Origin of the sequence: Aquimarina sediminis, assembly GCF_002895435.1 — a bacterium.
GTDB classification, from domain to species: domain Bacteria; phylum Bacteroidota; class Bacteroidia; order Flavobacteriales; family Flavobacteriaceae; genus Aquimarina; species Aquimarina sediminis.
The window spans coordinates 519,042-749,727 of record NZ_POYJ01000001.1; the positions used below are offsets into that span (position 1 = coordinate 519,042).

Sequence of the window (230,686 nt, forward strand, 5' to 3'; positions counted from 1 at the left end):
CTTTCGTTTTAAATAACTATTTATTTTTTTTCTTTCTATTTCGGCATTTCATTTTGCTTATAAAAGAGCATAAGAATTCCTTCCCTATATAATAGCAGTCCTATTATCTATAAGGATATTTTGTTAGTAAAAAGAGAAGGTTTAAAAAATCCGAGATGGATTTCAGATTTAGCTTAATTGCAAAATGATATAATCATGCACATTTTCAGAGAAATTCATTTTTTGATATGGGTATATTAAAATGTAAAACTCTGATATTTCAGCATTGTAATTTGTAAGAAGTGTTCTTCTTTTTATAAATAAGAACACTTCTTATCGTGTATTGAGCTAGAATCACCATAAAAATCTCTTAGCAACTACTTTTATGGATAAATCTAATATAGCTACCAACACTTTGTCATTACAATATTTATACTGCTACTTCTATTCCCAATTCTGAAAGTACGTAATCAAAAATTGTTTGTAAAGTGTTAAAATGCCTGGCTTCAATTGTATCGGCATTTACTTCAAATCCTTCTATATTATCTTCCAGAAATGTTAGAAAAAACATCGAAGAAAGAGAATCAATTCCTAAATCGTTTTTGAGATGTGAATCTAAATGTATTTGTTCTTTGTTTAAATTGGCTATACTATCTACCAATCCATCTTTTATGAGTTCTAAAATCTTATTATTCATCGCTTTTTTTTTTAGTTTAATACAGGTTCTTTTTCAAAATTTACTACAACTTGTCTATCAATGATATCCTCTGAAGTGTCTTTTTTTCTAATTAAATGTACTTCATCTTGATAGACCAGTACCTCTACGGGAAATCCATGACTATGGAATAGACCTGGAGATGAACTGGGTCCATAAGCTCCTGAATCTGTTATAACTAAAAGATCCCCTTCACTAGTTTTTTTCAAATCTATATTTCTTCCAATAATATCATCTGGGCTACATAGAGGTCCTGCCACCTGATAAGTTTCAGTTTCTTCATAGATTGATGTAATATTTTCCATTGGAAAATTTCTCTTTACCACTCTACCAGAGCCCGCTGAGGCAGAATGACAATTTGTTCCTCCATCTGTCACAACAAACGTTTTACCATGGTTAATTTTAATATTATTAACTTCTACAGTAAAATACCCCGCAGTTCCAATAATAAATCTTCCTGATTCCATGATAATTCTAGTATTAGGATACTTTTTATTGAATGAACCAAACAAAGGAGTCATTAGGTTTTTAAATTCAACGATATCCAATTCTACCTGATTAGGAAAATATGGGATTCCCATTCCTCCTCCTACATCGACCATAGAGAAATTTGTGTTGTATTTTTTACTAATGTGGTCGTATAAGTTTAATATATATCTGGTATTTTCAAATACTGATTGTGCATCCAAGATATTTGTACCATTATATACGTGTATTCCTTTTATATTGATATTAGACATGCTTAAATAGTTCCCAAAATTTTCCACTGCATGTTTTTCATCAATACCAAATTGAGTAGGTCTTCCGCCCATTTTCCAAGGAGAACCTTTTGCAGAAAAATCTGGATTTATTCGAATAGCAACATCTGCTACTACTCCTGCTTCTTTGGCAAATTCTGAGATTCTTTTTAATTCTGTCTCTGATTCTACAACTATAGCAAATAATCCAAGAGAAATGGCTTTTTTAAGTTCATAATCTTTTTTTGATGGGCCTAAAAAAACAATATCCTGAGGAAGAGTACCTGCTCGTAAAGCAATTTCCAATTCGGTAATAGAACAGACTTCTGTACAAGCCCCTTTGGATCTTAATAGTTTTACCAAAGAGACATTTGGGTTCACTTTTAAGGCATAAAAAACGTCTACACAGTCGGGTAAAGCATTTACTAATCGTTGATAATTTGATACTAATTTTTCTCCATCATAAATATACGATGGTGTACCGTGTTTTTTTACTGCAGCAATAATTTTTGTTTTGTGTGTTTGCATAATAGCTTTAAGTTATTGTTTATTATTTTTCTTTTCTTTTCTTTTTCTACCAGATATGCAGTTATATCGGACTATTTTAAATAAGTATTATAAATATGTGCTGATTATTTCTCTTCTATAAATGGTATAATATTTACTGTAGGGGTTATTGTTACCAAACAAAATTCAGAGAATAGCATGATGTATCTCTAGCATTTTTTTGATATCCTACTTCTATTGATTATTACTTTGAATATCTGGGTGCGTTGAAGGAGAAGCTACAAGTTTTTGGGAGACTAAGTACTACTATTATTTATCCGAATTAAACATATCATACTGTATTAGCCAATTCCCATTTTCTTTTTTCCATAGAATAATATATGATCCTTCAAAAATGTGTTCTTTTTTAGAGTTTACATACCCCAACATATGACATCTCTGAAAGGCTACATCCATCTCTCCATAAAACTCTAATTCGTCCTGGTAGAACTCCACTCTATCCACCCCTTTTACACTTTCTGTAAATTCTTTTTCAATATCTGTTCTTCCAAGTCTAGGCTTAACACCAGGTTTCATAAATACAGAACCTTTTACCGTATACTCTTCTGATATTCCTTTGGGGTCTTTATTCTTCCATTTGGTCTCAAATCGTCTATCTGCAATGTCTATCAATTTTGCTTCTTTTACCAAGTCTGCCTTACTAATACTGTTGGTACCAAAATAGCTAACAACAGAGCTTTTGTAGTCTATGCTAATTTTTTTGGATTTAGAAGAATCGGTAAATGAGATTACGATTAATGCCCCGATAGCCAAAGTGGCTACAAAAATCGATTTGTTAAAGTTTACTTTTTTCATGATTGTGTGTAATTAAAAATTATTAAATATCTAATTGATTTGATTACCGAAATTAGAGCAACCAAAAAAATCGACTTATAAAAAATCTAACACAAAATCTCATTTATATTACTTAAGACTGAGCCCTTTTTATGGTTTTATATCAAAACAATTGAGTGTTATTTGCAATAAATCTCTTACTTCTATAACAATATTTTAACATATCTATCAGTTTATTGATGAAACTCAACAAAAACTCACAAAATAATGAGAACAATTAGCTTAGAATTGTTTAATATTCTTATAAACAATGGAATGTATAAGTATTGCACTTATAACCAAAATGAATTTATAACACATAAAGAAAATCTATTTAATAACATGTACTTTATTGTTAATGGTATTGTAAAGGTTAGTTGTACACATCAGAATGGGCAAGAGCTTATTCTTGTAGTACTAAATCAAAATCAAATATTTGGAGGGATTGGTGTTCTACAGAACTCGAGTTCTAACTATAGTTTTGAATCTGTAGATGAAAAAACTACTATACAAACATTTAGCATGAACAGTATTTATGAAAACATAAAAAAGAATCAAGATCTGGAAAAAGATTTGTTTCAAATCTGGAGAGAAAAACATAATATACTTGAAGAAAGAATTAGAATACTGAACATTAAATCTACCGCATCTAGGTTAATAGAAGTTCTAGTAGAGTTTAAAGAAAAATTTGGGTATCTATGCCCAAAAACTGATAATATAATAATTAATTCTCCTTTGGATCAAGGGGAACTTGCCAATTATATCAGAACATCTAGAGTAAGTGTTAATAACATTATACAAAAACTAAAATGCGAATCTTTAATAGATTATCAGAATCAAAAAATAGTTCTAAAAAAGGATTTCTTTAACTATTACGGTTCTTATCAGGTTTAATAGTCACAATAGCAAAAATTTGGCTTCTAACTATTATTCAATTTTTCATTGTACAATGATTTGATAATTCCGTCAGACAGTCCAATTTTTGGTACAAAAATTTCTCTAGCATTACTCCATTTCATGGCAGATAAATATATCCGTACGGCTGGAAGGATAACATCTGCCCTATCTTGATTTAAGTTAAGTTGCCAAATTCTTTCTTCATAAGTAAGAGACTTAAGTAGTTTATAATAAGAACTTAAATACAAGAACGATAATGATTTGCCATTATTTTTACCACTATTCTTAAAAATATTGTTGATATTCCCTCCTGATCCAATTAGCGCTATTCGGTTATAATTTTTGGTCTTTTCTTTTATCCAAAACTCTACATCTTTCCATATTTCATCAGAAACCAAGTCATTAAGTAGTCTTACCGTTCCTAGTTTAAATGATCTTGAAGCAATTGTGTTACCATTATGGTATAATGTAAATTCTGTACTCCCTCCACCTACATCAACGTATAAATAGGTAGCATCTGTATTAACCAACTCGTGTAAGTCTGTCATAGCTATGATGGCTGCTTCATCTTTTCCATCTATAATATCTATTTGTATCCCTGTTTTTTCTTTTATTAGATTAACCAGTTCTTCTCCATTCTCTGCTTCTCTCATAGCCGACGTTGCACAAGCTTTATATCTAACCACGTTATGTGTTTTTATAAGAAGCTGATATGCTTGCATAGCATCAATCATCCTAGTAATATTTTCAGGAGAAACTTTTTTGGTCTTAAAAACGTCTGCTCCTAAACGTATAGGAACACGAACAAGGCTAGTTTTTTTAAATCGTGTAGATTTTCCTTTTTCTTCATGAACACTACATATTAATAATCGTACCGCATTGGAGCCTATATCAATGGCTCCGTATTTTTCTATAGTTAACAAAATAATTAATTTCCTAGTTTTTTTAAATAATAGTTATACGTTTCTAACTGTGATCTTACTACAACCTTATCATTTCTAATATATGCATTATCCTGATCTTTAGAAAGTCTTCTGGCCTTTACATTATCGTTCCAGCAAATATCAAAAGTTTCCATTAATTCTAATTTTATATCATCATCATAAATTGGGCAAGATATTTCAACTCTTCTGTCCAGATTGCGTGTCATCCAATCCGCAGACGATATATAAACTTTTGGATTACCTGCATTCATAAATATATAAAGTCTTGGGTGCTCCAGAAATTTGTCAATTACACTTATAGCTCTAATATTTTCACTCATCCCGGGTATACCAGGTATCAAACAACAAATTCCACGTATGATCAAGTCTATTTTTACTCCTGCTCTACTGGCCTCATAAAATTTATCTATCATATCATAATCACTTAAGCTATTAAGTTTTAACTTAATTCCAGCAGGTTTACCTTCTTTAACATTATTAATTTCTTTATCAATTAATTTTACTAAAGAAGACCTAGTGTAGTGAGGAGAGATTAGCAAATGTTTATATCGATTAATTTTATAATTTATTTCGAAGAATTTAAATACTTTATTAGTTTCTTTTAGTATTGCTTCGTTGGTTGTAAATAATGTATAATCGGTATAAATTTTTGCAGTAGATTCGTTAAAATTCCCGGTACTTATAAAGCCATATCTTTTAAGCTTACCTTTTTCTTCTCTTTCAATCACACAGGCTTTGCAATGTACTTTTAATCCTTTAATACCAAAAATTAGATTCACTCCTTCTCTTTGCATCTGCTCTGCATAACGAATGTTGGCCGCCTCATCAAAGCGAGCTTGCAATTCAATCTGTACTGTAACTTTTTTACCATTTTTGGCGGCATTTATAAGAGAACTGGCAATGTGCGAGATACTAGCTAATCGATAAATTGTTATTTTAATGCTTTTTACCTTAGGATCGATTGCAGACTCCCTTAAAAATTTTACCATATAAGAGAATGTGTGATAAGGAGTATATTGCAGAAAATCTTTTTTAGCAATTTTATCAAGTAAACTCCCTTGAAGGATTAACCCAGGAATTGCCAGAGGTTTAATAGGTTGATACACCAATGTAGTATCTCCTAAATCAGGAAAATTCATATAATCTCTACGGTTATGATATCTACCACCTGGGATAATACTATCTGTATTATCAACTCCCATTTTTTCCATTAAAAATGCTAAGGTATCTTTTCCTATAGTTTTGTCGTAGACAAACCGTACAGGTTCACCGTCTCTTCGCGATTTTACACTACTGGAAATTTTTTGAATAAAACTTTTACTAAGGTCATTATCAAAATCCAATTGCGCATCTCTAGTAATCTTAATCATATGAGCCGATGCTCTAACATAATCAAAAATACTAAAATTAATATGCATACAATATCTGATCAAATCATCGAGAATAATAATAAAACGTTTTCCATCTTTTTCTGGAAGTACTACAAACCGATCAGTATTCTTTGGGATTTCGATTAATGCGTATATTTTTTCTTTTGTGGTTTGATGTAAAATTTTAGAAATTCTTCCTTCTTTGGGTATTTTTTCTTTGAGAACAAGTTTTACGGCTAGGTACGCCACACTATCCTTTAAATGAGGGAATTTATCAAGGTCATTCAATATATACGTTACCAAAGCAGGACTTACCTTACTTACAAAATAATTACGAATAAAAGCATCTTGATCAGGTGTTACCTGATTTTCGTTGATAATAAAAATATTATGTAGTTCAAGCTCTTTACTGATTTTTTCAATAGTCTCAAGACTTGTTGCTTGCTGCTTTATTACTATACTAGTGATTTTATCTAATAATTCATTTGCAGTCACTCCTTTGAGTACATTCCTACCATCTTTACCTGCAAGATCAATTCTTTTTATTGTTGCATACCTTACTTTAAAAAACTCATCGAGATTATTAGAAAATATTCCAATAAAACGTAGTCTTTCTAATAATGGAACTGTACTATCAGCGGCCTCTTGAAGTACTCGTGCATTAAATTGCAACCAGCTTAATTCTCTATTAATATATTGGTTTTTAATACTCTCGGACATTATCTTAAAGATTTAGGAAAGATAGTGAATAAGGTTTTTCCTACAGTAATATTCTGCCAATCATTAACATCAAACTGTATAGCAACTACACCCGATGTTGGTAGATTATCAATAGTTTCACTTCCAAAAAGGTTGGCGATTGATGTAAAAGCATGGTTATGTCCGAATATCATTAAAGTGTTAATCTTGTTATTACATTTTTTTATTACATCAATGACCATCCTTCCTTCAAAATCATAAAGTTCTGATTCTAAATAAAATATACTTGGGTCAATATCCAAATATTTAATAATTATTTTTGCTGTAGTATGTGCTCTTTCAGCTGGGCTAGACAAAATTTTATCTACAGATTTAACTTTAGTACTCAACTCATTACCAACTAGTTCAGCATCGATCAACCCTCTTTCATTTAGAGGTCTTTTATCATCTGTTACATCAAACTTCCAAGAAGATTTTGCATGTCGAATTATATATAAAGTTTTCATGAATCAAATACTATTTATGAAGAAATGAAGTTATTTTATACAAGTTTAAGAATTCGAATTTAAAAATCTTAATATATAGTAGTAAAAATATTTTTTTTGTACGCTAGGCTATTTTTTGTATTCTCAATTTTTTAATGATTGGCTTCGCATTGATATTCTTATAAAAAAGTGCTTAATACTAGTGCTAATTAAATGAAAATGAAGATCATACACCCTGATTTTAATCGATAAAATCCGTATTTACGTCGAAAACATCAATTTTTTCTTATTTAATCAAATGCTAAAATATAAATTTACATACGGTTTTCCCTTAAATCAGAGTGTTTTCCCCAAACATTATGACTATAATTGATCATAATATTATTAGGGCTATTAAAAAGCAAATAAAGTGGAAAAATTGATGACTAAAAACAGGAACCTAATTTGGTTTCAAAATTTGTACCTACTTATTCTTATATGCAGCTTTGGTTCTTCAATTGTATATGGACAGGTAGAGGTGCCTCTAAAAAAACGTACTGAATTAACGTTAAAAGGCGATTTCAAATTTGTATCCAACACTATTTTAGGTAAGGTAAGTAACGATGACGGGTCTGGTGAATTTGATCCAAATAAAAGTTACAATGACGGAGGATTGAATAACCAATTTAGAATGGGCTTTATCGATATTGATAATGACTCATCTACTTTTAATTCTAGTAGTGCAGATTTGGATATTGATTCTGATTGTAATGCAATCAAACATGTTGGCTTATATTGGACTGCCGCTTATGCAGATGAAAATCGAGAACATGATATAACTTCTATAAAAGTAAAGTATCCTGGTCAAAACACATATACTACAATTAAAGGTGGAAATATAATTTATGACTATTATAATGATAGTGAATCCTTATTTAAGCAATATTCATGCTATAAAGATATAACTGCAGATGTTCTGAAGCTTGAGAAACCTTTGGGAACATATACTGTAGCAAATATTCCAGCAACTACTACAGAAGTGAATGATGATCAAACTTTGGGTAATGGACTTGCAGGAGGATGGACAATGGTTGTTATATATGAAGATGACACCAAACCTAGAAAAAGGTTTTATGTATATGATGGCTTTGTAAATATTGATTCTAAAGCTAAACCAGTAGCATTTACTTTTGATAATTTTCAAACCATACCTAATGGAGCGGTTCATGGTAAAATTGGAGTAATAGCTTATGAAGGAGATAAAGGAATTAGAGGAGATCGATTTCAGGTAATGTCTAACGAGACTAATAAGTATAAAAGTCTTGCTGATGGTACCAATCCAATGAATAATTTTTTCAATGCCAATATTACAGAAAACGGAAGAAATGTAAAATCTAGAGTACCCGCTAGTCAAAATACGTTGGGCTACGATGCTGATTTATTTGATATTAAGAATATTCGAAACAGTATTATTGGTAATAACCAAACTGAAGCAAAGTTTAGATTATTAACCGACAATGATGGATATTCAGTTATTTCTGTTGCATTTAGTGTAGAGATTTATGAGCCTGCGATTCATATAGTAAAACGCTCAAAATACACTGCTAACGATAATTATATTCGTCCTGATGATGTATTATCACCTAAGCAAGAAATAACGTACAACCTTACTATCTATAATGATGGAAATGATGATGCAAAAAATACCGTTATTAAAGACATTCTACCTAAGAATGTAGTTTTTTCTGAAAAATCACTGGTATTACCTACCAAAAAAATAAAAATGAAATTTCATAAAGCTTCTAGAACATTAAGCTTTATCATACCGAATAAAATGGTAAAAAAAGATAGTGAACCTTTTAAAATCAGTTATAATGTAACGGTAGATACAGGTTGCGAATCGATTAAAACCATTGATGATATTATGGTTGTAGATCAACCTGTTATAGCCGAATTTAATGGTACTTTAAATGAAACTGTAAAATATTCTAAAGGATACAACCACATTAATTCTTGCGAGCTTCCTGATTATTATCAATTTAAACTAGCTATAGATATTAGTAAGTTAAACTGTCCTAATGCATCCAGACTTGTTTCTATTCCTAAAAAGAAGATGAACAGTCAGTTTGCATCTGTAATGCCTAGTGAAATGGATGAAGTAAGCAGGTCAAATAACACTGATAGCAAAGGCATCACCCCTGGCGATATTGTTAAATCAAAAACCACTCCAGAATCTCTTGTAAAATCTGATATGAAATTGAGCAAAACAATAAATGATCTAATCAACTTAAATGAGATCTATTTTGATTTTGACAAGTGGGATATTACTGAAAAGGCAGAAATAGAACTAGACAAAGTAGTTCAAATCATGAAAAATGATTATCCAGATATGATAATCAAAATAGAAACTCATTCTGACAGCCGAGGTGAAGAAAATTATAACCTTACACTATCTCAAAAAAGGGCTAAGTCTATCTATAATTATCTTTTAAGTAAAAACATTTCTAAAAATAGGATTTTATCTTATGTTGGTTTTGGCGAAAGCAAACCTGTTAATGATTGTAAAGATGGTCAAGATTGCTCAGAGGATCAATATCAAAAAAACAGACGATCTAGCTTTGTTATAATGTAATAGCAACACTAATTAACTAATTAAGGAGATAACCTTTCAATTTTCCAATTTTCTTTCTGATCAGAAAACAGAATGCGGTCATGTAGGCGATTTGCTCTTCCTTGCCAAAATTCGAATTCAATAGGTTTTATACGATATCCTCCCCAAGATTGAGGCTTCGGGATTTCTTTTCCCTGATATTCCTTTTTTAATGATTCTAATCGTTTTTCTATACAATCTCTGGATTCGATTATTTCACTTTGATCAGAAGCCAATGCTCCTAATTGACTCCCTCTGGGGCGTGATAAAAAATAACGTAAGCTCTCTTCTTCTTCCGTTTTATGTACTATCCCCTTAATAATCACTTGTCGTTCTAAATTGGGCCAAAAAAAAGAAATACAAACTTTATTATTATCAGCTATAGATTTTCCTTTCTCAGATCCATAATTAGTATAAAACACAAAACCTTCCTCATCAAACTGTTTGAGCAACACTATTCTTGCCTTCGGAAAACCATCTAATCCAGCAGTAGTAATCGTCATAGCATTTGCTTCTTCTACTCCACCAGCTTCTTCAACTTCTTTAAACCATTTAGAAAAAAGAGTAAGTGGTGAATCTGGAAGGTTATTTTCCTCCAAAAAACTTTTCTCATATGATTTTCTATAGGATGTAAGGTCTCTATTCATAATACTTTAATAGTTTACAACTTTATAGCAAAGTTATACATTCTTAATAGATAAAATAATACTAGATTATCTGAATTCGTAAATTTATAATTATCACTCAACCCACATAAGACCAAAAAGTAAGATCTAAAACTGAAAAACTTCTCCATCATCAGCAATTTCTACTTGATCAAACACTGTTTTAGCTTCATCTCTAAACATTTCGATATTTTGATATCTTGTAGAATAATGTCCCAAAATTAAAGTTCCGACATTTGCTTTTTTAGCTATACTTGCCGCTTCAATAGCAGAACTATGTCCAGTTTTTTCGCACAAATGTTTATGGCTTTCTAAAAAAGTAGACTCATGATACAACACCGTTGCTTTTTCTATCAAAGAAATTTTTTCTTCATTATACTTGGTATCACTACAGTAAGCATAACTTTTAACTGGTTTTGGAGGAGCTGTAAGTTCGCTATTTGGTACAATTTTACCATTATCCAAAGTAACATCCTTACCCTTTTTTATCGATTTGTAATATGCCTTATCAATATTATAATTTAAAACTTTATCAATCAGTAATACACGATCTCCTGATTTTTCTTTAAACAAAAATCCATTACAATATATTCTATGTTGTAATGGTATTGTGCTTACTATCACTTTCTCATCTTCAAAAACAATTTCTGATTCTGTATTAGTTAATTCATGAAAATGAAGCGGATAATCCGTCCAGGAGCGAGAAAGTTTTAGCTGCAACGTAATTGCTTCCTTAATCCCTTTGGGTCCATGGATATGAAGAGGAGTATCCCTATTTAGAAGCCTAAATGTAGAAACTAATCCAATCAATCCAAAAAAATGATCTCCATGAAGGTGAGAAATAAAAATATGTTGAATCCTTGAAAACTTAATTTTATTGCGTCTCAGTTCTACTTGGGTTCCTTCTCCACAATCAATTAAAAAAATATGGTTGTTAATCTCTAGAACTTGCGATGTAGGATTAGTAAAGGTTCGTGGTGTTGCCGAATAGCAACCTAATATAGTAAGTTTCAAAATTCTCTTTTTTCTTTAGTAAACAGATTGTGAATATAATTCAATCACATTTATAAATCAACTTACCGACCAAAAGAATCAAACGATTTTAGTAAGGAGATATACCCTTTTGCATCAAGGCGTCTTCTATAACCAGTAGCTCCTAATACTGTACCTTCTTTATCCAAAACAAGAATAACAGGAAAAATCCATTTCCTATTATATTTTTGAGCCAATTTCTTATTTTTCTTTTCTTGATCTAAAGAAAGCTTATTTTTCTTTCGCTTTGGAAAATCTGCTTTTACCCATACAAATTGTTTGTTGGCAAAGGCAATGAATTCTTTATCAGAAAAAATGTTTTTTTCTAATCTAATACATGGCGGACACCAGTCCGATCCTGTAAAAAACAATACGATATTTTGATCTGTTGTCTTTGCTCGTAGTTTTGCTTCTTCAAAATCATATTTCCAATCTTGGCCAGAAGCATTATAGCAACAAAAAAAACTAAAAATTAGTATAATAGAAAGCGGGGCGAATTTATTCATATCCAATCAGACGAAAAAAAATATGGATAATTACAAATAATACTATTTCTAAAATCCAAGATCTCTCTCTATCTCCTCCATCTCTACCAAATCGTAAGCTTCTTGTAATGTAGGAACAATTGTTATTTCATTAGGAACTTCATTATATGAAATCTTATCGCTTACAATCACAAACGAATGTTTTATCGCTTTATGCTTGTTTGATAGTAACAAAAATTCATTAATATCATCAATAGTAATCTTCTGCAAAGAAAACAAGTTGACAATAATATTATCATTCTTTAGAGATTCATATTTATCTTCTAATCCTTTGACAAACTCTACTATTGTAGTTTTCTCTTGTGTAATTATAGTTGTTGAGCCTTCTTTATTAAAAATCATAATTTATCGTTTAATTTTTGAAGCTAAGAGATATATTACTGCCATTCTCACTGCTACCCCATTCTGTACCTGATCCAAAATAATGGCCTGACTAGAATCAGCAACATCACTCGTGATTTCTACTCCACGATTGATTGGTCCAGGGTGCATGATTACAATTTCTTTATCCAAACTATCTAATAGTTTTCTATTTACACCAAACTGTTGTGTATATTCTCGCGTAGAAGGAAAATAGCTAATTTCCATTCTTTCGTTTTGAACCCTTAGCATATTTGCAATATCGCACCATGCCAAAGCCTTCTTTAGATCTGTTTCTACCTTTACTCCTAATTTCTCTATATATTTAGGAATAAGGGTTTTTGGACCACAAACTTTTACTTCTGCTCCTTGAAGCTTCAAAGCAAATATATTAGAAAGAGCTACTCTAGAGTGTAAAATATCCCCTACAATAACAATTTTTTTACCTCCTACTTCACCCAATCTTTCTCTTATAGAATATGAATCTAGTAATGCTTGTGTGGGGTGTTCATGGGCACCGTCTCCTGCATTAACTATACTTGCATTCACGTGACTAGAAAGAAAAACTCCTGCTCCTGGATTAGGATGTCTCATAACAACCATATCCACCTTCATAGAAAGAATATTATTGACAGTATCAATAAGTGTTTCTCCTTTCTTTACTGAAGAAGATGCTGCGGAAAAATTTACAACATCTGCAGAAAGGCGTTTTTCTGCTAACTCAAAAGACAATCTTGTTCTTGTGCTATTTTCAAAAAAAAGATTGGCAATAGTAATATCTCGAAGCGAAGGAACTTTTTTGATAGGCCGATTAATTACTTCTTTAAAATGATCGGCAGTTTCAAAGATTAGATTTATATCATCTTTGTTTAGATATTTTATCCCCAGTAAGTGATCTACACTTAATTCGCTCATTCGTATGTTTTTATATTTTTAAACAAAACAGTGATTTAAGAAACTATTAATCTCCTATCAAATACACGGCATCCTCATTTTCATTTTCGACCCAGTGTACTTTTACTTTTTCTTGATTAATTGCATCTACCTGACGACCTCTATAATTGGGCTGAATAGGCAAATGACGACTAAAACGCCTGTCTATTAGTGTTAATAATTCTATCTCTTTTGGTCTACCAAAAGATTGTACTGCAGTAAGAGCTGCTCTAATACTCCGCCCCGTATATAATACATCGTCAATAAATACAATACGCTTATCTTCTACTACAAAATCGATATGAGTTTTATTAGCCTCCAAGGTTTTTTCTCCTCTTCTAAAATCATCCCTATAAAATGTAATATCAAGATATCCTAGCTTAACATCAGTAACCTGATAATCTTTTGCTAAGATTTTTTTTATACGATCTGCTAAAAAAGTCCCTCTAGGCTGAACCCCTATCAAAACAGTATCTTTAAAATGCGTATGGTTTTCTATTAATTGACAAGCCAAACGGTGCAGAATTATATCGATCTCTTTTGCACTAAGTAGTAATTTTTGACTCATAATCTCCAAATGGATATCTGGAATACAAAAATAGTGAAATTTTGGAATTAAACAATCCAATTTATAAATAACCTGATAGAAAATATTACCACTTTAGAACAAACTCCAAGCACCCCAAAATTAAAAACGCTATACAGAAATAATTAACATTCTTATCTAGTGACCATTAAAAATACAAACTGAAGTGAAAAAACTAATCGAATGCTTTCAATATTCATAATTGTTCTCTAGTTCTTCTTAATTCTTTTGATAAAACTACCATGTTTTGTTACATATGTAATTGTTCTTATCCATGCATAGAGTGACACTAATTACCCTTATAGTCATAAAGTCAAATCCTCATAAAATCTTACAACAAAATTCATCAAAACATTTTTTTAAAAGGACATTTAGCCATTTCATGTGTATTACTAATACAACATAACTCAAATCATATTTAATTAATCGACAAATTATGAAAAGACAACAAAAGCTTAAAGGTCTATTATTAGCTATTTTATCCATCACTTTATTGATTACATCATGTACAAAAGATGAAAGTCAAGTTGAATTGGAAGAGCAAACCCTAGAGGTTATGCCAAATGCAAAACTTTCAAATGAAGAAATACAAGTAATCCACGAAATTTACTATCAAGTTAATGATCACCGTCAAAGCATTGGTCTTCAACCACTAATATGGAGTAATGCGGCGTATACAGAATCTTGGAACCATACGCAATACATGATTCAAGAAGGCTCAATAAGTCACGATGGTTTTTCTCAGAGATATCAAAATTTAGTGTATTCTGCTAATGCAAGATCTATGTCAGAAAACGTTGCTTCACATTATAGAAGTGCTTCAAGTGTGGTAGAAGGATGGTTAAATAGTAGTGGGCATCGTGATAATATTGAAGGTGATTATACGCATACTGGAATTGCCGCTATTAAAGATTCTGAAGGTAACTTCTATTACACTCAGATTTTTTATAGATAAAATAATCCTATAACTTAACAAGTAATAGAGAAAGCTGTTCAAAAAAGTGTATTTTTCTACGCTCAACCAAACATATCAAAGTTTTTCATATAACTCAACTTGCTAACCAACCAATCTTTGATAAACTTAGTATTATAATTGTTTGTTTTGAACTTACTTTTTGACAGCTTCTCTATTTCTTTGTCTAATATTAAAGTAGTAATCTTATTTTTTACAGTTCTATTCTTGTCCCACTAATAAAACAAATGAATTATTAGATACCGGAGCAACACTATACTCCTTCACATTATCAATGGTCTCAAGATATTTTTCTGCTTCTGCAAATGCTGTTTCCATAGGACTCAACTCAGAATTATCTTTAACAGAAATTGTTTTAGACATAAAACCTCCATCTATATACTCTATTGTTATCTTCCATTTTTTTATAGAATGAAAATTCTTAGACCTGGATATTTTATTTAACTTCTTGCCTTTCGGCTCTGATTCATCATCTTTGTTTGTAGACGTCTTTGCTATTTCATTATTTGCCATCATAGTTAATACATTAGCTCCCTTTGCATTTGCCTGTATAATGATTAAAAAATTTAATACAAATATTATTGTTCTCTTTAGATTTTTCATTTTAAAAACGATTAAGATTTCTTACAGTGCAAATATCATCAAGCTTTACCTTAGATAACATACCAATATTAGTGAAAATCTGCCCCCCGTTTTTCAGTGACGACTAATTAGAAAAAGCTCGATGAACGAACAGTTTACTTCGTTAGACTACTTTCTGTAAATCACAAAACACTCATTACAAATGTTTTATAAAAAAAATATAGTTACTTAAAAATGGACATAAAATACTTATTACATAGAAATAATCTTCTATGCACCTATATGGGAGTCTTATTTGTTTAAAATAAATAGAGAATACAATTCCTACAAAAAATAACCAAAAACATGTAATTTTTAGTATTCAATAATCCTCGATGTAGTTATTTGTTTGTTGGTTTTTGTGATGTTCAAAGAATAAAAAAACTTTTATATGGACAATTTAAACTGTTGCGGAGTCATCATTTCTAATTTTTTAAACTGCCTGTTAAAATAACTAACACTATTAAACCCGGATTTGAAAGCAACTTCAGAGATAAGAAGTTTCTTATTTTGTTTTATAAGTTTTTTAGCAAACTTAATTTTTTCTGTATTTAAGTAATCTATAGGAGATATCCCCAAAGTGTTTTTGAATTTTTTGTGGAAATGTGATGTACTCATGTACGCTTTATTTGCGAGAAAATCTACTGTTATATTTTTATCAGTCAAATTATCCTTTATATACTTCACAACCATTCCTATTCTAGTATCAGAAAAAATACCATTAAAATCATGTAGAATACTATTTTTAGCCTTTGTTTGTAAAAGCCTAACAATAAGTTCCTGAATCATCAAATCCAACAAAACATCTTTTGACTGACAATTATTAGTAAAGGTATGGACCAAGCGTTCGATTAAAATATTAACATCTCTATTATTTGTGAGATGAGAAGCGTTAGAGTCAATATTCCAATTTTTATTTTCAGACTCTATAGCCACTCTTTCATTAAACCGACAAGCAACTTCATTTATTTTTTCTGAATCAATACCAAGAGCCAGACACTGTGTTGGTGTATTTTTTGAAGCCAACGGAAAATCAATAACCATTTCTTTATTGGTAGGCATTACAACAGACTCTCCAGGAAAAAAATCAAATGAAGGTATACCATCAATATGCATTATCTTTTTTCCGGATAGCATACTGGCAATAACCGGATAATCAAATTTTAGAGCTACTTTTTCTGCATAAGCATGCGTTTCATAGATATTTAGCTCTGTATAATCAGCATTATAGGTTGTCCTATTTTCTACTAGGGTAGTAATTTTTCTATTAGCTATGTGGGTATTCAAAAATCTTGACATAATTCTAAATATACAAAAAAACATATACTATTCTCTGTAATGATAGATATGTTCATGTCAATAATAGAAATGTACAATCATTAGACAGGATTGTTCAAACATTCTAGAGAAGTGTTCAAATAAGTAATTCTTTTATAAGATAATTTTACCATTTGGAATTACGAAATTAATAACTATTTAACCACAAAATTCCAAAATACCTATACAAGTATGTTTTTTATTAACAAAATCACATTACTACTTAAGGTAATTAACAAAAAAACAAGGGTATTTCATTAGCGAAACTGATTTTTAATCTATAAGATGTTAAAACAAAAACGGTAAAACTCATGTCATATCAATTCTGCTAATAAAGAATCAATAATACTTTATAGCAACTAATATTTATTAATACTCAAAAATCAAACAATCATGAGTTATTCAAAACCAGTATTTAAAGAAAAATATGAAAACTTTATCAATGGGAAATTTGTTGCCCCGCTAGATGGTGAATACTTTGAAAACACATCTCCAATTGATGGTAGCTCTATTGCAAAGTATCCAAGATCAAAAAAAGAGGATATCGATATGGCGGTCGAAGCCGCAAATGCAGCCAAAAATGGTTGGGAGAATACCTCGGCAGCAGAACGAGCAGCATTACTAAATAAGGTCGCAGATATCATTGAAGCCAATTTAGAAGAATTCGCATTAGTAGACACTTGTGATAACGGTAAGCCTATCCGTGAAACAATCAATGCAGATATCCCATTATGCATAGATCACTGGCGATATTTTGCTGCCTGTATTAGAGCAGAAGAAGGTTCTGCAACAGAATTGGATGCTAATACACTATCTATGAATATCAAAGAGCCATTAGGTGTCATTGGTCAAATAATCCCTTGGAATTTCCCTCTATTGATGTTGTCCTGGAAATTACCTCCTGCTCTTGTTACAGGTAATTGTGTAGTACTTAAACCTGCGGAACAAACACCTTCATCTGCAACCTTGCTAATAGAAAAAATAGCAGACGTGTTTCCCCCAGGTGTTATCAATATTGTACATGGATTTGGACCAGAGGCGGGTAAGCCACTAGCCTCACATTCTAAAATTGACAAGGTTGCATTCACTGGAGAAACCACCACCGGTCAATTAATTATGCAATATTCATCAAAAAACCTGAATCCAGTGACAATGGAGTTGGGTGGTAAATCTCCAAATATTTTCTTTAATAGTGTAATGGATGAGGATGATAATTTCTTGGATAAGGCTATAGAAGGCGCTGTCCTATTTGCTTTTAATCAGGGAGAAGTTTGTACCTGCCCATCTAGATTACTGGTACAAGAAGATATTTATGATAGTTTTATAGAACGTGTTATCGCAAGAACAGAAGCTATAGTTCAAGGGAATCCATATGACACCAATACGATGATAGGTGCCCAAGCTTCTAATGATCAATATGAAAAAATAAAATCTTATTTTGACATAGGTGTACAGGAAGGTGCCAAAATATTAACAGGAGGTGAAGCTTGTAAATTGGATGGAGATTTATCCAATGGGTATTATATAAAACCCACTATTTTAGAAGGTCATAATAAGATGCGAATATTTCAAGAAGAAATTTTTGGTCCTGTTTTGTGTGTCACAAAATTTAAAAATGAAGCAGAAGCTATAGAAATAGCAAACGATACCCTTTATGGACTAGGAGCTGGAGTTTGGACTAGAGATGCACATCAACTATATCAAATACCAAGAGCAATAAAAGCTGGTAGAGTTTGGGTAAATTGTTATCATGCATATCCAGCCCATGCGCCATTTGGTGGATACAAAAAATCAGGTTTTGGAAGAGAGAATCATGCTATGATGCTAAGTCATTATCGTCAAACCAAAAACATGCTAATTTCTTATGATAAAAATAAGCTTGGTTTCTTTTAATATCATGATAGTAATACAATAACTATATGGGTCAAAGAACCTTTGACCCTTTCTAATATGAAGTATTATGCAACGAATTTCTATTACAAAAAAAGCTTCCATAATAGTTAAACAATTAAAATCTCAATACGGTGATTTAATTTTTCATCAAAGCGGTGGATGTTGTGACGGTTCTTCACCTATGATCTTTCAAAAAAGTGAGATGTATCTGGATGAAAGTGATGTGTTTTTAGGAAAAATAGAAGATGTAGAATTTTTTATGAATCGTGATCAGTTTGAATATTGGAAGCACACGCATTTAACAATTGACATCACAGAAGGAAGAGGAGCAAGTTTTTCTCTAGAAATACCTTTAGGCTTAAGGTTTTATACAAAATCAAGGCTATTTACTGAAGAAGAAAACTCTTTTTTTAATCCTAAATAAAGTGCTAAAATTTTCATGGATAAAGAAGCATGAAAGTTTAATTGAAAAAAAAAAGACCGTTCAGATGAACGGTCTTTTCTATTATATAAAAAATGTTGAGAACTAGTTCCCTCCTTTTTCCATTTTAGCTTTAAGATCAGCTAACGCATCAATATCTCCAAGCGTTGTTTTTTCTGCTGAATTACTAGCAGCTTTCTTCGCAGCTTGTTTAACGATCTTAGCTTCTTCTTCTTTGAATAAAGCAGTATGAGATGCTACCACTCTTTTGAATTCTTTATTGAATTCAATAATTTGGAATTCTGCCTCATCACCTTTTTTCAATTTGCTACCATCTTCTTTTTCAAGATGACGTGATGGTACAAAAGCAACAATATCTTCATTAAAATCAATTGTAGCTCCTTTATCAACGATTTCACCGATTGTAGCAGTATGTTTAGTTCCTAAAGCAAATTCAGCTTCATACTTATCCCAAGGGTTATCTTCAGTTTGCTTATGACCAAGACTTAATTTACGTCCTTCTACATCTAACTCAAGAACAACAACATCAAGAGTATCTCCTACATTAGTAAAGTCTGAAGGATGCTTAATTTTCTTAGTCCAAGAAAGATCAGAAATATAAATTAATCCATCAATACCTTCTTCTAACTCTACAAATACACCAAAGTTAGTGAAGTTACGAACGATACCACTATGCTTAGATCCTACAGGATACTTAGTAGTAATATCAGTCCAAGGATCCGGAGTCAATTGCTTGATACCAAGAGACATTTTGCGTTCTTCTCTATCTAGAGTAAGAATAACTGCCTCTACCTGATCACCAACTTTTACAAAATCTTGTGCAGAACGTAAATGTGTAGACCAAGACATTTCAGAAACGTGAATTAATCCTTCTACTCCTTCTTCTACTTCGATAAATGCACCGTAATCAGCAATTACAACAACCTTACCTTTAACCTTATCACCTACTTTTAGTTCTTTATCAAGAGCTTCCCATGGGTGAGGTTTTAATTGTTTAAGACCTAATTGGATACGAGTCTTAGCCTCATCAAAGTCTAAGATTACAACATTCAATTTCTGATCTAGTTCAACGATCTCATTTGGATGGTTGATTCTTGACCAAGAAAGGTCAGTGATATGAACTAATCCATCAACTCCTCCAAGATCAACGAATACACCATAAGAAGTAACATTCTTAACAGTACCTTCTAATACTTGACCTTTTTCTAATTGACCGATAATTTCTTTTTTCTGCTCTTCGATATCAGCTTCGATAAGCGCTTTATGTGATACTACAACATTTTTGAATTCGTGGTTTATTTTTACCACTTTAAATTCCATTGTCTTACCTACATATGCATCATAATCACGAATTGGTTTAACATCAATTTGAGAACCTGGTAAGAATGCTTCGATACCGAATACATCAACGATCATACCTCCTTTAGTTCTACACTTAACAAAACCGTTTACGATTTCACCTGTATCATGTGCTCCATTTACTCTATCCCATGCTTTGATCACACGAGCTTTACGGTGAGATAAAATTAATTGACCTGTAGCATCTTCACGTACATCAATTAAAACCTCTACCTTGTCTCCTACTTTAAGATCTGGATTGTATCTAAACTCATTTAATGAGATAACACCCTCACTTTTAGCATTAATGTCGATAATAGCATCACGATCAGTAATATTAATCACTGTACCGTCTACTACTTCATCATTTAAAGTATCTACGAAATTCTCTGCAACTAACTTTTCAAACTCTTCAAGTTTAGAATCTGCGATAGGGTCAATTCCTTCTTCGTAGTTGTGCCAGTTAAAATCTTTTAGAAATTGCTCAGGGTTTGCTTGTTGTGGAGTTTCAGCAACTGTTTGCTTCTCTACTTCCTGAACATCTGTGTTTTTTGTTTCTTCAGACATTGAAGATAATTTTTGTATCCTGTACATTACTGAGAATCAACACGAAAATTATACAGAAGTATTAATTATAGTTTATACCTGTCCTTTTTAATTCTCTTATTCGCTAAAAAGGAGTGCAAAAGTACAATTTAATTTATTAGAAAGCAAAAGATAGGATATCCTAAATTGTAGTAATTAATATTTAATTATTTCAAATTCACTTCTACGATTTGTTTGGTGATCCTCTTCGGTGCATGTCTTACTATCACAATCAATAAGAGGCTGTGACTCTCCAAATCCAATAAATTGCATTCTTCTTGCATTTACATACCCTACCAGAGCAAGATAATTACGTGTAGATTCTGCCCTTTTTGATGATAAAACCTGATTATAAGAGTCTGTCCCCCTACTATCTGTATGAGAACTTATCTTTACATATACAGTCTTATACCGTTCTAGTTTTAATGCCAATTTATCTAGCACTTTTTTAGAATCAGCGCGTATATTCCATTTATCATAATCAAAATAAATAGGTGGCATATCAAAATAGAGTTTACCATTTTTTACTATAACTGGTGGTCCATCTTTATCAGCTAGAAGAATCTCTCTTAATCTATTTTTATTAATCTCTTCTTTTTTGTTCGTAATATTTGATTCTGTAATTTTAGTATGTTCTTTTGTTTTGATACTATCGGTAACACTTGTTCTGTTTTTATCATTATCATCTTCTGTAGACACAATATCCTCTTTTTGTTTTTTTGCTTTATCCAAGTAAATCACATAAACCGCTTCATCTTTTTCTTTTACTAATAGAGGCTTCGTTCTTGTCTTGTATCCATCTGCTAGCGCTTTAAAATTATATCGCCCTGGATACAATTTCAAATCAAAACTAGCGACAGAATCCAATTGGCTCTCATAAACAATATCATTGCCATTATCATATAGAATAGCTTCAGAATTAGAAATGTAGTCATCTGTTGCAAAATCTCTAACTTCAAAACGTGTTCTATATTCTCGTGGGAAAATATCTCCTATCTGAGAAAAATTATAAATATCATCTCCGTTTTTTTTACGATTCGAAGCAAAAAAACCGTCAGTTTTAGTATAGTAGGTCATTGAAAAATCATCGTACCTCGAATTAATCGGTGCTCCCAAATTGATAGGTCTCGTAAATCTTTGTTCTTTCTGTTCTGAAACAAAAATATCCATCATACCAAGTCCTAGATGCCCATTTGATGAAAAAAACAAATGTCCCTCTTTTGATATAAACGGAAACTGTTCTCTGTTTTCGGTATTAATAATTGCTCCTAGATTAACAGGCTTTTCATAAGTTCCATCTTGATTAACTTCTACAGAGTATATATCAAAATCACCATATCCTCCTGGCATATTAGAGCTAAAATATAATTTACTTCCATCATCACTCAAAGATGGGTGTTCTATAGAATAATTGATATCATTAAACTCTAATTTTTCTGGTTTTGTCCATTTTCCGTCAACCTTATCAGCTTTATACAGATGAATAGCATTATGGTTTATACTATCGAACTTCTTTTTTCCTTTTTCAGAATTACTCTTAGATATGTAGATTGTATTACCATCAGGTGTAAAACAAAAATTACCTTCATGAAGTTTTGAATTAATCTCTTTTGAGATGATTTCAACATCCGACACTGGTTTATTATCATCATCAACTTTTACTTTGTAAATATCCAAAAACGGTCGATGTGTCCACTTGTAGTTCTTATCCAAAAAGCCATTAGGGTGTCTATCTGTCGTAAAATAAATTAAACTATCTACTTTAAGAGCTCCGAATTCTGATGCTTCAGAATTAAAAGAAACACTTTTTATCGTATAGTCATCATCTTTTAGCCTAAAATCTTCTATGGTAGCAATTGCATCTGACTTACTAAAATCTCTTACCGTATTATTTGTTTTATATAGTGAAAGAAACTGAACCGATTTTTCATACTCCCCTAATGCAGAAAGCACTTGATACATCATAAAATTATACTTATTATCATAAGTTTTATCTGTTTCATAGAATTTACCAGACGTTAATACTTTAAGATATCTGTAGGCTTGTCTAAACTGAAATGTGTTATAATATGAAGTTGTTATATTTTTGAGTATAGGTTTTGTATACCCTTCTCGATTTAGCTCTTCTTCATATTGTATTGCAGCATTAATATAATCTCCTTTTTCAAAAAATCGATCTGCCCTACTCTTTTTTTGAGAAAACGTAAACTGTGCAATCAGTATCGCTATAAGTAATATTGTTTTAGTCTTTATCATCTAGAAAAATCTTGGAGAGGAATATTTGTTACTAAACTTTAGAAGATCAAAATTAAATAGTATCACAATTTCATGACTACCATTATTATAGCCACTTAATTCACTAATACTAAAATCGTAAGAATATCCAACTTTTAGGTTTTGAGTAATATTAAAACCTGCCAAAGCAATAAAAGAATCTGTATATCGATATGATACCCCTAGTTCAAATTTGTCATATATCAATGAATTTAGAGAAAGGTCAAAAGTTAAAGGAGAATCTATAACTTGCTTTAAAACCATAGAAGGCTTCAATCTTATATTATCTACAAAATCAAAAACATACCCAACTATCCCATAAATATGTGTTTTTGTTTGTGCTACACCGATACCATCAATATCCACATCACTTGGCAGCAAATTAGGAGAAGATATACCTGCATAAAAATTACTTGTAAACAAGTATAATCCTGCTCCAATATTGAGTTCTGTTGTAGATGTATTGTTTGCAAATGATGGATCCGTAGCAACATCAGAACCCGAAGGGTCTATCCTAAAATTATTTATCCCTGCTTTTAACCCATAAGACAATCTAGCCTCGTCAGAAAGCCTTGTGATGTATGCAAAATCAAGATTAATATAATCATTGTTTACAGGAATAGCGTCTCCTATTTTATCATTTACATAATTAACACTAAGTTCAATCTTATTGCTCATTGGTATATTAGCAAATACATTGGCCGTTTGCGGTGAGCCTTCAATACCTGTCCATTGTTTTCTATATAAAAGACCTGTTGAAATCAAACCACTTTGACCAGTAGCATATGCTGGATTAACTGTACTCATATTATACATATACTGTGAGTATTGTGGTTCCTGCTGAGCGTAGATTATTGAGCAGAAAACTACAGTTAAGGTAAAAATTAATTTTAATTTCATTTGTTTATCTGCTTAGGTAAAAACTTCCTTGAATTGGTAAATTATTTTCAAAATTTGGAGTAAAAACATAAAAATATGTCCCCGATGGAAGATCATCTCCTAATCGTATTGACAAATTACTTTCTCCTCTAAACTCTTCAGTATTGACATTACCTTCATAGACAAGGCTACCATATCGATTGTATATTTTTAGATCAAAATCAGGAAATGCCTCTGGTATGTTATATACCTCTTCTATTAATAAATCAAATGTATCATTTTGTTGATCACCATTAGGAGAAACTCCATCCTGAAAATCAAGAGTGCACAATTCTCCGTTAGCAAATCTTTCTCCAGTATTTAATATATTAATCAGAACTTCCAAACGTTCAGATTCACAATTATCTGCATCTACTGTAGCGATATAATATATTTGATTATCAAAAAGTAAAGGATTATCAATAATTGGAGTTTCACTCTCTAGCGTAGTATACCAATTATAGTTTAGCACATCAACTTCAATGTCATCTAATCGCTTAGCATCAAGAATACAAAACTCCTGAGCTGGTACATCTGGAATTGGTAAGTCTATTATTTGTATTGACACAAATAATGAAGATTGATCACATGGTTGTGTATTTGTTATTACATATCTAAAGTTATAGATATTATTTGTTAATGTTTCAAATTCTACTACTCCATCTGTACTTAAAACACCCGTATTATCTGTATCTTCAAAAACTCCGGTGCGTGGGGTATCTCTATCTAAAAGTGAGTATAAGTTCACCCGACCATCAATTTTACAAAAAGTTTCACTTCTATCATTTCCAATTTCTACAGGGCTCACTATTGCAATAGTTACCGTTGCCAAATCTAAGGTTCCACAGCCCGGGTTAGCTGGTGTTGTATATGTATATACTCCTTCTCCTAAAACAGGTAAGTTTGTATCGCTGGTATCAAAAACACCCAAATGATCTGGAGAGGTATACCCAAAAGGACCAGTCCATGTTCCTGTTGTATCGGGAGATCCTCCTAAAAGATCAAAGAGCGTTATGGTTAAATTATCCGAACATAATGTAGTGCTTATGTCATCTCCTGCACTAGGCTGTTTATGAATTGTAAATGTTAAATCAGATGTTTCTGTACATCCATCACTACTGTTGGTAGTATACGTAAAAGTAAACGTTTGTGAAGTATCACTATTAGGAAAAACAAATGTATTATTGATCACATCTCCTGCCATATTAGTCCATACTCCAGTCGTTACGATAGTATCAATTCCATTGGTTTCTAATAAACTTATAAGATCTACCTGCCCTGCTGATTCACAAAGGTCAATACCTGTAGTATCCTCTCCTGCGTAATCAAAAGCCAATATTTCAATTTCGACTCGTGCTGTCATAATATTACATGGATGTTCACAATAAAATTGATCCGTAGGTGTTGCATATGGGTCACAAATCTCAAATGGAGCAGGACAATTTATTTTTGGACTTACTGCATATTCATATACATAGGTTCCTGGTTCTGCTCCCAAAGTGTTTATTTGACCAAGGTAAAACCAGTAAGGAAAAGCACTTAATACTGATGGTTTTGTGGGTAATCCTAAGTCTCCAGATGTGGGTGAGGGTCCAGAAATAAATTTCCAATTAACATAATTATCATTAGTATATATGAAATCAAAACTTCCTTCTGTGGTAAACTCTAATAGGTCAAATAACCTCAGCCCATTAGCAGTATCATTTGCACAAATTTGAGGAGGTGGGTTAGGTTGACTAAACGGCCTTAATTGCTCATATAAAGTAAAACTTATTGTAGATTCCTTATCACTACATACAGCTGATCGCTGTTCTACAGCATAAACAAAGTCATAAGTCTCGCATCCAAACCTCAAATTATTACCATTATCAATTAGATTATCATAGATAGTTCTTAGGTTAATCATAGAATCTTGTTCATCCTCTATTTCTCCTGTAGGATCTAAACTATGCAACCAAATTCCTTCGGTATCTTCACCTTCTAAATATTGATCGTCTGTTAGATCTATATCTGTATCATAATTACCTGCTAAAATATCATCTTCACAAATCTCTGTTAAAACAGGCTCTCCAGAATCCACCTGTCTTACCATAGCAATTCTCACTGTAGTTTGTTGCGCAGTAGAACACCCTAAAACACCTGGTACAGTATATATTAATTCAAAAACTTCCTGATCAACAAGAGGCTGCCCTGGTTGATATGGTATTTCTACAATAAGTTTAGATCCAGAAATCTCTATAAAACTAGAACTTGATCCATTATACGTCCACTCTCCATTAGAGTGGGGTGATGGTGTGTTACCATCCAACGCAAAAGCACTAAACAAATCAAAACCATCAAGATCACAGCCTTGCGCATTTACATTAAGTGGTCCTGAAGGAGGAAGTGCCACACCAGAATATGGTCCCAAAATCAATCTAGCAGTTCTTACTGGTATATCACCACAGGTAGCATTCTTAAGTTCAAAAAAATAATCATTTTGAGTAGCAATTGTAGTTGCTTTTTTCAACTCCCACATGGCTAGATTACCAGTAACATCATCAAATGCTGCATTAAATTGAGGAGCTATGTTCCATGTACCATCTGCGGGCGTAGTACTAGTTTCTGTATATAAGTTAATTATCCCATCTGGACCATTAATACCATCAAAATCAATATTCTCTATATCACATTTTTCTATGGTGATAAGCCCTAAATTACACTGAGAATAGGAAATTTGACAAATTAGTAATAGGAAAAAGTAAGGTAATAGTTTGGCTATAGGTTTCAAAATTTATAGGTTTTTTCGGGTTCCGCAAATATAGTATATTCATAATTAATGTATCTAAAATCGCTAATAGATTAAGGATTCACAAAAAAACATAGCCAAATATTACGAATCAATGTCTTTTCTTTAGTACACTAACAATGTTATCTAATGTATATCCTTTTGCCTGTAGGAGTATCAAATAATGAAATAGTAAATCAGCACTTTCATTCAAAAACAATTCTTCGTTATCATCCTTAGCTTCAATTACTACTTCTACTGCCTCTTCTCCTACCTTTTGGGCAATTTTATTCATTCCTTTCCTAAACAATGATGCGACATATGAATTCTCATCATTTTGGTTTTCTTTTCTGTTTTTAATTATTTCTTCCAAATCTGATAAAAATCCATAAGATTGCTTGTTGTCTTCTTTCCAACAAGTATCCGTTCCTGTATGACAAGTTGGTCCTGCCGGAGTAACCTTTATCAATAGGGCATCATTGTCACAGTCATTGTTAATGTCTACAACCGACAAAATGTTACCGCTTTCTTCTCCTTTTGTCCATAATCTTTTTTTTGTGCGACTAAAAAAAGTAACATTTTTTGTCTCAACTGTCTTATTATAAGCCTCTTGATTCATATACCCTAGCATTAAAACATTTTTTGTTAATGCGTCCTGAATAATGGCAGGTACAAGCCCATCTCCATTTTTATTGAAGTTTATTTTCATATCTTTTCTAAAATTTCTTCGGTCATTCCTAAATTAAGGTTATCGATGACTCGATTTATAGTTTATAATCGTACGGGAATTTGATTATTTCTTAATTCATGTTTTAAATCTTTAATTTCTATTTCTTTAAAATGAAACACACTTGCAGCCAATGCAGCATCTGCCTTCCCTTCTTTAAAAGTATCTACAAAGTGCTGCATGTTTCCTGCTCCTCCAGATGCTATTATGGGAATATTTAACTCTTGGGATAGCCTGGATAGCGATTTATTTGCAAACCCATCTTTTGTCCCGTCATTATCCATTGAAGTAAAAAGGATTTCACCGGCTCCACGTTCTTCGACTTCTTTTGCCCAATCAAACAAATTTAATTCTGTAGGCACTTTACCTCCTACTAGGTGTACTATCCAATTTCCATCTATCTGTTTTGCATCTATAGCCACAGTAATACATTGAGAGCCAAATTTACCTACCAAATCATTAATTAATTGTGGATTTTTTACTGCCGAGGAGTTTATGGACACTTTATCCGCACCATTTTGTAGTAAAACATCTACATCCTCAACAGATGAAATTCCTCCTCCTACTGTAAATGGAATATTTATTTTTGCTGCTACTTTAAGCACCAAATCTGCCAAGGTTTTTCGTCTTTCTTCTGTCGCAGAGATATCCAGAAACACTAGCTCATCTGCTCCTGCTTTTGAATATGCATCTGCAAGTTCAACAGGATCTCCTGCATCACGAAGGTCTACAAAATTAACTCCTTTCACTGTTCTCCCATTTTTGATATCCAAACAGGGTATTATTCTTTTTGTAAGCATAATCAATTTTTTTATTAAATTTTAAACATTGATTCTCTTCTGGTTTTCTTTTCTATACTTTTGAAAGAATGTAATTTTCCAATTGCTTTAAACTAATTCTGTTTTCATAAATTGCCTTTCCGATAATGGTACCTTCACATCCAATTTCTGCTAATCTTGGTAATTCATCAAAGGTAGAAATACCACCAGATGCTATTAGTTTAATATCATTCGTTTCATTGATAATTCTTTTATATAGCTCAAAAGAAGGACCCTGTAACATTCCGTCTTTACTAATATCTGTGCAGATCACATAACTAACGCCTTCTTTTTGATATTCCTTAATAAACGGAATTAAATCTTTATCGCTCTCTTCTTGCCATCCGCTTACTGCTATCTTTTCGTTATTAGCATCGGCACCAAGAATAATTTTATCTGATCCATTCTTTTTAATCCAAGATCTAAAAATATCCGGATTCTTTACAGCAATACTTCCTCCTGTAACTTGGTGTGCCCCACTTTCAAAGGCAATTCTAAGATCTTCGCCTGTTTTTAACCCTCCACCAAAATCAATTTTTAGAGTTGTTTTAGAGGCAATTTGCTCCAAAACCTTATAATTGACAATATGTTTAGACTTTGCTCCATCGAGATCTACCAGATGTAAATACTCAATCCCATGTGCCTCAAATTCTTTGGCTACTTCTAATGGATTTTCGTTATATATTTTCTTGGTGTCGTAGTCTCCTTTAGAAAGCCGTACACATTTTTTATCAATAATATCTATAGCTGGTATTATTCTCATAGTTCTAAGAAGTTTTTAAGTATTTTTTCTCCAATCACACTACTTTTCTCTGGGTGAAACTGGGTTCCGTAAAAATTATCTTTTTGTAAAGCTGTACTATACTTTATACCATAGTACGTTTGTGCAACAGTATCCTCTATAACCGGGGCATAATAACTATGGACTAAATAGATGTATTCATTTTCATCAACCTCTGTAAAAAGAGGCGAATTAAGAGAGTCTATCTGGTTCCACCCAATTTGTGGTACTTTTACATTGTTATTAAATCGTATAACATCAACATCAAAAATCCCCAAGCCTTTTGTATTACCTTCTTCTGTTCGGTTACACATTAATTGCATCCCCAAGCAAATTCCTAAAACAGGCTGTTTCAGTATAGGAACAAGCTTATCTAGTCCAGAAATTTTGAGTTTTTGCATTGCACTACTCGCCTCTCCTACTCCTGGAAATATTACCTTATCTGCTGTTTTTATTTCTTCTGGGTTATCACTCAATATAGCTTGATAACCCATTCTTTCTATTGCAAATTTTATAGATTGAATATTTCCTGCTCCGTAATTAATAATTACAATTTTCACTATTTTTTTTGATTTTAGGACTTCAGATATATGATTTTAAACTCATAATCATCAATCGTAATTTGTAATTGATTATAACATCCCCTTGGTACTTGGTAATATCATTTTCTCAGGATCTTGCCTGACTGCTACTTTTATTGCTTTTGCAAAAGCTTTAAAAATTGCTTCAATCTTATGATGTTCATTTGTTCCTTCAGCTTTTATATTCAGGTTTGCTTTTGCACCATCTGTAAAAGATTTAAAGAAATGAAAAAACATCTCTGTTGGCATTTTACCAATCATTTCTCGATTAAATTCTGCATCCCATACTAACCAATTACGCCCACCAAAATCTATAGCTACCTGTGCCAAACAATCATCCATTGGTAAACAAAAACCATAACGTTCTATCCCCAACTTAGTACCCAAAGCTTTACTAAATACTTCTCCTAGTGCAATGGCCGTATCCTCTATAGTATGATGTTCATCAACTTCTAAATCACCGGTTACTTTAATATCGAGGTTCATCTGCCCATGACGTGCAATCTGATCCAGCATATGATCAAAAAACTCTAATCCAGTATTGATATTACTTTTTCCTGTGCCATCCAGATTTAATTTAATAAAAATGTCTGTTTCATTAGTTTTTCTTGAAATTTCGGCAACTCGATCTTTTAGTTTTAAAAATTCATATATTTTCTGCCAATCATTATTTTCTAATGCAATATGTGCTTCTAATTCTTCTCTTTTTATAGTAATTTCTCCCGTTCCCAAATTAGTGTTATCATTTATAAAAATACCTTTTGCACCAAGGTTTTTGGCTAACTCCATATCTGTTAACCGATCACCGATCACAAAAGAATTGGTAAGATCATAATCATCGGAAAAATACTCTGTTAATAGTCCAGTTCCTGGCTTTCTAGTATTTGCATTTTCATGAGGAAAGGTTCTATCTAAGAACACCTTATCAAATACAACTCCTTCATTTTCAAAAGAATTTATTATAAAATTATGCACTGGCCAAAAGGTTTCTTCTGGAAATACATCTGTTCCCAAACCATCCTGATTTGTGATCATCACGAGTTCATAGTCCAGTTCCTGAGCAATTTTTCCTAAATATGTAAAAGCTTTAGGATAAAATATCATTTTTTCAAATGCATCAATTTGCTCGTCTGCTGTTTCTTTAATAATCGTTCCGTCACGATCTATAAATAGTACTTTCTTTTTCATTGTGTGGTGGTGGTCTCAATTATAATTTGGAGAGCCTTTTTTAAAATTACTAATGTTGCTATTCTAACCATATTTTACTTCTATCGGCAGTATCATAAAGAGGAAAACTAGTTCTTTGAAATTAATACCAATGTGTTTATTAATTTTTCATTTTCTTCTTTGGTTCCTACCGTAAATCTGAGTGTATTCTCACATAGCGGTTGTGTACTTCTGTTACGAACAACTATACCTTTACTAATTAATTGATCATATCTCTTATTGGCATCATCCACTCTTACCAAAATGAAATTTGCATCACTATGAAATATTTCTTTAACAAAATGTATAGTAGATAAAGTTTCCTTTAGCCTAGTTCGTTCTTTTAATATCGTATCTATTTCTTTCTTTATTATATCTTCCTCTACAATTCTCTCTAAAGCTCTCTTCTGTGTTAATTCATTAATATTGTATGGTGGTTTTATTTTATTTAAAACATCTATAATCTCTTCAGAAGCATAACAAATTCCTAATCGAACCCCTGCTAAACCATAAGCTTTGGATAATGTTTGGGTTACTATAAGGTTAGTATATTTGCTAAGGCTATTGACCCAGCTTTTATCATCTGCAAAATCAATATAAGCTTCATCAATCACTACCACTCCCGTAAAATATTCTAATATATACCCAATAGATTGCGGATCAACCAGATTTCCCGAAGGGTTATTAGGCGAACAAATAAAGAGTATTTTTGTATTCTCATTTACATGAGCAAAGATTGATTCTATATCTGGTTGAAAATTGTTATTCAGTTGTACTTCTTGCTCTTCTATATTATTAATATTTGCCAAGACCTTATACATCCCATATGTAGGAGGTAATGTAATGATATTATCCACAGCAGGTTCGCAAAACGCTCTAAAAATCAAATCCAATACCTCATCACTTCCATTTCCCAGAAGTATGTTTTTTTCAGAAACCTTTTTTTGATTTGCTAATACAGTTTTAAGGTTCCTCTGTTGTGGATCGGGATATCTATTGACACCATTCTCATTAGGGTTCTCATTAGCATCCAAAAAAATCATATCCCTATTAAAATCAGTAAACTCATCTCTAGCAGAACTATATGGTTTTAGGTGCAATACATTCTTACGAACTACTTGTTTTATATCAAATTTTATTTTATTCATTTTTAGTTGGTTATTATTTTTGAAATTTAATAGTTCTATTACTTTATATTGTTATTTCAAGCTTTCTAATCTTAATGTTACTGCATTTTTATGTGCTTGCAATCCTTCTGCTTCTGCCATAATTTCAATAGCATTTCCAATATTCAGAATACCTTCTTTTGATATTTTCTGAAATGTCATTGACTTCATAAAACTATCTAAATTTACTCCGCTGTACTGCTTTGCATATCCATTTGTTGGTAAGGTGTGATTTGTACCAGAGGCATAATCTCCAGCGCTTTCGGGTGTATAGTTTCCTATAAATACAGACCCCGCATTAAGTATATTATCAATATAAAAATCTTCATTATCCATACACACAATAAAATGTTCTGGACCGTATTCGTTGATTAGCGCTATTGCTTCTTGGTCATTTTGCACATAAATCAATTTCGAATTTGCTATAGCGGCTTCGGCTATTTCTTTTCTTGGTAGTTTATTACATTGTTTTATAACTTCTGCCTCTACTTCTTCTATAAGTTTTTCTGAAGTACTAATCAAAATAACCTGACTATCCTTGCCATGTTCTGCCTGACTTAATAAATCTGAAGCTACAAAAGGTACTTTGGCCGTATCATCTGCAACCACTAATAACTCACTTGGTCCTGCCGGCATATCAATAGCCACACCAAATTTAGTTGCCAATTGCTTTGCTACAGTTACAAATTGATTTCCCGGACCAAATATTTTATAGACCTGAGGAATGGTCTCTGTGCCAAAAGTCATTCCTGCAATTGCCTGTATCCCTCCTACTTTACATATTTTGGTTACTCCGCATAGATCTGCAGTATAAAGTATCGCAGGGTGTATTTTTCCTTCTTGATTTGGAGGTGAGCATAGTACTATTTCTTTACATCCTGCTAGATTAGCTGGAATGGTTAACATTAAAATAGTTGAAAACAAAGGTGCTGTACCTCCTGGAATATATAAACCAACCTTTTGAATCGGTCGTTTTTCCTGCCAACATTGTACCCCATTATTGGTTTCAACTGATACCGTGCCTGTTTTTTGGGCAGCATGAAATGCTTTTATATTTGATTTGGCTAACAATATCGATTCTTTAAGTTCATCACTTACCATTTTTTTTGCTTCCTCTATCTCCTGAGAGGACACCATTATGGTACTTAGATTTACATTGTCGAATCTCTGAGTATATCTATTAATAGCGCTATCTCCATTTTCTTTGATCTCTTCAAAAACAGTTAATACCGTTTTTTCTATATCTGCAACAGTTTGCGTTGGTCTTTTTAATATCTGGGACCAGTCCTTTTTATTAGGGTTGTATATTTTCTGCATTACTCCTTATTTTTTTTAAACTAGTATTAGTAATTTAAAATATTATAAAACCATCTTTTCAATCGGGCAAACCAAGATTCCTTCTGCACCTTCTGCTTTTAACTCATCAAGAATATCCCAAAACTTATTTTTCTCTACTACCGTATGGATAGAACTCCAACCTTCTTCAGCCAAAGGCAAAACTGTTGGGCTTCTCATTCCAGGTAATATTTTTACTATATCCTTTATTTTGTCATTTGGGGCATTTAGTAAAACATATTTAGAGTTTCGGGCTTTTAATACCGCCTTGATTCTAAATTGTAATTTTTCTAGAAGGTTAATATTGCTCTGTGATATTTTTGGAGATACGGCCAAAACTGCTTCAGAGGTAAGCATTACTTCTACTTCTTTAAGGTTGTTTTTAAACAAAGTACTTCCACTAGATACTATATCGCAAATCGCATCTGCCAAACCAATATTTGGTGCAATCTCTACCGAGCCAGATATTTGGTGTAATTCTGCAGAAATACCTTTTTTATCCAAATAATTATTAACTGTATTAGGATATGAAGTTGCAATCCTCTTTCCGTTAAGGTCATCAATTGAATTATATTCAAAATCTTTAGGAACAGCTAAAGAAACTTTACATTTTGAGAAATTAAGACGCTCGGCTATTGAAATATCTTTTCCCTTTTCTATAAGTACATTTTCACCTATGATAGCTATATCTACAATACCATCTCTAAGGTATTGAGGTATATCCCCATTACGCAAAAACATAACTTCCATAGGAAAATTACGGGTTTGGGCTTTTAGTTGATCTTTCCCATTATCAATTGAAATACCACAGTCTTTTAATATTTTGACCGAGTCTTCATTAAGACGTCCGTTTTTTTGGATTGCAATTTTGATTTTTGACATGATTTTTTTTGTTGTGTCTGACCAATTCAAAAACGTGTTTTGCAAAAAACAGAAAACCCGTTTGAATTACTCAAACGGGTTTTTATATTATTGTGTTATACACATACCATACCTACCACGCCTGAGCGAAAATGTAAGAATGATGATGATGTATAAATATAGTATTCATTATTTTTTTATTACAGTGCGAATTTATGAAAAATAATTCTTACCAAAAGCATTTAAACTTATTTTTTTGCGATTCATCTTTTTTCTATGATTTAATTTATAGAATTTATATGCTGCAATAGGTTGATTATAAACATTTTTATAACTTTAAAAAACCAATACTAATCAACAACTTATGAAAAACTTAATCTCATTTCTCATTTTTCTGCTATTTGCCTGGCTAGCGATATGGTGGTATTATTCTTGTGATTGGTGTTCTACAGACACCGATGAAAATGTAATTGTAGTAGATCAAAAACAGGACTCTGAAGCTGAGTTATTAGCAAAAAAGGCATACGACGATAGCGTTGCTGCAGCTAATAAAACAGTCGGATTCTTTGCCAAAGGACCACAAAATCAAGATGTATTTAGATATATCGAAGATATTAAAATCAATAAAGCCAACGGAGATGTATTTATTCCTAGCTCATTAGAAGGTTTTGAGAAACAAGTGGCGGACTACTTAGGAAAATATCAAGATCAGGAATTGATTATTCACGGTTTTGAAAATAATTCTGAGCAACAACAAGATAGTGTTCATCTAGGAATCGCGAGAGCAAATTATATGAAGAGTATTTTGGTTGACGCAGGGGTTAATCCTAATCGAATTGTTACCAAAACCAAATTACACGATTACTCATACTCTGATGATGGAAGTTATACTGGCGGAATACTATTAAATTTTGATACTTTAAACGAATCCAGATTAGTTGAAGTAGAAAAAAGTATTGCTACCCGAATATTGTATTCTGAGTTTGGACAAAAAACATTTCAACCTGATGCTACTTTATCCAATTACACTTTAGAATTAAAAAATTACCTTAATAAATACCCCGATAAATTGGTGAAAATTATTGGACATACCGACAATATTGGTGATGAAGAAGCGAATCTGTGGTATGGTAAGCAAAGAGCAAATAATGTTAGAGATTATCTAATCGCTCAAGGCATTACAAAAGATAAACTTACTGCTTTATCTAAAGGAGAATCTAGCCCAATTGTTCCTAATGATAGCGATGAAAACAGGGCAAAAAACAGAAGAATAGAAATAACCGTAAACTAAAAATATTACAACTATGTTAGATTTTTTAAATGAAGCAAATTGGTGGTGCTTATTATTGTTATTATTCCTTGCGTTTTTGTTAGGATGGATATTATCAAAAAGATCACTTAAGAATAAATATAAAAAAGCACTAGATGATTGTGAAAGAGAAAAAACCTTGTTGAAGAATGCAAGCAACAAAAAAGCAAATACTACATTCTCTAATCCAAGCAATGAAATTAGAGCTATTAAAACCCGTGATGCCGGAGGAATGTTGGTTACAAAGGAAACTGAAAAACCAAAATTAAATTTTGATAGTTTCGGAAAAGCAGATGCTTCGCAAAAAGATGATTTAAAATTGATAAGTGGAGTTGGTCCTTTTATAGAAGAAAAATTAAATAGTATAGGTATTTATACATTTGATCAAATAAGTAAGTTTACGACGGAAGATATAGATACTGTAACTGCCTTAATTCAATTTTTCCCTGGTAGAATCGAAAGAGATAAATGGACAAAACAAGCCAAAAAGCTTAAAAACAAATAATATTCACTAATCATTTTCTATAAAAAAGGCTGAAGTATCTGTTTTTTCTAACTTGTAATTCAGCCTTTTTTATAGGTTATTGAAAAATACATATACAGGTTGCTTAATACCTTATTCTTCCATTAATTAATTCTTGTCCTTTTTTATTTAAACATCGTTAAAAGTTTTAAGAATAAAATCTTCGTGAACATATAAAGACACTCAAGATTTGTGTCGAGATTATTCAAATTTAGTAATGACACTATGAAAAGAATAGCAACTTCGTTTATGACAGGCTGCAAAACAATATGTTACAAAATAAAAACTCTAAAAAAAAAAGACTGTCAATTAAGACAGCCTCTTTTAAAAATAACCATTTTGAAAAATATTATTCTTTAACAAATTGTTCTACTGTCCTATTATTGTCAATATTAAGTTCTAAAATGTATATTCCTTTAGCCAGGTTTTGTAAATCTACTTTATTATTGTAAACAACTCCCGTACTCATAACTTGTCCACTTATATTCATTATTTTATAATGCATGGTAGACAATGTACTTGTAGTGAAATACATAATATCTTTTACAGGATTTGGATAAACACTATGCGATTCTGGAGTCTCTATTAGATAAGCATTCCAAGCAGGGTTTATGGATGTAGCTGCCGCACCACAAGTTCCTATATTTGTCCATCCTGTCGATGTGTTTTCGTATAAACTTCCTTGATATGTTACTTTATCACCTACTTGATATGCTACATTAGCATCATATGGAGCAACCCCCGCACATGGATCAGCTGCTGCTGTGGTTACATTAAAAGTACTACTAAATCCAGATTCATTTCCTGCAGCATCTTTTGCCTTTATTCTAAATTGGTAGGTAGTATTTGCCGTCAATGTATTAATATTACTAGATGTACCTGCTGTTGATCCAATATTGGTATTTCCCATATATATATCGTAGCCAGTAACAACTACATTATCTGTAGAGGCTACCCAAGACAAAGTTAATGTAGTTTCTGCAACATTGGATGCAGATACATTAGCGGGTATAGTAGGTGCTTGTGTATCTCCTGTTGCTGCTCCACATGGACCAAGATTGTCCCATCCACCAGTTGGATTCACTTCATATAGATCTCCCTGAAAAACCACTCTATCACCAACTTGGTATGTCAAATTAGAATCATAGGCAGCTACTCCTGCACATGGGTCTGCTGGAGCAGGTGCAGATGTGGTAATATTTACCGTATTACTAAACCCAGATACATTTCCTGCTGCATCTTTTGCTTTTACTTTGAATTGATATGCTGTAGAGGCTGTTAATGATTCTATTGCCATGGTCGTACTTGCTGTAGTACCAATAATTGTATTTCCTTGATAAACATCGTATCCAGTAACACCTACATCATCAGTAGAAGCAGTCCAAGACAAAGTCAATGTAGTCGACGCAACGTTAGAAGCAACTAAGTTAGCTGGTATAGTAGGTGCTTGAGTATCTCCTCCTACGGCTCCACATGGTCCAAGATTATCCCATGCTCCAGTAGAATTTACTTCATACAGATCTCCCTGAAACGTCACTCTATCTCCTACTTGATATGTTACATTAGCGTCATAAGCAGCTACTCCTGTACAAGGATCAGTTGTATTTGATGTAAATGACCCTGTAAATACACCACGACCATATGTAGAGGCTATAATCTTATTATTAGTATGATCTCCATTTATAGCCCAATAATCAAATGAGGTTACACTAGCATCACTCATTCCATTTTGAGATTGAGTCCAACTAGGATTGGTTGCATTAAAATTCTTTGAAACCCAAACTCCCAATTGAGTAGCTACAATAACTTCGGATGCATCCAAAGGATTTTGTAAAATATCTCTTACTGGAATATCAGGAAGGTTTCCTTCTTTACTTACCCAATTAGTACCTGCATCAGATGAATACCATACACTGGTTACACCATAATTATGAATGGTAACCATGATATCATTTGCAGTAGCCCCTAACCTAACAGAGGAAACAGAACCTACAAAAGGTGTGTTAATGCTAGTCCAGGTAGCGGCTCCAACACCTACATTGGTAAGTTTTATTAAACCACCTGTAGCAGTACCAACATACCATGTATTATTGGCAAAAGGTGATGGTACAAAAGCAGTTGGTTTACTGGTCAATGAAGCATTTGTTATATCTGCATTGCTATTTGCTGCTACATCTGTAGTTTTAATTACAAAACTTGACGAAGTTGACGCATTAGACAATAAAATATTAGCATCACTATCATATCCCATTTGGTTTACAAAATCTCCTGTAGATGTATCATACACAAGAGTTGTTGCTCCTCCGTTTATTCTACTTAAACCATCCCATGGCAAATTAAACCTATAAATAACATTATGCGTATACGTAGCAATCATATACTCACCATCTTTATCTATAAAAGTATAGAAACCATCACCACCAGTTAATTGCTCTGACCCATTAATACCTTGCACTGTATTTCTAAAAGCCTGAGTACCATTATCCTGAGCTCCAGCCGAAAAAATACCATTTACATCACCAACACCATTAGGACCAATTCCCGCTTTTACATATTGCGTTACATTATAATTGTTAACTCTGGCACCAAACACACTACTTGTTGAAGCTGCAGAGAGATTACTCGCATAGAATATTCCTCCATCATTTCCAAAAATTGCCTGATTTGAATTTCCAGGTCTAAATGTCATAGCATGCTGATCAGCATGTACAATGGATACGGATAACTGATCAAGTCCTGGATTATTTGACCATTTAGAAATCTGACTCCATCCACTTCCACTATTTGTGGATCTGAAAAGGTTAATCCCTCCTACATAAACAATATTATCATTATTAGGATCAGATTCGATCATTAAATCATAAAACGCCTGCCCTCTGGTAAAATCGTTTGCTGGCATACCATTATCAGCATCGTTTGGAAGTGCCGTAGCAGTTGGAGCAGTAGCAAAACCGTCTAAAGATTTATAGATATGTACTGGTTCTGTAATACCTTGTGTTAATGCATATATTTTATTAGCATTACTTGTTGAAGGTTCTAACTCTACTCTATCAGAATCATTTAGAGGTGAAGCTGCTGCCTCTGTCCATAAGCTACCATTCTGGCTGCTAAAAACGCGTCCTCCACCTTGTCCTAAACCAGAATTTATTGTTCCCATCCATAGTTTATTATCTGCTCCTATTTCGAGATCATTAGGAATGAAATAATATTGATTACTTTGATATTCGTATCTCATATTAGCAGATTCAATTCTATTCCAGTTTGTACCACCATCTATAGAATGATACAATCCTGCAGTTTGAAGTCCCAACCAATTATATGGAGAAGCTGCATCTCCGTATACATGAGCTCCAACACCAACAAATAGCTCTGTACGGTTTTGTGCGGTATTATTCCAAGCTAAAATATCATTAACATGAAAAAGTCCCGAAAGGAACAAATTACCTCCATTAGTTACAATGTTTCCTCCTCCAGCAGCCGGTATATTTACAGCTTGCCAACTGTTTCCACCATCTAGGGATCGGTATACACCATTACCAACAACTGCTCCGGCTGTATATTGTTCTCCAGTACCAACATACCAAGTATTTGAATTTCTCGGATCTACGGTTATTGAAGTTATAGAAAGATTTCCAGGTACGTTTTGTACTCTACTCCACTGTGATGTAGCAGATGTAATATCATTATTTACCCATAGTCCACCACTAACACCACCAGCATACACTCGCTTATTAGTTGTATCATTAGGATCAAATAAAATGGCTCTTGTACGACCACCAACATCATTTGGTCCTCTTTCTTCCCAAGGATTATCGGCAGCATCACCAGGGGCTCTTTTTGCAGATTTAAGTTGTTTTTGTAATTCATAAATATTTTGAGGTTCTGTTTTACCAGTAGCAGGGTTCATTGTTAATTCCCACATTTGCTCAAAATATTTGTTTGGTGGAAGCCCTTTTGCTTTTCGTTCTGATTTAGAAAGTTTTAAAGTTTCTGTAAAAGGACTGTTTTTTAGATAAGAATTGTGCTGATCTCGTAGATCAGAAATCTCCGTTTGGTTTACGTTTTCTACATGTTGTTTTTTAGAAGAGTCAATTACAAATACCAAAATTGTAATCAACCCAATACTCAATAAAATCGAGTAAATTGTAGTTTTATTCATTGCAGTAAATTTTGGGGTTACGGTTTAAAAGTAATAAAACTACGGTGAAATACCAAATTTAATCGACTAAATGTCAATAAATTAGGGATTATATTACCAATATTGCAACCGTACTACCCAAAAATTAAAATCTACTATATCTCATCATTCCAGGCTAACGAGGATATTTTCCACTCTTGATTAACTTTAATAAATTGAAATGTTTTTATTCCTCTTGACTCGAATTCTTTATCATTTAGTTTACCAGATTTTTCGTACAGACAGAATCGTTGTGCAATATTACCATAGATATTTGTTTTGAACCAAATTTCAGCTTCTCTAAAATTAGTAAGGCTACCATTACTAAGGATTTCTTTTCTTGATGCAAGAAATTGTTTTATGCTGTAAATCTCGGGTGTGCCTGTTGTATTATTAATAATCATTCCATCAGAAATAAACATTTCAGTAATTCCTTCTACATTAGGAATTCTCCCGTTGGTATTTGTAAATACATCAAAAAAACTGGCTGTCAATTCATTAATTTTATTTTCATCATTCTTATTCTTTACATTCGAAAAAAGTAAAACAGTGTCATTTTCTGACAGTTTTAAAGTTTTCACAAAACGAAGTCCTATCTTATTCAAGAGGTTAATTGATGCAATGTTATTGGTATCTGTTATCCCCAAGATTTTATCGATTTTTAAAATGTTTTTTGCATAGTTCATTGTTGCATTAGCAATTTCGTATCCATATCCTAATCCCAAATATTGTGGAAGCATTGCAAATCCTATATCTATATCATCCAATGTTTCTCGCTTTACCAATCCACACATTCCAATGGGTAGTTTGTCATTCTTTAATTGAACCATCCAAAATCCAAATCCATTTTCACTATAACTTTTTATCGCTCCATTTTTTAAAAACGCTCTTGCTTCTTCTTTTGTTGTAACATTTCTATCTCCTATAAACTCCAACCATTTGGGTGAATTTACCAGTTTCAAAATAAACTCGGAATCTTCAAGATTAAACTCCCTTAGGCTTAATCTTTCTGTTTCAAGTATTGTTTTTGTTTGCATACTTCTATTGGTATTTATATAATTTGTTTTCTTTTTGTTTGCCAAATAATAGAATTATTTTGTTATGATTTTTGGATCATGCTTTATCTTAAAATTACATGAGTTAGCAATGAAACACATTTTATTTGCTTCAGAATGTATTTCTTTTGCTTTTTCTATCATCTCTTGTTTTTCTATAGTGACGATTGGATTTAAGGTTACCGATTTAAATTTTCCACTACCGTTTGTCGACTCTTCCATTACTCCTGTAGCATTATCAACATAATCTGTTACAATTATATTATGGACAGAACATAAATGAAGATACCATAGCATATGACATGCCGAAAGTGAAGAAAGAAATAAGTCTTCGGGATTGTATTTTGTTTTATCACCTAAAAATGAAGGATCGGATGAAGCTAGTATTTCTTTATATTTCTCATCTACAAAAATTGAATGATCTCTTGTGTATGATTTGTAGTTTGCAGTTCCGCTTCCTTTGTTTCCTGTCCATTTAATTGTTGCGCTATATTGATGTTGCTTCATTTTAATTGCTATTTTAATTTATTTACTATTCTATCTCCAAAGGATAATTCTTCAAGGTTTTGTTCTAATACTTGTATATGTTTTATTATAGTTAGATCTTCTTCTAATAGTTCATAAATCACTTTTTTGCCGACCTCCCATATCTGTTTAATTTGTGGCAAGATTTCACTAGCTTTTTCTGTTAAATGAAAAATTGTTTTTCGTCTGTCTTTATCATCTTTAGAAACTTGTAAATATTCTTTTTTAACCATTTTATTTGTCATTACCATAATTGTTTGATGTGCAAAACCTAAGCTAGCTGCAATTTCCATAACAGAAGTTCCTGGCTTTTTTTCTACTACTAACAAAATCAAATACCAATTTGGCTCAAAATCAATATTTAGTTTTTTATACATCATCCTAGAGCTATGATTCATTCTATCACTAATTCTTTTTAAACGCGTTCCTAAAGCCATAAAACCCAATTCGTTTACTATATCTTCTGTCATATGATTACAATCTTAGACACAAAGATATTAAAAAAGCGCAGCTAGCTGCGCTTTTTTAATATCTAAATTATCATCCAAAAAAAATTGGCGCCCGAAAGCGCCAATATATAGTAATTTTGATAGTATAATTCTCTTTTACTGATTTCCTAAAATAAGCGGTAAACCATCACCACCAGATCCTACAACTACAACTTTAGTGTTTGGTGATTTAGCCAATTGCAACGTAGCTTCAATTCCTTTTTCTTTTAGTATTTTATCTGTCAACGACGCACTTAAAATTTGATTGGCTACAGCCTTACCTTCTGCATCAATCTTTTGTCTTTCTGCTTCTTTTTTAGCCTTTTCTAATCTAAATTCATATTCCAAAGCTTCTTGTTCTTGTTTTAACTTACGTTCTATTGCTTCCTTAATCGTTGGAGGTAATGTTACATCACGTACAAGGACCTCATTTAATTGAATAAATTGATCCCCTACTATTTTCTTTGTTTCTTCAAAAATTTCCTTTTGGATTGCATCTCTTTTACTAGAGTATAGTTGTTCGGGAGTATATCTTCCTACTACACTACGCGCGGCAGATCGTATCGTTGGTAATAAAACTCGTGCTACATAATTTTCTCCTTTTTGCTGATGTAATAATCCTAACTTAGCATAGTCTGGCTGAAACCATGCAGAAGCATCTAATTTGATTTCTAATCCATTAGAAGATAATACTTGCATTTTTTCAAAAACTTCTTGTTGTCGTACTTCATAAACGATAACTTTATTCCATGGAGCAACTAAATGAAAACCTTCTCCCAGAGGTGGGCTATCAGTTACTACTCCTCCTCCAAATGTTTTATATAATACGCCAGCTTCTCCTGAACCAATAGTTTCTGTTGATTTTGAAATAAAAACAATTGTTAAAACAATAATAATTAAAATAGGCAATCCTATTTTTGGTAATTTTTCCATAATAATTTTGAGTTTTTAATTTTAAATAAGTCCGTTATATTTTCGTGCAAACCATTCTATTGTAAGTAAAGAAATAACAATTATCAAGAGGTATTTCCAATCTATTAAAGATACTACATTTTCCTTTCTTTTTTGAATAGTTTGATACCTTTGGTCTTCTAGTAGTTCTTTTATCAAAACATTTTTCTGATCCAAATAGTATGGCTTTCCATTAGTATTAGTAGCAACTTGCTTGAGTTTTGTTACATCTGCATTAAGAAATTGTTGTTCTACATCGTACTCTAGTATTGAGAAACTCCCTGAACGGGAAATATTTTCGCCTAAAACTGTTACTGTGTATTCATAATTTCCTGCTTCCAAATTACTCAAATCCACTTCATAAGAGTTATTTCTTATCAACATTGGGATAGTCTGAGTGCTCTCAGTCTCTTTATTTTTAATAGAAATTCTCAAGTTTCCTCTTCTATCAAATTCATAGTTTTTGGTAAAATACTCTGCTTTGATAATTATACTAGCATTACCGTAATAAAAAGATTCTGAAATTGTGTTTAACCTACTCTTCCTTTTATTAGATGCCAGATATTGAACAATTTTACTGAAGAATTCATCAAAATCCTCAAATTTTTGAGTATTCAAATAGCTCTGTGCTCTCCATCTCCAGATACCTTCTCCAAATAATACTCCTTCTCTTATTCCATCTTGTTCAATGGTAGTCAATAATACTTCTTCGGTATCTATATTATTTACTGTTCGATACAACAAAGGATCATAATTTGAGTGAATATTAACTTCTCCAAAAGCTCCTATTAAAGGAGGGTAATTTTGAAAATCAATATCTTCTATAAGAAATGCTCCATAGTTACTATTGAACCGGGGAACATAATATTCATTTTGTCGTGTTATCTCTTGAGTATATTTGTTCTGTATCTTATTAAGAAATACCCAATTTGTTTTTGTTCCTGTAATGGTTAAATAATTCTTTTTTAAAGCATTTAACTTTTCATACACTCCTCTAAATCTTGGATTAGGTTGATATAAAATAATCAGTTGATAATCATTCAAATCCTTTACTTCTTGAGGTTTATTAATCGTTATACTTCTTCTTTCATTACTTTCAATACTTTTTTTAATTGCGCCAAGGTCTGGGTGTACAATATCACTTATTAAAAGAACATTAGTTTTTTGATCAATTACTTCGACAGCAAAAGTTTTATTATTATTAATTGTGTTTTTTTCGTTATCCAAAGGAATCAAATTTGCAACAAATTGACTCACTCCTGCCCTTGCTGCAGGCAAAGTAAAATTAATTACTGTAGAATTTTTTTCTTCTGAAAAAGAAACTGGTTGAGAAAAAACAGTAATATTGCCCGATTTTACTTGAAAAGTACTAGTTACATCTTTCTCTCCTGAATAAGTAAGTATAACCTCTACCGGAAATTTATTTTTTAGATATGCATAACGGTTTACATTAAGTTGTTGAATTTTTGTATCTACAACTGCAATGGTATCGCCTGAAATAATTGGGTATACTGCTTGTTTATACCCTATACTACTATATTGATAATCTTTCCCATATGTTTGATTACCATCGGTAATAATAATTGTTGGGGCAATTGCACTTTTATAAATCTGGTCTAATTCTTCTAATGCTTTTGATATATTGGTTTGTTTTTGGTTAAAAGAAAGAGATAGAGAATCATTTAATTTATCCGAAAAAGAGTAATACGTTATGTCAAACCTTTCATTTAATTCTTTATCTTCTGAAATTCCTTTAGTAAATTCAATAATATTTTGATCTTGTTTCAGATGCTTTATAGAAGAGGAATTGTCAACAGCAATAATTAAGTTAGGTTTCTCTATATAATAAGTATTTTGTTTGAAGGTAGGGTTTATAAGCAGCAAGAGAAGCCCAAAAATGCTTAAAAAACGTAAAAAAGCAAAAAGCAGGACATTTTTTTTCCTGCTTTTTGCTTTATACAAATACTGAAACAGCACTATAATCAGTGCAATTATAAAAGAGGCTATAATCAGTAAAATTGTTTGTGCTTGCATTTGGTAAAATTAGAAGTCAGATTATAGAAGTATGAAGTATAAAAGATGTACCAAGTACAATAAACTATCTTATACTTCTTACCTTCTGCTTCACACGTATTTCTTCTGATTTTAGGTTAGCATTCCTCCATCAACATTGAGTACTTGTCCTGTAACATAAGCACTTAAATCACTTGCTAGAAATAAACAAGTATTTGCAATATCTTCTGGGGTACCTCCTCGTTTTAGTGGTATCGCATTGCGCCATCCTTCCACTACTTTTTCATCGAGTTTTTCTGTCATTTCAGTTTCAATAAAACCGGGAGCAACAACATTACTTCTAATGTTTCTGGATCCCAACTCTAATGCAACTGATTTAGAAAATCCAATAATCCCAGATTTTGAAGCTGCATAATTTGCCTGCCCTGCATTACCCTTCACTCCTACTACAGAGCTCATATTGATTATACTTCCTTTTCGTTGTTTGAGCATAGTTCTTTGAACAGCTTTTGTCATATTAAAAACACTCTTCAAGTTTACTTCGATAACTTTATCAAAGTCTTCTTCGCTCATTCGCATTAGAAGGTTATCCTTGGTTATACCGGCATTATTCACTAGAACATCTATGCTTCCAAATGTTTCAATTACATCTGCAATCAGTTCTTGCGCCTGATCATAACTTGCAGCGTTACTCTGATATCCTTTTGCTTTAATCCCTAATTCATTAAGTTCTTTTTCTAATGCATTCGCTGCTTCAACAGAAGAACTGTATGTAAAAGCTACATTAGCTCCTTGTTGTGCAAAAACCTCTGCAATTCCTTTGCCAATACCACGGGTAGCACCAGTGATAATAGCTGTTTTACCTTGTAAAAGACTCATTCTTTATATTTCTATTTTTATTGGTATTCTATACCATTTATAATTTGCAATTTGAATTCAAATATAAGAATTACAAACAGGTCATCAACAATAAACCCCGTGATTTCTCACAGGGTTTATAAACAAATAATTGTTTATCAATTTTTATAGTTTTATATCCTCATTTTTCTTCTCATAATTAAAAAGATAATCGATATCCATTTCTTTAACAACACCTAATTTGGATAAAGCTTCCATATCTGCTTCTTTTTTATTACCAATGACAAGAATATTGTATGTTTCGCCTTTAATATTTTCATTAAAGAACGATTTAAGGTCTGCCAACGTCATGTTTTTAATGGTTTCATACATCTCTTTACGGTTGTCATTATCAATTCCTCTTTTCTTAAGGCTTTCATATGACCAGAATATATTAGATTTTGTAATTCTTTTTGCCGCAATTTTCTTTAGTGTGGCTTCTTTGGCTTGGTTAAATTGCTCTTCAGCTTCGGGCATATTTGTCATCAAATCCATCATCGCATCTACTGCTTCTGGCATTTTGTTTGCCTGAGTACCTATATAGGCATATAGGTAGTTTGAATCTCCTTTTTTACTAGCATTACTGTATTGCGAAAATGCTGAGTATGCTAAAGACTTTGACTCCCTGATTTCTTGAAATACAATTGAAGACAATCCACTTCCAAAATAGGTATTAAACAAGCTTGAAGCCGCCATTTTTTGAGGGTCAAATTCTGCTCCTTTGGCAAGAAATATCATTTCGCTTTGCACCATATCGTAGTCTACAAAATACACATTCCCACCTGTTTCTTTCTCTACATAGGTTGTTTTTTCTGGATAATCCTTCAATTCTCCATTTACTACATGATTTTTATCCAGAGAGGCTATTGCCAAGTCGATATCTTTTCCATAATAAAATACTCGTTGTTTTAGATTGTAAAGCCCTTTAATTTTATCCACTAATTCTTGAGGGTTAATTTCTTTTAATTCTTTAATAGTATAGATATTACGTAATCGGGACTTTTCACCGTATTTTCCATAATTCATAAGACCGTTCCAAAGAATATTTCTTTTTTGGGTTTTACCATCTTGTCTTCCTTTTGCTATTTGATCTACGTACTTGCTATAAGCTTCTTGATCCGGGACTGCGTTTTTCCATAAATCTTCTAATAGCGCTAATCCTTTATCCAGATTTTCTTTTAATCCTGAAATCCCTACATGAGTTCTATCTGCGGAAGAGTTTATACTATAATTAATTCCTAGTTTATAGAATTCTTTTTTAAGTTCTTCTGGAGAATACTTATCAGTTCCTAAATAATCAAAATACCCAGAAGCAATTGATAACTTTTTATCATGATCAAATCCTAAGTCAAAAATTATATTCAGATCAAACAAATCATTGTTTTTATTCTCTATATAGGATACTGATATACCATTTTTGGTTTCTTTAGATTTGATAGCTGTCTTATAGTCAATAAACTTAGGTTGTAAAGGAGGTGTTTCTACCTTTCTAAAATCCTGTACAAATTTAGATTCTTTATCTCTATTTAGTTCTACTGGAGTAATTCCAGGGTTCTGTACTTTAACAATGTTTTTATCCTCCCCTTTTATTTTATGAACTTCTACATAGTTATTACCATAGTGTTTGTTTGCAAAATCAATAATTTCTTGTTTTGTAATCTTGTTCATCTGATCAAGCATTACCAAACGATCTTTCCAATCACTAAAGTGGATAAAAGTATCCAAATATTCATAGGCAGTAGCACTTGCATTTTCAAATTGCCTTACTCTGGTCAATTTCATATCATTTACGACTGCATCAATCAGCCAATCATCAAATTCACCCTTTTTAATTTTTTCAATTTCATTAAGTAATAACCCTTTAACTTCATCAAGAGTTTGTCCTTCTTTTGGGGATCCATACAACAGGTGAAACCCATAATCATTATCAAAATTGGTAAAAGATGATGCATTTTGCACCAATTGTTTTTGATTTAGGTTCAGATCTATAAGTCCTGCTTGTGAGTTTGCTAAAATGTAGTCGATTAGTGTAACCATTTTTTCCTCTTCAGAACCAAAACCATCAGTTCTAAATGCAACATATATAGATTCTGCTGTAGGTCCATATACTTCTTTTTTAACTGGTGAAGTTAAAGCCGGTTCTTTTGGAAAATCAGGATGCGTTACATCTTTAGACTTGTATCCACCAAATGCATCATTTACTTTTTTGACAGTACTGTCAAAATCTATATCGCCTACCAAAATAACTGCCATGTTATTTGGTACATAATACTTATCAAAATAAGCATGAATAGCTTCCATAGATGGGTTCTTTAAATGTTCAGATTTACCAATAGTGGTTTGTGTACCATAAGGGTGATTAGGATATAACCCTTCTAAAACAGCAAAATATTGCTTACGCCCATCGCTGTCTTGTCCACGATTGAATTCTTCATATACTGCTTCGAGCTCCGTGTGAAACAAGCGTAATACTACCTGACTAAATCTTTCGCTCTCAACGTTTAACCATTTATCCAATTCATTAGAAGGAATTTTGTTTACATAAACCGTTTGCTCGCTTGATGTAAAAGCATTAGTTCCCTCTGCTCCTAATGAATTTACTAGTTTATCATACTCATTAGCTATAGATATTTTAGAAGCTTCTTGGGATACTTCATCTATCTTTTTATAGATTTCTTTCTTTTTTTCAGGATCTGTTTCTGCTTTGTGTTGCTCGTATAAGTCAGAAATTTCTTTTAAAAACACTTGTTCTTTTTCAAAATCCTGAGTACCGATCTCATCTGTTCCTTTAAAAACCATATGCTCTAGATAATGAGCTAAACCAGTATTATCAGCAGGATCATAAGTCGAACCAGCTTTAACAGCTATCAAGGTTTGAATTTTTGGTTCTTCTTCATTTTTTCCTAGATATACCTTTAATCCATTTTTTAAAGTATATAGCCTTAATCCTGTTGGATCATTAGTAACTGTTTCATAACTAAAACCAGCAGCATCGGTATGCTGTTCAGTTTTAATTTCTTGAGAAACATCTGTCTCTGATGTTGATTGTTTACAATTGCTTACACCTATCGCTAGCAGCAAGAGTAAAACTGTTTTGAATAATTTCATATGTATAATTATTGTTTTACAATGGTGAATACACACCTGAGTTAATTATATGAGTTAGTTTATAATTAATTTACTATAATACGCGTACTTAATATCAATGTTACAGTTTTTAAGTTTTATTTAACAAGAAATGTCCTAAATACAAAAGTTTAAAAAAGTAACAATACTAGTATAAAAACAATAATGTGAATGCTTATAAGAAGTTGATATCCTTATCCAATTAGGAGCAACTTTCCTTATCAACTAAGATCAATCAATATTTTATTTTTTAAGACCTAGTTCTACCAAACGCTCATTTAGAAACTCTCCAGAGGTTATGTCTTCATACTTTTTGGGGTTTTCTGAAGAAATACAGCTTTCTAAGCAAGTCAAATCCATATTAGGGTTTGGATGTAAAAAAAAGGGCATTGAATATCGAGAGGTTTTTAACTTATTTAAATCGGTTGGATTTATCACTCTATGTATAGTAGAGCGTAATTTGTCATTCGTTAAACGAGCCAGCATATCACCTACATTAATTACAATCTCATCGGGTGCTGGTTTAACATCTAACCAATCCCCTGCTAATGTTTGGGCTTGCAACCCATCTGCATTTGCCCCCATCAAAAGAGTGATTAAGTTTATATCCCCATGCGCAGCAGCTCTTACTGATTGAGGGTTTTTGAGATCGCTCTCATTTAAAGGATAATAGTGCAACAACCTCAAAATACTATTGCCATTTTCTATCTTATCATCAAAATAATTCTCTGGTAAATTGAGATACAAAGCAATGGCTTTTAATAAATTTTTACCTGTTTTTTCTAATGTATTAAACACTTCTATCCCATATTTCTTAAAACCAGGAATTGTATCAGGCCATACATTTTGAGGATATCCAAAGTTACTCAATGTTGCCCTATCGGTTTCTTGACCAATATGATAAAATTCTTTTAAATCGGGAACCTTTCTTCCTTTGGCTGTTTCTATATTTTTAGCAATATAACCTCGTTGCCCTGAACTTTCTTTTTTTTGAAATTTCATTTTCTTCCCATCTGATAACGAAAAAAACGATTTAGCAGTTTCATAAAGTTTTTTTTTCAATTCGACCGAAACTCCATGATTAGCAACAATTGCAAATCCCATATTAGAAAATGAATCTCCAAAATCTTTAATAAATTGATTTCTTTTATCTAAATCTTTTGATACAAAATCTAAATAATCTACCCTTTTTATACTGTTCTTATCCATAATGACTTGTATTAATTTATTCTTTTATTATTCTTGTTTTTTATTTACTTCTTTATCAGAAAACAGAACTATGATTCCTGCAATATCTCCTTTGATTCTGCTTTGTATTCTTGTATCAACATTTGCTTTATCATTTTCTAATTGATAATTAACCAATTCACACTTTTTTAACAAAGGGATACGAGCAATCTCTTTTACTATTTTGGTTACATCACAATCCTTATTTTTTGGAACAGATACACCAATTACATTTGGTATTTGATACTTTAAATATTTGGCCAAAAAATTGGGAACGTAATTATATATCGAAGCTAATTTCTTAACCTTTACTTTGGTATCATAACTTATATCTTCATCATCATGTAGTGCTTTTGATATTGTTGATACAGAAAACCCTGATATTTCTGATATATCTTTTAAAGTGACTCTCTTTTTCATATTTATAATTTGGTTAATGTATGCTTATATATTCTTTTATAATCACACTTTATATTTATTACATCAATAAAGCTTTATCTTCATATTTTTGTTATTGCCTAGATCTTATTATTCCTTAGTATGCTTATATTTAAAAGTCCACATAAATGTAATTCCTGTGACTAGAGCATATATTGCGAATACATACCATATGGTACTCCAATCCCTTACGCCATTTATTGTATAAAAATCAACTACAAAACCGCTTGCATATGCTCCTAATACGGCCCCAAAGCCATTCACCATCATCATAAATAGCCCTTGTGCACTGGATCGTATTTTTGAATTGGCAGTTTTATCAACAAACAGTGAACCCGAAATAAAGTAAAAATCAAAGGCCATTCCGTAGATTATCATAGATAAAACTAAAAACAATAAACCTATTCCCTCGGGACTTCCAATTCCAAAAAAACCGAAACGAAAGACCCAAGCGAACATGCTAATTAACACAACCCTTTTAATACCAAAATTTTTCAAAAAATATGGTATTGCCAAAATAAAGACGACCTCAGATATCTGAGACAATGACATCAAAAAAACAGAGTGTTTAACAACAAAAGAATCTTTAAAATCCAACTCAAAATCATTCAAAAATGGAACCCCCCATATATTTGTAATTTGCAAAGCCGCTCCCAAAAGAACAGAGAAAAGGAAAAAAACTGCCAGGTTCTTATTTTTTAGTAAAACAAAAGCATCCAAGCCATATCGTTGATACATTGTCTTATCATTGTTTTTCACGATAGGCATAGTTGGTAAAGTAAAGGCGTATATCCCCAGAATCAATGATGAAAAAGCGGCAATATAAAATTGTTCCTTACCTACTTTGTAGCCTGCCAAATCAATGATCCATGCAGCAATTACAAAACCAATTGTTCCCCAAACTCTAATTGGCGGAAAGCTTTTAAAAGAGTCATACCCTCTACTTTCTAGATTATGGTATGAGATCGCATTATTTAGAGCTAAGGTGGGCATATATATCATTGAAGTAATAAACATTAGTATATAAAATGAGTCAAAGTCTGTAACTCTAGTTAACAAAATAAATAGCCCTACAAGAAAAAGATGACTTATAGCCAGTAGTTTTTCTGCATTTAACCACCTATCTGCAATAATCCCCATAATTGGAGGCATAAATATTGATGCCAGTCCTAAAGTTGCATATACAGCACCAACCTGAACACCACTAAACCCCAAAGTCATCACCATATAGGCTCCAGCCGATAGAAGCCATGCTCCCCATGAAAAAAACTCGAGGAAGTTTAAAATCGTTAACCTTTTTTTTATATTCATAATTTTAATATCACAGAATCTTACTTTCATTTTTTATTTAAGTAAGCAAAACACAATTCAAAACCTTGTTTTTCAAAAACATACAGAGTAATACTCTCTCTTCCTATTTGCTTAAAAAAAAGCAAAAGAATGCCCTTGTCAGAGAAATATGTATTTCTCTAACATCAAAAAAATGTTTAATACTTATAAAAGAATATCTCCTAAGACAGGGATTCGTAAAGTATTTTTAAAAAACCTTTTCTATCTACCTTTAGCACTATTTCTGCATTCGGCTTTTTTAGTGTCGAACCAGTATAATCTATTGCACTTTGCCCTCTAGAATAATCGTCATTAGTTAGAATGGTCACATGTGCTTTTTTTACCTCGGTGGCGATGGTTTTATCCAATGCTACTGCCATTGCAATTGGATCTGGCAAATCAAAACCTTTTATCAACGAACTATTTCTTGCATACTCATCACACTTTTTCTGAATATCAACACTGAAATTAGCCAAGGGAGTCCCTAATTCTCTAATTTTATTGGCATCTTCATTGTCGAATACTGCATATTTCCTTGAAATATCCCAACCGACCATTTTTATTGGCATTCCAGATTCGAAAACTATTTTTGCTGCTTCTGGATCCGCCCAAAAGTTATATTCTGCAATTGGAGTAACATTACCTCTACCTTTTCCTACTCCTCCCATAATAATACATTCTTTTACTTTACTTGCAATAGAACTATCCATGAGCAATGCAACAGCAATATTGGTTAATGGTGCCAGACATACCAAAGTAATTTCATTTGGGAATTGATTAATCTTTTCTATAATTGCAGATACTGCATGTTTTTTTTCCGGGACAAATCCAGAAAGTGGTAATCCGATATCCCCCATACCGTCTACTCCATGAACATGATCTGCAGTATTTAAGGTTCTCATCATCGGTTTATCTATACCAGGATATACGGGTATGTTTTTATTACATAAAGACATCGTATACATTGCATTCTGTATTCCTTGTTTTAGTTTTACATTTCCTGCAACAAGTGTAAATCCTTCTATCTCTACATCTGGATAATTCATTGCCATAATTAATGCTACAGCATCATCAGAAGCAGTATCGGTATCTATAATAAATTTTCTTTTCATCTTGGGTTTTGTTTAATTTGTAAAATGCTCATTCATTATTAGGTTTCCCTGATTTATAAATACATCCCAATCTTTTTTTAATTTTAAAAGCAATATTTCTTTCTTTTCATCAGTCAAACCGGCATAAGTAATAGAATTTAAAACCAATTTTTTAATTGCTTTTAAATCCAGTTCCCATGCCATATATACCATCCAGAAATCATAACTCAATCCTTCATATCCAAATACTCCTGGATCATCACTACTAATAGAACATTGAATTCCATTCTCTAATAATATTCTTGCTGGGTGATTTCTCAGATCATTTACATAACCTAAAATTTGATTGCTGATTGGGCATACTTCTACAAGCATATTTTCATCTTTTACCTGCTTCATTACTTCGGGAAATAAAACCAAATTTAAGGCATGTCCAATTCTCTTATTCTTCAAAACTGAAGCATCTACAAGATTTGTATTTGTAATTGATTTACTTTCTCCAGCATGTAAAAAAAGTGGTAACTCTAATCCATGTTTTAAAGACAAAGAATCTATCTTTTCCCAACTTTTTTCATAATAATTAATACTATTTCCTTTATCTTCTTCGGCTACAAGATCGAATCCAGAAATCATATCCGGGAATTTTTCTTTTAAATAAAATGCTTTATCAATCTCTTTATCAACTTGCTCAACATTAAAAAATTTAAAACTGGTATATATTAAACTAATACTTAATTCTTTTCCTTCATTATTTATTTCTTTTACAATTTCCTTTAGGTCAAGTATCATTGTTTCTATTGGATAGCTACTCTTTTCTAAATCATACAAATGATCAAAAATCATTCTTATTTCTACATGAGACACCTTATCATCTATTAGATCTAAAAATGCTTTTTTATAATATGCTATAAAAATTGGTCTATAATTAAGTAATTGGCTGACTCTTTTAAATCTTTTTTCGAACTCAACCCAATACTCCATATTGTCCGAAAGCGAAGTCCTTTTTAATACCAATAATTCATACAATTCAGTTTTAAAATTAATATTTGATCTTACCTTATTTTTTAATAAAACAAACCCATCAGTAACGCTTTCTTCTTTTAAAACAGCTAGCTCTCCATAAATATGTTTATCGGTGTCTTTGCCAACATACACATAAGTGTTGGGAGTATTAATAGCCTCCTCTATAAGCCATTTTATATCTGTCATTCCAATACTATGAGTATGTAATAAACCTCCTTTAGGCATTATTTCTAATACCTTATATAGAGTTGACGAATCAATAATGGGTTGAATGACGTGAAAAGGTTGATTGTAAAAGGCAATGTTATCTCTTTTGCGATTTTTTTCAAAAGCATCTCTATAGCTTTTTATTTTTTTATCTAATTCTAATTCTGCTTTAGTTAATTGAACATCAGTATCAAATGAGTATCTCTCTTGAATATCCACCAGTGTTTTTCTTTTTTCATTTTGAATATCATTTTGAGGTGTTACTTTTGGAGTGTTGTTCTCGTTTTTACAACCAAAAGAAACTAGGAATACTATTAATATTGTAAGACTTTTAGATATAATACTTATCGTATTCGTCTTATGTTTTTGTATACATATCTTATATATTGTATTTTTTTTATTCATACATACTTTCTTTTTAATCCTTGTTACATAGAGATTTCATTTCTGTATGGCGCAGATGATTGCGCTCCCAAACGACTTACTCCTATTGAGGATGCTAAGTTGGCAAACTCTACAGCTTGCCTCCAATTCTTTCCTTCTGATAATGCAACAACTAATGCTCCATTAAAAATATCTCCTGCACCTGTAGTATCCTTTACTTCTACCTCTTGTATGGGTACCAAAAACTGTTCTTCACTATTTTTAAAATAAGCTCCCTTTTCGCCTAAAGTAATAATTACATTTTGCACTCCTTTTTTAAGAAATACATCAGCTGCCATAGATGCAGATTGTTCATTTTCTACTTCAATCCCTGTTAATAATGATGCTTCTGTCTGATTGGGTGTAATTAAATGTAATTTTTGATACACATGATCTTCTAAAGGGACAGTAGGCGCAGGATTTAGAATAATCTTCTTTTTCATATTATGACTTAGCTCCAGAGCATGTTCTACTGTACGATATGGTATTTCTAGTTGTATCAATACAAAATTTGCTTTTTCTATAGCCAAACAACACGCATCAATATCTCGAGGTAAAAGGTTATCATTAGCTCCAGGTGTTATTACAATACAATTTTGCCCTTCATCATTTACCATAATTATTGCGGTTCCAGAAGGTAGGCTCGTATCTTGAAGAATATAATTAGTACGGATACTATCTTTGGAAAATTTTTCCTTTGATGTACTTCCGAATTCATCATTACCAACTTTTGTAATAAAAAAAACATCTCCTCCTAATCTTGATGCCGCTACCGCTTGGTTGGCTCCTTTTCCTCCAGAAAACATTTCAAAACTTCTTGCAGTGATTGTTTCTCCGGGCTTTGGAAAATACGGAGTTTGAAACACCATATCATGATTATAACTTCCTATTACAGTTATAATTTTTTTCATTCTATATTCTTTTATCTATTAGTTTAAAACAATTTTACTTAGGTATTATTTACAAAACAGAATTTACAACACTCCTTCTCTTTCATTTACATACTTTGATGATAAATATCACAAATAAAAAGCTCTTAACTTGACTTTTTTAAATTTAGTAATACTTTCTATATACGTCTCAAAAAACATAATAATACTTGAGTTAGATCTAAGAAAATATACATCAATATGAGTCATTTTCTATCTATAGCTAAATTCAAAGTAATATTCCCTAAATCTAACTCAAATTATAAATCAAAGGGCTACATTTTTTTAGAAAATATAGCGTAAACCAAACTGCATCTGCCATCTAGATAATAAACTAGCATCAGATCCAAAAGTTTTTCTTAGGCTTGGATCAAAAGTATAGATAGGTACATTCGTATTTGGATCAACAGATACTGATAAAGGGTTAAGCGTATTTGGTTGTGATACAACACCCCAATCCGAATTTAAAAGATTTCCAAAGTTTAGGATATCTATACTAAATTGTACAGTTTGCTTTTTATCATTGATATTAAAATTATAGTCTTGTAGCAATTTTACATCCCACTTACTTCGCCACGGTGCCAGTGCTCCGTATCTTTCTGATAGTTTTCCTCTATTTTCACTTAAATATTCATCTTGTTGGATGTACGCTTCTAATGCTTCTGCCTGACCTGCTCCTGTAAATTGCATTTGTTGCACTTCTGCAGCTGTAGGAATGTATATTAAATCATTGTTTTGAAGGGAACTATCATTATTTATGTTTCCTGCATACGTATAATTAAATCTTCCTCCTTGGGCATATTCAAAAAACGTAGAAATTGTTGTACTCCATTTTTGGTTCTTCCCATAAATGAATTGTTTAGACCCGACACCTATGAATCGATGAGTATCTCCATATTTAGAATGCGCCAAGACATCATCGTTGGCATTACCCGATACTGGATTAAAATCAAATGCATCTCCTGTAATCTCAGCTTCTATCGAATTTACATCTTTGGCATTGAGGTAACTATATGCAAGACTAGCATATATTCCGTTATTGAATGTTTTTTGTGCTTTTAATGAAGCATTCCATATTCTCCCTTTATCAGAATTAATAAATACGTATCCATTATTTCCTTTATCCGCATCGCTATACACCGGACGATTATCTCCTGGGGCATTTAATGTCCCAGAAGGGTTTCTTAGTCCCCAATTTTGAACATGGGGAGCATTAATATCTTTTGTATAAGCGATATCTGCGGTAAATGTCAATCCTCCTTTTATTTTATGATCAATACCTATATTAGTTCTCCATACTTGAGGAAATTTAAAATCTGGACTTACGGTTTGATAAAAGAAAGAATCAATTCCTTGTACTTGATTCCCAATCCATACAAAAGGAAAACGCCCAGTAAACACACCTGTTCCTCCTCTTACTTGTGTTTTTGATTCTCCATTTATATTCCAGTTAAACCCTAATCTTGGTGAGACTAAAAAATCATCATTTGGTAACTCTTCAGAATCTATTCTTACTTCTTGCCCTGTTTGTGGGTTGAAATAAGAAATAGTAGGATCATAAGTTCCTTTTCGCTCAATATTTTCTCTAATCTTATCCTTTGTATCAAAAAACAATGGTTTATCAAAACGTACACCATAGGTTAATTTAAAATCGTCAGAAATGTTCCATTCATCTTGTAGATAGAATGCCAGTTGCCCTACATTAGTTTCTGCCAACGACCATCCTCCAGGTGTACCTGTTCCTAATTGATTACTTGTTGTAAATGCATTTTGTGCAAATTGTAGGTTTCCGGCTATACCTCCATTTGGATCGGCTGCATCAGCCAAAAAATCTGCAACGCTAGCATAAGGTCTAAATAACCCATAATAGTTGGCTCCTGCCCCAAAATTATCATATGCTGTTAAATTAAAAGAGTTATCAAATTCAAATTTTTCAAACGAGACCCCTGCCGTTAATGTATGATTTCCGACAAAATAATTTAAATTATTAGTGAATTGAATTACTTTTTGGTCTACTTCATTATGAATTGAGAAAGGTTCATGTCCTGCAACAATATAATTGCTCTCTTCTCCATCCTGAATAATTATACTCGGTGCTGGTGCTGATAATGGATTTCTAAAATCATCAAAATGTGAATATCCTATCTGAAGTTTGTTTGTTATTACATCAGAAATAGTAGAGTTTAATTCTAATTGAAAAGATTGTAATCTGTTATTAATTTCATATCCAGAATTTTCAAATTGTAATGTGGCAAAACTTGGACCTCTTGCTCCAATTGCTGTTGGGTGAGCAGGTAACTCTTTTGAAGCTCTTAAGAAATTGTAGATAAATGCTAATCTATTTTTAGAATTAATATTCCAATCCAACTTTAAAATTCCTTTAATAGATTCTGCTCCAAAAGTGAATCCATCATAAGCCCCAGTATTATAGCCAAGTGCACCCAAGGCTTGTTGTACAGCTATTAAATCACTTTCTAACACTCTAGATTCATTGATTGCTCCAGAGCCAGTATTAGGAATAAATCCATTGGTTCCCAGATCTTCTCTTTGATCACTTTCGAGGTTAGCAAAAAAGAATAGTTTATTTTTTACAATTGGACCTCCTAGACTAATTCCATATTGATACTGACTCAAGTCTGGTCGTATAACTTTTTCTCCTTTTATCTTATTACCTGTTAGGCTTTCATCTCTATAAAAACTATATACTGTACCATGAAATTCATTGGTTCCACTTTTTGTTACGGCATTTACAGACGCACCAGTAAATCCAGACTGTGTAACGTCATATGGAGCTGTAGATACCTGAATTTGGTCTATAGCATCCAAAGAAATTGGTTGTGCTCCACTTTGCCCCCCTGGAGTTGGTGAATCCAAACCGAATGGGTTATTAAAGATAGCCCCATCTAATGAAAAATTATTGAATTGGTCATTTCTTCCTCCAAAAGAATTACCACTAGCTGTTGGTTCTAATCGTGTAAAATCCTGAGCAGAACGTGAAATAGTAGGTAGTTTTTTTAATTGACTACTGGTAACACTAGTTACCGATCCTGTTCTATCACCATTAAAAGTTCCGGATCCATCGGACACTACGATCACTTCTCCTAATGTTTCTGTATCTGGACTTAATTGAACATCTAGTTCAAATGTTTTTCCTAAAGATAGAAACACATCATTTTGCTGATAGTTATTAAATCCTAAATAAGATATTGTAATAGTATATGGTCCACCTACCCTCAAATTTAATAGGTTAAATCTTCCGTCTCCGTTAGTTATGCCACCATATTTTGTTCCTGTTGGAGTATGTATAACAATAACATCTGCTCCCATTAAAGCAATATTCTGATCATCAAACACCTTACCTCTAATATTTGACGTTGTTACTTGTGCTAATATTGTTCCCCCAAAGAACAATAACAAAATGGCAAAAAGAAATGTTTTTTTCATAATAGCAAAAATTAAATTAGCTTAATACGTTAGTACAATTTGTTGTTGCTGGTTTTAAGAAAATTAATAGTCTGATAACAGTTTAAAAACTGATTGAGACTATCTACATTTATTCAAAATTCATTGAGCAATATTCTTTGGAGCATTCATAATGCTTATTGCGCAAACGTTTGTGCAATTTAATTATTTTTTTTTAGTATCCAAATTCTTCAAAACATCAGATCAAACAAAAAATCAAAAATAAACTTAGAAAAAAACAAATAACAACCTGAAAACAAACATCTTACTAAAATTTTTCCAAACATAGTATTTCTTCAAAAATTTAACATAAAACTAAAAATTAACTTATTAAATTAACAAAATACCGCATAATTCTAAAACCAAGTTTTGTTTTCGTTTAAATATCACATGTCCAACAATTGAATAAAAACAAAGGTGCATTTGAGCCCTTTTACAAAGCATATTGAGTAAATTAAAGACCAAGAAATGTAAGCTTCTTTTATGCTTCTTTTAACTCCTTTACAGAATCCCTTTTTATCAAATATGTCGGTGTCAAAATATAGTTATTATTAGCAACTGTTTTGTTTATCTGATTAAATAGTAGTTCTATGGCCTTATCCCCTATTTTTTCGTCGACATGAGATACTGTCGATATAGGGGTGTATAACAACTCAGAATAGTTGTTTTCATCAAATGATATCAATGAGATATCTTCTGGAATTCGAATATTTTTTTCTTTTAGTGCCTTTAAGATACCTAGGGTTATTTGGTTTCCTGTAGAAAAAATTGCGGTTATTTTGGTTTTATGCAATTGTGATATAATTTTCTTTGCTTGGTCATATCCATTTTGAAATCCAAAATCATGTCCCAAAATAAAATCTTCTCTGTAAGGTAAATTATTGTCTTCTAATGCTTTTTTATACCCTTTTACCCTTTGCGTATTTTGAGAAGTACCGGTTAATCCTTGGATACAAGCAATATTGCTGTGCCCTTTTTTGATCAAATATTCATTTGCTTCATATGCTCCTTCCAAATCATTGGTAGATACATACGGTATATCAATTCCATCAAAAAATCTATCCACAAAAACCAAAGGCATCCCATTTTTATATGATTTTTGCAAATGCTCATATTCTAAGCCTATAGGAACAATTATGACCCCATCTACATGCCAATTTTCCATCAATTCTAGAGATTCCTTTTCTATATTGATATCACCATTAGTATTGCATAAAAAGACGTTATACTTTTTCTTTCTTGATTCTTCTTCAATTTTCATTGCTATCTTAGAGAACCATGGATTAGAAATATCAGGTATGATAAGTCCAATTGTAAATGTTTTTTGCAACCGAAGACTTTTTGCGATCTTATTAGGTGTGTAATTTAGTTCTTCTGCAGTTTTCAGTATCGCATCTCTGGTCTTAGTACTTATCCTATATTTTTTTCCTACTCCATTCATTACTCGCGAAACAGTAGAAACTGATACTCCCAAAGCATCAGCAATTGATTGAATGGTTACTTTATTCTTTGGCATTATTCTTCTCCCCTAATGAATATTAAAATTTTGTATTGACAAACAAAGGTATTATAGCTCAGAGATTATCCTACTAATTTGTCTTCTCCTTGTTCTGTATAAATATATAACTATTTTCTTTTGTATTAAATACTATGCGATACTCACTATTGCTAATGAATATCTGATTGATTTATTAACAAAAAAAATCCATGATGTATCATGGATTTTTTGTCTTAAGGAATATTTACCTGTAATGTTTCTTACTGATACCTATCCTGAATGTTTTCCTTCTAGCTTTAGTACTTCTGCTACTTTTTTACCTATTTCTGCAGGAGAGTCTACAACATGAATTCCACACTCTCTCATAATAGCTTTTTTAGCTTCAGCTGTATCTTCACTACCACCAACAATCGCTCCTGCATGCCCCATTGTACGACCTGCTGGTGCAGTCTCACCTGCAATAAAACCAACAATTGGCTTAGTGGTTCCACTTTCTTTTACCCATCTTGCAGCATCAGCTTCTAACTGACCTCCAATTTCACCAATCATTACCACACATAAGGTTTCTGGATCGTTCACTAATAATTCTACAGCCTCTTTTGTTGTAGTCCCTATAATAGGATCTCCTCCTATTCCTATTGCAGTAGTAACACCTAACCCCTGCTTAACCACCTGATCAGCAGCCTCATATGTTAACGTTCCTGACTTAGATACAATACCAACATTTCCTTTTTCAAATACAAATCCTGGCATGATCCCAACTTTTGCTTCTCCTGGGGTAATTACTCCTGGGCAGTTTGGACCAATAAGTCTACAGTCTTTATCACTGATATAATTTGATGCTGTAATCATATCCGCAACTGGTATACCTTCTGTGATAGTAATAATCACTTTTATTCCTGCATCCGCAGCTTCCATAATTGCATCTGCAGCAAATGCTGGTGGTACAAAAATAATTGTTGTATCTGCTTTTACCTCTCTTACTGCATCTTCAACAGTATTAAAAACAGGTTTATCTAAGTGAGTTTGCCCTCCTTTACCTGGGGTAACACCACCAACAATGTTTGTACCATATTCTATCATCTGACCCGCATGAAAAGTTCCTTCACTACCGGTAAAACCTTGTACAATAATTTTTGAATCTTTATTAACTAAAACACTCATTGCGTTATGATTTTTTATTTTTTTTTAAGAGCCTCAAAAGTACGCTTTTGAACACTATAGTTAAAATGAAAAATAAGAAAATATTTTTTATTTTTCATTTTCTTGCCTTAACAGGCTCTAAGAATAATTAAGAAGCCTAAGAAATCAGTATAATTTAATTATTTTGAAATAAATGACATCATATTTTCTGGCGTATTATCTCCTTGCTGACTTATCTGATATCCTTTATATAATTTATCGTCTTTAAGTTCCCAAATGGTGATAAAATGAGCTACAGCCTCTTCTTTATCGGGAGCTTCTATTGTTTTGACAAAATAAGTATGCCGAATAGTAACTGTATCTCCTTCTGCGATAAGGTGACTTATTTCACATCTTAATGCTTCAAAAGAGAAAGACATTTCTGTAAACATCTTCTTTATACTGTCAAAATCTTTTTTAGTAAAACCAAAGCTACTATTCCAGTACAATTCGATTTCAGGATGTAAATACCTAGAAAAAGCTTCAGTATTGTGTATAAGATCAGTTTCATAAAAGGATCTTACAATATCCTTAACCACTTTACTCATTCTTATTTAATTTATCTATTAAATCAGGGATCTGTCTTATGGCAGCAATCTCTTTATATTTTTTTCTAAAATCATCTGCTGGTGTACCAAAATAACTTTTATTTGCTTCTAAAGATTTACTAACTCCAGATTGTGCAGAGATTACAGCTTTTGTACCGATAGTTATGGCACTGGTAATTCCCACTTGTCCCCAGATTGTTACTTCATCTTCAATAACTACACAACCAGCTATACCAACTTGCGAAGCAATCAAACATTTTTTTCCAATAGAAGTATCATGACCTACATGAACCTGGTTATCAATTTTAGTTCCTTCTTTAATGGTAGTATCTCCTGTAACTCCTTTATCAATAGTACAAGAAGCTCCTAAATCAACATTATCTTCTATAACAACTCTACCTCCAGAAATTAGTTTATCAAATCCTTCGGGTCTTTTCTTATAGTAAAAAGCATCACTACCTAAAATGGTTCCTGAATGTATCGTAACATTATCACCAATTATTGTATTGTCATAAATGTTTACATTGGCATGAATTCTGCAATTATCGCCAATAACTACATTATTTCCAATAAAGCTACCAGGTTGGATAATCGAATTTTTCCCTATTTTAGCTGTATCAGATATTAAAGAACTAGCTTTTTTAAACGGTTTAAAATATGTTGTTAGTTTATTAAAATCTCTAAAAGGGTCATCCGATATTAATAATGCTTTTCCTTCTGGACAATCTACACTTTTATTAATCAAAATTATGGTAGCGGCACTCTGTAAAGCTTTGTCATAATATTTAGGATGATCCACAAAAACAATATCCCCTGGAGAAACCACATGAATTTCGTTCATTCCAAAAACGGGAAAATCGGGATCACCTACAAATTCTGAAGAAATAATTGTTGCTATTTGCTGTAGTGTATGCGCTTGAGGAAATTTCATTAATTATTTCATTTTTTTAATATATCTAATACTCATCAGGGTATAAACAATGACCTCCAATACATACAAATGGCGCCCATTTACATTCTCCTGTCTCTATGCAATCATCTCCGTGACCTGGTCGATACCCCCATTTAAAGTTTTCTGAGAATTTTTGGTTAAAATTTTAACGCCGTCTAAATTTAACAAAATTTTCATACTAAAAAGGTTTTAAGAATTAACAATCCCAAATTACTTTAAAGACACTTAGGACATATGTCTGAAAACTTTGTCACAAAAAATAAGCCATTATTCTTTGATTCTTTCTTTGTACGTTCCTTTTTCTGTTTCTACCTTAATTTTATCTCCTTCGTTTATAAAAAGAGGAACCATAACTTCGGCACCTGTTTCTACAGTAGCAGGTTTAGTTGCATTAGTTGCTGTATTTCCTTTAACACCAGGTTCTGTTGCTGTTACTTCTAGTACTACACTTGCTGGCATTTCTACAGAAAGCGGCATTTGGTCTTCAGAATTGATAATTACAGTTACTACTTCTCCTTCTTTTAATAATCCAGGAGCGTCCAAGCTAGACTTTTCTAATGTAATTTGGTTATAATCTTCGGTATTCATAAAATGAAAGGTATCTCCCTCTGCATACAAATATTGAAACTTATGTGTTTCAACACGTACATCATCTATTTTATGTCCGGCAGAAAATGTATTATCAATTACTTTTCCTGTGGTTACGCTTTTTAACTTTGTACGTACAAAAGCAGGTCCTTTACCAGGTTTTACGTGTAAAAATTCAATAATTTTATAAATGTCATGATTGTATCTAATACACAATCCATTTCTGATATCACTAGTACTTGCCATTATTCTTTAATTTCTTTGATTATTATCTCTTCGAATTATTTAATTAGAAAAATACCCCTTCATGATTCCTCTTTGAGAATTTTTAATAAATTCTAAAACTTCATCTCGTTCAGGAGTAGCTTCCATTTCAGCTTCAATTATTGCTACTGCCTGAGTATTATTATAATTTTGCTGATATAATATTCGATATATATTTTGTACTTCTCTTATTTTCTCTGTGGTAAACCCTCTACGACGTAGACCGATAGAATTAATACCTACATAAGATAAAGGTTCGCGAGCAGCTTTAACATAAGGAGGTACGTCTTTACGCACCAATGATCCTCCTGTTACAAATGCATGGTTACCGATACTACAGAATTGCTGTACTGCGGCCATACCTGCCAGAACCACATAATCTCCAACATTAATGTGCCCTGCCAAAGTACTATTATTTGAAAAGATACAGTTGTCTCCCACAATACAATCGTGAGCAATATGGCAATACGCCATAATCCAACAATTTTTACCAATTTTGGTTTTCATTCTATCCGCAGTTCCCCTATTGATTGTAACACATTCCCGAATGGTGGTATTATCTCCAATTTCGGTTATAGTATCTTCATCATTAAATTTTTTATCTTGAGGAGTAGCTGAAATAACGGCTCCAGGAAAAATACTACAATTTTTTCCGATTCGAGCTCCTTCCATAATCGTAACATTGGAACCTATCCAGGTACCTTCTCCAATAACTACGTTGTTATGTATTGTAGTAAATGGCTCTATTACAACGTTTTTTGCAATTTTTGCTCCTGGATGAACATATGCTAATGGTTGATTCATCTATTCTTTATTGTTATTTTGATTTTACGATTTGTGCCATAAGTTCTGCTTCGGTAACTAATTTACCGTTGGCATAGGCAAAAGCTTGCATATGACAAATACCTCTACGAATCGGGGTTATTAACTCTAGTTTAAATATCAAAGTATCTCCTGGTAATACTTGCTGTTTAAATTTTACCTTATCTATTTTCATAAAATAGGTTAGGTAATTTTCTGGATCCGGCACTGTGCTTAGTGCTAAAATCCCACCTGTTTGAGCCATTGCTTCTATTTGTAAAACTCCAGGCATAACTGGTGCACCAGGGAAATGTCCTACAAAGAATGGTTCATTCATTGTCACATTCTTAAGTCCAACAACATGGCTATCAGACATCTCCAAGACTCTATCAATCAATAAAAAAGGAGGTCTATGCGGTAGCATATTCATAATTTTATTGATATCCATTAACGGCTCTTTAGACAAGTCAAACTGAGGTACCTTATTACGTTTCTCAATTTTTATGATCTTAGAAAGCTTTTTGGCAAATTGTGTATTTACGTAATGCCCTGGCTTATTTGCTATAATTTTACCTCTAATTCTGGTTCCAATCAATGCTAAATCTCCAATAACGTCTAACAATTTATGACGTGCTGCTTCATTAGGGTAATGCAAAGTTAAATTATCCAAAATACCATTAGGTTTGATAGCTATGGATTCTTTCCCAAAAGCTACCTTAAGTTTTTCCATAGTACTTGGACTTAATTCTTTATCAACATATACAATAGCGTTGTTAAGATCACCTCCTTTTATTAAACCATGTTCTAATAGCATCTCTAATTCATGCAAAAAACTAAAAGTTCTTGCGTCTGCTATTTCCTTTTTAAAATCTGAAAGATGTTTTAAAGAGGCATTTTGGGTTCCTAAAACCTTAGTACCAAAATCAACCATGGTTGTCACCTGATATTCATCAGACGGCATTACAATAATCTCACTTCCTGACTCTTCATCGATATAAGAAATTACATCTTTTACAATATATTCTTCTCTATCTAATTCCTGCTCTACAATACCTGCTTTCTCTAATGCTTCAATAAAAAACTTACTAGATCCATCCATTATAGGTGGCTCTGAAGCATTTAATTCTATCAAAAGGTTATCAATTTCTAAACCAACACAAGCTGCTAAAACGTGTTCAGAAGTTTGAATACTTACACCATTCTTTTCTAAATTTGTTCCTCGTTGCGTATTTACAACATAATTAGCGTCTGCTTCGATAATAGGATTTCCTTCAAGATCAATTCTGCAAAAAGCATATCCATGATTTTCAGGAGCTGGTTTAAAAGTCAAGGTAACTTCTTTTCCGGTATGTAAGCCTACCCCCGTAAGCTTTACTTCCTCTTTAATAGTTCTTTGTTTGCTCACAACAGCGTCACTCATTATTATTTGTCTTTTTCTCTAGTTTGTATATTCTTTCTACTATTTTAGGAAGGTTTTTAAAGTGTACATAAGATTTATTAAAGTCAGAATACCCTAAAGCCGGAGATCCTTGAATGGCTTCTCCGTCTTTTATATTTCTTCCTATTCCAGATTGAGCCTGGATTCGTACTTTATTACCAATTACAAGATGTCCTGCAATCCCTACTTGACCACCAATCAAACAATGCTTACCTATTTTGGTTGATCCGGCAATACCAGTTTGGGCAGCAATCGCAGTATGCTCTCCTATTTCTACATTATGAGCTATTTGTATTTGGTTATCCAATTTTACTCCTTTGCGAATAATTGTAGAGCCTAATGTAGCTCTATCAATTGTAGTTCCTGCTCCTACATCAACATGATCCTCTATTATAACATTACCGGTTTGAGGTACTTTGCTATATTCTCCTTTTTCATTGGGTGTAAACCCAAAACCATCTGCACCTACTATAGCACCACTATGGATAACACAGTCATTTCCTATTATAGATTCAGAATAGATTTTGGCTCCGGCAAAAACAATTACATTATTGCCTATAGTTACATTATCTCCAATATACACATTAGGAAAAATCTTAGCGTTTTCGCCTATTTTAACATTATCACCAACATAAGAAAATGCTCCAAAATAAATAGCTTCTCCAAAAGAAGCTGTTTCTGAAATAAAGCTAGGTTGCTCTATTCCAGATTTATTCATTTTCACCATATTGTAATATTCTAACAATTGAGAAAATGCTTTATAAGCATCATCAACTCTTATTAGTGTAGTCTTAATTTCGGACTCTGCCTCAAAATTTTTATCTACAATAGTAATTGATGCATCGGTAGAATATATGTACTGTGTATATTTAGGATTCGACAAAAAGGTTAAAGAACCTTTTGTTCCTTCTTCAATTTTAGCTAGTTTAGATACTTCAACAGTTTCATCTCCTTCGATTTCTCCGTTTAAAATACCCGCAATCTGTGTGGCTGTAAAAATCATTCTAGCAAAAGTATAAAAAATGTATTAATGTTTATGCTTTGGGTAGCACATAAAATATTTAGTAACAGGTTTTGCTAAAGCCTCTAAATTAAACTGATCTGTAGCTTTAACAATATCCTCTATCTTTTTTGATTTATATAAAATGTTTATATTCTGTTTATTAAGATCATATGCTTGGTTTGAAATAGTACCATCAAAAACAAAGTACTGAGCCTCTTCATCAGAGATTTTATATTTTTCCTTAATCTTTCTAATGTGATTTTCTTTTTTCTGTTTTTGGAAACGTTTCTTTTTGATTTTTATTTTTAAAAGATCCCTATCAATAATCATGGATGATAACATACTTAACACAAAATCATTTGAATTTGACCATTCTTTCATTGCCGATACAATATCATAATCATCTAGCCTAGAGAATGTTTCTAAAACCTGAGGAGTAAAGTTTTCTGATGTGATTTTATTTTCTAAAAAGAACTGTAATGCTTCACTTCCTTTTAACTTCTCTCCATTTTCGACTAATTCTTTAGCTCTTTTCAGCACTCTTATTAACAAATTTTCAGCTACTAAACTTGTTTTATGAAGATACACTTGCCAATACATTAATCTTCTTGCTAACAGAAACTTTTCTACAGAATAAATACCTTTTTCTTCTACAACCAAAGCATCATTAACTACAGTAAGCATTGTAATTAAGCGCTCACTATTGATGTTTCCTTCAGCTACCCCTGTATAAAAACTATCTCGTTTTAAATAATCCAAACGATCTATGTCTAATTGACTCGAAATCAATTGGTGTAAAAAATCACGATGATACTCTCCTTTAAAAATTTGGATAGCAAGCGTTAAACTACCGTTAAAATCTTCATTGATTTTCTCCATAAACATAAGAGAAATGGACTCATGATTTACTTCATTTACAATACTATGCTCCATAGCATGAGAAAAAGGACCATGCCCAATATCGTGTAATAAAATAGCAATACACAAGGCTTCTTCTTCTTCTTCAGAAATTTCAACCCCTTTAAAACGAAGAACTCTCACTGCTTTTTGCATAAGATGCATACATCCTAATGCATGATGAAAACGAGTATGATGTGCTCCAGGATATACCAAATACGAAAGTCCCATTTGGGATATACGACGTAACCTCTGAAAATACTTATGTTCGATCAGATCAAAAATTAGTTCATTAGGTATCGTAATAAAACCGTAAATTGGGTCGTTTAATATTTTGAGCTTATTTCTTTTTTTCAAGTTGATTTTACCTTTACAGGGGCAAATATACATATATGCAGAACATATAGAGCATTTCAAAATAAAATTAAACTATGTAAGTTTTGAATCAAAAGATGTAAATAAGCTATATTATTGAATAAATAAACATATAAAACCAAGATTTAATGAGTAAAATAAAGATATTATGGGTAGATGATGAGATTGATTTACTTAAACCACATATACTTTTTTTGGAAAAGAAAAACTATGAAGTAACAAAGTGTCAAAGTGGTACTGAAGCTTTGGATATAATAGATGATGATAATTTTGACATCATTTTTTTGGATGAAAACATGCCGGGTCTCTCTGGAATAGAAACTCTATCCGAAATAAAGGAGAAAGAAGATAGCATTCCTGTTGTAATGATTACAAAAAGTGAAGAAGAATACATCATGGAAGAAGCTATTGGAAGTAAGATTGCAGATTATCTTATTAAACCAGTTAATCCTAATCAAATTCTATTAAGTTTAAAGAAAAATCTGGACAACTCACGTTTGGTTTCAGAGAAAACAACTGCCAACTACCAACAGGTATTCAGAAAAATAGCAATGGATATGGCAATGGTAAACTCGTATGAAGAATGGTCAGAGTTATATCAAAGATTAATCTATTGGGAACTACAACTTGAAAACATTGAAGACACGGGAATGTTTGAAATATTAGAGTCGCAAAAGGCAGAAGCCAACACGCAATTTTTTAAGTATGTAGATAAAAATTATCAAGACTGGTTTGACGACAAAGGTGATGCTCCTATCATGTCTCACACATTATTCAAAGAAAAAGTAGCACCAGAAATTAGTAAAGATCAACCTACTCTATTGGTAGTCATAGATAACCTACGGTATGACCAATGGAAAGCTTTTGAACCTATTATAAACAATTACTATAAAAAAGAACAAGAGATTTCTTACTGTAGTATTCTTCCAACTGCTACTCAATATGCCAGAAATTCGATTTTTTCTGGACTTATGCCTTCTGAGATGAAAAAAAGACATCCTGATCTTTGGCTTGATGATACGGATGAAGGTGGAAAAAACATGCATGAAAATGATTTCTTAACCGCTCAATTAAAGCGATTGCGCCTAGATATCAAACATGAATATTACAAAATTACCAATGAGAAATCTGGTAAAACCTTGGCAGCAAATTTTAAAGGATTAAAAGATAATGATCTAACCGTAGTTGTCTATAATTTTGTGGATATGCTTTCTCATAGTAAAACTGAAATGGAAGTTATCAAAGAATTGGCATCAAACGATAAATCATACAGATCACTTACACAAAGTTGGTTCAAAAATTCTCCTTTATTAGAAATGATTCAACAGGCCCAACAATTAGGTTTTAAACTATTATTAACTACTGATCATGGGACCATAAATGTTAAAAACCCTTCTAAAGTTATCGGAGACAAAAACACTAGTCTTAATCTTAGATACAAAACCGGTAAAAGCTTAACATATGAAAAAAAGGAAGTTTTGGAAGCTACAAATCCAAAATCTATCCATCTTCCTTCAATAAACATGAGTAGTTCATTTATTTTTGCAAAAGGAGATTATTTCTTTGCATATCCTAATAACTACAATCATTATGTTAGTTATTACAGAAACACATACCAGCATGGCGGTGTATCTTTGGAAGAAATGGTTATTCCTTTTGTAGTTTTGAAACCAAGATAATTATAAATAATTCAGATCGCTTAATTAAATACTAAGTAAAACTGCATTACAACACAATTTGTCAAGACTTCCTAAAACACAGTTTTTTTAGTTAGTTTTGACAAATTAAAGCAGTATTATTTATAATTAACTGAGCTATCTATATAAATAAAATGACAATAGAATATACGCTACAAGAACTTCCTGATGTAGCTAAAAAAGTAATTTCAAATAGTAAGAGTAAGGTGGTACTTTTTGAAGCGCAAATGGGAGTTGGCAAAACCACCTTAATAAAAGAGATATGCAAACATCTTGGTGTCAATGATGTTATATCCAGCCCTACCTACTCTTTAGTAAATGAATATGAAGGTAATAATGGTTTGATCTATCATTTTGATTTTTACAGAATAGAAGATGAAGAAGAAGCTTATCATATTGGGTTCGAAGAATATTTGGACTCTGGAGCATGGGTATTTATAGAATGGCCAGAAAATGTTTCTAACTTATTACCTATAAACACTGTGAAAATTAAGATCGATTTATCAGAGAATGAAAAGCGAATTCTATCGATTTTATAAGGTTAATTCTCAAAAATCTAATGCTAAATAGATAAACCTATTTGTTTTCTTGGCTTTTTTATTCGTAATTTGAGTTATACAACATCACACAAATGAGCACATCAAAATCTCCTTTTACCAAAGAGCAGCTGTTACCGCAGGAAGAAATGATAGAAGTTGCCCGCAAAAAAGGTAAACTGTTTATTGGCATTCCAAAAGAAACCCATTATCAAGAAAAACGAGTATGCCTTACTCCTGATGCTGTGGCAGCATTAACAGCACATGGTCATCGAGTTTTGATTGAAACTAATGCAGGTATCGGAGCTAGTTTTACGGATCGAGATTATAGTGAAGCTGGTGCCGAAATCACTAATGACAATAGTAAAGTTTTTGGCTGCCCTATTATTTTAAAAGTAGAACCGCCATCAACTGAAGAGTTAGAGCTTATTAACCCACAAACTGTATTAATATCTGCGCTGCAGCTCAAAACACAGTCGAAAGAATATTTTCAAGGGCTTGCCAAAAAAAGGATTACTGCTTTAGGTTTTGAATTTATTCGAGATGCTGATGGTGCATATCCAGCAGTAAGAGCATTAAGTGAAATCGCTGGAACCGCGTCAGTATTAATAGCATCAGAATTAATGAGTAGTGCTACCACTATGGGCTCAGGGCTTATGATGGGAAACATAAGTGGTGTCCCTCCTGTAGAGGTTGTTATTCTAGGGGCAGGTACCGTTGGTGAGTTTGCCGCTCGTTCTGCTATTGGTTTAGGAGCTAACGTAAAAGTTTTTGATAACTCTATTACCAAACTACGTTGTATACAAACTAATGTCGGTAGACCTTTACACACATCTACCATTCAACCCAAAAATTTATTAAAGGCATTACGTCGCTGTGATGTTGTTATTGGAGCTATCCGAGGAAAGAACAGAGCTCCTGTTATTGTGACTGAAACAATGGTCGAGCGCATGAAAACAGGTGCTGTAGTTATCGATGTAAGCATTGATATGGGAGGCTGTTTTGAAACCAGCGAAGTTACTTCTCATGATCATCCAACTTTTGTAAAGCATGGAGTAATTCATTATTGTGTTCCTAACATACCTTCTCGTTATGCCAGAACATCATCTTTATCAATAAGTAATATTTTCACTCCATATTTACTACAAATCGGTGATGAAGGAGGAATAGAAAATGCAGTTCGTTTTGATCGAGGACTTAAAAACGGATTATATTTTTATCATGGGATATTAACCAGCAAGCCAATTGCCGACTGGTTTGATCTTTCTTATAGGGATATAAATTTATTGATCCTATAATCTTAATGCTAATACATCACAGAAGTTATACAACAAAAACAATACTCTAAAAAAACATATCCAGTTTATTGTATAATTTTTGCATTTTTACACCTGTTATTGTTTGTAACTTTACTTACATTTGGCATCATTTTATTGTAAACAGTCTATGAAACTAGCACATCGATTATTTTATTACTTAGGAGGGTTTGTTATTGGTCTTATTCTTCTATTTTTCTTTTTAGGCGGAAAAAAAGCTTCTTGTGATTATAGCCCATCTGCAAGGGTGCTAAAAAATATTAGAATCAAGGATAAAAATTACTCTGAACAGGCATTTTCTAATATGCAAAAACACAAAATTGATACAGCGGATATTTCGGTTGTGCTAAAAGATGGTGATGTCGATTTTTCAAAAAGTAATACTAAACTGGATTCATGTAGAATATACTTCATTGAAGGGTTGGTTAGAGATAAAAACATAAATATGTTAATAGAAAATTGTGATTCTATTGCCAAAATAACCTCGTTAAATATTACTAAGTAACCTATTTTCACTTTGATCTATCTAATCAGTAACTGCTAATTCGTAGTATGGGAGTTCTATACAAACAATAGTACCAATCCCATAATTAGAATCTATTTTAATACTCCCATTATTATTGGATATTCTTTGTTTTATACTTCGTAACCCAACCCCTAGGTTACTCTTTTTAACATCAAAGCCTACTCCATTATCTTCAATTATCATATTTACCTGGTTACTCTTCTCGTAAATTGTAATATTAATCGAAATTTCTGTAGCAGTGGCATGCTTATTTATATTGGTAATTAATTCTTGTATGATCCTATAGATTGTTAGTTGTAAACTTTCGGGAATATTATTCAATTCTTTTTCTGGATGAATGTAACATTTAACTTCTACATCTTTACGTACTGAAAACCCTATAAGATCCTTTACTAAATCTGTAAAATAGAGGTGATGAATATTTCTGGGCATTAAATCATGAGATATTGAGCGAATTTCATCATAAGTTTGATTTATACTGGTAATTACACAGTCTAATTCAGATGGTAACCTATCCTTTACCCTTTCTAGTCTCATTTTGATAGCTGCCAAATTTCCTCCTATACCATCATGAAGATCTTTTGAAATTCGTTCTCGCTCTTTATTCTGACCATCAACAGAAGCCTTTATTTTTTGTAATTTATGAGCATCTAATAGATTATTAATCTTTTCTTCATTTAAATCTTCCTGATGTATAAACCGTAGTTTTTGTGTTTTTAGGCGCTGTCTGTACAAAAATAGTATTGCTCCTAACAACAAAGCCAATAAAACTGCTATTACTATATATACTCTTTGCATAAACATTGTTTCTTTTTGGCGAGCAATTTGGAACTCCTTCTTAGAGGTCTCATACTTTGTTTCTATTTCAAATATTTTTTTATTCTGCTCAGTTTTGTATAAACTATCGATAGCATTTCTATATTTACGAGCATATTTTCTAACATTTTTCATATCAGATTGCCGTGCATATATGAACATCATATTGTTTGCTACCGTAGAAAGCGTTTGATAATTCCCTGTATTCTTTGCTAATTCTTCAGATTCTTTTAAATAAACTAGTTCTTTCTCATAATCTTTTTCCTTGTGAAATATTACAGATAAATTGGCGAGTACCATACTGTATAAATTTAGATATCCTGATGATTTAGAAATACTTTTTGCTTCAATCAAATATCCTTTTGCCTTTTCGTACTTTTTTAATTGATAATGTAACGCTCCCAAATTAATCAGCATACTACAGGTATTATAATTGTCTTTTTGTAATCTATAAATTTTGAGGCTCCTCAAAAGGTTTGCTTTTCCATCCTTGTAATTTTTATTACTGTATTGAAGCAAACCTAAAGAGTTATATGCCGCGGCAAGCAAATCATCTGATTCTGCTTCTTCTATAATTACCCTTAAATAATGCTCTGCTTTATCAAAAGCACCTAACTCTCTATGTACTTCTGATAACTTATAATATAATTTATGCTTATGTTTCTGGTCTGGATTATTTTCTACTTGTTGCAAAGCTTCAAAAATAAGATTAACAACTTTTTCCTGATTACCACGAATACTATTTAACTGGCTCATACGTATAACCGAGAAAGCAAATAATGTATCACTATCTACAGTTCTACTTAAATCAAGTGCTTTATCATAAAATACTACAGCAGAGTCAGATTTTGTTAGATTTTCATATGCAGTAGCCAATTTCACATAACTGCTAACCAAGTAGGTATTATTTTTATTCTTTAAACTATACTTTACCATCTCTCTGGCGTGAATTAATGCCTTATCTGATGACATATTCTCTAAACTGTCAAATTGCCTTTCTAAATTGTTAAAATGGCTATGTTGGCTATAAAAAGAAGAAGTAAAAAGGAAAAAAAATAGTACAATATTAAATCTATGAATACAATCCATTATTCTAATTGGGGTTGGGTTAGGTTTATTTACGATATTATTCGTTTAATCAACAAATACTAAGAATAACGCATCTAATATACTTAATAGACTAATAAATTGCTATTTGGAAATATTTTTTTTGGAGCAAACACTCTCAATTTCAATATTTAGGAATAAGGAATTAAAAATTAGTTTATAAAAATCAAAAAAAAGACCCTACCATATTACAATTGGTAAGGTCTCTGTGTTCAATTTTGCACCCAAATTATAGGTCTGCATTGATGGTATACCTTGTATTATATTAAAACAACCTCTTTTTCATTGCCCAAAATTCAAATGTTTCGTCGCCGATACTAAAATTATGTTCTCCAGCTACGTCATATCCTTTCTTTTTATAAAAAGAAACAGCTTGCTTTTTCATTTTCAGATTTGATAGCCATATATAATTATACCCGCTTTCAATAACAGATTTTAAAATACGTTCATGCAACTGGCTACCAATGCCCCTCGCTTCATATCCTTGGGATAAGTATATTCGTTGTAATTTACATACATTCTGATCTTCAATAAACTCTGATGACGAATCTATTTTCAACTTAGCATATCCTATCAGGTCATAACTCTTTTCATCAGCTACAACCCAATATTTGTTTTCTGATTTTGACAAACTATTTTTAATTTTATTGATTGAAAAAGCAGAATCTAAGTAAGTCATTAGATTTGTTTTATTATTAAAAAACTCTCCATACGCTTCATCAAAAGTTTTTCTTCCCAAACAAGAAATTTGTTCCGTATCTTCAATATTTGCTCTTCTAATGGTTATCATAATTATCTTTTTCTGGGGTCTATTTTTTTTAAAAATTCTAGTACTTCTTGAAATGTACCCTTATCAATTGGTTTATGTACTACTCTGGTACCTACAGGGTATTTCTCTACACAATTACCTGTTAAGCAATTTACAGGTCTAGTTGGTCTTTTTTCAAATCCACCTCCACAATTAGGACAAACATTGTGTAAAATAGTCTCGACACAAGTAGTGCAGAATGTGCATTCAAAAGTACATACCATTGCTTCATCACTATCATTAGGCAAAGCTTTATTACAATTCTCGCAAGTTGGTCTCATTTCTAGCATAATACTATTCTTTTCTATGGTTTATATTGTAGTACTGCATTTTGTATTTGTTCTTCTTCAGTAGTCTCTGGATACAAAATATACTTTGGTGCTATAATCGGTTTTACTTCTTCAATAGTAATACTTGTAATCGTATGAAAAGGAAACTTCCCTTTTGTAATATCCAATAGTGGTTTTTCTAATAATCTAAAACTCGAATCTTTTTTTGTAATTATAGCAGCCTTTCCTTTTAACTGAAACCCTTTTTGAATAAAAACATCAATAAAACTAACACAAACATTATCATTTACTTTGATATTTTTTACCGTTTGAGGGGAAGCAATATTAGCTATAATAATTTCATTTTTATAGTATGTAAAAGCTTCTTTTGGAGATACATTTGGTATATTATTTATTGATGATGTTGCTAACCAACACAAAACGCTACTATCTACATATCTTTTTATTTCATCAGTAAGCATATCTACGTCATTTGTTGTTTGCCTTTACATAATCCAATACAGCCTTTGGCACATCAATATCGCTTTGTAAATCTTTATCAGAAACTGCATCATAGGCTACTTGCTTAATAGGTACAACTCCTGCCCATATTGAACTATTATAATCTCCAGGCTCATCCACTACTCCCTCTACCCTAACTTTGGCTGAGGCAGTTTCTATACTGATTTCAAGTACTAAAGTGGCATTAAATTCTTTTTTATTTGGTTGCCTAACATTATCCCAGTGCCCAGGAATCATATGATTTAAAATACAAGCTAAGGCGTCCATCTTTTCCTTTGGATCTTCAACCTTCTTTACTACTCCAAACACATTTACGGATCTATAATTGGCAGAATGATGAAATGCGGATCGTGCTAACACCAAACCATCAAGGTGAGTAACAGATAGACTTGCTTCACCAGTTTCTAACAAACCAAGCATCATACGGTTCTTTAGTGAGCCATGAATATATATTTTGTCTTCAATTCTTCCATAAGCAGTAGGAATAACTATTGCCTGACCCTTATACACATAACCTACATGACATAAAAACGCATCATCTAGTATCTCATGTATAGTACTAGTATCATATGTAGCTCTTTTTGGACCTCTAACTACTTTATTTAATTCTGATATTGAATATTCTCCCATAAAAATTTTATTTAGTACTCAAAAATATTAGTTTTATGGTGGGTTATACCAATCCAGTTTACAAATACTTAATAGTCCAGTTATGTTTCCATTTAAAAATAACATTAATCTTATACGAGACAGTAATCGTAATTTATACTTACAATTGTGTGATCAGGTTATTGGTTATATTAAATCGGGAAAACTACCTCCTTCTACTAAATTACCAGGTTCACGCAAGTTAGCAGAAGATTTATGTATTCATCGCAAAACAGTTATAGCTGCATACGAAGAGCTTATCTCGCAAGGCTGGATAGAAACTATTCCTGCTAGAGGAACTTTTGTTACAGGATCATTACCTATCATTAATCCTGAATATTTTGATACATCTAATTCACAAATTTCTTCAAAAGAAAAAAGTGGTTTTCCGTTTTTAACCCGTTTGCATCTTCAACGTAACTCTAGCAGTACAGCACAATCCAAAATTCTTAGAATTGATGACGGATCGCCCGATCATCGATTAGCTCCTATTGAGGAGATTGCCAAAATATACCGAAATATTACTAAAAAAAGTCATCATGATGATTTGTTAACATATGGTTCTACGCACGGAAACTTAGCGCTAAGAAAATCACTGGTAAGCTACCTAAATCAAACACGAGGACTCCATATAACAGTAGATAATATTATGATTACTCGCGGAAGTCAAATGGGAATTTATCTCGCTAGTAAGCTATTACTTTCTCCAAAAAGTAAAATTGTTGTGGGTACTACAAATTATATGACTGCTGATAATACTTTTAAAGAAGCAGGAGGGCAAATTGAACAAATCCCTGTAGATAATCAAGGGCTAGATATTAGTGCTCTAGAAAAACTTTGCCTAACCAAAAAAATAACTGCAGTATACGTTACTTCGCACCACCACCACCCCACTACAGTAACCTTATCCGCTAAAAGGCGTATGAATTTATTAAGATTGGCTCAACAATACAATTTTGCAATTATTGAAGATGACTATGACTACGATTTTCATTATAGTAATGCTCCTATTTTACCTTTAGCCAGCAATGATAAGAGAGGTAATGTTATATACATTGGTGGTTTCACCAAAATTATTGCGCCTTCGATACGAATCGGATATTTAATTGCTCCCAAAGATTTTATAGATGAAGCAGCATCACTAAGACGAATCATAGATAGACAAGGTGATACTTTGTTAGAACAAACTCTTGCCCAAATGATCAATACAGGAGACGTGCTGAGACATTGTAACAAAGTATTAAAAATTTATAAAAACCGAAGAGATTTGTTTTGTTCTTTACTAAAAAGCAAGCTTAATGAATATTTTGATTTTGAAATACCAAAAGGCGGAATGGCAGTTTGGGTAAAACTACATAAAGCATATACTTGGGAAGAAATACATGCAGAAGCAGAAAAATTCGACATAGAACTTAATTCTGATTGGCGTCGTTATGACAATGATAATTCAGGTCATAACGGTATTAGAATGGGGTTTGCTTCTTTGAATGAAGAAGAAATTTATAACCTAATTGATATCTTAACCATTATATTTAATACTATTCAAAAAAACAGGAAACCAATACTATAGTGGCAGTACTCTAGTTTACTTCCTTTTTCGGTAATAATTTCTCCAACCAAAGTAGTATAATAAATCCTAAAGTATAAGAAAGTATATCCAACCACGCAAAGGAACTTCCTAATACAATCTTTGCTAGTTTACAATGTTCTAACCCCAAAAGCTTAACAAACTCAAAATACTGTAAAACTTCTATTATATACGAGAATAACAAAGTGCCAATAGCAATTCTTAATGGGTTAATATTCAAAAAACTTCGGAAAAAACAATATATAAGTAAAACAACAATTGTATCTCCCAGATATGGACGAATAATCCTATCGTTTACAAAAAGAGCTATCAGAACTTCTATAAAAAAAATAAGGATTGTTAAAGCAAAATACTTTTTTTGAAACTTAAACATGTATAATAATAAGTATTACCACTTAACAATCACTTTTTAAAGTAAAACCTCAAATAGTAGCTAAACATAGTAATAGCTGCGTGAAATGTAAGTGTATTAAATGACCATAAAAAACAATTGCAAGATACCCGAAAAAGTATATTCTTTTACACCCTATTTTCAGTGAATAACAAACTCTAAAGAAGTAATTACTCTATATCCAAATTGTATTTTATTAATAAGCCTGAAAGCCCTGATGAATAAAATTTAGCTTTTTTTAGCTGATTAACCTCTGGATCAATAGCATAGTTAATAGCAGTTCTAAAATCGACTTTTTCAGCAATAGTGTTTTCAAAAATAGCGCCATCCAAATTACAATCCGAAAATATAGAACCAGTAAGATTACTTCGATAAAAATCAGTTTCTTTTAAACTACACCCTTTAAATCTTGTATTCTTCATCGTAAAACCGTAAAAAGATACATAATCAAGATTACAGTTGTCAAACTCTGCTTCAAACAAAAAATCATTACATGATCCAAAATCTACTCCCAGCATTTTGCATTCAACAAAGATAACTTCTTGAAACGAAGCTTCTTTTACTTTAACCGAATTAAAATTACACGTATCAAATTTACACTCCAAAAAAGTAACTACGGACATATCTGTACTAGAAAAATCACAGTTTATAAACGTACAATTATCATATTCTCTCGAAGGCAATTTTTGATTAGAGAAATTTTGGTTATCAAAGGTTTTATCAATTACAGGAATACTCATGCCCAAGTGTTTGTATACTATTAATTTATTCTCCAAGGTGGATTTTTTCTATTATCCCCAGCATAATATAATATTATTTGATTCCCGTCAGGATCTTTAAGCCTTGCTTCTCTCCATAGGTATCTTTGATCAGTTGGTAATTGTTCAAATTGTATTCCATTAGCTATAAGACGCTTTACCTCTGTATCCAGTTTTTCTGTTTCAAAATATACACATACCCCTTCTCCTCTAGGCAACTCTTCTACCTGATGAATAGAAAAAGTACTATCACCTTCTTTACATTCGAAACGCGCATAATGTGGTAATGCTTCAACGATAAGATGCAAACCTAGTTCTTTATAAAAAGAAATAGATTTCTGAATATCTATTGAAGGCACTGTGACTTGATTTAAATTCATCCTTCTATTTTTTGAATTTCTTTTCGTTTAACAGAACAACAATATAATCGAAAAAAGCTGGAATCAATATCGTGTCTTCCAGCTTTTAATTTATTAGGCTACAATCTCCTTCTTTTCTTTTCTTGAGAGAGTAAATTTAGCTCTCTACTAGTTTGCCCGGCAACCGATGTATTCTCTTCTGCTCTTCGAATCAAATACGGCATCACATCACGTACAGGACCAAAAGGTAGATACTTTGCTACATTATATCCTAATGCCGCTTGATTAAAACTAATATGATCACTCATACCATACAACTGACCGAACCACACTCTGAAATCGTTCTTATCAATACCCAATTCTTTCATCCACTCCATTGCCTTATAACTACTCTCTTCGTTATGCGTTCCTATAAATACGGAGATATCATCTAGATTATTAAGAATATACCTCATTGTGGTGTCAAAATTCTGATCAGTATGCTCTTTATCCCTACATATAGGAGTTGGATATCCCTTTTCTTCAGCTCGTTCGTTTTCTTTTTCCATATAAGCACCACGAACAATCTTTACACCAATCTTAAAATCATGTGTCTTTGCTTCTTCATGTAATTTTTGCAAATATTCTAAGCGGTCATGTCTATAAAGCTGTAATGTATTGTATACGATAGCTTTTTCTTTATTGTATTTTCGCATCATTTTAGACACCAACTCATCTGCAGCATCTTGCATCCAGCTTTCTTCTCCATCAATTAACAATGCAACATTGCAATCATATGCTTTTCTGCATACCATATCAAAACGTTCTTCAATACGTTGCCATTCTTTTTCTTCTTCTGCTGTTAATACTGTTCCTTCAGTCTTCTTTTGCCAAATCAAAAAACGGCCAAATCCTGTTGGCTTGAACACACCAAATGGCATAGCATCTTTTTCATCTGCAAACTCAAGCAGTTTCAGGGTTTTATTTAATACAGCATCAAATTGTGCTTCTTCTTCTTTTCCTTCAACCGAATAGTCTAATACTGAACATACCTTTTTCTCATACATCTTGTCGACTACCGACAAGCAATCTTCTTCACTAACTCCACCACAAAAATGATCAAAAACTGTAGCTCTAATTAATCCTTGAACAGGCAAATGTGCTTTTATAGCAAAATTTGTAACTGCCGTTCCTATTCTAACTAATGGTTCATTAGAAATCATTTTAAACAGAAAATAAGCTCTTTCCAATTCTGAATCGCTTTTTAGAGCAAATGCCGTCTCTGTATTGTCAAACAAGTTGTTTTGTTCCATCAAAAACTAATTTTAAGAATCTTCAATTTTGAAGACATTTATGTAAAAATATTACTATTTCTACATGAACATTAATATTTATTTTAAGATATCCGCAAATATAGAACTTGTAGGTTTATTTTGACATAAATTCTGCTTAATTTCGTCGCCAATAATTCTATACAATATGAAGCCCATAATCTCTAAAGATTCTGTCGTCTATTTTGGTCAAGAATGCTATACAGCATTAAATACTTACCTTGATACAGCTAACCATTCAAAAATTTGTATTCTAGTAGACACAAACACCCATGAACATTGCTTATTACTACTAATGAGTAAGATTGAAAAGCAATATGATATCGAGGTAATAGAGATAGAAGATGGAGAAATCCATAAAAATATTGAAACATGTAGCGGTATCTGGAACGCCTTATCTGAATTGGGAATGGATAGAAAGAGTCTTATGTTAAACTTAGGAGGTGGTGTTATTACAGATTTAGGTGGCTTTGTAGCTTGTACTTACATGAGAGGAATTAGCTATATCAACATCCCAACTTCTTTGTTATCAATGGTTGATGCTTCTGTCGGCGGAAAAACTGGTGTTGACTTAGGTAATCTAAAAAATATGGTCGGTGTTATTAGTGAATCAGAAATGGTATTAATCGACACCGAATATTTAACAACTTTACCTATAAATCAAATGTGTAGTGGGTTTGCCGAAATGTTAAAACACGGGCTCATTCAAGATCGTGATTATTGGGAGAAGATAAGTGATTTATCTCAACTCAATTTTGATGATCTGGATCAAATGATTTATGAATCTGTAATTATTAAAAATAAAATTGTTTCTGAAGATCCTACAGAACAAAATATACGTAAGTACCTTAATTTTGGCCACACTCTAGGGCATGCTATTGAATCTTTTTACCTTGCAAATCCAGAAAAACCTACATTATTACATGGCGAAGCGATTGCAATAGGAATGATTATGGAAGCTTTTATCTCTACAGAATTGCTATCTCTAAGCCAAGATGATTTACAATTTATCAATAGAGTTATCCTTGCAACATTCCCAAAAATTAGTATTGATCCAAAAGATTATCAAAAAATCACGGAGTTACTCATTCATGATAAAAAGAATGAAAAAGGGAATATCTATTTTGTCTTGCTAGAAACTATTGGTGAGGCTAAATATAACTGCATTGTATCTGATGATTTGATTCTTAAATCTTTTGAATATTACAACTCTCTTTAAGCGAACCTTATTATCGATATCTAGCTAGAGTTTTACTTTTCAGTTATAGGAATGCATATTTCTACAATAGTTCCCCTATTAATTAATGTATCAATGTGCATATTACCCCTTAAGGACTTTGTGCGAGATAGAATATTCCTGAGACCTATCCCTTGCGATACATTTTCTGAATCAAACCCTATCCCATTATCTTCTATAATAAATTTAATCTGTTTATCCAGCATTGTAAATTGCAAATCTACTTGATCTGCCTTAGCATGTTTTATAATATTATTCATTAATTCTTGAGTAATTCTGTATAACTCAATTTTTATCTTATCGGCAATTTGATCAAATCGTGAAGCTGGATAGAAATCATTATTAATTATAAACGAGCAAGTTTTGGAAAGGTTGTTAAGGTAATCTTTTATTAATTTATCAAATGGGCTTTTAAGGATCTTTGGAGGTATTAAATCATGAGAAAGTGTACGTACTTCATTATAAGTTCCATCTACATTTTGGATTATTTTCTGCAATTCAGAATTCGAAAAATTCGAAAGTTTAGATAAATCTAGTTTAATTGCTGCCAGATTACCAGCTATTCCGTCATGTAATTCTTTTGCTATTCTCTCTCTTTCTTTTTCTCTACCATCATAATTTGCGTTTATTGCCTCTATTTCTTTTTTCAATAAAATCTTTTGTGTCTTCAATCTTTGACGATAATATGCAAACACAAAAAAGGAAACTACCAGAGCAAGAATTCCTCCTCCAATTGCTATATTTCTAAGTAACAACTCACGCTCTAACTGGGATTTTTGGATATCTAATTGATTACTCTTAATTTCTTTTTCAGCAATCTGTAGGCTATTCTCCATATTCAACTGATCTATCCTACTTTTTCTTCTAGCAGCTTCCAATTGAATAATATCGCGTTCTTTTCGCTCTGTTTCTAAGTCCTTTTCCAAACTTACCCTATATAGCTCTTCTTTTTGGCTATTAAACAAAATGGCTTGGTATTCCTTTTCTTTCTGGAGAAGTAATATCTCTTTTTCTTTTTTATCAGTATCGTATTTTATTTGTATGTCGGCTATTTGTTTGATTTTATTAATATTAAAGATACTATCATTCATTGTTGTATATTTCTTATAATAGAACAACCCTTTATCATATTCATCCAATTCTTCATAGCATTTTGACAACCAATAATAGTTGTTCTTAATTTCCATTCGAGATTGCATCTTTATAGATGGTTCCAGGCTTTTCTGAAAAAAGATTACTGCTTTTTGATACTCTTCTAACTCAAAATAGATAGTACCTAATCTCGTATATGACTCTATAGCAATTTTTTGAAATTTCTCTAACTCATTTTCTTTTTCCATCACTTTGTTCATCCACTCAACAGCTTCATCAAACTTTTCTTGACTCTGCATACACTCTGCCATAGCATTATAATACTGTATAGTTTCTCTTGAAAGACCTAGCTTATAAAAGCCATCATACGCTTGTTTTAAATATGATACAGCTTCCTGATATCGTTTCTCTTTAACCAAAATTCTACCAAGATTCAAATATGAAATTGCAATCCCTTTTTGCAATTTTAGCTCTTTAAAGATTTTCAATGCCTTATAGTAGCTTTCTTCTGCCTTTTTCAAATCATTCAACAGAAAAAATGCCTCTCCCATATTATTGTAAATTCCAGATAACGAAGCCTTATCCTTTATACCTTCATAAAAATTAAGGCTCTTATACAAAAACTCAATACTTTTTTGATAATCTCCCTGTTCAATATGTACAACCCCTATGTATTCATTAATTCGAGCCTCTCTCTCCTTGTTACCTGTTTTATTTGCTACTTCCCTAGCTTTACCAAAATAATCTAAAGACGATTTATAATCCCCTCTCATAAGTGATGTGATACCAAAATTGCTATATATCAATATAATCCTATAATAGTATCCCTTTTCTTTACATATTTTTAAAGCGTCCAAATAATATTTTTCGGCTTCCTTATACTTCTCTTTTTGACTTAGAAATATGGCTTTTTGTATATTAATACCACTGATAGCTCTAGGGTTATTAATACTTTCAGCAATTTCTAGAGCTTTATCATAGTGTAAACTTACTTTATCAGCATTACCATTTTGGTAAATTATCAAATCAGCAATCTTAACATGTAAGTTAATCTGTAAATTATTATCCTTAAGCAATTCTGCTAATCGCAAGGCTTCAAAAGCTAAGTTTTTGGCTTTTTTAATTTCTCCTTTAGCAGAATAGGTAGCAACAAGATTATTCATCGCCCAGGTAATCGCTTCATCATCTTTTATTTTCTTGCTAAGATCCAATCCTTTTAAGTAATATTTCTCTGCCTTATCATATCTATTTGTTTTTAGATATAACTCTCCCATATACCCATATAATCTTGCTTCATCTTTTTCACTTTTAATTATAGAAAATATATCCTTAGCTTTTTCAAAATGCTTTTCAGAAATATCAAATTCTCCAGAGATACTATAGGCATCTCCAAGCAAAATACGCGCCCTTCCAGTACTCAGCAAATCACCAATTCTTTTGCTTATAGAGAGTGATTCATTAGCATATTTTATTGTTTTTTTTTGATCCTTATTTTGATAAGATTTTGCTAATTCTAGTAGTCTAGAAATTCGTTTTTTATCTTTAGAATTAACTAATGGAATAGTGAGGTTGTCTATAATATCATTTTTTTGCGCCTGAACTTCAGGGAGCGACAATACTAACACCAATAAAAAAATTACGTAAAAACTTAATCTAAAAAGGTTTATCAAAACACAATGGGGTATTTGTTTAGAAGTATTGCTAAATTAAATAATTTGTTAATTATATCCTAAAAATTAACCTCCAAGATACTTCGAAACCTTAGCTGATACTAAATTTGTAGAGAATTAAGATGTAACCAATTTATATAGATTAAATCTTGAGAAAAAAAATCTTTAAAGTGATTAAAATATTAATCATAAGCATAACCTTGCTTATGATTACAATCGCAATATTATATTTTTCTTTGGATGAAAAACTTCCAAATGGTAAAACCGGTACAGAAGCTGATCGTTTTGCGCTAAAAATTCAAGAAACTGTTAAACATCATAACTATTTAAACACAGATTACCTACAATGGACCTTTAGAAACAAGAATCACTATATATGGAATAAGAAATCTAATACCGTAACCGTAAAAACGAATAACGATTCTGTTCTTCTATATCTTGACGACCCCAAGAAAAGTAAAATTCTAGGCACCTCTCAATTAGATAGTAAACAAAAAGGAAAAATTTTAAAAGCAGCTCTAGCAAGTTTTAATAATGATTCATTTTGGATAGTAGCACCACACAAGCTATTTGACAAAGGAACAACTCGAAAACTAGTAAGATTACAAGATGGAACCAATAGATTATTAGTTACCTATGCATCCGGTGGTACTACACCTGGGGATTCTTACCTGTGGAAAGTAGACAAAAATTATCTTCCCATAAGTTACAAAATGTGGGTCTCAATTATTCCAATTGGAGGCATTGAGGTTACCTGGGAAAATTGGGTAAAAACAAGTAATGGCTCCTATTTTGCAAAAGATCATACATTGTTAGGTTTTGATATCCCCATAAGTAATCTCAAAGCCTGGAATGAATAGCTATTAAACAAAAAAAGGGTGAAGCAGATGCCTCACCCTTATAGCCCAAATTAAAAAATTATTATTTTATTGAAACTTTTTTAGTAATGGTTCTTTTTGCATCAGTTACCTGTACAAAATACATTCCTGGAGAAAGCATACTAATATCTATAGTATGACGATTCTTTCCTCCTGGAGGTGTATCTAACTCAAGAACTCTTAATACTCTTCCGTTTATATCTTTAAAAGATACTTTTGATGATGTATTAAGTACATTACTAACTTCTATGGTAAGAATGTCATGTGCTGGATTTGGATAAGCTTTTAGACTTAACTCACCAGTAACAACACCTCCTCCAGGAAGAAGCTCTGCTTGTAAACGTGCAGCTCCACATGGACCTAGGTTTTTCCATCCACTACTTGTTCTTTCATATAAATTACCTTGATAAGTTACCCTATCGCCTACAGAATAATTTACACCACTAGACCAAGGAGCAACTCCCTCACAAGGATCTGTAGGATCGGTCGGGCAAGGACCTAGGTTTTTCCATCCACTAGCCGTTCTTTCATATAAATTTCCATTATAAGTTACTCTATCACCTACAGAGTAGGTTTGAGAGCTAGACCATGGAGCTACCCCTACACAGCTGATTCCGCCACCAGAACAATTACCATTAGAAGCATAATTATTCTGATTACATTGAATTGCAAAACTATCTATAGTAGCATTAGATGAGTTTTTCGCGACCCAATTTGTACCTACAGTTGTTGACACTTGTCTGGTTTGACCCGAACTAATTGAAAATTGCGAGGTATTATTTCTAAAATACTCCAATGTACAGTTAGCATCATTTTTAAATGTTACAGTAACCGAATCTCCATCAGAACATCCACCGCCACCACAAGCTCCTGTACAGCTAGAAGAGTTGATGAAATTACGCATTACATTTGCCGGTTGAGAGCCGAATCCTTTAGTAAAATTAATACCAACATTCGTAAGGTGGCAGTAACTCATTACTGTACCTCCTCCAGAAGGAATTGCTGGTTTTGCACACCCTCCTTCGGTATTGTAACAACCGTCAATAGCAGTGTTATTACCATTCCATCTACAAGCGTGAGTATGGTGGGAACCAAAATTATGACCTAGTTCATGGGCAATTACACCTACTGTCCAAGAATATGTTGGCACATTACTATAATTTTTATTAATCCCAGAAACCGCATACTTATGTGATCCGCAAAGCGCACTTACCCATGCAACTCCTCCAGAAAAATTATACGTCACAAAATGCCCTAAATCTCCATTAAAGCTATTTTGATTTCTATAATTTCTATAACTATCCAAACTATTACTAAATGGCTTCGACGAAGTCCAGGTTTTCATACCTGATAACTTTATAGTTATATTATCATTAGAGTATAATACGGCTACTTGATTAAACACTGATTGTATAAAATTAGAAGCTCCTTGACTTCCTCCTTTATCCTGTACGATATCTGTATCAATATCAAAGAAAACTTTAGGGCATTTTGCCGCAGCCTTATTAGTTGTATTACCAAAAAGTTGCTCTATAGTATATTCTTCAGCGTTTTCTTGCTCTTTCAATCTACAAGCAAAATCATTAAGGTAACTAATATCACTATCTTTATAAGCGATATGTGACTTACTGTTTTCTAATGGTCCTATAACTATATTTCCATGATCTCCATCTATACTGATCAATCCAGACATTTTATTTTCATAAAAGCTTATGGCTGTAATAGAATTAGACTTCCCTTTTACAACTCCTCTGTAATGAAGAGCCTTTTCTACAGGTACAATAGATTTACCCGAAGGCATTTCTATAACCTCAAAATCATCTGTAGTGATATCAACTTTTACTAATTCTAATATCAAGGACGATTTCTCTCCCGGAATTTCCAAATTCATTGTTTCTGGGGCGGAAGATTTCATTGAATTAAATTTCTTTGTATTCAAAGAAAGAATGCTATACTCCTTAACCTCTTTTGGAACTTGAGCATTTGCTTTTTGTTTTGTGGTTAAGCTAAGTATACTAACATCCTGAAAATTTAACCCTTGTGACTTTTTTTGTGCTACAATTTCGCTCGGTTTATGCTGCTGTTGAGCATGCATAAAATTGATTACCATCAAAAAGGTAATCGCAATTTTGAACATGTTTTTCATTGTGATTAGTTTTAATTTTGAAGAATTTCTTTAGTAACTAATTTGGGCTATTTATACTGTTAATAAGAAAGACTTCAATGAGTTTGTGAATCGCTAAGTTAATGATTTAGAGTATTCTTATTAGTTATTTTGTTAAAACACGTATAATATCTAACACATTTAACAAAACTGTTAAAAATTTAAAAAACATCGATTTAACAAAACTGAAACTAAACCCATTTTACAAAACGCCAGCAAATACCTACATTTGCAATCTTGGTTAAAATTTTATGGTAACATCAGAAGAAAATATTGAGGTTTTAGGAGCACGTGTTCACAACTTGAAAAACATTGATGTTACTATACCGCGCGAAAAACTAGTAGTTATAACAGGGTTATCAGGGTCTGGAAAATCTTCTTTAGCTTTTGATACAATATATGCAGAAGGACAAAGGCGGTATATAGAAACATTTTCTGCCTATGCCAGACAATTTTTAGGGGGACTAGAACGTCCTGATGTTGATAAAATCGACGGACTCTCTCCCGTAATAGCGATCGAGCAAAAAACAACTAGTAAAAGCCCTCGTAGTACAGTCGGAACCATTACTGAGGTTTACGATTTTTTGCGATTATTGTTTTCTAGAGGAAGTGATGCTTATAGCTATAACACTGGTGAAAAAATGGTGAGTTATAGTGATGAACAGATTAAAAACCTTATTTTAAAAGATTTTTCCGGAAAAAAAATAAATATACTCGCTCCTATTATTAGATCCAGAAAAGGTCATTATAGAGAGTTATTCGAACAAATAGCCAAGCAAGGCTTCGTTAAAGTACGTACTGATGGTGAAATTAATGATATCACCAAAGGAATGAAGTTAGATCGATACAAAACTCATGATATTGAGATTGTGATTGATCGATTAATGGTCAAAGAAGATAAAGATAACTCAAAACGTTTAATGGAGACTATTAATACAGCCATGTATCATGGCGAAGATGTATTAATGGTTATAGAACAAGAAACACAAGAGGTTCGTTTCTTTAGTCGAAATTTAATGTGTCCTTCTAGTGGTATTTCGTACCCTAACCCAGAACCCAATAATTTTTCATTTAATTCTCCAAAAGGCGCTTGTCCAAGGTGTAATGGTATAGGTAATTTATATGAGGTAAATGTAAAAAAAATTATTCCTGATGATTCTATATCTATTAAAAATGGAGGGCTAGTCCCTCAAGGACCTCAAAAAAATAATTGGATATTTAAACAGTTAGAACTAATCGCTCAGCGTTTCGATTTTAAACTTACAGATCCAATCAAAAAGATCCCAGAAGAGGCAATGCAAATTATCTTGTATGGGGGTAAAGAAAAATTTAGCATAACAAGTAAGAGTCTAGGGGTTACCAGAGAATATAAGATTGATTTCGAAGGTATTGCTACTTTCATAGAAAACACATATAATAATAATGACTCGACTTCATTAAAAAGATGGGCCAAAGATTTCATGGACAACATCCAGTGTCCAACATGTGAAGGATCAAGATTACGTAAAGAATCTTTATATTTTAAGGTAAATAAGAAAAATATTGCCGAATTAGCTACAATGGATATCATTGAGCTTTCCGAATGGTTTAAAACCCTACCAGATCATTTGAGTGAAAAACAAAACAAAATCTCTGGTGAGATCCTCAAAGAAATCAATGCCAGACTTCAGTTTTTAATAGATGTAGGTCTTACTTATCTTTCTTTAAACAGAAGTAGCAAATCACTTTCGGGAGGAGAAGCACAGCGAATCCGACTTGCCACTCAAATAGGATCGCAACTAGTTGGTGTACTATACATTCTGGATGAACCAAGTATCGGTTTACACCAAAGAGACAATGAAAAACTGATCAACTCTCTTGTTCAACTACGAGATATTGGAAATTCGGTAATCGTCGTAGAACACGATAAAGATATGATAGAGCGTGCCGATCATGTTATCGATATTGGTCCATTGGCAGGGAAACATGGCGGAGAAATTATTAGTGAAGGAACCCCGGTAGAACTAAAAACACACAATACATTAACTGCTGATTATCTAAGTGGTAAAAAGCAAATAGAAATCCCAGAAAAACGCAGAAAAGGAAATGGTAAAACTATATCACTAAAAGGAGCAACAGGAAATAATTTAAAAAATGTTTCTATTGATATACCGTTAGGCAAAATGATTGCTGTAACGGGGGTTTCAGGAAGTGGAAAATCAACACTGATTAACGAAACTCTCTATCCTATTCTCAATGCTTATTATTTTAATGGGGTTAAAAAACCAATGCCCTACAAAAGCATTAAAGGACTTGAACATTCAGATAAAGTTATTGATATTAACCAATCTCCTATTGGTCGTACTCCAAGATCAAATCCGGCAACATATACTGGTGTTTTCTCTGAAATACGAAGTCTTTTTGCCAAAACTCCCGAAGCCATGATTCGAGGATATAAACCTGGGCGTTTCAGTTTTAATGTACAAGGAGGAAGATGCGAAACTTGCAAAGGTGGTGGATTGAGGGTTATAGAAATGAATTTCTTACCCGATGTATATGTTGAATGCGAAACTTGCCAAGGTAAACGCTTTAATAGAGAAACATTAGAAATCAGATATAAAGGAAAATCCATTTCTGATGTATTAGAAATGACAATCAATGAAGCTTGTTTATTTTTTGAACATATACCTAAAATTTTCAGGAAATTAAAAACCATTAAAAGTGTAGGACTGGGATATATTACCCTTGGACAACAGTCCACAACTTTATCCGGAGGAGAAGCTCAACGTATCAAACTAGCTACAGAACTCTCTAAAAGAGATACAGGTAACACATTTTATATCCTAGACGAACCTACTACTGGCTTACATTTTGAAGATATTCGTGTTTTGATGGATGTATTAAATGAATTAGTAGACAAAGGAAATACTGTTTTGATTATAGAACACAACCTTGATGTCATTAAAATGGCAGATCATATTGTGGATATCGGTTACGAAGGAGGAAAAAATGGAGGTGAAATTGTAGCCAAAGGAACACCAGAAGAAATTATAAAGAATAAAAAAAGTTATACCGCCAAATTTTTAAAGAAAGAATTAAACGTATAACACTAAAAGAATATTTATATGAGAAAAGAACAACATCACAAAGGTTGGAATGAAATAAAAACAAATGACTCTTGGGCTATCTTTAAGATTATGGGAGAATTTGTTAATGGGTTCGAAAAAATGAGTAAAATCGGACCTTGCGTATCAATCTTTGGATCTGCCCGTACAAAAACAGATGATAAATACTATGAACTAGCAGTAGATGTAGCCAAAGAAATTGTAAACCAAGGATATGGAGTAATCACCGGCGGAGGACCAGGTATAATGGAAGCAGGAAACAAAGGAGCTCATCTCGGAGGAGGAACCTCTGTTGGATTAAATATTGATCTTCCTTTTGAACAACACGATAATCCATACATTGATAGTGACAAAAGCCTGGATTTTGACTACTTTTTTGTACGTAAAGTAATGTTTGTAAAATATTCTCAAGGATTTGTAGTTATGCCAGGAGGGTTTGGAACTCTTGATGAATTATTTGAAGCAATAACTCTAATACAAACCAAAAAAATTGCAGAATTCCCAATCATATTAGTAAGTACAGAATTTTGGGGTGGTCTTATGGATTGGATAAAAAGTACATTACTTCAAAAATTTGGAAATATAAGCCCAGGGGATTTAGATCTAATACACATCGTAGATACCCCAAAGGAAGTATTAGAAATTTTGGATAAATTCTATGCAGAATATAACTTAAGTCCTAATTTTTAAAACAATTTGTTATCAAATCTGTTATTAATATTAAAAGTAAATTCGAAAAATCTCGAATTAAGATACTATATTGAGGCAGTAAAAGATTAAACAGATAGAGTTTATTAACCTTATCTGCTTTATACAGAAAGTACATTCATTCAAATGTAAAAATTGAATATTAAAAGGATATATAATTTTGTAATTGTTTTTTTTACACTCACTGTCGCTTCTGCACAGCACAATGTAATCATAAATGCCGATATTGATACTGAAAAAAAAGTATTAACAATCGAGCAAGAAGTAACCTATCAAAATACTTCTACAGATACTCTTAGAAAAGTGTTCTTTCATGATTGGGCTAATAGTTTTTCGAGTAAAACTTCCCCTCTTGGCAAAAGATTTGCTGAAGATTTCCTAAAACGTTTTTATTTTGCAGAAAATGAAGAACGAGGCGGCACTATAATCCAAAGTGTTACAGGTAAAAAGACGTCATCCTTACCCTGGGGACGACACCAAGGAATTGAAGATATACTCTGGATTACATCTCCAAAGCCCATATTGCCAGGAGAAAGCCAAACTTTTCATATAAGGTACAAGGTCAAAGTTCCAAGTAGTAAATTCACTCGATATGGATATCATGAAAACGGAAATTTTAGTTTAAAATACTGGTATATCGTTCCAGCAGTTTATGACACAAAATGGAATATATATAGCCACAAGAATCTAGATGACCTATACGCCCCTTTAGCCAATTATCAAATTGATTTTACAATACCAGAATCATATGAAATCGTGAGTGACCTCAATATAGAAACTACCCTTCTATCCGACGATGAAACAAAAAAAAGAATACAATTAAAAGGTCACAAAAGAAATCAAGTAAATTTATATTTAGAAAAAAAATCTACTTTTTATAGCTTTTCTACAGAAGGTATTCAATTTATAAGCAATATCGACGATAATAATTTGATACCGGAGATGAAATCTGTCGCTACAAAAAGGATTATCGATTTTTTACAAAAAAGACTAGGTTCATACCCATTTGAAAAGATTTTAATTTCAGAAAATGATTATAAAAACAATCCTGTTTATGGATTAAATCAATTACCAGATATTTTAAGACCATTTCCCGATGGTTTTCAATATGAGATCAAGCAATTAAAGACAATTACTGAGGAATATCTTGAAAAAACACTTCTTATAAACCCAAGATATGACACCTGGATAAAAGATGCTATACACATTTACCTAATGATGGCGTATACAGAACAGTATTACCCAGAAATGAAGATCATTGGTAAACTTAGCAAGGTTATAGGTATTCGTTGGTTTCATGCTGCTGATCTGAAGTTTAATGACCAATATTTCCTGGCGTACAAAAATATGGCTAGGTTATATTTGGATCAACCATTAACACTACCTCAAGATCAACTGGTAAAATTTAATAAAAATATTGCTAATGCATATAAGGCAGGAGTTGGATTTAAGTATTTAGAAGATTATCTAGGCGATGACAATATTGTAGATCAGAGCATTAAGGATTTTTACGCACAAAAAGTACTAAAACACACTAATTCTAGCGAATATAAAGAGATTTTAACCTCTTTATCTCCAAAAAATATCGAGTGGTTTTTTGAAGATTTCATACAAACCAATAAAAAATTAGATTTTAAAATAAAATCAGTAAAAAAAGAAGCAGACTCTCTTGAAGTAACCATTAAAAACAAAGGAAATAGCTCAATGCCTATTTCATTAGTTGGACTTAGAAAAAAAGATGTTGTTTCCAAAACCTGGGTTACAAATATTACAGGAACTAAAAAAGTAAAAATAGCCAACGAAGACATAAGTAAACTTGTATTAGATTATGATCAAAATATTCCAGAAGTAAATAGACGGAACAACTACAGAAATTTAAAGTGGATATTCAATAAACCTATTCAATTTAGGTTTTTCCAAGACGTTGAAGACCCCAGGTATAGTCAAATATTTTTTATTCCAGAAGTTGAATTTAATGTCTATGACGGTTTTACACTGGCATCAAAGTTTTATAATAAGTCTTTTATTCGTAAAAATTTTGAATATAACATATCTCCTGCCTACGGTTTTAAATCCAATAAACTACTAGGTTCTGCATCTATGTTTTATAGGTCTCTAATTTCTGATTATGGACTATATCAAATACGTTATGGTATTAATGGAAGTATGTTTAGTTATGCACCTGATCTACTATTCAGAAGATTCTCGTCATCTGTAAGTTTTTATTTTCGTCCTGAAAATCTTAGATCTAACGAAAAACAAAGACTGTCTTTTAGAAATATTAATGTTTCAAGAGATAGAGATGAAGCAAACCCTGTTGCAACTCCTGATTATAATGTATTTAATGCCAGATATAGATATTCTGATTTTAATCTTATTGATTTTATCGGATATACTGTTGATTATCAAATATCAAAAAACTTCAGTAAAATCTCGTCTACTGTTAATTACAGAAAATTATTTCTTAATAATCGTCAATTAAACTTGCGCTTATTTGCAGGAACTTTTCTTTTTAATGACACAGAAAAAGATGGTGATTTTTTTAGTTTTGCTTTAGACCGACCTACCGATTATCTGTTTGATTATAGCTACTTAGGACGTAGTGAAGATACTGGATTTGTAAGCCAACAAATTATTTTGGCTGAAGGAGGATTCAAATCAAAACTAGACTACCCTTTTGCAAATCAATGGATTACCACTTTTAATGCAAATACTAATATCTGGAATTGGATTTATGCTTATGGCGATATTGGACTAGTTAAAAACAAAAGTGTTTCTCCCAAATTTGTATATGACGCAGGAGTTCGTTTAAGCCTTGTTGCCGATTACTTCGAAGTCTTTTTTCCTGTAGTTTCTAATAAAGGTTGGGAGATTTCTCAACCAAATTATAATGAACAGATTAGGTTTATTATAACCTTGAGTCCAGAAACATTAATTGGACTCTTTACCAGAGAGTGGTATTAATTATTAAAATACGGGAAGAAAATAAATGTGAAAATTTTGAGTATTTGTTAATCAATGCTTAAAATACCTAAAAAAAACAACAATATGCTAACAAAATAGCATTTTAAATGAATTATATTCAAAAAAATTAAGAGTTTCTGTCTTGCATATGGCGAGTATTTTAGCTAAATTTGCATTCCATAAAAATATCGTTCACATGCAGCCTGAAACCGTTACTTCATCTAATATTTCCTTCGAAGAATATAGAGATCAAATACTTAGAGATTACAAAATAGCATTAGTAAGTAGAGAGTGCAGTATGCTGGGACGGCGCGAAGTATTGACTGGTAAGTCAAAATTTGGAATCTTTGGAGGAGGAAAAGAATTACCGCAACTCGCCATGGCAAGAGTATTTAGAGATGGAGATTTTAGATCTGGCTATTACAGAGATCAAACCTTTATGATGGCAATTGATCAATATACTACAGAACAGTTTTTTGCTGGTTTGTATGCGCATGCAGATATAAACAAAGAACCTTTTGCAGCAGGTAGACAAATGGGAGGACACTTTGCCACTCATAGTTTAAATGAAGATGGTACCTGGAAAGTTCTTACTCAACAAAAAAATTCTAGTGCTGATATTTCACCGACCGCAGGTCAAATGCCAAGATTACTAGGTCTTGCTCAAGCATCTAAAGTATATCGTAATGAAAAAAGTGTTGCTGACCATTCTAATTTTTCAATTAAAGGAAATGAAATAGCTTGGGGTACAATTGGTAACGCCAGCACCAGTGAAGGTTTATTTTGGGAAACTATTAATGCAGGTGGTGTTTTACAAGTACCTATGGTTATTAGTGTTTGGGATGATGAATATGGTATCTCGGTACATGCAAAACATCAAACCACAAAAGAAGATATTTCTCTTATATTAGAAGGGTTTAGACGCAACGAAACTCATGAAGGGTATGAGATTTTTAAAGTTAATGGATGGGATTATCCAGCATTAATAGACACCTACAAAAAAGCAGAAGAATTAGCTCGTGAAAAACATGTACCAGTTATTATTCATGTTAAAGAATTAACTCAACCTCAAGGACACTCTACTTCTGGCTCTCATGAGAGATACAAAAGTGAAGAACGACTAAATTGGGAGCGTGAATATGATTGCAATAAGAAATTTAAAGAATGGATAATCGAGCATAATATCGCAACAGCAGAAGAGCTTTTAAGTCTGGAAAAAAATGCAAAAAAGGAAGTAAGAAAAGGAAAGACAGAAGCCTGGAATGCATATTTATCTGAAATCAAATCTGAACAAAAAGAAGCTATTGAGATTCTAAAATTGGTAGAAAATAAGAGCACTAACAAAAACTTTATTTCTCCTATAATTAAAACCTTAGAATCAAAAGAAGAACCTATTAGAAAGGATATTCTAGAATCCACAAGAAAAGTATTAAGGTACTTAACTAAAGAGAGTTTTACTGAAAAAACTACCTTGCAAAATTGGGTAAATAATTATATATCAATCATCCAACCCAAATACAGTGACCATTTGTATAGTGAAAATGAGGACAATGTTACCAGCATCCAAGAAGTAGAACCTATATTTAATGAAAATTCTGAATTAGTAGATGGTAGGATTATCATTAGAGACAACTTTGACAAGTTGTTTGGCAGAATCCCCGAAGCTCTTATTTTTGGAGAGGATAGTGGAAAAATTGGTGATGTAAACCAAGGGTTAGAAGGGCTACAAGAAAAATTTGGTGAAACCAGGGTTTCTGATGCAGGAATTCGTGAGGCAACTATAATTGGACAAGGAATTGGTATGGCAATGAGAGGACTAAGACCTATTGCAGAAATACAATATCTTGATTACATTCTATATTGTGTACAAGGACTAAGTGATGACCTTGCAACATTAAGGTACAGAACTTTTGCCAAGCAAAAAGCTCCATTAATCATCAGAACGAGAGGGCACCGATTAGAAGGTATATGGCATTCGGGTTCTCAAATGGGAGGTCTTATTCATCTATTGAGAGGAATTCATATTCTAGTTCCTAGAAATATGACCAAAGCCGCAGGATTCTATAACACCCTAATGGATTGTGATGAACCAGCATTAGTTGTAGAATGTCTAAACGGGTATCGATTAAAAGAAAAGATGCCTTCAAATTTATCAGAAATCAGAACTCCAATAGGTGTAGTTGAAACTGTTAAGAAAGGAACAGATATTACCTTAATCTCTTACGGCTCTACTCTACGACTTGTAGAACAAGCAGCAAAAGAACTTTTATCTTCAGGTATTAATGCCGAAGTAATTGATGTACAATCTTTGCTTCCTTTTGATCTAAATCATGATATTGCAAAAAGTGTAGCAAAAACAAATCGTTTACTTATTATTGATGAGGATGTACCTGGTGGTGCCACAGGATATATTTTACATAAGTTAATTGATGAACAAAACATATACCAACACCTAGATAGCAAACCGCAAACTCTAAGTGCAAAGCCTCATAGGCCTGCTTTTGGAACTGATGGGGATTATTTTAGTAAGCCTTCGAGTGAAGATATTTTTGAAAGTGTATATGCGATTATGAACGAAGTAGATCCATCTAGCTATCCTAAATTGAGATAATTAATATTTATTGAAAATCTTCAATTTTTAATCGCTTACCATCTTTATAGGAAATCACGAAGATTCTTTTATCAAATCCAGAATTAATTAATGTTTTTCTAAAATCCTGGGCTTCAGATAATGTTTCAAAAATTCCCAGGCTCATTTTATAATATGAAGTATCACTGTAAATAAGTGCATTGGTAAACTTATTTGAAATAGAAGGGACATTATTAGAACTAAACGCTTTTAGTTGCACAGAATAGACTGTATCATTATTAATCAGATCTCTATATAAGTAGAGATCTTTAATTTTTTTGATATCAATTTTTTCTTTTTTTAACGCTTCTAGTTCTTTTTTTACCGAGACCAATTCCTCTTTTACAAGAGACAACTCAGCTTCATTACTTTTAGCAGATGAAGATTTACTAAAATAAAAAGCATTGGCGACTAGAAAAACTGTTGCTAAAAAAAGAATTAACGAAAATGATCCAACGATTTTATTAGATTTCTTACTTTTTTTTAGCTTATCTGTCTCTTCATTAAGAAGATCTTCTAATTTTTTTTGTTTGATTTCGGCTTTTTCTATCTGATAATGTAAAGATAAAAGATCCTCATCTTTCATAACCTTCATTGCGTTGGGGTAGCTTTAAGAGTTATTAAGTCAATTCTATAGATCATATATTCATACAATGCTTAAGGGAGTTTTTGTTCAGTTATTTTATACACAATCCCATTATTAATTTCAAGAACCAAAACAGGCTTATCACTAATAACTTTTTGAAAAGCTTTCAGAGGAAAACCATATGAAATCTGATTGATATTACCAATCCTCACCTTTGCCTTATCGTCAAGTTCTAAAACTCTTAGCCTAGAACTCTGGTTATGAATATAATAATTATTATACAAAAAATATAACGTATCTCCCTTTTTATCAATATCATATTCGGCATTACCATACTCTTTTGCTTTTCTTACGGCTTTTTTACCTTGGTAATACTGTATATAATCCGCTTCTATAAAAACAACATCATTACTTTGATAAACTTTATTGATATAACAATATTGTCTTTCAAATTTCAAATCCTTTTTATCTTCATTAGCTCTCTTAGGGATGTTCATATTACCAATTCCCCCATCTTTTTTATCATCACCTATTACTCCATGGGTGGTACCATCAATAGAATCCAACGTTTTTGAAAACTTTTGATTTTGATATTCTAAAATATTCGTTTTAAGCTTAATTATCTCTTGTTGCAAAGAATCATTTGCAACAAGCAGTCTATCAATTTGATCGGTTTTTTTTTCTGTAGCGGCAGCCCCTTCATTATCCTTATCCATTACAATATAAAAGCTACCAACAGCTAGCAGCAACATCAAAACGATAATAAAAATAAAATAAAAGTTACGGATGTTTTTACTACGTTTTAGATCTTCAGAAATAAACATAAGACGATCCTCCAGTCGTTGCTGTTTTATATCAGTTTTTTCCATCTGATAATGCATCGATAAAAGTTCCTCTTCTTTTTTGTTCATCCCAATAACAAAATACTACCCAAAAATAACTACAACAATTCTTTATAGAAAATTAAGGCATCCATTTTACATTTTTAAAATCTGGTTTTCTTTTTTCCAGAAACGCATTCCTTCCTTCCTTTGCTTCATCTGTCATATATGCCAGTCTAGTAGCTTCCCCAGCAAATACCTGTTGACCTACCATACCATCATCTGTAAGATTCATTGCAAATTTTAACATCTTAATTGAGGTAGGTGATTTTTCCAGAATTTCTAAGCCCCATTGATATGCTGTATCTTCCAATTCATCATGAGGGATTACAGCATTTACCATTCCCATTTCAAAAGCATCTTGCGCAGAGTAATTCCTTCCCAAAAAGAAAATCTCCCGAGCCTTTTTTTGCCCTACCATTTTTGCCAAATATGCTGATCCGTAGCCCCCATCAAAACTAGTTACATCTGCATCGGTTTGTTTAAAAATTGCATGTTCCTTACTAGCCAATGTAAGGTCACAAACCACATGCAAACTATGCCCACCTCCTACTGCCCAACCAGGCACTACTGCAATCACTACTTTTGGCATAAATCTAATAAGTCTTTGCACTTCCAAAATATTCAACCTATGTCTGCCATCATCACCTACATACCCTTGGTGTCCCCTGGCATTTTGATCTCCTCCACTACAAAAACTATACACCCCATCTTTTGTCGATGGTCCTTCTGCAGAAAGCAAAACAACCCCTATAGACGTATCCTCCTGTACATCATAAAAAGCATCATAAAGCTCGCTTGTTGTTTTTGGTCTAAACGCATTACGTACATTTGGTCTATTAAATGCAATTCTGGCAATACCTCCTGATTTTTTATAGGTGATATCTTCGTATTCTTTTACAGTTTTCCAGTCTATCGAACTCATTATATATTTTTTGTATTCCAAAAATAATATAATATATGATATCAAGCGATAAGAATTTGCAGTGTTATAAGTATATTGGGGTATTTACCCCTGTTTTTTTTGTTTTAACGCTTTATTTTATCACATCACTCCTTTGCAATATGTATTTTTTACATTTCCTTTTCTATACAAACTACCCTTCTACTCTTTTTTTGACAGAAAACGGCTTAATTAATACTTGTTTGTACTAAAAAATTAACATTCCCTGAACAATGACAAGAAAACTCAAAAGCAATTACTTTTCTTTTGGTAAACACTGCAATAAAAACAATTCGTTTTTATACAAATTATGATAATTATTTTATAGGAGTAAAATACAGTGTTTACTAGTGTTCAATAACGCTCAGCTTATTTTTCCAAGACAACAAAAAAGAATTAAACATCCACCTATATAATAATATGGTTTTTAACAAGTTAACTCATTAACACATAACTATTAAATACTATTAAAACCATGTTAAAAAAAACCACAAACTCAGTAATTTTTAATACAATTAATTGCTCATGGAGACAGTTAATTTGTATGCTTCTATTCTTATCAGTCACTCTATCTGTTTTACCTCATGGCACAGTAACATACCCACCAAGTCGTGTATGGAATTGTTTTCAGGAAGATCCTGAAAGTCCAGATTCTGCAGCTTGTATTGCAGCAGTAGCCTCTCATGGTACACAGCCATTATATGATTGGAGTGAAATTAACCAAGCAAATGTTAATGGTAATCATAGACAGTTTATAATGGATGGAAATCTGGCCAGTGGTGGCAGACCTAATAAATACGGAGGAATGGATCAGGTTAGAACAGATTGGGTATCTACACAAGTTTCTCCAGGACCATTTACAGTTACTTGGACAAATCACGCTCCTCATGCAACAGAATATTATGAAGTGTATATAACCAAAGAAAGTTGGAAACCTGATCAACCATTAACCTGGGATAGCCTTGTACTTCTTGAACGTACTCCACCGAGTGGACCCGAAAGAATTGTTAATATTCCGGTAACGTTACCAGCCAGAACAGGCAAACATGTTATTTATAGTATTTGGCAAAGATCTGACAGTCCAGAAGCTTTTTATTCAACTAGTGATATCGATTTTGACGGAGGTGGTACAGACACACAAGCGCCTACCACTCCTACAAATCTTGGTGCTGCTAATGCTACACAAACTACTATCGATCTTTCGTGGAATGCTGCCACCGATAATGTAGCGGTTTCAGGATATGATATCTACCAAGGAAATACTGTTATTGCTACAGCAATTGGTACTTCATATCAAGTAACTGGATTAACAGTAAACACTTCGTATTCTTTTAAAATAAAAGCTAAAGATGCAGCCGGTAATCAATCTGGTTTTAGCAATACCACAACTGCAACAACACTTCCTGATACGGGAGGTAGCTGCTCTGGAATATCACACTATTTAGCAGGAACTTCTTATGACCAAGGTGAGGAAGTACAAAATGATGGAGAAAAATACACCTGTAAAATCTCGGGATGGTGTTCTTCTGCAGCCGCATGGGCTTATGCTCCGGGCACTGGTACATATTGGCAACAAGCTTGGACAAAAACAGGGAATTGTGATGTAGGAGGTTCTGATACACAAGCACCTTCAACCCCTGCTAATTTGAGTGCATTGAATGCTACACAAACCACAATTGACCTTTCTTGGAATGTTGCAACTGATAATGTAGCCGTTACAGGGTATGATATCTATCAGGGAAATTCTGTCATCGCTACCGCAACTGGTACTACTTATCAAGCCACTGGATTAACAGCAAACACATCATACTCATTTAGAATAAAAGCTAAAGATGCTGCAGGTAATGAATCTGGTTTTAGCAATACTGCAACAGCAACTACACTTCCGGGTACTGGAGGAGGAAACTGTACAGGAATATCACAATATGCAGCAGGAACTTCTTATAACCAAGGTGAGGAAGTACAAAATGAAGGTGGAAAATATACTTGTGATGTTGCAGGGTGGTGCTCATCTGCGGCTGCTTGGGCTTATGCCCCAGGTACTGGTTCATATTGGCAACAAGCCTGGACTAAAACAGGAGATTGTAACATAACGGCATCATACGCTTTGTTCCCTACAGTAACAAAAGATATAATCAATCTAAAAATAAGAGATAAAAACGCATCATTGATAAAAGTAAATCTATATGATTTTACAGGAAAATTAATGAAGTCCCAAAAATATCAGGGAAATCAAAAATCTATTACGCATGATTTATCTAATCTCAAAAAGGGGTTGTATATATTTAAAATATACATTAACGATAAGGTGTATGTAGAGAGAATTCTAAAAAAATAACCGTTTAGAATTATATTCGGATAGCTAGTAAAAGCTAACCACCCGAATATTCAATATAGTCAAAGGTAGCGATCACGCTATCTACATAGATAAAAAAGGTGTCAAGAGACAAAACTCTTGATACCTTTTTTAATCCTAAACATTATACAGCGATGAAGAGTCTTAAAACAGTTCTCCTGAATATAGATATCTTTCTTTTAACCTAACTCGAAAACATGATCAAGGGTATCTCTAACATATTTTATCAAAATCAACAATGTGGTTCAGCTGTTTTATATATTTTATATAGATTTATAATATATTTACAGACATGAAATTTTTTATTGCAGCACTTATCGGAAGTATAACTCTTATATCCTATGGGCAGGAAAGTAAAATTACATCCTTTACCATTGACGCAGCTACATGGGAAGCGTTAAGTATGCCATTGGTTACTGTCGAAAAAGAAAGTAAGTATTCAAAATATATACTTCAAGAAGTTAATATACATGAAGATTTACGAGCACAAGCCTTTAAGAAAAGTTACTCTATGTATATTGAAAAACCCAAATTTAAAGATGTTACTTCGAAGTATAAGATATCAAATACTAAACAAAAAACATCTGGTTTTACCATAACGGGGAGTGGTTATAATGCAAACAACAAAATCAATTCTGGAGATGTCAAAAACAACGCATATAAGGATGCTAGTAGTGGTTTGTATAGAGGTTACTATTTTTTCCCTGCTGGTCGCTCTCCTTATTAAATTGCGCTTTATCAACTTTAGTCAGCCACTAGTATAGTAAAACTAGTGACCAACTAAAACAATCTATTATCATTAATTCTTTATTTCTCTACAGGAATTCTTTCATCAATATACTGAAGAGGCATATCACCTGATAAATCAAACATATCCAAGATATCTTTAATAGTTTCTTCTTCTTCTAATTGCTCTGCAACAAACCACATTAAAAAGTTTTCAGAACCAAAATCATTTACTTGGCGACATTTTGCTACAATTTTATAAATTGATTGAGTAACTGATATCTCATGATTTAGTGTAAGTTCAAAAATTTCACGAAGAGAAGAAAATTCATGAGTTATATCTGATACTTTTGGAGAATATGCGGCTCCCCCGGCATCATTAATAAATCTAAAAATTTTCATCATATGTTCTCTTTCCTCTTCAGCTTGCTTATAAAAAAAAGAAGCACTTTTAACAAGTGTTCTCTGATCACACCAAGAAGCCATTGCTAAGTATAATGACGAGGCTTTTTGTTCTTTTGCTATTTGCTCATTAAGCATATCCATAACCTCTAGATTAATGCTTATTTCTTGTCTTGTTAGATTCTCCATTTCTTGTATTTTTATATAAAAGTATGGAAAAATAAAGCATGAAACCGTGCCTAAATCCTATTTATAGTAAGTCTAAATCCAACCTAAAAACTATGATACTAAGAGTGTGTCATTTAATTCGATCATAGCAAAAGTACCTTTTATAAAATCAACAAAATCCAACACCATTAATGTGTCGAATAAAATCAAATGTTGATTATCACACAATGCTAATAATACAGTGTCATTATGAGTCAGTAATTCTTCTATATACTCTATAGAAGACATCTTTTTTGCTTTATATCGTAGACTAAGCAATTGGCAAAATGAGATCTTCACCGTCTTATGACCAAAGTCTATATAATAACATCTATCTGTAGATGATTGATACGAAGTGTAATATTTTGAAGAAAAAATTAGTTCCATAAGTATGAGGAAGCTAAATTAAATTTTATTTAGATTTAATCCAAATAAATATCCAAAAAAACTAACTAAACCTCTTGTTTTTTTATAATTACAACAAAAACCTAGAGGTTTTTCATTCCAATAAAATATTTTCTGAACTCTATTTGACCTATTTACTCTCCTACAAGTCTAATACCATCCTTCTCGATAGTAATTTTTCTGGCCTTGTACAAGGTACCAATAGCTCTTTTAAAGCTTTTTTTGCTTAACTGAAATACTTCTTTTATATCTTCGGGATCGGATTTATCATTTAAGTCTATAAAGCCTCCACTAGATTCTAATTCTTTCAACACTTGCTCTGCGTTAGGCTCTATAGATCTAAAACCATGCCTTTGCAAGGTGAGATCCACTTTACCATCCGGGCGAACTTTTTTCACATATCCTTTTAATTGATCCCCCACATTGATTTTCTGAAAAATCTCATCACTGTATATTAACCCTATATATTTTTGATTAATTATCATATTCCAACCATGAGGAGAAGGGTGTGAGGCTATAAGATCTACCTCGTCATAAGCTGATAATAAAACTAAAGAATTATCAAGAAAAGCATTGGTTTTACTAGACGCAACCAATCTATTGGTTTCTTCATCGAGATATACATAAACAAGATACCAGCTCCCTACTCTCATTTTTGATGCTTGTTCTTTAAAAGGAACAAAAAGATCTTTTTCTAACCCCCAATCCAAAAAAGCTCCAATTTCTGATACGTTAGTACATTTTAGATATGCAAAAGACTTAATCGTCGCATAAGGTTCTAGTGTAGTCGAAACAATCCGCTCTGAGCTATCTAGATAGACAAACACCCTTAAAACATCTCTTATCTGAAATTGCTCAGGAACATATTTATTTGGTAATAGCACTTCATCTCCTTCTTCATCGCAAAGATAAATTCCTTGATCTCTTTCTCTTACAATCTCTAAATTATTATATTCACCAAGCTTAAGCATTATTCTTTATTTTTTTGCAAAGATAATTCTTTAACACCATAAACTAGTATACTATTTCTTATTATAAAGAATAACAGAATATTTTAAGTCATATCAATAGGTTAGATAAAAAAAACCATCCAAAAATTGTTTTGAATGGCTTCTTTCCTAAAGTCGAATAAGGTTTTTATATAGGATTTATACTCTGTAAAATTGGCTCTCCTTTAAGAGGCTTATAAATCACTACTATTGACTCCCATTCTAGCGGAATTGTAGGGTTCTTAGGCACAACACTGCATCTGTATTTAAAATTAATACCAGCAACTACTTGTGTCGCAACTTCTAAAGGAGTATATATTGCGTTCCCATGTACTCCATCAGGAAATACTTCAAAAAATACTTTTTTGGCTTCGGGAGTTAGAGGACCATATGTAGAATACCCCCCCAGTACTAACTTTTCTTGAGCTATAGAATTAGACATTTTAAAAAAATTTTGTGGTTATTTTCCTTATTATTCTTTTGGCTATAAGGATTTTGCCTTTTTAAATAACCATAGCGCTATGCATTATTTTAATGATACTTAAATTTATTAAATAATATGCAAAAAAATATTTCATTCTATTTCAATTAAAGAAAATAAAACACTAACAATCAAATAATTAACCAAAATTCAATCAATCTTTTAAACACCAGAACTCCTCTGATTATATTTTTAAATTAAGCCACCGTTAATCTCTCTTTTTTAAAGTTATGGGTGTATATAAAACAAAAAAAGGTATCCAAAATGAATACCTTTTTTTGTTTTATACTACCTGTATACTAGTTATACGCAGCTTCTTTTCCAAAATGTTGTGTTAAAAGATAATATACAACAGCTCTGTACTTATTACGGTTTGATTTTCCGTATTTATCAATAACAGAAGCAATAGCTTCATCTAATTTAGGTCCATCGGCAAGCCCTAATTTTTTAATTAAGAAGTTCTGTTTTACAGTATCTAATTCTTTTGGATCAGTACCTGATACAGTTGCAGCATCTGCGTTGTAGATTGCAGGACCACAACCAATTGTTACTTTGGTTAAAAGATCCATATCCGGGGTTTGGCCAATCTTGTCTTTGATATCAGCAGCGTACTTCGTAATTAATTCGTCTCTTTTACTCATAGGATGATAGTGTTTTTTAGGTTTTTAGTTAATTTTTTATTTTCCTAATCAAATATAGATCAATTATAAATGAATAATTAATCTATAAAGTATATTAAACCATAAATATTAGACAAAATGCTTAAAATAATCGATTAAAGTACCATCATTTTCTTTTCGGGGAGTAAAAATCTCTAGTAACTGAGGTCGGTTATTATTCTTATAGATATCTCGAGTACTTTGGATCAGTTCTTCATACGTATGTGCCATACGATATTCAAAACCAAACATCTTACATAAATGTACGGCCGTAAGGCGATGTGTTGTTTCAAAATATGTACTAAAATTATTGCTTTCCTCTTTACCAGGTAAAATCCTGAATATTCCTCCTCCTTCATTATTTATGACAATAATTTTGAAATTCGATGGGATATAATCATTCCACATAGCGTTACTATCGTAGAAAAAACTCAAATCTCCTGTTATCAAAGTTGTTGGCATACTTGAAGCTAAGGCTGCCCCTATTGCAGTAGATGTACTCCCATCAATACCGCTTGTCCCCCGATTACAAAATACTCTAAAGGTTGGATTAATTGTAAAGAGTTGAGCATACCTGACTGTAGAACTATTACTTAATTGTATCATATGCTCATCAGGAATCTCACTAAAAAGAGCTTCAAATACTTTAAGGTCAGTAAAAGTAATTTTCTCTAGATACTCCGCGTGTTTTATTCTTCTTTGATCTCTAATAGAAATCCAGGATGATTTATAATCACTTTTAACCGGAATAGTATTTTCCAAAAAATGAGAAAAAAACAGATTTGGCTCTAATTTTATATGCTCTGTAAGGCAAAAATAGGTGTCATATGCTTTTTTTGAATTAATATGCCAATGAGATTTAGGTTGGTATTTTCTCAAAAAACCTTTAATTCGCTTAGACACTACCATCCCTCCTATTGTTAAGAGAATATCTGGTTGCAATGCCTCAAATCCTTTAATACCCAAAGTAGAGATCAATTGATCAATACAATTGATATGTGATGTATGATGAATATTCGAGGTGGTTTCTGTTAACACCAAAACGGAAGGGTCTTTTGCCAAACATTCTATCCACTTTTGATCAACAGAGTCTGGTGAATTAACACCAATTAATACCATTTTTCGTTCTGCCTGATTCCATCCATCCAGCATCTTTGATTGTAAATTTTCAGAAAACCAATAATGAGGAGTTTCTACCGGAATATTTTTAGGAAAAACAGTTGACCGATCAAGCTTATCATAAAGAGGTTCATAGAAAGGTATATTAATATGAACCGGACCTTTTTGCTCAATTGCTTTATTTAAGGCCAGGTTTATCTCTCTTTCATTATGTTTTTGAGCTTCATGTTGCTTCTGTCGAACTTTAGGATCATCAATTATCATTTCTGCAACAACCTCTGAATATAAATTAGCTGAATACAGAATATGATTTTCAAAAACATTTTTTTGACGAATAGTCTGACCATCTCCTATATCAATTCTTTCAATAGGTCTGTCTGCACTCAATACAACTAATGGGATATCACTATAAAAAGCTTCAGAAATTGCTGGGTAATAATTTAACAAGGCACTACCAGATGTACAGACAAGAGCTACGGGTCGTTGAATCTGCTGAGCAATCCCTAATGCAAAAAAAGCTGCACACCGCTCATCTACAATACTATAACAGTGCATACCTGGATGTTCACTAAAACTGATTGTTAGTGGTGCATTTCTGGATCCTGGCGAAATAACAATATGGGCAATTCCTTTTGCCTCACATAAGGCAACTATTGACTGTGCTAAAGGAATTTTGGAATATAAGCGTTTCTTCATTCGAAGGGCTAAATTACAATATCATACTAATTTACACCAGACTTTTAAGTAAATTAAAACAAAACCTTTTTCATAGTTTCAGTTTTCCTAACCGTTTCTTCCCACTCACTCTCAGGATCAGAGTCTTTGGTAATCCCTCCACCAACATAGATTATTGCTTTTTGTTTTGTCAATTCCATACATCTTAAATTAACCAATATACTGGATAGAATTATACCTTTGTTTTCTATATTAAGTTCGCCCAAAAAGCCTGTATAATATTTACGATCATATCCCTCGTTATTCAAAATAAACGACTTTGCTTTATCCTTAGGAAGCCCACAGACTGCAGGAGTTGGATGAAGGATCTGAAGTATTTCTTTTATTCCCGAATTTACATCCGATAATACTCCTCTAATATCAGTACGAAGATGTAAAAGTGACCCGGCCCTACTGGTATATGTTTCTGAGCATTCAATCTCACTCGAAATCTCTTTTAAACCATTAACAACAAATTCTTTAACAACATCTTGCTCAACTATTTCTTTATCTCCCCATTCAACATCCAAAGTGTCAATATAAGACTGTGTACCGGCCAAAGCCATTGTAGAAAAATCCCGATTATTGATTGTAACCAACGTTTCAGGAGTAGCCCCTAACCACATTCCAACTTTGGGATGATGCCATAAATACACAAAAGCTTTTGGGTATTGAGCTATTAACTTTTTAAACAATTGCAGAGGTTGGTTTGGAGTAACGTCCAATTCACCCACCACTTCACTACGTGACAAAACTACTTTCTCAAAACAATTAGAAACTATGCTATCCACTCCTTTATTTACAAGTTCTAAATGCTTAAATTTTGCCTTACTATCTTCAAGAATATTTCTAAAAACCACAGAAGATTTATCATCTTCTGCCATCATTTCTTTAGGAATGGTAACCGTATGGTAAACACAATGCTCCAAAGGAAAAATCACAGATTCATTCGTATTATCAAAAGGCGCAAAAACAAACCCCGAAATAGAATAATCACCAACCTCATACAAATGGCTATCATTCTGCAGAAATGTTTGTAATGCATCAGAATCGGCTTTGCGATAGATCACAAAGGGTAATTCTTTATCTAATTGATATTGAATCTGAGTATAAACAGTTTCAATGTTCATACTATTTAGTTTTTGGAAGTGCTATCGTTGTCAATTTTACAATGGATATCAAATCTCCTTCCTCATTCCTTATTTTTATATCCCAAAGCTGTGTGGTACGACCTTGATGCACAATTTCTGCTTTTGCAAATACATATCCTTCTTTAATACTTTTTACATGATTCGCAGAAATCTCAATTCCTCTGATGTAAAACTCTTTTGCATTTAAGAAAATAAAAGAGGCTGCACTACCAACACTTTCTGCAAGAGCAACCATTGCCCCTCCATGCAAAACACCATCTGGTTGATGTACCTTTGGAGTTACCGGCATTTTGGCAATAAGATAATCATCTCCTACCTCACAAAAGGAAATCTCTAAAGTTTCCATCAAAGTATTTTTGCACATCTTAGCGCATTGTTCCAGCACTTCTTCTTTGGTCAAATTCATAAAAAATTAAAATTTAAACAAAAATATACAATGCCATTAAATAATTCTAACTATATTTAATTGTTATTTTAACGAACGTTCAATAAAATGCCAAAAGTAAAAACATCAAAAGAAGAAGTATTAAAGAAAGTGATCCCCATCTTGCGTACTCGCGGGGTTCAAAACAGTAGTATGAGTGAATTATCAAAAGCCTGTGGTATTCAGAAATCTCATTTTTACTATTACTTCAGTAATAAAGAAGAGTTAATTAAAGAGGTACTTGCAACTGTGCATAGCTATTTTAATTATAATTTTTTTAAGATTACGGATAATAGTGTATTAAATATCAGCCAAAAACTAGAGCAGTTAAAGCTACTTCTTGACAAACTCTTTAAAGCCTCTGATGGCGGATGTATTATGGCAAATACAGCCTTAGAAACGATACATCTAGATCCTATATATAAGAAAGAAATACAACTGTTTTTTCATGATTTCATAACGGGATTACAAAAACTTCTAGAAACTCATTATTCTAAAGAAGACTCTTTAATGCTTGCCGAACAAATGGTTCAGGATATTGAAGGAGGCATTTTACTAACTCAAATTTATGATGACTCAAAATACCTTAATAATGCTATTTCGCGAATGGAAAAAATAGTATTAAACAAATAACAACAAATGGAAGCTTATACAGTACGCTCTTACGACAACTACCCTATTTCGGTACATGAATTTGTTCCTGAATCTTCAAACCATAAAACCTTTGTTTTTGCTCCTGCAGTGGGAGTGCCACAAAGTTTTTACTTTAATATTGCAGAATACCTATGTACCAAAGGGTGCAATGTATTCACTTTTGATTATAGAGGGATTGGTGATTCTCTTTCAAAAAGCATTCAATCTTTAAAGAACGAAGGTTTTTTCTCTTGGGCTTTGGATTTTAATGCTGTGTCAAAACATGCAAAAGAAGAATTCCCTAAGAATGAACAATATATGATTGGTCATAGCTATGGTGGTAATAGTGTAGGGTTTAGTGATGCCTATCAATATTATGACAAGTATCTAACTGTAGGTTCGCAATTTGGCTTCTACAAACACTTTTCTATTAAAATGCAGATCCTTATCTACCTTAATTTTAGGATTTTTGTACCACTGACCACTGCAATTATGGGATATTATCCTTCTGGATGGTTTGGACTGGGAAAGCCCCTTACCACAAAAGCTGCTAAAGACTGGGCTATTTTTTTATTACATCCGGATTCTATGCTACATTTTACCAAAGGAAATACCTCTACTTACTACAGTAATATAAAAGAACCTATGCTTTTATTAAGTATTGATGATGATGACTTTGCACCAAAAAAATCTGTAGATATCCTTGGTAAGAATGTTTACCAAAATGCGAATGTAACAAGAAAACACCTCAAACCCTCGGATTACAATATTAAAACTATTGGTCATTTTGATTTTTTTAGAACAAAAAATCGAGATATCTTGTGGCCGATTATTGATGATTGGTTTGATCTTCGCTAAATATTATTTTAAGTCTTATGAGTGCCACTGAAAAAGAAATCTCTTATAACGCTATAAATTCATATTCTACCCTAAATAATTTACTACCTAGCACAACAACTGTATGGTTAGTTTTTCATGGAATTGGATATTTAAGCCGTTACTTTATTCGCCTATTTGATAGCCTCGATAAAGAAGAGAATTACTTTATTGCTCCGCAAGCGCCTTCAAAATATTATAAAGGGAATGACTATAGAAGAGTTGGTTCTAGCTGGTTAACCAAAGAAAATACACAATCAGAAACCCAAAACGTATTACGATATGTTGATGCTATAGTATCTGAAGAAAAAATCCCAAAACATGTAAGACTAGTAGTTTTAGGGTACTCACAAGGAGTTAGCATTGCCACAAGATGGGTAGCTAGTCGTAAAATAAATTGTGATGATTTGATAATGATTTCTGGTGGTTTTCCTAAGGAATTAACGAAAGAAGATTTTTCTTTTTTAACAAACAAAACAAAGGTAACTCATATCCTTGGTGAGCAAGATCCCTATTTTGAGATCGAAAAAGTGAAAGCCGAAAAAATACGCATTCAGCAAATATTACCTCAAATCAAATTCAGAACTCATCAGGGAGGGCATGAATTAGATATAAACTCTCTTACAGACAGTATTGAGAATTAACAATTTTTGAATACAGTTTTTTTACTATATCGAAATAAAATAAAGAAGTTTCTATAATCTAATACTCCAGCATTAGAGAATCCTTATTTATGCCTGAACCCTACACTATAATAGTAAAAAACAGCTGATCTTCTTTCTTACATATTTTGACTATAGAAAGTACAAGCGACTATACTATAAATTATCTGTCAATTTTTACTAAAAAAAATTACACATATCAGGTAACATTTTTCATTACCTCGACATATACTTATGTGTCCATACGCTAATTAATTAAAAAACAAACAGTTTCGAACGATATATTACTAAACATGCACTTTGCACAAAGGTTTTGTTTACATCAAAAAACCAAAAAAATTACATACAATAATTATTAATTTAAATTTTACACAAATGAGAAACATCATTGAAGATTTGCTCACTCAGCAAGAAAAACAGAAAGCAGAAGACTTGGTAACACAATTAGAAGCCATTTTTATAGACAAACTATCTGCATTAACCGAAAAACAAAGAAGTAGTTATAAGGCCATTAATGAGACCAATAAACTATTTGTTAACAAAGTTTGGGACTATCGACAGCACAGTACTATCCTAAGTTCTCCAGATGTAGACTGGCAAGAATTCGAAAAAGACTACAAAGCCAGAGCGTATGCAGAAAGTCTTTTAGGGCGTATACAAAGTATAGCCTACCGTCTAGAAAGTACTAAGATACTACATGATTATGACAACTATCAGGATGCTCTTAATGATTACGCCTATTCTCAATATAGTAAAGGAGCAGGTAAACCAGGATTCACAGAAAAAGTAGCTGAATTAAAACAGTTTTTTGCACGAACCAGAAATATTGCTGACACCAATGAAACAGAAAAATAATTCTTTTTAACCCAAAAGACCTTCCAGAACGTCAAAAAGACGTTCTGTTTGGTAAAAAAGAAGAAGTTTTTAGCTCCGTGAATTAAAAATTCAACTGTTAAGGTTAAAAAATCAGCTTTTTTTTCTAAAATTTTAACTCAAAAATCTAAAAGTTGTACTCATGAGGTTAAACACTTCGTCAAAAAGACGCTCCAGAACGTCAAAAAGACGTTCTGGAAGGTCTTAGAGGTTAAACAGATTATAGAGCTGATTAAACATTTAACCATATCCTCTGAATATTTAACAGATCAAATACTTAGATTCTAACAAGCTTAAATAATTTCAAAAACTAGAGTAATTAGTACCAAAAGGTAATTTCTAGCCCCACTCAGAGCAACAGTCTATTAATACCACCAAAAATTACTAATTTAGTTACTCGTATAATTGGTGTATGGTTACTTGAGGAACTATACTCCTACGTTGGCTACAAATAGAAAAAAGAAAAAATGATTGGCTACGAAAATAAAGAATTGATACACCTAACTGAATTAGGTCAATACTTAAAAAGTGTTTTAGAATTCTGTTTAATTCAGAATGAGATAGATGATAAAATCGACCAGATAAAATGGAATATCCAATGGATGGATTTATCTGTCATTTCTCGGGAAAAGGAAGATGGAAAGGAATACTACCTTGAATTGGTTATCGTCCTTAAATCAACAACTCTAAATCACTCAGATAAAAATTCAATAATAGCTTCTCTTAAAAATTATTTTCTAATAGAAAATGCGCAACCCGCCCAAAGAGAAATAAATGGAACTTGGGTATTCATAACCAAAATGCACGATACTCAAAAAGAAAGATTTCACTTAATTAAAGGTGGAAAAGGAATTCCAAGAAGAATAAGTAATTATGATGTTATAATTTCCATAGAATCAAAATTAAGAGATATTCTACCGAGTGCAAAACTAATCCTTTCAAGTGATGAGATAAAAAATCAAGAAAAGAAACTAATTGAGGAATTACAAAAAGAAAGGTCGAGCATCCTCAAAAAATTGGACAAGTACCAAAAACCAATAATTATTTGTGAAGGAAAGTCCGATATAAAAATAATTGAAACAGCTTGGAAAAAATTATATAAAAATAAGGAAATGCCATTTCAAATATTGCCATCAGGAGTTTGGCTTGAAATTGAAAAAAGCGAAGGAAATGCAGACCAAATTAGAAGATTGTTGGAATTATACGCCCCAATGAATCCCGATGAGAAAATATGCATTGGTTTGTTTGACAACGACAGAGAAGGTAACGAGCAATATAAAGGTTTAAACAAAAAAATATTCAAAAAATTTGAAAGTAACAGTCTGGTTAGACAACATAAAGTGAATAAAATTTATGGAATGTTGTTACCTGTACCAAGCAACAGAAGTAAGTATTTTGGAACATTAATAAATCATCGAAGATTCGTAATTGAACATTATTTTAGCGATGACATTTTAGAGCAATTCAACATGAAAGGAGAAACAATTGCTCCCGATTCAGAAATATTTGAAATAAATGGAAATAAAGATAACTTCTCAAAATCAGTTAATTCTTTAGACAAAAAAGAATTTCAAAACTTTGAAATATTATTTAAAGAAATAGAAAAAATCTGCAGCTAACAATGGTAACCGCCCAATGAAATCAAACAGTAAAAAATATAAAATTTGGTTCTATTCTAAAAGACCATTGAATGACCTTGCGGAAACGTTTTTTGAGAAAGGATTAATAAGAGAATTTGAATATAACTATGAAAATGTTTACGAATGGATAGAAGCACAATCAACTGACCAATCAGTAGAACTTAATATCTCAAGAAAACATTCATATTTAGAAGGTTTTGAAAAAGGTAGAGAGGATCAACTTAAATCAAATCTTGAAGAGCCAATTACATTAATGTTGATGTATGACAATGTCGAACCGTCTGATAGTAAAATCGAAACGATAGCGTATCAAATCAATCTTGTCCTAGCAACTAAAGTTTACTTAGGATTAGTTAAATATTTAGAAGATGATGATTATGAGTATTTAAAGATGAAAGAAATCACTTAAAACGAACCCTAAAAAATCATTAGTAGCAGTACTCAATAATCTTCTAGGGCTTGTCAATGAAATCAAGATTTGCCCAAATGTTCCAATCTCTCCCACAAAAACTTAAGATTAAAAAGAGCTATCTTTTCAGGAGTATCAAAACATAAATCTGTATGATACAGGGCAAAGTCGTGAATCATTTTTAATGAGTTAACCAGCTCCTCAATACCTTGAAATTTGAGACTACCAATAAATTCTTGCTCAACAGAACTTAATGATTTTAGGAGTTTGGAATCATTAACGGATTCTTCATGATTGCCATTAAGACAGGCTGTCTGACCACTTACGTTTCGCATAATTAAAATGGATTAATGAATAAAAAAAGGATAGGTCACTGCGAAACGTATCAAAGCGATGCCTTGAATGGTCTTCGGGACTCACACCCGTGTGCCTATCCAATGTTTTTCTTTTAAGCCAAATTTTGATAATTGACATCATGATGAATAAAATTTAATACGTTTCGCATTTCAAAGATACAGAAAAGAATGAAATAAGTGAGAAGAAAAAGCATATAACAAGGTAAAGTAAATAAGGCGTTCGGTGATCTCCGAAAGTTTTGTATTCCTAGCAATCACGCCAAAACAAAGTTTTGACGTTTAACAAAATATAAAAGTAAAAACGTTTGTTTTGGCTTAGTGCAAACTCGAAAAATCATTTCTTTTTCCCTGCCCTACTTGCCTTATACTAGACGCCAGACTGTCTAAAAACCTATCTTAATACTCAAAGTATTTGGGTAGGTATCTTTGAGAAAAGTCATATATTCGATTCTTAAAGACTTGTTTTAGGTTTTTAGACAAACTGACGCTATATTTAAATAAAAACAACCACTAAATGAAATGGCAAGAATATCAAGAAGCAGTTGGACAACTCTATGAGCAAATGGCTGAGTTTGGAGTGGTGAAAAAAAATATTACAATTCCTGACAGAGTAACGGGACAAGCCAGACAAATCGATGTATGGTGGGAAATGAAAATTGAAAACCATTCCTTTAAAATACTGATAGACGCCAAAAAAAGAAAAGAAAAAATTGACGTAAAAGATGTTGAGGAAATAATGATGCTTGCACAATCTGTTAATGCTGACAAAGCAATTATCGTCACCAATAATGAATGGACGGAGCCTGCTGAAAAAAGAGCAAAATTTGACGGAATGGATTTGAGAATATTGTCAATTGATGAAGCAACAGATTTAGTCGTTGAAGACAAATGGTTAATGTGTTCTATTTGTAATGAAGATTGCGTTCTTTTAGACCAAAGCGGATTTATGACAAAGAATAATCTATTAAATTGGTGGTTAGGCGGAAAATGCAGAAGTTGTGATTCTATTTATATCAATTGTCAAGATTGTGGTAGTAAAGGAATTGCAAGAGAGAAAATAGAATATATATGTGAATGTCCTATCAAGTGGACTTCTCAAAATGGTGTTTTGAGCATTTCAGAGTTTGATCCTAACAAACAAATAGACTTTGAAGACCCAAATCAAATAAAAATAGATTTTAACGAATAAATAAAATAAACACATAACAATTTGTATAGTTCATTTATTCCCTTCAGGAAGCAAACACACCATATAAGAGACGTTAGGTTTAATTAAAAATATATGAAAAGAGTTTTACTGATTTTGACTTGTCTAATTTTTCAGACTTCAATATACACACAGGAGAGCATAGCCTCAGACACGCTCTATCGAACAACGTATTTTACTTTCCATAATAATGTGTGGATGAACTTGTACCACTTTTTTTACGAACAAGCTTGTAATAGACAAAAAAATAAACTGGCTGAAGATGGCTTAGTCTTTAATGACATAGGAGATAGTGTTGTAATAATGGAATTATCATCAAAAGAAAAAGCCTTATTCAATGATGGAGTCGCCTTTTTTAAGAAGAATATTATTGACCAAAAACTTCTTAATTCTCGAAGAATATTCAAATGGCTTCAAAATCAGCCATCTAATAAGAATATTATAGATACTACTTTCTCAAAGGAGTTCACAGAAAACCTAAATAGGCTCAGTAACTTATACAAAGATCATTTTTGGCAAAGACATCAAAAGGAGAATGTTGATTTGCTAAACAACTTTATTAGTTTAATTGAGAAAACAGAAAATTCAGTCATTGGAAAAATGGAAGATTTTTCAGGTTCAAAATGGAACGGTGCTGTTAGAGTTGATTTAACAACTTATGGAAACTGGGCTGGTGCTTATTCACCTGACTTTGATAATCTGGTCATTTCCTCAATTGACCCAATGATGAACTCAACCATCTTCATTGAATTTGTTTTTCATGAAAGTTCCCATTTACTTTTCACTAGAAAATCTCCATTTAGACAATCATTATTTTTAAAATCCAAAGAATTAGATATTAAGCAACCTCGACAACTTTGGCATGCAGCAATGTTTTATTTGAGTGGTTTGGCAACAAGAGAAGTTCTTAATGAATATGATGTGAGTCATGAGCTTATAATGAAAAAGAAGAGTGTTTTCACTCAGTACTATGAAAATAAAGAATTCAAGACAATCTTATCAGACTATTACAAATCAAACATTGAAATGGATGCAATGTCAGCCAGACTTTTAAAAATCAATTAAAAACTAAACATAACACTTCGTAAACTCCATTGATCAAATTGTTTGCTTTCGCTATCGCTGCACAAACGATTTAACTAACAACACTAAGGCTGAGTTTACTACGACGCTAGCAGCAATACGGGAAAATGAATAAAAACAAACCAATAAAAGAAAATTTAAAATTTCATCTAGATAATTCATTTAGGCTGTTTAATAATGGATTATCTTTTCAAAATGCTATTCAACAAGAGTTGGATAACTTTGACAACATCACTTGGTTTTCAATTTCGGATATTGACATTGAGAGTTTTAAAGAAAGTTCAAAAAAGGAATTAAAAACTGACAAGGAATTGAGTTCGGTTTATTTTAATTTCTTACACGGAGAAAAATTGACCTTTATTTTTGATGAAAAAAGAAATAAAAAAAGTTTGATTTTAGATGGATATATTCGAGAAGAAGAAAGTTATCCAATGATGGAAATTATTAATTAAAAACTGGCTACAACAACGCCCAAACTGTATTAAAACGCAACTTGCCAAAACATTGTAGTGTCAGTAACAAAAACATTAGTAAATCGTCATTTTAGTAAAATAGAATATCAACGAAAATGTTTAAACGAACTACATTCTTTGTACTATTATTAATAATAGTTGGAGGGCTTTACATTGGCTCAATTATCTGGTGTCAACATAACATCAATAATCAAATTCTAACCAACACTATTTCAGAAACTAGAATAAAATTTGGTGAATTTGAAAAAACAGAAGTTTTTAAAAAGAAAAGACTAGAAGGATTTAGTTATTCGTTTTTAGAAGCTTCAGGAATCCTCTTTACCAAATTAAAGCCTTTAAAAAACACAATACACTATTCTATAGCATATAAAAGTGATGGGTTGATTGTAACAGGTAGTATGGTTACTCCCAAAAAAGATGGAAAATACCCTTGTATCATATTTAATAGAGGAGGAAATAGAAATTATGGAAGACTTGATTTTAGACTGATTAATAAATATATGACTGTATTGGCAGAACAAGGGTATATAGTTATTGCTTCAAATTATAGAGGAAATAGTGGCAGTGAGGGTAAAGAAGAATTTGGTGGTAAAGATGTTAATGATATTACAAATTTAATTTCAGTTCTTTCTAAAGAGTCAATGGCTGACACTTCTAAGATTGGAATTTATGGACATAGTAGAGGCGGTATGATGTCATATAAATCACTACAAAATTCAAATATGATTAAGGTTGCAGTAGTAATGGCTGGTACTACAAATGAGCTTACCGCTGTTAAAGACCGACCTGAGTTAGAAAAAAATGTACACGCTCAGTTAATTCCTGATTATTATGAAAATAAGGAAAAAGAGTTAAAAAAGCGTTCTGTAGTTTTTTGGACAGAAGAGCTTAGTAAAGCTCCATTACTTATACTACATGGCACAGATGATAAAAGAGTCAATTATAGCCAAGCAATTCAACTATCTTCAAAGCTTGATAGTTTAAGTTTCCCTTATAAAATGGTGACTTTTAAAGATGATGATCATTCTTTATCGCAAAATAGAAAAGAAGCAAATTCAATGATTATTAATTGGTTTAATAAATATTTACGAGATGAAAAACCATATAATGAAGTTAAAAAACAGATGATTATAATCAATAAAGAATCACCTTAGTTATTGGTTAATATAGGAGAGGTTGATAAATGACGCAATACTTCACTAAAAAGCAAATACCAATCGGTATCTATAGAGAATTTTTACGTACATTTATGACATAAAACTTCAATACCTTGGAAAACACATCTGAATTCATAATAGAAACTATTGCCCCTATTTTCAATAAAAAAGGATATGTAGGCACAAGTCTTTCTGACCTAACTAAGGCAACAAAACTAACCAAAGGTGCTCTTTACTGTAATTTTAAAAACAAAGAAGAGTTAGCCATAAAAGCATTTAGATACAATGCCAAAAATGCGCTTCATCCACTCTTTGTTCAGTTATCAAAACACGAAACAAGTCTTGCAAAACTAAAAACTATAACCAATTACTACCGTCACTTCTATAACATTGCTAATAAACGAGGAGGATGCCCAATTCTAAACATTGGTATCGATGCGAAACATAATAGTCCTGCCCTTTTTAATGAAGCCAAAAAAGAAGCCTCTAAATTGACTCAAGGATTTGCCAAAATAATTCAAAATGGTATTGATACATCTGAGTTTAATGCAAGCATTGATGCATTTAAATATGCAAGAAACTTTTATGCTATGATAGAAGGTGCAGTCTTTATGGCGATGATGTATAACGACGATAAATACCTCACTGATGCAATGGACCTCATTGATGATATAATTGAAGTACAAATAAAAAAAAGATAAAAAATTTTGAACAACCACATACCGATTGGTATTTAAAACAACAAAGATGACAATACAGTTAATTAGAAATGCAACCTTGAAAATTGAATATGCTGGCAAAACTATTTTGGTTGACCCAATGCTCTGCAAAAAAGAAGCGATGCAACCTTTTATGAAAGGGCTGAAAAAAAACCCAACGGTCGACCTAACCATTTCTATTGAAGAAATTATTAAAAATATTGATGCCGTTTTGGTCACACATTCTCATCCCGACCATTTTGATACGGTTTCTAATAAGGTATTACCTAAAAACATCCAACTTTTTGTAACTCCGATAGACAAAGATATTTTTGCAAAACGCAACTTTAACAATATTACGGTCGTTGAACAAGAAACAAATTGGCAAGACATTAAAATCACAAGAATCCAGGGACAACACGGAAGCGGAACAATTTTACCTTATATGGGAGAAGTTTCGGGATATGTGTTGCAGTCTGAAAATGAACCTACTATATATATCATCAGTGATACTATATTAATTGATTCGGTTATAAGTACGATAACCAAATTTAGACCAAACATCATTATAACCAATTCTGGAAATGGAATTTTTCCGGGTCACGAGAAATATCCAGTTATAATGAACGAAAGACAAACTATTGAAGTGGCAAAACTAGCACCTAAGGCTACTGTTATTGCCGTGCATCTCGAATCAATAGATTTTAATAAAGCTACACGTAAATCTTTGAGGAAATTTGCCGACAAAAACGGTGTTTCAAAAAAGCAATTACTAATTCCGCATGATGGAGAAACAATAGAGTTTTAGCCTAAAACTGGTATGCTATGAAAGCCTTTTCCCTGTGGGATCGATAATCTTCATACAACATAGGGTCAACACCTAAAGCACCTAGTGAAGAATAAATACTTTAACTAGTTTCTAGACTGATACAACCAATGGAGGTGGATTCAAATCTTTTGAAATTTAAATTCCGAAATACAATAGAATGACATTTCAAACAATACAAACAGATTCATTTTCTTAAAAAGAATAATCATTTTTTACAACTTCTTCTGTTGCCATAATTATAAATATCTTTCGGTTATCACTTCAAAATGGTGTTTTTGATGACCTGTCAAGATATACCCAACTGCCCTGGCGCTCATAGGGCTACCACTAGCCTCTCCAATTCTGGTAAGCATTTCATCTGTGAAACCATTAAACAATGAGATAGAACAGTTTCTAACAGCATTAAAATCAGAGACGATATCTTCCTGACCTAAATTATTTGCATTAGAGTTTGGAACATAATCATCTTGTTCAAATCCCATAATCGGCGTCTTATCATTTCTGGCAAAACGCAATGCCCTATATGCAAAAATACGTTCTGTATCAATTATATGCTGAAGCACTTCTGCAATCGTCCATTTTCCTTCTGCATAAGCATGAGTAAATTTTTCTACAGGAATAGATTCTACAAAATCAACAAATTCTTTTTTACTAATTTTTAGCCCTTCAACAATATTGGGATATTCTGCCTTAGTAATATAAGAGGCATAATACGAATTATATTCTTCTACTTTTACTTGAGATAACATATGATAAAAATGAAAATGAGGTCGAAATTTAATAATTCCAACCTCATTATATTATATAGTTAACAGTACTTTATTAAAATTATGCCGAATTACGACTAGCATTAATATTACCAAACAAAGAACGAGTTACCATTTTTTCATAAATGGCAATTTCTTCTGGATCTGCGTTATCAGTTTTATTTAACTCCTGAATTTTCTTAAGAGCATATTGCTGAATAGTTAATAAAGGCAATACAATATTTTCTCTAATATCTATAGACGCTTTACCAGCAGGTTCATTTTGCATCAGCTCGGTATACCCTGTTAGCTTCAACAACAATCTCTTTGTCAACAAATACTCATCATGAATAATGCTCCAAAACGCTCCATATTCTTCATCTTCTTTCATATAAGAGGTTAACTCAAAAAATGACTTAGTAAGACTCATCATACTATTACCTAGTAATGTTCTAAAGAATGGAGATCCTTTATACAACATGACTAGCTTATCAAACTCTCCTCTGTCCTCAAAACTTTTTAAAGCTGTTCCTACTCCATAAAAACCGGGAACATTTTGTTTTAGCTGACTCCAACTTCCTACAAATGGTATTGCCCTAAGATCTCCAAAGTCTAAAGTCGCACTTTTACTTCGTTTAGAAGGGCGGCTACCAATATTTGCTTTCCCATAGTATTTGAGCGTACTCATATGTTCCAAATACGGAAGAAATTTAGGATGGCTTTTAAAATCTACATAGGTCTGATAGCTTATATCTGCAAGCTCTTGCATAGTTTGCTTATTTTCTACAGAAAAAAGATTCCCTTCGTTACTGGTTAATTGGTTTTCTACACCAGCACCCAAAAGTTGTTCTAAGTTATATTGGCAAGAATCCAATGTTCCAAAATTTGAACTAATCGTTTGCCCTTGAACTGTTAACTGAATTTCTTCATCTTCTATTGTAGGTCCCAGAGAAGCATAAAATTGATTGGTATTTCCTCCTCCACGGGCTGGAGGTCCTCCTCTACCATCAAAGAACACAACTTTTACATCATATTTTCTGGAAACCTCTGTCAAAGCTTCTTTTGCTTTGAAGATTCCCCAATTTGCCATAAGGTATCCTCCATCTTTTGTTCCGTCAGAAAAACCAAGCATAATAGTTTGTTTCATCCCACGTCGTTTTAAATGATCCATATATACCGGATTACTATATAAAGTCTCCATAACTTGGTGAGCAACTTGTAAATCAGGAACAGTCTCAAACAAAGGAATCACATCTACTGTTGGTAATTCCCAATCACATAGTCTTATCAAAGCAAAAGTTTCCATTACATTAAGTACGCTTCCATTGTTACTAATGATGTAACGGTTTGCTGCGCGTTCTCCATTATTTTTTTGGATAGTTTTTATGGCATAAATAGACTCTAATGTAGCTCTAGCTATATCTTCATCAAAAACCGATGGGTCCAATTTTCCGGTAACTCCAGAAAGTATTTTTATCTGTTGTTCTTCAGAAAGAGATTGGTAGTCTTCTGGAAATATCCCTAAGTTAAGTTCAATGGTTTTTTGCACAACTTCAGTAAGCACCTTATGGTGGATTCTGGAATCTTGTCGAATATCAAGTGTTCCAAAATGAAATCCAAAAATCTTAACTTTATTGATCAAATCTTGCAACTCATCAAGAAACAAAGACTGATGCTCTGCTATCAACTCTTCTCTAATTTCTAGTAATCCATTCATTAATGTATCTACAGATAGAGGGGCTGCTGTTTTGGCATAATAAAAATTATCATAAAGGGCATTTTCTAAAACCATGATTTTATCTCTAAGGTTTCCAAAGGTAATTCTACGTTTTAGTGCTCTGATATCCCTATAATAGTTTATCAAAATTGTTTTACGCAGTCGTTTTGCTACTTTTAGAGTAGTTTCGGTAGTTACAAATGGATTACCATCCCTATCACCTCCTGGCCAGAAACCAAGATTAATTAGATCATTCTCCAGATCTTCTCCTTCAAATATATTTTGCTGGATATAATTATAAATTGTTCCTGCTGCATGATAAAAAACATTCTCTAGATACCAAATCAAGCTTACTGCTTCATCATATGGTGTAGGTTTTTCTTTTTTAAAAAAGGCAGTTTTCCCTAATTGAGATAATAGCTTTTTGATCAAAAGTAAATTGTTATCCCGTATTGCAGCATCTAGATCATGAATAATCCCAAGTACAGTACCTGGATAAAATTGTGTTGGATGTGCTGTTAAAGTAGGTCGAATCTTAAAACGTCTTAAGTAATCCTTAAGTTCTTCAAGTTTACCTTTTGATTGTGCTTCTTCTTTTATACTTCTTAAGGTTCCTATCCCATCCATGTTATTTACTACAGGGAAAGCAGCATCTTCTATTGCATCAAAAAGTACAACTTGGCGTTCTATGTATTGGATAAACCTAAATAGTAAATCATACTTTTCTTTGAGAGGTGGATTATCTTGGTACAATGCAAAAAAATCTTCTACAATCTCTGTAGGATTTTTGTGCTGGTCGTATCCTTTCTCACATACTTCTTTAAAAAGAGGTAATAAAACTCCTGTATTACTTATTGTATCATAAGGTAATGTTATAAATATACTATTGTATATCTGGTACTTTGCAAGAACGTTTTCATTAAAACGTTCAATTTTTGGTTTTCTAGCCATTTGTGTGGTGGTGTGGTTTATGGTTAATAATTTCTTTTAAAACAGAAACAAATATTTTACTATTTTATCCTGATGATGAGAAATCTTCTTTAATTAAAAAACCCTCTAAGATTTTTTCTTAAAGGGTCTATTCTATATTTAAAAAGTATATCCCTTTATAGCTCCTGGAAAATAGAGTGCATTAAGCGTTTCTTATCATTAATACTCTCTTCTAAGGAAATCATAGTTTCTGTACGGTATACCCCATCGATATCATCTAATAAAAAGATAATTTCTTTGGCGTGGTTAGTATCCTTAGCTCTTACTTTACAGAAAATATTAAATTTTCCTGTTGTAATGTGAGCTACAGTCACATATGGTATTTCATTAATTCTTTCTAAAACAAATTTTGTTTGAGAAGTATTCTGAAGATAGATACCAACATAAGCTATAAATGAATATCCTAATTTTTTATAATCTAATGTTAAAGAAGATCCTTCTATGATACCAGCCTCTTCCATTTTTTTTACACGTACGTGTACGGTACCTGCAGAAATCAATAATTTCTTCGCAATATCCGTAAAAGGCGTACGGGTATTTTCAATCAACATGTCTAGGATTTGGTGGTCAACTTCGTCTAATTTAAACTTTGCCATATTTTTTTTAGTTATTTTTCCCGATTATTTACATTGCAAATTTAGCAGAAAAATACAGTATTCGCATATTTTACTTCAACTTTTTATTGATTCTATTAAGAATAATTCAGAATCCAGATAAAACTTTAACAACGTGGTCTTTGGAACTATCTCTACTGTAACGTTTTCGTTACGAATTGCTCTTTTATCACCGATTATTTCTCTATGCCCATAAAATTTTTGAAGATTATCAATTTTTTCAACTTTTGGAACGAATTCTACTACATTTTTAACTAATTTTTCACTGTATTGAACAGCTATATCTACATTTTTTCCATTCAAAACAACATCTCTTATAATCATATCATAGAAACATTTTCCGTTCTCTGGTATCAAAAAATAATCCCTGTAACCATCTCCAGAAATAGATGTAGTACTTATATACTTTATAGCAGTAATAAGAGAATAGAAAATATATTCTCTTGTTATTTCGCGATCATAATCATTAGGATAATGACCTGCCTCAAAAAGTATAGTAGGAATACCCATATCGGTCAATGTATCCCCTACACAATTAATATTAAAACCATCATCATACCTCCCAACCTGATTAGGGATACATTTTTGAAGTACTGCATTCATATTTGCAATAATTTCCATAGCCACTTTGCGACTAGATGTTATAGAACGGTCAACATCTCCCGCCGGAGCCAAAAAAGACACTGTGGCCGGATAATTACTCTCTCCTGCACTAAAAATAGTACGTTGCCCATGAAGATTAAAGGCAAAATCAGGTCTAACTCTATGAACTAGGTCATTAAATACAATACTTTCGTTTTGTGTCTTATCCTGTGCATCACGATTAAGATCCACTTGATTAAAATTAAGCCTTGTATATGCTTTTGCTCCATCAGGGCTTAAAATTGGAACAATAAACAAAGTACAATTCTTCAAAATATCCTTAGCAGTATCATTAAATTCATCCAATAAGAGGTTTAATAAATCAAAAATTGCTTTTGTAGTTGTGCTTTCATTACCATGCATCTGAGACCAAAACAATAATTTCTTAGGTCCATTACCTAATGTAATCAAATCAATAGGAGCTTTATTTTCAGAAATACCTATGGGTTCAATTTCAATTTTAGAAGATAAAGAAGTTAAAAGAGGTCTAATATGATCTTGGTTAATATAACGTCCAAACAAAGAAGATTCTTTATATGTTTTATACCAATTTTGTAATGTACTAATATCCATGATGTAAATTATAAAGCCACGAAATTACTATAGTTTACTGAAGATTCATAACAATTGGGGTTAATATTTACATATGTAAACTAGAAGGTGTTTTACAAATGTAACCGCAGTATATTTACATTTGTAAACATGAGGGATTTAATCATTTGTTTACATTGTTAAACTGTTAATAGGGTTATATTTGCAAATGTATTTTAAATTATAAACATCTTTATACCGACATCAATTAAATTGATTTATCTGCTTGTAAATTAGATATTTAAGTGTATTTATTTAAATAATAGCTATAACCCTTATTTACTACTGTTTACATTTGTAAACCTATGTTTTAGATAATTTTGTTTACCTTTGTAACCACTATAAGCCTTAAAACTCGTTTACAATGGTAAACAATAAAGATTTTGGAAAAAGAATTCAAAAAATAATGGATTATTATGCTGTATCTGCCTCATCTTTTGCAGATTACATGGGTGTGGGTCGCTCTTCTATATCTCACATTCTAAGCGGTAGGAATAAACCCAGTTTAGATTTTGTTATGAAAATTACAGAAGCGTATACTGATGTTGATTTACAATGGTTGCTATATGGAAAAGGAACATTTCCCAGATCCAAAAATCCAATTGTTGAAGAAAAAACATCGGTAATAACTTCTTCGGATTTTTCAATACCTACATCTACTCCACCTTTGTCTTCTGAAGAAGATTTGTTTTCTCAACCAACTCTTGAAAAAGAGAAATCAGAACAAATAATTTCTCCTGTTGAGAAAATTGAATCTGTAGATTCTTCTAATGATAATACTATAGATCGAATTGTTATTTTCTATACAGATGGTACCTTTACTTCTTATCAAATGAAAAAATCTTAAAAACTTTTTTATTCTCAACTATTAACTTTCTATAAATAGATTTACTTTCGTTTTTTATTTAAAATTATCTATGAAGGGAATTGCTTTACTCTTTTTCTGCACACTACTTCTAAGTAGTTGTTATAATCAAGAACGTGATTGTACAAACTTTCATACAGGTACATTTGAATTTGAAACTTTTCTAGATGGCGAACTTGTAAAAACTACCTTTGTTCGTAATGACTCTATAGAAATTGATTATTTCAAAGGAAAAAGTGATACTGCCAGTATTCGATGGATTAATAATTGTGAGTATATTGTGCAAAATTTACATCCAAAAAATATGGCTGAAGAGAAAGCTATTCATATGAAAATATTGAATACCAACAAAAACACATATACTTTTGAATATGGACTAGTTGGTGCTGCCAAAAAACAACGTGGAACCGCAAAAAAAATAAAATAATGTTTGAAATTTTTACTTCAGTTGATGCCTGGGTCGCTTTATTAACACTTACTTTTTTAGAAATTGTTCTTGGTATCGATAATATCATTTTTATTTCATTAGCATCCAGTAAATTACCGGACAAACAACAGAAAAAAGCTACAAATATTGGATTATTACTTGCGATGATAATGCGAATAGTATTATTATTCGGGATTTCGTTATTAGTTGCTATGGAAGCTCCTTTCTGGCATATCAATCTTCCTTGGATTGAAGCTGGGATTAGTGGGCAAGCCCTTATCTTATTTGGTGGAGGTATTTTTCTGTTATATAAAAGTGTGCACGAAATTCATGAAAAAGTTGATGAAAAAGGGGAAGAAGAAAAAGAAATACAAGCCAAAAGCTCCTCTTCTCTTTCCAATGCCATTGTGCAAATTACGTTAATAAATGTAGTCTTTTCATTTGATTCTATCTTAACCGCTGTAGGTATGACAAATGGATTAAGTGATGATCCAAACGATGCATTAATATTAATGATTATTGCGGTTGTTATTTCTGTACTTGTAATGATGATTTTTGCGACTCCCGTAGGTCGTTTTGTAAACAAACATCCTTCTGTTCAAATTCTAGGACTTTCGTTTCTAATTTTAATTGGTTTTATGCTAATTGCAGAAGCAGCACACCTAGCTCATCTTCAAATATTTGAAAGTGAAGTAGGTGTAATACCTAAAGGATATTTATATTTTACGATTGCATTTTCTCTGTTTATTGAGTTTTTAAACTTTAAACTTCGGAAAAAAGGCAAAAAAGTAAACAAAAGCTAAATAATTGTTTTTGATGTATATATAATAACATCTAATTACTGTTTTTGAAATTGTATAACTAACATAAATACTATAGAACCAAAAAAAATCATCATAGTACTCATAATTTTGTTACAACTATCTAGTTGCGATAAAGATGTTGTATATGTTAAACAAGAAGACGGGCAAAATCACTTAATTGATTTTAAATCTTTTAGTATTATTGTTCCGGTAGATTTTAAATTTAAAAAACAAAAGGGAATTGACTCATATATTGGTAAAATAGAAAATGACAATACTACTTTTCATTTTGATTATGGATTATACTCTCCTCGTCCACCTATAACTAAAGAACAATTCTATGAAAATAATAAAAAGGAACTCGACCAAAAGAGTACGCAATTATTTTTAAAGTTAATAGATTTACAACCCTATCGTGATAAGGATAATCGAATTAATCCATTGGAGATTACAAAAAAAATAAAAAACCTCAGTTTAAAAGTAATGCATGATAGTATAGTTTTAAGTAAAGGTCAAAATACAATTTGTGAATATTATTATAGTTTTGAGTTCGAAAACACAGAATTCAAAATCCCTCTTCCTATTTCTAAAAAGGAATCTGATGATTTCGAATATTATGAAATTAAAACTGACACTATTAATAATTATCAACGAACAATCGCGATTTGGAAAAATAAGAACGTCGAGAATTACTCAAGTGTAAATTTAGTGCCGTTACATAACGATCCTTATAAAAAGGAATTATGGGTTGGAATTAATACCGACAAAAAAATGAGCACTAAGCAAATTAGAGAAATTTTGGAAACAGTAACGCTAAAAGATAATTAAACGACTTTAATGTACTTCTTAATTTGATCGTAAAATTGATTTTATTTTGAACTGCTAGTATGCAACTCAAATTATCACCACCAAATATACAATGAACTATTAAATGAATACTACTCCTACTACTACTCAGAAGAGAATTGAAGTTTTGGATATATTTCGTGGTTTTGCAGTTTTTGGAATTTTCATGGTCAATATTGAGATTATGAATTGCACTTTTATTAATCAAGATACATTTAGTCAACAATGGACATCCCATCTTGATCAGTTATCTGTTCGTATACTTCAACTGTTTTTTTATAGTAAGTTTTTTCCCATCTTTTCTTTTCTTTTTGGGCTTGGTATTGCTATGCAAATAAAGAACCGTATAGAAAAAAATGAATATTCTTTTGGTTTTTTCTTAAGGCGTATGATTATATTATTCATTTTTGGAGCTTTGCATATTATATTGTTCTGGTCTGGCGATGTTATACATCTATATGCTATACTTGGGCTACTTACTGCTTTTCTAATAAAAAAATCTAATAATTTACTACTAAGTCTAATCATACTGTTGCTGATCTTTCCTTTTTATGATCATATTTTTGGGTTCTTTGCCCAATGGATCAATTTCTCCCCTTCACAATTTATAGAGCAATTTTCTTCAGAAGAAATAACAACAACTATAAGAAATGGATCATATTTATCAGGAATTCACCTTCGAATTCTAGAATACATTTCTAATATTCCTGTCTTGTTTCTGTATCTTGCTCCGATAGCACTCTCTATGTTTCTTTTGGGGATATATTTCGGAAAAAATAACTTTGTATATTCTATAGATGCAGTAGTAGAAAAAATAAAAAAACCGGTACTAAGTATAGTCATCTTATCAAACATTTATCGGCTTATATTTCTATTTCTACTCCCAAAATATGACTTCTATCGGAATGAAGTATTACATTCGGTTTTTATCAAACTTATGGTAATCTCCGATTTAATAATGGGGCTTTTTTATCTATGGCTTATAGTATGGTTAGTACGTTTTCCGATCTGGAAAAAAATATTCTCCCCTCTTACTTATGTAGGAAGGATGGCACTAACAAATTATATTATGCACAGTGTTATTGGATTATTTATTTTTTCATCTATTGGTTTTCAACTATATGAAACACTTAGTCCGTATCAAACAGCTCTATTAGCAATTGTAGTGTTTATAGTACAAATTATATTTAGTAAAATATGGCTAAGTTATTTTGTTTACGGTCCTTTAGAATGGATTTGGAGATGTTTTTCTTATAAAAAACTACTTCCTATAAAAATAAACAAGTAGGAATCCCCCTTCTTGACAAAATCCAAAAAACCTCATAACATTCTCTTTTTCAAATTATTATAAGTTGGGGTTTTCCAAAACAATTGTTAAATCTTTTTTTTAAGCAATATTTAAAATCATTATAGTGTTTTATATGCTTAACCAATAAATATATTAAATCATGTTACAGAAAATTTTAAATTTAAAAGGGGTATCAACACTTAACAAAAAACAACAAGATAGCATTACTGGTAGCGGTAGCAATTGCTGCTTGGAATGTGTGAGAGATGAAGATTGTGGTCCCGGAGATGGTGGAGAGTTGGTATGTGAAAGAGGGAGATGTGTATATATCTCATAATTAAGAAATAATACCAAGAAGACTGCCTTATACGGTGGTCTTCTTTTAATTTATTGCATCCAAAAATGAAAATGCTTTTTCTCTATAAGTAACTACAACTAAAACCGCACTACACTATTTATCAATAAAATACAACAAAAACTATTAGCCCCCATACCTTCTAACTAGAATTTAATATCATTTATTTTACATTTTGCACCAAAATTATTTTTGTGGTATGAAGCTCAATATAATTTCCTAAATTTTATACTTATAATTGTTTTACAGATTAAGCCATCATATTTGTGGGATTATTCTTAAAATCCCAATTGTAGTTTTGACACTATACTATGATTTGGTCTTATGTACCCTCATTACTAAATAAATCATTAAGACATTATCATTATTCCAAATTTTAATGCACTTTTGCAATAATAAACAACACATCAAATCGTGTATTATAATGAGTCTAGAAAGAGAATTAAATAAGCGTAGCGGGTCTACATGTGAATTATCTGGTGTAACCGAAGATCTAAAAGTTTACGAAGTACCCAAATCCCCTGGTACAGGACTGGACTCTCATATTTTAATTTCTCAAGCATGCCTCGAACAAATTGAGGACCCTGATAAAGTAGATGTTAATCATTGGCGTTGCCTTAATGATAGCATGTGGAGTGAGGTTCCTGCTGTGCAAGTAATGGCTTGGAGAATGCTGAACAGAATAAAATCTGAAGGCTGGCCACAGGACTTGTTGGATATGTTGTATATGGACGAAGACATGTTGGCTTGGGCAAATGCAACAGGAGAAGGCGATAACCAGGAAGATACTATAAAACATATTGATGCCAATGGTGCAATTTTGCAAGCTGGTGATTCTGTTGTTTTAATTAAAGACCTTGTAGTAAAAGGAGCAAATTTTACTGCCAAAAGAGGTACTCCCGTTAGGAATATTTCACTCGTACATGATAACTCAGAACATATAGAAGGTAGAGTTAGTGGTCAACATATAGTGATTCTTACTAAATTTGTAAAAAAGACATAGTATAAATAACTACTAATCACTGATATAACTCACCACATTTTCTGAATTAATAATATCAATTGGAAGTAACCTCTGCTCCGGGATCTGTTTATTAAATAACAATTTGTTTATCAAATATCGCAACCCTAAAGAAGCTTGTTTCCCAGGATTTTGATGAATTAAAAAAGAAATATCTCCCTGTTCTAGGTATCTAACATTTTCATCTAATAAATCATATCCAACTATAACTATATCTTGTTTGTTTAGAGTATGTAATTCTTTTACTACTTTATAGGCTTTTGAAGTTGTTACAAATATCGCTTCTATATCAGGGTGGTCATTTATAAAACTCTTGAATCCAGAATGAAATTCATCCCTATTTAGTTTAAGTACTGGTATATCAGTATTTTCCTTCTCATTAAAATACGACATAAAACCCCGCTCCTTCTCTCTCATATGAGCTGCATTATTATAAGACTCATCTACATGGGCAATAACAATTTTAGAACAATTCGTTACAGTTGTATGTATTAGCCTAGCCGCCACTCGACCACTTAAAAATAGGTTTTGCCCAACGTGCACCCCAATATCAACTTTGGGTAAACTATTAAAAGTTCCAACAAATATATTTGACTCTTTACATTTAGTTATCAACTTATCTGTCTCTCTTTCAAATAAAGGAACAAGCAATATTGCATTAGGGTTATTACGCCAGATCTGATTGCCAATACGTACAAAAGAAAGAGAACTCGAAGGGTCAAAAAAACGTATATTAACCTCTATATCAAAAGTACTAAACTCTGATATAACGCCATTTACCCTGTCAATACATGGTTTCCAGTAGGAGTCTTTATCTGGATTAGGAATCAAAAGATCTATACGATACACAATATTGTTTTTTAAAGTCCTTGCAATTGGATTCGGGCGATAATCAAATTCTTTTATAGCTGCATTCACTCTATCCGAAGCATCCTTTGAAACTTTACCTCTATTATGTATTACTCTATCAACTGTACCAATAGAAACACCAGATATGGAGGCAATATCCCTAATCGTATATTTTTTTTTCATAGCACTAAAATAAGTAAAAAACTAAATCAAAAAGTTAAAAGTAAATGCTAATAAACAAAATAGTGTGTACGTACACACTATTTTATCAAATTTCTTTTTTTATTCATAATACATTATTATATTCGCTTCAATTACTATAGTAAAAACCTCAAAAAATTTAACTTAAAATACTAATCTACAACACATTGGACACTAACAAAATAAATACAATTATTTCGAGAGCCCCCGGAAGAACTTGTCTTTTTGGAGATCATCAGGATTATTTGGGACTACCTGTAATTGCCTGTGCAATCAATAGATATATAACCATAACAGCCGAGGCAAATGACGGTGAAGAATTAATCATTTTTAAAAAGGATTTGGATGAAACCAGAACCATTAACATAAATAAAAAAATAACTACTGTTGATAAGGGGGATCACTTATTAGCCACCTTAAAAATATTGAGAACTTATAATTGTATCCCTGATCAAGGATACAACATTACAATCACAGGAAATATACCTATCAATGCAGGTACTTCTAGCTCTAGTGCAGTCATTATTGCATGGATCAGATTTCTTATAGCCGCTTATGGATGTAACCAAACCGTAACAAAAGAATTTGTTTCACGAATCGCATATGAGGCAGAAGTTCTCTTTGATGGAGCTCCCGGAGGCAAAATGGATCAATACAGTATCGGTCTAGGCAATATATTATTCCTTGAAACTGGTGACTTTTTGAATTATGAAACCTTTGGTAAACCCTTACATGGCTTAATCGTTGCAGAATCAGGAATACCAAAAGAAACAACTGGTGTTCTAAAAGAACTTAAAGACAAAGCAATCCTGGCAATTAATACTGTAAAGGAAAAATCTCCGGATTTTGATATTCAAACCGCCACAAAAGAAAAGATGGAGAGTTATCTCCTACATGTACCTGATCATCTAAAGATATACCTCAAAGCAGCAATTTTAAATCACGATATCACCCAAAAAGCTCGTGTAGAATTTAAAAAAGACTCATTAGATACACAAAAAATTGGTATTCTGATGAACGAACATCACTATATTCTAAAAGAATACTTAAAGATTACTGTTCCCAAAATCGATAGAATGATAGATGGTGTTATACAAGCTGGCGCACTAGGTGCAAAAATAGTTGGATCTGGTCGTGGAGGTAGTATTGTAGTATTAGCACCTATTGGACAAGAAGAAAAGTTGATTTCTGCTCTTATTGAAGCAGGAGCAAAAAATGCTTATTCTGTACATGTAGACTCTGGAGCCCAAATTATTGAACCAAAATAAAACAAAAAATACAAGTATGCATTCAAATTTAGTGATTTTAGCAGGAGGAGCTTCCTCTAGGATGAAAAAGCCCAGTACACAGGATAAAGGTCTCACCCAAGAAGATATACAGCAAGCCAATGAACGTAGTAAAGGATTAATTGGTGTAGGAGAGCAAGGAAGACCTCTACTGGACTACGTCTTGTATAACGCAAAAAAAGCTGGTTATACTAATATTTACATAGTAATTGGTGAACAAGGAGCTTTGTTTAAAGATTTTTATGGTAATAAAGACAGTAACAACACTTTTAATGGGCTTTCTATTTCTTTTGCTACCCAGTATATCCCTGAAGGTAGAATTAAACCCTTTGGCACCACTGATGCCCTATTTCAGGCCACAGAACAGTACCCAGAACTCAATACCACTAGCTATACAGTTTGTAATAGTGATAATCTTTATTCTGTTGCAGCTTTACAATCTTTAAGAGAAACTACAAGCTCAAATGCCTTTATAGGCTACGATAGAGACGCACTTGTTTTTCCATCAGAACGTATTTCACGTTTTGCAGTAGCCAAATTGGATGATGATGGGCATTTATTAGATATCATAGAAAAGCCTTCTCCAGATAATGTTGAGAATTATAGAGATTCTTTGGGTAAAATTAGAATAAGCATGAATGCTTTCAAATTTGACGGGGCCAAAATGCATAAGTACTTAAAAGAGTGTCCTATTCATCCAGAAAGAAATGAAAAAGAATTGCCTACCGCACTACTTAATATGATAAAAGATCACCCTAAAACTACAATTGGTATTCCGATGTCAGAACATGTTCCTGACCTTACAGCTAAGGATGATATCATTGAAGTCAAAAATTATCTCAAAAAGAACTACTCAAAACTAGAGTGGTAATCAAAAAACAATAGTTAAAAAAGCTGTTTAAAAGATATACTTTTTAAACAGCTTTTTAGTATTTGATTGAACCGTTATTATAAAATTTTAAAACAAACTAGCCTGTTCTCCCCCTTCTCCTTCTTCATCTTGTTGTTCTGATTTAGAAGAAGTTTTGTTAGTTGATGTTTTCCCTTCTTCCGAAGATACGCTCTCTTCCTCTATTACCTCTATTTCTTCAGTAGGGATTGATTCTGGTTCTTCGTATGGTATTGGGTCTAATAAATTGACCTGTTTAACTTTATGTGTTGTCAATTGATTTCCAAGGGCTTTAGATCCTTTTATAGAAATAAACTCTTCTAAGTTTACTTCTTCGCTGGGTCGTTGATCTTTTCCTCTGAGTTTACTAAATACAATTTCTGCTACTGGTTTATAATCTGTAGAAATAACCTCTAAGAATGATTTTGGATGTTCAGTAATAAATACTTCTTCTCGATCAGCAGCCTCAACAAGAAAACGTTTTACATAGTATCGCTCCTTCTCGCCATCCCAATAAATTGCAGAAATTGGTTTTTTAGGTTTCCATTTTTCCAGAACGATCATATCAGAGTTAAAATGCAAGGTCATCTCAGGAATCATTGTTTTTACAACTCCTCTTTGCGTGATTATCAAAATACGATCTTCACCTCTAAATTCTCCCAACAGATCCCCTCTTCCGTCTACGTTAAGTCGCTGTACGGAGTCATCAAACCATATTTTTCGAGGTTTTAATGTAGAAACACCTTGTTCCTTCAATTCTATACGTTTGATATTATATTTGGTCACAATATTTCCTTTTACTCCTCTTCCTTTAATGAGTAAATCTGCAAAATCGAGATCAAATTTTAGTTTCTTAATACTTCCTGCCTGACGCAAAAGAATGGTTATTACTTCGGCTTCGCCATTAGGGTTTGCCGAGAAATATGTAATCTTAGATCCTTTTTTTCCTTGAGTAAGATCATATTCTTTATCTCTAGTCACACTCGTTACAGCAAAACGCTTTACATATGATGCTCCTCCTCTACCGTCTTGATAAATCAGGTTATAAATTGTACGCTTATCTTTTTTCTTAAAAACTGCAACATGAATAATATTCTTACCAATAAAAGTCTTGGAACCTACTTTGGTAATCATTAATTTCCCTTCGGCAGTAAAACAAATTATATCATCAATATCTGAGCAATCAGCAACATATTCATCTTTACGCAATGAAGTTCCTATAAACCCTTCTTCTTTATTTACGTATAGTTTGGTGTTTCGAATCACCACTTTGGTGGCTTCAATATCATCAAAAATTCTGATTTCTGTTTTGCGTTCTTTTCCTTTACTATATGTCGTTTTCAGCCTTTTAAAATAATCTATAGCAAACTCTACAAGGTGTTCTAGGTTATGCTTTACCTTTGCTATATCTCCTTCGAGGGCTTCAATTTTTTGTTGGGCTTTGTCTATATCAAATTTAGAAATACGTTTTATTCGTATCTCAGTTAATCGTACGATATCTTCTTCGGTAACCGCTCTCTTAAGGTGTTTTATATGGGGCTGCAATCCTTTATCAATAGCTTGGATAACCCCTTCCCATGTATCTACTTCTTCAATATCCCGATAGATACGGTTTTCTATAAATATCCTTTCTAATGATGCAAAATGCCATTGTTCCTGTAATTCTTGTAACTGGATCTCAAGCTCCTTCTTTAATAACTCTACTGTATTATCTGTTGAACGGCGAAGCATTTCGGAAACGCCAATAAAATTAGGTTTATTATCTTCTATAACACAGCCCAAGGGCGAAATAGATACTTCACAATTCGTAAAAGCATATAATGCGTCTATTGTTTTATCAGGAGAAATTCCAGAAGGGAGATGTATCAATATTTCTACGTTTGCCGCAGTATTATCTTCTATTTTTTTAATCTTTATCTTTCCTTTTTCATTTGCCTTAAGGATAGAGTCTATTAAAGAAGTAGTGGTTGTAGAAAAAGGTATCTCGGTAATCACCAAAGTATTCTTTTCCAAATGTGATATTTTAGCACGTACCCTAACTTTACCACCACGATTACCATCATTATAGTTTGTAAAATCTGCAATACCCGAAGTAGGAAAATCTGGTAAGATTGTAAATCGTTTTCCTTGCAAATGTTTAATAGATGCTCCTATCAGTTCAATAAAATTATGGGGTAAAATTTTGGTACTTAAACCAACAGCAATACCTTCTGCCCCTTGTGCTAATAGTAAAGGAAATTTGACCGGAAGATTAATTGGCTCTTTTTTTCTTCCATCATATGATAGTTGCCAATCAGTAACTTTGGGATTATATACTACATCTAATGCAAACTTGGATAAACGGGCTTCAATATATCGAGAAGCAGCTGCTCTGTCTCCAGTAAGAATATTTCCCCAGTTACCTTGCATATCAATAAGTAGTTCTTTTTGTCCTACTTGCACCATTGCATCTGCTATACTGGCATCTCCATGGGGATGATACTGCATTGTGTGCCCCACAATATTAGCAACTTTATTGTATCTACCATCATCTAAATCCTTCATAGAATGAAGAATACGCCTTTGTACTGGTTTTAAACCATCTTCAATCGCAGGTACTGCCCGTTCTAGGATTACATAAGATGCGTAATCCAGAAACCAGTCTTTATACATTCCTGTGACCTTAGTAATCACCTCCTGCGGTTGATGATCTTCGTTGGTAGATTCGTGATGTAATTCTTCGTTTTCGTTTTCCAAATCCATATATAATTTCCAGGGCTTATTTTAAAAGTTTAATGAGATAAAGGAAGATCTCTAAAACCAATTATTAAGCTTCCTTTTTAACTCAAAATTCCAATTTCCTTACACTTCTTCTTCTATTGTATCCAATTCTACTTTTAGGTTATCAATAATAAATTCTTGTCGTTGCGGAGTATTTTTTCCCATATAAAAAGACAGCAATTCTTCTATTGATTTTTCTTTATCCAGCATTACAGGATCTAAACGTATATCATCCCCGATAAAGTGTACAAATTCATCTGGAGAGATTTCACCTAATCCCTTAAATCGAGTAATCTCTGGTTTACCTGATAATTTTGCAATAGCATCTCTTCGTTCCTGTTCAGAATAGCAATAAATTGTTTCCTTTTTATTCCGCACTCTAAATAATGGAGTTTGAAGAATATACAAATGTCCTTCTTTTATTACTTCTGGAAAAAACTGCAAAAAGAAAGTGATCAATAACAAACGAATATGCATCCCATCAACATCGGCATCGGTAGCGATCACAATATTATTATATCTCAAATCTTCTAAAGATTCTTCTATATTTAATGCTGCTTGTAAAAGATTAAATTCTTCATTTTCATAAACAATCTTTTTACTCATGTTGTAGCTATTGAGAGGTTTCCCTCTTAGGCTAAACACTGCTTGAGTATTAACATCTCTTGATTTTGTAATCGATCCACTTGCAGAATCTCCCTCTGTAATAAATAAGGTACTTTCGAGATTACGATCTTTTTTACTATCGGTAAGGTGGATCCTGCAATCTCTTAACTTTTTATTGTGCAAACTAGCTTTCTTTGCTCTTTCTTTTGCTAGCTTACGAATTCCTGATAAATCTTTTCGTTCACGTTCTGCCTGCAATATTTTTCGCTGTAAGCTTTCTGCGGTCTCAGAATTTTTGTGAAGGAAATTATCTAATTTGGTTTTTACAAAATCATTAATATATGTTCGTACAGTAGGCAATTTATCTCCCATTTCTGTCGACCCCAGTTTGGTTTTGGTCTGACTTTCGAAAACAGGTTCCATTACCTTAATACTTATAGCAGATACGATTGACTTACGTATATCACTAGCTTCATAACTTTTGCCATAAAACTCCCTAACCGTTTTTACCACCGCTTCTCTAAATGCAGCCTGATGCGTACCCCCTTGGGTTGTGTGCTGCCCATTTACAAAAGAATGATACTCCTCACTATACTGTGTTTTACTATGGGTAATAGCGATCTCAATATCATCTCCTTTTAAATGAATAATATTATATAACCTATCTTCTAGGTTTATCGTATCAGAAAGTAAATCTTTTAATCCATTTTCAGAGAAATATTTCTCTCCATTAAAAACGATTGTCAATCCAGGATTAAGGTATACATAATTTTTAAGCATTTTGGCCACATACTCTGTACGATACTTATAATGCTTAAAAATTGTATTGTCAGGAACAAAAGATACTTTGGTTCCTCGCCTACGTGATGTTTCTTCTAAAGATTCCTGATTGGTAAGGTTACCCTTTTCAAATTCTGCAGAAGCTGATTTACCATCACGTGTAGATTCTACCCTAAAAAAAGTGGATAGTGCATTAACCGCCTTTGTACCAACACCATTAAGTCCTACAGATTTTTTGAATGCACGAGAGTCATATTTACCCCCTGTATTCATTTTAGATACCACATCTACTACTTTACCCAAAGGAATACCACGACCATAATCTCTTACAATAACTTTGTCTCCTTGAATAGAAATCTCAATTGTTTTACCAGCACCCATAACATATTCATCAATAGAATTGTCTAGTACTTCTTTTAGTAAAATATAGATTCCGTCATCTGCAGAAGATCCATCCCCTAGTTTTCCTATATACATCCCGGGACGCATACGGATATGTTCTTTCCAGTCGAGGGATCGTATATTATCTTCGGTATATTTGGTTTCCTTGCTCATAAAATATTGGGTAGAATGCTCGCTAATATAACGTTTCACTCACAAAATTAAAATAACCTACTTACAAAGTAATTAACAAATCAACGGCAAATTTTGTTGATTATTTGATATGCAGTGTTTTGATCAAATTAATTAGCATATTTTATTTTACAAAAAACCTGAAGAACTGATTTGTGCCTTTTATAATTCACTCCAAAATTTCTTTTAAACATATTTACATTTTTTATTTAGTCCAATGGTATCAGTAGAGTTTCAAAAATGACTCGAACTTATACAATCACAATTCTAACCATCTACCAAGGTAGTTCGAGTCGATAAATCACGCTTCGATTTGATCCCTAGGTACTTCGAACCACCTACCTACAGATAAAATAGTTCTTCTATTTGATAAATTATCGACTCTAACCACCTCGAGATCAAAAAGAACCCTCATAAGATAGGGAATACCCCTTTTCAGAAGGGGTGCTATGGGTGTTTTTATCCCAGATTACCAATGCTCTTTTAAATACTTTTAACATCAAAATTGGTATAAAACCTTAGCTTTGTACAGATAAACATATTTATAATTCACAATACCCCGAATGATTGAATTACAGCAAATAACACAAGAGTATAATGAGATTATAAATCAACAATCTTTTATTGCGTCAGAATTAGACTATACCATCTTCGAAAACCAAGTCCCATTTCTTAATCAGATGGCATCGGTAAAGAATAGTGGGCTGTCTGTCTTTGATTTTTATAAAAAAGAACATGTTTTCAACTCTTATAACTTAGGCAATTTATTCGGTTATGATCTGGATAAAATAAGTAAAATCGGAACTGATTACTATAACTCCAGAATACATCCCAAAGATTTTACTCATCTTATGCAAAATGCCCTTACGGTACTCAAATATTATTCTCAATTGCCAAAATCTAATAAAAAAGATTATAAATTTCAGAGTGAATATCGAATCCTAAATGCCGAGAGCAAGTATGTTAGAGTAATAGAGCAGCAGCAAGTGCTAGAATTAGACAAAAGTGGAAATCTTTGGTTAGCATTGAGTATTATGGATATCTCACCGCATCAAGAAGAGTTAGATGGTATTCAAAGTCAGTTGATCAATATAAAAACTGGTGAAGTCAAACATATCATGCAACTGAATAATGATGCCATTGCTTTATCCAAAAGAGAAACCCAGATACTTGGTTTTGTAAAAGAAGGACTGCTAAGCAAAGAAATATCAAATAGTCTATCTATTAGTGTACACACGGTAAATACACATAGACAAAACATCCTTAGGAAATTAGGAGCAAATAACTCGATAGAAGCAATCGATTATGCGGCGCGACTTGGATTGGTATAGGTATAAGAATACTGATAATTCAGTATTTTCAATCAGTACCTAACTAAATACATTTGCTATATCAATCAATATGTTTATGATATGGCTAGAATTGTTTTATTCTTTTTACTATTTTGTTTTTCTATTTCAGTTTATACCCAAGAATCTATACAAAGTATAAGAGGTCAGGTTATCGATGAGTCTTCGCAAACTCCCATTTCTTTTGCTAATCTTATTATTCTGGATTCTGAACCTCTGATAGGTACTACCTCTGATATAGACGGTAGATTTCTACTAGAAAACATTCCTGTGGGAAGGTATAATATCCAAGCTTCATTTATAGGGTATGAACCGGTTATAGTAACAGATATTTTATTAACCGCTGCCAAAGAAGTAAACCTTACTATTGCCCTTAGAGAGAATCTCGCGACACTAGATGAAGTTGTAATAACACCAAGAGTTCAAAAGGAAAAATCTTTAAATAGAATGGCTACTGTAAGTGCCAAAATGCTAAGTGTAGAAGAAGCTAATAGATATGCCGGAGGGTTTGATGATCCTGCGAGATTAGCTTCATCTTTTGCGGGAGTCGCCAGTAACGTTGGTAATAATGCAATTATCATTAGAGGTAATGCTCCAAAATTTACTCAATGGAAAATGGAAGGTATAGAAATACCAAATCCCAATCATTTTGCCAATCTGGGAGCGTTTGGCGGTGGTGGCCTAACTGCTCTGAGTAGTAATCTATTAGCCAATTCTGATTTTTTTACTGGAGCTTTTCCGGCAGAATACAATAATGCATTGGCAGGAGTGTTCGATATGAGGATGCGTAGTGGTAACGTTTCCAAGCATGAACATAGTGCCGAAATCGGATTAATAGGGATTGACTTTGCTTCAGAAGGTCCTTTAAACAACAAAAAGAATTCATCATATTTGGTTAATTACAGATACTCGACCTTAGGTTTAATTTCTTCACTGTTACCAGAAGACGCTCAAGGCACTAACTATCAGGATCTGGCTTTCAAATTAAATTTTAATACAAAAAAATTAGGTAGGTTTTCATTCTGGGGACTTGGTCTAATCGATAACTCTGGTACTACAGCCGAAAAAGATTCTAATCTCTGGGTATATGACCAGGATAAAGAAAATGAAGACGCAAAACAATTCATGGGCGCCGCAGGAATTAATCACCGATTATTTTTTAAAAACAATGCGTATCTCAACTCTACCATAGCAATTTCGACAAGTGGACTTAAATTTAAAACCGATAGGTTAGATAGCTCATTCCAATTTCAACCAGAAAACATTATAGAAAATACCGATTATACCATTTCTTTCAAAACTTACTTTAATAAAAAATTTAGTAAGAAACACACGAATAGAACAGGAATTAACTTAATGGGAATGAATTATGACTTATTACTAAAAGAAGCTAACGAGACAAATACGCTAGAAACTCTAGTCTCTGAGAAAGGTTTTAGCACACTAATTTCCGGTTTCTCTAACTCTACTTTTACTTTTAAGAATTTGACTCTAAATATAGGATTAAACTCTCAGCTGTTTACCCTTAATAACAATTACACTATTGAACCTCGACTTGGCTTGTCTTATGAACTAAACAAGAATAATAAGCTAAGTTTTGGATATGGATTGCATAGCAGAATCGAACAACTACACACATATTTCACAAAATCTCAAGGTGCCCCTCTTTTTCCAAACAAAGAACTAGATTTTTCTAAAGCGCATCATTTCGTTCTGGGCTATGATTGGAATATTAGTGATAATCTTCATCTAAGAATTGAACCATATTATCAACACTTGTTTGATATTCCAATTGTTGCAAATACAACCACTTCTTTAATCAACCTCGAAAAAGAATGGTTTAGCAATGATACTTATATAAATGATGGAATTGGAAGAAATTATGGAATAGATTTAACCCTCGAAAAATACATTCATAATGGTTTTTACTATCTCATATCTGCATCTGTTTTTAACTCAGAATATCAAACAGATACTAATATATGGTATAACACCCGTTTTAATAGAAACTATCTAGTCAATGCACTGGCAGGTAAAGAATTTTTAATAGGTAAGAAAAAACAAAACCTTTTGAGTTTAAACCTAAGACTAAGTCTTCAGGGAGGGGATAGATATTCATTAATAAATTCGTCTTTGTCTGATATTGATCAAGATGTAGTCTATAATGAAACTACACCTTTTACAGAACAAACAAAAAATAGCTTTGTGTCCCATGTAACTTTGAATTACCAGTGGAATCGCAAAAGAATTACTCAGAAATTATCTTTTAAAGTGATAAATGCTAATAACTTCAAAGAATTCCTAGGGCATCGATATAATTTGAAGACTCAAAGTGTAGAAGAATATCGAGAGGCATTATTTATTCCTAATCTAAGCTATAAAATACATTTCTAAGCACCTCTTACAACTGAGAAATCAAAATTAAAGTCCCCCAATTAACAATGTCGTTTAGTTAAGCTTAGTCATTAGTAAGAACCTGTTGAAGCCATTAAAAAATGTAAAGCACTTCGACAAACCCTGTATGACAATAAGTGTTAAATATCCCCCCTTAACTAAACGACATTATCTTAATTATATATTACAAATTCTACTACAGCTCCAAGCTTTTTCAAAACATATTGCCAAACTTAAAACCTGAAAGTATAAAGTGCTTTATACCATCAATAGTAGACCATATCATTTAATTTTTTTCATTTTCTTTTGTTTCATCAAATTAACCTTAGTGAGGTTATACTGAATTTGATGGCACAAAACTTATTATTGTATTTTAGAGCTTCACCGAAATTTTAATGTATATTCCTTATAAAAGTGTAAAAAACTATTCCTTATCAATAGTTATTTCTTTTTACCTTTACATATCATCCAACAATAATAGTATACATTTTATGTTCACACTTGAAGAGCTTAATCAAGTTAAAAAACGAAAAAATTTGATCGCCCTCGCTGATCAAAAGAATATTAACATCAAAAAAATACTTCAAAAATTGCGGTATGAAGAGGAATTACGTTTTCTACAGGCTGAGTTAGTAAACCTTCAGCAGTGGATTGCCAAAAAGAAGCTGCGTGTAGCTGTCATTTTTGAAGGTAGAGATGCAGCAGGTAAAGGAGGTTCTATCAAGCGTTTCACAGAACATCTTAACCCAAGATCTATGCGAATTGTAGCACTGACTAAACCTACAGAAGTAGAAAAAGGTCAATGGTATTTCAGAAGATACATTAAAGAATTACCTAATCCTGGAGAGATTGTCTTTTTTGATCGTAGTTGGTATAATCGAGCTGTTGTAGAACCTGTTATGGGTTTTTGTACCAATAAGCAATATAAAAAATTTATGGTTCAGGTTCCCGAATTTGAGCATATGCTATATGAAGATGGAATTATTGTCATCAAGTTTTGGTTTTCTATTTCCAAAGAGGAGCAAAAAAAACGTTTTAACTCTAGGTTACAAAACCCTTTAAAGGTATGGAAATTTAGCCCGGTAGACATGAAAGGACAAGAGCTATGGAATAAGTATACCAAATATAAAGAACAGATGTTTTCAAAAACACATACTACATTTAGTCCCTGGATAATTGTTAACACTAATAATAAAAAAACCGCTCGTTTAGAAAGTATGAGATATGTATTATCAAGATTTGATTATACCGGAAAAGCGCAGGCAAAAACAACCTTATTACCAGACCCCAATGTAATTGCAAGGTACTATAGATTCATTGAACAAATTGACATCTGATTTATGACTGAAATTAAAAACAAAAAGCACTCTAATTTTTCGGATGAAGATCTGGAAATAATAAACTCCCCTATCGGTCTGAAATACCTTTTTATGGATAAAAAAACAGATATCGATAAGGCATTAAGAATGACTAAATATGAAATGAAGCTAAAGGAGCTTCAGATCGAACTTATTAAACTTCAAAACTGGACTATTACTAACGGGAAAAAGATAGTCATCATTTTTGAAGGTCGGGATGCAGCAGGAAAAGGAGGGGCTATTAGAAGAATAACTTCACATATAAACCCAAGGCATTTCAGAATTATAGCATTACCAAAACCTACTAGTGAAGAAGAAGGGCAATGGTATTTTCAGCGCTACGTCAACCAGCTGCCCAAACCAGGTGAAATGGTATTATTTGATCGTAGTTGGTATAATCGAGCAGTCGTAGAGCCTGTGAATGGATTTTGCACAGAAGGTCAATACGCTACCTTTATGGGGCAAGTAAATGATTTTGAAAGAATGGTTTTGGAATCTGACACGCATTTGATTAAATTTTATTTTTCTATTACCAAAGAGGAGCAAGTTCGTAGGTTTAAGGATATCAAATCCAGTCCATTAAAAAAATGGAAAATGACTCCTGTAGATGAAAAAGCGCAAGAATTATGGGATGAGTATACCAAATATAAGGTTAAAATGTTTGAACAAACAGATACAAAACTTTCGCCTTGGGTAATCATAGAAGCAGATCGTAAAACAGAAGCACGAATAAAAGCAATACAATACATACTAGACACTATTCCATATAAAGAAGAAGGATAAATTTGAAAGGCTAAATTCTAAGTTAAGAAACAAAGAATTTAGCCTTTTTAATTTACTTAATTATACTATCTAAACATTAACCTTTTAACCAGGCTTCTCTAAGTGTAGTTTTTTCTTTTTCTGGAGTCTTATTTACAGAAAGTTTTCTTCCTTTTGTATAGGATTTAGTCACTTTAGTATCAATAATAACTTCTTTTCCTGCTCTATTCAATTTAACATTAATCTTATCCCCTTCTTTCCATTGAAAAGTAGAACCTAATACATTATTAGCGTTTTGCAATGTTAATTTTACTCCATTTACTTCTACAATATCATCATTAGGTTTTGCTCCGTTTTCTGCCCAAAAACTATTATCCAAAACTAAGTCTGTAAAAAAGATGGTTTCCTTTTCTTCATTACCGGCAACAATCAAAGCTCCGGAATTCTGTATGTAATTAGTTTCTACTTTTTCAGAAATTACAGTAAGATCAACCATTTCAAAAAACTTATCATAATTGATAGGAGTTTTACCTTCTACATGAGTCTTCAAAAACTCTCCTACAGAAGGGTATGTCATTGCAGTAATCTCTTCAATGATCTTATCATCTTCAAAAGGTTTATTCTTACCATATTTTAAAGATAATTCTTTCATTAAAGACAAAACACCTCTAGTACCATTACTTTCTTTGCGCATCAAAATATCGATACACATACCTATCAATGCACCTTTCTCGTATACATTAACATAGTTAGAGGCATAAGGTTGTTCTAATATATTTTCACTCATTACAGTAAAACTCATTGTATCATCAAATCCACTCGCACTTTGAATTTTACCCATTATTTTATCATAAAACTCTTGCTCGTCTACAAGGCCCTGATTTACCTGAAAAAGTGTGGCAAAATATTCTGTAATCCCTTCATACATCCATAGGTGCTTAGAAAAAGTAGGGTCATTATAATCAAAGTAATGAACATCTTCAGAATGTACACTTAGCGGTGTTACAATATGAAAAAACTCGTGAGATACAACATCAATCATTGCTGATGCCAATGCCTCATCCGGCATTTGTTCTGGCAAAACTACTACTGTAGATGTATGGTGTTCTAATGCTCCAAATCCCATTGGGGCATTCTCCTCCGTTGGAGATAAATACAAATATATATCATAACGTGGAGTACTATTTATATCTCCTAGATACGCTTTTTGCCCTTTCATCATTTTAAATACGGTCTCCTTTATTTTTGCAGCACTATGCACTTTATTTGGAGAATAAATACTCAAAACTATCTTTATATCGCCAACCATAAACTCTTCAACATCTAGATTACCATACATCATTGGATTATCTGTAATTTCAAAATATCGAGAGGCAAAATACTTATCTGTAGTCACAGAACCATCTTTACTAACTTGTGAGCTTGTTTTTTGTAGTGCAGAAGTTCTTTTCATAGTGGTTGGCGCCTTAACCTCTAGCGTATATTGGTTATTCATTAATACATCAAAATAACCTATAAAACCATGAAGATTCAACACATAATTGTCTGGCTCTATATTCGTTCCAGAAGGAGAAAAAGGAGTTCCGATTTCGGTATTTTCAATATCATAAGTATCATTTACCAAATAACTTATTTTATCAAGTTCTTTAGCATTTACAATTACCCAAGTATTAGCATCTTTCTTTTCTGCTTTAAGCTCATTACCATTATAATCAAAGGCTTTAAAATCGTCTACAAACTTTCCAAAATCACTTACTGCATAAGTCCCTTGAACGACTTTAGGAATAAGATATTTTACCGTATCCTGAGTAAAACGCCCAGGGTTTATTAATACAGGTACTTTATCTTCTTTTACGTTACTGAGATCAATAGCAGTTGCAATTGGGAGGTTTGTTGCTATGTCATTTGTAGGTTTTGGGGTTCCACAACCAATTAGTAATACACCAATGGAAATCTTGGCTAATGTTTTTCTCATTTTATAAAATTAACTATTTACTACTACTAGACTCAAAAAATTATCTAGTGTTTCGATTTTAGTGCCGCAAAATATACAATTTGTATAGACTTTAGCTTATTTTTAGCACTTTTTATAATAAAACCAATATTTTGGATTTGACGATCAATCAGCATCGATTACGGTTTTCTAAAGAATTTGATTCGTTAGATTCTAAAAAACCAACAATCATTTTTCTACATGACTCTTTGGGCTGTATAGAGCTATGGAAAAACTTCCCAGCGTATTTAGCATCAAAAGCAGATTGTAATGCGCTCTCATATGATCGCCAAGGTTATGGGAAATCTGATCCTTTTTCAATTTCAAAGAGAGATCTTAACTATTTAAAAGATGAAGCCTACACTCTAGGAAAAATAATAGAAAAGTTAGCCCTAAAAGATGTTATACTCTATGGTCATAGTGATGGTGGTAGTATTGCATTGTTAACGGCAGCACTATTCCCCGAAAAAATCAATGGTATTATAACAGAAGGGGCGCATGTTTTTGTAGAAAAAGAAACTATTGATGGTATTAAATCAGCATCTTTAGCCTATCAAAATACGTCACTCAAAGAGAAATTAAACCGATACCATAATGACAAGACTGATGATGTATTTAGAATGTGGGTAAATACTTGGCTTTCTCCACAATTTAAATTTTGGAATATTGAAGATGAACTTCCTAAAATAAAATGCCCTTCACTAATTATTCAGGGAGAAAAAGATGAATACGGGACAATAGATCAAGTAAATTCTATTGTAGAAAAAGTTTCAGGGGTTTCTACATCCTTGATAATTCCAAATGTGGGTCATACTCCTCATAAAGAGAGCCCTACAATAGTAATTGATAAAACAAATAGGTTTATATCAGAAATAATCATTTCTCAATAAATCGGTAACAATTCTTTTAAGTAGAACATTAATATAAAACTAAGCTTATTGAAAAGTATATATTGCACACATTAATTTAACACATGAATTATGAAACTCTTACGACCAACTATAATATTTCTCTTTGTAATATGTATAGGTAATGCCCAAGAAAATATAAGTTATCAAAAACCTTCAGAAGAAATTTTGGACCTAGTAGATGTATCTATGGCTCCTTCTGTACGTATTGACAAAAATGGTAAAAACTTAGTTTTTCTTTATAGAGATAGCTATAAAACCATTGCCGAATTATCAGAAAAAGAAATGCGATTAGCTGGGTTACGTATTAACCCAAAAACTAATATTTCGAGTAGAGCCAATTATTTTAAAAATATCAAATTAAAAAGAACTGGAGAAGAAAAGATTTCTCAGGTTATAGGTTTACCGGATAATCCACGGATAACCAATATCAAATGGTCTCCAGACCAAAGCAAACTCGCTTTTACAAACACAACCTCCAAAGGTGTTGAATTATGGGTATTAACCCTCGAAAACAGAACAGCTAAAAAAATCACAAAAGATAATTTAAACGCCAATTTAGGAGCCCCTTATAGATGGTTTAGGGATAATTCTGCCTTGTTAGTAAAGTTCGCACCCTCAAACAAACAATTACTGATAAATACATTAGAGGCGATTCCTACTGGTCCAACCATAACTATTAGTGAAGGTACCAAAGCTCAAAACAGAACCTATCAGGATTTATTAAAAAACCCTAATGATGAACATAATTTTGAACAATTAGCCATTTCTGAGATCAAGAAAGTAAGCTTAAATGGTACTATAGAAAATTGGGCACCTTTGGCTATGTATAAAGACATTTCTTTCTCTCCTGATGGTAAATACATCTTGGTTACCGAAATTCAAAAACCTTTCTCTTACATAGTGCCATACAGGCGTTTTCCTATGGAAACCAAATTATACACAGATACAGGAAAAATCATTAAAACAATCAATAAAGTCCCTTTGACTGAAGTTTTACCAAAAGGGTTTATGTCCACCCGAACAGGAAAAAGAGGACTATCCTGGCGAAAAGATCAACCTTCTACCCTTGTATGGGCTGAAGCTCTGGATAAGGGAGATCCAAAAGTAAAAGTAGCATTTCGTGATGAGATATTTCAACTAGAAGCTCCATTTACGCAGCCTGCTCAATCTATACTAAAAACCATTGACCGATATGCTGGAATCAAATGGACTAATGGTAAATTAGCAATTGCATACGATTATTGGTGGAACACTCGAAATACAAGAACTTATGTTTTTAACCCATCCAATCCTGATCAAAAACCTAATATTATTCATAACAGAAATTATCAGGATAAGTATAGCGATCCAGGAGACCCTGTAGATATCAAGAATGAATATGGGTATTCTGTTGTTAATATTGATAATAACACTATGTATATGATAGGAGATGGTTATACCAAGAACGGGCAGTTCCCTTTTATTGATAGGTTTGATTTAAAGTCCAACAAGACTACTCGCATCTATCAATCAGAATATACTGACAAGGTTGAGAAAATTCGCTCTTCAATTAATTTGGATAAGGGAGAGTTCTTAGTAAGAATTGAATCTTCTACAGAGTATCCCAATTACTACATAAGGAATATCAACAAAAAAAATGATGTAAAGCAGATCACTTTTTTCAAAAATCCTTTCGTGAGCATACAAAATGTTCACAAAGAAGTCATCAAATATAAGAGGGACGATGGACTAGAGCTTTCTGGTACTTTATACCTGCCTATCGGTTATGACAAATCTAAAAAAGAAAAAATGCCTATGATTTTATGGGCTTATCCTGTTGAGTTTAAAGATAAAACCAGTGCATCTCAATCTACCTCCAATCCTAATAAATTCACATACCCTTTCTGGGGGTCTATGATATATTGGGTTACAAGAGGGTATGTTGTATTAGACGATGCCTCTTTCCCTATTGTAGGGGAAGGTAACGAACAGCCAAATGATACTTTTAGAAAACAATTGGTGGCTAATGGAAAAGCTGCGATAGATGCCGTAAATGCATTAGGATATATTGATCCTAACAGAGTAGCTGTTGGCGGGCATTCGTATGGAGCATTTATGACCGCTAATCTATTATCACATTCTAATCTTTTTGCTGCAGGAATTGCAAGAAGTGGTGCCTACAACAGAACTCTTACCCCTTTTGGTTTTCAAAGTGAAGAACGTAGTTATTGGGAAGCTCCAGAAATATACTATTCTATGTCTCCATTTATGCACGCCGAAAAAATGAAAACCCCACTTCTTCTAATTCATGGTCAAGCAGATAATAATTCTGGAACATATCCTTTACAAAGCGAACGGTACTTTAATGCATTAAAAGGATTAGGTGCTACTACCAGATTAGTAATGCTTCCTAAAGAAAGTCATGGATATAAAGCAAAAGAATCCATTTTACATTTGTTATGGGAGCAAGATCAATGGTTAGAAAAATATGTAAAAAACCGTAAAAAAACTGAAATTAGAGGTACGAATTGAATACTATAAAAAATAGCTTTTGAATGAACTTTTAATGTAATAAGTGTTTTGTTATTATATTTTTGAGATCATTTTTATTTAGTGGCTTATTGATAATATCATTCATACCAATCTCCATACATTCTTCTCCCACTTCACTCAGTTCTGAAGCTGTAAGGGCAATAATTGGTGTTGTTTTATCAAACTCACGTATACGCCTTGTAGCCTCTGTACCATTAAGGTACGGCATATTAAGATCCATTAAAATAAGGTCAAAATCTTCTTTTTGTACCATTTGCAAAGCATTAAAACCATTCTCAACAATAGTACAATCGTATCCAATGATGTTGAGAAGGTTTTTTGTGACAATCTGATTTATTTTATTATCCTCCGCCACCAATATTCTTCTATATATGTTTCCAATTTTAGTACTTCTTGTATCAATCTGACGCTCTTCTTTTTCGTCGATAATTTCTAATTGTAAATCAAAATAAAATCGAGTTCCTCTTCCCTCCTTACTGTCCAGATGGATTTTACTGTCCATCATTTCTAACAAGTTTTTTACTATAGACAAACCTAGCCCCGTTCCTTCTGATTTATTAAACTCTCTTCCTACTTGAGAAAATTTTTCAAAAACAAACTCTTTTTTATCTTCGGGGATTCCAACTCCATTATCTTCTACTTCATATCTTATAGTAATCAAATCTCTATCAAGAGATAAAATTTTTATTCGAAGCCATATTTTTCCATTCTCGGTAAATTTGGTTGAGTTCCCTATTAGATTTATTAAAACTTCAGACACTTTAAGAGAATCTACTTGTAATACATCTGGCAATTCATCAGGTATTTGAAGTATTAATTCATTATTCTTATTCTTCGCTTGATACTCAAAAGAATGAAGAAGGTTTTGGGATAGTTGACCAAGATTAGTTGGTGTTTTTGTTAGCTTTTCATTATTAGATTCTATTTTACTTATTTTGAGAACCTTATTAATCAAATCAAGAAGATAATCACCAGAAAATTTTAATGAATTTAGTAACTTTTTATGCTTAGGTGCAATATCCTTTTCCTCTAATAACAATGTTGTAATACCAACCACTCCATAAAGCGGTGTTCTTAATTCGTGACTTACGGTAGAAATAAATTGAGATTTTGTATTCGTAAGTTTTTCAGCTTCTATTTTGGCCTCTATTAATTGTTCATTTTTTTCCTTCAGACCTTCATTACTTCTTTTTTTAGATGTATACTTTCTAAACAAAAAAATTAAACCTACAATTAGTAAAACACAGCTTAATAAAAGAACATTGATGATAGTGTTTTTTACTGAAATCTCATTTTGATATTCTTCCTGGGTATTTGTATTAATAGCGAGTAGAGCCGATCCGTTATCTAATTTATTAGATATCACTTCTGTATGCCCTATTGTTTTTTGTTTAATTTGTTTTTCTAGAAATATCTTTTTTTCACTTACATCATAATATACTTCACCATATGCAGTAAACCCAGTACTTATAAAGTATAATGCAAAAACTATTAACCTAATGCCCCCGTTAATCATAAATCATCAAAAATGTAGTTTGCCAAACAAAAAACTTTTCCCCAAAAGTATATTCCTATCTGTTTTTGGCAAATGCTTATCTTAAAACTGTTAAATTAATGAAAAAAACCTTAAAATCTTTAAAAATAATATCGATACTTCTTATACGAGGATAGATTCTTCTTTATTTTCCTTTCTTTTTTGAAACAATATAGATCCCAAAAATTACTATAACAGCTCCTACAATTTGCACTAATGATAGGCTCTCAGATAAAAAGAAATAAGCCAGAACAATAGTAGACACAGGACCTAAACTTGCAATAACAGAAAAATTAGAAGCTCCCAGCTTTGCAATCGCAGCAGATACCAAATACGAAGGGATTATTGTTGAAAAAACAGCCATTATTATACAAATAAGATATAACTCTAGAGGGTAATTTGTAATGTCCTGCCTATCAAAAATGAGATATTGAATTACAATACACATTGTAGATGCTATCAGTGCCAAAGAAGTAAAACGTATCACTCCAAATTTTGGAATCAACCATCCACTACCTACAAGATAAATTGCATACGCTAATGCACTCAAAAGAATTAAAAATCCACCAAAAAAAGTGTTAGAAGTCTGAATTCCGAATTCACCCCAGAAAGTAACAACAACTCCAAGGTAAGTAATTAAGATTGCAAATAATTGTTGCTTAGTGATTACATTTTTCAAAAAAACTTTTGAAATGATTATTACCAATGTTGGATACACAAAAAGAATAATCCGCTCTAAACCAGCTTTAATATATTGTAACCCTATAAAATCTAGGTAGCTGGCTAAATAATAGCCTATAAATCCAAAAAAAACAACCCATAAATAATCAACACCTCTAATTTGTTCTCTTTGTACTGGTTTGTTAAATAATGTAATTAAAACATATATAGGCAGTGAAAACAACATCCTAAACAGTAATAGGTGTTCTGAGCTTATATCGAATTTATACGCTAATTTTTACCAGTACTGCCTTTGAAGAAAACAAAACGATACCAATAACGGCTAATATGACGCCATAAGAAGATAATTTAGTGTATTCCATTTTTCAAAAATAGGACACACTATTTTTATTTATTTATTCATAAATTTTCTAATTACGATACCCAATAAAAAAACCTTTCTGGTTAATACCAGAAAGGTTTAAAAATATTTTACTAATGTATTTTATACGTTAAATAGGAAATGCATCACATCTCCATCATTTACTACATATGTCTTTCCTTCTACTCCAAGTTTTCCGGCTTCTTTAACCTTAGATTCACTTCCATACTTTACAAAGTCTTCGTATTTAATAACTTCTGCACGAATAAAACCTTTTTCAAAATCAGTATGGATTACTCCTGCTGCTTGTGGTGCTGTGGCTCCTATATTAACCGTCCAGGCTCTTACCTCTTTTACTCCAGCCGTAAAGTAAGTTTGTTGATTTAGTAGCTTATAAGCCGCTCTAATCAATACTGATGCTCCAGGTTCTTCTAGTCCCATGTCTTGTAAAAACATCTGTCTTTCTTCATAGTCATCTAATTCTGTAATATCTGCTTCGGTACCCACAGCCAAAACGATAACCTCAGCATTTTCAGAAGCGACAGTATCCTTTACTTTTTTCACATAATCATTACCATTAACAGCAGATCCTTCATCAACATTACAAACATAAAGTACTGGTTTATCGGTGATAAACTGTAACGGCTGAACATAAGCCAAACGATCATCTTCAGAAATATCAATTGCTCTAACAGATATCCCGGCTTCTAACCCCTCTTTAAGTTGTAATAAAATTGCTTCTTCTTTCTGCGCTTCTTTATTTCCTGTTCTTGCTGCTCTTTTTACTTTATCCAGTTTTTTTTCTATACTTTCGAGATCCTTTAGTTGCAACTCAATATCAATAGTCTCTTTATCTCTAATCGGATCTATAGAGCCATCTACATGAACAATATTATCATTATCAAAACAACGCAAAACATGTATAATAGCGTCTGTTTCTCTAATATTTCCTAAAAACTGATTTCCCAGTCCTTCTCCTTTACTTGCCCCTTTTACCAAACCAGCAATATCAACAATTTCTACAGTTGCAGGAATTACACGTTCAGGAACAACTAATTCTTCTAATTTTTCTAATCTGGGGTCTGGTACATTAACAACCCCAATATTAGGCTCTATAGTACAAAATGGAAAATTAGCACTTTGTGCTTTGGCATTAGATAAACAATTAAACAATGTTGATTTTCCAACATTTGGTAATCCTACGATTCCTGCTTTCATAGTACGTATATTAATAGTAGATTGGGATATTCAAAAAAATAAATCCCATTTTTAAGAGTGCAAAGATAATGGTATTCATACATAGTAAGCAAGTGTGAATACATAAGATTATATATTGGCTACTATCCCACAAAAATTAAAGTTTTAAAATGTCATTTTTGACGGATCCTTAGTCAAAGAATTTTAGTGTTTTTACATTTTTTGTATTTTTAGGCACCAACAAATAGAACAAATGAAAATTTTAAAAACCCTAATCGCAGTTGTATTTGTAATCAGTACAGCTGCCAGTCACGCACAATCAGACGAAACCAAAGGAAAAGAAAATTCCTCAAAAGAAACTGTAACCAAAATTATTCGAATTAAAGGAGCCAATGGTGAAGAGAAAGTTATCAAAAAACAAGAAGTTATCACAAAAAAAAGTGAGATAAAATTTAATCCAGATGACGAAAACAAAACTAACCAATCTGCAACATACACAGATGAAGAAGTAGCTGTTGAAAAATCTCACACTTCTTCGGATATGGAAAGTTATACAATCACTTCTGACGATAAAGGCTTTATCATTACTTTATTAAACAAATCTGGAAATAAAGTTACCAAAGTAAGACCACTTAGCAATGGGTATTACATTGTCAACTCTGGAGATAACAATAACTGCATTGGACACTTTGACAAAGACAAAAACTTAATTCTGGAAACCTATGATTCAGAAACGGATGAAGTAATATCAACTGTTTACAAAGCGAATTAGTTAGACAAAACTAAAAACGTAAGGTATAAATACCTGAATAAAAGACCGAACTATCCAAGTTCGGTCTTTCTATATAGCGTTAAAATTGTATGTAATTATATAAGTAATAGCTTCCTTTTAGATATATTTATAGAACACAATCGTTTTTAATTTATACTTTTATGAAAAAACTCACATTTATTTTGTTTAGCTTATTCGCCTGTTTGTCTTTTAGCCAACAGGTTGTAACAGGTACGGTTACAGACTCTTCTGGAACTCCATTGCCGTATGTAAATATTGTAGAAAAGGGATCTACAAAGGGAACTACAACAGATGATCAAGGTAACTATTCTATTGCTATAGATGCAAATGCAATCCTTGTATACAGCTATATTGGTTTTGAAACACAAGAAATAGAAGTCGGAACACAAGAAAAAATTGATGTCATATTATTAGACGGAGAAGCATTAGGTACTATAGTCGTAGTGGGTTCAAGAAGCCCTAAGCGAACTGCCACCGATACTCCTGTAGCTATTGATATTATTGACATGCAAGATATTATCACCAAAAGTGGTAAAATAGAAATTAATGAACTTTTGCAATACACTGCTCCTTCTTTTAATGCAAATAAGCAATCGGGATCAGATGGTGCCGATCATATTGATCCGGCAACACTGCGTGGTTTAGGACCAGATCAGACATTAGTTTTGATTAATGGAAAAAGAAGGCATTCTTCTTCCTTAATTAATATTTTTGGAACCAGAGGAAGAGGGAATTCAGGTACTGATCTAAATGCAATACCAGCATCTTCTATCAAAAGAATTGAAGTGTTAAGAGATGGTGCTGCGGCCCAATATGGATCAGATGCAATTGCCGGCGTTATTAATATTGTATTAAAAACTAATGTAAATAAACTTACTGGGAGTATCAGTTATGGAGCATATAACACTAATGCCAAAGGTGATTTTCCTGCGGGGACTCCTAATACCGATGGAAATCGTCTAGACACAAAAAATGATGGAAATCGCATCGCTGATGACAAAAATTTTGATGGTGGATCGGTAAAGATTACGGCTAACTACGGTGTAGAAGTTGGTGAGGGAGGATATGCAAACTTCACTACTGAATTTCTAAGTAAAAATAAAACATTGCGACCAGGTTTTGATTTTAGAAGAGGTTTTGGAGAAGCCGCAATTGATGGATTTAATTTCTTTGCTAATGCTGCAATTCCTTTATCACAAAAAACAGAATTGTATGCCTTTGGAGGAAGAAATTATCGTGATACTGATGCTTTTGCATTTACGCGTAATGATGGAGCACGGGTTGTTACAGCAATTTTCCCTAATGGTTTTACACCAAGAATAACATCTAATATAATCGATAATTCGGTTTCTGCAGGAGTTAGAACCGAAACCGAAGGTGGTTGGAAAATTGATATTAACAATACCTGGGGGAAAAACAATTTTCATTATTTCATCAAAGGAACTTTAAACGCTTCTCTGGGGATCTCATCCCCTACTGATTTTGATGCTGGAGGGCATAGCCTAAGTCAAAATACTACAAGTCTTGATTTTTCCAAATACTATCCAAATATTCTTAATGGACTAAATATTGCGTTTGGTACAGAATATAGAACTGAAAATTTTGAAATTTTTGCCGGAGAAGAAGGCTCATATGCTACTTACGACGTCATTGGTCTACCTATAACTAATCCTGCAACACAAATCCAACCCACAGACCCTATTTCTGGAGATTTACGACCTGGTGGGTCTCAAGGGTTTCCAGGATATAGTCCTTCAAATGAAGTGGATCGTTCAAGATCTAACCTATCAGTTTATGCCGATGCCGAATTAGATATTACTGATCGCTTTTTATTAGGAGCTGCTGCAAGATTTGAAGAATATAGTGATTTTGGAAGTACAACCAATGGAAAATTAGCTTTCAGGATCAAGGCTACAGAGGAGATTAATATTCGAGGATCTGTAAGTACCGGCTTTAGAGCTCCTTCACTTGCTCAAATATATTACAATCTTAGATTTACCGACTTTCAAGGGGGTGTAGCTACAGAGACCCTATTATCTGCTAATAATAGTCCTGTTACTGCTTCTTTTGGAATTAATCAATTAGAAGAAGAAACTGCAATAAATGGTGCCTTAGGAGCAACTGCAACCTTTGGTGGCTTCACTGCTACAGTAGATGGGTATTATATTAGTGTTAAAGACAGAATTGTATTGACAGGAACATTTGCCGCCCCTCAAATACCAAATGTTGCCGAGGCACAATTTTTTGCAAATGGCGTAGACACAGAAACTATTGGTTTAGACCTGATTTTATCTTGGAAAGGTAATTTTGATTTTGGAAATATCTCTGCAACATTAGCTGGAAACATTAATGACATGAAGATAGATGATGTTAATAATGGAACCCTGGACGAGGCTACCTTTTTTGGCGAAAGAGAGAAAGCTTTTTTATTAGCCTCTGCTCCAGAAAGTAAGTTTTCTTTTAATGCAAATTATAATAAAGATAAGTTTAATGCAGGTATTGGTCTTACTCATTTTAGTGAAATAACACTTATTGATTTTGCAGATACCGAAGACATATATGGAGCTAAAATTACTGCTGACCTTAATTTAGGCTATAAATTAAATAAAAACCTTAAACTTACTGTTGGAGGAAACAATATATTTAATGAGTATCCTGATCAACAAAATGATGGCGAAACAGAAGCCGGTGGTTATTGGGATGCTGTTCAAATGGGCTTTGGCGGAGCGTATTACTATGCCCGGTTAGATTTTAATTTCTAAAGACTCAAATTTTAGATTTCAAGATAAGGCTATTTAAAAAGTAAACTTTCTAAATAGCCTTTTTTGTATACTTCCCTCTCCTTCTCATCAAAAAGCATTGATTGTTTTTTACGCTTAATGCCAACTACTTTTTTTCAGAAATTCATAATTAAACCAGCACCAAACCGAATTCTTCTCATTTTTCATTAAGATAAGATTAGTAAAAAAAATGCAGTTTTTTACGGTTTTACCATACTTTTATTGAAAAATCAATAAAATTTTATGTTAAATACTGCAATTTAAATATATTTAGCCCACAAATCATTTTGAACACACAAACATCTTAACATAAAATCATCATATGAAAAAACTCGCAATTACCTTAATCGTATTATGCACTAGTCTGTGCTATTCGCAACAGACAGTAAGCGGAGTCGTCACAGACTCTGATGGTTCTCCACTACCCGGAGTAAATATTATTGAAAAAGGAACCAGTAATGGTTCTACCACTGATTTTGATGGTAAATATAGCATCGATGTTAGTCCTGAAGGCACTCTGGTTTTTAGCTATATTGGCTTCAATACCAAGGAAGTTCCTGTTAACTCACAAACTACTATTAATGTTTCATTAAGTAGTGGAGCAGAACTTGAAGAAGTAATTCTGGTAGGATCCAGAGCATTACCAAGAAGTAATACTACTTCTTCTCTCCCTGTTGATGTATTACCCGCAAAAGAGCTGGCTTCGACAGGTCAAATTACCTTTGACAAAGCGCTACAGTATAAAATACCATCTTTTAACACGGTACAAACACCAGTTAACGATGCTACTTCTTTATTAGATCCTTATGAAATCAGAAATATGGGACCTAGTAGAACTTTGATTCTAATTAATGGAAAACGTAAAAATTTAAGTGCTCTACTCTATACTCAAACTTCTCCAGGAAGAGGAGAAACAGGATCTGATATTTCTGCCATACCAACAGACGCAATAAAACGAGTAGAAATACTAAGAGATGGTGCATCTGCACAGTATGGATCAGATGCTATTGCTGGAGTAATGAATATTATCCTAAAAGATAGTCATGATGAAGGATCTGTAACTCTTAAATCAGGAATAACATCTGAAGGAGATGGAGAAACAATAGGAATAAGCCTAAATAATGGTGCTTCTATTGGTGAAGATAAAGGCTTCTTTAATTATACAGCAGATTTTTCTAAAGTAAGTCTAGCTAACAGACCAGGAACTGTAGATGCTCAGGGAGAGTTTAATGACTTTTTTGATGATGAGATACCTCAACCAATAACTTTACAAGATGTACAGGATTTTTTAGCTCTAAAACCTGATGCTGGTAACATTAACGGCTCTCCAGAAACTTCAGCAGCTAAATTTTTGGTAAACGGTGGATACGATATTAATGAGAATACTCAGATATATATGAATGCTGCTTATGTCTATAAAAAAGTAAACAGTTTTGCTAATTACAGAACACCTTACTGGAGAACAGAATCTGAATTTCCATATCTAGCAGATTTTTTCCCAGATGGACCAAATGGTTCTTATATTGGATATGTACCTACTTTTGAAGGAGATCTTAATGATTACAATGCTACAATTGGGTTTAAAACCATAAAAAACGGTTGGAATTATGATTTGAGTTATACTACCGGTGGGAATACACAAACCTATACTGTAAATAACTCCCACAACCGTAATGTAGTACTATCTCCATCTACATGGATTGACGCCAATGATAATGGTCTCGTAGATCTTGGTGAAATCACAGAGGGTTCTGAATTGTATAGAGAAAACAGTCCTATCTCTTTTGATCCGGGAGGAACAGGTTTTAGACATAGTGTAGGAAATATTGATGTTGCCAAACTAATATCAGATCAAATTAGTATTGGTTTTGGAGCAGAGTTTAGAACAGAAACTTTTGAAATTATAGAAGGAGATTTAGCTTCTTACGACGGTGGAGGAGCAGATTCTTTTGCGGGTAACAGACCTGAAAACTCTGGGAAATTTAACCGCTATAACTTTGGTGGATACTTTGATGTTTCTGCAGACATTACAGAGGATTTTCTTGTTAATGGTACTGTGAGATTAGAGGATTATAGTGATTTTGGTGAAGCATTTGTATGGAAATTAAGTTCTCGATATAAATTCTTACAAGACAAACTAACATTTAGAGCATCTATTTCTACAGGATTTAGAGCACCAACGCTTCATCAGATTTATACTCAAAAAGCTCAGTATAGCTTTGTTCCGGGTGAAGGAATACAGGTTGGAGGTTTAGTCAATAATGTTTCTCCACAAGCAAGACTTCTAAATCTAGATAAATTGGATGCAGAAGAGTCAACAAATATCACAGTAGGTATTGGAGCAAAAATCAATCGAAACATAAACTTTACTATTGATTATTACAATATAGAGGTAAAAGACAGAATCGTTCTAGGTTCTGAAGTTGCGCCTCCTGCTGGTCCTGCGTTTGAAGGATTATCTGACTTAAGTTTCTTTGTAAATGCCATTGATACCCGTACATCTGGGATTGACCTGGTAGCAAATTATAGAGATATAGCACTAGCAAATGGTACGTTAGGATTTAGTCTATCTGGAAATTATACAATAGAAAATGACCGAGAAGGAAATGTAAAAGACCCTGCATTTTTAGCAGGAACAGGTCAATCCGTAGTGAACGATACCCAAGAAGCTTTATTTTTTACTTCTCGACCAGAATATAAAGCAATATTAGGTGCTAACTACGACATTGGTAAATTTAATTTTTCTTTAAACAATACTTTGTTTGGTCCTACCAGATTTAAAAATCAAGGCTTACAAGATTTAGAATCTCTGGTTGGCGGTAATCCAGCTAATAGTGACGGAAAATCTGACCTAAGCGTCGAATTTATGACCAAGATTGTAACTGATTTGGGTATAAATTATAACGCAACAGATAAATTAACAATTTCTGCAAACATAAATAACCTTTTGAACGTACTGCCAGAATGGGAACTTAAATCACTTACGGCAACAGGAGATGCTGTACTAAACGATGCTGCTGCTACCAAAACGGCATCAAATCTCATTACTTTTAATCAAAGATATTCGCAAATGACGTATGACGGATATCATTTTAGTCAATTAGGAACCATGTTCAATTTATCAATAAATTATAAGCTATAGTAAGATTTAGTTTAAGTGTTGCAAAATCCTTTGTTTATATCTATAAATGAAGGATTTTGTTTTTTTAATAGTTTTTAACATTAAAATCTTTGATTTTATTAACCTTTTCAATGGGCAGAGTCCTATTTTTGCATGAAATTTAGCATTGAAGCATTCATGAAAGATTTAACCCGTTACTTCTACAACCTTTTTGTCTCCAAAGGCTTTTCTGAAAACACTGCAGAATATTTAAACCTTCTTATAGGCATATGTATACTTGTTCTTTCTCTTTTCATTCTCGACCTGATTATGAAAAAAGTGATTGTAGGAATCTTTAAAAGCTACGCCTCAAAATCAAAAAATACCTTTGATGACCACCTGGTAAAAAATAAGACTTTTGATTATTTAGCTCATATAGTGCCATTGTCCCTAACAGTCTGGATAGTTCCTATGCTATTTGTTGCATTTCCCACAGCCGAGAAATATTTAGAAACACTCTTCCATATTATGGTCATCGTATTGACTATTTGGATTTTGAGAAGCATCCTTAGAACGTTTAGAGATTTTTTAAAATCTTTAGAGTCTTTTAAAGATAAACCTATTGATAGCTATGTACAGGTATTTATGATATTTGTATGGTTTATTGGTGGCATTTTTATTTTCTCGTCCATGACTGGTAAATCTATCTGGACATTTTTAACCGCTCTTGGTGCTATGTCTGCTGTAATCCTATTAATATTTAAAGATACCATTTTGGGGTTTGTAGCCAGTATTCAAGTAGCTGTTAATGATACCGTAAGGATTGGAGATTGGATCACCATGGAAAAATTTGGCGCCGATGGAGATGTCATCGAAATAAATTTATCTTCTGTAAAAGTTCAGAATTTTGATAAAACCATAACCACCATACCAACTTATTATCTTACTTCTCAATCGTTTAAAAACTGGAGAGGTATGATGAACTCGGGAGGTAGAAGAATCAAAAGAGCACTATTAGTCAAGACATCGAGTATTTCTTTTTTGTCTGTAGAAGATCTTGAGAAACTTAAAAAAATAGAGCTCTTAGAAGACTATCTCAACACGGTACAAAGTCAGATAGATACTCATAATCAAGAAAACAATATTAACAAAAGTGTCTTGATGAATGGAAGAAACCTTACTAATATGGGAGTTTTTAGAACTTATGTCGAGTTATACCTAGAGAATCACCCTTATATCAATAAAGAAATGACGATTATGAGTCGCCAACTTCCTCCTTCTGCTCAAGGCACACCTCTAGAAATATACGCCTTTAGTAATAATAAGGTTTGGAAAAATTATGAGAAAATTATGGCTGATATTTTTGATCACTTACTATCGGCTATCCCCTATTTCAAACTAGAGGTATTTGAATTAAATTATCATTTTAAAAAATAAATAAACTAGTAAATATAAATTATATGATTCCCAGCTTTAGAATAATTAGTTATCTAGAAGGTATTTCATACCTACTTATCTTATTTGTAACCATGCCCTTAAAATATATGTTCGATTCTCCAGAACCAAATCAAGTAATAGGGATGGCTCATGGTTTTCTTTTTCTAATTTATATTGTATTTGCTTTTTTGGTAAAACCCGAAAAACAATGGAATAACAAAACACTGGCAATTGTCTTACTTTGCTCTATCATCCCTTTTGGAACCTTTTGGATGGATAAAAAGTATCTTGGTAAAGTGGCTAAAGCGTAGATAAATTAAGAAGCTACACTAATCTAATACTTGAAAATAGGAAATTGCCTCAATATATGGTGTTTATATTTTGGTATTGTGTATAAATTTAAAAAAAGTAAATATTGACAAAAAAAGACACTAAAATTGCAATTTTTAGTGGTTTTGTAGGAATCGTTTTCACAGCCATTTATGATTTGATTAAATCAAGACCAATATTATCAACGTTTTGGGATGGATTAAAATGGATATGGAAGAATATCTTTGAGTTTGAATTAACTGTCTGGCAAGTTTTATTAGCTCTAAGCATATTAATTTTAATTCTTTACCTCCTAAGTTTGAGAAATAATGATGATGAGGTTATCGAAAATGAATTTGATTGGAGTTCGTACGATAAAGATAAAATACACAATATGGAATGGAGTTGGTATTGGGAAAAGAATGTTTTGGACGGAAAATGGAACGTAAAAGACTTAAGACCAATTTGTAATTCTTGTGGAACAAAAATGCATCTCTCAAATTCTTCTTGGTCATCAGAATATTCAGAATGTCCTAGATGCGAATTAAAATATCACGAACAAAAAGATTTGACTAAAATTGAGGCAGTTATCATTGACAATGTTCAAAGAGGTATTTACCCGAAAAATATTGAAAAATGACTGAAATAGAAAATAAATACGAAAAGATTTTATTCAAATACCATAGCAATATCTTGGACGAATTGACCGTGGAAACAATGTGGGCAGAGGAAATTGATAAAAACAAAGGAATATACAAATTGGATAATATTCCATTTTATGGTCCATTGATTGCGACAGATGATGAATTCTATGCAGAATTTGACGAATCGGAACAAATGCTTACTTATCAAAAAACGACCAAACACTCCGGAAATTCTATTGTATTAGTCATAATAACCCAAGATGGATTTGACAAAGAAATTATACGAGACCGATTTAAAGAATTGAATTGTACATCCGAGGGGCTTAACGAATCGTACTTTTCTATGGAGATTTTGAAAAATGTAAATTATTTTGAAATCCAAAAGTTACTGGTGGAATATGAGAATGATGGAATTTTAGAATATGCAGAACCTTGTCTTTCGGAAAAACATCAAGCAGATTTAAAATACAACTAGGCGCAACAATAACTATAATTCATTGTGATTTATGCCTCACCTAAATATAAGTACTAATCAACAGCTAAATTTCGCACTAACAGTTTCCGTTGGAAACGTCCACAATGAAATGATAGCCGAGACCATTGCAGGTAATTAAAGAATGAAAGTTGAATTAAATCAAATATTTTCTACAGAGGAAACTGATGAATTTCAGTCCTGGAGAACTCTTACTAGAGGTAGGTTTGAAAAACCTCTAAACAGGTTTAAGGGCATGCCCTATTTTGCTCAATCTAGAGGAATAACACCGGTTATAAATTTTCATAGTAATCCATTTAAAGAAGATGAAAGCCAAACTCCCTGGAGAGATTTAATTTTTCAAGAAGAAGGCAGAGTTATTTATAACGGAGATAATTATCAATCATCTAAAACAGCCTCTTCAACTTTTGGAAACAAACTTGTTTTATCAATTCTTAATTTATATGCCTCTAAGGAAATTGAAGATAGGCTTAAAGCACCTCCAATTATCATAACGAAAACCATTAACTACAAAGGCAAATCTGGTTTTAGAGAATTTGTTGGTTTTGGATTAATCAACGTTAGTCCCAAATTAGTTCAGCAATATGAAAAAACAACCAACAAGGTGTTTTCAAATTATCAATTTGAGGTGACTTTATTAAAATTTGAAGATGGGGAAAAATTTAATTGGAAATGGATTGACGATAGGCGTGATAAATCTATTTCAAAACATGCTCCTAAAAGCTGGAAAGATTGGATTAAAAATGGAAATACTACTTTATCCAAAAATCGACTAAAAATTAAGTCATATCGAATTGTCTCAGAAAAAGAGCAATCTGAGATGCCTACAAGAAATTTGGAAATTATAAATGAACTTCTAAACATTCATTATCCTAATCCTACTAAAGATGGAATTAGGTTTGAAGCCTTGGCTTCCTTTATAACTAAATTGTATTTCAATTCTGAAAAATACTTTCGTGGTTGGATTACTGTCGGATCAGGTGATCGTGGTGTCGATTACGTTGGTCGTTTGGACATTGGAGATGATGATTTTTCAAAAACTTCAATTATTGTGCTTGGTCAATCAAAAAGGTATAAAAATTCTATTTCAGGGGAAAAACTAACCAGAGTGGCTTCAAGAATGACAAGAGGCTATATAGGAGTTGTTGTTACTCTAAATACTTTTACATCGCACGCTCAAGCGGAGATTAAAGATGATAAACTTCCAATAATTTTAATAAATGGCAAAAAGGTATCTGAACTATTATTGACATACATGAATTTATCTGGAAAAACTTTAAGTCAGGTTGTTAAAGAGCAAGATGATTGGGCTAATGATAATATAGGAACCGAACATTATGACACAATTTTAAACTAAAGATTAATCAGAACAATGGCTAGAAATAATTCGGCATAGGATATGTTTCATAGCCAAGAAATTACCCATTATACATAAAATCTGGTATGAAAAGAAAACTAGGATACATATTTGCCAGCTTAATGGCGATTTATTTTTTAATATCAGGGCTTTCTGTTTTATTTGATGTTCCTGCTAAACTAAAACGAATTGACTTAACCACGATTAATTCAGATGGAGAAATCGCCTTTATTCTCATATACACAGGATTAATGACAGGAATAGGTGTTGCTTGTGTATTGTTACAATACTTTAGTCGTACCTGGATATATTCGGCACTTCTGGCAACTACCATTATTGGGTCATTTATTGTATTTCGTATTGTGGGAAGTATAATGGTTGGTTCTTTGAGCCCAACTCAAGTTAATTTCTTAGCTTTTGAATTTATAGAAGTTCTGGCTGGTGCTTTATTACTGAGAAAAGAAAAATTTAAAATATATTCACCTTCTTTACCTATAACAAACTAAGATAGTACACAAAATTGGGTAAGGTTCGTAAAATTAAAAAATTGATGTCAAAAAAAACACTCTTATTCGTCTCAATATTTCTATTGACTTTTATCTCTTCGAGATCGCAGTCTATCAATACACTTCGACAAAAAATCAACCAAGTACTAGAAGGAAAATCTACTACTGTTGGAGTAGCTATTACCAGCAGTAATCCAAATGACACGATTTCTATACATGGAGATATGCATCTACCAATGCAAAGCGTTTACAAATTTCATTTAGCATTGGCTGTACTCCATCAAATTGATCAAGGAAAATTTAATCTAGATGAAAAGATAACTATTGATCAGAAGTTGGTTGACTCTTATAGTCATCTGTGGAGTCCACTTCGTAAAAAATATCCTAACGGAGCAAGAATATCATTAGAAGAATTGCTTACATATACAGTTTCTTTAAGTGATAACCTGGGGTGCGATGTACTCTTCAAACTCTTAGGAGGAACTGAAGCAGTACAATCTTATATAAATGAAATTGGAATTAAAGACATTGCTATTATTCATACAGAATTTAAAATGCAAGCTGAATGGGATCGGCAGTATGAAAATTGGACTACTGCCAAGGCAGCAAATAAGATTTTGCAACTAGTTTTTGAAAATGATGATCTACTGAGCCCTAAAAGCTATGATTTTATTATTAATGTACTAAAAGAAACCAAAACAGGCAAAAAAAGTATTAGAGGGCTTTTACCAGCAGAAGCAATAGTCGCCCATAAAACAGGGCATTCTGGAAAAAACAAGAAAGGGTTAACGGGAGCGTTAAATGATATTGGAATCATTTTCTTACCAAACGGCACACACTTTTATTTAAGTGTTTTAGTCAGTGATTCTATGGAAAACAACGAAACCAATCAAAAAATAATTGCAGAAATAGCTAAGCTTGCTTGGGATTATTTTGAGAGTAAATAAAATTTCTATTTTTCAAATCAATACTTGTAACAAATATCTAACCCTTTCGAAAAGCAAACATATTATTCATAAAATCAACTCTTTATAATTACAAAAAGCTTCTACATCGCTGCAAAGAGCATCTACATCACTGCAAAGAACACCTACACTCATGTAATTGACATATACATTAGTATAATACATTTGAGCATTAGTGTATTAAAGACACCAGATACTTACTCAGGATACTCTATTCTAAGATGGTAAATATTAGTTAGTTTACGTTTAAAAACTTTTTTGATCTGTTGGATTTCTTTGAAAGTAATATTAGCATTCAGAAACTGATTATCATCCATCTGCTTGCTTACAATTTTTTCGACAAAAGAATCTATCAAACTACTTGTTGGATTTTTAAGACTTTTTGAGGCAGCCTCTACACTATCACTCATCATTAAAATAGCTGTTTCTTTTGAAAAAGGCTTGGGTCCGGGATACTGAAAATCTTCAATATTCACATTTTCATTAGATTCTTTTTCTTTACTATAAAAATAGTAAACTGTACTAGTCCCATGATGGGTTCTTATAAAATCAATTACCCGATCTGGTAAATTATGCTTTTTGGCTATTTCAATACCACGAATGACATGATTGATGATAATTTTTGCACTTTCTTTTGGAGACAACACATCATGCGCATTACCTGAGGCAGATTGATTTTCTGTAAAATAGGTAGGGTTTGCCATCTTACCAATATCGTGATATAATGCCCCTACTCTAACTAACATCGCATTGGCTCCTATTTCATTGGCTGCAGCCTCGGCTATATTTGCCACATTAAGAGAATGATGAAATGTTCCTGGTGCCTTATTTGATAAATCCTTAAGCAATGCAGAATTGGTATCACTAAGCTCTAATAGCGACACATCAGAGATTAAACCAAAAATCTTTTCGTAAGCATAAATTAACGGATGTACTATTAATGTAGCAAATCCACTAATTACAAACAATCCTACCGTTACCCAATCTATATTACTTATGCTTCCTTCATGTATAACATGAAAAGCAATATATGCAAGAATATAAATCCCAGTGATTTGACCTACCGAAATAAATAAATTTGCTCTTTTAAAAGATTCCGAAATTGTTAATATTGTAACAATTCCTGCGATAATCTGCAAAAATGTATATTCATAACTATTAGGCACTACAAACCCCAGAATCAATACTGTGATTACATGGGTAAACAATCCAAGTCTAGAATCAAAAAAGGCTTTCAATATAAGAGGAAGTATACACAAGGGAACCACATATATATAATCCGATCTATACTTAACCACTAAGGTGGTTATTAGTACCAAAAAAAGTACATTAAAAAATATAAAGGTTACCTGAGTGTTATTATCATATATATCTGGTCTGTATTTTCTGATAAATAACAAAAGCATCATCAATGCCAAAGAAACCAAAAGACAGTACCCTAATACAATCCAGTAAAAATTTTTATCGCTCCATACCTGCGATTCATACTCTGCCTTTAAAGAATTTAGTATTTGCAACTTATCTCCTTCTACCACCTCTCCTTTTGCAATAATTCTACTTCCTTTAGAAACGCCTCCTCTGGTTGTAAGAACTTTTTCTAACTCGATCTCCAATGTTCCTTCTGTAAGTTTCTCATTTAATCTCACATTGGGTTTTACCAAATCATAAAACAATGCTACAAAATCGCTTTTAAACTTAGCATATTCACTTTTATCAATTCTCGTGTTGATTGTTCTTGTAAGCGCGTTAGGAGTCAAAATTTGCCTATAGACAATAGCCTCTGCGGTGTTTCCTTTATTTAAAAATATTTGCCTTTTATCATCATAAGAGTATGTTTCCTGCAAAACTCCATATCTATAAATATCATTAAGTAAGATTCTTCCAAAAAGCTTTGCCTGGTCACGAGAGCTACTTTGATTAAGAAATTTTAAATAATTGGCAAATGCGTTATCATAAGCATCTTTGGCAGTATTAGCAATAATAGAATCATACTCAAAATAAGGTATCACATTATCCTTAATCCGCTTCTTCTCTTCCTCAATTTCTACATCGGTCTTTGCAATTGCAAAATCAAAGGGCGCATACAAGTTTTCATATTGCCAAGGTTTCCCTTTTGTAAATTCATACTTAAAGATTCCTCCTTTAGGAAATAAATACACAATAAGTGCAGTAGTGCATATAAAAAGAAAAATTCTATATATAGAGGATTGTTTTTTATACAATCTATTCAAAAACCGTTTCATAAATTCTCTTTTTTTTAATCAATACCAATTCTATTGATTAAAATTTAACAATACTTGTAATCTCATGGCAGGACTCATCGTCATTCAAAAATCTCTTCTTATAATTCACAAAAGTTAATTTTGAACTCTGCTCTTGCCTATCTTACAAGTAGTATTCTAATAAAATTACTCAAAAGTAATAAAAATAAGTCGGTATGAAATTCAGTTTCTTGTTAGTAACTTCGCTATGCATATCCTTTAAAAATCACTAAATTCGCAGAATAACAATACACACATATATTAAAACATAAATAATGAGTAAAGAAGTAGTAATCGTATCTGCAGTGCGTACACCGATTGGAAGTTTTATGGGTAGTCTATCTACCGTTCCTGCTGTTCAATTAGGGGCAACTGCTATAAAAGGTGCATTAGATAAAATAAATCTGGATCCTTCTCTTGTACAGGAGGTATTTATGGGTAATGTAGTACAAGCAGGAAACGGGCAGGCACCAGCAAGACAAGCTGCATTAGCAGCTGGAATCAACGATACGGTTCCTTGTACCACTGTTAATAAGGTATGTGCTAGTGGTATGAAAGCAGTTATGCATGCTGCACAAGCAATTGCATTAGGTGATGCAGATATTGTAGTAGCTGGAGGTATGGAAAACATGAGTCTTATACCACATTATGTAAGACTAAGAGCAGGGCATAAATTTGGTCCTCAGACTTTTGAAGATGGTATGCAAAAAGATGGATTAGTAGATGCTTATGACCATAATGCTATGGGCGTTTGTGCTGATCTTTGTGCTACAGAGCATGATTTTAGTCGCGAAGATCAGGATGCTTTTGCTATCCAATCTTATGAGCGTTCTGCAAAAGCATGGGCAGAAGGTAAATTTAATAATGAAGTAGTGCCTGTTGCTGTACCACAACGTAGAGGCGAACCTGTTATGGTTACAGAAGATGAAGAGTACAAAAACGTAAAAATGGAAAAAATACCTGCTTTGCGCCCAGCCTTTTCAAAAGAAGGAACTGTTACTGCTGCAAATGCTTCTACGATAAATGATGGTGCAGGTGCTGTTATCGTAATGAGTGCAGAAAAAGCTACAGAACTTGGTTTGAAACCACTTGCCAAAATAGTAAGCTATGCAGATGCTGCGCAAGAACCAAAATGGTTTACCACCGCTCCAGCAAAAGCTTTACCTAAAGCAATAGAAAAAGCTGGAATCTCTATTGATGATGTAGATTTCTTTGAATTTAATGAAGCGTTTTCTGTTGTTGGATTAGCAAACTTAAAAATCCTTGGACTTAATGATTCTAACACCAATGTAAATGGAGGTGCCGTTTCTTTAGGTCACCCACTAGGATGCTCTGGTGTGCGAATATTAATTACTTTAATCAATGTATTAGAACAAAATGATGCCAAAATAGGCGCTGCAGCAATCTGTAATGGCGGTGGTGGTGCATCTGCCATGGTAATCGAACGTGCCTAATACATTATTGAGAAATTATAATTAAAATCATTACATGCAATACGGTATTTGTAATCTAAGTATTGTTCCATTACGTTTTGAGCCCAGAGACCCCAGTGAAATGGTTTCTCAGGTACTTTATGGTGAACATTTTAAAGTCCTGGAGCAACGTAAAAAATGGAGTAAAATTCGATTAGCTTTTGATAATTATGAAGGTTGGATCGACAATAAACAATACTTAGAAATAACCGAAGAAGATTATAAGAGTTTTGATAATCAGTCATCTCCTAACTTGGTTGCGGATATGGTTGAGTTTATAAATTGTGAAGATGGTCAACTCATGCCGATTCCATTAGGAGCTTCTTTAATCGCACTGGACTTCTTTAAACATCAGTATGAAGGTACCAGAATTACAGAAATACAAGCCAAAAGTAATATTATTGATACGGCTTTTTTGTTTCTTAATGCTCCATACTTATGGGGTGGTAAAACAAACTTTGGTATTGATTGTAGTGGGTTTACTCAAATGGTTTACAAACTAAACGGTTATAAATTATTGCGTGATGCATCTCAACAAGCAACGCAAGGCGACCCATTGAGTTTTATTGAAGAAAGCGAACCTGGTGATTTGGCATTTTTTGATAATGAAGAAGGTATAATTACACATGTTGGTATCATGATGCAGAATAATTATATTATACATGCACATGGCAAAGTACGTGTAGATCGTATAGACCATACTGGGATTTATAACACCGAGAAACGTACACACACACATAAGCTAAGAGTGATCAAGCGTATTGTTTAAGGACACATTATTACTAATAACTTTAAGGGTTTGACTAAAGTATGGTCAAACCTTTTTTTATCTTTATAAAACTAATTGAATACCAATCTTTAATACAAGGAGCATGACTATTAATCTGACCCTCAGCTCCTATAAAGATCAAAACAAATACCACACCTAACAATAATGAGATTCTATATTTTTTCCTAAACCAAAATATCTTACATTTTCAATTAGTTATTTATATTTTGAAGGACTATAAATATTGTTTTAGTTCCCATAAACCTTTTTAACAATCTATGCCAACGACAATTCCAATAATTTTGTAATTTGTAATAACTCCTAAAAGGGTAAGGAGAGTTATATAATATATGTTTCATGGATGTTAAAATTGAGGAAGTAACCATAGATAAATGTAAATCTTTATTAGAAATAGGACGTCAAACATTTTATGATGCTTTTGGTCCACCACATAATACCGAAGAAGACATTAATGGTTACCTAAATGAGAAATTCACTATAGATACTATTACCAAAGAGCTTCAAAATCCAAATTCTAAATTCTATTTTGCATTGATCAATAAGCAAATAGCTGGATATATAAAAATAAACTCAAATGATGCGCAAACAGAGTTAGTTAAAGGAAATGCCTTAGAAATAGAACGTATATATGTTGTAAAAGAACATCAAGGAAAGAAAATTGGGCAATTACTATTTCAAAAAACTTTGGATATAGCCAAAGAAAATGCTGTAGAATTCATCTGGCTTGGAGTCTGGGAGAAGAATCCTGGAGCAATAAAATTTTATGAAAGAAATGGATTTAAATCCTTTGACAAACACCAATTTACACTGGGTACAGATATTCAGACCGATGTGATGATGAAACTGGTATTGTAAATTTTATGATTTTGATAACAATATCTATTTATTAATTCATTAATTTTGAAACGTTCATTTCAATAAAACATGCCAAAAGTAGAAACATTTAATAGAAATCAGGTTTTGCAAAAAGCCACAGAAATATTCCATAAAAAGGGATATAACGGTACATCTATGCAAGATTTGGTTGATGCCACTTCTCTAAATCGTTCTAGTATTTATAATTCTTTTGGTAGTAAATTGAATATGTTTCTTGAGGTTCTTTCCCACTATCAATCCATTCATAGTCATAACTTTAGTCAAGGGATAGCTCAATCATATAATGCCACAGAAGCAATTGAAACTATTTTTGAATTACATCTCAATGAAATTGTAACAGATAATGACCGAAAAGGATGTTTAGTTATTAATTGCAAGTCAGAAATGGTAAATCAAGAGCCTTCTATTAAATCATTTATGGAAAAAAATCAGGATAGAATGATTGCTATGCTTGAAGATATTGTTACCAAAGGGCAAATGGAAAAGATATTTAACCAAGAACAAACCGCGAATCAATATGCCTTATATCTATTTGCGTCGATTCAAGGATTTAGAATGATCGGAATCTTAAACAAAAACAAAGAAGATCTTAACACTCTTATACGTACAATACTGAAAGTACTGTACTAATTTTTTTTAATCTATTTTGAAACGATTGTTTCAAATAAAATGTATAACTATTAAAATAATAAAATGAAAAAATTACAAAACAAAGTAGTTGTTATTACAGGAGCAAATAGCGGAATAGGACTAGCAACAGCCAAATTATACCTAGAAGAAGGAGCCAAAGTAGTTCTTTCTGGTAGACGTCAGGAAGCACTAGACGAAGTTGCTAACAAGTTAGAAGGCGATTTTATAACTGTACAAGCTGATGTTTCTGTTCCGAGGGATAACGCAAGGTTAATTGAAGAAACTACTGACAAATATGGGAAAATTGATATTTTATTTCTTAATGCAGGTATCGCCCCAGTCTCTCCTGCCCATGATATATCAGAAGAGCACTATGATACATTATTTGATACTAATGTAAAGGGACCCATTCTAGCTACCAAAGAAGCTTTACCTCACATCAATGATGGAGGAACAATATTGTTTACAAATTCTATTGTTACTCAAAAAGGTTTTGATGGATTGGGCGTTTATTCTGCAACAAAAGGAGCATTAAGAGCATATCAAAGAGTTTTAACTTCAGAACTAAAATCTAGAAAAATAAGAGTAAACTCAATTGCTCCAGGTCCTATTGACACCCCTATTTATGGCAAAATGGGACTTCCGCAAGATGTTGTAGAAGAAATGGGAAAAGGTTTTGCTCAACAAGTACCCCTTGGTCGTTTTGGTACTTCTGAAGAAATTGCAAAATCCGCACTGTTCCTGGCATCCGATGATGCATCCTACATTAATGGTGTAGAACTAGAAATTGATGGTGGATTAAGTCAAATCTAAAACTAATACAATAACTTATAAAGGGTCGATCATATATGATCGACCCTTTTAAATATGCTATCTCTTTCTTTCAACATATTCATGTATTTTGGTACCACAATCTACAATAATAGAAATACCCTCCTTTTTTGCGTATAGCTGAATTCTTGCATAACAGATTCATTATTTGTATATTATCTCCTAAAAACCAGTTTTTTATAAATAAAATACGGGTTTTTACAAAATTTTAGAGATAAATACTCTCTATAGTATATGTTTCCCTAAATGCTATATACTGTGTGAGGAAAATTGTCATTATGAATCGTAGAATTTAATAAAAATTTCTTCCAAGTAATAATGCCAGATATGGTTAGTAACTATACTATTTTATAGTATCACCTATGATTACAAAATAACCATAATAGATAGCCTAAGGGTACACCTCAAAAAATATACACCCTGGCTTCGTAACATAATCAACATCGCCAATAACCTTAGTAGATGTATATATCTATTGGTAGTAGTTTTTTATAAAAGTGCCTTAATACATTCTGCACTAAACTCAATACATAATTCTATTATTTGAATAGAGTAATATCAATTAATGGATCGTCATCTATTGCTTACATACTTGAAAACAATTGCTTCATATATATTTCATTAACCAAAAAACAATAGGATGAAAAAATTACACAACAAAGTAGCAGTAATTACAGGTGCTAACAGCGGTATTGGATTAGCAACAGCAAAGTTATACCTAAGAGAAGGTGCCAAAGTTGTACTCTCCGGTAGACGTGCAAATGCATTAAACGAAGTAGCAGCATCACTTAAAGGAGATTTTATAACCGTCACTGCAGATGTATCCAGAGCAGAAGATAACAAAAAATTAATTCGAGAAACGATAGAAAAATATGGTAAAATTGATATTTTGTTTTTGAATGCTGGAGTCGTCTTACGCCCTACCCCAACTGATGAAATTACAGAAAAACACTATAACGAAGTGTTTAATATAAATGTAAAAGGACCAATATTGGCAATTAAAGAAGCATTACCACATATGAATGACGAGGGAACTATCCTTTTTAATAATTCTGTAGTAACGCAACGAGGTTTTGACGGACTTGGAGTATATTCTGCAACCAAGGGTGCTCTTAGAGCGTATCAACGAGTACTAACATCAGAAGTAAAATCGAGAAAAATACGAGTTAATTCGATTGCACCAGGACCTATAGTAACTCCTATATTTGACAAAATGGGATTACCAAAAGATGTCTCTGAAGAAATGGGAAAAGGCTTTGCCAAACGTGTACCACTGGGTCGCTTTGGGACCTCTGAAGAGGTTGCAAAATCAGCTTTATTTTTAGCATCAGATGATGCCTCTTTTATCAATGGTATAGAGTTAGAAGTTGATGGAGGAATGAGTCAGATTTAAGAAATCAACTTTTTCAAAACATAAAAGGTTGGTTTTAAAATACATCAACCTTTTATGTTTCACACACTTTTATCTTACAATTAATAGTTTAGATTTCCTGCAACTTCTTTCAGAAATTAGAATTCTATAAAAACCAGGTGACCAATTCTCTACTGAAACTGTTTTTAAGAAATCTTCACCGTTATAAGCTTCCTGACTTTCAAAAACTACATTTCCACCAAACAGAGATTCGATTTTAATATTAAAATTACTTTCTTCAGATAGTTCTACGGCAATATTTACTAATTCTGAAGCTGGATTTGGGTATGCCTTGAGCTTAATAGCTAGATTACATTTCTTTCTTCTAAGTGATATTTTTCTAACATTACCAAGTCCACTAAATTCTGAAATATAAAGTGCACTTGCATTTCTATTTGCAATAATCCCCGAAGGGTAAGAAAAAGTAGCTTCAGAAATATCACCATCCATGCTACCGGCAGAACTTCCTGCAAATATTTCTACTCGATCGGTAATTCTTGGGTGTATCTTATATATCTTATGTTCTCCATATACTGTTCCATACAGAGCACCTCTGGCATAGGCTATAAACGCTAAAAAAGGAGCATTGGTACCAGAATCAGGAACGGTGGCTATGTACTTTAATTCACTTTGGTTTGGTGTCAAGCTATATATCTTTCTATCCAAATAATTTCCTACATAAAGTACTCCCCTATGGTCAAATGTTAATCCAACAGGAACATTTAATGGTGCCCCCTGGTACAGTTCCCTTGTTGTTCCATCTGGCAACAATTCATTTACGCTATTATTCTCTGGATCACTAAAATCTGCATGTGTAAAAATCATATTGTCACTACGAAACGCTTTTATTATTCCCGATGGGAAATCACCAACAGAAAATGTATTTAAAAGAGTACCGTCCTTATCATATTTACGTATGGCTGCTCCTGTATATTCTACCACAAAAAGATTATCTTCTGAATCAAAAGCCAATCCATTAGGATTGCTTAACCCAGTTACAAATGCACTTACCTCTCCTGAGGGAGTTATCTTATAAACCGTATCTCCTGCAAAATTAGATCCATACAAATTCCCTTGAGAGTCGAGAGCCAAAGCATCATCTATATCCTCTGTTGGCGAATCTAAAATTGTAGTTACCGTCTGAGAATATCCTACAATTGATAGTAGCATAAATAAAAAAAAGTAAATTGTTTTCATCGTGTATAGTTTTTGTGTGTTAATTGACTAATTATCTTACTATCTTATAAGTGAGTATGGTCGGGATAGATTAAATATATATATTAATTTACCCTCTATTATTTTTTTGAAGTATTCTGTTTAGACTATGAAGTAAATCGTTGTTTCTATGATGTAAACAACACATCATACCATTGCTAGCATACCATACAAGTAACATTTACAGTTTTTTTTATATACATTGTACTACAATCATCAGCAAATAATTTAGTACAACACAATCACTTATGAATATTTCAACTCTAATCATAGACGATGAACCTCTGGCAAGAAAATTAATTGCAAACTTACTGGAAAGTATTTCTGAAATCGAAGTAGTAGGGCATTGTAAAACAGGTAAACAAGCTATATCAATGATAAATGAAATGTCTCCCGATCTAATATTTTTAGATATTAAACTCAAAGATATGACAGGTTTTGACGTCTTAGAAAATATTACTTTTAAAACTCCTTTGATAATATTTGTTAGTGCTTTTGATTCTTTTGCAATAAAAGCATTTGATTTTTTTGCTTTCGATTATTTACTGAAACCTTATAAAGAAGAACGGTTTTATAAATCTGTATATAAAGCTATTGATAGTCTCAAAAAAGATGAGGCAGCTGTTCTGGAAAAGAAAATAAACGCTCTATTAAACCATGTAAAATCACCAAAAACACACTCTTCTCATAAAAGAAAAATACCTGTTTCTTTGGGAAACAAGACTCTTTTCGTTTGTCCAGAGAATATTCAATACATAATAGCCTCTAATTATTATGTAGATATATATACTGATACGACAAAATATGTACTTCGTGAGTCAATGTATAATCTCCTAAACAAATTAGATGATAACGAATTTATAAGAATACATCGGTCTACAATTATAAATATAGAATGTGTTAAAGAATTGATCAATTTTAATCGTGGAGAGATTAATGTAAGAATGAAAGATCTCAAACAGCTTAGAGTGAGTAGAAGTTATAAAAAAGAATTTTTGATTAAAATGGGATTATAAAGTGAAAAAGTATTTAGACAAAAAACTGTTTACGCTACTACTAGGATATGTGGCAATGTACCATATAGTGTTTATATCAAAAGGGGTATTATTAAAATTGTATGATGTAAAGCCGTTTACCGATGTATCTTGGAGAGAAATTACACTAGACACTATAATAGGCAACTCAATCATCGTTCCTCCGATAATAGTACTTATCCTTATCGCTACAAAGATAATGATCAACAAAGGATATAGGTGGAGGTATATTATCAGTGTTCATTTTTTGTTTTCTTTACTCTTTGGCCTTTATATCTACGTTATAGGATATACTTATATAAACATTACAAGAGGTGTTTCCTTTGAATTATTTAGCAGACCAGGAGTTATTAGAATCATATCTGATTCTAATTTGCACTTTTTGGGGTATGTTGGCTTTGTAAGTATTATCTATTCTTACTATTATATCAATAGAAATGCTAAAACCGAAATACAAAAAGCTTTATTATCCGAACAGCTTACAAATATTAAAATGGAAGCTCTTAAGTCCCAATTAAACCCCCATTTTTTGTTTAACACACTCAATAGTATTTCTGCTCTAATAAAAGAAGATCAAAAAAAGGCACAAGACATGATAGTCAACTTAGGAGATTTATTAAGAGAGGTTTTAATGCTAAAAGATTCTAACTTAATCCCTGTACATAAAGAAATACAAGTACTTAGTAAATATATCGATATAATGAAAACACGCTTTTCTGATCACTTGGCTATCAATACTGTAATAGAAAATAATGTACATGATATACTGATTCCTACTATGCTCATACAACCTATTATAGAAAATTCTTTAAAACACGGATATTCATACAACAGTACAGATCTAAAAATTAGTATACAAATTTATAGCGAACATAAATGGTTAATCATTTTAATTAAAAACAATGGAAAGCCATTAGAAAAAACTAAAATTAATCAGGGTCTTGGAATAAAAAATATTAAAGAAAGGTTATATACTCTATATGGTAATAATTTTGAGTTTATTTTTGATACCAACTCCAATCAAAAAGGAGTTAGCACAATCATAAAAATCCCCACTTTTAATGCTTTAGAAGGATAACTACATATTACTTATTCTATTAGTGATACCCCATTAAGATCTGTAGTAAGCACATCACTCATATAATCAAAAAACGGTCTTAATAACTCATAATGGTAAACTACTTTATCTAAAAAATCGGAAGCAAAAACTTCCTTATCTGTAAAACTATGTTGTACAAAAAAAGATTTGTTCTTAATTAAATCAATAGCAGAATGGTCTTTACTAAAGCCTTTTGGTGCCGTTTTTACCTGATACTCTTGATTAAAACCACCAAAAGCATTTTTAAAATCAGGATTTGAAAGTATCTCTCTTATTTCCTGATCATCCATTTCAAATTCTTTTCTGATACGCAATAAATCAGCTGGTTCCGGGCTAAAAAACCCACCTGCCATAAGAGAGTTACCTGGCTCTAAACGAAGATAATAACCGCCTCTTCTATGTGCTCCTGCCCTACTAAAACTTACGCTGCGGTGAACATTATAAGGTGTTTTATCCTTACTAAATCGAACATCTCGATTAATTCTGAATACTTTGGTTTTTTCTATCTCATCTTTTTCATTTAGCCGCTCAGCAATTAGAGTATAAAAATTTTTTAAGCTCTTTTCATTGCTTAGATATCTCTTTTTGTGTTCTGTCATCCAATCTCTATGATTATTATTTTTTAAATCCTTTAGAAAATCGAACGCAACTTTTGGTATAGTACTCATAAAATATACTTTGATCTTAAAAATACTAAAATATGGTTTCTCATTTATAGTTTAACTAAACTTTAAGGAAAACACTCTACTCTATTGATTAAACCAATAAAGGTTTAGAAATCTATTTTCAAAATCATGTTTTATTTGACCAAAAAACCAAAAAAAAACAGGAAGTAATAAAACATCCTGCTTTTTTCTTTAATCATTGATTTCTAATTAATACTGCTCTAATAGATAATTTATTAAGTCAGTAGTTGTTACTATACCAACCAATTGACCATCATCAATTACCGGCAATGCATGAAATTCTTTTTTTGATAATATTTCAGCTACTTCTTTAATCGTAGTATCAGAGCTAACACTCACTAGGTTTTTCGCCATTACTTGTTCAATCGTAAACATTTCATATACTACAGTATCAACATCATGTTCACTTTCATCTACAGCATCAGCAAAACTTATACGAAGTAAATCTGTGTAACTTAACATACCAATAATAGCATCACCACTCACTACGGGGATATGACGAATATTATTTTCTTTAAATAGCATTTCCGCAGTTTCTAAACCATTTGTTTGGTTTAAAGTAATTACATCGGAAGTCATAATCTTGGAAACGGGAGTTCTTTTTTTCATTCTATTTAGGATTAAATTCTTTATCAAATATAGAATCAAACTCTCTAAAAATTCATGACAATTATCAGCTTATAGGTACAAAAATTACCTCACTTTTTTGTGACACAATTCATAAATCAAAAGAGGTATTAGTAGTGTTATTTTTTAATAATACTTAAACAAATAGTTAAATTTCACTATTTCAATCACAAGTTTAACTGAATTTTATAAAATAAATCAAATTATACCGTCATACTGTTATTATTATTTTAAAAATGTAAGGATTTGTAGTTAAATAAGACTTTTATATTCTTTATTCTATATATTTACTAGAGTTTTCAAAAAAACCAAAATGAGTAAGGAAAGAGATCAGATTATTGCTAGGATTGAAGAACAAAAAAAGAATCCTAACCTTAAGCTAAAACTAAAAGAAAGAACAGAGTATTTTACAAATTTACTTTTTTATACATTATTTGATACCGATACAGAGGTTTCAAAAAATATCGATCTTCTAGAAAAAACTTTTGAAGAGCTTGTAGATTTAGCATGTTGGGAGACAGAAAGACCATGCAGTAAGCTTTGGCAGTCTTATTTGGAAAAATTACCCAATATTTTAGAAAAACTAAATCTGGATGCCCAAGCATTTTTAAAAAGTGATCCCGCGGCTAATTCTATTGAGGAAATCTACATGGCATATCCCGGATTTTATGCTATTGCAATCTATAGATTAAGTCATGAGCTACTAAAATTTGGTTTACCCATGGTGCCTAGGTTAATGACAGAATACTCCCATAGATTAACAGGTACTGATATTAATCCGGGAGCAGAAATCGGTGAATCATTTTTTATTGATCACGCTACAGGTATTGTAATAGGTGAAACTGTAATTATAAAAGATAATGTAAAAATATATCAAGGAGTTACCCTTGGTGGTTTATATGTAGACAGAAAATTACGTAATGTAAAACGACACCCAACCGTAGAAGATAATGTAACCATCTATGCTAATGCAACTATCTTGGGTGGTAACACTATAATAGGTGCTAATAGCACAATTGGTGGTAATGCATGGATAACCTCTTCGGTTTCCGAAAATTCAATCATCTCAAACACTTCAGAAATCAAGATCAAAAAAGTTATTTAATGTCACATAGCATTTTAGACCTTATCGGAAATACGCCTTTGGTAAAGGCTTCTTCCCTAGTCAATAATCCTAATATTACTTTATACCTAAAACTCGAAGGGCACAACCCGGGTGGTAGTGTAAAAGATCGCGCTGCATTTAATATGATAAAATCAGCCCTAGATCGTGGTGATATCGACCAAAACACCAAACTTATTGAAGCAACAAGTGGTAATACAGGTATTGCTCTAGCTATGATAGCAGGAATTTTTAAGTTAGATATAGAACTAGTAATGCCGGAAAATTCTACTAAAGAACGCGTACAAACAATGAGGGCTTATGGTGCAAAAGTTACCTTAACCTCTACAGATGTAGGAATTGAAGGTGCTCGTGACTATGCAGAAGCTAAAGTAAATAATGAAGGGTATGTAATGCTCAATCAGTTTGCGAATGATGATAACTGGCGAGCACATTATAAAACGACCGCCCCCGAAATATGGAGAGATACTCAAGGTAAAATTACTCATTTTGTATCTGCTATGGGAACAACTGGTACTATAATAGGGACTTCGACCTACCTAAAAGAACAATCAAAACAAGTACAAATTGTGGGAGTACAACCTACCGATGAGTCCAGTATCCCAGGAATTCGTAAATGGCCTAAAGAATATTTACCAAAAATCTTTGACCCCAAAAAAGTTGACCAAGTAATTGAGGTAAGTCAGGAAGAAGCAACAACTATGACAAAACGACTTGCAAAAGAAGAAGGTGTTTTTTCTGGTATGAGTAGTGGCGGTTGTGTCGCTGCGGCACTCAAACTTGCGGAAACCTTAAAAAGTGGTGTCTTGGTCGCCATAATCTGTGATAGAGGGGATCGATATCTTAGTTCTGATTTGTTCGAGTAAATAAATTAACCCTTCGGTTTCATATTATTAATCCACCTTTTGTAGCGCTATATCACTGTGTAAAACAAATTGTGCAGGTTATCACACTTATTCTTTTGTAACAAAAATGGCTGTTATTCGTCATCAATATAATGAGCGAGCCTTTATTCTTGTGCCACATTTTTATCTCACAAATTAAAAGTAATAATTAATATGACAAATCTAACCAAAGACATACCTCTTCATCAAGCGGCATTAATTACGGGCGTTGTTTCATTAATCATTATTATAATTGCTCCTTATGCCGAATTTTTTGTGTATCCAAAACTTCTGATTCTGGATCAACCTAAAGAAACTGCTCAAAATATTCTTGATCATAAAACATTATTTTTAAGTGCCGTATTTTGTTATCTAATTACCGCTATTGGTGATATTATAATTGCCTGGACAGTATATATTCTTCTTTTGCCTGTAAATAAATCACTTAGTCTACTTATTGCATGGTTTAGATTGATATTTGCAATTATTTCAATTGTGGCATTAGTATATATGTTCAAACTATATAAACTCGTAACTACACCAGAATATTTAGATATTTTCGGAAACCAACAATTTTATGCTCAGATCAAAATGGCATATGAAGAGTACAAACTTACTATGTCTATAGGCTTTTTCTTGTTTAGCATATATCTAATTTTGTTAGGCTATCTTGTTCTAAAAGCTAGTTATATTCCCAAATTGTTAGGCGTTCTTTTAACAATTGCTGGCTGCGGCTATTTGATTGTTACATTGCAACCATTTTTGTTTCCCAACATTAATGTAGAGCTTGTTTCTATCACTTTTTTAGGAGAAGTGATTTTTATGCTCTGGCTTTTAATAAGAGGTCGTAAAATCAAAGAACCCATTTGTACAAAAGAGATCTAAGTACTCAGGCAGTATTTTTTTGTATGTCTTTTGAGTCATTAGACTATTTTCCCTCTTATCTTCAAAACAAAATAATCAATGCAAATTTACTAGTCTGCAAATATCTATACAAAACATTTGCGTAACCAAATGATTACATTTATATTTGTAACCAATCAGTTACTTAAAATAATGAGAAGAGATGTTTTTCAAGCAATAGCAGATCCAGTCAGAAGAGACATTATACAGTTATTGTCCAATGAAACATTAACCGTAAATACTGTAGCAGAAAAATTTGATGTTAGCCGCCCTGCTATTTCGAAGCATTTAAAAATTTTGAAAGAATGTGGCATAATTATCATTAATAAGCAAGGCAGAGAACGTTATTGTCAAATTCAACCCAAAAACCTAATTCCTGCCTTTTTATGGATTGATCAATACCGAGAATTATGGGAAGAAAAATTAGACTCTTTTGAGAATTATTTAACCAAATTACAAACAAAAAACAAAGAAAATGAGTAAACCAGACAATCGAACAGTAACCTTAGAGAGAACCTTTAATGCTCCAATAGAATTAGTATGGGAAGCTTGGACGCAACCCGAGCATATTGCTAACTGGTGGGGACCAAAAGGAATGGAAACCAAAGTAATAGAGCATGATTTTAGAGTAGGCGGAAAATGGAAGTACACTATGTTAATGCCTGACGGTAATGAATTCATTTCTGATGGAGAATACTTACAGATTGTTGAACTCAAAAAGATATGCTCTTCTGCTAATTTCAGACCTATGACAGAGGGTGTAGAAATTCAAGCATTATTCGAAAAAAATGGCGATAAAACCAATTTTACTTTTAATGTTGTTCATCCAACAGAAGAATATTGCAAACAGCAAGAAAAAATGGGTATTATGAATGGTTGGGGTTCTGTTTTTGATAGATTAGAAGAATTTGTAAATCCGTTAGTAAAATAAAGCTTCAACATCCAATCATATATCAAAAATTAACATCTAATAAAGTACAAATCTTTCGTAGAATTTGTACTTTATTTTTTTAACAATAATAATACTATTTATCCTTCTAATTAACTATAAAAATTAGCCATAAAACTATTACATTTGATAAGAATACACATTCTTAAAACCACTTAAAGAAATAATGTAATACTTAACCTCAAAACAACAGTAGTACATATAGGTCTTATTATTTACAAGCAAAATAAAAATTTCAAAAAGAATTGGAAAAATTAACCAATTACATTAATAGTTATATAACTATAACCGAAAAGGAATTAGAAATCGTACTATCCTTTTTTAAAAAACGAGAAATCCCAAAAGGGCAATTCGTTTTAAAAGAGAAACAATTGGTTACAGATTACTATTTTATAGATTCTGGAGGGCTGATCATATATGACTTAAAAAACAACATTCAATCAACAAGGTATTTTGCTTTTGAAAATGAGTTAATCACAGATATTTCAAAAATAAAAACAAGAGAGCGTTCTGATTCTTATATCCGGACAATAGAAGATACTATTCTGTACACAATTACATATCAAAAAATGGAAGAGCTTTATGATCGCTTCCCTTTTTGGCAAAAATTTGGAAGGCTGGTTTGGGAAGATGCCTTTATCAGTGTACTCTTTGGTATTCATAATTTTCAATCACTTACAGCAAAAGAACGGTATTTAGATCTTCTCAAAAGGTCTGACCTTATCAATAGAGTACCTCTAAAGGATTTATCCCTTTTTTTGGGTATTACCCCGTCTTCATTAAGTAGAATTAGAAAAGAAATATGTAAATAAATTTACACTCCTTTTTAGTATCTCTTTTTGGGTATTATTCTTAACAGCTTCTTCTTAATAACTAACCAATCTATCCTGATTATAACACATCATTGATAATACCATTTATTGTCATTTGGCAATTTTGAGAGTGAATATACTACTGATCTTTGTATAAATTTTAAACCTAAAATTATGGTCAGAAAAAGTTTTTTATTGCTTTCACTCCTTTTTATATCCAAAATCTCTAGTCAGGTAAACGGAGAAGTATTTGTTTTAGATGAGGATAGAGATGTTTTTTATATGCATTATACTCCATCGATACAAAAAGATGATCAGTTTTCGTATCAAAAAGCAAATATCAGGTTAGGTCTTCCTCCTATCAAAGTATCTAACATAACCTTATACAATACCGTTGGGTTAGATTATCATAATTTTAAATATGATACTAGCCCTCCTGAATTAACAAAAAAAATAGAGCAGTTTTATAACATTAATTATAGCCTATTAATACAATATAAGATTTCTGAAAATTGGTCGATAAACGCCCTGGCAATGCCCCACGTGCTATCAAATCTGGATGGGAACATAAAGGCAGATGATTTTAAATTCAATGGAATTCTTTTTCTTCAAAAGAAATTTAACCAAAAAAAAGCTAACAAGTACTACAAATTAACCGTTGGAGTTGGGTATCTTTCTTTGGCAGGTAAAACAACAATCAACCCCACTATAAACTTAATGGGGAAAGTAAATGATAAATTATCTTTTGCTATAGGAATACCTAATACATATGTAAAATATAATCTAAATAACAGACACTCTTTAAAATTACTAGGAGATCTTAATGATTTTTCTGCTCATATAAATACTCCAATTTACTTGAATAATGACAATATTGAAGCCAGTAATGCCGTATTCACATCAATTTCTGCTGGTTTAGAATACAATTATTGGTTAACCAATAACTTCGGGCTAATGATAAGAGGTCTACATTCGGTATACGAGAATTACGAATTACAGGACGCTAATGAAAATACTATCTATGATTTTAATTCAAAATCAAAACCTTATGTCACATTTGGTATTAAATTTAATCCCTTTCGCTAGTCAACTCTAACTACTTAATATTAATTGTTTTACAACAATATTATGAAAAACAAAATTTCAAAATTGAATAATTTTAATATCAAGGCTTTTCTTTTTGCTATTATACCTTCATATATATTCCCTTCTGGTATGTCCTGGGTTTCCGGATGGATTATGGATAACATTCAATTAATGCAAGCAAGCTATACTACAATTGCTATTCCTTCGCTTTTGGCTGCTTTATTAGCATACTCACTCCTTTATACAATGGAAAAATTTCAGTTTTTCCCTGTAAATAGATTAATTAGGACATTACTTTTATCATTAATAACAGTTTGTCTATCACTAATTATAATTGAGATTACCTCTCTACACTCAGAATCTTTTAATATTCTTTTATCATCTATTCTAGGATCAGCAATAACAACCTGGAGACAACCAATATCAATAATAACAACAAAAGAATTATGAATACTATAAAACCAACCATTGTCGTCTTTGGGTGTACAGGTACAGTAGGATCAGAAGTAATGCACCAACTTAATAAGCAGAATTGTAACCTCAGAGGTGTAATTAGAAATCCTGATAGAGAATATCCAATTCAGCTAGATACAAAATCAGAAAACCTAAGTTATATTAGTGCTGACTTAAAATCCGAGAAACAGCTTAAACATGCGTGTCTAAAAGCCGACGCTCTCTTTTTATTAACAGGAACTTCTCCTGATCAGGTTCAAAATGAAATCAATATCATCAATGCAGCACAAGAGATGGGAGTTAGCCGTATTGTTAAACTATCCGCTCCTATCTCCCCTTCTAACATTAAAATCAAAGTTAGTAACTGGCATAAAGAAATTGAAGAGCATTTGGCAAAAAGCAAAATCGACTATTGTTGTTTACGACCACATTCATTTATGCAAAATTGGGAGCGAAACACTTTTACAATCAGGCGTTTTGGTAAAATATTTGGTACTATGGGTACTGCCTCAAGAAATTATATCGACTGCCGAGATGTTGCAGAAGTAGCTGTACATTACTTAATATCTCAAGAGCCATTAAATGGGGAGTCGATAGTCCTCTCTGGTCCCGAAGCCATTACAAATCAGGACATGGCAGAGCGACTATCACATGTTACCAAGAGTAAAATTGAATATATAAATATTACTAAAGAGGAGTTTTTTATAAACTTAACAAAACGTGCAAAACTCCCAAAATGGTTGGCAAATCATATCATAGAACTTGATGAATTAGCCCTCAAAAACAAAGAACCTAATACCGATACAATAGAAAAGATACTAAACCATAAACCACGAATAATGAATACTTACTTGCAAGAAGTTCATCACCTATACTCCAGAAAACCTATATGGGATTTTTGGAGTAAATAGAATCTTTTTAAGATCACAAAGTTGTAAATATTTACCGAAGCGAGACAATGTTATCTCGCTTTTTTGTTGGTTATAATTATATTCTCAAGAATATAGTCATTTAGGTAACTATATTTCTTAATATTTGAATATATAGTTACCTTAGTGCTTATATAACATTGTTACCCACAATTTGAAAAATGAACGATAATGAATACGAATTAAGAGGATTTTATAAACCTCATTTCTTCTCTATTTTCCTTAATGGAGAATTTGATATTGAATTTCAAAATTTGCAGAAAAATGATTTGGGTACGTTTGTTCACGAATACACTCATTATCTTCAAAACATAACCACCATTTTTGGATTAAAAAATAGTATTTTCTATTTCCATTATCTCTACCAAGTTAAAAGACATATAAGCGAATCTAAAGAGCTAACTGTTCCGATTGAGGACATACCATTTAGTAATGGAATTTTAAAAGGAAAATCGGTCTTTGATAGATATTACGGAACAAAAAAGTCCTTTAGTCCTGAATACGAAAAAATAAAAGTCTATCTAAAAGATTATATGGACAATGACAGACCATATAAAATGGTGAATTTCGATTTGGTAAAAGGAGAGAAAGTTATAGAAACTATTGAATTAGGAAATTTAAGTGTAAAGGAAGGAATGGCTAGATTGTGTCAATTAAATTATGACGATGAAGTTAATCATCCGACTTTTCCTTATAAAGGTGTAGAATTACTTTGTGAAATTCTAAATCCAGAATTATTAGAGGATAAGAGAAAATTAATAGCATTATGTATTCTAGCTTTAAACTCTCAAAATAGTGCATTAACACTATACGAATTATTAATAGAAGTAAGAACAGAACCTAAATTGAATGGGTTAGAAATTTACCAAAAATATATAGTTGAACGATGGATTGAACATAAAGGAAATAAAATATCTATTCAAGATTTTCTACTTTCCACTATTAATGAGTTTAAAGAAACTCTGACTGGTTCAATTTATGCAGAATTACATCATTTTGAAAAGATGTTTGAAAACATTATTCAATCAGTCAAAACAAACTCTTCACCTCTATTAGAATTGTTATATTCAGAAATAGATAATAACGAAAAACTAAAAGCCCTAATTGATTTTTATGGTATTCCACATATAAGAACGATTTCAGGATATGAATTTTATCCACTAGGTTCTAAAGATGGAAATGAGGACAATCCTGCTTTAGAATTCCTTGACCTTTTGGGTCAAAGTATTGTTATTGAAAGAGTACTAGATTATAATGATGATACAATATGTTCTCTTTACGCTCAATGTCAAAGGGCAGAAGAAGATATAACTGACGAACATTGTTTTGAAACACAATGGATGAGAGAAACCCCTTGTGCATTTAAAACCGTTAGTGATAATTGGAAATTAAATAAAAAAATAAACTGTGGGTAACACCGTATATAATTTATTGCTAGTTATAGCTTACTTACGAAAGTCTTCGCAGACTTTCTATCTGTGATTTATTTGCTAAATTATGTGCTTAAACCACGCAACAAACCATATACAAACACGTTAAGGGGCATACTCTAGCTCTGAAAATCAACACGCAATCTAAACCCTAAACTGACAAGCTACTCCCCTACGGAATGTTACTTTTTGCAAGAGCTTGTGATTGATTCAAAGTAAAAAAGCGATGAAAAAACCACGAAAATGGAGGTTTCGGAGCAAAACGTGCTAGAAAATCGCTTTTTTAAGGCTAATCACGAAAATATAACGGAATTGAGGTCTGTGATTTTCTGGTTTGGTAAGTGACAAATCCAGTGGCAGCAAAGTGATCGCGGGAAAATGAGAAAAAGATTGAGGAATCGTGGCGCAAACAGATATCACTTTACTGCGGTATATCTACAAAGTTCTGGCTTGTAAAAATGATACGCCCCATAACACTATATATGTGATCATAGCAGATAAGGGATGAATCGAATAGTTGTTGTATTTTTGGTAAGGCGCAATGCTTGCTGCAACGTAAAAGTTAGCAACCAATGCGCAGAAAAATCGAAAAGCAAGGTAACATTTTGCCCTGCTACGACACATATATTAAACGTTTTACAAAACATTAAAACCAACTTAATGAATTCAGAAGAAGAAAATAACGATTTTATATATGTTGACGGAAGAAAAATGTTTCTACATGAGGATACTGAAGAAATAGTTGCTACAATCACATTTCCTGATTATCCGCATATAGAAGAAAAACTGCCTTTAAAAATAGTTGGTAAAATTAACGGTTTTTGGATAGATGAAAATAACAAAAAACTTTTCCAAAATAAAGGTTTAAATGAGACTGTTCTTTATGGGGAAAAGGTTAAAATTAAATTAATGACAACCAATGTTTCTGATGAAAGAGAAATTGAGGTAGAGATAAAAGCAAAACAAGGGGGCAAATACATTGATCTAAAAACAAATGCAAAAACCTTAAAATTTACGGTCAAAGTAAAAAACAATCAGGCTATCTCAAATCCTTTTTATCTAGATCCGAATTGGTATAATGAAGAAACAGAAAGGTATAATTATAAAACTCATCAAACAGAAATTAATACAAACAAAGCATTAACTTTTGTTTTTGAAGCAAAGTTTGTAGATAGTAATCGTGTCTATGAATTGCCTAATGAGGATACTGATCAACTAAAGCCTATAACCTATCGCAGAAATTACGAAGAGCTTATAGGCTTGTTTAATACAAATAATAACGGAGAAAAGAATAAAGAACAGAATTATGAAAACAAATTCATAAATAGTAATTCTGAAATTAAAATCGTTGTTCATGAATTTATTAAAGAAGTAATCAGAAAAGACATCTCTGCTCCTGAAATTAAATCTCTAGTAGAAGAAAAATCAAAATTACTTTGGAATACAGCAGTAAAACATGCGCAAGGATTTATAGAAGTAGTTAAAAAGGAAAAAATCCTTTCAGAAAAAGTAAGAAGCGAAATGGGGCTTGATAAAGATGAGAAACTATATGAAGAAATACCAAAAAGAATAGATGCTAATTTGGATGACCGACCTTTATATTGGGCAAGAAACAAAATGCAAACTTGGTTAAAACGAAATCCATTATTCAAAGACCAAATTAATCTAGAAACCTCTACTGTATATGACGATACCGAACTTGAAGATATCATCACATTATTTGAAGAAAAAAGCAGGAATTATACTGGAATTGATTTTTCTAAGGCTGGGAATAAGAAAAAAGTATTGATTACTGGATTTGATCCGTTTCAATTAAATCCTGATATTAGTTTTAATAGTTCAATGGGTGCTAGTTCTACAACTACATTTAACCCTTCTGGAATTATTGCATTATACTTTAATGGAACTTTTGATAGTTATTATATCCAAACTTGTATATTTCCTGTAAGGTATGAAGACTTTGATAAAAGCTTTGTTGAAAAGGTGGTTACAGCAAACATAAAAGAGATTGATTTAATAATGACTACTAGTTTAAATGGAGGAAACCCAAGATTTGACATTGAAAAATTCGCAACTGAATTTAGAGGAGGTTTTCACGATAACTTAGGAATTGGTAATTCGGATACTCAATATGATTCATCAAGATTCATTGCTAATCAAAATCAAAACTACACGGAAACTACTCTACCTAATAAAAAGATATTTGGAGATAAAACTTCCATTATGCTTAAAGGCAATGAGGTGTATTTTGATACAAATAGGAGTCCTAAGGAAGGATCAGGAAGCAATTATTTGTCAAATGAAATAATGTATCGTTCGACTAAAGTTCGAGATCAAATAGGTTCAAAAATACCTGTAGGACATTTTCATCTAGGAAATCTACGTTCTATATCAAGAGCAAATGAAGTAAAAAATGTAGTTTTTGAAATAATTAAAAAAATATTGAAATGAAAATAGTAAAATTATTGTTAATTTTATTTTCTCCACTATCACTTATTGGGCAACCTACAGGGGAGGAAAATTATACTAAGGTTAAACTTATTTTTTCTAATTGTTCAAAAGACACTCTTTTCTTTAAAAAATTAAGCTCAGATAAATTTGTTTCTAAAAAAGGGGATTATCAATTGAGTTTTAAAACTGTAAGTATAGAAGACAATGAAGTAGTAGATATTACTGAAAATACTTGGTTCTTAAAAGACCACTTATTTATTGTAAAATATGTTTCATCTTTAGATTTAGTTCCTAAAGACAATATTCCAGACAAAAAATGGAATTTAAAAATAAAGATGTATAAGAAGAAAAAGGAAATGACTGTTACTCTTAAACTTTATCAAGAGGAAAATATCATTCTTTCAATTCCATTCAAAAAGGGAAATTATGAAGTAACTGATCCAGAAAACCCTATATTAATAAAAGTAAAAGGCTAACGAAAACGTTTTGTAACAATTTGTATAATGCATATGCACCCTTCTGGATACAAACGCATCATACAGAAATGTTAGCATTAAAATAAGATGTAAAAAGATTATAATAGATGAGAACTTATCCAGAAAACATTAAAAAACTAGAAAAAAAACACAGTTTTAGTTTTCCTTTAGATAACAAAAAGTTAGAGCTTATTCATAATAATGTTATTTTACGTAATGATATTGCATACATATTTTTCAAATCCAGAATCTTAAATTCACTGAAAACACAAAATCTATTTGAAAACGAATTATCCAGTGAGTCATTTTTGGACGAAAAATTTAACCAAACAGATAGACTTAAAATTTATAAAGCAATAAAAAATCAGCTTCCTCTGCCAATTAGTGAGAGAAAGAAATTGAGTTTGTATTCTTTGTTTAAGTTAAATGAAAAACCAAAAATCGACACTAGAGTATTAACAATTAAAGACTTAATTTTTGATTTAATCAAGCAAAACAGATTAACTATTAAGAGGGAATTTGAAACATTTTTTAAAAATGAGCTTGAAAGCTTAAAATACTAAAACGACACTACAACAATATGTAAAAATGCATTAAAACGTATTTTACACTAAACGTTATTTAATTCGCATCAAGAGGTATAAAAAAAGTAAAAGATTTTTAAAGGAAAATGATGTTAGCAAGCTATCAATAAAGCTTGGTACTCTTTTGCGTATTCTGAAATCTCCTCCAAAGATTCTACTAAAAAGTTCGAACTTCGAATGCTCTGGTCCCTATCAACTTACCTCACTAATATTCTTTAACAGTTGTAAAGAAGCGCAAAAAACACAAGGTTTTTATAAAAACCGATAGACAAAATTAGTAACAGACCAAACAAATTCTTTTTTCCCAAGCTATTTTCTTTTCTTTGTATTTATGCCAGATCAACAACAACTTTTACATACACTAAAAGAGTATTTTGGGTATGATAGTTTTAGACCCTTACAACAAGAAATCATTGATTCTGTCTTTGATAAAAAAGACAACCTTGTTATAATGCCTACAGGTGGGGGTAAATCGATATGTTATCAACTACCCGCTCTATTACTGCCAGGTGTAACATTGGTGATTTCTCCTTTAATTGCATTAATGAAAGATCAGGTAGATGGTCTTATGGCTAATGGTATTCAGGCAGCTTACATTAATAGTAGCCAAACCGAAAATGAACAACAAGAGATTTATCAAAAGCTTATAAATAAAGAGATTAAACTACTTTATATCGCTCCAGAAAGTCTTTCATTTTTGGATACTATTCTTTCTCAAATAACCATCAGTCTAATCGCTATAGATGAGGCACATTGTATTTCTGCTTGGGGACATGATTTTAGACCGGCTTATACACAATTGGGATACCTTAAAAACAGATTTCCCGAAACACCTGTAATCGCATTAACCGCTACAGCAGATAAAGCAACACGCCAAGATATTTGTGAACAACTAAATATTAAAGATGCTACCCAGCATCTGGCATCTTTTGATCGCAAAAACTTAAGCCTCGAAGTACGTCCTGGAAACAAAAGAATTGAACAAATCATTGATTTCCTTCAAAACAAACCTAATGATAGTGGTATTATCTATTGCCTAAGTAGAAAAACCACAGAAACACTTGTCGAAAAACTACAAAACCAAGGCTTTAACGCAGAAGCATATCATGCTGGTATTGACCATGCTAAACGCTCAAAGGTCCAGGAAGGGTTTATTAATGATACTGTACAGATAGTATGTGCTACCATCGCTTTTGGAATGGGGATAGACAAGTCTAATGTACGTTGGGTGATTCATTACAATTTACCAAAAAATATTGAAGGATACTATCAGGAGATTGGACGAGCCGGTCGAGACGGAATACCATCCTCTACCCTTCTCTTTCATAGTTATGCAGATGTAGTACAACTACAAAAATTTGCCAATATGTCTGGAAACCAGGAAGTACAATTGGCAAAATTGGATCGCATGAAACAATATGCAGACTCTTTAAGTTGCCGTCGCAAAATTTTGCTAAGCTATTTTGGAGAATTAATAGAAGATAATTGCGGTAATTGTGACGTTTGTAAAAACCCACCAACTTTTATCAATGGAACCATTATTGCACAAAAAGTATTATCTACAGTAGTCCGTTGTAAAGAACAAGAGCCAATAGGAACTATTATTGATGTATTACGAGGTGCACAAAACGCTGCGGTATATGACAAAGAATATCAAAAGATTAAAACTTATGGAATTGGTAATGATATTGCCTGGAGAGACTGGCAGCAATATATTATCCAATTAATTAACCAAGGGTATCTTGAAATTGCATTTCATCAAAATAATAAATTGAAGCTTACTTCACTTTCTCGAAAAGTATTATTTGAAGGAGAAAAAGTAAGCCTTGCCCATCTTAAAGAGTTTGAAAAAGTAAAACAAGTCGCAATAGAACAAATCGATAAGGGCGCCGCTCCAAATTTATTTGAAAAGCTAAGACAACTACGACTAGAATTAGCTAAAGAAGCAGGTATTCCTGCCTACCAGATTTTTAGTGACGCCTCACTTAAAGAAATGGAAAAATTTCGACCTGTTAATGATGATGAATTTATGCAAATCAGTGGTGTAGGCCGAAAAAAAATGCAAAATTATGGATATCAATTCATTAAAGCAATCATTGATTTCTCTGCTGAGAAAACAAAAAAGAAGAGAAAGACAAGTACTAAAAAAGGAAATACATATAAAGAAACGCTAGCTTTATATAAAGAAGGTCTATCAATCGAAGAAATAACGGTTAAACGTAAACTAGCACAATCAACCATCTTTTCTCATATTATGAAACTATATGAAGATGGAGAGGAAATAGATTTGAAACAATTCGTTAGCAAGGAAGATATAAAATCAGTTAGACAAGCAAAAGAAGAATTGGATAACCCGGATACATTAAAAAGCTATTTCGATCATTTCGAGCAAGCGATTGACTATAACACAATTAAATTAGCCTTAACCATTTTAGAAGAAAAGGATACATAAGATTAAGGTACTTTTTTAATATAAACGTTTATTACTCTTCCTATTATACCTCCTTGTAAGGTACAAATCCACATTGCTATTTACTAATAAAGGATATTGGTAATTCGAAAAACAAATTATCTTACCTAACTCTATATTCTATAAAAGAGTGGCAAGTTTTAAAAAAAACTAATTAGCTTCATACCTATAAATCAAATAATATTTCGTAATTTATTTACTGTTAATCCGTATAATTAAAGGAGAATCATTTTTTTTATGCCAACTAAAATTGTTTTTCTCTTGACTTAAAATCATTTAAACCTTTAATTATCAATGAAATATGTGTTTCTATTCTTGTTTTTTCTGAATACACTTTCTTTTCATGCGCAACAAAGAGAGGGTAAAAGCTATCTAGAAAAGTTAAAAGATTCTGCAATAGTTTTGCATTTGGAATACAAATTTATCGAAGCCCTAAAGGTGAATATCCAATATCTAAGAGAGGCACAAAATCTCAAAGATACAATCTCCACTATCGATGCATACAATGCTATTGCATCGGGTTATGCAGAAATTGGAGATACTATTTTGGCTAAAGAAAATTTGTTTAAATCTTACAAATACACTCAATTAATAGATAATGATACTACCAAAGCAAATACATACATGGACTTTGGTAATTTTTATTCCAGAGGACTGAAAAAATTAGACAGTTCACTTTACTACTATAAAAAATCATACAAAATTTTTGAAAAGATAAAAGATTCTTTGGGTATGGCTCAATTGTCATATAATGCATTTTATGCCGCATATGATGCTAATGAACTAGATAATGCTTTTTTTTATGTATCCAAACTAAATGAACTCAGAAAACATGTTCCTTACCCGGCAGTCTTATGTGGTATTGATTCTAATTTTTCGCTGTATTATGCTGCCATAGGAAATTATGACCTCTCTGAAAAACATGTAAGAAAAGCTATAATATTAGCAGAAAAAGAAAACTTAACCAAGGATATCAAAGATTTGCATAAAACATTAGGAGAGATTTTATACAAACAAAAAAAATATACAGAAGCCTCTAAGGTTTTATTAAAATATATTGATCTAGAAGAAGTCAATATCAGTGTGAATAAAGAAAAAGAGTATCAAGATTTTATTGCAAAGTATGAAATTGAAGAATATCGAAATCATATTAAATTTATGGATACCAAAAATAAGCTTCAAAAAGAAATACTTAAAAACAAAAACTTAGTTAACCAATTTCTCATTTGGGTATCAATATTATTCATTTGTCTTTTATCAATACTCTTATATATTATTCATAAAAGAAAACAACTTATCACAACGCTTAAAAATAAAAATGAACTAATCATTGCCGAAAAAAACAGAACAGAAAAGTTGACAAGTCAAAAAACCAAACTTCTATCTACCATTAGTCACGAACTTAGAACTCCTTTACACGGGATTATCGGAATTAGTGCTTTTTTATTAGATAACCCTGAGTTAAAAAAATATTCGGAAGAAATTAACTCTTTAAAATTTTCGGCAGATTATCTACACTCACTTATAAATGATGTACTTAGTTATAGTAGTCTAGATACTAAAAAAAATAATAAGATAATTCTGGAGCATTTTGACTTAAGAGAAATGACAAATAAAATAGTCTCTTCTTTTGATTACTTCAAAACTCAAAATAACAACCAGATTGTAATTAATATCGGCTCAGAAGTTAATCAGTATATTATTGGCGATCATTTAAAACTTACTCAAGTTTTAATGAATCTAATTGGTAATTCCTGCAAGTTTACAGAAAACGGTACTATTTCTCTTAATATAAGTAAGCTTAGAAACACATCATCAGAGACCACTTTACATTTTAGAGTTTCTGATAATGGATCAGGAATTCCTAAAGAGAAATTAGAACGGATTTTTGAAGAGTTCGAACAGGTTTCTCCTAACTCAAATTCCAAGCACATAGGGTCAGGATTAGGCCTTACAATTATCAAAAAGATATTAGATTTACATGGTTCCAAGATTAATGTAGAGAGTACATTGGGCGTAGGTTCGTCTTTTTTCTTTGCAATTACTTTTCCGATTGGTAATAAGAAAATGGCTGTTAACAATAGGCTAAAAAAGGAATTATCAAAGAGTAATTTACTGATTAACAAAAAATGTCTCGTTGTTGATGATAACAAAATTAACAGATTGGTTTCTAAAAAAACTTTGGAAAAAGAAGGTGTTTTAATAACATTAACAAGCAATGCAAGAGAGGCAATAAAACTACTAAGAAGCAATACTGATTCTTTTGATTTTGTACTTATGGATATAAACATGCCACAAATAAACGGATATGAAGCCACCAAAATAATTAGAACATTCAATAAAAAGATACCGATTATTGCTCTAACAGCAGTGGATCTAGAAAATTACCAAACTAAAATTCACGAATGCGGTATGGATGGTGCCATTACGAAGCCTTTTGATATTAAATCGCTAAATAAATCAATCTCAAAATACATCAAATAAAATGGTCTAAGACTAAATTATAAATCTTTGTTTTTCAGACCATCTCCAATATCACCAAATTGACATATGATATATTATAAGATCAGGAAACTGAAGGGGAAATAACGACTTCAAATTTTTCATACCCCGAACTATGATCAAACCCTGTGTGTAAATCACCCGTAGTAACACTTGGCGGGTAAAAAGTTATGGGTTCTATACATACCATATTCTTTACTTCACTCCATAACATGATATGTCTATAACCACTAGTTCTTAACCTTACTCCAAGGTTTCCATTATTTTCTAAAGTTAAATCTTTACATTTTTCTAGTAAAAAAGCCTTAGCTCCAACCTCTAGAATATTGTCTAACGAAATGCTTTTGTCTTCAGTTCTAATAACAAAATCATGATTATAAACCTTAAATGCAGGGTGAAAACCTAACATAAAAGGCATATTTACTTCAGATGTTATTTCAAATAATATCTTTAATCCTTCATTGGTAATTGCAAATGTTTTTAAGAATTTAAAATCATATGGCCAATTCAATTTTTTCAAAGAAGATTTATGAGGAAACTTTGGATTAGATACCAAAGTATTAGCGCTATATTTTTTATAAAAACTAGCAGTAGTACTATCTGTTTTTTCAGTAGAATAATCTAATGTTCGTAAAATACCATGCTGATCGAGTTTTGAGTCTCCTCTAGGCGTTACTACAGAAAAATTATTTCCTTTTGTTGCTCCAATGATAGGAAACATTTCAATTTCTGTACTCCCCCATCCTGCATCCTCTTTTTGATGCATTATTTCTATATCATTTACCAGATAACTTACTAATTCTCCTTTGTCAATTGTAACAGAAGATTTCTTATCAGCACTATACAGTTTCACTATATCTTTCATATATAATTGAGTACTTATACTTTTTTTCCAAAATATTTTTTATCACTATCAGAAATAAGGGGGTCATCCATCGCTCTTTTTGCCAGATCAATATGATCTGCTTCATTATAATGAAATAACAAAGTATATAATTCTGCTATAGATATTCCTTCAAAGTTTTCCTTCTCTAAAGTAAATTCATCACCAGCAGAAACCAAACCTTCTTTAATGACTCGAACATACACACCAGATAACAAAGAATCTATCATTTGTTTAATTACAGCAGGATTTTCAAAACGAATTCCCAGTTTATAACAAGGTTGTCTTGGGCGAGAGATCTGTACTGTTGCTTCTCCTAACTTATAAATAGAACCAATTTTTACCTTTTTTTCGTCAAAACCTTCTATTGTGAGATTTTCACCAAACATTCCATTATTCCAGTCTAAATCTGGATATTTCATTTCCCAGTACGAATAATGATCCTTCGAATACAAATAACAAGCTTTATCAACTCCTCCATGGTATCTCCTATCAATTACATTATCATTCTGAACATCTTCCTTACCTAAATATATAGGAACCTCTGTAGGATATTTATAAATCCCTGTTTTTTCTTCTTTTCCTCTCCACATTATTGTCTTGGATTCACCAATATTTGTAGATAATACCTTCATATTTTAATTTTTAAATTCAACTGAGTTTAATATTAACCCTGAGCCGGGTACAATATGTTCTAGTGTAATTTCTTCTGCATTAGGATCTAACGTTTGTTTAAAAAAATCTAAACTAATTTTATCTTTCCCTAAGTCCAACAATGCTCCCATCATCAGTCTAATTTGATTTCTTTTAAACCCTTCGCCTTTAACTTGTAACATATAACTCTCCTTCGGAAAAAAATTAGCCGTATAAACATCATTCTTTTTAATTTCGCAATGAAATATTTCTCCTTCCAAAATTGTGTTTTCTGAAGGTCGATGGCAATACGATCTAAAGTTATGCTTCCCTTCAAATAATTTTGCAGCTTTTTGCATTAAAGATATATCTAATTCATCAACAATATTATACATAAAAGGGGCACAAAATGGATGGAATTTCTCTCCATAAGAAAACAAATATAAATACTCTTTTACTTTTGGAGATTGAATAATATTAAATTTTTCGTCAGTTTGCTGAATACTTAAAGCTTTAATGTCCTGAGGAAGGTTTTGATTAAATAATAAGAAGAAAACCTCTTCTTCAATAGGAGTATGATCTACAAATAATTCTATGTATGTTTCATTAGCCGATACCTTGGCATCAGTTCTTCCGGTAGCCAAAATCTTAAAGTTTTTATGTTCGAGGACATAAGTAATTGTTCTCTCGACCATACGTTGTAATGTATTAACTGTAGGTTGTTTCTGCCAACCATGATATCTAAAACCTAGATATTGTAACTGAATGAGATAATAGAAGCGTTTACGAAACATTAGGTATTTGTTTAAATAAGTGTCCGAATATAGATAAATTATGCATTTTACCGATAATTCGCGATTTTTTAATTAAAAAATCATGTTAACACCATCTTATAATTTGTTATATTTGGATAAAGCTAATTAATAATTTAAAATCAAACTTAGTTATGGTAAAAGCAAAATATCAAAGTGTTCTGGATTTAGGACAAAAATTAAATATCCAGGACGGAGATGTATCTGAAGAAAATGGAACTCTTAAGATTAAAGGTACTGCAAATACCCAGTATGAAAAAAATCTACTTTGGGATGAAATAAAAGAAATAGGAGGAGATTCTCCTTCTGATATTCTTGCTGATATCAAAGTAGCTGATGAGTCTGTTTATCATAGACATACTGTAAAAAGTGGAGAGTCTTTAAGTAAAATTGCAAAGCACTATTACGGAGACCCTATGAAATATAAGGCGATATTCGAAGCAAACACCAACATCCTTAAAAGCCCTGATGTTATTCACCCAGATCAGGAACTTATTATACCAAATCTCTAAACAATTTTTTTAGTTTATAAAACCATAAAAAAGCTGCCTTGTTGGGCGGCTTTTTTATTGGTTTGGGTTGTTACGCGACACAACACATTGCGATTTTGATAATTTTACTAGTCAAATAACCTATTATTTTGTATTTCATCGAAAAACAAAAGGTCTTTTCCTTAAAAAACATATTTCATTATGGTTTTACCGTATTTTTGTGATGCCTTAATTACTACGATATGAAAAGACTATTACTTATATTTTGTTTGTTTACTGTGGTAAATAATTACTCACAATCTTTATCCAAAACTAATATCATTTATGAACGTAAGGATCAAATTGTATTAAACGATGGTCGACAATACGAGATTTTGGTGAATAAACCATTTTATTTAGTTTCTGATACTAGTATAAAAAAGTACAAACAAGTCTCAGACCATGTTTTTAGATTAAATCGAGTTTTGATTCTAAGAGGGGATAATAAATACACAGAGCTAATTGAATGGGTTAAAGAAGACATGAAGCTATATGAATCCCGTGAGCCTATAAACCAAGGCCTTGACAAAAATGTTATATCAGATTCTTTTTAGCATTCCAAAACATTAGTATTGATCGTGACAGAGTAGAATATTTCATATTGATTTAGAAAACTAAGTCGTCTAAATACTAATGTTACTATCACAATACAACAACCTAAAAGTTAAGCTTTTGCTATTGTTTCTTTTGCTAATTTCAAAATTTGTTCAAACTGTTGTTGGAGTGTGAGATTAGAATTGTCAATTTTGATAGCATCCTCAGCTTTTCTAAGAGGAGAATCTTTTCTCGTGCTATCTATGTGATCACGATTTACAACATTCTTTAAAACATCTTCGTAGGTCACATTTTCTCCCCTCTCATTAAGTTCTAGAAATCTACGTTCTGCTCTATCTTTTGCAGTAGCTGTCATAAACAACTTAAGCTCGGCATTAGGAAAAACAACAGTCCCAATATCCCTACCATCCATTACAATTCCTTTGTCTTCACCCATTTTTTGTTGCTGTTCTACCAACTTCTTACGTACTTTAGAAACCGCAGCTATTTTGCTTACATGTCTTGAAACTTCAAGGGTTCTAATTTGGCGTTCTATATTTTCGTCATTAAGTAAAACCTCGGCTAATCCCGTCTGAGGATTAATTTTAAACTTGAGATAAATTTTATCAAGGTTGTTTTCTAGTGCCTTTTGATCAAAATGAGATTCATCGATAAATCCGTTTCTCATTGCATACAACGAAACCGCACGATACATTGCCCCTGTATCTACATATATATATTCTAGTGCTTTGGCCAATTGCTTAGCTACTGTACTTTTGCCAGTTGAAGAATGACCATCAATGGCAATGATAATCTGTTTTTCGCCCAATTTTTTATAAATAATTTGTTTATCGAAAACCAAAAGTAAACCAAACTATCTGGAAAATATAAATTTGCATTAAAAAATATATCTTTTAAGAAGTTTTTTACCTTGTTACTATCACTTTTTAACTGAGAATCGTTGTAAAAAACAGCTACAAATACAATATTTATACCTTACTTAAGTTATTTATCATCAAACCCCTTTTTGCATGAATGTAAGTTACTTTAATTAGACCTTAAATCACATACATATTAATCTAAGTACACTTATCATGGGCTTTTTTGATTTTTTAAACCAAAAAATTGCAATAGATCTTGGCACTTCTAACACACTTATTACTCACAAAGGGAAAATAGTAGTAGATAATCCTTCTATCGTAGCGATACACCAAATCACTGGAAAAATTATTGCTGTAGGTATGGAAGCTGGAATGATGCGAGGAAAAATCAATAAAAATATAAAAACAGTATACCCATTCAATAATGGGGTCATATCTAATTTTGATGCTGCAGAAAAAATGCTTAAAACATTTATTAAAAAGCTATCTCCTTTTAATCCTTCAGTTTTTTCTTCTTCGTACAATATGATTATTTCTATACCCTGTGGAAGCACCGAAGTAGAAATGAGAGCTGTACATGAATCTGCAAAACGGCTTAACGCCAAAAATATATTTTTAATACATGAACCTATTGCCGCAGCAATTGGTGGAGGGATCGATGTATTAGAACCAAAAGGAAATATGGTAGTTGATATTGGAGGAGGAACTACAGAAATTGCAGTTATTTCTTTAGGCAAAATAATCAGCGGACAATCCTTAAAGATTGCTGGGAATGTTTTTAATGAAAATATTGTTCAATATATACGTGAGTCTCGTAATTTACATATAGGAGAATCAATGGCAGAAAAGATTAAAATAAGAATTGGTTCTGCCGTAAGTAAATTAGATTTCCCCCCTGATAAAATGGCCGTTGAAGGAAGAGATTTGCTAACCGGAAAGCCAAAACAAATACTGATATCGTATAAAGAAATTGAAAAGAGTCTTCACAAATCAATCATGCAAATTGAAAATGCAATTATAGAAACCCTTTCTGAAATTCCTCCTGAAATCTCTGCAGACATCTATAAATCTGGTATTTACTTAACTGGTGGAGGATCAATGCTAAGAGGTCTAGATGAACGATTATCTAGGGCTACCGAGTTGCCTGTTCATCTGGGCGATCAACCACTTAAAACTGTAGTAAAAGGAAGCGAAAAGGTTTTGAAAAACTTGGATTTATATATAGATGTTCTAGTCAAAAAAAGAAGGTAAATTAGATTATTTTTAATAAAAAAGCCTGAATATCATAGATATTCAGGCTTTTTTATTAGTTACCAATTTATTTATAGCTTCTTCGCATTCTTAACTTTAGTATTCGTTATTGCGAGTTTAAGAACATCACTCATTTCTTTTACATAATGAAATTTAAGTCCTTTTAGATATTCAGATTTAATCTCTTCGATATCTCGCCTGTTATCTTCACAAAGTAATATTTCTTTTATATGAGCTCTTTTTGCCGCAAGAATCTTTTCTTTTATTCCTCCTACAGGTAATACCTTTCCTCTTAATGTTATCTCACCTGTCATAGCGAGACTTTTCTTTACCTTTTGTTGTGTAAACAAAGAAACCAAAGAAGTAAGCATTGTTACTCCTGCACTAGGTCCATCTTTTGGTGTAGCACCCTCAGGAACATGTATATGTACATTGTAAGATTCAAAGATCTCTGGTTTAATCCCCAAATCTACCGCATTTGCTTTGATATACTCCATTGCGATAGTCGCTGATTCTTTCATTACTTTCCCTAAGTTACCAGTAATTGTCAAATTTCCTTTACCTTTAGAAAGAATAGACTCTATAAAAAGGATATCTCCACCTACACTTGTCCATGCTAACCCGGTTACAACTCCTGCTACATCGTTACTTTCATATTTATCACGTTCTAACTTAGGAGCACCCAGAACTTCTATAATATCCTCATTACTAATTTTTACATTATACTCCTCTTCCATTGCTATGTTTTTGGCTGCATAACGTACCATTTTGGCAATCTGTTTTTCTAAACCACGTACTCCAGATTCCCTAGTATATCCTTCTACTATTTTTTCGAATTGAGGTTTTCCTATTTTTATGTGTGATTTGTCTAATCCATGTTCTTCTAGTTGTTTTGGTAGAAGGTGTTGTTTAGCTATCTCCACTTTTTCTTCAATAGTATATCCTGTAACATTGATAATTTCCATTCGATCACGGAGTGCAGGCTGAATGGTTCCTAAACTATTAGAAGTAGCGATAAACATCACTTTAGAAAGATCAAATCCCATTTCAAGAAAATTATCATGAAATTCAGAATTTTGCTCTGGATCCAAAACTTCTAACAAAGCAGAAGATGGATCTCCTTGATTACCTACCGAAAGCTTATCTATCTCATCCAATACAAAAACAGGGTTACTGGTACCTGCTTTTTTAAGACTTTGGATAATTCTTCCTGGCATTGCACCTATATATGTTTTTCTATGCCCTCGTATTTCGGCCTCATCTCTTAATCCTCCAAGTGATATTCTTACATATTCTCTACCAAGGGCTTCTGCAATAGACTTACCTAATGATGTTTTACCTACTCCCGGAGGTCCATACAGGCACAATATCGGAGATTTCATATCATTGCGCAGTTTTAATACTGCGAGATACTCTATAATACGACGTTTTACCTCGTCTAGCCCATAATGGTCTCTATCTAATACTTTTTTAGCTCGTTTAAGGTCAAATTTATCCTTACTAAACTCATTCCAAGGTAAATCCAAAAATAGATCCAGGTAGTTACGCTGTATAGAATATTCTGCAACCTGAGGATTCATGCGTTGCATCTTGGCAAGTTCTTTATCAAAATGTACTTTTACCTTTTCGTCCCATTTTTTTTCTTTACTACGCACACGCATTTCCTCAATTTCATCTTCATGCGAAACCCCTCCTAGTTCTTCCTGGATGGTTTTCATCTGTTGATGTAAGAAATACTCTCTCTGTTGCTGGCTCATATCATGCTGAACCTTGCTTTGGATTACATTTTTGAGTTCTAGCTTTTGGAATTCTACATTCATATATTTTAATGTAGCCAAAGCTCTCTTTTTCAAATCATTAATTTCTAACAATTTTTGCTTCTCTTCTACTGGAAGATTTAAATTAGAGGACACAAAATTTATAAGAAAAGAATTACTCTCTATATTCTTTATTGCAAATGACGCTTCAGAAGGAATTGTAGGACTTTCTTTGATTATTTCTAGAGCTAAATCTTTAATAGAATCAATGATAGCACTAAATTCTTTATTTTCTTTAGCTGGTCTTGCTTCGGGAACCTCTTTAACTTTAGCTTTAATATAAGGATTTTCCTCCACCACTTCATCAATATGAAATCGTTTTTTTCCTTGCAAGATAACCGTAGTATTACCATCTGGCATCTTTAACACCCTAAGTATTCGGGCTACTACTCCTACTCTGTTAATATCTTTTAAAGAGGGGTTCTCTATACCCTCTTCTTTTTGAGAAACAACACCTATGGTTTTATTTCCGTTATTAGCTTCATTAAGAAGTTTTATAGATTTATCTCTCCCAGCGGTTATAGGGATAACTACACCAGGAAATAATACCGTATTCCTCAAAGGCAAAATAGGTAATATCTCAGGTAAATCTTCTTTATCTATTTCTTCTTCATCTTCGGGTGTCAATAATGGAATTAATTCTGCATCTTCATCAATTCCTTGAAATGACAAACTGTCAAGTGTCGTAAATTTGGTTTTCGCCATAAGTATATATCAAAGTCATTTTGTCATTACCACAAAACGACATTCTTTTTTTAAATTTATTGAAACTCATTCAAAATCACATAAACCCAAATAAAACGGGGGGTTCTTAAGTAATTTTGTTTTTTATAATTCAATTGTTATGCCATAAGTTTTAAAAATAATATTTAAAAACTGTAACAAAGCACATCTATCTATATCTTTATGTAAAGTAAATTATTTTTTTTGTCACTAACCAAACTAAATACAGAGCAATTAATTGCGAAATGCCGCGAGCGAGATCAAAATGCGCAGCTCGAAACGTATAATCGTTATTATAAGGCAATGTACAACACAGCATTGAGAATTATAAAAGATACTGCAGAGGCGGAGGACATTATGCAAGAAGCTTTTTTGACAGCTTTTACAAAATTGTCAATGCTAGAAAACAATACTATGTTTGGAGCCTGGCTAAAGAAAATAGTTATTAATGCTAGCTTAACTGCATCACGTAAGAAAGATATCCATCGTGAAGTAGCGCTAGAAACTGTTGAATACGCTCTTACAGATAGCGTTGGAATACTAGAAGAAGACTTGTCATCTGTAAAAGCAAAAACAGTATTAAATACACTAACGCAACTAAAAGACAGCTATAGCACTGCATTATCATTACACCTCATAGAGGGGTATGATTATGAAGAGATCTGTCAAATAATGAATATATCATATTCTAATTGTCGTACACTTATTTCGCGCGCAAAAGAAAGTTTACGAAAAAAATTACAATTTGTATGAAAACTGATGAAATAGACAAATTATTTGAGCATACTAAAGGTCAACTAGATATTCATGAACCATCTGTTGATCATCAATTGAAGTTTTTGGAAAAATTGAAACAACAAAATGAAACAAAAGTTGTTCATCTTAATCCAAAAAAAACAAATTGGTACAAACCTCTTATGATTGCAGCCTCAATCGCTGTGTTATTAGGAATGGTCACAATGACTTTTATGTTTGATTCTAAAAATGAGTTAGATTTAGCCAATGTTTCTCCTCAAATGCAAGAAACACAAAGCTTTTTTACCTCTGCTATTCAAGTGCAACTTGAAGAAATTAATAAAGTTTCTTCTCCAGAAACACAAAAATTAGTTTTGGATGCAATGCATCAATTAGAAAAATTAGAATCTGATTATGAAGTATTAAAAAAAGATCTTTTTCATAGCGGAAATGATAAACGAGTGATAAGTGCTATGATTAAGAATTTTCAAAAACGTGCTAATCTACTAGATGAAGTGCTTCAAAAAATTAACAATATTAACCAATTTAAAATATCAGAAAATGAAAGCTCTATACTATAATATAATCCTGTTACTACTAATTCCAACAATGGTAATAGCAAGTAACGGAAATCTGAAAGGTAAATACACCAAAGAAAAAACATTGAAAAAAGATTTCTCTGTAAGTGCAAATGCTTTATTAAAAATTAATAACGATTATGGAAATTTGGATATAACTTCCTGGAATGAAAACCGAATTGTTATGGAAATTAGTATTAAAGTAAGTGGTAATAATGAAGAAAAAGTAATTAAAAAACTTAAGTCAATTGATGTCGATTTTGAATCATCTTCTCAAATGGTAAGTGCTAAAACTATTTTTAACAAAAGTGATAGTTCCTGGTGGGATAAATGGACAAGTGGCTGGAACAATGACCTAAATATGAAAATTAACTATACGGTAAAAGTTCCTCTTACCAATAATATTGATCTTAATAATGATTATGGCAACATTACTCTTGATAAAATCAAAGGCAATGCAAAGATTAATTGTGATTATGGTCAAATCATTCTTGGTGAACTGTTTGGTAATGATAATTATATAAATATAGATTACACCAACAATAGTAGTATTGCGTATATAAAAAGAGGTAAAATCAATGCTGATTATTCTGATTTTGAAGTAGGTAATAGCAATAGAATTGACCTTAATGCAGATTATACACAGTCAAAATTTAAAACCATTAAAACTTTAAATTACAACTGTGATTATGGAGCCATTCGTATTGAAAATGGTGGTAAAGTTGTAGGAGATTCGGATTATGTAAGTACTAAAATAGGCAGTATATCTGAAGAACTTAGCATCAATTCTGACTACGGGTCTATCAATGTGCAAACATTAAAATCTTCTTTTAAGAATGTAACAATTAAAACCGATTATACAGGTATCGATCTAGGATATGAGGATGGATCAGCATTTAACTTTAAAATAAGGACTTCTTATGGAGGTATAAAAGTAGATGAGAGTATAACGGTACAGAAAAAATATTCAAAAAGCTCTACTAAAGACTATCAAGGATATTATGGTCAATCAAATAGTCCTAATACTATCAATATAACCTCTAGTTATGGAGGGATCAAATTAAGAAAAAACTAATACAACAAAACATCAAATCAATAAAATGAGAACAGTAGCAATTATTTTAGGTCTTGCTTTATGCAGTATAACTTCTCTACAGGCGCAATGGTGGGGAAACGGGAAGAAGATTAGTGGAAATGGTAACTCTATTACCAAAGACAGAACAACTTCTGATTATGATCAAATCAAGGTAAAAGGAAGTCTGGACGTATCTCTAATATCAGGTACCGAGGGAAAAATTAGTATCGAAGGAGAGAGTAACCTTATAGAGTATATTATTACCGATGTAGAAAACGATATTCTTAGAATTTATGTAAAGAAAGGGTATTATTTAAAGCCATCATATGGTAAAAAATTGATCATAACTGTTCCTTTTGAGGATCTAAGTCAAGTAACCCTATCTGGATCAGGAGATGTATATAGTTCTGATACAATTAAAGCTTCGAGTTTTAAGACAGGGGTTTCGGGTTCTGGAGACGTTCAACTTGTTGTTAATGCAAAAAGTATCTGGGGGCAGGTAACTGGCAGTGGTGATTTAGCTATTAAGGGAGCTACAGAAAGTTTTAACGGAAATGTATCTGGCTCTGGGGATCTTTCTGCTTATGATCTCAAGGCCAAAAATGTAACAGCAACAGTATCTGGTTCTGGGGATATAGAAGTTATGGCTACTTCTTATCTAAAAGCTCGAGTATCGGGATCTGGTGATATTTTTTATAAAGGAAATCCAGAAAAAGAAGACAAAAAAGTATCTGGGTCAGGAGATATCACAAAAAGGTAACGCTTTAGTAACAATCATAACAAAAACTGTTTAAGAAATGATCTTCTTAAGCAGTTTTTTTATGCACAATAAATTTTTATTTTTACGTCATATTTAGTATAAATCCATGAGGATATTAGTTTAATTTAGATATTTTTTTTATTTTACGTTCACCCCAAAACAAAGAACACATTGCAGTTTTTATCAAAAAAAGATACTCCTCTTAATGAGATTGTGCCTAATGGATATATAGATATTCATTCGCATTTGCTTGCAGGTATTGACGATGGGGTAAAAACTATTTACCAATCTGCTTATATTCTGGAACAATTTGAAAATCTGGGCATAAAAAAAATTATAACCACCCCTCATATAATGCAAGATGTATGGCCGAATACATCAAAAACGATTACCAATAAATTAAAAGAACTAAAGGAGATCCTTCCTCCTTTGGGAATATCACATATAGAAGTACAAGCGAGTGCCGAATATATGATGGATGATTTATTATTTAATCGTTTAAAAAATAATGATATTCTTCCATTACATCAGAACTACATCCTAGTCGAAATGTCCACTTTTAGTCCTCCACTCAATCTCACAGAAATTCTATTTGAAATCAAGTTAGCAGGGTATACTCCTATATTAGCTCACCCAGAGAGATATTCTTTTTATCGAAATGATCTTAAAAAATTTGATAAACTAAAAGATTCGGGTTTCCTGTTTCAACTTAATCTACTATCCTTATCAGGATATTATGGTGAAGACATTAAATCTTTTGCCAAAAAATTAGTCGATCTGGATTATATCGACTTCACAGGTACAGATATTCATAATTACCATCAATTGGGTGTTTTAGAAAAAGGATTTGAATCCAAAATCGCTGAAAAAATTTCGCATTTAATGATGAAAAACAAGGCTTTTTCATAACCTCTTTAACCACCTTATCATTTATAATTTAGTGTCTACATATGCTATAAAAAACAACAAATCTCTTTTGTATCCCTTTTAAACGAAAATCACCATATATCGGGATAAATAAAAAAGATTTGCTGTGTCTTTTAATTCACTAGCTAATTTTTACAACTACCTCGTTTGTCCCCAAACTTGGTATTGTACCTTTTGACCAGTTCTTTTCCATAATAATTTCTATATCTTGTTCATATGCTTTGGTTCCATATGAAAATCAAGTAAAAAATCCTTTTCCTTTTAATTTAACAACATTATTATCACCTTGTACTGTAAAGTCCCCATTCAGATACAAAGTACCATATTGAGGAACCCCTAATAATGCAGTAATACCCATTTCTCCTACAATACTATTATCTTTGTAGGTAACCAGAGTTATATTACCCATGTCTTCATTAATCGAAGTTGTATAGTGAAATTTGAATTTTAAAACTTCTACATCTTGATTGGATTGTGCAATACTAATCCGCTCTTCTTGTTTTTTGATCTGTTGTTGCGCTAATGCTTCCATTTTTGATAATTCTATAGTTATTTGATAATTCTATAGTTAATTAATCAAATTAGATAAACAGCTAATTAAACAGATTCAGGTTTAGCATCTGCTGCATATACATTTACTGCCCTAACGTAATAATCATTTGCTTCTTGCCATTTTCCATCAGGATCCAAATACTTAAAATTAGCTCGCCCAGTTTGCCAATCATCTTCCAAAATCATACGCAATTCAAAATTAGGTTGTAGTTGTGGACCAATACCCCATTTTGGATTCCAATTTAAATTGGGGAACCCTGTAGCCGTAACTAGGATATGAGAATTATTAGGCATTACTGTAAGATACGTGTATTCCCCATTAATTTTACTTGATTGGTTAAGAGGAGGGTTTACTGCTTGAGTAATTTTTGCAATACCACTTACGGATCTATCTGGAGTGTAAACCGCTAAAGATAAAAATAGAGAAGTTGCCCCTACAATAGTTTGCTCAGGAGTTCCGATTGTAACTTCATACGTAACATGAAATAATCCGACTAAGTTGTTTTCTGTAGACATAATCAATGGTTTTTAATTAATAGAAATTACCTAAAGTTATGGTATATCAGTGAATAAAAATATTTCATTTTATTTCGCTATTAAAACAGTAAAAACTCAGGTGTATACACCTACATAGAAAGTAAAAATCTTATACGATTGAAGAGTTTTAGTGAATCAAATAAATCATTGTGATTATACTCATTTCAGCCATTCAGATAGTATCAAGACAATCAAAGTGAGGTATTAAATATGTTGTTTTTAATACCATCTAACTCTTTTTACCATATCCATACCCATAATTATAACCGGTCTTGGTATCAGCTGCATTAAGTAATACAGCAATATTTGGTAATCTTTTTTCTCTATAAAAGTTCTCAGGTACCTGTAAGACTCTTTTATCAGAGTAATTTTCTCTTACAATATAAATACACAGATCAGCAAATTTTGCTATTAGAAGAGTGTCTGTTACCAAACTAACTGGAGCAGTATCAACTATGATATAATCGTATTCTTTCTCTAAATACTCGAACATAGTACTAACTCTTTCTTGCATAAGAAGTTCTGCCGGATTTGGTGGAATTGCTCCAGAAGGTATAATATCAAAAGAGTCTTCTCCTTTTTCATTATCCTTATAAATAATATCTTTTGGAGTTAGTTCATGGTTCATTATAAAATTAGTAAGACCTTTTGAGTCTTTACCATTAGGTAAGTTAAAAAACTTATGAAATTTTGGGTCTCTTAAATCTGTTCCTAAATAAGCTACTTTCTTGCCCGATATAGCTAAGGTTTTGGCAAGATTTGATGAAATTAAAGTTTTTCCTTCACCAGAAATAGTAGATGTAACAAAAACCACACGTCCAAGTTTTTTATCACTACCCGCCATAAGAAAATCGAGATTAGTTCTCAAAATCCTGAACGCTTCAGCTATCCCTGATCGATCATTCTGAGAAATCATAATCTTTCCTTTGGTCTTTACCTTTGGTATAGATCCAATAATAGGCATAGAAAGAGCCTTCTCTAAATCTTCTCTAGAACTTATCTTTACATTTAATAGGTCTGAAGTATAAATGATAAGAAAAGGTAATACCAAACCAAGAAATAAAGCTCCGGCATAAATCGTTTTCTTATTTGGAGATACAGGATACGCACCTAATGTTGAGGCTTTATCTATTACCCTAGCATTAGAGAGTGTAATGTGACTGGTTATTTCTGCTTCTTCCCTTTTTTGTAATAAATAAAGGTATAACTGTTCTTTTATCGTTTGTTCCCTCTCAATAACTCTAAGATCTTTCTGACGAATAGGTGCATTATACAATTTACCACTAAAGTATTGGTCTTGAGTATTTAGGCTTTTCAGTCGTATATTTATTGAGCTTCGAAGACTATTTAAACTACCTATCAAAACCTGCCGTAAACCATCAATTTGCTGATCAATATTAACAACAACTGGATTTTGGGTACTAGAAGATTTTAATAATCGTTGCCTTTGTAAGATTAGCCCATTATACCTTGATATGGTGGTCGTTATAGTTGGATCTTCAAATCCTAAATTAGCAGGAACAAGATCATACCTACCCTCTTGGCTCAAAACAAATCTACGCATAGATTGTATAAGACTAAGTTGTGTATTTAGTTGAGCTATTTCTTGTACATTTCTAGAATCTATATCGGCTACCCGCTGGGTTTGAGCCCCAATATCATTAGTCAACCCATACTTAGACAGGTAACCTGCTGCTTCATCATCTACTTCTGTCAAGTCCCCCGAAATAAGATTCAAACGATCATTTATAAAATCTGCCGTTCTTGCAGATGCCTGTTTTTTATCTTCTATCGTTGCTTTATTGTACTCCTCTACGAGGTTGTTTATAATATCTTTGGCTTTTTCACTAACAGGGTCATTTAAAGATATTCTTACAATAGATGAGTTTTTAAGAGGCGCAATCGATAACCTGCTCCTATATGATTCTGCAACAAACTTTACAGGAGATACCTGAATTTTAATGATTTTATCAACATTTGATTCGATGGTTTCGACATTAGGAGTAATCACAATATCCCCAATACTGCTTTTTATTGTTTTACCAAAAGAATGACTACTAAGTTTTTTATTTTTTTCATCCAAAAAAGAGAATGTAGTGCCTGAGTCAATTTGAACATGAAATACCTTTGATTTTGTATGAACAATGGTATCATCAGATAAAAAATTGATTTCGATTAATGATTTTGGATAATTTTCTACTTCCAAAATTCTTCCTTCACTAAAATAACGAACATTCAATCCCAAATTATTGACAACATTTGTCAATAATGTTCTAGATTTTATGATCTGAATTTCGTTCTCTATTGTATTTTGAGTATCATCCAGTAAACCAAGGTCTTTAAAAGCTGCTAATTCTGATTCGCTAATACTCTCATCCTGCGATATCATAATTAAGGAAGAGACATTGTATTGCGGGATAGTATACCTTACCTTAACATAAGCTAAAGCTACAAAGATAAAAACACTTAAAGCAAACCAATACCATTTTTTAAGGTATTTTATAATCTGATCTCTAAGATTAAATCCAAATCCAGATGACGAATCAAAAGAAGTATTTTCTGTAGGTGTATTGTTCGTGTTAGAAATCATATGTATTATCTTACAATCAGTGTAACTACAGACAGGAGAACCCCGACTATACTTATAATAACGCTAATAGTATTGCTACGTGTTTTAGATTCTCTTATTCTAGACTCATTGGGCTCTACATATAACACATCATTTTGAGCCAAATAATATACCGGGGATTCAAAAATAGATTTAGAAGTTAAATCTACACGATGATAGGTATTTTCTCCTTCATTTTCTCTAATAACCATAATATTACCTCTTTTTCCTTTAATTGTCATATCACCAGCCAAGCCAAGAGCTTCAATAATTGTTACTCTTTCATTGGGAATAGTATATGACCCTGGTCGTGATACTTCACCCATCACTGTAATCTTAAAATTTTTAAGTCTCACACTTACTATTGGGTCATTGATATAGATCTTTAGTTTTTCTTTAACCATTTCTTTAACCTGAATTCTTGTCAAACCAGCAATTTTCAAACTTCCCAAAACCGGAAAATCTATATTTCCTTCTTCATCAATTAAATAAGTTGGTTCTACTCCTCCACTACCAGCATTTGATGCTCCATTTTCTCCTATTGAGCTACTTAAGGAGGTTCCTTGCATAAGGTTAAATGGTCTTGCTGCATCCATATCAGCTGCAGATACCATAATACTCACAATATCATCAACCTTAAATACTGGAGTAAATGTGTTTGTAGAAGTAATCTTTTCTAGGTTTTCAGAATTTTGAAAATAAACAACATCTTCTGGAGTTTTACATGAAAATATTGAAACCAATATCAGAAACAATAATAAAAATCTACATCGCATATTTTAATACTTTATGAGTAAGCCTTTTGTTAATAAGTCACAAAAATATAACTTTATTTAATTCGGCAATGAAATTTTGCTTCATCTATTAAGCTATACATTTGTTTTTCAATAAAAAACTAATTATGGGCACTAATAAGTATTTCGGGACATTAGCTTCCCGAAATACTTATTTGTTTTCTTGCAAAAATGATTTTAGGTACTTTTTCCCTTACTATATACCTTTATTATTTTACCAAAACTTTGCTACGAACTTCTCGCGTGTTTTGAGTGCTTTTTTTATTTATTTTGTCGATACTTTCAAAAGTAGAATTGTTAGAGATAAACTCAGGTACAATCTCTTTTAGTTTCCCTACAATTTGATGATCCTGACTAAGCAAATTCATTATACACAGATCATCTATCTTATCTTGTACCATTACACAATCATTATCATCAAATTTACTTATCATTATTTTCTTATGATATGTTGGTAAGGTATTCTCTGTATCTGCAAGAAGTTCTTCATACAACTTCTCACCAGGTCTAAGACCAGTAATTTCAATATTTATATCCTCTGGGTATCTAAGACCTGATAATCTTATCATTTTTTTGGCAAGATCAAAAATCTTTACAGATTCTCCCATATCAAAAATGAAAATCTCGCCTCCATTCCCCATTGTACCAGCTTCTATAACTAATTGAGAGGCTTCAGGTATTGTCATAAAGAAACGCGTTACATCTTTGTGAGTTACTGTTAATGGTCCACCTTTTTGAATTTGTTTTTTAAATAATGGTATAACCGAACCATTAGACCCTAGTACGTTTCCAAACCTAGTAGTGATATATTTCGTCTTACTTCTTCTATGTAGACATTTTATATACATTTCGGCAACCCTTTTGGTTGCTCCCATTACATTAGTTGGATTAACAGCTTTATCTGTAGATACAAAAACAAATTTATCCACTCCATATTCAGACGACAAATCGGCAAGTTTTCTTGTACCTAAAACATTAATTTTGATTGCTTCACAAGGATTATTTTCCATTAGCGGTACGTGCTTATACGCTGCTGCATGAAAAACCATATTAGGTCTATACTTTTCGAATATAGTCTCGATCCTCTGATGATCTCTTATATCGGCTACTATTGGGGTAAAATTCGTTACTCCTTTACTCAAAAGTTCTTGTTGTAAATCATACAAAGGAGATTCTGCCTGATCTACTAAAACTAGATGCTTGTAGTTATAATATGAGGCTTGCCTAACAATCTCACTTCCTATTGATCCAGCAGCCCCAGTAATCATGATTACTTTATTATGTAACTCTCTTGTGATATTATTATTTTCCATGCAAATAGGAGCTCTTTCTAACAAGTCTTCTATCTGGATTTCTTTAATCTGAGAAACTTTTAGTTTACCATCAATCCAATCATTTACTGCAGGAATAATTTTTACAGTTACTGGTAATTTAAGAAGTTTATCGGAAATTTCTGATAATCTTTTTTTACTGATATGAGGAATTGAAACAATAATCTCTTTAATACTGTTTTTGGTAATAAAGTTTTCGTCTATTCTATCAGAAGCATATACTTTAATCCCATTAATTGTTTTACCAATCTTTTGATTATTATCGTCAATAAAACCTACAACTGATAAAGATGATGTATTAGAATCATTAGTAATTGCTGCCAAAGTAATCAAACCAGAATCTCCTGCTCCATATATCAATATCCTAGAAGTCTCTCCAATTTTTGATTTTATATAATAAAAACAATACTTAAATATCAAACGGCTCGTAGTAAGCGTAATAATATTTAATAAATAATGTATACATATTATTGATACAGGGATGTTTAAAAGTTCTGGCATTAATGACAATCTACTAGAAGCCATTAAAAACCCAGTTAATGTAATTAAAACAGTCACTGCAAGAAACAGGTTATAAGCATCTCTCATTCCTGTATGCCTAACCACTCCTTTATACGATCCTATTAATAAAAAACTTAATATAGCTAAGCCTGCCATAATTGGCAATTGGTATACCAAATTTGTAGTATCAAAATTTAAAGTAATACCAAATCTTATGACATATGCCAGAAAAAAGTTAAAAATTGTTATAAGTACATCAATAGCTAAAACTAGCCACTTAGATGCATGCTTATGTGAATTATTTATTAGGTAGTTCTTTATCATCTCAATGTGTTTTTAATTACTGATACAATTCTATATAAATCATCTTCTTCAAGATTCGACCCGCTTGGTAAGCAAAGGCCTCGATCAAATAGATCATCAGAAACTCCATTGAGGTAAGCATCGCAATCTGCAAATACAGCTTGTTGATGCATGGGCTTCCATAACGGTCTAGATTCTATATTCTCTTCTGCCAATGACAACCTTAGACTTTCTCTTAACTGATAAGAGGTTGTCTCAATACAGGTTAGCCATCGATTAGAGTAATATCCAGAAGGTTCTTCAAGAAATTTTATTTCAGAAGACTCTTCTAGGTGTTTTTTATAAAATTCAAAATTACTTCGTCTGTTATCTACATGAGCATCTAGAACTTCCATCTGTCCTCTTCCAATTCCAGCAGTAATATTACTCATTCTGTAGTTATATCCTATTTCAGAATGCTCATAGTGCGGTGCATTATCTCTTGCTTGTGTAGCCCAGAAAATAGCTTTTTCTTTATGTGCTTTGTTTTTGGTGACTAGTGATCCTCCTCCGGATGTTGTAATAATTTTATTACCATTAAACGAAAGAATAGCAATATCACCAAAAGTACCACATTTAACTCCTTGATATGTACTACCAAGAGCTTCTGCACTATCTTCTAAAACAGGAATTTTATATTTTAAAGCAATCTGATGGATAGCTTCAACATTATAAGGCATCCCATAAAGATGAACAGGAATAATAGCTTTAGGTTTTTTTCCTTTGGCGATTCTATCTTTTATTGCTAATTCGAGTTGATCTGAACACATGTTCCAAGTATCTCTTTCGCTATCAATAAAAATAGGTTTAGCCCCCAGATAAACTATTGGGTTAGCAGAAGCAGCAAATGTCATACTCTGACATAATACCTCGTCACCAACAGTTACCCCCAAGAGTTTTAATCCCAAATGAAGTGAAGCTGTTCCAGAGCTTAATGCTGCTGCAAACACGTTTTCTCCCAAATAATCTTGAATATCACTTTCAAATCCATTTACATTAGGACCTAATGGTGCTACCCAATTGGTATCGAACGCTTCTTGTACGAATTTTTGCTCTGTTCCACCCATATGCGGTGAAGAAAGCCATATTTTCTTTGAATCAATTATATTCATAATTTTCCCATTAATAATGAACAATAATTACCTATTGCCTATATTATACACTATGGTAATATATAGTCAAATCTATCTAATGACAATCTAATAAAACGCTGGAAGAAGGGGGGTAGAACTTCCTTTTCTGAACTTACTTTAAATTTGTTTTCCAAAGCTAAAATAGTCTAGTTATATCAATTATCTATTTAAAATTTAATTTTTTAGACACAATACTTAAAAAAAACGTTCAACGACTCACATTGAGCTATTTATTGTCTTTTTATACGGTTATACCGTAAGAAAAATATTATAATCTATAAAATAAACTACTTGTAATAATGAACAAACTTTATTCAGGTAATTAAACAGCGGCGCAAAAATAATCATAATTATATATATAATTCAAATTTAATATTACTAATATGCCTACCATTTTAAACACCACAATAATACCATAATTCTTATCCAAAAGTGTAGGTGAAACAACTATTTATAAAAGGGTTGTTTTCCCCCTACCCCATCAAATAAATACTCATCTGATAACCTTCCAATTCTATAAAACAAAAAATAGTTTACTAAATATTTGATTTATAGAATTAAATAAACAAAATTTATACCCATCAAAAAATATGCAAATTTTAATGTTTGTATTTTGTTTGTCTAATCCCTTCCCCGAATTTTATAATTATAGTACTATAAATGTTATTCAATTCTTTAGATTTTTTCATATTCCTTCCAATAGTTTTTACTCTCTATTGGTTTATCTTTTATAAAAGAATCCAAATTCAGAATTTGTTTATCCTCGCATCCAGTTATATTTTCTATGGTTTGTGGGATTGGAGGTTTTTATTTTTGATACTTGCCAGCACCGTTGTCGATTTTTTTGTTGGTCAGGCTATTTATTCTAGTGATTCTAATCGTAGTAGAAAAATCTGGTTATGGGTAAGTGTTATTTTTAATGTTAGCCTTTTAGGTTTTTTTAAATATTATAATTTCTTTGTTGATTCGTGGGTAGATTTTCTTTCTGTTTTTGGATATCAATTAAAAAGCACCTGGACATTACAAATTATCCTACCTGTCGGAATATCTTTTTATACATTTCAGACCATGTCTTACTCACTAGATATTTATTACAGGCGACTTACACCTACCAAAAATTTTATATCATTTGCTACTTTTGTAAGCTTTTTTCCACAATTGGTGGCAGGACCAATAGAAAGAGCATCTAATCTTTTATCCCAGATCACTTCCAAAAGAGTTTTTAACTATATCCAATGTACAGATGGATTAAAACTTATTCTTTGGGGCTTGTTCAAAAAAGTCGTTATCGCAGACGCCATAGCACCTATAGTAGATGATATTTTCATGAATTATACTGATTACTCGGCATCTACCTTAATTCTTGGTGTCTCGTTATTCAGTTTTCAGGTTTATGGTGACTTTAGTGGGTATTCTGATATTGCTATAGGTACTGCCAAACTATTTGGTATTGAACTAATGTCTAATTTTAAGTTCCCAACATTTTCAAGAAATGTTGCAGAATACTGGCAAAGATGGCATGTTTCTCTTTCTACCTGGTTTAGACATTATGTATATATCCCATTGGGAGGTAGTAGAGTAAGTAAGCTTAAGTCGGTTAGAAATATCATCATTATTTTTCTTGTTAGTGGTTTCTGGCATGGTGCAAATTGGACATTTATCATGTGGGGAGCAATTCATGCTGTTTTGTATATCCCTGTATTTTTAATGGGAAGAAATCGTATATATATGAATAATGTCGTTGCAGAGCATAGTTTGCTTCCTTCTTTTAAAGAAATACTCCAGATTTTGCTTACCTTTTTTCTGGTTACATTTTCAAGAGTCTTTTTTAGATCACAATCAATCACAGACGCATTTGGATTTCTAGAACAGATATATTCTAATTTCTCGTTTGAAACCTATCAACATCCATTGGGATATCGAATGATAGATTATTTTGTGTTACTGGGAGTTTTCATTTTATATGAATTTAGAATTAGAAGAGATGAGCGTGCTCCCTTTAAATTTAAATCCAAAACTGTACGATTTGTAGCGTATACTTTAGTAATCTTAGGAATGTTATTGTTCTTTGATGACAACATCGATAGATCATTTATTTATTTTCAATTTTAAATCTTAATAGTATAAGTTACACAAAAAACAATTACTGAGGCATGAAAAAACTTATCCTAAAAAGTGTTTTATACATATTTCTAATACTCATATCGCTAGAGGTACTGGTTCGTATTTTTCATTTAGGAAAAGACACCCCTACCCGATTTCTTGATAAATACAATGTAGAAAAATGGGCTCCTAATCAAAATGGCTTTTCGGTCACAGGAAATCGTAGACAGAACTTCTCTGAGTACCATATTAACACCTCAGGATACAACTCTTATCGAGAATTTACACCTACAAAAGATAAAGTAGAAGTCGCATTAGTTGGGGATTCTTTTATAGAAGGGTTTCATCAGCATTATTATAATTCTATCGGGAAAAAAATAGAAAATTCTTTACCTAAAATTGAAGTCTATGAATATGGGTATGCTGGATATGATTTTGCAGATCAATTACATCTAATACATTCGTACAAACACCAATTTGATGCCATTGATCATATCATTCTTGGTATAAAATTTTCTAATGATTTGACACGAGGGGAATATCAGGTAGTTAAAAGCAGATTAGCTTTGGAATCTCCAATTAATAAGTTATTAAAAAAGAGTAAGCTACTGGTTTACAGCAAAAGTATTGGTATTCTGGATCCTCCACAAGAATTGATGTATAGGTTATTGAGTCTACTTAAAACCAAAAAAAAGAAAACTCTAATAAGTGATGATGAAAAGAAAAGAATAAAAGAAGATAATGAAAAAAAATCCCTCGATAACTTTAAAAGCTTAATTTCTAAATACGGATATGATAAGAAACGTTTTACGCTCCTTTTGGACTCCAGAATAACAAGTCCTCTTTTCTTAACTTATTTAAAAAATAATGAGTTTAGTTATATAGATTTTTCATCATCTTTTGCAAATTCTGATCGCTCTACCACTCTAATTTATGATCGCCATTGGAACGATAATGGCAGAGATCTTATCGCAAAAGATATAACCGAGTACCTGATAAATATCAATTTGATTATAGAATAGTCAAAAAAATAAGTTTTGTAAACTGATTAATATAGCATCATATTTTAGAATATCTATATCAAACAGAATTTAAACCAATGTCATTTTGAAGAAGGAAAAGGCAAATAGTACTAGCAAACTTTAGTAAAATTTAACCCTAGTACATCAACAAAAATGTACATCAATTTGGTTTAAAAAGTTTTATTAATTTAGCTACTAAAACAGCTTTTATAGAGCCTACCGTTTACAACTACAGTTTATTTTCTAATCTAAATACTAATTAATCATATTGAAACTAATTATTGATTTTATCTTAATCGTTGGTATTGTTTTAAATACAATAACGCTTTTAAAATTATTCAAAACAAAAAACAATCAATTACCCAAGAAAATACTTATCGTATTTTGGTTTTTTATTCTTTTTATCATTATACATTTTTATGCTCAATTACACAGATTAAATTTTCTTTTAGCACCAACTTTTATATTAGAAAATGGTTCACGCTTTTTGTTAGCCGTATTAATGTACCTGTATGTAAAATCTGTTTTTCAAAGCGAAAAAAACTTTATAGCAAATCATTTTGCTCATTTCATACCGTTTATTCTTTATGTGCTTTTATATACATTACCCTCTTCTATAAACTATGCAACTGGTAAAAATATCTTCCTTTATACTCAATTTATAAACACACATATAAATTGGGCTTTGATAAAAGATTGTTATGGTATTGTTTATTTGCTAATGGCTTTACATACTTTTTACAAATATGAACCCAGATTAAAACAGTTTTTCTCAGGTTTTAAAGAGCGAGATTTTATCTGGATTAAGAAGTTTGTAATCCTTTTTTTAATAGCAATAAGCGTCGATTTAGTTATTACAATTTCTGAAATATCTTTTGGATACAATGTTAATTGGGATGCCTATATTACCCTGATTTTTGTTATTGCTGCCATGAGTTATTTAGGATATTTTGGTTTGACTCAAAAAACATTTTTTTTAACTGAAATTGCTTTAAACCAACCTTCGTCAACAAAAGATAACGACCATCAAAAAACCATAAATTCTGTAGAAGAAAACAGATTAACATCAAAATTAGAAACGCTTTTTAATGAAGAAAAGATTCATTTAAAATCCGATTTAAACCTGAGTCATTTATCACAAAAATTGCAAATTAGTAGTAGGCAATTATCAGCTTTTTTAAATGATGTTTTGAACACAAATTTTTATGAAAAAGTAAACTTCCATCGCGTTGAAGAAGCAAAAAATATATTAGTGACAGATAAAGTACTTCAATACAAAATTACTGCTATAGGTGAATTATGTGGGTTTAACTCGAAAAGTAGTTTTTATCGAATTTTCAAAAAGTCGACAGGCTATTCTCCTTCAGAATACAGGCATGTTTTTTTAAAAAAATAGTCTCACTGCATGTATTGAGACTTGAAAAATTAAGATTTATGTAACCTCAAGTTGATATTTGCGCCTTATTAACAACAATCAAAAAACATAATCATGAAAAAGTTTTATCTCATAGCATTATTTATAATTTTAAATTCCAGCTGCTTTAACAAAGTCATATCACAGACCTATCTATCATCAGATCAAGAAATGGTTTATGCCATCAAAAATGTAACTATCATTTCAATGACAGAAAACAACAAGGTTATTGAAAATGCAACCGTTGTAATACAAAATAAAATCATACAATCGATTAATGGTTCCATTCCAACAAATGCCAAAACAATTGATGGAACTGGAAAATGGCTTATTCCGGGACTTATTGATATGCATGTTCATACTCTTGCAGAAGGAGCTCCTTTTGTAATTTACCCTACCAAAGGTCCTATAGTAAGTTTTAACACCCAAAACATAATGACTCCGTATATCGCTAATGGAGTTACAACTATCTTTGAATTAAGTGCTAGACCAGAAAATATTGGGCAACGCAACGAAATTATAAGAGGAGATGTCATTGGACCAAGAATAGCTTTAGCCAAAGCAATTGGTGGAAAAAAAGCGAATCTTACCGCTAAAACCACATCCGATGCAAGAAATGCAGTACGTATTGCCAAAGAAGAAGGATATGAATTTATTAAAGCATATACATGGCTAAATGAAGAAGCTTTTAAGGCAGTTGTAGAAGAAGCTAAAAATCAAAAAATGAAAGTTGTGGGTCATATCCCTGAAGTATTTCATGAAAAACCAGCAAAAGATTTTTTTATTCCTCACTTTAGTTTAATCGCTCATGCCGAAGAATTATCAAAACAAACGAATGATTATAGTTACAAAAAAGCACTCGAGTTTGCTCATTTGGCCAAAGAAAATGGTACCTGGTTAATCCCTAATCTAACCAATATGGTATCAATTAGCAAACAAGCCAAATCATTAGAAAGCATAAAAAAACTACTTGGTTTTGAGTATATCCACCCGCTAATGCAAAGTAAATGGATAACTTCTAATAGCTACTATGGAGCATCAGACAAATTAATTGCATACTATAACAAGTTAATCAATTTTCACATTCTTATCGTAAAAGCTTTTAAAGAAATTGGCGTGCCTATGGTTGCGGGAACAGATGCTGGAATTTCTGGTGTTGTTGCGGGGTTTTCACTTCACAACGAACTTAAATTATTAGTAGAAGCTGGTTTATCGAATGAAGAAGCTTTGGCTTCAGCAACACGATTAGGTGCGCAATGGCTTGAAATTGATGACAAAATAGGAACCATCGAAACAGGCAAGTTTGCAGATTTAATTTTATTAGATAAAAACCCGTTAGAGAGTATTAGCAATACACGCAAAATTTTTGGAGTTTTTGTGAATGGTCAATGGATTGATAAAAACAAAATTGAAACCATGCTTTCAGATATTGAGAAATGGAACAATATCAACAAAGAAAAATATGATTGGAAAGAAACGCTAAGAAAAATAAGGGAGAAATAAAATGTGCCTAATTCGACTGACCTCATAACCGTAAAGTGATCAATCGATTGATTCTTGTATATTTATAATTGCACAATAGATACAAGGTGAAAAATAACAATCAATGCGCAGAAAAATCAAAAAAGTAGATTAACATTCTGTACAGTTACCATACACATAGTAAACATTAACTCATTATTAAAAGAATAAAGTGGAAACAATAAGAGATAAAATAGACAAAGAGGTAATTGATGAGTTGCTTGTGACCATTCCGGCTGGAACTGTAGATATGCGAGACGATCGAATAAACAAAACTTGGTCAGTCAACATCGATTCCTTCAAACTATGCAAATACCCAGTAACACAAGAAATATATAAAGTGATAACTAACAAAAATCCTTCTACATTCAATGGTCATAAATTACCCGTTGAGACAGTTTCTTGGAATAATGCAGTGGCTTTTTGTAATGCCTCTCTGAATCTTTAGGAAACGACAAATGTTATATTATCGACTTAACAACCCAAAAAGTTACTCTGAATTCAAAAGCAAATAGATTTAGATTGCCAACAGAAGCTGAGTGGCAGTATGCTTGCCAGGCAGGAACCAAAGATATCAGGCATGGGGATTTGAGTAAAATTGCATGGTATAAAAGTAACTCTGATAATCGACCACAAAAAGTCGGGCTAAAAGAACCGAACGAATGGGGACTTTATGATATGTTGGGTAATGTTTGGGAATGGTGCTCAGATATTTACGACGAAACTGTTTATAGGGCTTACCGTGTTTTTCGTGGTGGTGGCTGGTTTGACCTAGAAAGAAGTGTTATGGCGACAACTCGAAGAAGAAGTCATCCTTTCTCGTTTAAAATAGATGACTTAGGATTTAGAATAGCAACTAACTCGAAATAAAAAACCAAAGACTCAATTGATAAAAACACTTCCAAGCTCTAGCAAATTGTGCTACCAATTATAAAAGAGTAAACTCCTATACCAACTCATTCTGGATATCTTCATTCACTATCCCAAATTGTTTATTTTTTTGAGATTTATATCAGTGATATCATACATCAATTTTGTGGTACCAAAAAAGAAATTACTTAACATCAAGTAACAATTGAATCAGTTAAGACACTTACATAAAACGTTACTACAAAACTGAGTAAAATGAACGAACTAGAAAACATCAAAACCGAAGGTTTAATAGAAAAAATTGAAATCTGGGACAATTCTAAAAGAGCAAAATATTTAATAAATATCTTTTGGATAATAACCGGATTAACAATTACAGGAATAATCTCTAACTACTATGAATTAGAACTTCTTAAAAACGCTCAAATTGAGCAATACATTGATGAGGGTGAAGCCAATGCCAATGATATGAGACAAGGGGTAATCGGGATTGTCCAATTTATCATTTACATCATCTCGGTAGTACTCTTCCTTAATTGGTTTAGAAGAGCGTATGGTAATTTGCATAGGTTAAAAATCAGTTATTTAAATCATAAGGAAACTATGGCTGTATGGTCTTGGATTATTCCTATTATCAGCCTTTTTAGACCAGTGCAAATAATGACAGAAATCTGGACAGAAACTCAAGAAAAAATAAAAAAAATGGACTCTTCATATCTAATAGAAAACGGGGGGTTTATAATTGGATTATGGTGGACCTTATTTATAATATCAAATTTTATAGGAAAGTACGTGGTTAAAACTGCTTTCAAACAAGATACTATTGAACAGTTAATAGAAGGTTCTCGCGCTATGATAATATCAGACCTGATTCAAATCCCAGAAGCTTTATTAGTTATTCTAATAGTTTTTAGATTGTCAAAAATAGAATCAAAATTAGCAGACGAAGTAAAAAAATCTGGTGGAAACATTATTTATAAATAATATCCAGTCACAGAAAAACAAATACCTTAACTTTAACTCAGGATCTATATCCCATTAAAAGAAAATACAGCTTTGACTTATAAATGAACCATTATTTGCATCCAAAACAACTGAAATAATGAAAAAAGAAGTAAATACTATTTGGATTGACCTAAATGAAGAACTTTATAAATTCATTTTAGGAAAAATAAAAAATGAGCAAATATCAAAAGATATACATCAAGACGTCTTCCTAAAAATTCAAACCAAAATTCATCAGTTAAAACATACGTCTAAGTTAACTCCTTGGGTTTACCAAATCACTAGAAATACAATTATCGATTATTTTCGAAAGGCAAATAATAAAAATATCTCGATAAATACCTTAGATATTCCCGAAGATCAAAATGAAAATTTCGATTACTCAAAATTGACAAGCTGTATCAATAAAAAAATAGAAAGTCTTTCTTCTAAACATAGAGAGGCAATTGTTTTAACTTCTTTTAAAAACTACAGTCAAAAAGAATTAGCAGAACATTTAAAAATATCCTACTCCGGAACAAAATCAAGAGTTCAAAAGGCTAGAGAAATTTTACGAGAAAATATTATCGATTGTCCAAATGTAGAATCAGATACCTCCGGAAAATTAATAGACTTTGAAAATAGTCAAAATTAATTACGTCTTTTTCTAATGAGTCGCGTCCATATCATGTAACACTAAAAAATTATTAAAAATGGATCGCTCAAAAACAGTTACGGTACAAATTCTTAACGCTTTTACAGAAAATGGTAAAGGTGGTAATCCAGCAGGTGTAGTTTTAAACGCAGATAAACTATCTGATAAAAATAGATTAGAAATATCTAAAAAAATTGGAATATCAGAAATCGCTTTTGTTTCAAAATCAAAAAATGCTGATTTCAAACTAGATTTCTATACTCCAAAAATGCAAATTGCACATTGTGGACATGCTACAATAGCAACATTTTCCTATCTAAAACAAATAGAAGTTCTAAAGAATGATAATTCTTCTAAAGAAACCATAGATGGAAAACGAGAAATAAAAATGATAGGAGATTTGGCATTTATGGAGCAACTGGCGCCACAATATGTCAACATGGATCATAAGGAACATATCATCCTAAAATCTTTAGGGTTGAAGAAAAATGATCTTATACCCAATGCCCCTATTCAATTAGTAAATACAGGGAATTCATTTATACTGATTCCTGTTAAAAGTAAAATGGTTTTAAAAAATGTAATCCCTGACTTTGACCTAATAAATGAAATAAGTGAAGAATTTGATCTAATTGGGTATTATGTGTTTTCTACCAACACAGAAAATTCTGAAAACGATGCTACCGCAAGAATGTTTGGTCCACGTTACGGAATATCAGAAGAAGCAGGAACAGGAATGGCTGCAGGACCTCTTGCCTGTTATTTATTCGATATTATAAATATTAAGAAAAAAAGTTTCCTCATCCAACAAGGTAAATACATGAAAAAACCTTCGCCAAGTTTGATTATAGTTAACTTACAAGTTAAAAATGGGGAAATTGAGAGTTTAATGGCAGGTGGTAAAGGATTATTAAAACAGAAAGTAGATATTCAAATAGAAATGTAAACTAATAATAGTGCAATACACTATACTAAACCTGTTATTGCTACTTCTTAAATATAAGTTTAAAAAATGTTTTACGAAGCATAACTCAGCCAATGCAATCCTTCTTCAGGGAATATAATTTGCGATAACTACCTGTTACAAAAATACACTTCAAAATAATTATAACTCTTAATTCTTTGGAGTGTATTTTTATACAACAAGACTATAATTTCTTATCTTTTCACTTATTAACAACAACCATAGATAGTGGCACATTATAACCTACTTACAAAAGACAATTCATTGCTAAATGAAATCCTCAAAAAAATAACAAGTGAATATTCTCACCTATCAAAAGAGACTATTGAGGAGTGGAAAAAGGACATTCAGGTTTTGCAATTAAAAAAGGGAACTCAATTGGTGAGTGAACATAAATATACCAATAGACTTTTTTATATCTATAAAGGAAGTGCAAAGGCATATCACTTAAAAGACGGAAAAGCCATTACAGACTGGTTTTCTTTTAACAATGAATTTATATGTGCTATCACAGGTTACTTTTTGGGACAACCAAGTGAACATTGCATAGAATTAACCGAAGATAGTGTCTTATTAGAATTTAAAAGAGAGGACATTAACATGCTTTCAGATAAGTATTTTGATTTTGAACGATTTACAAAAAATGCCATTACCAAAATAATGCTTCAATTACAACAAAGAGTAACCTATCTTCAATTCTCATCGGCTAGGGAGCGCTATGCCTTTTTACTACAACAATATCCAGAAATAGAATTACATATTTCGTTGGGAGATATCGCGTCATATATTGGTATCACACAAGAAACATTAAGTCGAGTGAGAGCTAAAAAATAATCGAATTTGACTTATGTCAAAAGATAACAGTTTTTAAATATTGATCTTTACAATATTCAAAAAAAGTAAAAATGCATATCAAGTCAAATTGGAAATTAATACGCCAACATTTTAATAATAGTTTTAAAACAAGTTTATCTGTTTCTATCGCTTCTGTCGATCGAGACAATAACCCTACGATTACTCCAATAGGTACTTTTTTTTTAAACAAAGACCAAACAGGTTTCTATTTTGAACAATACACTAGAAATCTACCTAACAATGCCACAGAAAATAGAAACATCTGTGTTATGGGGGTAAATAGTAGCAAATGGTTTTGGATAAAAGCTCTTTTTAGGCTAAAATTCGATTCTTATCCAGCCATTAAACTATATGGTATATTAGGAGAGAAAAGAAAAGCTTCAACTATCGAGATTTCAAGATTAAATCGACGAATGAGAATCACTAAAGGATTAAAAGGAAATACATATCTATGGAAGAGAATGGAACATGTTCGTGACATAAAATTTATCAAAGCAGAAGGTGCAAATATTGGTAAGATGACCAAAGGATTATTATAAAACACCAAAGAAAATACATGATCACCTACTTCTTTATTGTGATTTTTATAAACATTTTAATTAAATGAACAAATCATTCAAATCCCTGAGAATCGTAATACTGATTCTTACCGCTTTTCTTTTATGTTATCACTTTTTCAAATTATATACTATCTATTTCGGAAATGATCTAGTAAGCTCTACTGATTTTTTAAACTCATATAAAAGTAGCATTTCTTTTTCAACAATATTAACGATACAAAGTGTTCTTAGAAGTATTATAATTACTAGCCTCTTACTCATCATTCTAAGAAAAAATATAGGAATACCTCTTATGTGTATTGGAATTGGAGTACTAATTATTTCTCAATTTTTTGTTGTGTCTCGATCGACTAATGAAATGATTAATTCTATTCATTCTGGATTGAAGCCACTAAAAGGTTTAATTTTACCAATAATTATAACTTATTTGTATAAATTAACTTCATAAAATCAAAGGGTATATGATGTCGTGGATTATTCCATTAAAAAATCAAGATTACAAATGGATTGTTTTTTTAAGATATAGAAATAAACCTTTCATTAAAAATTGAGTCTTAATGCAAAACCAAATAATGAAATTACTTGCTTTAGCTATATCTCTCTTCTTATTTAGTTGTGATAATGAAGATACGGAGATCGTAACACCACAAATTCAGAATTTGAAAGCTACAATTGAATATGACAAAATCAATGGGATAGATTCTAACTTATTGAGTATGGATGTTTATTACAATAGTGATACAAATACTTTAAAACCCATTATTGTTTATATACATGGAGGAGGCTGGAGTATTGGAGATAAATCAAATGAAATCGAAAATAAGTTAAATTTATTTCGCTCTTTAAACTATATCCTGATTAGTGTAAACTATAGGCTAAGCCCTTTTCCCTTTGAAGTTTCAAACGCAAATAGAATAAAGTATCCAGATCATAATATTGATATTGCCAATGCAGTATTATGGATTAATGATAATATAAAAATGTATGGAGGGAACAAGGATAAAATAGCATTATTGGGACACAGTGCCGGAGCTCATCTTGCTGCATTAACTGGTACAAACAAAAGTTTTCTTGAAAATGTAGGTTTAGGTCTTTCTAATATTAAAGGCGTAGCCGTTATTGATACAGAAGGCTTTGATATTAATGAACAGATAACAAGTGGCGCTAATCAAAACATGTATATTAATGCATTTGGCACCAATATCATTGTAAATAATGAAGCCTCTCCTATCCACAATATTGTAAATACTGTTTCTTATCCAAAGTTTTTTATTGCCAAAAGAGGAAACCCACAAAGAGTTAGATATGCCAATAATTTTATTGATGTATTAGAAGCAAATGGAGTTTCGGTATCTCATGTAGATGGTAGTATATATGATCATAGTGGAATAAACAACGCTATTGGAGAATCTAATGAAGTTCTAATCACCAACTCCTTAAAGGCTTTTTTTGCTGAATGTTTCCAATAAAAGTAATCATCATCCACTTGTCTTCCTTTGCAAATAAATAAAGTTGTTTTAATGTTCATATCGCTCTGTCAAATCTATAACCGCATATGGATTATGAGCAATTAGAACAAAAACCAGAAATAACTCCATTAAAGTTATGCATGGTATAATCGCTTGGTAAAGAAACTTTCACTTCTTTCTCTAAGCATTCTACTTTACCACATCCTACGCATCTAAAATGAAAATGATTATGGTTGTGTTTTTTACTTTCACAATTTATACAAAACGCAAAATACTGCTTACCATCATCTCCAACAATTTTGTGAACAATTTTATCTTCACAAAAACGATTAAGAATTCTGTAGATTGTTGCCCGATCAATACTATCAGATACATTCTTTTTAATCATTTCATGATTTAGCGCTGATTCTGAACTTTTTAATAATTCAAGAATCTCTTTTTGCGAGCTTGTCTTTCTTCTTTTCATGTTAGATAATCAGGTTCTATTAGCTAAGGCGTATTTAGTTTCTGTTTTAAAGTTAGTATATTTTTCTTCGGTTCTCCCCGTTGTTTTTGACAAATATCTTAATAATAACCAGTTTTCTTATTCCAAAGAATCCAAAAATGACTGTATTGTCCTTTTTCTATCTTCTATCGCTTTCTTAACAAATTCTTTTGGAGCATCTGTATTTTTATCATAAGTACCTCCCCAAATTATCATATCAATCAA

At 32.1% G+C, this 230,686-nt stretch carries 201 protein-coding genes (1 of these 201 running past the window's edge); 100 read left to right on the top strand and 101 right to left on the bottom strand.

Annotated features, from left to right (window positions below; genetic code table 11):
• Positions 1–409: 409 nt before the first annotated feature.
• From C1X07_RS25200 to C1X07_RS02355, 3 genes are all read right to left on the bottom strand, one after another.
• Positions 410–676: an acyl carrier protein gene (locus C1X07_RS25200; protein ID WP_206604197.1), complete on the bottom strand. Its 267-nt coding sequence runs from the start codon at positions 674–676 to the stop codon at positions 410–412.
• 11 nt (positions 677–687) lie between these two features.
• Positions 688–1,959, bottom strand: a complete 1,272-nt coding sequence (gene lysA / locus C1X07_RS02350) for a diaminopimelate decarboxylase (RefSeq protein WP_206604198.1) — start codon at positions 1,957–1,959, stop codon at positions 688–690.
• A 288-nt stretch (positions 1,960–2,247) separates the two neighbouring features.
• Positions 2,248–2,793, bottom strand: coding sequence for a nuclear transport factor 2 family protein (locus C1X07_RS02355; protein WP_103068360.1), 546 nt, complete (start codon positions 2,791–2,793; stop codon positions 2,248–2,250).
• A 246-nt stretch (positions 2,794–3,039) separates the two neighbouring features.
• Here C1X07_RS02355 and C1X07_RS02360 point away from each other — a divergent pair, with 246 nt between their 5' ends.
• The gene (locus C1X07_RS02360) at positions 3,040–3,705 is read left to right on the top strand and encodes a Crp/Fnr family transcriptional regulator (protein WP_103068361.1); all 666 of its coding nucleotides are present in this window, start codon (positions 3,040–3,042) and stop codon (positions 3,703–3,705) included.
• Positions 3,706–3,731: 26 nt separating this feature from the next.
• On the opposite strand, the gene C1X07_RS02365 is transcribed toward C1X07_RS02360, so the two are convergent.
• From C1X07_RS02365 to C1X07_RS02375, 3 genes are read right to left on the bottom strand one after another with little or no spacing between them, the layout of a single operon-like run.
• The gene (locus C1X07_RS02365) at positions 3,732–4,631 is read right to left on the bottom strand and encodes a Ppx/GppA phosphatase family protein (RefSeq protein ID WP_103068362.1); all 900 of its coding nucleotides are present in this window, start codon (positions 4,629–4,631) and stop codon (positions 3,732–3,734) included.
• Positions 4,632–4,636: 5 nt separating this feature from the next.
• Positions 4,637–6,742, bottom strand: a complete 2,106-nt coding sequence (gene ppk1 / locus C1X07_RS02370; RefSeq protein ID WP_103068363.1) for a polyphosphate kinase 1 — start codon at positions 6,740–6,742, stop codon at positions 4,637–4,639.
• The gene (locus tag C1X07_RS02375) at positions 6,742–7,227 is read right to left on the bottom strand and encodes a SixA phosphatase family protein (RefSeq protein ID WP_103068364.1); all 486 of its coding nucleotides are present in this window, start codon (positions 7,225–7,227) and stop codon (positions 6,742–6,744) included. The genes ppk1 and C1X07_RS02375 overlap by 1 nt, the downstream gene beginning before the upstream one ends.
• 400 nt (positions 7,228–7,627) lie before the next feature.
• Here C1X07_RS02375 and C1X07_RS02380 point away from each other — a divergent pair, with 400 nt between their 5' ends.
• Entirely contained in the window at positions 7,628–9,817 is a 2,190-nt protein-coding gene (locus C1X07_RS02380) for an OmpA family protein (protein WP_103068365.1), read from the top strand.
• Positions 9,818–9,837: 20 nt separating this feature from the next.
• Here the strand turns inward: C1X07_RS02380 and pdxH are convergent, their stop codons facing one another.
• The 6 genes from pdxH to pyrR all read right to left on the bottom strand — a co-directional run bounded on the left by pdxH (position 9,838) and on the right by pyrR (position 13,938).
• A complete protein-coding gene (gene pdxH, locus C1X07_RS02385) occupies positions 9,838–10,482 on the bottom strand; it encodes a pyridoxamine 5'-phosphate oxidase (protein WP_103068366.1) in 645 nt (214 codons plus the stop codon).
• Positions 10,483–10,608: 126 nt separating this feature from the next.
• Complete coding sequence (locus C1X07_RS02390) at positions 10,609–11,514, bottom strand: ribonuclease Z (RefSeq protein ID WP_103068367.1); 906 nt, start codon at positions 11,512–11,514, stop codon at positions 10,609–10,611.
• Between the two features lie 62 nt (positions 11,515–11,576).
• Positions 11,577–12,038 (bottom strand): thioredoxin family protein, encoded by a 462-nt coding sequence (locus C1X07_RS02395; RefSeq protein ID WP_103068368.1) that lies wholly within the window; start codon positions 12,036–12,038, stop codon positions 11,577–11,579.
• A 48-nt stretch (positions 12,039–12,086) separates the two neighbouring features.
• Positions 12,087–12,419, bottom strand: a complete 333-nt coding sequence (locus tag C1X07_RS02400; RefSeq protein WP_103068369.1) for a ribonuclease Z — start codon at positions 12,417–12,419, stop codon at positions 12,087–12,089.
• A 3-nt stretch (positions 12,420–12,422) separates the two neighbouring features.
• The gene (locus C1X07_RS02405; RefSeq protein ID WP_103068370.1) at positions 12,423–13,352 is read right to left on the bottom strand and encodes an aspartate carbamoyltransferase catalytic subunit; all 930 of its coding nucleotides are present in this window, start codon (positions 13,350–13,352) and stop codon (positions 12,423–12,425) included.
• Positions 13,353–13,398: 46 nt separating this feature from the next.
• On the bottom strand, positions 13,399–13,938 hold the full coding sequence (pyrR, locus tag C1X07_RS02410; protein ID WP_103068371.1) for a bifunctional pyr operon transcriptional regulator/uracil phosphoribosyltransferase PyrR: 540 nt from the start codon (positions 13,936–13,938) through the stop codon (positions 13,399–13,401).
• Between the two features lie 454 nt (positions 13,939–14,392).
• Between pyrR and C1X07_RS02415 the strand changes: the two genes are divergently transcribed.
• Entirely contained in the window at positions 14,393–14,911 is a 519-nt protein-coding gene (locus C1X07_RS02415; RefSeq protein WP_103068372.1) for a CAP domain-containing protein, read from the top strand.
• Positions 14,912–15,130: 219 nt separating this feature from the next.
• On the opposite strand, the gene C1X07_RS02420 is transcribed toward C1X07_RS02415, so the two are convergent.
• Positions 15,131–15,532: a hypothetical protein gene (locus tag C1X07_RS02420; protein WP_103068373.1), complete on the bottom strand. Its 402-nt coding sequence runs from the start codon at positions 15,530–15,532 to the stop codon at positions 15,131–15,133.
• Positions 15,533–15,937: 405 nt separating this feature from the next.
• On the bottom strand, positions 15,938–16,849 hold the full coding sequence (locus tag C1X07_RS02425; RefSeq protein ID WP_103068374.1) for an AraC family transcriptional regulator: 912 nt from the start codon (positions 16,847–16,849) through the stop codon (positions 15,938–15,940).
• 411 nt (positions 16,850–17,260) lie between these two features.
• On the opposite strand from C1X07_RS02425, the gene C1X07_RS02430 reads away from it, so the two are divergent.
• Together C1X07_RS02430 and C1X07_RS02435 are read left to right on the top strand one after the other, a co-directional pair.
• A complete protein-coding gene (locus C1X07_RS02430) occupies positions 17,261–18,760 on the top strand; it encodes an aldehyde dehydrogenase family protein (RefSeq protein WP_103068375.1) in 1,500 nt (499 codons plus the stop codon).
• 67 nt (positions 18,761–18,827) lie between these two features.
• A complete protein-coding gene (locus tag C1X07_RS02435) occupies positions 18,828–19,184 on the top strand; it encodes a DUF779 domain-containing protein (RefSeq protein WP_103068376.1) in 357 nt (118 codons plus the stop codon).
• Positions 19,185–19,286: 102 nt separating this feature from the next.
• Here the strand turns inward: C1X07_RS02435 and rpsA are convergent, their stop codons facing one another.
• The 12 genes from rpsA to hisG all read right to left on the bottom strand — a co-directional run bounded on the left by rpsA (position 19,287) and on the right by hisG (position 34,580).
• The gene (gene rpsA, locus C1X07_RS02440) at positions 19,287–21,107 is read right to left on the bottom strand and encodes a 30S ribosomal protein S1 (RefSeq protein ID WP_103068772.1); all 1,821 of its coding nucleotides are present in this window, start codon (positions 21,105–21,107) and stop codon (positions 19,287–19,289) included.
• A gap of 174 nt (positions 21,108–21,281) precedes the next feature.
• Entirely contained in the window at positions 21,282–23,381 is a 2,100-nt protein-coding gene (locus C1X07_RS02445) for an OmpA family protein (RefSeq protein ID WP_103068377.1), read from the bottom strand.
• Positions 23,382–24,299 (bottom strand): PorP/SprF family type IX secretion system membrane protein, encoded by a 918-nt coding sequence (locus tag C1X07_RS02450; protein WP_103068378.1) that lies wholly within the window; start codon positions 24,297–24,299, stop codon positions 23,382–23,384.
• A gap of 4 nt (positions 24,300–24,303) precedes the next feature.
• Positions 24,304–27,087 (bottom strand): gliding motility-associated C-terminal domain-containing protein, encoded by a 2,784-nt coding sequence (locus C1X07_RS02455; RefSeq protein WP_241507174.1) that lies wholly within the window; start codon positions 27,085–27,087, stop codon positions 24,304–24,306.
• Positions 27,088–27,196: 109 nt separating this feature from the next.
• Entirely contained in the window at positions 27,197–27,793 is a 597-nt protein-coding gene (hisIE, locus tag C1X07_RS02460; RefSeq protein ID WP_103068379.1) for a bifunctional phosphoribosyl-AMP cyclohydrolase/phosphoribosyl-ATP diphosphatase HisIE, read from the bottom strand.
• 62 nt (positions 27,794–27,855) lie between these two features.
• Positions 27,856–28,611, bottom strand: a complete 756-nt coding sequence (hisF, locus tag C1X07_RS02465) for an imidazole glycerol phosphate synthase subunit HisF (protein WP_103068380.1) — start codon at positions 28,609–28,611, stop codon at positions 27,856–27,858.
• 52 nt (positions 28,612–28,663) lie between these two features.
• Positions 28,664–29,392 carry a 1-(5-phosphoribosyl)-5-[(5-phosphoribosylamino)methylideneamino]imidazole-4-carboxamide isomerase gene (gene hisA / locus C1X07_RS02470; protein WP_103068381.1) on the bottom strand — a complete coding sequence of 243 codons (729 nt, stop codon included), beginning with the start codon at positions 29,390–29,392 and terminating at the stop codon, positions 28,664–28,666.
• Positions 29,389–29,970, bottom strand: coding sequence for an imidazole glycerol phosphate synthase subunit HisH (gene hisH / locus C1X07_RS02475; RefSeq protein WP_103068382.1), 582 nt, complete (start codon positions 29,968–29,970; stop codon positions 29,389–29,391). Before hisH ends, hisA begins: the two co-directional genes overlap by 4 nt.
• Before the next feature lie 72 nt (positions 29,971–30,042).
• Positions 30,043–31,179 carry a bifunctional histidinol-phosphatase/imidazoleglycerol-phosphate dehydratase HisB gene (gene hisB, locus C1X07_RS02480; RefSeq protein WP_103068383.1) on the bottom strand — a complete coding sequence of 379 codons (1,137 nt, stop codon included), beginning with the start codon at positions 31,177–31,179 and terminating at the stop codon, positions 30,043–30,045.
• Between the two features lie 107 nt (positions 31,180–31,286).
• A complete protein-coding gene (hisC, locus tag C1X07_RS02485) occupies positions 31,287–32,345 on the bottom strand; it encodes a histidinol-phosphate transaminase (protein WP_103068384.1) in 1,059 nt (352 codons plus the stop codon).
• Between the two features lie 51 nt (positions 32,346–32,396).
• Positions 32,397–33,680, bottom strand: coding sequence for a histidinol dehydrogenase (gene hisD / locus C1X07_RS02490; protein WP_103068385.1), 1,284 nt, complete (start codon positions 33,678–33,680; stop codon positions 32,397–32,399).
• A 42-nt stretch (positions 33,681–33,722) separates the two neighbouring features.
• Positions 33,723–34,580: an ATP phosphoribosyltransferase gene (gene hisG / locus C1X07_RS02495; RefSeq protein WP_103068386.1), complete on the bottom strand. Its 858-nt coding sequence runs from the start codon at positions 34,578–34,580 to the stop codon at positions 33,723–33,725.
• Positions 34,581–34,923: 343 nt separating this feature from the next.
• Between hisG and C1X07_RS02500 the strand changes: the two genes are divergently transcribed.
• A complete protein-coding gene (locus C1X07_RS02500; RefSeq protein ID WP_103068387.1) occupies positions 34,924–35,850 on the top strand; it encodes an OmpA family protein in 927 nt (308 codons plus the stop codon).
• 13 nt (positions 35,851–35,863) lie between these two features.
• Complete coding sequence (locus tag C1X07_RS02505; protein ID WP_103068388.1) at positions 35,864–36,373, top strand: hypothetical protein; 510 nt, start codon at positions 35,864–35,866, stop codon at positions 36,371–36,373.
• Between the two features lie 367 nt (positions 36,374–36,740).
• Here C1X07_RS02505 and C1X07_RS02510 read toward each other — a convergent pair whose 3' ends face one another.
• The 24 genes from C1X07_RS02510 to C1X07_RS02625 all read right to left on the bottom strand — a co-directional run bounded on the left by C1X07_RS02510 (position 36,741) and on the right by C1X07_RS02625 (position 69,280).
• Entirely contained in the window at positions 36,741–40,550 is a 3,810-nt protein-coding gene (locus tag C1X07_RS02510; protein ID WP_103068389.1) for a fibronectin type III domain-containing protein, read from the bottom strand.
• A gap of 134 nt (positions 40,551–40,684) precedes the next feature.
• Positions 40,685–41,605, bottom strand: coding sequence for a GNAT family N-acetyltransferase (locus C1X07_RS02515; protein WP_103068774.1), 921 nt, complete (start codon positions 41,603–41,605; stop codon positions 40,685–40,687).
• A gap of 54 nt (positions 41,606–41,659) precedes the next feature.
• A complete protein-coding gene (locus C1X07_RS02520; RefSeq protein WP_103068390.1) occupies positions 41,660–42,130 on the bottom strand; it encodes an OsmC family protein in 471 nt (156 codons plus the stop codon).
• An 8-nt stretch (positions 42,131–42,138) separates the two neighbouring features.
• Positions 42,139–42,618 (bottom strand): MarR family winged helix-turn-helix transcriptional regulator, encoded by a 480-nt coding sequence (locus C1X07_RS02525; protein ID WP_103068391.1) that lies wholly within the window; start codon positions 42,616–42,618, stop codon positions 42,139–42,141.
• A gap of 135 nt (positions 42,619–42,753) precedes the next feature.
• Positions 42,754–43,569 carry a prohibitin family protein gene (locus C1X07_RS02530; protein WP_103068392.1) on the bottom strand — a complete coding sequence of 272 codons (816 nt, stop codon included), beginning with the start codon at positions 43,567–43,569 and terminating at the stop codon, positions 42,754–42,756.
• A gap of 21 nt (positions 43,570–43,590) precedes the next feature.
• Positions 43,591–45,621, bottom strand: a complete 2,031-nt coding sequence (locus C1X07_RS02535) for a hypothetical protein (protein ID WP_103068393.1) — start codon at positions 45,619–45,621, stop codon at positions 43,591–43,593.
• Positions 45,622–45,732: 111 nt separating this feature from the next.
• Positions 45,733–46,479: a 3-oxoacyl-[acyl-carrier-protein] reductase gene (fabG, locus tag C1X07_RS02540; protein WP_103068394.1), complete on the bottom strand. Its 747-nt coding sequence runs from the start codon at positions 46,477–46,479 to the stop codon at positions 45,733–45,735.
• A 144-nt stretch (positions 46,480–46,623) separates the two neighbouring features.
• Positions 46,624–49,605 (bottom strand): M16 family metallopeptidase, encoded by a 2,982-nt coding sequence (locus tag C1X07_RS02545; protein ID WP_103068395.1) that lies wholly within the window; start codon positions 49,603–49,605, stop codon positions 46,624–46,626.
• A gap of 261 nt (positions 49,606–49,866) precedes the next feature.
• Positions 49,867–50,832, bottom strand: coding sequence for an isopenicillin N synthase family dioxygenase (locus C1X07_RS02550; protein WP_103068396.1), 966 nt, complete (start codon positions 50,830–50,832; stop codon positions 49,867–49,869).
• Positions 50,833–50,859: 27 nt separating this feature from the next.
• Positions 50,860–51,270, bottom strand: a complete 411-nt coding sequence (locus C1X07_RS02555) for a LacI family DNA-binding transcriptional regulator (protein ID WP_103068397.1) — start codon at positions 51,268–51,270, stop codon at positions 50,860–50,862.
• A 108-nt stretch (positions 51,271–51,378) separates the two neighbouring features.
• Positions 51,379–52,599 (bottom strand): nucleoside permease, encoded by a 1,221-nt coding sequence (locus tag C1X07_RS02560; RefSeq protein ID WP_103068775.1) that lies wholly within the window; start codon positions 52,597–52,599, stop codon positions 51,379–51,381.
• 200 nt (positions 52,600–52,799) lie between these two features.
• Positions 52,800–53,729, bottom strand: a complete 930-nt coding sequence (locus C1X07_RS02565; protein WP_103068398.1) for a nucleoside hydrolase — start codon at positions 53,727–53,729, stop codon at positions 52,800–52,802.
• A gap of 12 nt (positions 53,730–53,741) precedes the next feature.
• Entirely contained in the window at positions 53,742–55,343 is a 1,602-nt protein-coding gene (locus tag C1X07_RS02570; RefSeq protein ID WP_103068399.1) for an amidohydrolase family protein, read from the bottom strand.
• 23 nt (positions 55,344–55,366) lie between these two features.
• On the bottom strand, positions 55,367–56,272 hold the full coding sequence (gene rbsK, locus C1X07_RS02575) for a ribokinase (protein WP_103068400.1): 906 nt from the start codon (positions 56,270–56,272) through the stop codon (positions 55,367–55,369).
• A 303-nt stretch (positions 56,273–56,575) separates the two neighbouring features.
• Positions 56,576–59,734: a TonB-dependent receptor gene (locus C1X07_RS02580; RefSeq protein WP_103068401.1), complete on the bottom strand. Its 3,159-nt coding sequence runs from the start codon at positions 59,732–59,734 to the stop codon at positions 56,576–56,578.
• Positions 59,735–60,233: 499 nt separating this feature from the next.
• Positions 60,234–61,268 (bottom strand): LacI family DNA-binding transcriptional regulator, encoded by a 1,035-nt coding sequence (locus C1X07_RS02585; protein WP_103068402.1) that lies wholly within the window; start codon positions 61,266–61,268, stop codon positions 60,234–60,236.
• 252 nt (positions 61,269–61,520) lie between these two features.
• The gene (gene sucD, locus C1X07_RS02590; RefSeq protein WP_103068403.1) at positions 61,521–62,414 is read right to left on the bottom strand and encodes a succinate--CoA ligase subunit alpha; all 894 of its coding nucleotides are present in this window, start codon (positions 62,412–62,414) and stop codon (positions 61,521–61,523) included.
• A gap of 158 nt (positions 62,415–62,572) precedes the next feature.
• On the bottom strand, positions 62,573–62,980 hold the full coding sequence (locus tag C1X07_RS02595; protein ID WP_103068404.1) for a nuclear transport factor 2 family protein: 408 nt from the start codon (positions 62,978–62,980) through the stop codon (positions 62,573–62,575).
• Entirely contained in the window at positions 62,973–63,911 is a 939-nt protein-coding gene (locus C1X07_RS02600) for a UDP-3-O-(3-hydroxymyristoyl)glucosamine N-acyltransferase (protein ID WP_103068405.1), read from the bottom strand. Before C1X07_RS02600 ends, C1X07_RS02595 begins: the two co-directional genes overlap by 8 nt.
• Before the next feature lie 288 nt (positions 63,912–64,199).
• Positions 64,200–64,766 carry an elongation factor P gene (gene efp, locus C1X07_RS02605; RefSeq protein ID WP_103068406.1) on the bottom strand — a complete coding sequence of 189 codons (567 nt, stop codon included), beginning with the start codon at positions 64,764–64,766 and terminating at the stop codon, positions 64,200–64,202.
• Positions 64,767–64,805: 39 nt separating this feature from the next.
• Positions 64,806–65,588: an acyl-ACP--UDP-N-acetylglucosamine O-acyltransferase gene (gene lpxA / locus C1X07_RS02610; RefSeq protein WP_066309476.1), complete on the bottom strand. Its 783-nt coding sequence runs from the start codon at positions 65,586–65,588 to the stop codon at positions 64,806–64,808.
• A 13-nt stretch (positions 65,589–65,601) separates the two neighbouring features.
• Positions 65,602–67,005 carry a bifunctional UDP-3-O-[3-hydroxymyristoyl] N-acetylglucosamine deacetylase/3-hydroxyacyl-ACP dehydratase gene (locus tag C1X07_RS02615; RefSeq protein ID WP_103068407.1) on the bottom strand — a complete coding sequence of 468 codons (1,404 nt, stop codon included), beginning with the start codon at positions 67,003–67,005 and terminating at the stop codon, positions 65,602–65,604.
• A complete protein-coding gene (gene lpxD, locus C1X07_RS02620; RefSeq protein WP_103068408.1) occupies positions 66,998–68,026 on the bottom strand; it encodes a UDP-3-O-(3-hydroxymyristoyl)glucosamine N-acyltransferase in 1,029 nt (342 codons plus the stop codon). The genes C1X07_RS02615 and lpxD overlap by 8 nt, the downstream gene beginning before the upstream one ends.
• 24 nt (positions 68,027–68,050) lie before the next feature.
• Positions 68,051–69,280, bottom strand: coding sequence for an HD domain-containing protein (locus C1X07_RS02625; protein ID WP_103068776.1), 1,230 nt, complete (start codon positions 69,278–69,280; stop codon positions 68,051–68,053).
• A gap of 146 nt (positions 69,281–69,426) precedes the next feature.
• Here C1X07_RS02625 and porX point away from each other — a divergent pair, with 146 nt between their 5' ends.
• The 4 genes from porX to C1X07_RS02645 all read left to right on the top strand — a co-directional run bounded on the left by porX (position 69,427) and on the right by C1X07_RS02645 (position 73,352).
• The gene (gene porX / locus C1X07_RS02630) at positions 69,427–70,977 is read left to right on the top strand and encodes a T9SS response regulator signal transducer PorX (RefSeq protein WP_103068409.1); all 1,551 of its coding nucleotides are present in this window, start codon (positions 69,427–69,429) and stop codon (positions 70,975–70,977) included.
• Positions 70,978–71,129: 152 nt separating this feature from the next.
• Positions 71,130–71,534, top strand: coding sequence for a tRNA (adenosine(37)-N6)-threonylcarbamoyltransferase complex ATPase subunit type 1 TsaE (gene tsaE / locus C1X07_RS02635; protein WP_103068410.1), 405 nt, complete (start codon positions 71,130–71,132; stop codon positions 71,532–71,534).
• A gap of 92 nt (positions 71,535–71,626) precedes the next feature.
• A complete protein-coding gene (locus C1X07_RS02640) occupies positions 71,627–72,829 on the top strand; it encodes an alanine dehydrogenase (protein WP_103068411.1) in 1,203 nt (400 codons plus the stop codon).
• Between the two features lie 148 nt (positions 72,830–72,977).
• On the top strand, positions 72,978–73,352 hold the full coding sequence (locus C1X07_RS02645; RefSeq protein WP_103068412.1) for a DUF4258 domain-containing protein: 375 nt from the start codon (positions 72,978–72,980) through the stop codon (positions 73,350–73,352).
• A gap of 21 nt (positions 73,353–73,373) precedes the next feature.
• Here C1X07_RS02645 and C1X07_RS02650 read toward each other — a convergent pair whose 3' ends face one another.
• The 5 genes from C1X07_RS02650 to C1X07_RS02670 form a co-directional block, all read right to left on the bottom strand.
• Positions 73,374–75,278, bottom strand: coding sequence for a tetratricopeptide repeat-containing sensor histidine kinase (locus C1X07_RS02650; protein ID WP_103068413.1), 1,905 nt, complete (start codon positions 75,276–75,278; stop codon positions 73,374–73,376).
• Between the two features lie 283 nt (positions 75,279–75,561).
• Positions 75,562–76,086: a GNAT family N-acetyltransferase gene (locus C1X07_RS02655; protein WP_103068414.1), complete on the bottom strand. Its 525-nt coding sequence runs from the start codon at positions 76,084–76,086 to the stop codon at positions 75,562–75,564.
• Between the two features lie 2 nt (positions 76,087–76,088).
• On the bottom strand, positions 76,089–76,394 hold the full coding sequence (locus C1X07_RS02660; RefSeq protein WP_103068415.1) for a DUF1272 domain-containing protein: 306 nt from the start codon (positions 76,392–76,394) through the stop codon (positions 76,089–76,091).
• Between the two features lie 14 nt (positions 76,395–76,408).
• On the bottom strand, positions 76,409–76,855 hold the full coding sequence (locus C1X07_RS02665) for a pyridoxamine 5'-phosphate oxidase family protein (RefSeq protein WP_103068416.1): 447 nt from the start codon (positions 76,853–76,855) through the stop codon (positions 76,409–76,411).
• A gap of 7 nt (positions 76,856–76,862) precedes the next feature.
• Positions 76,863–77,525, bottom strand: coding sequence for a pyridoxamine 5'-phosphate oxidase family protein (locus C1X07_RS02670; protein ID WP_103068417.1), 663 nt, complete (start codon positions 77,523–77,525; stop codon positions 76,863–76,865).
• An 82-nt stretch (positions 77,526–77,607) separates the two neighbouring features.
• Between C1X07_RS02670 and pdxR the strand changes: the two genes are divergently transcribed.
• A complete protein-coding gene (pdxR, locus tag C1X07_RS02675) occupies positions 77,608–79,113 on the top strand; it encodes a MocR-like pyridoxine biosynthesis transcription factor PdxR (protein WP_103068418.1) in 1,506 nt (501 codons plus the stop codon).
• Between the two features lie 10 nt (positions 79,114–79,123).
• Here pdxR and C1X07_RS02680 read toward each other — a convergent pair whose 3' ends face one another.
• The 4 genes from C1X07_RS02680 to C1X07_RS02695 all read right to left on the bottom strand — a co-directional run bounded on the left by C1X07_RS02680 (position 79,124) and on the right by C1X07_RS02695 (position 81,931).
• Positions 79,124–79,504 (bottom strand): ribosomal maturation YjgA family protein, encoded by a 381-nt coding sequence (locus tag C1X07_RS02680; RefSeq protein ID WP_103068419.1) that lies wholly within the window; start codon positions 79,502–79,504, stop codon positions 79,124–79,126.
• Positions 79,505–79,692: 188 nt separating this feature from the next.
• Entirely contained in the window at positions 79,693–80,262 is a 570-nt protein-coding gene (locus C1X07_RS02685) for a pentapeptide repeat-containing protein (RefSeq protein ID WP_103068420.1), read from the bottom strand.
• Positions 80,263–80,282: 20 nt separating this feature from the next.
• Positions 80,283–80,660 (bottom strand): VOC family protein, encoded by a 378-nt coding sequence (locus C1X07_RS02690; protein WP_103068421.1) that lies wholly within the window; start codon positions 80,658–80,660, stop codon positions 80,283–80,285.
• 98 nt (positions 80,661–80,758) lie between these two features.
• Positions 80,759–81,931, bottom strand: coding sequence for a proline dehydrogenase family protein (locus C1X07_RS02695; RefSeq protein ID WP_103068422.1), 1,173 nt, complete (start codon positions 81,929–81,931; stop codon positions 80,759–80,761).
• Positions 81,932–82,097: 166 nt separating this feature from the next.
• Between C1X07_RS02695 and aroB the strand changes: the two genes are divergently transcribed.
• Entirely contained in the window at positions 82,098–83,168 is a 1,071-nt protein-coding gene (gene aroB, locus C1X07_RS02700) for a 3-dehydroquinate synthase (protein WP_103068423.1), read from the top strand.
• Positions 83,169–83,200: 32 nt separating this feature from the next.
• On the opposite strand, the gene C1X07_RS02705 is transcribed toward aroB, so the two are convergent.
• Positions 83,201–85,903 carry a tetratricopeptide repeat protein gene (locus tag C1X07_RS02705; RefSeq protein ID WP_128755176.1) on the bottom strand — a complete coding sequence of 901 codons (2,703 nt, stop codon included), beginning with the start codon at positions 85,901–85,903 and terminating at the stop codon, positions 83,201–83,203.
• A 251-nt stretch (positions 85,904–86,154) separates the two neighbouring features.
• On the opposite strand from C1X07_RS02705, the gene C1X07_RS02710 reads away from it, so the two are divergent.
• Positions 86,155–86,808, top strand: a complete 654-nt coding sequence (locus C1X07_RS02710; protein WP_103068425.1) for a hypothetical protein — start codon at positions 86,155–86,157, stop codon at positions 86,806–86,808.
• A gap of 61 nt (positions 86,809–86,869) precedes the next feature.
• Here C1X07_RS02710 and C1X07_RS02715 read toward each other — a convergent pair whose 3' ends face one another.
• Positions 86,870–88,972, bottom strand: coding sequence for a M12 family metallo-peptidase (locus C1X07_RS02715; protein WP_103068426.1), 2,103 nt, complete (start codon positions 88,970–88,972; stop codon positions 86,870–86,872).
• Between the two features lie 269 nt (positions 88,973–89,241).
• Here C1X07_RS02715 and uvrA point away from each other — a divergent pair, with 269 nt between their 5' ends.
• The 4 genes from uvrA to C1X07_RS02735 all read left to right on the top strand — a co-directional run bounded on the left by uvrA (position 89,242) and on the right by C1X07_RS02735 (position 98,377).
• Entirely contained in the window at positions 89,242–92,076 is a 2,835-nt protein-coding gene (uvrA, locus tag C1X07_RS02720) for an excinuclease ABC subunit UvrA (RefSeq protein ID WP_103068427.1), read from the top strand.
• 18 nt (positions 92,077–92,094) lie between these two features.
• Positions 92,095–92,784, top strand: a complete 690-nt coding sequence (locus C1X07_RS02725) for an LOG family protein (protein WP_103068428.1) — start codon at positions 92,095–92,097, stop codon at positions 92,782–92,784.
• Between the two features lie 153 nt (positions 92,785–92,937).
• A complete protein-coding gene (locus tag C1X07_RS02730) occupies positions 92,938–95,766 on the top strand; it encodes a metalloprotease (protein ID WP_241507175.1) in 2,829 nt (942 codons plus the stop codon).
• A gap of 196 nt (positions 95,767–95,962) precedes the next feature.
• Positions 95,963–98,377, top strand: a complete 2,415-nt coding sequence (locus tag C1X07_RS02735; RefSeq protein WP_103068429.1) for an alpha-ketoacid dehydrogenase subunit alpha/beta — start codon at positions 95,963–95,965, stop codon at positions 98,375–98,377.
• 7 nt (positions 98,378–98,384) lie between these two features.
• Here C1X07_RS02735 and C1X07_RS02740 read toward each other — a convergent pair whose 3' ends face one another.
• From C1X07_RS02740 to C1X07_RS02750, 3 genes are all read right to left on the bottom strand, one after another.
• Positions 98,385–98,990, bottom strand: a complete 606-nt coding sequence (locus C1X07_RS02740; RefSeq protein ID WP_103068430.1) for a hypothetical protein — start codon at positions 98,988–98,990, stop codon at positions 98,385–98,387.
• A gap of 62 nt (positions 98,991–99,052) precedes the next feature.
• Positions 99,053–99,892: a hypothetical protein gene (locus C1X07_RS02745; protein WP_103068431.1), complete on the bottom strand. Its 840-nt coding sequence runs from the start codon at positions 99,890–99,892 to the stop codon at positions 99,053–99,055.
• Between the two features lie 52 nt (positions 99,893–99,944).
• Complete coding sequence (locus C1X07_RS02750) at positions 99,945–100,787, bottom strand: 1,4-dihydroxy-2-naphthoyl-CoA synthase (protein ID WP_206604199.1); 843 nt, start codon at positions 100,785–100,787, stop codon at positions 99,945–99,947.
• A 493-nt stretch (positions 100,788–101,280) separates the two neighbouring features.
• On the opposite strand from C1X07_RS02750, the gene C1X07_RS02755 reads away from it, so the two are divergent.
• Complete coding sequence (locus C1X07_RS02755; RefSeq protein WP_103068432.1) at positions 101,281–103,143, top strand: lytic polysaccharide monooxygenase; 1,863 nt, start codon at positions 101,281–101,283, stop codon at positions 103,141–103,143.
• Positions 103,144–103,453: 310 nt separating this feature from the next.
• A complete protein-coding gene (locus C1X07_RS02760; protein WP_103068433.1) occupies positions 103,454–103,888 on the top strand; it encodes a hypothetical protein in 435 nt (144 codons plus the stop codon).
• An 80-nt stretch (positions 103,889–103,968) separates the two neighbouring features.
• On the opposite strand, the gene C1X07_RS02765 is transcribed toward C1X07_RS02760, so the two are convergent.
• The 8 genes from C1X07_RS02765 to C1X07_RS02795 all read right to left on the bottom strand — a co-directional run bounded on the left by C1X07_RS02765 (position 103,969) and on the right by C1X07_RS02795 (position 110,420).
• Positions 103,969–104,478 carry a ferritin gene (locus C1X07_RS02765; protein ID WP_103068434.1) on the bottom strand — a complete coding sequence of 170 codons (510 nt, stop codon included), beginning with the start codon at positions 104,476–104,478 and terminating at the stop codon, positions 103,969–103,971.
• A gap of 90 nt (positions 104,479–104,568) precedes the next feature.
• Positions 104,569–104,883, bottom strand: coding sequence for a hypothetical protein (locus C1X07_RS24745; RefSeq protein WP_128755177.1), 315 nt, complete (start codon positions 104,881–104,883; stop codon positions 104,569–104,571).
• A gap of 152 nt (positions 104,884–105,035) precedes the next feature.
• Positions 105,036–105,872 carry a CvfB family protein gene (locus tag C1X07_RS02770; RefSeq protein ID WP_103068435.1) on the bottom strand — a complete coding sequence of 279 codons (837 nt, stop codon included), beginning with the start codon at positions 105,870–105,872 and terminating at the stop codon, positions 105,036–105,038.
• Positions 105,873–106,038: 166 nt separating this feature from the next.
• The gene (locus tag C1X07_RS02775) at positions 106,039–106,332 is read right to left on the bottom strand and encodes a hypothetical protein (protein ID WP_103068436.1); all 294 of its coding nucleotides are present in this window, start codon (positions 106,330–106,332) and stop codon (positions 106,039–106,041) included.
• Positions 106,333–106,670: 338 nt separating this feature from the next.
• Positions 106,671–107,012 (bottom strand): DUF2853 family protein, encoded by a 342-nt coding sequence (locus C1X07_RS02780; RefSeq protein WP_103068437.1) that lies wholly within the window; start codon positions 107,010–107,012, stop codon positions 106,671–106,673.
• Positions 107,013–107,120: 108 nt separating this feature from the next.
• Positions 107,121–108,845 (bottom strand): 2-succinyl-5-enolpyruvyl-6-hydroxy-3-cyclohexene-1-carboxylic-acid synthase, encoded by a 1,725-nt coding sequence (gene menD, locus C1X07_RS02785; protein ID WP_103068438.1) that lies wholly within the window; start codon positions 108,843–108,845, stop codon positions 107,121–107,123.
• A gap of 53 nt (positions 108,846–108,898) precedes the next feature.
• Entirely contained in the window at positions 108,899–109,993 is a 1,095-nt protein-coding gene (locus C1X07_RS02790; protein ID WP_103068439.1) for an isochorismate synthase, read from the bottom strand.
• 1 nt (position 109,994) lies between these two features.
• Positions 109,995–110,420 carry a PaaI family thioesterase gene (locus C1X07_RS02795; RefSeq protein ID WP_103068440.1) on the bottom strand — a complete coding sequence of 142 codons (426 nt, stop codon included), beginning with the start codon at positions 110,418–110,420 and terminating at the stop codon, positions 109,995–109,997.
• Between the two features lie 87 nt (positions 110,421–110,507).
• Here C1X07_RS02795 and C1X07_RS02800 point away from each other — a divergent pair, with 87 nt between their 5' ends.
• From C1X07_RS02800 to C1X07_RS02825, 6 genes are all read left to right on the top strand, one after another.
• The gene (locus tag C1X07_RS02800; RefSeq protein WP_103068441.1) at positions 110,508–111,071 is read left to right on the top strand and encodes a TetR/AcrR family transcriptional regulator; all 564 of its coding nucleotides are present in this window, start codon (positions 110,508–110,510) and stop codon (positions 111,069–111,071) included.
• 6 nt (positions 111,072–111,077) lie between these two features.
• The gene (locus C1X07_RS02805) at positions 111,078–111,929 is read left to right on the top strand and encodes an alpha/beta hydrolase family protein (RefSeq protein ID WP_103068442.1); all 852 of its coding nucleotides are present in this window, start codon (positions 111,078–111,080) and stop codon (positions 111,927–111,929) included.
• A 17-nt stretch (positions 111,930–111,946) separates the two neighbouring features.
• Positions 111,947–112,591 carry an alpha/beta hydrolase gene (locus C1X07_RS02810; RefSeq protein ID WP_103068443.1) on the top strand — a complete coding sequence of 215 codons (645 nt, stop codon included), beginning with the start codon at positions 111,947–111,949 and terminating at the stop codon, positions 112,589–112,591.
• Positions 112,592–112,984: 393 nt separating this feature from the next.
• Positions 112,985–113,464: a hypothetical protein gene (locus tag C1X07_RS02815; RefSeq protein ID WP_103068444.1), complete on the top strand. Its 480-nt coding sequence runs from the start codon at positions 112,985–112,987 to the stop codon at positions 113,462–113,464.
• Between the two features lie 485 nt (positions 113,465–113,949).
• The gene (locus C1X07_RS02820; RefSeq protein WP_103068445.1) at positions 113,950–115,101 is read left to right on the top strand and encodes a hypothetical protein; all 1,152 of its coding nucleotides are present in this window, start codon (positions 113,950–113,952) and stop codon (positions 115,099–115,101) included.
• Between the two features lie 16 nt (positions 115,102–115,117).
• Positions 115,118–115,531 (top strand): hypothetical protein, encoded by a 414-nt coding sequence (locus C1X07_RS02825; protein WP_103068446.1) that lies wholly within the window; start codon positions 115,118–115,120, stop codon positions 115,529–115,531.
• Between the two features lie 62 nt (positions 115,532–115,593).
• On the opposite strand, the gene C1X07_RS02830 is transcribed toward C1X07_RS02825, so the two are convergent.
• On the bottom strand, positions 115,594–115,866 hold the full coding sequence (locus C1X07_RS02830) for a hypothetical protein (RefSeq protein WP_103068447.1): 273 nt from the start codon (positions 115,864–115,866) through the stop codon (positions 115,594–115,596).
• A gap of 535 nt (positions 115,867–116,401) precedes the next feature.
• Between C1X07_RS02830 and C1X07_RS02835 the strand changes: the two genes are divergently transcribed.
• From C1X07_RS02835 to C1X07_RS02860, 6 genes are all read left to right on the top strand, one after another.
• Entirely contained in the window at positions 116,402–117,076 is a 675-nt protein-coding gene (locus C1X07_RS02835) for a restriction endonuclease (RefSeq protein ID WP_103068448.1), read from the top strand.
• Between the two features lie 93 nt (positions 117,077–117,169).
• Entirely contained in the window at positions 117,170–118,159 is a 990-nt protein-coding gene (locus C1X07_RS02840) for a hypothetical protein (RefSeq protein ID WP_128755178.1), read from the top strand.
• A gap of 125 nt (positions 118,160–118,284) precedes the next feature.
• On the top strand, positions 118,285–118,629 hold the full coding sequence (locus C1X07_RS02845; RefSeq protein ID WP_103068450.1) for a hypothetical protein: 345 nt from the start codon (positions 118,285–118,287) through the stop codon (positions 118,627–118,629).
• Positions 118,630–118,745: 116 nt separating this feature from the next.
• Entirely contained in the window at positions 118,746–119,804 is a 1,059-nt protein-coding gene (locus tag C1X07_RS02850; RefSeq protein ID WP_103068451.1) for an alpha/beta hydrolase family protein, read from the top strand.
• 116 nt (positions 119,805–119,920) lie between these two features.
• The gene (locus C1X07_RS02855; protein ID WP_103068452.1) at positions 119,921–120,508 is read left to right on the top strand and encodes a TetR/AcrR family transcriptional regulator; all 588 of its coding nucleotides are present in this window, start codon (positions 119,921–119,923) and stop codon (positions 120,506–120,508) included.
• Positions 120,509–120,554: 46 nt separating this feature from the next.
• Positions 120,555–121,313: an MBL fold metallo-hydrolase gene (locus C1X07_RS02860; RefSeq protein WP_103068453.1), complete on the top strand. Its 759-nt coding sequence runs from the start codon at positions 120,555–120,557 to the stop codon at positions 121,311–121,313.
• A 257-nt stretch (positions 121,314–121,570) separates the two neighbouring features.
• On the opposite strand, the gene C1X07_RS02865 is transcribed toward C1X07_RS02860, so the two are convergent.
• The 4 genes from C1X07_RS02865 to C1X07_RS02880 form a co-directional block, all read right to left on the bottom strand.
• On the bottom strand, positions 121,571–122,083 hold the full coding sequence (locus C1X07_RS02865; RefSeq protein WP_103068454.1) for a DinB family protein: 513 nt from the start codon (positions 122,081–122,083) through the stop codon (positions 121,571–121,573).
• Between the two features lie 79 nt (positions 122,084–122,162).
• On the bottom strand, positions 122,163–124,748 hold the full coding sequence (locus tag C1X07_RS02870) for a phosphoenolpyruvate carboxylase (protein WP_103068455.1): 2,586 nt from the start codon (positions 124,746–124,748) through the stop codon (positions 122,163–122,165).
• 155 nt (positions 124,749–124,903) lie between these two features.
• Complete coding sequence (locus C1X07_RS02875) at positions 124,904–125,383, bottom strand: Lrp/AsnC family transcriptional regulator (protein ID WP_103068456.1); 480 nt, start codon at positions 125,381–125,383, stop codon at positions 124,904–124,906.
• A gap of 75 nt (positions 125,384–125,458) precedes the next feature.
• Positions 125,459–126,616, bottom strand: a complete 1,158-nt coding sequence (locus C1X07_RS02880) for a M14 family zinc carboxypeptidase (protein ID WP_103068457.1) — start codon at positions 126,614–126,616, stop codon at positions 125,459–125,461.
• A 382-nt stretch (positions 126,617–126,998) separates the two neighbouring features.
• On the opposite strand from C1X07_RS02880, the gene C1X07_RS02885 reads away from it, so the two are divergent.
• The 7 genes from C1X07_RS02885 (at position 126,999) to C1X07_RS02910 (ending at position 132,221) form a co-directional block, all read left to right on the top strand.
• On the top strand, positions 126,999–127,481 hold the full coding sequence (locus C1X07_RS02885) for a helix-turn-helix domain-containing protein (protein ID WP_103068458.1): 483 nt from the start codon (positions 126,999–127,001) through the stop codon (positions 127,479–127,481).
• A 70-nt stretch (positions 127,482–127,551) separates the two neighbouring features.
• Positions 127,552–127,926 (top strand): DNA topoisomerase IV, encoded by a 375-nt coding sequence (locus C1X07_RS02890; RefSeq protein WP_103068459.1) that lies wholly within the window; start codon positions 127,552–127,554, stop codon positions 127,924–127,926.
• On the top strand, positions 127,926–128,729 hold the full coding sequence (locus C1X07_RS02895) for a TerC family protein (protein WP_103068460.1): 804 nt from the start codon (positions 127,926–127,928) through the stop codon (positions 128,727–128,729). The genes C1X07_RS02890 and C1X07_RS02895 overlap by 1 nt, the downstream gene beginning before the upstream one ends.
• Positions 128,730–128,837: 108 nt before the next feature.
• Positions 128,838–129,557, top strand: a complete 720-nt coding sequence (locus tag C1X07_RS02900) for a hypothetical protein (RefSeq protein ID WP_103068461.1) — start codon at positions 128,838–128,840, stop codon at positions 129,555–129,557.
• 103 nt (positions 129,558–129,660) lie between these two features.
• The gene (locus tag C1X07_RS02905; protein ID WP_103068462.1) at positions 129,661–130,863 is read left to right on the top strand and encodes a DUF418 domain-containing protein; all 1,203 of its coding nucleotides are present in this window, start codon (positions 129,661–129,663) and stop codon (positions 130,861–130,863) included.
• A gap of 160 nt (positions 130,864–131,023) precedes the next feature.
• Positions 131,024–131,200 (top strand): hypothetical protein, encoded by a 177-nt coding sequence (locus C1X07_RS24900; RefSeq protein ID WP_164914079.1) that lies wholly within the window; start codon positions 131,024–131,026, stop codon positions 131,198–131,200.
• Positions 131,201–131,642: 442 nt separating this feature from the next.
• Positions 131,643–132,221 (top strand): PhnA domain-containing protein, encoded by a 579-nt coding sequence (locus tag C1X07_RS02910; protein WP_103068463.1) that lies wholly within the window; start codon positions 131,643–131,645, stop codon positions 132,219–132,221.
• Between the two features lie 12 nt (positions 132,222–132,233).
• On the opposite strand, the gene C1X07_RS02915 is transcribed toward C1X07_RS02910, so the two are convergent.
• Positions 132,234–133,271, bottom strand: coding sequence for a substrate-binding domain-containing protein (locus C1X07_RS02915; RefSeq protein ID WP_103068464.1), 1,038 nt, complete (start codon positions 133,269–133,271; stop codon positions 132,234–132,236).
• 185 nt (positions 133,272–133,456) lie between these two features.
• Here C1X07_RS02915 and C1X07_RS02920 point away from each other — a divergent pair, with 185 nt between their 5' ends.
• Entirely contained in the window at positions 133,457–134,557 is a 1,101-nt protein-coding gene (locus C1X07_RS02920; RefSeq protein WP_241507176.1) for a mevalonate kinase family protein, read from the top strand.
• 16 nt (positions 134,558–134,573) lie between these two features.
• Complete coding sequence (locus C1X07_RS02925; RefSeq protein WP_103068780.1) at positions 134,574–135,446, top strand: sugar phosphate nucleotidyltransferase; 873 nt, start codon at positions 134,574–134,576, stop codon at positions 135,444–135,446.
• A gap of 87 nt (positions 135,447–135,533) precedes the next feature.
• Here C1X07_RS02925 and C1X07_RS02930 read toward each other — a convergent pair whose 3' ends face one another.
• A complete protein-coding gene (locus C1X07_RS02930) occupies positions 135,534–138,206 on the bottom strand; it encodes a DNA gyrase/topoisomerase IV subunit A (RefSeq protein WP_103068465.1) in 2,673 nt (890 codons plus the stop codon).
• A 99-nt stretch (positions 138,207–138,305) separates the two neighbouring features.
• Positions 138,306–140,165, bottom strand: coding sequence for a DNA topoisomerase IV subunit B (locus tag C1X07_RS02935; protein WP_103068781.1), 1,860 nt, complete (start codon positions 140,163–140,165; stop codon positions 138,306–138,308).
• Positions 140,166–140,746: 581 nt separating this feature from the next.
• Between C1X07_RS02935 and C1X07_RS02940 the strand changes: the two genes are divergently transcribed.
• From C1X07_RS02940 to ppk2 (C1X07_RS02955), 4 genes are all read left to right on the top strand, one after another.
• On the top strand, positions 140,747–141,514 hold the full coding sequence (locus C1X07_RS02940) for a LuxR C-terminal-related transcriptional regulator (RefSeq protein ID WP_103068466.1): 768 nt from the start codon (positions 140,747–140,749) through the stop codon (positions 141,512–141,514).
• Positions 141,515–141,595: 81 nt separating this feature from the next.
• Positions 141,596–143,926, top strand: a complete 2,331-nt coding sequence (locus C1X07_RS02945) for a TonB-dependent receptor (RefSeq protein WP_103068467.1) — start codon at positions 141,596–141,598, stop codon at positions 143,924–143,926.
• Between the two features lie 491 nt (positions 143,927–144,417).
• On the top strand, positions 144,418–145,263 hold the full coding sequence (ppk2, locus tag C1X07_RS02950) for a polyphosphate kinase 2 (protein WP_103068468.1): 846 nt from the start codon (positions 144,418–144,420) through the stop codon (positions 145,261–145,263).
• 3 nt (positions 145,264–145,266) lie between these two features.
• The gene (ppk2, locus tag C1X07_RS02955) at positions 145,267–146,067 is read left to right on the top strand and encodes a polyphosphate kinase 2 (protein WP_206604200.1); all 801 of its coding nucleotides are present in this window, start codon (positions 145,267–145,269) and stop codon (positions 146,065–146,067) included.
• Positions 146,068–146,143: 76 nt separating this feature from the next.
• On the opposite strand, the gene C1X07_RS02960 is transcribed toward ppk2 (C1X07_RS02955), so the two are convergent.
• Positions 146,144–148,021 (bottom strand): M61 family metallopeptidase, encoded by a 1,878-nt coding sequence (locus C1X07_RS02960; RefSeq protein ID WP_103068469.1) that lies wholly within the window; start codon positions 148,019–148,021, stop codon positions 146,144–146,146.
• A gap of 131 nt (positions 148,022–148,152) precedes the next feature.
• On the opposite strand from C1X07_RS02960, the gene C1X07_RS02965 reads away from it, so the two are divergent.
• Both C1X07_RS02965 and C1X07_RS02970 read left to right on the top strand, forming a co-directional pair.
• Positions 148,153–148,929, top strand: a complete 777-nt coding sequence (locus C1X07_RS02965) for an alpha/beta fold hydrolase (protein WP_241507177.1) — start codon at positions 148,153–148,155, stop codon at positions 148,927–148,929.
• Positions 148,930–149,019: 90 nt separating this feature from the next.
• The gene (locus C1X07_RS02970) at positions 149,020–151,461 is read left to right on the top strand and encodes an alpha/beta hydrolase family protein (RefSeq protein ID WP_103068470.1); all 2,442 of its coding nucleotides are present in this window, start codon (positions 149,020–149,022) and stop codon (positions 151,459–151,461) included.
• A 31-nt stretch (positions 151,462–151,492) separates the two neighbouring features.
• On the opposite strand, the gene C1X07_RS02975 is transcribed toward C1X07_RS02970, so the two are convergent.
• The 3 genes from C1X07_RS02975 to ychF all read right to left on the bottom strand — a co-directional run bounded on the left by C1X07_RS02975 (position 151,493) and on the right by ychF (position 155,276).
• On the bottom strand, positions 151,493–152,998 hold the full coding sequence (locus C1X07_RS02975; protein ID WP_103068471.1) for a response regulator: 1,506 nt from the start codon (positions 152,996–152,998) through the stop codon (positions 151,493–151,495).
• Between the two features lie 163 nt (positions 152,999–153,161).
• On the bottom strand, positions 153,162–153,923 hold the full coding sequence (locus C1X07_RS02980; RefSeq protein ID WP_317046063.1) for a DMT family transporter: 762 nt from the start codon (positions 153,921–153,923) through the stop codon (positions 153,162–153,164).
• Between the two features lie 258 nt (positions 153,924–154,181).
• Entirely contained in the window at positions 154,182–155,276 is a 1,095-nt protein-coding gene (gene ychF / locus C1X07_RS02985; RefSeq protein WP_103068472.1) for a redox-regulated ATPase YchF, read from the bottom strand.
• A gap of 232 nt (positions 155,277–155,508) precedes the next feature.
• On the opposite strand from ychF, the gene C1X07_RS02990 reads away from it, so the two are divergent.
• From C1X07_RS02990 to bla, 10 genes are all read left to right on the top strand, one after another.
• Complete coding sequence (locus C1X07_RS02990; protein ID WP_103068473.1) at positions 155,509–156,027, top strand: hypothetical protein; 519 nt, start codon at positions 155,509–155,511, stop codon at positions 156,025–156,027.
• 161 nt (positions 156,028–156,188) lie between these two features.
• Positions 156,189–158,810 carry a TonB-dependent receptor gene (locus tag C1X07_RS02995; RefSeq protein WP_103068474.1) on the top strand — a complete coding sequence of 874 codons (2,622 nt, stop codon included), beginning with the start codon at positions 156,189–156,191 and terminating at the stop codon, positions 158,808–158,810.
• A 340-nt stretch (positions 158,811–159,150) separates the two neighbouring features.
• On the top strand, positions 159,151–161,970 hold the full coding sequence (locus C1X07_RS03000) for a TonB-dependent receptor (RefSeq protein WP_103068475.1): 2,820 nt from the start codon (positions 159,151–159,153) through the stop codon (positions 161,968–161,970).
• A gap of 156 nt (positions 161,971–162,126) precedes the next feature.
• Complete coding sequence (locus tag C1X07_RS03005; RefSeq protein WP_103068784.1) at positions 162,127–163,365, top strand: mechanosensitive ion channel family protein; 1,239 nt, start codon at positions 162,127–162,129, stop codon at positions 163,363–163,365.
• 23 nt (positions 163,366–163,388) lie between these two features.
• On the top strand, positions 163,389–163,676 hold the full coding sequence (locus C1X07_RS03010; protein WP_103068476.1) for a DUF3817 domain-containing protein: 288 nt from the start codon (positions 163,389–163,391) through the stop codon (positions 163,674–163,676).
• Positions 163,677–163,780: 104 nt separating this feature from the next.
• Positions 163,781–164,314, top strand: a complete 534-nt coding sequence (locus C1X07_RS03015; RefSeq protein ID WP_103068477.1) for a hypothetical protein — start codon at positions 163,781–163,783, stop codon at positions 164,312–164,314.
• Positions 164,311–164,793: a DUF4265 domain-containing protein gene (locus tag C1X07_RS03020; protein ID WP_103068478.1), complete on the top strand. Its 483-nt coding sequence runs from the start codon at positions 164,311–164,313 to the stop codon at positions 164,791–164,793. Before C1X07_RS03015 ends, C1X07_RS03020 begins: the two co-directional genes overlap by 4 nt.
• A 142-nt stretch (positions 164,794–164,935) precedes the next feature.
• A complete protein-coding gene (locus tag C1X07_RS03025) occupies positions 164,936–166,168 on the top strand; it encodes a restriction endonuclease (RefSeq protein ID WP_103068479.1) in 1,233 nt (410 codons plus the stop codon).
• Positions 166,169–166,254: 86 nt separating this feature from the next.
• Positions 166,255–166,674 carry a hypothetical protein gene (locus C1X07_RS03030; protein WP_128755179.1) on the top strand — a complete coding sequence of 140 codons (420 nt, stop codon included), beginning with the start codon at positions 166,255–166,257 and terminating at the stop codon, positions 166,672–166,674.
• A 44-nt stretch (positions 166,675–166,718) separates the two neighbouring features.
• On the top strand, positions 166,719–167,621 hold the full coding sequence (gene bla, locus C1X07_RS03035) for a class A beta-lactamase, subclass A2 (protein WP_103068785.1): 903 nt from the start codon (positions 166,719–166,721) through the stop codon (positions 167,619–167,621).
• A 215-nt stretch (positions 167,622–167,836) separates the two neighbouring features.
• Here the strand turns inward: bla and C1X07_RS03040 are convergent, their stop codons facing one another.
• Positions 167,837–169,882 carry an HD family phosphohydrolase gene (locus tag C1X07_RS03040; RefSeq protein WP_103068481.1) on the bottom strand — a complete coding sequence of 682 codons (2,046 nt, stop codon included), beginning with the start codon at positions 169,880–169,882 and terminating at the stop codon, positions 167,837–167,839.
• A gap of 293 nt (positions 169,883–170,175) precedes the next feature.
• Between C1X07_RS03040 and C1X07_RS03045 the strand changes: the two genes are divergently transcribed.
• From C1X07_RS03045 to C1X07_RS03070, 6 genes are all read left to right on the top strand, one after another.
• Positions 170,176–171,354 carry an acetyl-CoA C-acyltransferase gene (locus tag C1X07_RS03045; RefSeq protein ID WP_103068482.1) on the top strand — a complete coding sequence of 393 codons (1,179 nt, stop codon included), beginning with the start codon at positions 170,176–170,178 and terminating at the stop codon, positions 171,352–171,354.
• A gap of 34 nt (positions 171,355–171,388) precedes the next feature.
• Entirely contained in the window at positions 171,389–172,141 is a 753-nt protein-coding gene (locus tag C1X07_RS03050; protein WP_103068483.1) for a C40 family peptidase, read from the top strand.
• A gap of 357 nt (positions 172,142–172,498) precedes the next feature.
• Positions 172,499–173,017, top strand: coding sequence for a GNAT family N-acetyltransferase (locus C1X07_RS03055; RefSeq protein ID WP_103068484.1), 519 nt, complete (start codon positions 172,499–172,501; stop codon positions 173,015–173,017).
• Between the two features lie 69 nt (positions 173,018–173,086).
• On the top strand, positions 173,087–173,668 hold the full coding sequence (locus C1X07_RS03060) for a TetR/AcrR family transcriptional regulator (protein ID WP_103068485.1): 582 nt from the start codon (positions 173,087–173,089) through the stop codon (positions 173,666–173,668).
• A 63-nt stretch (positions 173,669–173,731) separates the two neighbouring features.
• A complete protein-coding gene (locus C1X07_RS03065) occupies positions 173,732–174,481 on the top strand; it encodes an SDR family NAD(P)-dependent oxidoreductase (RefSeq protein ID WP_103068486.1) in 750 nt (249 codons plus the stop codon).
• Positions 174,482–175,139: 658 nt separating this feature from the next.
• A complete protein-coding gene (locus C1X07_RS03070; RefSeq protein ID WP_103068487.1) occupies positions 175,140–175,892 on the top strand; it encodes an SDR family NAD(P)-dependent oxidoreductase in 753 nt (250 codons plus the stop codon).
• A gap of 69 nt (positions 175,893–175,961) precedes the next feature.
• Here the strand turns inward: C1X07_RS03070 and C1X07_RS03075 are convergent, their stop codons facing one another.
• The gene (locus C1X07_RS03075; protein ID WP_128755180.1) at positions 175,962–177,107 is read right to left on the bottom strand and encodes a T9SS type A sorting domain-containing protein; all 1,146 of its coding nucleotides are present in this window, start codon (positions 177,105–177,107) and stop codon (positions 175,962–175,964) included.
• A gap of 266 nt (positions 177,108–177,373) precedes the next feature.
• Between C1X07_RS03075 and C1X07_RS03080 the strand changes: the two genes are divergently transcribed.
• Entirely contained in the window at positions 177,374–178,141 is a 768-nt protein-coding gene (locus C1X07_RS03080) for a LytR/AlgR family response regulator transcription factor (RefSeq protein WP_103068489.1), read from the top strand.
• 1 nt (position 178,142) lies between these two features.
• Positions 178,143–179,237: a sensor histidine kinase gene (locus C1X07_RS03085; RefSeq protein WP_103068490.1), complete on the top strand. Its 1,095-nt coding sequence runs from the start codon at positions 178,143–178,145 to the stop codon at positions 179,235–179,237.
• An 11-nt stretch (positions 179,238–179,248) separates the two neighbouring features.
• On the opposite strand, the gene C1X07_RS03090 is transcribed toward C1X07_RS03085, so the two are convergent.
• Both C1X07_RS03090 and C1X07_RS03095 read right to left on the bottom strand, forming a co-directional pair.
• On the bottom strand, positions 179,249–179,926 hold the full coding sequence (locus C1X07_RS03090; protein WP_103068491.1) for a DUF2461 domain-containing protein: 678 nt from the start codon (positions 179,924–179,926) through the stop codon (positions 179,249–179,251).
• A gap of 207 nt (positions 179,927–180,133) precedes the next feature.
• Positions 180,134–180,553, bottom strand: coding sequence for a CBS domain-containing protein (locus C1X07_RS03095; protein ID WP_103068492.1), 420 nt, complete (start codon positions 180,551–180,553; stop codon positions 180,134–180,136).
• A 331-nt stretch (positions 180,554–180,884) separates the two neighbouring features.
• Between C1X07_RS03095 and epsC the strand changes: the two genes are divergently transcribed.
• The 15 genes from epsC (at position 180,885) to C1X07_RS03170 (ending at position 197,605) form a co-directional block, all read left to right on the top strand.
• Complete coding sequence (epsC, locus tag C1X07_RS03100) at positions 180,885–181,676, top strand: serine O-acetyltransferase EpsC (RefSeq protein WP_103068493.1); 792 nt, start codon at positions 180,885–180,887, stop codon at positions 181,674–181,676.
• Positions 181,676–182,560, top strand: coding sequence for a cysteine synthase CysM (gene cysM / locus C1X07_RS03105; RefSeq protein ID WP_103068494.1), 885 nt, complete (start codon positions 181,676–181,678; stop codon positions 182,558–182,560). The genes epsC and cysM overlap by 1 nt, the downstream gene beginning before the upstream one ends.
• Positions 182,561–182,752: 192 nt before the next feature.
• Positions 182,753–183,463, top strand: coding sequence for a DUF4386 domain-containing protein (locus C1X07_RS03110; RefSeq protein WP_103068495.1), 711 nt, complete (start codon positions 182,753–182,755; stop codon positions 183,461–183,463).
• A 129-nt stretch (positions 183,464–183,592) separates the two neighbouring features.
• On the top strand, positions 183,593–183,964 hold the full coding sequence (locus tag C1X07_RS03115) for an ArsR/SmtB family transcription factor (protein WP_241507178.1): 372 nt from the start codon (positions 183,593–183,595) through the stop codon (positions 183,962–183,964).
• Positions 183,957–184,412, top strand: a complete 456-nt coding sequence (locus C1X07_RS03120; RefSeq protein WP_103068496.1) for an SRPBCC family protein — start codon at positions 183,957–183,959, stop codon at positions 184,410–184,412. The genes C1X07_RS03115 and C1X07_RS03120 overlap by 8 nt, the downstream gene beginning before the upstream one ends.
• Positions 184,413–184,675: 263 nt before the next feature.
• Positions 184,676–185,242 (top strand): Crp/Fnr family transcriptional regulator, encoded by a 567-nt coding sequence (locus tag C1X07_RS03125; protein ID WP_103068497.1) that lies wholly within the window; start codon positions 184,676–184,678, stop codon positions 185,240–185,242.
• Between the two features lie 174 nt (positions 185,243–185,416).
• Entirely contained in the window at positions 185,417–186,328 is a 912-nt protein-coding gene (locus C1X07_RS03130) for a DUF6268 family outer membrane beta-barrel protein (protein WP_103068498.1), read from the top strand.
• Positions 186,329–186,370: 42 nt separating this feature from the next.
• Positions 186,371–186,778, top strand: coding sequence for a hypothetical protein (locus C1X07_RS03135; RefSeq protein ID WP_103068499.1), 408 nt, complete (start codon positions 186,371–186,373; stop codon positions 186,776–186,778).
• Positions 186,775–187,692, top strand: a complete 918-nt coding sequence (locus C1X07_RS03140; protein ID WP_103068500.1) for an NmrA family NAD(P)-binding protein — start codon at positions 186,775–186,777, stop codon at positions 187,690–187,692. The genes C1X07_RS03135 and C1X07_RS03140 overlap by 4 nt, the downstream gene beginning before the upstream one ends.
• 179 nt (positions 187,693–187,871) lie before the next feature.
• Positions 187,872–189,125: a hypothetical protein gene (locus C1X07_RS03145; RefSeq protein ID WP_103068501.1), complete on the top strand. Its 1,254-nt coding sequence runs from the start codon at positions 187,872–187,874 to the stop codon at positions 189,123–189,125.
• A 675-nt stretch (positions 189,126–189,800) separates the two neighbouring features.
• A complete protein-coding gene (locus C1X07_RS03150; RefSeq protein WP_103068502.1) occupies positions 189,801–191,591 on the top strand; it encodes a C15 family peptidase in 1,791 nt (596 codons plus the stop codon).
• Positions 191,588–192,067: a hypothetical protein gene (locus tag C1X07_RS03155; RefSeq protein ID WP_103068503.1), complete on the top strand. Its 480-nt coding sequence runs from the start codon at positions 191,588–191,590 to the stop codon at positions 192,065–192,067. Before C1X07_RS03150 ends, C1X07_RS03155 begins: the two co-directional genes overlap by 4 nt.
• A 107-nt stretch (positions 192,068–192,174) precedes the next feature.
• A complete protein-coding gene (locus tag C1X07_RS03160) occupies positions 192,175–192,630 on the top strand; it encodes a hypothetical protein (protein ID WP_103068504.1) in 456 nt (151 codons plus the stop codon).
• Between the two features lie 352 nt (positions 192,631–192,982).
• The gene (gene recQ, locus C1X07_RS03165; RefSeq protein ID WP_103068505.1) at positions 192,983–195,103 is read left to right on the top strand and encodes a DNA helicase RecQ; all 2,121 of its coding nucleotides are present in this window, start codon (positions 192,983–192,985) and stop codon (positions 195,101–195,103) included.
• Positions 195,104–195,415: 312 nt separating this feature from the next.
• Entirely contained in the window at positions 195,416–197,605 is a 2,190-nt protein-coding gene (locus C1X07_RS03170; RefSeq protein WP_103068506.1) for a response regulator, read from the top strand.
• A gap of 82 nt (positions 197,606–197,687) precedes the next feature.
• Here C1X07_RS03170 and C1X07_RS03175 read toward each other — a convergent pair whose 3' ends face one another.
• The 3 genes from C1X07_RS03175 to C1X07_RS03185 are packed head-to-tail and all read right to left on the bottom strand — an operon-like array spanning position 197,688 to position 199,933.
• The gene (locus C1X07_RS03175) at positions 197,688–198,488 is read right to left on the bottom strand and encodes an aldose epimerase family protein (RefSeq protein WP_103068507.1); all 801 of its coding nucleotides are present in this window, start codon (positions 198,486–198,488) and stop codon (positions 197,688–197,690) included.
• 14 nt (positions 198,489–198,502) lie between these two features.
• Positions 198,503–199,141, bottom strand: coding sequence for an MOSC domain-containing protein (locus C1X07_RS03180; RefSeq protein WP_103068508.1), 639 nt, complete (start codon positions 199,139–199,141; stop codon positions 198,503–198,505).
• A 3-nt stretch (positions 199,142–199,144) separates the two neighbouring features.
• Positions 199,145–199,933: a tRNA pseudouridine synthase A gene (locus C1X07_RS03185; RefSeq protein WP_103068509.1), complete on the bottom strand. Its 789-nt coding sequence runs from the start codon at positions 199,931–199,933 to the stop codon at positions 199,145–199,147.
• 152 nt (positions 199,934–200,085) lie between these two features.
• Here C1X07_RS03185 and C1X07_RS03190 point away from each other — a divergent pair, with 152 nt between their 5' ends.
• Complete coding sequence (locus C1X07_RS03190; RefSeq protein WP_103068510.1) at positions 200,086–200,463, top strand: LysM peptidoglycan-binding domain-containing protein; 378 nt, start codon at positions 200,086–200,088, stop codon at positions 200,461–200,463.
• A 221-nt stretch (positions 200,464–200,684) separates the two neighbouring features.
• Positions 200,685–201,035: a hypothetical protein gene (locus tag C1X07_RS03195; RefSeq protein WP_103068511.1), complete on the top strand. Its 351-nt coding sequence runs from the start codon at positions 200,685–200,687 to the stop codon at positions 201,033–201,035.
• Between the two features lie 110 nt (positions 201,036–201,145).
• Here the strand turns inward: C1X07_RS03195 and cmk are convergent, their stop codons facing one another.
• Complete coding sequence (cmk, locus tag C1X07_RS03200) at positions 201,146–201,844, bottom strand: (d)CMP kinase (RefSeq protein ID WP_103068787.1); 699 nt, start codon at positions 201,842–201,844, stop codon at positions 201,146–201,148.
• 265 nt (positions 201,845–202,109) lie between these two features.
• Here cmk and mreB point away from each other — a divergent pair, with 265 nt between their 5' ends.
• Positions 202,110–203,147, top strand: coding sequence for a rod shape-determining protein (mreB, locus tag C1X07_RS03205; RefSeq protein WP_103068512.1), 1,038 nt, complete (start codon positions 202,110–202,112; stop codon positions 203,145–203,147).
• Between the two features lie 71 nt (positions 203,148–203,218).
• On the opposite strand, the gene lon is transcribed toward mreB, so the two are convergent.
• Positions 203,219–205,669 (bottom strand): endopeptidase La, encoded by a 2,451-nt coding sequence (gene lon, locus C1X07_RS03210; RefSeq protein WP_103068513.1) that lies wholly within the window; start codon positions 205,667–205,669, stop codon positions 203,219–203,221.
• A gap of 222 nt (positions 205,670–205,891) precedes the next feature.
• On the opposite strand from lon, the gene C1X07_RS03215 reads away from it, so the two are divergent.
• The 5 genes from C1X07_RS03215 (at position 205,892) to C1X07_RS03235 (ending at position 209,744) form a co-directional block, all read left to right on the top strand.
• The gene (locus C1X07_RS03215; protein ID WP_103068514.1) at positions 205,892–206,440 is read left to right on the top strand and encodes an RNA polymerase sigma factor; all 549 of its coding nucleotides are present in this window, start codon (positions 205,892–205,894) and stop codon (positions 206,438–206,440) included.
• The gene (locus C1X07_RS03220; RefSeq protein WP_103068515.1) at positions 206,437–207,003 is read left to right on the top strand and encodes a hypothetical protein; all 567 of its coding nucleotides are present in this window, start codon (positions 206,437–206,439) and stop codon (positions 207,001–207,003) included. The genes C1X07_RS03215 and C1X07_RS03220 overlap by 4 nt, the downstream gene beginning before the upstream one ends.
• The gene (locus tag C1X07_RS03225) at positions 206,984–208,075 is read left to right on the top strand and encodes a DUF4097 family beta strand repeat-containing protein (RefSeq protein WP_103068516.1); all 1,092 of its coding nucleotides are present in this window, start codon (positions 206,984–206,986) and stop codon (positions 208,073–208,075) included. The genes C1X07_RS03220 and C1X07_RS03225 overlap by 20 nt, the downstream gene beginning before the upstream one ends.
• A 25-nt stretch (positions 208,076–208,100) precedes the next feature.
• Positions 208,101–208,835, top strand: a complete 735-nt coding sequence (locus tag C1X07_RS03230) for a head GIN domain-containing protein (RefSeq protein ID WP_103068517.1) — start codon at positions 208,101–208,103, stop codon at positions 208,833–208,835.
• 171 nt (positions 208,836–209,006) lie between these two features.
• Positions 209,007–209,744, top strand: a complete 738-nt coding sequence (locus C1X07_RS03235; RefSeq protein WP_103068518.1) for a tyrosine-protein phosphatase — start codon at positions 209,007–209,009, stop codon at positions 209,742–209,744.
• A gap of 256 nt (positions 209,745–210,000) precedes the next feature.
• On the opposite strand, the gene C1X07_RS03240 is transcribed toward C1X07_RS03235, so the two are convergent.
• From C1X07_RS03240 to C1X07_RS03265, 6 genes are all read right to left on the bottom strand, one after another.
• Positions 210,001–210,294 (bottom strand): hypothetical protein, encoded by a 294-nt coding sequence (locus C1X07_RS03240; protein WP_103068519.1) that lies wholly within the window; start codon positions 210,292–210,294, stop codon positions 210,001–210,003.
• Between the two features lie 65 nt (positions 210,295–210,359).
• Positions 210,360–210,830, bottom strand: coding sequence for a DUF1842 domain-containing protein (locus C1X07_RS03245; RefSeq protein ID WP_103068520.1), 471 nt, complete (start codon positions 210,828–210,830; stop codon positions 210,360–210,362).
• Between the two features lie 250 nt (positions 210,831–211,080).
• The gene (locus C1X07_RS03250; RefSeq protein ID WP_103068521.1) at positions 211,081–213,441 is read right to left on the bottom strand and encodes a GumC family protein; all 2,361 of its coding nucleotides are present in this window, start codon (positions 213,439–213,441) and stop codon (positions 211,081–211,083) included.
• A gap of 5 nt (positions 213,442–213,446) precedes the next feature.
• Positions 213,447–214,235 (bottom strand): polysaccharide biosynthesis/export family protein, encoded by a 789-nt coding sequence (locus C1X07_RS03255; RefSeq protein WP_103068522.1) that lies wholly within the window; start codon positions 214,233–214,235, stop codon positions 213,447–213,449.
• A 227-nt stretch (positions 214,236–214,462) separates the two neighbouring features.
• Positions 214,463–216,409, bottom strand: coding sequence for a polysaccharide biosynthesis protein (locus tag C1X07_RS03260; RefSeq protein ID WP_103068523.1), 1,947 nt, complete (start codon positions 216,407–216,409; stop codon positions 214,463–214,465).
• Positions 216,406–217,539 (bottom strand): DegT/DnrJ/EryC1/StrS family aminotransferase, encoded by a 1,134-nt coding sequence (locus C1X07_RS03265; RefSeq protein ID WP_103068524.1) that lies wholly within the window; start codon positions 217,537–217,539, stop codon positions 216,406–216,408. The genes C1X07_RS03260 and C1X07_RS03265 overlap by 4 nt, the downstream gene beginning before the upstream one ends.
• 774 nt (positions 217,540–218,313) lie before the next feature.
• Between C1X07_RS03265 and C1X07_RS03270 the strand changes: the two genes are divergently transcribed.
• The 12 genes from C1X07_RS03270 to C1X07_RS03320 all read left to right on the top strand — a co-directional run bounded on the left by C1X07_RS03270 (position 218,314) and on the right by C1X07_RS03320 (position 229,977).
• Positions 218,314–219,672 (top strand): MBOAT family O-acyltransferase, encoded by a 1,359-nt coding sequence (locus tag C1X07_RS03270; protein WP_317046064.1) that lies wholly within the window; start codon positions 218,314–218,316, stop codon positions 219,670–219,672.
• Positions 219,673–219,713: 41 nt separating this feature from the next.
• Positions 219,714–220,685, top strand: coding sequence for a hypothetical protein (locus C1X07_RS03275; protein ID WP_103068526.1), 972 nt, complete (start codon positions 219,714–219,716; stop codon positions 220,683–220,685).
• A gap of 268 nt (positions 220,686–220,953) precedes the next feature.
• On the top strand, positions 220,954–222,081 hold the full coding sequence (locus C1X07_RS03280) for a helix-turn-helix domain-containing protein (protein ID WP_103068527.1): 1,128 nt from the start codon (positions 220,954–220,956) through the stop codon (positions 222,079–222,081).
• Positions 222,082–222,174: 93 nt separating this feature from the next.
• Positions 222,175–223,602, top strand: a complete 1,428-nt coding sequence (locus C1X07_RS03285) for an amidohydrolase family protein (RefSeq protein ID WP_103068528.1) — start codon at positions 222,175–222,177, stop codon at positions 223,600–223,602.
• Positions 223,603–223,792: 190 nt separating this feature from the next.
• Entirely contained in the window at positions 223,793–224,068 is a 276-nt protein-coding gene (locus C1X07_RS25350; protein ID WP_206604201.1) for a formylglycine-generating enzyme family protein, read from the top strand.
• Positions 224,069–224,142: 74 nt separating this feature from the next.
• Entirely contained in the window at positions 224,143–224,490 is a 348-nt protein-coding gene (locus C1X07_RS25355) for a formylglycine-generating enzyme family protein (RefSeq protein WP_206604202.1), read from the top strand.
• 255 nt (positions 224,491–224,745) lie between these two features.
• The gene (locus tag C1X07_RS03295; protein ID WP_103068529.1) at positions 224,746–225,474 is read left to right on the top strand and encodes a DUF4328 domain-containing protein; all 729 of its coding nucleotides are present in this window, start codon (positions 224,746–224,748) and stop codon (positions 225,472–225,474) included.
• A gap of 118 nt (positions 225,475–225,592) precedes the next feature.
• Positions 225,593–226,129 (top strand): sigma-70 family RNA polymerase sigma factor, encoded by a 537-nt coding sequence (locus C1X07_RS03300; RefSeq protein ID WP_103068530.1) that lies wholly within the window; start codon positions 225,593–225,595, stop codon positions 226,127–226,129.
• Positions 226,130–226,187: 58 nt separating this feature from the next.
• A complete protein-coding gene (locus tag C1X07_RS03305) occupies positions 226,188–227,075 on the top strand; it encodes a PhzF family phenazine biosynthesis protein (RefSeq protein ID WP_103068531.1) in 888 nt (295 codons plus the stop codon).
• 246 nt (positions 227,076–227,321) lie between these two features.
• Positions 227,322–227,927, top strand: a complete 606-nt coding sequence (locus C1X07_RS03310; RefSeq protein WP_103068532.1) for a Crp/Fnr family transcriptional regulator — start codon at positions 227,322–227,324, stop codon at positions 227,925–227,927.
• Positions 227,928–227,998: 71 nt separating this feature from the next.
• Positions 227,999–228,487, top strand: coding sequence for a pyridoxamine 5'-phosphate oxidase (locus C1X07_RS03315; RefSeq protein WP_103068533.1), 489 nt, complete (start codon positions 227,999–228,001; stop codon positions 228,485–228,487).
• A 593-nt stretch (positions 228,488–229,080) separates the two neighbouring features.
• Positions 229,081–229,977 (top strand): alpha/beta hydrolase, encoded by an 897-nt coding sequence (locus C1X07_RS03320; protein ID WP_206604203.1) that lies wholly within the window; start codon positions 229,081–229,083, stop codon positions 229,975–229,977.
• A gap of 91 nt (positions 229,978–230,068) precedes the next feature.
• On the opposite strand, the gene C1X07_RS03325 is transcribed toward C1X07_RS03320, so the two are convergent.
• Together C1X07_RS03325 and C1X07_RS03330 are read right to left on the bottom strand one after the other, a co-directional pair.
• Positions 230,069–230,443 (bottom strand): Fur family transcriptional regulator, encoded by a 375-nt coding sequence (locus tag C1X07_RS03325; RefSeq protein ID WP_103068534.1) that lies wholly within the window; start codon positions 230,441–230,443, stop codon positions 230,069–230,071.
• Between the two features lie 117 nt (positions 230,444–230,560).
• Positions 230,561–230,686, bottom strand: the 3' end of a protein-coding gene (locus C1X07_RS03330) for a winged helix-turn-helix transcriptional regulator (RefSeq protein ID WP_103068535.1). The gene runs 279 nt beyond the window's last position; 126 of the gene's 405 nt are visible here — the last part of the coding sequence; the start codon falls outside the window, past its right edge; the stop codon is at positions 230,561–230,563.

Excerpts from the sequence above, each read along its gene's own strand:
- C1X07_RS03240 (WP_103068519.1), bottom strand. The coding sequence starts at position 210,294 with ATGGAAGCATTAGCGCAACAACAGATCAAAAAACAAGAAGAGCGGATT.
- C1X07_RS25200 (WP_206604197.1), bottom strand. The coding sequence starts at position 676 with ATGAATAATAAGATTTTAGAACTCATAAAAGATGGATTGGTAGATAGT.
- ppk2 (WP_206604200.1), top strand. The coding sequence starts at position 145,267 with ATGACTGAAATTAAAAACAAAAAGCACTCTAATTTTTCGGATGAAGAT.
- epsC (WP_103068493.1), top strand. The coding sequence starts at position 180,885 with ATGAGTAAGGAAAGAGATCAGATTATTGCTAGGATTGAAGAACAAAAA.
- porX (WP_103068409.1), top strand. The coding sequence starts at position 69,427 with ATGAGTAAAATAAAGATATTATGGGTAGATGATGAGATTGATTTACTT.
- C1X07_RS03115 (WP_241507178.1), top strand. The coding sequence starts at position 183,593 with ATGATTACATTTATATTTGTAACCAATCAGTTACTTAAAATAATGAGA.
- ppk1 (WP_103068363.1), bottom strand. The coding sequence starts at position 6,742 with ATGTCCGAGAGTATTAAAAACCAATATATTAATAGAGAATTAAGCTGG.
- C1X07_RS02880 (WP_103068457.1), bottom strand. The coding sequence starts at position 126,616 with ATGGATATTAGTACATTACAAAATTGGTATAAAACATATAAAGAATCT.
- C1X07_RS02975 (WP_103068471.1), bottom strand. The coding sequence starts at position 152,998 with ATGATTAACGGGGGCATTAGGTTAATAGTTTTTGCATTATACTTTATA.
- C1X07_RS02660 (WP_103068415.1), bottom strand. The coding sequence starts at position 76,394 with ATGCTAGAAATGAGACCAACTTGCGAGAATTGTAATAAAGCTTTGCCT.
- C1X07_RS02560 (WP_103068775.1), bottom strand. The coding sequence starts at position 52,599 with ATGAATATAAAAAAAAGGTTAACGATTTTAAACTTCCTCGAGTTTTTT.
- C1X07_RS02870 (WP_103068455.1), bottom strand. The coding sequence starts at position 124,748 with ATGGCTAGAAAACCAAAAATTGAACGTTTTAATGAAAACGTTCTTGCA.
- C1X07_RS03300 (WP_103068530.1), top strand. The coding sequence starts at position 225,593 with ATGAAAAAAGAAGTAAATACTATTTGGATTGACCTAAATGAAGAACTT.
- C1X07_RS02775 (WP_103068436.1), bottom strand. The coding sequence starts at position 106,332 with ATGTCTAATTCTATAGCTCAAGAAAAGTTAGTACTGGGGGGGTATTCT.
- C1X07_RS02645 (WP_103068412.1), top strand. The coding sequence starts at position 72,978 with ATGAAACTAGCACATCGATTATTTTATTACTTAGGAGGGTTTGTTATT.
- C1X07_RS03195 (WP_103068511.1), top strand. The coding sequence starts at position 200,685 with ATGAAAAGACTATTACTTATATTTTGTTTGTTTACTGTGGTAAATAAT.
- C1X07_RS02680 (WP_103068419.1), bottom strand. The coding sequence starts at position 79,504 with ATGTTTAAGTTTCAAAAAAAGTATTTTGCTTTAACAATCCTTATTTTT.
- rbsK (WP_103068400.1), bottom strand. The coding sequence starts at position 56,272 with ATGAAAAAAATTATAACTGTAATAGGAAGTTATAATCATGATATGGTG.
- C1X07_RS02600 (WP_103068405.1), bottom strand. The coding sequence starts at position 63,911 with ATGAAATTTCCTCAAGCGCATACACTACAGCAAATAGCAACAATTATT.
- C1X07_RS02525 (WP_103068391.1), bottom strand. The coding sequence starts at position 42,618 with ATGACAGAAGATATAGTAAACGAATTGGGTTTTATGGCTTTAGGAACG.
- C1X07_RS02935 (WP_103068781.1), bottom strand. The coding sequence starts at position 140,165 with ATGAGCAAGGAAACCAAATATACCGAAGATAATATACGATCCCTCGAC.
- C1X07_RS02515 (WP_103068774.1), bottom strand. The coding sequence starts at position 41,605 with ATGCAAACAAAAACAATACTTGAAACAGAAAGATTAAGCCTAAGGGAG.
- C1X07_RS03040 (WP_103068481.1), bottom strand. The coding sequence starts at position 169,882 with ATGAAACGGTTTTTGAATAGATTGTATAAAAAACAATCCTCTATATAT.
- hisC (WP_103068384.1), bottom strand. The coding sequence starts at position 32,345 with ATGAATAAAATAAAATTTGATATAAAACAAGTAGTTCGTAAGAATGTA.
- C1X07_RS03090 (WP_103068491.1), bottom strand. The coding sequence starts at position 179,926 with ATGAGTACTATACCAAAAGTTGCGTTCGATTTTCTAAAGGATTTAAAA.
- C1X07_RS03175 (WP_103068507.1), bottom strand. The coding sequence starts at position 198,488 with ATGAAAGATATAGTGAAACTGTATAGTGCTGATAAGAAATCTTCTGTT.
- C1X07_RS03255 (WP_103068522.1), bottom strand. The coding sequence starts at position 214,235 with ATGCGATGTAGATTTTTATTATTGTTTCTGATATTGGTTTCAATATTT.
- C1X07_RS02530 (WP_103068392.1), bottom strand. The coding sequence starts at position 43,569 with ATGGAAAAATTACCAAAAATAGGATTGCCTATTTTAATTATTATTGTT.
- C1X07_RS03030 (WP_128755179.1), top strand. The coding sequence starts at position 166,255 with ATGAAAAGAAAACTAGGATACATATTTGCCAGCTTAATGGCGATTTAT.
- hisB (WP_103068383.1), bottom strand. The coding sequence starts at position 31,179 with ATGAAAAAGAAAGTACTATTTATAGATCGTGACGGAACGATTATTAAA.
- ppk2 (WP_103068468.1), top strand. The coding sequence starts at position 144,418 with ATGTTCACACTTGAAGAGCTTAATCAAGTTAAAAAACGAAAAAATTTG.
- bla (WP_103068785.1), top strand. The coding sequence starts at position 166,719 with ATGTCAAAAAAAACACTCTTATTCGTCTCAATATTTCTATTGACTTTT.
- uvrA (WP_103068427.1), top strand. The coding sequence starts at position 89,242 with ATGGTAACATCAGAAGAAAATATTGAGGTTTTAGGAGCACGTGTTCAC.
- C1X07_RS03050 (WP_103068483.1), top strand. The coding sequence starts at position 171,389 with ATGCAATACGGTATTTGTAATCTAAGTATTGTTCCATTACGTTTTGAG.
- C1X07_RS02905 (WP_103068462.1), top strand. The coding sequence starts at position 129,661 with ATGAATACTACTCCTACTACTACTCAGAAGAGAATTGAAGTTTTGGAT.
- lysA (WP_206604198.1), bottom strand. The coding sequence starts at position 1,959 with ATGCAAACACACAAAACAAAAATTATTGCTGCAGTAAAAAAACACGGT.
- C1X07_RS02805 (WP_103068442.1), top strand. The coding sequence starts at position 111,078 with ATGGAAGCTTATACAGTACGCTCTTACGACAACTACCCTATTTCGGTA.
- C1X07_RS03320 (WP_206604203.1), top strand. The coding sequence starts at position 229,081 with ATGAAATTACTTGCTTTAGCTATATCTCTCTTCTTATTTAGTTGTGAT.
- C1X07_RS03055 (WP_103068484.1), top strand. The coding sequence starts at position 172,499 with ATGGATGTTAAAATTGAGGAAGTAACCATAGATAAATGTAAATCTTTA.
- C1X07_RS02405 (WP_103068370.1), bottom strand. The coding sequence starts at position 13,352 with ATGAGCGAATTAAGTGTAGATCACTTACTGGGGATAAAATATCTAAAC.
- pyrR (WP_103068371.1), bottom strand. The coding sequence starts at position 13,938 with ATGAGTCAAAAATTACTACTTAGTGCAAAAGAGATCGATATAATTCTG.
- C1X07_RS02960 (WP_103068469.1), bottom strand. The coding sequence starts at position 148,021 with ATGAGAAAAACATTAGCCAAGATTTCCATTGGTGTATTACTAATTGGT.
- C1X07_RS03260 (WP_103068523.1), bottom strand. The coding sequence starts at position 216,409 with ATGATAAAGAACTACCTAATAAATAATTCACATAAGCATGCATCTAAG.
- C1X07_RS03295 (WP_103068529.1), top strand. The coding sequence starts at position 224,746 with ATGAACGAACTAGAAAACATCAAAACCGAAGGTTTAATAGAAAAAATT.
- C1X07_RS02815 (WP_103068444.1), top strand. The coding sequence starts at position 112,985 with ATGAGAAACATCATTGAAGATTTGCTCACTCAGCAAGAAAAACAGAAA.
- C1X07_RS02430 (WP_103068375.1), top strand. The coding sequence starts at position 17,261 with ATGAGTTATTCAAAACCAGTATTTAAAGAAAAATATGAAAACTTTATC.
- C1X07_RS03265 (WP_103068524.1), bottom strand. The coding sequence starts at position 217,539 with ATGAATATAATTGATTCAAAGAAAATATGGCTTTCTTCACCGCATATG.
- C1X07_RS02435 (WP_103068376.1), top strand. The coding sequence starts at position 18,828 with ATGCAACGAATTTCTATTACAAAAAAAGCTTCCATAATAGTTAAACAA.
- C1X07_RS03315 (WP_103068533.1), top strand. The coding sequence starts at position 227,999 with ATGCATATCAAGTCAAATTGGAAATTAATACGCCAACATTTTAATAAT.
- C1X07_RS02735 (WP_103068429.1), top strand. The coding sequence starts at position 95,963 with ATGCAGCCTGAAACCGTTACTTCATCTAATATTTCCTTCGAAGAATAT.
- C1X07_RS02940 (WP_103068466.1), top strand. The coding sequence starts at position 140,747 with ATGATTGAATTACAGCAAATAACACAAGAGTATAATGAGATTATAAAT.
- C1X07_RS02945 (WP_103068467.1), top strand. The coding sequence starts at position 141,596 with ATGGCTAGAATTGTTTTATTCTTTTTACTATTTTGTTTTTCTATTTCA.
- mreB (WP_103068512.1), top strand. The coding sequence starts at position 202,110 with ATGGGCTTTTTTGATTTTTTAAACCAAAAAATTGCAATAGATCTTGGC.
- C1X07_RS02550 (WP_103068396.1), bottom strand. The coding sequence starts at position 50,832 with ATGGATAAGAACAGTATAAAAAGGGTAGATTATTTAGATTTTGTATCA.
- C1X07_RS03325 (WP_103068534.1), bottom strand. The coding sequence starts at position 230,443 with ATGAAAAGAAGAAAGACAAGCTCGCAAAAAGAGATTCTTGAATTATTA.
- C1X07_RS02850 (WP_103068451.1), top strand. The coding sequence starts at position 118,746 with ATGTTTAAACGAACTACATTCTTTGTACTATTATTAATAATAGTTGGA.
- C1X07_RS02780 (WP_103068437.1), bottom strand. The coding sequence starts at position 107,012 with ATGAGTAAAAGAGACGAATTAATTACGAAGTACGCTGCTGATATCAAA.
- C1X07_RS02745 (WP_103068431.1), bottom strand. The coding sequence starts at position 99,892 with ATGAACAAAAAAGAAGAGGAACTTTTATCGATGCATTATCAGATGGAA.
- C1X07_RS02380 (WP_103068365.1), top strand. The coding sequence starts at position 7,628 with ATGACTAAAAACAGGAACCTAATTTGGTTTCAAAATTTGTACCTACTT.
- C1X07_RS02840 (WP_128755178.1), top strand. The coding sequence starts at position 117,170 with ATGAAAAGAGTTTTACTGATTTTGACTTGTCTAATTTTTCAGACTTCA.
- aroB (WP_103068423.1), top strand. The coding sequence starts at position 82,098 with ATGAAGCCCATAATCTCTAAAGATTCTGTCGTCTATTTTGGTCAAGAA.
- C1X07_RS02990 (WP_103068473.1), top strand. The coding sequence starts at position 155,509 with ATGAAAATTTTAAAAACCCTAATCGCAGTTGTATTTGTAATCAGTACA.
- C1X07_RS02580 (WP_103068401.1), bottom strand. The coding sequence starts at position 59,734 with ATGAAAAAAACATTTCTTTTTGCCATTTTGTTATTGTTCTTTGGGGGA.
- C1X07_RS02690 (WP_103068421.1), bottom strand. The coding sequence starts at position 80,660 with ATGAATTTAAATCAAGTCACAGTGCCTTCAATAGATATTCAGAAATCT.
- C1X07_RS03120 (WP_103068496.1), top strand. The coding sequence starts at position 183,957 with ATGAGTAAACCAGACAATCGAACAGTAACCTTAGAGAGAACCTTTAAT.
- hisD (WP_103068385.1), bottom strand. The coding sequence starts at position 33,680 with ATGCAGAAAATATACAACCCTAATAAAAAGGACTGGTCCCAGATATTA.
- C1X07_RS02695 (WP_103068422.1), bottom strand. The coding sequence starts at position 81,931 with ATGGAACAAAACAACTTGTTTGACAATACAGAGACGGCATTTGCTCTA.
- rpsA (WP_103068772.1), bottom strand. The coding sequence starts at position 21,107 with ATGTCTGAAGAAACAAAAAACACAGATGTTCAGGAAGTAGAGAAGCAA.
- C1X07_RS02395 (WP_103068368.1), bottom strand. The coding sequence starts at position 12,038 with ATGAATAAATTCGCCCCGCTTTCTATTATACTAATTTTTAGTTTTTTT.
- C1X07_RS02555 (WP_103068397.1), bottom strand. The coding sequence starts at position 51,270 with ATGAAAAAGAGAGTCACTTTAAAAGATATATCAGAAATATCAGGGTTT.
- C1X07_RS02670 (WP_103068417.1), bottom strand. The coding sequence starts at position 77,525 with ATGGGAGAATATTCAATATCAGAATTAAATAAAGTAGTTAGAGGTCCA.
- C1X07_RS02760 (WP_103068433.1), top strand. The coding sequence starts at position 103,454 with ATGAAATTTTTTATTGCAGCACTTATCGGAAGTATAACTCTTATATCC.
- hisF (WP_103068380.1), bottom strand. The coding sequence starts at position 28,611 with ATGCTTACAAAAAGAATAATACCCTGTTTGGATATCAAAAATGGGAGA.
- C1X07_RS02980 (WP_317046063.1), bottom strand. The coding sequence starts at position 153,923 with ATGTTGTTTTCACTGCCTATATATGTTTTAATTACATTATTTAACAAA.
- tsaE (WP_103068410.1), top strand. The coding sequence starts at position 71,130 with ATGACAATAGAATATACGCTACAAGAACTTCCTGATGTAGCTAAAAAA.
- pdxR (WP_103068418.1), top strand. The coding sequence starts at position 77,608 with ATGTTTCCATTTAAAAATAACATTAATCTTATACGAGACAGTAATCGT.
- C1X07_RS03020 (WP_103068478.1), top strand. The coding sequence starts at position 164,311 with ATGACTGAAATAGAAAATAAATACGAAAAGATTTTATTCAAATACCAT.
- C1X07_RS02520 (WP_103068390.1), bottom strand. The coding sequence starts at position 42,130 with ATGAAGCAACATCAATATAGCGCAACAATTAAATGGACAGGAAACAAA.
- C1X07_RS02930 (WP_103068465.1), bottom strand. The coding sequence starts at position 138,206 with ATGGATTTGGAAAACGAAAACGAAGAATTACATCACGAATCTACCAAC.
- C1X07_RS02810 (WP_103068443.1), top strand. The coding sequence starts at position 111,947 with ATGAGTGCCACTGAAAAAGAAATCTCTTATAACGCTATAAATTCATAT.
- C1X07_RS02360 (WP_103068361.1), top strand. The coding sequence starts at position 3,040 with ATGAGAACAATTAGCTTAGAATTGTTTAATATTCTTATAAACAATGGA.
- C1X07_RS02790 (WP_103068439.1), bottom strand. The coding sequence starts at position 109,993 with ATGAACATTGAAACTGTTTATACTCAGATTCAATATCAATTAGATAAA.
- C1X07_RS02665 (WP_103068416.1), bottom strand. The coding sequence starts at position 76,855 with ATGCTTACTGATGAAATAAAAAGATATGTAGATAGTAGCGTTTTGTGT.
- C1X07_RS02715 (WP_103068426.1), bottom strand. The coding sequence starts at position 88,972 with ATGAAAAACATGTTCAAAATTGCGATTACCTTTTTGATGGTAATCAAT.
- pdxH (WP_103068366.1), bottom strand. The coding sequence starts at position 10,482 with ATGAATAGAGACCTTACATCCTATAGAAAATCATATGAGAAAAGTTTT.
- C1X07_RS02640 (WP_103068411.1), top strand. The coding sequence starts at position 71,627 with ATGAGCACATCAAAATCTCCTTTTACCAAAGAGCAGCTGTTACCGCAG.
- C1X07_RS03170 (WP_103068506.1), top strand. The coding sequence starts at position 195,416 with ATGAAATATGTGTTTCTATTCTTGTTTTTTCTGAATACACTTTCTTTT.
- C1X07_RS03145 (WP_103068501.1), top strand. The coding sequence starts at position 187,872 with ATGAACGATAATGAATACGAATTAAGAGGATTTTATAAACCTCATTTC.
- C1X07_RS02970 (WP_103068470.1), top strand. The coding sequence starts at position 149,020 with ATGAAACTCTTACGACCAACTATAATATTTCTCTTTGTAATATGTATA.
- C1X07_RS02420 (WP_103068373.1), bottom strand. The coding sequence starts at position 15,532 with ATGAAAAATCTAAAGAGAACAATAATATTTGTATTAAATTTTTTAATC.
- C1X07_RS03095 (WP_103068492.1), bottom strand. The coding sequence starts at position 180,553 with ATGAAAAAAAGAACTCCCGTTTCCAAGATTATGACTTCCGATGTAATT.
- C1X07_RS02615 (WP_103068407.1), bottom strand. The coding sequence starts at position 67,005 with ATGAGTGACGCTGTTGTGAGCAAACAAAGAACTATTAAAGAGGAAGTA.
- C1X07_RS02765 (WP_103068434.1), bottom strand. The coding sequence starts at position 104,478 with ATGGAGAATCTAACAAGACAAGAAATAAGCATTAATCTAGAGGTTATG.
- C1X07_RS03275 (WP_103068526.1), top strand. The coding sequence starts at position 219,714 with ATGAAAAAACTTATCCTAAAAAGTGTTTTATACATATTTCTAATACTC.
- C1X07_RS02910 (WP_103068463.1), top strand. The coding sequence starts at position 131,643 with ATGAGTCTAGAAAGAGAATTAAATAAGCGTAGCGGGTCTACATGTGAA.
- C1X07_RS02885 (WP_103068458.1), top strand. The coding sequence starts at position 126,999 with ATGGTAAACAATAAAGATTTTGGAAAAAGAATTCAAAAAATAATGGAT.
- C1X07_RS03245 (WP_103068520.1), bottom strand. The coding sequence starts at position 210,830 with ATGTCTACAGAAAACAACTTAGTCGGATTATTTCATGTTACGTATGAA.
- C1X07_RS02845 (WP_103068450.1), top strand. The coding sequence starts at position 118,285 with ATGAATAAAAACAAACCAATAAAAGAAAATTTAAAATTTCATCTAGAT.
- C1X07_RS02890 (WP_103068459.1), top strand. The coding sequence starts at position 127,552 with ATGAAGGGAATTGCTTTACTCTTTTTCTGCACACTACTTCTAAGTAGT.
- lpxD (WP_103068408.1), bottom strand. The coding sequence starts at position 68,026 with ATGATTTTTACAGCCACACAGATTGCGGGTATTTTAAACGGAGAAATC.
- C1X07_RS02995 (WP_103068474.1), top strand. The coding sequence starts at position 156,189 with ATGAAAAAACTCACATTTATTTTGTTTAGCTTATTCGCCTGTTTGTCT.
- C1X07_RS02585 (WP_103068402.1), bottom strand. The coding sequence starts at position 61,268 with ATGCCAAAGAATAAAGTAACCATTCAATCAATTGCTGATGCTTTGGGA.
- C1X07_RS03285 (WP_103068528.1), top strand. The coding sequence starts at position 222,175 with ATGAAAAAGTTTTATCTCATAGCATTATTTATAATTTTAAATTCCAGC.
- C1X07_RS03250 (WP_103068521.1), bottom strand. The coding sequence starts at position 213,441 with ATGATTTCTAACACGAACAATACACCTACAGAAAATACTTCTTTTGAT.
- recQ (WP_103068505.1), top strand. The coding sequence starts at position 192,983 with ATGCCAGATCAACAACAACTTTTACATACACTAAAAGAGTATTTTGGG.
- C1X07_RS02595 (WP_103068404.1), bottom strand. The coding sequence starts at position 62,980 with ATGAGTAAAGTGGTTAAGGATATTGTAAGATCCTTTTATGAAACTGAT.
- C1X07_RS02400 (WP_103068369.1), bottom strand. The coding sequence starts at position 12,419 with ATGATTTTTAATAAAGAAGGCTCAACAACTATAATTACACAAGAGAAA.
- C1X07_RS02770 (WP_103068435.1), bottom strand. The coding sequence starts at position 105,872 with ATGCTTAAGCTTGGTGAATATAATAATTTAGAGATTGTAAGAGAAAGA.
- C1X07_RS02865 (WP_103068454.1), bottom strand. The coding sequence starts at position 122,083 with ATGTTATCTCAAGTAAAAGTAGAAGAATATAATTCGTATTATGCCTCT.
- C1X07_RS02755 (WP_103068432.1), top strand. The coding sequence starts at position 101,281 with ATGTTAAAAAAAACCACAAACTCAGTAATTTTTAATACAATTAATTGC.
- cysM (WP_103068494.1), top strand. The coding sequence starts at position 181,676 with ATGTCACATAGCATTTTAGACCTTATCGGAAATACGCCTTTGGTAAAG.
- C1X07_RS02650 (WP_103068413.1), bottom strand. The coding sequence starts at position 75,278 with ATGGATTGTATTCATAGATTTAATATTGTACTATTTTTTTTCCTTTTT.
- hisG (WP_103068386.1), bottom strand. The coding sequence starts at position 34,580 with ATGTCAAAAATCAAAATTGCAATCCAAAAAAACGGACGTCTTAATGAA.
- C1X07_RS02895 (WP_103068460.1), top strand. The coding sequence starts at position 127,926 with ATGTTTGAAATTTTTACTTCAGTTGATGCCTGGGTCGCTTTATTAACA.
- C1X07_RS03160 (WP_103068504.1), top strand. The coding sequence starts at position 192,175 with ATGAGAACTTATCCAGAAAACATTAAAAAACTAGAAAAAAAACACAGT.
- C1X07_RS03005 (WP_103068784.1), top strand. The coding sequence starts at position 162,127 with ATGAAAGATTTAACCCGTTACTTCTACAACCTTTTTGTCTCCAAAGGC.
- C1X07_RS02415 (WP_103068372.1), top strand. The coding sequence starts at position 14,393 with ATGAAAAGACAACAAAAGCTTAAAGGTCTATTATTAGCTATTTTATCC.
- C1X07_RS02750 (WP_206604199.1), bottom strand. The coding sequence starts at position 100,787 with ATGAGTTCGATAGACTGGAAAACTGTAAAAGAATACGAAGATATCACC.
- C1X07_RS02685 (WP_103068420.1), bottom strand. The coding sequence starts at position 80,262 with ATGAGTATTCCTGTAATTGATAAAACCTTTGATAACCAAAATTTCTCT.
- C1X07_RS02740 (WP_103068430.1), bottom strand. The coding sequence starts at position 98,990 with ATGAAGGTTATGAAAGATGAGGATCTTTTATCTTTACATTATCAGATA.
- lon (WP_103068513.1), bottom strand. The coding sequence starts at position 205,669 with ATGGCGAAAACCAAATTTACGACACTTGACAGTTTGTCATTTCAAGGA.
- C1X07_RS02825 (WP_103068446.1), top strand. The coding sequence starts at position 115,118 with ATGAAATCAAACAGTAAAAAATATAAAATTTGGTTCTATTCTAAAAGA.
- C1X07_RS02830 (WP_103068447.1), bottom strand. The coding sequence starts at position 115,866 with ATGCGAAACGTAAGTGGTCAGACAGCCTGTCTTAATGGCAATCATGAA.
- C1X07_RS02925 (WP_103068780.1), top strand. The coding sequence starts at position 134,574 with ATGCATTCAAATTTAGTGATTTTAGCAGGAGGAGCTTCCTCTAGGATG.
- C1X07_RS02505 (WP_103068388.1), top strand. The coding sequence starts at position 35,864 with ATGTTAGATTTTTTAAATGAAGCAAATTGGTGGTGCTTATTATTGTTA.
- C1X07_RS02710 (WP_103068425.1), top strand. The coding sequence starts at position 86,155 with ATGATTACAATCGCAATATTATATTTTTCTTTGGATGAAAAACTTCCA.
- C1X07_RS03150 (WP_103068502.1), top strand. The coding sequence starts at position 189,801 with ATGAATTCAGAAGAAGAAAATAACGATTTTATATATGTTGACGGAAGA.
- C1X07_RS02800 (WP_103068441.1), top strand. The coding sequence starts at position 110,508 with ATGCCAAAAGTAAAAACATCAAAAGAAGAAGTATTAAAGAAAGTGATC.
- C1X07_RS03190 (WP_103068510.1), top strand. The coding sequence starts at position 200,086 with ATGGTAAAAGCAAAATATCAAAGTGTTCTGGATTTAGGACAAAAATTA.
- sucD (WP_103068403.1), bottom strand. The coding sequence starts at position 62,414 with ATGAGTGTTTTAGTTAATAAAGATTCAAAAATTATTGTACAAGGTTTT.
- C1X07_RS02875 (WP_103068456.1), bottom strand. The coding sequence starts at position 125,383 with ATGGCAAAGTTTAAATTAGACGAAGTTGACCACCAAATCCTAGACATG.
- C1X07_RS03135 (WP_103068499.1), top strand. The coding sequence starts at position 186,371 with ATGAAAAACAAAATTTCAAAATTGAATAATTTTAATATCAAGGCTTTT.
- hisIE (WP_103068379.1), bottom strand. The coding sequence starts at position 27,793 with ATGAAAATAAACTTCAATAAAAATGGAGATGGGCTTGTACCTGCCATT.
- C1X07_RS03060 (WP_103068485.1), top strand. The coding sequence starts at position 173,087 with ATGCCAAAAGTAGAAACATTTAATAGAAATCAGGTTTTGCAAAAAGCC.
- C1X07_RS03080 (WP_103068489.1), top strand. The coding sequence starts at position 177,374 with ATGAATATTTCAACTCTAATCATAGACGATGAACCTCTGGCAAGAAAA.
- C1X07_RS03110 (WP_103068495.1), top strand. The coding sequence starts at position 182,753 with ATGACAAATCTAACCAAAGACATACCTCTTCATCAAGCGGCATTAATT.
- C1X07_RS24900 (WP_164914079.1), top strand. The coding sequence starts at position 131,024 with ATGTTACAGAAAATTTTAAATTTAAAAGGGGTATCAACACTTAACAAA.
- C1X07_RS02565 (WP_103068398.1), bottom strand. The coding sequence starts at position 53,729 with ATGAAAAGAAAATTTATTATAGATACCGATACTGCTTCTGATGATGCT.
- C1X07_RS03305 (WP_103068531.1), top strand. The coding sequence starts at position 226,188 with ATGGATCGCTCAAAAACAGTTACGGTACAAATTCTTAACGCTTTTACA.
- C1X07_RS02445 (WP_103068377.1), bottom strand. The coding sequence starts at position 23,381 with ATGATAAAGACTAAAACAATATTACTTATAGCGATACTGATTGCACAG.
- C1X07_RS03185 (WP_103068509.1), bottom strand. The coding sequence starts at position 199,933 with ATGTTTCGTAAACGCTTCTATTATCTCATTCAGTTACAATATCTAGGT.
- C1X07_RS02450 (WP_103068378.1), bottom strand. The coding sequence starts at position 24,299 with ATGAAATTAAAATTAATTTTTACCTTAACTGTAGTTTTCTGCTCAATA.
- C1X07_RS03075 (WP_128755180.1), bottom strand. The coding sequence starts at position 177,107 with ATGAAAACAATTTACTTTTTTTTATTTATGCTACTATCAATTGTAGGA.
- C1X07_RS03180 (WP_103068508.1), bottom strand. The coding sequence starts at position 199,141 with ATGAAGGTATTATCTACAAATATTGGTGAATCCAAGACAATAATGTGG.
- C1X07_RS03140 (WP_103068500.1), top strand. The coding sequence starts at position 186,775 with ATGAATACTATAAAACCAACCATTGTCGTCTTTGGGTGTACAGGTACA.
- C1X07_RS03000 (WP_103068475.1), top strand. The coding sequence starts at position 159,151 with ATGAAAAAACTCGCAATTACCTTAATCGTATTATGCACTAGTCTGTGC.
- C1X07_RS03010 (WP_103068476.1), top strand. The coding sequence starts at position 163,389 with ATGATTCCCAGCTTTAGAATAATTAGTTATCTAGAAGGTATTTCATAC.
- lpxA (WP_066309476.1), bottom strand. The coding sequence starts at position 65,588 with ATGAATCAACCATTAGCATATGTTCATCCAGGAGCAAAAATTGCAAAA.
- efp (WP_103068406.1), bottom strand. The coding sequence starts at position 64,766 with ATGGCAAGTACTAGTGATATCAGAAATGGATTGTGTATTAGATACAAT.
- C1X07_RS03065 (WP_103068486.1), top strand. The coding sequence starts at position 173,732 with ATGAAAAAATTACAAAACAAAGTAGTTGTTATTACAGGAGCAAATAGC.
- C1X07_RS02510 (WP_103068389.1), bottom strand. The coding sequence starts at position 40,550 with ATGAATAAAACTACAATTTACTCGATTTTATTGAGTATTGGGTTGATT.
- C1X07_RS24745 (WP_128755177.1), bottom strand. The coding sequence starts at position 104,883 with ATGGAACTAATTTTTTCTTCAAAATATTACACTTCGTATCAATCATCT.
- C1X07_RS02375 (WP_103068364.1), bottom strand. The coding sequence starts at position 7,227 with ATGAAAACTTTATATATAATTCGACATGCAAAATCTTCTTGGAAGTTT.
- C1X07_RS02545 (WP_103068395.1), bottom strand. The coding sequence starts at position 49,605 with ATGAAATTATTCAAAACAGTTTTACTCTTGCTGCTAGCGATAGGTGTA.
- C1X07_RS03230 (WP_103068517.1), top strand. The coding sequence starts at position 208,101 with ATGAGAACAGTAGCAATTATTTTAGGTCTTGCTTTATGCAGTATAACT.
- C1X07_RS02425 (WP_103068374.1), bottom strand. The coding sequence starts at position 16,849 with ATGTCAAGATTTTTGAATACCCACATAGCTAATAGAAAAATTACTACC.
- C1X07_RS02915 (WP_103068464.1), bottom strand. The coding sequence starts at position 133,271 with ATGAAAAAAAAATATACGATTAGGGATATTGCCTCCATATCTGGTGTT.
- C1X07_RS03045 (WP_103068482.1), top strand. The coding sequence starts at position 170,176 with ATGAGTAAAGAAGTAGTAATCGTATCTGCAGTGCGTACACCGATTGGA.
- menD (WP_103068438.1), bottom strand. The coding sequence starts at position 108,845 with ATGAAGAAACGCTTATATTCCAAAATTCCTTTAGCACAGTCAATAGTT.
- fabG (WP_103068394.1), bottom strand. The coding sequence starts at position 46,479 with ATGAGTCTTTTACAAGGTAAAACAGCTATTATCACTGGTGCTACCCGT.
- C1X07_RS03070 (WP_103068487.1), top strand. The coding sequence starts at position 175,140 with ATGAAAAAATTACACAACAAAGTAGCAGTAATTACAGGTGCTAACAGC.
- C1X07_RS02535 (WP_103068393.1), bottom strand. The coding sequence starts at position 45,621 with ATGCAAGCACAAACAATTTTACTGATTATAGCCTCTTTTATAATTGCA.
- ychF (WP_103068472.1), bottom strand. The coding sequence starts at position 155,276 with ATGAAAGCAGGAATCGTAGGATTACCAAATGTTGGAAAATCAACATTG.
- C1X07_RS02655 (WP_103068414.1), bottom strand. The coding sequence starts at position 76,086 with ATGATAACCATTAGAAGAGCAAATATTGAAGATACGGAACAAATTTCT.
- C1X07_RS03130 (WP_103068498.1), top strand. The coding sequence starts at position 185,417 with ATGGTCAGAAAAAGTTTTTTATTGCTTTCACTCCTTTTTATATCCAAA.
- C1X07_RS03220 (WP_103068515.1), top strand. The coding sequence starts at position 206,437 with ATGAAAACTGATGAAATAGACAAATTATTTGAGCATACTAAAGGTCAA.
- hisA (WP_103068381.1), bottom strand. The coding sequence starts at position 29,392 with ATGAGAATAATACCAGCTATAGATATTATTGATAAAAAATGTGTACGG.
- C1X07_RS02500 (WP_103068387.1), top strand. The coding sequence starts at position 34,924 with ATGAAAAACTTAATCTCATTTCTCATTTTTCTGCTATTTGCCTGGCTA.
- C1X07_RS02820 (WP_103068445.1), top strand. The coding sequence starts at position 113,950 with ATGATTGGCTACGAAAATAAAGAATTGATACACCTAACTGAATTAGGT.
- C1X07_RS02835 (WP_103068448.1), top strand. The coding sequence starts at position 116,402 with ATGAAATGGCAAGAATATCAAGAAGCAGTTGGACAACTCTATGAGCAA.
- C1X07_RS02570 (WP_103068399.1), bottom strand. The coding sequence starts at position 55,343 with ATGAATAAAAAAAATACAATATATAAGATATGTATACAAAAACATAAG.
- C1X07_RS03155 (WP_103068503.1), top strand. The coding sequence starts at position 191,588 with ATGAAAATAGTAAAATTATTGTTAATTTTATTTTCTCCACTATCACTT.
- C1X07_RS03225 (WP_103068516.1), top strand. The coding sequence starts at position 206,984 with ATGAAAGCTCTATACTATAATATAATCCTGTTACTACTAATTCCAACA.
- C1X07_RS03025 (WP_103068479.1), top strand. The coding sequence starts at position 164,936 with ATGAAAGTTGAATTAAATCAAATATTTTCTACAGAGGAAACTGATGAA.
- C1X07_RS02355 (WP_103068360.1), bottom strand. The coding sequence starts at position 2,793 with ATGAAAAAAGTAAACTTTAACAAATCGATTTTTGTAGCCACTTTGGCT.
- C1X07_RS02795 (WP_103068440.1), bottom strand. The coding sequence starts at position 110,420 with ATGAATTTGACCAAAGAAGAAGTGCTGGAACAATGCGCTAAGATGTGC.
- C1X07_RS02725 (WP_103068428.1), top strand. The coding sequence starts at position 92,095 with ATGAGAAAAGAACAACATCACAAAGGTTGGAATGAAATAAAAACAAAT.
- C1X07_RS02860 (WP_103068453.1), top strand. The coding sequence starts at position 120,555 with ATGACAATACAGTTAATTAGAAATGCAACCTTGAAAATTGAATATGCT.